We start from the raw sequence: 227,106 nt of genomic DNA, 5'->3' as shown, positions 1-227,106 counted from the left end.
CGGGAGGATCGGGTGAAACGCTATCGGCCGCATATTCTCGTCGCGATCGCGCTTGCGATCGTGCTGTCCACGGGATGGCATGGCGCGCTTCGCAACGCGCTCACCGATCTGCGGTTCGGCTGGCAGTCGCGTGACGCCAGCGGCAATGTCGTCGTGGTGGCCATCGACGCAACCTCGATCGAACAAATCGGGGTGTGGCCCTGGCCACGTCGGCTCCACGCGGAGCTGCTGAGCAGGCTCGCGGTGGCGGGAGCCGGGGACATCGCCTTCGACGTCGATTTCAGCACGCCCTCGGATCCGGCGTCCGACGAAGCCTTCCTCCAGGCCCTTCGCGATGTCGGCGGCTCGACGATCCTGCCGTCCTTCAAGCAGCCGGCGCCGAATGGTGGCGCTGCGCACATCAATCGCCCCATGAAGGGTTTCAGCAACCAGTCGTGGCCGGCCGTCGTCAACGTCGCAATCGAACCCGACGGGCTCGTTCGGCGCTATCCGTTCGGCGAGAATCTCGGCGATGCCTTGATACCGTCGATGGCCGTCGTGCTGGCCGGGAAGGATGCCAACCGGCGGCCGCCTTTCCTGATCGATTTCAGCATTCGTGCGTCCTCCATTCCTGTTGTCTCCTATGTCGACGTGCTGCGCGGCGATACTGCTGCTCTCGACAAGCTGAAGGACAAGAAGGTCATCGTCGGCGCCACCGCGCTCGAGCTCGGCGACCGCTTCAGCGTTCCCAACGGCAAGATCGTCTCTGGGCCGGTCCTCCAGGCGCTGGCCGCGGAATCGATCCTTCAAGGCCGGATGCTGCGCTGGACGTCCGATATCGGCATGATCCTGGGCCTGGGTGTGATCTGCCTGCTGATGCTGTATTCGTGGCGCCGCCTCGCGCCGGGAATTCGCGTCGCAGCCCTGGTCGCCGCCGGGGCGGCTATCGAGATCGTCGCAATCCTCGTGCAGGCGAGATGGTCCCTCGTCATCGACACGTCGCTGTTCCACATCGCGATCGTCGCTTATCTGACCGCGATTGCGCTGGATGAAATCGATTTCCGCGGCCTGCTGGGACGCATCGCCGAGAGCCGCTTTCACCGCATTGCGATGTCGCTTGGCGACGGTCTCGTCTGCACCGACGAGGATCACCGGATCACGGTCTGGAATCCCGGCGCGAGCGCGATCTTCGGCTACGGCCCGGCAGAGATGATCGGCCGTCCGTTCGAAACGCTGTGCGCCGCGCCGGCGGACGGCAGTGCAAGGCCGTCCATGCACGACGCCGCGCGTCAGGCGCTCCTTGTTCCGGGCGGCGCAGTCGTCGTCGAGTTCGAGGGCCGGCGCAAGAACGGTGAAACCTTCTCCGTCGAGGCGAGCTTCTCGGGCTGGCAGGGCACGGAAGGTTTTCAGTACGGCGCGATCCTGCGCGACATCTCGGTCCGCAAGCGCGAAGCCGAACGCGTCAAATATCTTGCCGAACATGACGCGCTGACCGACCTTGCCAATCGCAACACGCTGCATGCCGGCCTGGTCCGCATGATAGCGAATGCGGCGCGAAAGCCTCGCGAGGTCGCGTTGCTCGTCATCGGACTCGACGGCTTCCAGAGCATCAACGACATGCTGGGGCATTCGGCGGGAGACCTGGTGCTGCAGGCGGTTGCCGTTCGCCTGGAGGGGCAGGCGGGAGATGGGGCGATCGTCGCACGGCTCAGCGGAGATGAATTCGCCATCGCGCGCGAAGCCGTGGATGGCAGTGAGCCGATCGCGAAATTCGCCGAGCGGATCGCGCGTGCATTCGAAACGCCCCTCGCCACGGGAACGCGCCAGCATCGCGTCAGGATCAGCATCGGCGTCGCGGTCTATGGCGAAGGCGGACAGGGCGCCGACGAACTTCTCAGCAATGCTCATCTGGCACTGAGCAAGGCAAAGATGACGCGGCGCGGCAGCCATGTGATCTTCGAGGCTGCGATCAGGCAGGAGCTGGAGAGCCGGCTGACGCTGGAGAGCGAGCTGGCGCTCGCCGCGGATCGCGGCGAGTTCGAGCTGTTCTACCAGCCGCAGGTTCGTCTGATCGACGGCAGCCTGGTTGGCGCCGAAGCGCTGATCCGTTGGCGGCACCCCGTGCGCGGCTACGTCTCGCCCGGAGAGTTCATGCCGGTGGTCAACACCTCGGCACTGTCAGAGCGGATCGCGAATTGGGTGATGGAAACCGCCTGCCGTCAGGCGCGCGGCTGGGAGCTTTCAGGAAGCGGCGTGCGGGTCGCGATCAACCTGTCGCCGTCGCAGCTCCACTCCGGCGATCTCGCGCACTCGGTTGCGACATTGCTGAAATCGACGGGGCTTACACCGTCGCTGCTCGAAATCGAGGTGACCGAAGACATCCTGCTCAATGACGAAGGCCGCGTGCTCGACATGTTCAAGCGCATTCAGCAACTCGGCGTTCGCATCCTGTTCGACGATTTCGGCACTGGTTACGCGAGCCTGAGCTATCTGAAGAAGTTTCCACTCGACGGGCTCAAGATCGACCGGTCGTTCGTGTCCGGTCTGCTGTCGAATTCCGACGACGCGGCGATCGTCGGTTCGACCATCGGCCTCAGCAAGCAGCTCGGTCTCACCGTGGTGGCGGAAGGCATCGAGGATCGTGCAACCGCCGACTTGCTGGTCAGCATGGGATGCGAAGAAGGTCAGGGCTATTTCTTCGGCCGTCCGATACCTGCGCAGGCATTTGAAAAGCAGTTCCTTGCGGCCGAGCTTGAGGCCGTCAGCGCGGCGTGAGCGTGTTGCTTTCGCCTGGGTGTTGCCACCAGCACTCCGAATACAGGGTTCTTGTCTTGGCGAGCGACATCCCGATGCCCAATCAACAATGGTATTCGGCGCCCTGTGATGGTGCTGACATCGCTCCCTGTTTCCTGCGCGGTCGCCGCGCAAATTGATCGCGGAGATGCGACACGGCGGATGGCCCGTATGTCGCCGCAGCGGTTGGCAGGTGAGAGGAGTTATGGATGGCCAAGAATTCGCTGAAGCCATCAAGCGCTATGTGATGGATGCCACAATCGACGATACAATAGCCAATCTGAAGAACCCGCCGGGTAGGAACGTGCCACTCCCGGAGCGCTCGCGTTCGGACTGGTACAATGGCTTGCAGGCGTAGGACGCCCATAACGTCAATCGCGTGATTACGACGGCAGTTGTAGCTTCCGCTTCTGGCCCAAAGGCGGGCTCGGCTGAGGTCCGCTGCAATGTCGGCTATTGACGGCAGACGGGCCGCGGGCCGCGCCCCACCCCGGTCGCTGCTTGTGACCCTTAGCGGACCGTGCGACGCCCTTCAACGGCAAAGGCAACGAGGCTTGCGGCCCAAGTGAGCGCGAGGGGCAGTAGCACCCATTTGAAGTCCGAGTTGATCATAAAATTGACGGCAACCATCCAACCTATCGAGACCAGGCCGGCTACGATGATGCCAGCGAGCACCGACAAGCTTCGTTGGCGAAATGCCGTCGCGGCCAAAGTTAGGGCGAGCACGCCGGTTGCGGTCACGTAGCCGCCCATGACATCGAATACGTGAGCGAGCCACCGTGCCAACCTTGGACCAATCAATTCAAGCTCGGCAGGTGTAAGGCTCATGTAACGGATGTCCTCCGGTAGCAGCGCAGGCCGGAGGAAAAGAAAATAGCAGCCGACTCCGACTAGCATGATCCCTGAGAGCGCCAGAAGAATTGAAGAAACTGGCCAGCCGACGTCCGAGCTGCGCATAAGGGCTCTCCAAGTCAGCCGTGCTGATGGCCGCCTCCTCGGCGCCTGCCGTGCATGAAGAAATGCATGAGCGGACAAGCGAGGAGGGGCAGCCAAAGCAGAACCCCGAGTACGTGAGCCTGATGCTGGGTGAACAGCAGCGCCCCGGCGATCGCCGCGATCACGGCGAGCAAGAGAGCGATGAGGAAGTTGCGCGAGAAGGTCATTGAAGCAAACCTAATAGGCGGGCCGTTGCCGCACCTGATAGAGGCAAGTTCCGCGATCACTTCTCGACAAGTTTCCCAAGAATATCTGCAACCAGAGTTGATGTGGGTCAAAACTGCGTCTGCAGCCCGTGATTTGATGTGCTGGTATTGACTAATCTCGTTGCCGGAGAACGCTCATGATCACCAAGAATATCCTCGCTGCGCTTGCTGTCGCTTCTCTAATAGCTGGCCCCGCGATGGCTCAGACCACAACGAAGGACACTGAACAAAACGGCCACCACTACTCCGGTGGACCGAAGACCGAAGTGCCCCACCACATGGGAAAGAAAGAAGCGACCGGTAAGAAGACCTCCACCACGGGTCAGTCGGGTGGCCACCACTACAACGGCGGCCCCCTGTCATCGACGCCCCATCACATGGGCGACAAACAGTAGACGGCCCAAAGCATGAAGGCGCGCCTCGTGAGTCGGCGCGTCTGTCTGACATGATCCTTGCTGGAGTGACTGGCATGACCAAGCTCCAATAGTTGCGAACCATGTTCGCAACTTGCATGCCGTTTCAGGTGACGTACGTGCTGTGCCTCTGGGTGACCTTCCCCGACGTGAAAGGCCATGAAATCCTGCCGACTGTCTTTCCCGGCTTCAAAATGGTTACCGTCGGCAATTTCATCTATGGGTTTTTCGCGAGCATGGTCTACGAGTGGGCCGTTGTGATCGTCTTCGTCTTCTTCAATCTTTGGCCGCAACTCGTGGCAGCCCTTTTCGGACCGCGAGCGGTGCGACACACCTAAGCCGTTTATGAATGTATCCGCTTTGGCCCTTGGCCGAATCAAGGCCGCGGCATTTTAATGTCCGCTATCGGTGGTAGACCGGACGCGGCCGTGCTCACCGGTTGTTACAAATGGCAGACGTTAGTTGTTCGCGTAGCAAGCTGCCGGGGTGGCGTGCCGCGCTGATGGACGACGGTCTCGCCGCGAGGGCGGGCGCCGAAAAGCTAACGCCGCCGGGCAACCGCAATCCCGAAGAGGAACGCCACAAAGAGGCTGGCAAGCGGGGCTTCGCGCGTAATCGCCGAAACGGTCGCGAGAGCCCCGCCAGGTTTGCGCGAGTCCTCGACGGCAGAGGTCAGGCGGTTGACTGCCGAATGCAGGCCTCCGGCCACTTCGCCAATGGTGCGGGAGACGTCCGCCGCTGTATCGATGGCGCGCTCGGCCATGCCGGGTTGGTGATCTGACTGCGGTATCTCGGTGCTCAAGCGCGATCTCCAAACGTGAGAATGGTGGCCGACACCTTTGGCTATCCGCGCGAGCGCTCGTTTTGAACAGCGGGTCTGACGACCTTTGGCTATCCGCGAGAGGCGCCGTAGTTCACGGCGGGTGCCGGCCATGGATAAGCAATTCAGCGCGCGGGATTTGGTTCCTGCCAGGGCAAGGCGCACCCGTGAAACGACGGGCGCGAATCTCTGTTAGGCTGGCTCGACCTTAGTTGACGTCAGGAGACAGCCGTGACCGATCAGCCCATGACGGATCGAGCCCGGCGCATCGCCTTGCTCGGAGCTCCCATCGACATGGGAGCTTCGCAGCGCGGCACCTTGATGGGACCGGCGGCACTGCGTACCGCGGGCCTTGCGACCCTGCTCGAAAGCCTGGATTTCGAGGTCGTCGACTATGGCGATCTCTCGGTGGCTGAGGTCCGGGACCTCAGCGACAGGCCGCCGGAAAGGGCCAATCACTACCGCGAGATCCAGCGCTGGACGCGCGTGTTGAGCCAACGCGGCCATGAGATCGCGAAAACCGGCGCGCTGCCGATCTTCCTCGGCGGCGATCACACGCTGTCGATGGGGTCGGTCAATGCCATGGCGCGTCATTGGCAGGAGCGCGGCCGCGAGCTGTTCGTGCTCTGGCTCGATGCCCATGCCGATTACAATACGCCGGAGACGACGATCACCGCGAACATGCACGGCATGTCGGCCGCGTTCCTGTGCGGCGAGCCTGGCCTCGACGGCCTGCTTGGCGACGATCCGCGCGCTTCGATCACGCCTGACAGGTTCGATTTGTTCGGCGCGCGTTCGATCGACAGGCTCGAAAAGGAATTGATGCGCGCGCGCCGGATCCGGGTCGTCGACATGCGCCAGATCGACGAGTTCGGCGTCGCCGTGTTGATCCGGCGGGTGATCGAGCGGGTCAAGGCGCGCAACGGCGTGCTGCATGTCAGTTTCGACGTCGATTTCCTCGACCCGTGCGTGGCGCCGGGAGTCGGTACCACGGTGCCGGGTGGCGCGACCTATCGCGAGGCGCATCTGATCATGGAGCTGTTGCACGATTCCGGCGTGGTCGGATCGGTCGACATCGTCGAGCTCAATCCCTTCCTGGACGAACGTGGCCGGACGGCGCGCACCGCCGTCGAGCTGATCGGCAGCTTGTTCGGCCAGCAGATCACCGACCGGCCGACACCGAGCAACGCGATCGCTCCGGGTGAGTAATCGGCGAGCCGAAGGGCCACCCGAGGCGCGGTCGTGATAATCGGGAAAAAGTGGAAACTTTCCGACGTGGGTTGAGTTGGCTGCGACTGGTTCTGATGTCCGGAGACCTAGCGCCGTGGATGATGCCATCTTGAGAAGTGCCACTCAGACCGCCTGGGCGGTATACCGAGCGCGGCACCCTGAGGTTGACGCGTTCGACAGTCGGCGCTGCTTGCTTGAACGCCATCTGCAGAGGAGATGGGAAGCGCGCGAAAGTGATGCCGAAGAGCTCGCCAGCTTGGGGGTCGCTTATCTGCACCGCCTCCCCAGCGACGAATGTTGACGAGCATGAAAATGCTCGTCGCGCGCGTGGTTCGCGAAAGCACACGGCCGAATTGGACGCTGCTGGCGATTTCGTTTCTCGTGTCGGGGGTGATCGTGATCGCCTTGCGGATCACGTTCGGAGGCTAGTGCCGCCCCCCGGACCCAGGCTGACGATGGCCTCGTGCGGGGTTGCAGGACGAGACTGCAGCGCGGGCCTAGTGCAGGGGACTACAGTCCAGCACCTTGATCCTCCCGGCGGTGTCAAACGCCAAAATCGCGCTCATGATGCCTGCGCTGGTGACGTAGGAGATCACGGTTCTATCTTCCGAAGGATTGAGATCGTCCAACGTGACTGCAGGACATTTTCGGAGGCGATCGACCCAATAGGCACGAAGCGCCGTGCGGCCGGTGATGGTTTGGGTGCCGCCGCAACCGCAGTGCACCACGGCATCGTCGGCATGAAGTTCCATGATCGCGTCGATATCGCCGGCGCGGTAGGCATCAAGCCAGTCTACCGCCACGGCCATGGGGTCAAAAGAGATTTTTGTCACGTCTTACCGTCCAAACTGATTTCCGGATCGGGAACCAAATCCGCCATTTCTATTTTAATTACCCACCCGGCGACGGCCATATGCCGAAGGATATAGAGGACCGGGCCGAGGAAACTCCATGTTAGACGCGACCGCCAGGCCGGGGATTCTCAAACCCATCCGGCTTGTGATCGTCGATCGGCAACCGATCGTCCTGCAGGGACTGAAGTCGATATTGGGGACACAGCAGGACTTCGACGTGGTCGCCTCGACCAGCGATCGAACAAGCTGCCTCGAAGCCATCAGGAACCTGGCGCCCGACGTCGCGCTCATTGCCGATAGCCTGCCGGACCTGACGGTCTCCGATGTCCTCGCGATCGCGAAAGCCGAGAAGCTGTCCACCCGCCTGGTGTTCTTCACCGAAGCCGACGGCAAGCACGATCTGACTGCGGCGATTGCTGCCGGCGCCTGCAGCGCGATCTCCAAATATGCCGCGCCCGGCACCATGCTGCAGTCGCTGCGGCTGATGGCCAAAAGCGGTGTGTCGCTTGAGCCCTCCGATCTCTCGCCAGCCGGCAAGGAGGCGGATGGCGAAGGCAAGATCGAAAAGATGCTGGAGCTATTGACGCCCCGGGAACGTCAGATCGTCCGGCTGGTCTCGGAAGGAATGTCGAACAAGGAGATCGCGCGCCGGCTCGATGTGTCGCACGGGACGATCAAAGTCCACTTGCACAATATCTTTCAGAAGCTCGAGATCACCAACAGGACCGTGCTTGCGACCATCTCATGGTTGCAACGCACCTCCGGCTTCAGCGCGCTCGTTCTCGCCTTTCTGGCGTTCGCAATTGCCGACGAACTCAAGGCGTCGGAAGCCAACGACAATTTTGCCCATGACGATGGCCCCGGCCAGGCCGACGAACACGCCGGCTATGAGGTCTTGAAGAAAGCCATTCTTCAGCATCTCATCGTCTCGAAATCCGGCGGGACGCCTGCTCTCACAGAGAGAGACTTGCTCACCAAAGCAAGCCAGGCTGAGAATCCGGCCGCGGCAATGGTGGCGTTGCGCGCGGCGGAGCAATTCCTGGGCTCGAAGTCCTGGAAAGAAGGCGGTTCGGGCGCAGGCAATCTTCCTGCGCAGCTACTGCCCGCAATCAGTGAAATGGGAATTGGAAGTGGCGCAGCCCCGGCGCACCAAATCCCGCTGCCTGCCTTCACGACCACGTCCGTTCCCTCTGGATACGGCACCTTCGCCGCTCTCGCAGGTGCTTTGATCTATGCACTGAGCGACCCGCATGTCGCCGCGCACGCGAGCGAGGTGAGCGAAGCATCGATCGAGAGCTTCCTGGCGGGCACCAAGGAGAGTGCGACCACTGCATTGGCGGCGATCACGCACGGTGGCGCCAATCACGCGGACAGCGCAGTCCCGGATGTCACGGCGCGCGATTTGAATCCGCATTCTGCCTCGGTGACCACCGCAGATAACGTCGCGCAAGAAGGCACTCGGGGCGAGGCGGGCCCGGTCGCCGCCGGTCACAACCTCCAAACACCGATCGTGCTATTGGACGCCGGTCACGCGCCCGCTTCAGGCGGAGATAGCCCCGATCAGATGAAGGAGAGCCCCGTTGGAGACGCGGCTCATCATGCTCCGAGCGGTGCCAAGTCCGTCTCGTCCGACTCCGTTGCGGATCTTGCATCCGGGCCCGGCAGGCTCAATCTCGCAGCATTCGGAGCGCTGGCGTGGTTGCATCTGACGGCGCCGCCCAAATCCATTCCGCCTCACACCCTTGCCTGGGTCTACGATCCCGCAAGCAATCAAACCATCGTCTTCGTGAATTCGACCGATCGTGTGCTCGATGTCGGGGATCGCGGCCTTGTGGAAGTCCATCTGCAGGGGATCGTGTCCGTGGCAGAGACGGACTCCGTTCAGCCGGCAGAGGGCGCCGTTCACGCCGCCACCTTGGAGCAACTCGAACAAGCGCTGATGCCGGCGGCCACAACCGATGAGACCGCTCCCAATACGAACGGCAGCCACGCGCATGAGGATTCGTTTGGGACGGCCGGCGTTTGGAGCGCTTCGGCCGATGACGGATTGAGCTTCAAATTCGCAGCCGCTCGAGCCATCCCCGGCAATTCCGCAAAGTCCAGCGTCAGCACGAGCGACGAGGCGGATACAACGGAGGAGATTTCAGGTTCGTCCGGTGTGCCGGCTTACGGGTCATCGATCGGGCCTGGTCAGAGCGCGACGACCCCGGCCGCGGACAATCACGCCTCCAAGGGTGAGCCGGGTAACCCGAACGCCGCCGCGCCGTCGACGAACCAAAACGCGATGGTCCCGCCAGGCTTCGCCATCGCCGACGGCAGCGGCCGCGGCAACTCCGAGCACAATCAGGAGCCAGGGTCGGCCAAGGCAGAGACGGCGCAGGCGGATTCCGAACCCGGCAACAGCGCCGGTCATGGCAATAAGCATGATTCCCAAACCGCAGATGGTCCGCCACAGGCAGCGAAGACGACGGGACCTGACGTCGAGCACGGCCATTCGGGCCACTCGGCTTCCGACGACGTAGCGGAAGCCGGCAAGAGCGGGAAAGGTGCCGTTGACACGGAGCACGGCCACTCGCAGCACGAAGCGCCAGGGTTTGCAAAGGCGGCGGCGACGGAGATGGCCGAAGCCAAGTCCAAGCCCGGTAACGATGTCGGGAACGACCATGAGCACCATTCCCAGGCTCCGGATAGTCCGCCGAAGCCTGCGAAGACGGCGGAGCCCGGCGGGGCCGAGCACGGCCATTCGGGCCACTCGGTTTCTGACGAAGGAGCGGAAGCAGGCAAGAGCGGGAAAGCTGCCGTTGAGACGGAGCACGGCCACTCACAGGACGAAGCGCCGGGGCCTGCAAAGGCGGGGGCGACGGAGACGGCCGAAGCCAAGTCCAAACCCGGCAACGGTGTCGGCAATGACCACGAGCATCATTCCCCGGCTTCGGACAGTCCGGCGAAGACTGCGGAGACCGGCGGAGCCGAGCACGGCCATTCGGGCCACACGGCTTCTGCCAAAGCAGCAGAAGCAGGCGAGAGCGGTTCAGGTCCCGGTGACACCGAGCACGGCCACTCACCGCATGGTGCGGCGCCGGAGCCTGCAAAAGCGGCGATGACGGAGATGGCCGAAGCCAAGCCCAAAGCCGGCAACGGCATCGGGAATGACAACGGGCATCATTCCCAGGCTTCGGACGATTTGCCGGCAGCAGCGAAGACAGAAGAGCCTGGCGGCGAGCACGGCAATTCGGCCCATTCAGCTTCGGCGACGGCAGCGGATGCAAGCGAGAGCGTCGCAACTGACACCGCGGATCATGGCAACCCGCAGCGGACTGCGCATGCCGGTTCAAATGCATCGGAGGACGCGCTTCCAGCGAAAGCCGCGTTCGAGCTCGGCCGTGAGGACCACGTGTTCCGCTTCGATGGCGAGGCAGCTCCGTCCACGCCCATCACGGTTGTCGAGCCCAAGGAGTTTGCGAAGCCGCTCGCTGCGCTCAGTCAGGAAGATGGCCTCCAGACGGTGGTCGACATTGTTTCGCATGCGCCGGACGATCACACGGTGCAGCACGGCAATCATGGTCCGCATCCCGGCAGTCTTCCCGGGCAACATGATCTGCTGATCTAAGGCGTCATGTGCTCAACGCCTCAAGACAGGCGGCATTGCGCTCGCGCGGCCATGGGCCTGGTCATCGGAACCAGGTGGAGTGAGCCGGGAACCGGGAGGGGCAGCTTTGAATTAACCTGGCGACAGCAAAAATAGCGGGTCCCGTGATGACAAGTGTTCGCTTTGCCAATTCGATGTCTGCCGCTCTTCGCCATCCCGGTGTGATCGCGCTGATCATAGCCGGCGTGACGATCGCAGCAATGCTCATCGTCGATCACGGACCCTGGAGCCGCGCCAAGACCCAGCCGGCTCATGTTGCGATGTATGCGACCACCGGAGAAGCGGCACGGGCCGCTGGCGCCGCGGTCCTCCCGACCAATCCGAAATCGCCGATCGAGCCGGCGCGACCGGGACCAAAGACCTCGCCGACCATCAATCCGGTGACGCCGTAGCTGCGCGCTCCTGCGACCGTCGTCACGGAGCCCGTGGAAACCCGGTGGGGACCGCCATGATCTTTCCGGGGATCGTCCCGGAATCGCACCAGGTTTTGACGGGTTTTGCCACAATCGGAAGCGACGTTCCGGCCATGAAATTTCTGGCAATGATTTCGATTCTGGCGCTGCTCACGATCAGTGGAGCCGCCATTTCCGATCGGGTTCTGACAGCGGAGCAGCACGTCGGGCAAGGGGCGGAGTAGCGCGACGGTCGAGGGCGCTTCTTGTCTTTGGGAGACAGATGCTTTCGATGGATCAATTCCTGCGGTTCATCAGCGTGCCGGCGGTGTTCGCGGCCTTCATCATCGCTTCGCAGATCTCGGCGGCGCTGTCACCGGTCTAGTTTTACGCGATCACCGACGAGCCGAGCAGAGCGAGCACGGCCAGCGCCATCAGCGCGGTGCCGAGCCAGCCCAGCCAGATCAGCCACGACCGGGCCCTGAAGCGGCCCATGATCGCGCCGCTCGAGACGATCAGCATCATCATCGCCATGATGGGCACGGCGACGATGCCGTTGAGCACCGCGCTCCACACCAGCATGTGGATGGAGTCGATTCCGGTGAAGCCGAGGCCGAAGCCGATGATGGTTGCCGCGGCGATGATGGTGTAGAAGCCGACCGCCTCGTGTGGCTCTGCCTCCAGCGTCGCGTGCCAGCCGAACACCTCCGCGACACCATAGGCGGCCGAGCCCGCCAGCACCGGTATCGCGAGCAGGCCCGTGCCGATGATGCCGAGCGCGAACAGCGCGAAGGTGAAATTGCCAGCGAGCGGCCGCAGCGCTTCGGCCGCCTCCGTCGCCGAATTGATCTTGGTGATGCCATGCGCATGCAGCACGGACGCCGTGGTCAGGATGATGAAGAAGGCGATGCCGTTGGAGAGCAGCATGCCGGCGAGGGTGTCGGTCTTGATGCGGTCGAGCTCGTGCATGCCGCCGCGCTTGAGGTCGCGTAACGGCTTGTCGCGCCGACCCTGGTTCATCTCTTCCACCTCCTGCGATGCCTGCCAGAAGAAGAGATAAGGGCTGATGGTGGTGCCAAGCACCGCCACGACCATCATCAGGTAGTCAGCATTGACCTCGGCCTTCGGCCACACCGCGGCGAGCAGCGCCGTGCTCCACGGGATCTTGACGGTGAAGGCGGTTGCGACATAGGCGAACAGTGCCAAGGTGAGGAATTTCAGCACCGGCGAATAGCGGCGATAGGGCAGGAAGACCTGCAGCAGGGTGGAGCCCGCCGCGAAGATCAGCGCGTGCTCGTGGTTGAGGCCGCCGATCACGAGCGAGAGCGCCTCGGCCATCGCGGCGATGTCGGCGGCGATGTTGAAGGTGTTGGCCGCAACGAGCATGGCGACGAGGCCCAGCACCGCCCAGCGCGGCGCGAGCTGCATGATGTTGGCGGCGAGCCCCTTGCCGGTGACGCGGCCGATCTGCGCGCTGACGAGCTGGATGGCGATCATGAACGGTGTGGTGAGAAACACCGTCCACAGCAGCCCGTAGCCGAATTGCGCGCCGGCCTGCGAATAGGTGGCGATGCCGGACGGATCGTCGTCGGCAGCTCCCGTGATCAGTCCCGGCCCCAGCCTTTGCAACAGCGTCGGCGCGGATTTCGTCGGCGTGAGAGCGCTGTCGCTCATGAACGGACCTCGTCGGGGCGCGGCTACTTTCATAGCAAATGCTGATCAGGGAACGAAAGTTCCCCGTCGCGACGCAATCCGAAATTTCGGCTAAACCTAATTCAGCAGGTGTAGATTGTGATCATCGCAGGATCTCGCCAGCTCACGGGCGGGTCCGTGAGGCTTGGCCCCCGCCCACGGGGGTGTCGAGGGCCAGGGATCGAGAACCTGCGCCGCCGCGCTACCTGATGCTGACGAACATGCCCCAGGCTGCGGCCAGCGCCGCGCCGGAAAAAACGATCAGCGGGTTATCACAGAACGCGCCGCCATAGCTGCACATGGTGACGCCGAACGAGCCGATCTCGTGATGGCTCGCGGAGTAGAACAGTCCCGACAGCACCAGCAATGCAGCGGCGACGTAGTACATGGGCAACCTCTCCGACGCTTTCCCGATTGCATTCGCGCAAGCATATGTCCCAGCATGGCGCGAAGAGATTGCATTTCGCCAAATCCGCTCTGCTGCATTTGAGATAAAGTTTTGATCCGCCGGGCAAGGCATCGGACGGATGAGAGCACCGGGACAATTTGGCAGTCTGCTCACGGCGTTCGGCATAAAGGAAGGGCCCCGCACCGCGGGGCCCTGGTCGTGCTATCCGAGAACGCTTAGCGACGCGTGCTCGTGCCGTAGAGCTGACGCTCGCGGCCGATATCTTCCGGCGAAAGCGGCGGGCTCGCGGCATCGAAGTCGTTCCAGCCGGACTTCTGCCAGGCCGCGCTGCGCTCCTGCAGGTTCACGGCGCGCTCGTGCAACAAAGCATCGAGACGGGAGCGATCCTGGTCGGGCACCCGTGCGGTCACCAGCGTACCGCCGCGGCGAACGCCCTCGGCGTAGCGCGAAGCATCCTCCTTGGAGACGCCGGCTTCCGTCAGGGCGCCGACAATGCCGCCCGTGGCTGCACCGGCAGCCGCGCCGACCGCAGTCGCGGCGAGCCAACCCGCTGCGACGACCGGTCCGAGACCGGGGATCGCCAGCAAGCCGAGGCCCGCGAGCAGGCCGGCCGCGCCGCCGAGGCCCGCACCGATACCGGCTCCGGTCCCGGCGCCTTCGGCGCGATCATCGACGCCGTCGCGATCGCGGTCGACCTTGCCGGAGCTCGAGCCATACCAATTGTCGGAGTTGTTGGCGACGATGCTGATGTCGGAATGCGGCACGCCGGCGGATTCGAGCCGGGTCACGGCACTCTCAGCGTCGGCGTAAGTGTCGTAGAGGCGAGAGATGGTGGTGGTCATTTGTCAGGTCTCCTGATTGCTTTGCGCGATATCTGGCGCGTTACTTGGCGGGATTGACGTTGCCCTGGAAGTCCAGGCTGACATCGGTCTTGGTGCCGGCCTTGTCGGCCTTGCCGCGCCAGACGCCCTGGTCGTCCTTCTGCAGGCCGGAGACATTGGAATATCCCGCCTCTTCGATCTTCGATTTCGCCTGTCCCTCGGTGAAGCTGTTGCGGCCAGCAACAGGCTTGTTCGAGTTGTTCTGGTCCGCGCTGTTGACGGCGTTGTTGCCCGGCCCGCTCTGGGCAGGCTGAGACTGTGCGCTTGCGGGCACCGCTGCGAGCAGCAACATGGTCGTGGCAAGTAGAGTAAGACGTCGCATTTTTTTGTCCTCCGGCAGTGAATGTGCCGGCGACAACAAGTGAGATTCGAATTGGTTGCTTGAGTTCGTAGCTTCCGGGTGCCGCAGCGCTTGTTTCGCGAATGCCGCGTACATCGGCCTAGATTTAGGAACGTTTGCCGGCTTGTCCCGTTTAGCGGCGCTCTGCGGTTGATACCGTTCGGGATCGCCGCATCTAGCTTGCCGCGCGGGACGGATACGCATCCTTGAAGCTCTCGACGCGCGCCGAACGGAGTGGGCCCGTCGGGTGCGGTTCAGCTGGCTTGCCGACTTTGGAACTTCAACTGAGCCGGTCCATTGTCGCTGGAATAGTTGAGCAGGCGAGACGACTCTCCATCATGCAATCCCGCTACCCGCTGTTGAAGAAATGGACGGCGCAAGACCACGAGCGATTGAAGGCATTGGCCGAGGCAGGCCGGCGGCCGGAGGAGATCGCACACGAACTCAATCGAAGCGAAGCGGCGGTGAGGGTGCGTGCCTGGCAGCACGGCATCGCCTTGCGGCTCGTCACCCAGAAGCGCAAGGCGTGAAGATGGCTAGTTCGAAGGCCCGCATGTGAGCGCGGCGATCTTCCCGGATGTGTCGAAGGTCAGGATCGCACTCACGACGCGGCCCTGCGCAACATAGGAGATGACCGTGCCGTCCGCCGATGGCTGGAGGTTGTCGAGGCTGGAGGCCGGGTAGTTTCTGAGACGGTCAACCCAATAGGCGCGCAGGCCTTGCTTGCCCGCGACCGTCTTCATGCCGCCGCAGCCGCAACGGACCACCGCATGGTCGGCGTACATCTCCAAAATCGTCTCGATATCGCCGGCGCGGTAGGCATCAAGCCAGTCGACCGCGGCGGCCATCGGGTCAAAGGACATCGTCCTGCCTGCCTGCCGTTTCATCGGCCGGAGGTTTAGGGACAGGGGTGTGAATGCAGGGTGAAAGTGGTCAGTGAAAGTATGCGTTCCGCGCCGGGGAACCGTGTTGTCGTGCACGGCTCGCGGGATCGCTGGAGCGCGGCCGGGTCACTTCGAGGATCGTGCGTCCGCTTGCGTGGTAGCGGGCTCCCAGGGTGCGGGAAGGATGACGCGGATCGGTCGCGCTTCGGCGGTGCCTTGAGCAGCAGGCCGGGCTTGATCCTTGACGGGATCGGCCAGAGCCACGGACAGCAGTGCAATCAGCATCGCCAGCGAAGTCGTCGCAAGTCTCAAATCCAGCATCGAAGCCTCCGGTTTCCACACCCAACGCAGGCTGCGGGAATTGGTTCACGCTCGACCGGGAACAAGTGGCAATTTTTGATGTTTGAAAAAGACAGATCCGGATGACCGGGCTGCTGGAGGAGGACACCATGAACATCAAGACCATCGTTGCTGCTGCCGTTCTGACGTCGGTCGCGGCTCCCGCATTCGCGCAGTCGTTCTACGTGGTGCAGGACATCAAGACCAAGAAGTGCACCATCACGGAGGCAAAGCCGACGACCACGGAAACGACCGTCGTCAGCGGTGACACCGTCTACAAGACCAGGACCGAGGCCGAGGCGGGCATGAAGACCGTCAAGGTCTGCACGACGAACTGAGGAGAATGACGATGCCCGTCATTCTGCTTTGGGCCGTCCCGGCCGTGATCGTTCTCGGTGGCGGCGTTTATCTGATCGGCCACATGCACTGAGGCGAGGCCCGGCGTCGTGGACCCACGGCGCCGGGTTTTCGTGGAAACAACAAGAAAAAGCCCGCGTGGAGCAATCCGCGCGGGCTTTCGTCTATGAAGCGCGATCGAGCAGAACCTGGCTCACCCGGCGAGGGACACGTCCGTTTGTCCAAACCCCCGCACCGCCGGCAGCGACATGAAGCCGGGCTTGGCGAAATGATAACCCTGAAACAGCGCGATCCCCGCGGCCCTGAGAACCGTGAGTTCGGCCTCGTTCTCGACGCCCTCGGCGAGAACGGTGATGTCGAGCTCGCGCGCCATTGCCGCAAGGCCCGATACGATGACCTGCTTGGGGTGGCTGAGATGGATGTCGCGCAGCAGCTCCATGTCGATCTTGATCAGGTTCGGCTGTAGCCGGGCGAGCAGGCCGAGGCCGGCATAGCCGGCGCCGAAATCGTCCAGCGCGGTCCAGAAGCCGAGGGCCTTGTAGGCGCGCACGATGTTCTCGACATGCGCGGGATCGCTCATCCGCTCGTTCTCGGTGAACTCGAACATCAGATTGGACGGGGGAAAATTCGCGCGACGCGCAGCCTCGAGCGATTTCTGGATGCAGGCGCGCGGCTCGTACACCGCATTCGGCATGAAATTGATCGAGAGGCGGGCGCGAGGATCGGTGAACAGCTTGCCCGCGGTCTCGATCGCCATGACGCGGGCGGCCTGGTCGAAGCGGTAGAGCTGATCGTCGGTGAGCTGGCTGAGGACGCTGTGGGCGCTCTCGCCGTTCGGGCCGCGCACCAGCGCTTCATAGCCCCAGATCCTGTTCCCGGTGACGTCGACGATCGGCTGGAACGCCATCTTGAATGCGAACGGCAACTCCGTCCCGTCGGCACATCCCGCGCACTTCACGGCCATCTCATCAAACTCCCGCAGCCCTTTCAATCCCCCGGACATTAAGGCGCTGCGGTTAAAGAACAGCGAAGCGGGAGGGGCCGCCGCGGCCGGGCCCGCCAAGTTCACTTGTGTACACAACAGGTTGCCACCAGCGTTTCGGTGCGACGAAACAGGACTGAAACAGAGCTGAAACCCGATTGTCCTGAACTCGCTGCCGCCCGGTTCCGACCAACGGAGCGAAGAGGAGAGACACTCATGATCCAGATCGGTTCGAAGGAAGAAGTCGCGTTCCTGCTGGCGCTGTTCGGCACCCACACCCAGCCGGTGAAGCGGCCGAAGCCGAAATCGCAGCAAAGCTAAAGGGGCTGAACCCATGCCAGGTTTGGCCGAATGCCAGAGCCTGCTCAGGCTCCTGATCGCCAGGGGCGATCCCAAGGCCATCCCGCTCGCCAAAGGGGCCATCGATCAATATCTGAACACGGCGCCGCTCAGCGCCCGGGGGCGCGGCCTGCGCGTGCTCCAGCGCGACGCACTGGACCAGCACGATGTGGCGGTCGGCGTGCAACGCTCGTTTGCCGAGACGGTGGATGCCTATATCGAGCACAAGCTCGCGGAGGAATAGGGCGCGGTGCAGTTCCCGTCCTGCCGGATCAATCCCTTCGCTGCGTTCCCGGAACTCATTGGACTCCAACAGAATTTCTCGGCCCGTGGGAAACCTTTGCTCGTCCCGCGCCTAATTATGGCGGAGGATACGAACATGCCCCGATATTACTTCGACCTTCGCGACGACAAGGGAATTGCGCTGGACGAGGAGGGGCTGGAATTGTCGAGCCCGCGCGCGGCCCGGGCCGAAGCCGCCAAATCGGTTGCCGACATGGCGCGCGATGCCGTGTTTTCCGCGGCGCCCAATGGCGGCAGGCAACAGATGGTGATCGACGTTCGCGACACCAGCGGGCCCGTCTTGCAGGTGAAGTTCTGCGTCGAGATCGACAGCCTCGCGCCGCAATCGCACTCACGCGATCATTGACGGGTCAGTATCGGTCCGGATCGCGCGGACGGCGGTGGTGGTGGAGACTGTTCGGAATCGAGCACGGCGATCTTGCGGCCGAGCTGCCACACCTCCACCTTGCCGTGCCTCGCGAACTGCCGCGCGAAGCTGAGGGCGGACTCGTCGGACGGGGCCTCGAACGCCTCGGCGGAGCGGAAGACGCCGTTCTCGCCGATGAGATAAGCGCGATATTGCTGGCTCATGTCGGCGCCCTCAGGCCGGGCGAGCGCAGCCAGGCTTCGATCTGCACGGCCGTTTCGTCCTGCCGCGCCCGGCGCAGCAGCATCTCGCGGCGGCGCCCCGGCGAGAGCGCGCGCGCTTCCTCGCGACAGCGCTCGGCTTCCACCGAGAGTCTTTCGTTGAGTGTCGTGCTCTGTTTGAAACGACGCCGCTTCATCATGGCGTGCTCCCTTCGCTGCAGAAAGGCGCGAGCGCAATTGGCGTTCTCATCACCGACCGATGCCACGCGCCTTGCGGTGATGGACCGACACTACGCCACCTGCGGCGCAGAGTCCCTATCATTTGGTATGACCGCGGATTAAAGTTTCGGATGCGAGTTCAGTCGTTTGAGCCACTTACTCAATTTGAGTGCGGCGCGAATCCGAGTTCACTTCTGAACCAAAGCGCGTGGCGTCCGCGCGCCCGCTCAGGCGCGAAGCGCCAGATGCAGGAATTGGTTGAAGGCGCTCGCCTGGTAATCGGCGAACGCATCGCCGTTGACGAAGCCGCGCTTGCGGTACAGCGCCACCGCCGGCTCGAACGCCGGGCCGCTTCCGGTCTCCAGGCTCAGCCGGGTCAACCCGCGTGCCCTGGCCTCGCGCACGATGTGGTCCAGCAGCAGCGCCGCGACGCCGCGGCGCAGATGGTCGGGGTGGGTGCGCATCGACTTCACCTCGGCGCCGCCGTCGCCGAGCTCCTTCAGCGCGCCGATGCCGACGACGTCGTCACCTTCGCGCACCGACCACACGGTGACATCGGGCGTCTGCAGCCCCGACAGGTCGAGCGCGAAGACATGGCCCGGCGGCGAGTTCGCATGCATGCCGGCGAGATGCAGCGCGAGCAGGCGGCGGGTCGGTTCGGAGCTGAGATCGTCGGGGTGGATTGAGAACATGGGGTGGACGTGCTTAGTATTGACCATTGAGAAACGCTAGTCGTGATCCGCTATGTACTCCGAAAAGCTCACCGCTTTGATGCCGTCGATCTTTGAGTATTTTTTCTTTCCTCTCTCATCTGTGACAACTACCAGCCCCTCACAGCTCGCCACCCCAGCAATCTGCCACTCAACCGCCTTGTCGTAAGTTCCTTTCCAACCAAAGGTCGCGTTGGCCGCGTCTGCTATCGCAACCACAGATTCTCGATGTTCCTCTGACAAGGGCTCTCGCTTGAAATCTAGCTCCTGAAACGCTTTAGCTTCGTCCTCGTAGGCGGAATGCATCTCATTCCAGGCACAGCTGAAGATTCGCACCTGACCGCTTTCGATATCTGCTGCCGGAATGGCAAACTCGTTGGCAGAAGCGTGACTCCAAGCGAGGAGGCCGCGCACGTCGAAAGTGTAACCCGCGCTCTTCTTAGGCATCGGCGCCATCTTCGGCGTCGTTGAGGGACGCCAGAGGCGCGCGTTTCAAGTAGTCCGCTTGGTATTTCGGTTTGATTCCTGAGATTCGATAGAATTCATAGTCATCGATCTTATCTTGTTCAAACGCGGCGGAGTACGCCTCGGCGAAGCGCGTACCGTACTTTGCAAGCTTGTACTTCCACTCTTCTACCCGGCGTCCACCTTGTTTCTGCGTAAAGTCCGGGTTCGCGTTCGCCTTTAGATATGACATCCACTGTGCAACAGCGGTCTTTTTATAGTGGCCCGTTTCAACGAGCCGATACAGACTTGCGGTGAGAGACAGCTTGATCAATGAAGAAAAGTTGCGGAGCTCTTCAATATCCAAGCTGTCGCTGCGTATCGTCTTAGCGGCGACTTTCTTGACTAGTGATTCCGGAGCCAGGAATTCAGCTGCAAACTGATTGCACTAACACATCTTCGATCCAAGCGAAGTTGGACCAACTTCAGAAGGCGATCAGAAATTCCTAGAACATAGCGTGATGCGGTGTCCTTTAGCGCTCGCCCGGCCACCAGATGGTGGGTGGGTTACCGACTGAAATCTTTGTTGTCCTCAACGCTACAAGCTTGCTGCGCTTGTACGGATAGCCCCGCACTTGCGAGCAGTCCTTACAGCGCATGTAGCGTTCGAGTTCGTGCACTGGCGTTGTCTTGGAGCGACGAATGATATCGAGCGCAACGGATTGATTGGTGTCGCAACCGAGACAGCGGACCTCCAGGTAGAGGTATCCTCCGTTGATTGCATCTCCGATCGTTGGTGACGGCTGTGCCGGACCCTTATAGCCAAGCATGCGATAGTTCCACGCCTCGCAGGCCAGTTTGTCGGCTTGCTTGCGAGCCTCCTTGGCGCGCTCAGCGGACATCTTGATCTGGGTGCCGAAGAGATATTCGCGCGACTTCGTGGACATTGGATCATCAAAGGCATGTGCCAATTATGTTGGCAAATTATCGATTCCTAGTAGGGCGCCGAAGCTGCAAGCCACTGCCCGTCGTGGCTGTGGACAACCAAGAGCGTCAGATACTCACCAACTTCCGGCCAGTCCCCTTGCAATCAATGCAAGCGCAATCTGGCCCGACAATCTCTGGTGCGAACTTGCCCCAATTGCCGTCGCCACCGCATTCGAGGCACCAGATTTGTCCTGCGCCGCAGCCGAGATACACAATCTCAATGTCGACCTCTGTATTGCAATTCCAGGCGCAGTAAACGACCGCGCTGCTGTCCGTCATAAATCCTCCCTCAATCCCTTGAAGAATGGATGCCGCACCTTTCCCTCCGCCGACTTGGCCCGGTACTCGATCTCTGCAAGCAGCTTTGGTTCGACCCAGATACCCCTATGCGCGATGCGCTTGGCGTAAGGTTGGGTCTTGCGCCGCAGCGGCTCCAGGCGCTGGCGCAGTTCGGCGGCTGATGTCTTGTCAAACCCGTGGTCGACCTTGCCGGCGTAGACCAGATCATCTCCCTTGCGGCGTCCGAGATAAACGCCGTCCCACTTGCCTTCATCGAGCGCGAAGCCAGCGATGGTCAGGGTCTCCCGCTGCCGGCAGGTCGTCTTGACCCAGCTGTTGCCCCGTCCACTATTGTAGACGCTGTCCCGAACCTTCGAGACGACGCCCTCAAGTCCGACCTTGCAGGCATGGGCGAACATTTCGCGGCCTTCGAGTTCGAAGCTCTCGCTGAATTGCACGTCGGAACCGGCAACGATCTTCTTCAGTTCGGCCTTGCGCTGAACCAGCGGCAGGCCGCGAATGTCGCGGCCGTTGAGATAGAGCAGGTCGAAGGCCACCAGCACGAGCTTGGTGGACGTGCCTTTCAACTCGTTCTGGAGCACCGAGAAGTCGGTCGTGCCGTCAGCAGCGGGGACGACGACCTCGCCGTCGATGATGGCCGAACCTGCCTTGATGTGCCACGCGACATCGGCGATCTTCTTGAAGCGTCGCGTCCAGTCGAAGCCGCGGCGGGTGTAGATGGTCACGGCCTCATTGGCCATGTGTACCTGAACGCGATAACCGTCGAATTTGATCTCGTGAATCCAGCGTTCCCCGGAGGGGACCCTCTCGACGGAGGACGCCAAGGCCGGTTCGATAAACTTCGGGAAGGGCGCCTTCACGCCGATCGACGGTGCCTTTGGCTGACGCCACGCCACTGAACAACTCCACGCAACATACTCAATTGACTCGAATCTTTCTGCGCCGATTCGTTCCGGGCCGGTCGACCGCATCTGGAGGTTTGGGAACCAACTGAATCCTCTGGCGTTTTCGCAGCGCATGGAGGTGCAATATGGCTAAGGCGAAAAAACAGACCGCTCGCGGTCGCAAGCAGGACCGCGCGCGCGTGGCGGGCGGGCAGAAATACGAAGTCAGCTACGAAGCAAAGAAGACCGGGCGCTCCGCCTCGGCCGTCAAGAAAGCGGTCAAGAAGGTCGGCAGCAGCCGGAAGAAGGTGGAGCGGAAGCTCGGCCGTTGATGCAGAGGGAGCGCTGGGTGTTCCTCTAGCGGACACCGCAGTTTCCCGGACTCCCCATCCTGCCTAATCTAGGTAGAAATACGCAGGCCGGGGCTGGCATTTGATCCCGAACAACAATTTCAACCGGCGAGGGGCTATCGCAAGATAGCCCCTTCTTAATGCTTGCGCGTTTCTGCCCTGGCAAGAATCTCCTCAACCCAGGAACTGCTTCTGTCGCGACGAAGTTGGTTTGGTGCCGGCTCGCCGCCGAGCTGGCGGAGCGGCCCCGGCCATACCCCAAGCCCCCCTGCAAGCCGGGGCCGTCTCTCCGCAGTGACCAGTTTCGGAGTAAGCGTATGCGTTCATCGCCCTCGATTGTCCCGACCGATCGCCTCGACCGGGATATTTATCTGGTGCTTGAAGATTTTGGCCCGCGTGCCGGCTGCTCCTGGCGCGAGACTGACGAGCAGGACACCGACCGCGACACCATAATTCGCGACCTGCTCTCCGGCCAGTACGCTTATCCCGTGCGGATCGTGGTCTTCAATGCGATCGAGGGCCATGCTCGCGATGCGACCAGCGAGATCGCCGATGAGCTGGCAGACGCTGCTGCCGACAGCACCGAGATCACTCCGGCCTTGCAGGCGTTCGTCGAAGCCAACGCCACGCGGCCCTTTGCGCTTCAGCTGGCACTCCCCCTAAAAGGGGCTGCCTAGCCCTTCACAATAGCGTTTGTCGTTTGACACGTCGGGCAAAACACCGGCAGAATAGCATCATCGAGACGAGTTTGTTTTGCGCCCGCGCCGGATTTAATCCGCCGCGGGTTTTTTGCGTCCCGATGCAAGTGACGAATTGGATTGTTTGCAAAAGGGGATTTCCAAATGACTGAACCCGTCAAGAACAACTTACTTTCCCAGAACGCTCTCGCGAGGGCAGCTGCTCGCCGAGCCCTGAAGCAGCGGACGTTGACCGAAATCAAATCCCTGGCGCGGACGCATACCGCGCTCGGCATGAAGACGCTCGTGCAGATCATGCGCGACCAGAAAGCTCCCGCCCATGCACGTGTCGCGGCAGTCGCCGTCATGTTCGATCGGGGGTGGGGCAAGCCGCTGCAGCCGGTTGCAAGCGAAGACGGCAAGCCGCTGGAATTCGTTCACCGCATCGAGCGGGTCATTGTGCATCCCGGCGACAACGTGAAGATGGAAGCGCATATCGAGGAGAGCGTGCAACGAATGCCGGTCAGCGTTCTCGGAAGCCTGGGAGCGGTACGCGGTGACGATGCCTCTTACGAAGAACTTTGGTTGCAGTCGCAGGAGCAGTCATGAGCGACATACTTCAAAGGTTGCTTCAAGTGCGTGCCGAGCCGGGTCCCGAAGCGAAATGGCCCCAGTGGATTGCGGACGCGCTCGCGTACAAGCCCGAGACCTCCGTTCCTGAAGTGCCATCCCTGATTAAGGTGGCCCCAAGCGAGGACCGGCGCAACATTCGGGTCTTGAGCCGAATGCCCCAACGGGTGATACCGAAATAAGCCCACGGGATCCGGCGGGCTTATTTTTTGCGTGGGGCTCTGGAAGGCAGGTGACGTGATGATCTCACGATCAAAGGGCACGGCAGGCCTTCCGGAAGCCGTTCGAACTTGTCGCGGATCGCGCTGGTGCTAGGCTGCCGCCATGAACCGGCACTGGGACCCGATCGCCACCAGCTGTTGATTTGGGCGGTCGTCGTTGCGGCCGCGCTCCTCAATGTGTCGTTGGGAGGTGTTAATCGCTTCACAAAAGGTCCACAGGGAGTGGAGTAAGATAAGAGGGAGTTCCAACTCCGAAACAACACATACTTTAACGAAATTGCGACTGCTGACTCTACTCTCAAGTCTTTAAAAGGTGGCTTTGGTGCTGGGAGGCGATAATGCAGGAATTTCATGCGATCCTTATTGTCCGACGTTTCAACGAACTCTCTTCGCGCCTTGCAGAACTGAAAACTCTCAGGCTTCAAGTTGAAGAAGCGGAGCGACGAACCGGCGCTGTTCCTTCTTTTCAATCGTCCGTTCCTTCCGGCCCTCCATCGCCTCTCACCGAAACTTTCTAGGCTATCCTGAGAGGCCTGACGGCAGTCCCTGAGGAACAACTGTTAGACCTGCCTCCTTTATATGCAGGCCGCCTCAACTGTCGCAGCGACGATGTCGGTCGCGCCATGCTAACGTTGGGTATCACCGCACGGTTTGTGGCCTCGATCGGTGACTGAGAGCCGAAATGCTCCCGCCTTCTTTAGAACGGGAAGCGGCGATGGAAAACGAGGCCGGACCATTCTCAGAGACCGAGCTGACGATTGTGGAGCGCTATAAGCGCGCCGCGCGTGAGGACATGGACGGTCCCAAACTCCTCAAGTTGCTCGAAGAGCTTGAGGACGAGATAAGAAAACGGGTCCGCTGTGGCCGTTGAAGAGATCCTGCAATCCTGATGAAGGAAGCGCGCGACAGCGACGGGCGCCCCTGAGGAGCTTGACCGAAGAGGCTGCCGCACTCCTTCATTTGGGTCGAATGCCCTCTGCTCCCAAAGTGAGGCCCGTAGATGGGAAGACCGAAGGTAACCGGAGGCCGTTGAACCAAAGGGGCAGCTCCGTACCAATACGTAGCCCGGTTCTTTTCTGATGCAACCGTCACAAGGGGTGATTAGCGTGGTTTCATCATCGGCTCATCAATTTGTCCGATGACTGTGAGCGGAAGACTCGCGCCCTCGGTCAGCGTGAGCCCCCATGCCCAAAAACTCCCCTCGTCCGATCTGCCCGAAATGCGGCAAGCCGATGCACTTCGTGATCGTTAAGACAGGCGGTCGCAAGTTTCGCTGTATCAAGTGTGACGACATCGATCCATTGCAGGTCCCAGACTTTCAAGCATGGACGGATAGCGAAGAATTGCGTCACCCGACGTGACATTGGCCTAGGCCGGATCGGCGGTCTGGCTGCCTTCATTGTCCTCGAAGCTTGCTTCCCTCGCGGTCGATTGGCTGGTCCCCAGCATGCAGCGGGCGTCGTTCGCTGACCTGGACGGCGAGCGAACGTCTGCTAGTGGCCCATTAGCGACTTTCAATGATGTCCGCTTTTGCGCCGCTGTTGGGGGACAAGCGGACATCTGAATATGTGCGCGCCTTACGGCTCGTCCGGCCCGAACCACCGCGTCAACGCCTCCTCAAGCCCGTGCCAGCCGTCGTCTCCCACCCACGCCACGTGCCCATCAGGCCGCACCAACACTGCGACCGGCGCGGTAACCTGTCCGATCACCGGAAGCTCCCAGGGGCCGTCGGTGCCGGCATTGACGACATCGATGCGATCTTTCCAGGGCGCCATGTCGGTTCCGCCTCGCTCGCCAAACTCGAGCAGCACGCCGCGCGCGCTGTGCAGCAGCGTGAACAGCTTTCGCGTTTGTCCGTCGACCGTCAGATCGAGATCTGGCATGCGCCGGCCGAGCAGCGCGTGGCCTTCGCCGAGATCGTAGGCGATGTCGAGCCCGCTCATCATCGCACCGACGCGCCGGCGTACCTCGTCGATGGCGAGCAGGTCGGCGATCACATCGCGCGCGGCCTTGCGGCCGTCGTCGCCGCGGCGGAGCAGGGCGATCTGCGCCATGGTGTTCTTCAGCACGCGCGCGGCCACCGGATGGCGCTCGGCGTGGTAGCTGTCGAGCAGGCTGTCGGGCGAGAAGCCCTTGACCACCTGCGCCAGCTTCCAGCCGAGGTTCACGGCGTCCTGCACACCGAGGTTGAGGCCTTGCCCGCCGACGGAGTGATGGATATGCGCGGCATCGCCGGCGAGCAGCACGCGGCCCTTGCGATAGGACACCGCCTGCCGCGCCGCATCGGTGAAGCGGGAGATCCAGGCGGGATTGTTCACGCCGAAGTCGGTGCCGTAGACCGCGACGAGGGCCTCGCCGAGATCGCGCAAGGAGGGCTCGCCGGTGCGTGCGAGCGTTGCTTCCGTCAGCACGACCAGCACGCGGCCGCTTTCCGTCATGCTGAGGCCGTGAAAGCCGAGCGCATCGTGACGCAGGCCGAGCTGCGGCGGCTCGCTCATCTCGACCTCGGCCATGAGGTTGCTGAGCGTCGGCGAACTGCCGGGGAAATCGATGCCGGCCGCCTTGCGCACCAGGCTGCGGCCGCCGTCGCAGCCGACCAGATAGCTTGCGCGCAAGGTCTCGCCGCTGGAGAGCGTCACGTCGATGCCGGTCTCGTCCTCGGCAAAGCCCGTCACCTCGCGCGCGCGATAGAAGGGGACTGCGAGCCCGGCGACCCAGTCGGCCAGGATGGCTTCGAACCGGTTCTGCCGCAGCGCGAGTCCGTAAGGGTGCCGCGTGGGGAGGTCGCTGATGTCGAGCCTGGTCCAGGCAAAGCCGGCGAGCTGGACGATGTGGCCTTCGGAGAGGAACCGGTCCGCGACGCCGCGCTGATCGAGGACCTCGATGGTGCGCGCGTGCAGGCCGCCGGCGCGCGTCTCGACCAGCGAGTGGTCGGCACGCCGCTCGACCACGGCGACGTCGACCTTTGCGAGCGCGAGCTCGGCAGCCAGCATCAATCCGGTCGGGCCGCCGCCGGCGATGACGATGTCATGGTGGGGCCGGTTCGGCGCATCGGCCGCTCGCGCGCGGCGTGAACGGGACGTCGGAAGCAGGACAGGCATGTTGACCCCTCGGCTTGGTGTTGGGCCGGGGGTTCTACGGCAGAGGCGGGGACTTGAAGCAAGCCCGTTGCGCACCACATATCGAGTTGGGAGGAGGGATTGCTTTTCCCGCGTTCGCCACGTTGACGCGTCGGGCAAAACACCGGCATAGTGGCATCATCAGAACAGTTCGATTTCACCCGCGCGGGAGCTTCCCGCTGCGGGTTTTGTTTTGCGGCGCGCGGTCAGCAGATGCCGGTGGTTCGCTGCAGGGCGGCTGCGAGTTCCTCGAACGAGAACGGCTTGCGGATCATCGGCAGGCCGTCGCGCCGGGGTTCGCGCCCCGATACCTGCAACATCTTCAGCTCCGGGCGGGCGCGCCGCGCCAGCTCGGCCAGCTCATGGCCATCCATGCCCGGCATGTTGATGTCGGTGATGAGGATGGAGATGTTCCGGTTCTGCGCGAGCCGTTCGAGTGCATCCGGGCCGCTTCGGGCTTTCACCACGTTGCAGCCGAGGTCCTCCAGCATGTCCACCATCACGTCGAGCACGCCGGGGTCGTCGTCGACAACCAAGACTGTGTGAGTCATCGCAGCAGACTTCCTATCAGCGACGACTCAACGCGGCCCTCGACGGGTAAGTTCCTGATAGCCTAGTCGTCCTTCGACAAATCGCCGGGCCTGGTGGGCAGCTCGATGGTGCCGCCCTCGCCGTGCACGAGGTCGCGGCCGCTGTCCCCGGTTTCGGCGGCGTCTTCGATGATCGCCTCCTGCACGTCACGCTTCTTGTCACTTCGCGACTTGTCATCGCCGTGCGATGTCTCTCGATGTGTCGGGGTCATCATGGCGGTCCTCCAGATCGACCAACGCCGGCCGGGCGCGTTCGTTCGTTTGACTCGTCGGGCAAAACACTGGCAGAATGACATCATCGAAAGAAGTTTGGTTCAGCCCGCGCGGACGATATCCGCGGCGGGCTGTTTCATTTCAACGGGGCTTTGACACGTCGGGCAAAATACCGGCATAGTGACATTATCGAGACGAGTTTGGTTCACCCGCGCGGAGCACATCCGCCGCGGGTTTTTCGTCTCGGTTTCAGAATCGGACGGCGGCGGCGCATTGCGGCCACGCACTCGTCAAACCTGGAGCGCCGATCGGCGCGCCGCCGTCCGAACCATTGCTGGCCGTGCACGCGCGAACGTGCCGGCCCGCGGCGCAGGGCTCATCGCCCGCGCCGCTGCGGTCTCCGGAAGACACGGAGATAGGGTTCGCGCCCGAAACGATCGCGCCTCGCCTGGCGCGATCTGCCGCGCATTTTCTTCGCATGGAGGATGATGACCGCCTATCTGATATCGCTGGCGCTCGCGGGCCTGGTCGCAATCGTGCTGTGGGAGACGCTGTCGTGAACGAGTACGTCGAAGGCGGGCTCGCAAGCGAGCCGTCCCCCAAGCCCGCGGTCCGGAAGACGTCGCGGGCACGAACCCTGACCGAGATCCGCTCGCTGGCGCGCAGCCATACTAGGACGGCTCTCAGGGTTCTCGTCGGCATCATGCGCAGCGACGAAGCCACGCCGGCGGTGCGCCTCTCGGCGGCCAACGCCATCCTCGATCGTGGATGGGGCAAGGCCGCGCAGCCGATCGAGAGCGGCGAAGACGGCGCGACGGAATTGGTCCACCGGGTCGAGCGCGTCATCGTGCGTCCGGACGACGCCGTCGAGGGCGATGCCGGCCCGAAGGCCTGAGGTGCCGGATATCTCGATTTCGATCTCGATTGGTGTCGGTGTGAAGAATGCGGGCGATGCGGCGAGCGAGAGAACCGGTCCGCGATGTGGCGCGGGCACACCGGCCTGCCCTGAGGCGAGCGAGCGCATCCAGTGTCCATCCTGAAAATTCCGACGGCGAAGATCTTCGAGCCGCTGCTGAAGCCCGCGCGCTACAAGGGCGTTTACGGCGGGCGCGGCTCGGGCAAATCGCATTTCTTCGGCGAGCTCCTGGTCGAGACCTGCCAGGCCGACCGCGGCACGCTGGCGGTCTGCATTCGCGAGGCGCAGCGGACGCTGGCGCAATCCTCCAAGCGTCTGATCGAAGGCAAGATCGCGAGCCTTCGGCTCGGCCACGGCTTCAGGCTGTTCAGCGACAAGATTGCGACCGGTCTGATGGGGGCGGTCTGGCTCGGCGTCAAGGTCGTGCTGGGCAAGTGAGCCTCGACCACTACGGCATCGCAGGCCACTCACTCCCGATGACGCCCGCCAATAGGTATCCCATGTACAGAATTCGTATCGCCGATGCGGACGATGATGAGACTGCCGATGTTCTCGGCGATTTGCACCGGCTGACATTCTTCGGTGGGGCGGCCCTCCCGCAGTTCGAATCGGGTACGTGGTGGCTCGCCTACCACGATGATGATGCGGTGGCCTTCGCCGGTGTCGTGCCGTCGACGCATGCGCGAAACAGCGGATATTTTTGCCGGGTCGGGGTCTTGCAGCGGCATTGGGGGCGGGGACTTCAGCGCAGGCTGATGCGAGCGATCGAGGCGCGTGGGCGGCGTCTCGGATGGGACAGCATCGTGTCGGATACGACGGACAATCCGGTATCCGCCAACAATTTCATCCATACGGGTTATCGGCTGTACGAGCCCGAAGCGCCCTGGGCCTGGTCGCATACGCTTTATTGGCGAAAGTGGCTGCGTTGAGCAATATGCGTGGTTTCCCGTCACGCGGAACGTGACCTTCTCAGGCTAACGTGATCTTCTCTAGCTAGAGTGGCTGCGCAAGATGCGCGCAGCCTCCATACGCTCAAATATCAACGGCCCGGCAGCTCAACAGCTGCCGGGCCGTTTTTGCGTTTCAGACGGCGCGAGCGAGACCCTTGCGAAGTTGGCGGCGCCGGGCTTTAAGTTTGCTCTTGCAGGAAATTCGGCGGCCATAAGCCGATGTAAAGGGAGCGCCAGAGATGCCGACCAAGCCTCAATTGCCGGAACGTTCGTCGCGAGCGACGGAAGGACCGAGTGCGCTCGACGGTCTGCTGGTCATCGATTTCACGCGTGTCGTCGCCGGCCCCGCCTGCACGCAGACGCTTGCGGATTTTGGCGCGCACGTCATCAAGATCGAAAATCCCGATGGCGGCGACGACACCCGCGCCTACGAGCACGCAGAAATTGGCGGCGAAAGCGCCGCCTATCTCAGCCTGAACCGCAACAAGCGCGGTATTGCGCTCGATCTTGCCGTACCGGAGGCCCGCGAGATCGCGCTGGATCTGATCCGCAAGGCGGATGTGGTCGTGGAGAATTTCTCGAGCGGCGTCATGAAGAAGTTCGGGCTCGACTATGAGGCGGTCGCCCCGCTCAATCCCCGTCTGGTCTATTGTTCGATCTCCGCCTACGGGCGCTCCGGGCCCTTCGCCTCGCGCCCCGGCTTCGATCCCATCACGCAGGCGGAGAGCGGCTTCATGTCGCTCAATGGATTTGCCGACGGCCCGGCAGTTCGTACCGGCCCGCCCATCGTGGACATGGCGACGGGGATGTCAGCCTGTAACGCCATCCTGCTGGCGCTGTTGGCGCGGGACCGGCTCGGCCGCGGGCAGCGTGTCGAAGTCGCGTTGTTCGACGTTGCGATGGGGATGACTGGCTTCTACGGCATGGCGTATCTCATCAATGGCGAAAATCCCGGCCGGTTCGGCAACTCACCGAGCGGGTCTCCCACCGTCGGCGTCTATGAAGCATCGGACGGGCCGCTTTACATGGCCTGCGCCAACGATCGGCTCTATCGCCGGCTCGTGGTTGAAGTGTTCAACCGCCCGGATCTCATCAACGATCCGGAGTTTGCCACGCGCAAGGCGCGCTCCGAGAACAAGGAGCTTTTGCGGGCAGCCATTGCGGAGGTCTTTGCCGGCGATACGCTCGAGAACTGGATGGCGAAGATGAAGCAGGCCAATATTCCGGTCGGCTATCTCCGGACGGTCGAGGAGGGGTTCAATGCGCCAGAGGCTCGCGAGCGACATCGCTTGAGCCGAATTCCGCACCCTACAGCGGAATGGGTGCCGAACATCGAGCCGCCGATTACCATGAGCCTGACCGGCGCGATCGATGCCGTCGCGGCCCCTCTGCTAGGTGAGCATACAGTCGACGTCTTGCGCAGCATGCTCGGTTATGACGAGCGTCGGATCACGGAGTTCACCCGGAAGGGCGTCTTTGGCTCGGGTAAGCCCTCGACGCCGGTCTAGGCCGGCGCGGTCGGCCCCCAGGCAACAGGCATCGCGCGGCATGAATCGATGCTTGTGATGCGGGCCGCCTTGGCTTGATTTGGTGAAGGGCCGGCCGCATAAATACGCGAAAGTGAGGGACACGAATGGCGCCAGGTCGAAAGCCGAGCATGGGTCAGCCCACCGGACCGGAAGCCGGCGAAGGCGCCTATGCGGCAATGATCGCAAAAGCCCGGGCCCTCCTGCCGCGACTACGCGAGCGGGCGGTGCGAACGGAGGAGTTGCGGCATCTTCCGTCGGAAACCGAGAGGGATCTCCACGAGGCCGGCCTGTTCCGGATGCTCCAACCGGCACGGATTGGCGGCGCCGAGCTTGACTATGTCGCTCTTGTCGACTGCGCTGAGCTGCTCGGACAGGCGGATGCGTCTGTCGCCTGGAATCTCGCCAATCTGGCAAGCCATCACTGGATGCTCGGCATGTTCGAGCCGAGGGCGCAGGATCTGGTCTGGGGTCGTGATCCGGACGCGCTGATCGCATCCTCGTTCATTTTTCCCGCCGGACGCGCCACGCGAGTCGCGGGCGGATATCAATTGCACGGCAGCTGGCCGTTCTCTTCCGGCGTGGCCTCCTGCGAGTGGAACATGCTTGCAAGCGTGGTCTACTCCGACGACGAGGCGGACGGTATCGAGTATCGGATTTTTCTGCTGCCAAAGGCCGATTACAAGGTGCTGGACACCTGGAATGTCGCGGGACTGCGCGGGACGGGGTCTTGCGACGTGGAGGTCAGGGATGCCTTTGTGGCTGACCACATGACGGTCGCCGTCGGTGATCTCTCAGGCGGCCCGACGCCGGGAAGCACGGTCAATCCAAATCCGCTATACGCGCTGCCCGTGTTCTCGCTGTTCCCATACGTCCTCTCCGGCGTCGCGCTGGGGAATGCGCAGGCGTGCCTCGACGATTACATAGAGGTCGCACGTCACCGTATTTCGACCTACAATCGCGCCAAACTCAGCGACTTCCAGAGCACCCAGATCAAAATCGCGGAGGCCTCGGCGAAGATTGACGCCGCGCGCCTGATCATGCGGTCGGCCTGCCTCGACGCCATGGAGGAAGTGCGGCGCGGTCACATCCCTGACATGGCGACCAAGACCCGTTATCGGCGCGACGGATCTTTCTCGGTGAATTTGTGCACGGACGCGGTCTCGATGCTGTTTGCCGCGAGCGGCGCGCGGGGCCTGTTCACGAGCGGCGTGTTGCAGCGGCAATTCCGCGATGCGCACGCGATCAACTCGCATCTCGCATTCAACTTCGATGCGGCCGGCACGAACTATGGACGGGTGGCGCTGGGCCTGCCGTCCGAAAATCTCACGCTGTGAGGCCGGCCGATGAATGATCTGCCGCAGCAGCCCAGCGCTCCCGATCCCGCCAACGAGTTCGCGAGCGACAGTTCGTCGATCGATCCTCGCGACTTTCGCAACGCACTCGGAACCTATGCAACGGGCGTGACGATCATCACGGCCGCAGCGCCCGACGGCAAGCCCTACGGACTGACCTGCAATTCGTTCGCCTCGGTCTCGCTGAATCCTCCGCTGGTCCTGTGGAGTCTGGTCGTCTATTCCTCGAGTCTGACCATCTTCCAGAATGCCAGCCATTTCACTGTCAACGTGCTTGGAGCCTCGCAACAGGCGCTTGCGACAAAATTCGCCAAGTCGTCCGACGACAAGTTCACGGGTGTGGACTGGACGCCGGGCCTCGGCGGAGCGCCAGTGCTTGCGGAGAGCGTCGCCAATTTTCAATGCCGCTCCGTGAATCGCTACTATGGCGGCGACCATGTGATCTTCCTCGGCGCGGTCGAGGCCTACACCTACGGTGCGAAGGAGCCGCTGCTCTTCGCGCGAGGGACATTCGGCCGCTTCCTCGCAGATGACGAGCGCAAGCCGTCCCCTTGACGCGCCCAGATCGCGGTCGACAGCTTAGCGCTCCGCCGCTGAAAGCTTGTAAATCTCCAGCGCGTCCGCTTCCGCGCCGCGTGCGACCTTGGCCAGCCTGAAAAGCTGCCCCGCTAGCGAGGCCATCGGCACCGGCGTCGAAGTCGCCTGAGCGACGTCGGCGACCGTATCGAGATCCTTGAGCATCGTGGCAACGTGACCGAGCGGGGGCGAGTGAATGCCTTGCACCATTCTCGGTACGAAAAGCTGAAGCGGGATTGAGTCCGCGAAACCGCCGGCGAGCGCTTCGGGCAGGCGATTGGCGTCGATACCGGCGTTGACGGCCAGACGCGTGGCTTCTGCCAGCACGGCCATCGCGCATCCCACGATCACCTGATTGCAGAGTTTCGTGGTCTGGCCGGCGCCGGTCGGGCCCATGTGGGTGAACCTGCGCGCCATGGCCAGCACGTAGGGGCGTACCCTCTCGATCTCGTCTGCTTCTCCGCCGGCCATGATCGCAAGGGTGCCTTCCTCGGCGCCCTTCGTTCCGCCGGAAACCGGTGCATCGATCCAGCCGGCGCCATTGGCGGCTTTCAGCCGCTTTGCCAGATCGCGCGCGGCGTCGGGATGTATCGAGGAGAAGTCGACGACAAGCTTGCCTGCGCCGGGCGCCGCTGCCAGCCCCTCAGGCCCGAAGATCACCTCCTCGACGGCCGCGGCATCCGTCACGCACATGAAGGCGATATCGACGTTCGTCAGGAGATCACGAGGAGTGATTGCGGGCCTGGCTCCGGCCTCGGCGAGCGGAGCCACCTTGCTCTCCGAACGGTTCCAGACAGTGACCTGATGGCCGGCCTTGAGCAGGCGTCGGGTCATCGGCGTTCCCATCAGGCCAAGGCCGAGATAACCGAGTCTCTCGACGTCTTGCGGGTTTGTCTTGCTCGCATCAGCCATAGGTTGCCTCCGTCTGTCGCAGTGCGACGCCGCTTTACCATACATTGCGCATCGGACGGCAAAACCGCCGAACTCGCATGGCTTGCCTGATTGTTTGAACCATGAAAGATTTGAGCCCGGTCGGGGTTGGGTGGCGCCTGTCGGCGCCGGAGCAGCGGAGTGGGCACGATGCGAACCGTTTCGAGATGGATCCTGGCTTTGGGGGCGGTGGCGGCGGTCAGCGCCGGGGCAAGCCCGTCACGGGCGCAGCAGACGATCCGCGTCGGCTGGACGATCCCGGCCGAGGAATCCAAATACTGGATGATGCGCAGGCCGACCGAATTCCCCAATATCGGCAAGGCCTACAATATCGAATGGACCCAATTCCAGGGTACTGCGCCGATGACGCAAGCCTTGGCAGCCGGCGCGCTGGACTGCGCGACGCAGGCGCCGCTGTCGCTCGCCAATGGTGTGGTCGGCGGCAATCTCAAGGCCTACATCGTGGCCCAGCACGTGTTCGAGAAGCCTGGCGGCTTCTCGGTCTACTGGGCCGTCATGGATGACTCGCCCATCAAGACGATCGCTGATCTCAAGGGCAAGACGGTCGGCATCTCCGTGATCGGCGGCGGTACGCAAGGCCCGTTCAACCTGCTTCTGAAGCAGAATGGCGTCGATCCAGCCAAGGATATCAAGTTGGTCGAGGTCGGCTTCGCCGTATCAGAGGATGCGCTGCGCCAGGGCCGCGTCGATGCGGTCAATATGAACCAGCCGTTCGCCGCGCGGGCGGAGGCAAAGGGCGGCACAAGGAAGCTCTTCTCGCTGTCCCAGGCCATGCCGAACATCGTGCACATACTGGAAGCCTGCCGCGCCGATTTCGTCGACAAGAACCCGGAATTGGTCAAGGCCTATGTCCGCGATATTACCTCGGGCATGAAGAAGGCGCTGGCGAACCGTGAGGAGACTCTCAAGGTCGTCAACGAAGTGCTGAAGGCGCCCATCCCGGTGCTCGAGACCTACCTGCTCAAGGACAACGATTTCGGCCGTGATCCAGGCGCGGCGCCGAACTTCCCGGCGATCCAGAAGATGCTGGACATCTACGCCGAGACCGGAATGCTTCCGAAACTGGATGTCGCGCAGTTCAAGCATCCGACGATCGTCGCGCCGCTTCAATAGGCGGCCAGGCGGATGATCCGAACCCGTGCGCGCGGCGTCCCGGGTCATCCGGGACGGGGCACGAAGAAGATGCACGTATGAAGAAGTTGCGATCACGAGTCACGACAGACGGCCTCGACCGGGCCCCGCACCGCGCGTTCATGCGCGCGATGGGGCTCGACGACGCTGCGATCGCCAGGCCGATGGTGGGCGTCGTTAGCATGAAGGGCGAGCAGACGCCCTGCAACATGACCCACGACTTCCAGGTGGCCGCGGCCAAGACCGGCATCGAGGAAGCCGGCGGCACGCCGCGTGAATTCTCGACCATTTCGGTGTCCGACGGCATCAGCATGAACCACGAGGGCATGAAGTTCTCGCTGTTTTCGCGCGAGCTGATCGCCGACTCGATCGAGGCCGTCGTTCATGGTCTGGCCTACGACGCGCTGATCGGATACGGCGGATGCGACAAGACGCTTCCCGGCGTGATGATGGGCATGGTTCGATGCAATGTGCCGTCCATTTTCATCTATGGCGGCAGCTCGCTGCCGGGCCGCGTAGACGGGCGTACGCTGACGGTACTCGATTCCTATGAGGCTGTCGGCAGCTTCATGACTGGTGAGATCGACGGCGCCACGCTCGAGCGGATCGAGCGTGCCTGCCTGCCGACGATCGGCGCGTGCGCCGGCCAGTTCACCGCGAACACCATGGGGATGGTCTCGGAAGCGATGGGACTGACCATTCCCAACGTCTCGATGGTGCCCGGTGTCTATGCAGAGCGTGCGCAAATCTCGCGACGGGCCGGACGGCTGATCATGGAGATGCTGGAGCGCGGCGGGCCGCTGCCGCGCGACATCGTGACACGGAAGTCCATCGAGAACGGCGCGGCGATCGTCGCGGCGACGGGAGGCTCGACCAATGCCGCGCTACATCTGCCCGCCATCGCGAACGAGGCCGGCATCGCGTTCACGATCGATGATGTGGGCGAGGTCTTTGCTAGGACGCCGCTGATCGGGAATCTGCGCCCCGGGGGCAAGTACACCGCAAAGGATGTCTACGACATCGGCGGCGCGGCGGTGGTGATCCGTGAACTGATCGAGAGCGGTCACATCGATGGCAGCTGCATCACCATCACCGGCCGCACGCTTGCTGAGGAATATGGCGCAGCCAACGCTCCCGATGGCGAGGTGGTTTACGCGTCTCGCGCACCGATCATGCCTGATGGCGGTGTGGCGGTTCTGAAGGGAAATCTCTGTCCCGACGGGGCGGTGATCAAGGTTGCGGGTTTGAAGAGCCAGTTCTTCGAAGGCGTGGCGCGCGTGTTCGAGGATGAGGAGGCTTGCGTCAAAGCGGTTCGTGATCGGAGCTACAAGGCGGGCGAGGTTCTCGTGATCCGCAATGAAGGCCCGGTCGGTGGCCCCGGCATGCGTGAGATGCTCGGCGTGACCGCGCTGATCTACGGGCAGGGCATGGGCGAAAAGGTGGCGCTGATCACGGACGGCCGGTTCTCCGGCGCGACCCGTGGCATGTGCATCGGCTACGTGGCCCCCGAGGCATTTGTCGGCGGTCCACTGGCGCTCGTTCGCGACGGTGACAAGATCCGGATCGATGCCGCGAACCGACGGATGGATGTCCTGCTCAACGAGCAGGAACTCGCCGCGCGTCGACGAGATTGGAAGCAACGCCCGCCGCGCCACCGGGCAGGCGCGCTTGCCAAATATGCGCGATTGGTCGGGCAGGCGCCGGGCGGCGCAGTAACACATGAAGGTCCGGCGGAATGGCCGTGGTTCGAATGACGCATTGTACCGGTGCGAGAACTATCGCCTGTCTGGCAGGCTTCTTGCTAAGCTCGTGTCTCACGGTAAGGCGAGCGACGGAATGACGGTAGTGCCTGCGAGATCGAGCAAATGGGTGAGACCGGTGACATCACAAGAGCCGGCTTCTGCGATCATCGAGATCGATCGCGTCTCGCAGGTCTTTCAGACTTCGGCGCGCAAGGATCATGTGGCGCTTTCGGACATCTCGCTGACGATCGAGGAGGGCGCCTTCGTTTCCATCCTTGGGCCGTCCGGCTGTGGCAAGTCGACACTGCTTTATATCGTCGGCGGTTTCGTCAGTCCGACCAGCGGCTCGGCGAAGATCAAGGGACATGCGATCACCGGGCCGGGTCCGGATCGTGGCCCGGTGTTCCAGGAGTTTGCGCTGTTCCCCTGGAAGACCGTGCTGGGCAACGTGATTTACGGCCCGCGTCAGCAGGGCGTGCGCGCCGCCGAGGCGGAAGCGCAGAGCCGGGCCCTGATTAAGATGGTTGGCCTAAAGGGCTACGAGAACTTCTACCCCAAGGAATTGTCGGGCGGTATGAAGCAACGCGTGGCGCTGGCGCGGACGCTTGCCTACCATCCCGAAGTGCTATTGATGGATGAGCCGTTCGGTGCGCTCGACGCGCACACAAGAACGCGCCTGCAGAACGACCTTCTCAACATCTGGGAGCGCGACCGCAAGACGGTGCTGTTCGTCACCCACTCGGTGGACGAAGCCGTCTTTCTCTCGGATAAAGTCGTGATGATGTCGAAATCGCCCGGCCGCATCCGAGAGGTTATCGACATTGATCTGCCGAGACCGCGTCGCCGCAGCGAGCTGCTGCTCGACCCGCGCTATCAGAAATACGTCGTCGATATCGAGCGCATGTTCGATGAAAGCGACGAAGCCGGGCCCGCCTCGTGATGTCGCCGGCCGCCTTGCTCAGACGGGTCGCCCCGGTACTGGCCTGCATCGGATTGCTGGCAGTGTGGCAGGTTGCATCCCTCGCGCTCAAGAACGACAGCTTCCCGACGGCAACTGAGGCGATCCGGGCAATTCCGGATATTCTCGGCGACAAGGAATCCCTGATCAACATCCTGGCGTCGCTTCGCCGGATGGCGCTCGGGTTCGGTGTGGCGGTGCTCATCTCGATTCCGCTGGGCCTGTTGATGGGACGCAGCCGGGGCGTCGCGGCGTTTTTCAATCCGCTTCTGATGGTGATCTATCCGGTGCCGAAGGCCGCCTTGATGCCGATCATCATGCTCTGGCTGGGCGTCGGCGACGTTACCAAGACATTGGTGATCTTCCTGGGCGTCAGCCTCCCCGTGATCTATCACAGCTTCGAGGGCGCCAAGGCTGTTGAAGAGAAGATGCTGTGGTCGGGTGCTGCCATGGGGCTTTCGCCCGCACAACGCCTGGTACGGATCGTGTTGCCCGCAGCGTTGCCGGAGATCCTGACCGGCTGCCGCACGGGGCTGGTGCTGGCGCTGATCACGATGATAACCAGTGAGATGATCGCCCGCCAGTCCGGCGCCGGCAACATTCTGTTCAATGCGCTGGACATGGGCCAGTACGACACCGTCTTTGCGATGATCATCATCGTGGGGGCGATGGGAATCTCCCTCGACGCGATCTTTGAAAGGGTTCGTGCCAGACTCGTGCGTTGGTCCGAACCTCAGTTTGACATGCCGCTGAGCTTCTCGTGATGTCGCGCCTTCTCTCCGCGAACGTCCTTCTTGGGATTGCCCCGATCGCGCTGGTCATCGCCTTGTGGCAAGGCCTGGTGTCATTCGGATTCGCGCCCGCGGTCTTGCTGCCGCCGCCGGGCTTTGTCTTCAGCCGGCTGCTCCAGCAGCTCGTGACGTGGACGTTTCAGCAGGAGATCGCGGCAACCCTGATCCGGCTGTTTGCAGGGTTTGCGATTGCTGTCGTGCTGGGTGTCAGCATCGGCATTGCCGCCGCCGCAAATCCGGCGATCAATGCCGTGGTCCGGCCGATCGTCCGCGTATTGGCCCCGCTGCCCAAGGTTGCTCTCTATCCGGCGCTCCTGCTTTTGCTCGGCTTCGGCCACGGGTCGAAAATCACATTGGTGGCCGCGGATGCACTCTTTCCCATTCTGCTCTCGACGTATTATGGTGCCTCGACCGTCGAACAAAAGCTGATCTGGTCGGCGATGGCAGCGGGAACGCGACGCTACGAAATCGTCCTCAAGGTGGTGTTGCCGGCGGCGATGCCATCGATCCTGACTGGATGCCGGATCGGGCTTGTCATTTCCTGCATCGTGGTGTTTCTGGCCGAGATGATCACGTCAACGGATGGATTGGGGCACGCGCTCGTGACTGCGGCGCGAACATTTCAGGCCGTCGACATGTTCGTGCCTCTGATCACGATCTCGCTCTTGGGCCTGATCCTGAATGGCTTGCTCGGGGCGCTGCGTTCATACTTGCTGCGGGGCTTTCCCGAGGCTTGAACTGACCAAGAAGAAACCGGAAGACCGGGAGTGAACCATGCTGGCTGATCGCATCGAGGCAAAATGGATCGACGCATTTTGCGAGATCTTTGAACGCTGTGCCGTCAAGGCCGGCGATACCGCGGCGATCCTCTCCGAAACCCAGTCGCGTGCGTTGAACGTGCATCTGGCGGAGCTCGCGCTGCTGCGCTTGGGCGCGCGGCCGTTTCACGTGGTGATGCCGACGCCGCGCAACCGGAATATCGTTCCGGTTCGCTCGACGGGGGCGAGCGAGGCGATCCAGAAGCTTGGTCCGGTCATCAGTGCGCTTCAGCAGGCCGGTTTCGTGGTGGATTGCACCATCGAGGGCTTGATGCACGCGGTGGAGACGCCGGAGATCCTCAAGGCCGGCGCGCGAATCCTGGTGATTTCCAACGAGCATCCCGAGGCGCTGGAGCGGATGGTGCCGGATCCCGCGCTCGAGAAGCGCGTCCGGACGGCGGCGAAGATGCTGCGCGGGACCAAGCGAATGCGGGTGACGTCGAAGGCCGGCACCGCGCTCGACGTCGATATGGTCGGCGCGTCCACGGTCGGTGTGTGGGGCTGGACCGACAAGCCCGGCACGCTGGCGCACTGGCCCGGTGGCATCGTCGTCAGCTTCCCCAAGAGCGGGACGATCAACGGCACGCTGGTGATGGCGCCCGGCGACGTTAATCTCACCTTCAAGCGCTATCTGACGTCGCCAGTGACGATGACCTTGAAAGACGACTATGTCGTCGAACTCCAAGGCGAGGGCACGGATGCCGCGATGATGCGCGCCTATCTCGCGGCGTGGGGCGATCGCGAGGCCTATGCGGTGTCGCATGTCGGTTTCGGCATGAACCCCGCAGCGCGTTATGAAGCGCTGTCGATGTACGACCAGCGGGACACCAACGGCACCGAGATTCGGGCCGTCTCCGGCAATTTCCTGTTCTCGACCGGCGCCAACGAATTCGCGGGCCGCTATACGGCGGGACACTTCGACCTGCCGATGATGGGAACGACCATCGAGCTCGACGGCGTCGCGGTCGTTCGCGAAGGCGTGTTGCAGGACGTCTTCGGTTAATTGCGGTCGAGCACGGGTGGGCGTGCCAGGTCGAAGTGCCGTAGCAGGTCCACCATGGCCTGAAGCCGCTTTACACGATAGGCATCGACGTCCATGCCCGAATAGTCGAGAAAGCCGGCGCCCGTGCGCAAGCCGATCCGGCCTTCATGCATGTTGCGTGAGATGACGTCCGGCGCCCGATAGCGGTCGCTGCCGAGCGCGCCTTCGAGATAGCGGCTGGCATAGTACAAGATGTCGCCACCACCCCAATCGATGAACTCGAGCAGTCCGAGCACGGCATAGCGGAAGCCGAAGCCATAGCGGATCGCCTTGTCGATCTCCTCGGCACTGGCGACGCCTTCCTCGACCATGCGCGCGGCCTCGTTCATCGCCAACGCCTGGATGCGCGGAACGATGAAGCCGGGCGTCGCCGCACAGACGACCGGCACCTTGCCGATGCCTTCGAGCAAGGCCTTGACCTCGACGATGATGGCGGGGTCGGTGGCCTTGCCGGGCGAAACCTCGACCAGCGGGATCAGATAGGCTGGGTTGAGCCAGTGCACGTTGAGAAAGCGGCGGGGGTTCACGATCGCACCGGATAGATCGTCGACGAGGATGGTCGATGTCGTCGATGCGATGATCGTGTCAGGACCGATTTGCCTTGAAGCTGCCCCCAGCACCTCGCGCTTGAGCTCGACGACCTCAGGAACACCCTCAAAGACCATTCCGGCTTCGGCCAACGCCGCGCCGCTCTGGCTCGCCGGCACCACCGAGACCCTCGCGATCAGAGGATCAACATCCGCTTCGGTCAGCAGTCCCAGCTTCGACAGGCTGGCAAAGGTCTTCCCGATCTCGCCCAGCGCGTCCGCCTTCAGCTTGGCGAACTCCTCCGCGGAGCGCGCCTTGATGTCGATCATCCTGACCTTGTGCCCAGCGTAGGCGAACGCGACGGCGATGCCGCGCCCCATGCGGCCAGCCCCCAGACAGACGATGTTAGCGCGATTGGTCATCGATCAGAATCCATTGCGGAGTACCGTCTGCAATTCGGTCTTGCAGAGGTTGTCGAGCCTCAGCGTCCCGAGCGTTCTGCCACCTCGCGCAAAATCATCGCCGCAAATCGCGCCGCCGATCGACAGGAACGCTTTGGCCAGCGGCGTGGCCACGCCAGCCAGTCCGGCGACCGACACCAGCAGCGACAGCCCGAGCCGCAGATCCTCGCGCATGTAGCGGTGCTCCGTCAGCACGATCCGCTCGCGCCAGTCGCCGGAGTCCGTCAGCCGGTCATGCGAGCCGCGGCCATACATCCAGATCTCGCCTTCCTTCGCATAGTGATGAGCGAGCGGAAAATGCGGCGCGCCGTAGCCGAGCGCTTCGCGCACGGCGATGCGCTCGGCGTCAAGTGCGTCGGTCACCCGGCGGATCGCGGCCTGGGTGCCTTCCTTGTGAATGTCCCAGCGCTCGAAATGCTCGATTGGACCTGCATTCATCACGATCAGCGGCGGATGGATGATCGGGCCGGCATTCATCAACGCCCCTGACAGCGCGTCTCCGCACGGCTCGATCGCGTCGGGGAAAGCGCGTCCGATCACGTCAAGCGCGTGCGGTGCGTGGTCGAGCGGGAACACCCCGACCGGAAGCCGTTTGGCGCGGATGGTGATCGCGACCTCGAAAGGTCCGTGCTTGCGGGTCAGCCACGGCAGCGTGCCGGTTTCGGCAAAGCTTGCCTTGGCGTGGTTGCCGGCGTCCCGCGCCGCCTGGGCGAAGATGATCGAGCCGAACGTTGCCGGCGGCAAAAACACGACCTGGCCGTCTCGCAGATGCGGGGCGAGCAGGCGAGCGATATCTGCTTGTGCAAAGGCAGGAGTGGGGCACAGGATCAGCTCCGTTCCATCGACGGCCGCCGCCATGTCGGTCGTGACCAGCGCGAGCTTCACGTCGTGGCGGCCGTTGTGATCCTTCACCAAAATGCGCGAGCCGGCAGCGCGATGCGCCGTGACCTGACCGGCATCGCGGCGCCAGAGCCGCACCTCATGCCCCGATAGCGCAAAATCGCCCGCGGCCGCGAAAGAGCCGTTTCCCCCACCCAGAACTGCGATCTTCAAGAGTCTTCTCCTTGCGCGCGGGACTGCGCATCGAGCTGCTTCAGCAGGAAATGCTGGACCTTGCCTAGCGCCGTTCGCGGCAGGTCGGCGACGAAGACGATGTCGCGCGGCACCTTGTAGCGGGCGAGTTGTGCCTGGAGATGGCCTCGCAACTCGTCCGTATCGAGCCGGCAGCCGGATCGGGGGATGACATAGGCGATCGGCACCTCGTCCCAGCGCGGGTCAGGCCGGCCGATCACGGCGCATTCGCTGACATCGGGGTGTTCGAGCAGAACGCGCTCGACCTCGGCCGGATAGACGTTTTCCCCACCTGAAATGATCATGTTCTTCTTGCGGTCGCGCACCCAGAAATAGCCGTCGGCGTCGCACAGGCCGATATCGCCGGTGCGATACCAGCCGTCGTGCAACGCATCGCGTGTTGCGGCCTCGTTGCCCCAATATTCGAAGAACACATTGGGGCCGCGCACCGCGATTTCGCCCGGCGTGCCAGCTGGCGCCTCATTGCCGGAATGATCGACCACCTTCGCTTCGCAGCACAGGCCGGCAAGCCCGGTCGATCCCGCCCGCGAAAGGTCGCCGCCGAGCCGCGTGTAGACGGCGATCGGGCAGGTTTCCGTCGAGCCGTAAACCTGAAGCACCGGGACATTACGCGCGACGAAACGCTCGATCAGATGCGGCGGTACGATGGTCGAGCCTGTCGCGACGGCCTTGAGTGACGAGAGATCGGCCGCCGCCCAGGCAGGATGCTCGCTCACGGCCTGGATGATCGCAGGCACCATGACCGTGAGGGTCGGCCGCTCGTGCTCAATGGCCGCGAGCGCGGTGTCCGGCGCGAAGCGGGCGTGGATGGTGACAGTCGCGCCCAACTGAAGCGCCGGCGTTGTCTGGATGTTGAGGCCGCCGACGTGGAAAAATGGCAGCACGGTCAGCACGTGGTCGTCGGACGTCATGTTATGCATGTGCTGGCTCATGACGCCATTCCAGAACAGCGCCTCCTGGCGCAGCACCGCGCCTTTCGGGCGCCCTGTTGTTCCCGATGTGTAGACGATCAGAAGCGGGCACGATAGATCGGTGTGTGGATTCCGGCTGCTGCCGTCGCTGCGCGCCAGCAGGCCTTCGAATGTCGTGCCACGATGCGGCGTGAAGTCGAGGCCGACAACGGATGTCCCCAGCGCAAGCTCGGGGAGAACGCCCTCGAATGCTTGCTCGAGCACCAGCACCTTGGCGCCGGCATCGGTGAGGATGAAGAGTTGCTCGGCGACCGCGAGCCGCCAGTTGAGCGGCACGAGCATCGCACCCAGCCGTGCGCACGCGTAGAGCAGGACCAGATAGTCCGGCCGGTTCAGGCTGAGGATGGCAACACGGTCGCCGCGGCCGACGCCGAGCTCCTGCTTCAATGCCGTCGCGGTGCGTCCGATGCGTGCGGCGAACGCGGCATAGCTGAGCCGCTCGTCCTCGAAGGCAATGGCCGTCCTGTCTGGCGAAAACGCCGCGTTGCGATCGATCAGACTGCAGAGGTCCACCGTCAGTCGTCCGTCTCGCCGGTCTCGTACAGCGCGTCGCGCCCGATCCGGTCGAGGCACAATTCGGCGGTCCACGGCAGCATCAGCGAGCCGCAGCGGCTGTCGCGGTAGATCCGCTCCAGCGGCAGCGAGCGAAGCATGGCCTGGCCGCCGCAGGTGCGGATCGCGAGCGTGGCGAGCTCGTTGGCGCCCTCCATCACCGAATATTGCGCAGCATAGGCGCGCAGCACCTGCTCCTTGCTCGGATTGGCACAGGCTTCGGTGACCGCCTGGAACCAGATCGCCTTGATCTGCTCGAGCTTGATCTGCATCTGCGCGACCGCGATCTGCTTGGTCGGATACATCCGCCGCTTAACGGGCGGCATTCCCGGCACTTCGCCGCGCAAATAGCGCACGGTGAAATCATAAGCGGCTTGCGCCAGGCCCATGTAGGTCGGCGACAACGTCAGGAACATGTGCGGCCAGCGCATCGCCGCCTGGAAGTAGACGCCGCGCGGCATCAGAGCAGAATCTTGCGGCACGAACACATCCTTGAACAGCAGCGTGCGTGAGACCGTGCCGCGCATGCCGAGCGGGTCCCAGTCGCCGACGACCGAGACGCCTTCCGATTTGGCCGAGATGGCGAGATACAGCGTGTTGCGGCGGGACGCCTTTTCGCCTTCCTCGATCTCGGTGCAGAGCACGCCGTAATAGTCGGCATGACCGGAGAGCGATGCAAAGATCTTCTTGCCGTTGACGATCCAGCCGCCCTGCACGGGTTTTGCTTCCGTGCCGAACGCGACGCCGCCGGCGGCGGCCGCACCGCCCTCCGAGAAGGGCTGCGAATAGATCGCGCCGTCATCGACGATCCGCTTGTAATGGACCGCGCGCCGCCGTTCGTGCTCGGCGCGGGTCTCGGCGTCCATGTCGAGATCGTCGGCGAGCGGGCCCGACCATAGGGTCGAGCAGACATGCATGTTCCAGGTCAGCGCAGTCGCACCGCAATAGCGGCCGATCTCGGCCGCCGCCAGCGCATAGGTCTGGTAGTTCGCGCCGAGCCCGCCGTGTTTCTTGGGAACGGCGATGCCGAGCAAGCCGACGCGATGCAGATCGCGATAATTCTCGGTCGGGAAGATCGCCTCGCGATCGTAGGTGGCAGCGCGACCGGCGAACACGCTTTGGCCGATCTCTCTTGCCCGCGTAATGATGCCGGCCTGCTCGTCGCTCAGGCGGAAGGCGACGGGATCGAAGATCGGAGCATCCAACGTGACCTTGCCGGTCGCGCCAATGGTCTTGCTGACTTGCATGGTCATTGCGCAGTCACCTTACGCTTTGGTCGTAACGGAATTCAGGAAGCGGCCGAGCGCCTCGTCGAAGGTATCAGGACGTTCCAGGTTGGCGAGATGGCCGACGCCGGCGAGCTCGACATAGTCAGCCCCGGGAATGTAGGTCGCCGTCTTCGCCATCATGGGCGCGGGCGCATTGTTGTCCTTGGATCCCGACAGTAGCAATGTAGGGACGGAAATATCCCCGAGCGTGCCGCGCTGATCGAAGCCGATGAGAGCCAGCATCATGGCGCGATAGCTTGCCTCCGGCACGCTTCGCATGCATTCGCGTGCAAGTTCCATCCCGTTCGGATCGGGATCGTCGCCGACCAGTTCCTTCACCAGCGAAGGCGCCAGCGATTTCATCGTCTCGCCGCGATCGAGCGGCCCGAGCCGCGCCGCGATGAACGCTTTTTGCCAGTCGCCGTCGGCCTTGCCGAAGGCCGGACTGGTTTGCGCCAGCACCACGGCGCGGGCCAGTTTCGGATACTGCGCCAGACATTTCTGGACAATCATGCCGCCAATGGAATGGCCGACCAGAATGGGGCTTGTTGCGCCAAGCTGTTCGATGAATTGCTGGAGCGCATCAGCCAGGGCAGCGATGCTGACGCTGGCGAGGGGGGCCGAGCCGCCATAGCCCGGCATGTCCCACGCAATCGCGCGGAAGCGATTGCCGAACGTTGCAAGCTGCTGTCGCCAGCTCCGAGCCGCGCCGCCGATGCCATGCAGGAAGATCAGTGGGATCGCGCCCGGGTCGCCGGCGGCTTCATAGGCGAAGCGTCCGTCCTTTGTTATCATGGGCACAGGCTGCGACACGCGACATCCTTCTGCTTTGTCTGTGGATGCTAACAGGCCTTGCGGCCATGGGAAGCGATAATTTTATACTTAAAGCAATTTTCGGGCCGCGTTTCGTGGCGCGGCATTCGGAGCGAGCAGCGGCTTCATTGCAAAAGTTTGAAGGTTAAAATATATCGTAAGGCACGAGCCGCAGATCTGAGGGAGCCAGCGCATGTCCGGATTGCCGCACTCGCCGCACTCGCCGCACGCGCTGGTCACCGGGGGCGGCCGCGGCATCGGCCGCGCGATCGCTGAGACTCTCGCCAGTGCCGGCGCCACTGTGACGATCATCGGCCGAAACGCTACGGCCCTTGAAGAGGCCGTCAACGCAGGCGCCGCGCATTTTGCGGCCGTCGCCGACGTCGCGAACGAGATCGCTTTAAGGGCTGCCATCGCCGAGGCCCATGCGCGCAAGCCGATCGATATCCTGATCGCGAATGCAGGCAGCGCCGAATCCGCGCCATTCGCGAAGTCGGACAGTGCCCTGTTTGCGCGCATGATGAACATCAATTTCATGGGCGTGGTCCATGCCATCCACGGCGTGCTGCCGGGTATTAAGGATCGTCCTTACGGTCGTATCGTGGTGATTGCGTCGACGGCGGGCCTCAAGGGCTATGCCTATGTCAGTGCATACGCCGCGGCCAAGCACGCGGCGATCGGGCTCGTTCGTTCGCTGGCCCTGGAGTTGGCCGGTAGCAACACGACCGTGAACGCGGTTTGTCCTGGGTTCACCGATACCGACCTCGTCGCCGGCAGTATCGACAACATCATGAAGAAGACGGGGCGCAGCCGCGAGCAGGCGGTCGGCGAACTTGCCAAGCACAATCCGCAGGGGCGGCTGATCGCGCCTCAAGAGGTGGCCGACGCCGTCCTTTGGCTGTGCGGGCAGGGCGCCAGTGCGATCACCGGACAGGCAATCGCGGTTGCTGGCGGCGAAATCTAGCGGCGCGCAATAAACAGACCAAGGAGATCGTATGAGCAGACCAGTCAATCCCGTCACCGTGCCGCTCGCGGATTATTCGCCGCAGCATTTCCTGCTGGCCGTGGTCGAGGGTGTCGCGACGGTCACGCTCAACCGGCCGGAAAGAAAGAATCCGCTGACGTTCGAAAGCTATCGGGAGTTGACCGATCTCTTTCGCGCCTGCGCGTTCGACGATGAGGTCAAATCCATCGTCGTGACCGGCGCCGGCGGCAATTTCTCGTCCGGCGGCGACGTGTTCGAGATCATCGGCCCGCTGGTGAAGATGGACACCAAGGGACTTACGGCCTTCACCCGGATGACGGGCGACCTCGTCAAGGCGATGCGGGCCTGCCCGCAGCCGATCGTTGCCGCTGTCGAGGGTATTTGTGCCGGGGCCGGCGCGATCATTGCCATGGCCTCAGACATGCGCCTTGCGGCGAGCGGGACCAAGGTTGCCTTCCTGTTCAACAAGGTGGGTCTGGCTGGCTGCGATATGGGCGCCTGCGCGATCCTGCCGCGGATCATCGGGCAGTCCCGTGCCTCCGAGCTGCTCTACACCGGCCGGTTCATGACGGCAGAGGAGGGCGAGCGCTGGGGCTTCTTCAGCCGCATCGTCACGCCGGAGCAGGTGCTACCCCAGGCGCAACTGCTGGCAAAGCAGATCGCGGAAGGGCCGACCTTCGCCAACACCATGACCAAACGGATGCTGGCCATGGAATGGGCCATGTCGGTGGAGGAGGCGATCGAGGCGGAAGCCGTTGCACAGGCCCTGTGCATGACCACGGCCGACTTCGAGCGCGCCTTCGAGGCCTTCGCCAACAAGGTGAAGCCGGTATTCAGGGGCGGCTAGACGGCCTCTTTGTCCGAGCCAGCCAGCAACGGGGACTTGCGCGAAATTATTTTAGGCTTAAAATAGTTTCATGGCCGGGTGAATTGGCGAGGCTCCCATGAAAGTCGCGATCATCGGTGGCGGACCTGCGGGTCTCTACGCTGCGATCCTGCTCAAGAAGCAGCGCCCGGGCGCCGACATCACGGTGTACGAGCGCAATCGGGCCGACGACACCTTCGGCTTCGGCGTGGTGTTCTCGGATGCTACGCTGGACAATTTTGAAAAGCACGATCTGCCGAGCTATCGCCGCATCACCCAGGAGTTCGCCTACTGGGACGACATCGCCGTGCACTTTCGCGGCACCGTCCACCGGGTCGGCGGTAACGGCTTTTGCGGATGCTCCCGAAGCAAGTTGCTCCTGATCCTCCAGGAGCGGGCCCGCGAGCTTGGCGTCGTCCTGCACTTCGAGGTGGACATCGACGACGAATCCCGGTTCGTCGATGCCGATCTCGTCCTGATCGCCGACGGTATCAACAGCCGATTCCGCGAGAAATACGTCGATCACTTCCAGCCCGAGGTCGACCTCCGCTCCAACAAGTTCGCCTGGATGGGCTCGACAAAGCCGCTCGATGCCTTCACCTTCATCTTTCAGGAGACCGAGTGGGGGCCGTTCATCGCCCACGCCTATCAATATGAGGCCGGGCACTCGACCTGGATCTTCGAGACCGATCCGGAGACGTTCGAGCGGGCCGGCCTGACGGGGCTGGACGAGACGCAATCCGCCGCGCGAATGGCCCAGATTTTCGGCTGGTTCCTCGATGGACACAAGCTGCTCGTCAACCGTTCGATGTGGCGCAATTTCCCGATGATCCGCAGCAAGCGTTGGGTCAAGGACAACATGGTGCTGCTCGGCGATGCCAAGGCGAGCGCGCATTTTTCGATCGGATCCGGCACCAAGCTCGCAATGGAAGACGCGGTTGCGCTGGCCGAAGCGATGGAGAAATCTCCCAGCATCAAGGCCGCGCTCGACGTTTACGAGCACGGCCGACGTGAGGAAGTCGAGAAGACGCAGCACGCTGCCGACGTCTCGCTGGTCTGGTTCGAGCATGTCGACCGCTTCTGGGACTTCGATCCCGTGCAGTTTGCCTTCGGCGTGATGACGCGCTCCAAGGCGATCACCTATGACAATCTGAAGCTCCGCGCGCCGGATTTCGTGGCGGAGGTCGAGAAGTCGTTTGCCAAGCAGGTTCGCGACAGCGGCTTTGACGTCGATACCTCAAAGCCGGTGGTGCCGCTGTTCCAGCCGTTCCGGCTGCGGGAGATGGCGGTCGCCAATCGCGCGGTGATGTCGCCGATGTGCATGTATTCGGCGAAGGAGGGCGTGCCGACCGATTTCCATCTGGTGCATTACGGATCGCGTGCGATCGGCGGTGCCGGCCTGATCTTCACGGAGATGACCTGCGTCAGCCGCGATGCCCGCATCACGCCCGGCTGCGCCGGCCTGTGGAACGACGAGCAGGAAGCATCGTGGCGACGCATCGTGGATTTCGTCCACGGCAATTCGGCGGCAAAGATCTGCCTCCAGCTGGGCCACGCCGGCCGCAAGGGCGCGACCAAGCTGATGTGGGACGGCATCGACCGTCCCCTGGACGAAGGCGGCTGGGACGTGGTCTCGGCGTCACCGCTGCCCTATTTTCCCGACAGCCAGGTGCCGCGCGAGCTCGATCGCGCCGGCATGAATGCGGTGCGGGATGCCTTCGTCGCTGCGGCCGAGCGCGGCGAGCGCTGCGGTTTTGACATGCTGGAGCTGCACTGCGCCCACGGCTATCTGCTCGCGAGCTTTATTTCGCCGCTGACCAATACCCGCACGGACGCGTATGGCGGCTCGCTGGAAAATCGTCTGCGTTTCCCGCTCGAGATCTTCGAGGCGCTGCGCGCGGTCTGGCCGTCGCACAAGCCGATGTCGGTACGCATTTCCGCGACCGACTGGGCCGACGGCGGTATCACCGGCGACGATGCGGTGGCGATTGCGGGCGCTTTCGCCGAGGCCGGTGTCGATCTCGTCGATGTCTCGACGGGGCAGACCGTCCGCGATGCGCAGCCGATCTACGGGCGCATGTTTCAGACGCCGTTTTCGGATCAAGTCCGCAACGAGGCTCGCGTGGCCACGATGTGCGTCGGCAACATTACGACGGCCGACCAGGCCAACACCATCCTGGCTGCCGGCCGGGCAGACCTCGTCGCCCTCGGCCGGCCCCACCTGGTCGATCCCTTTTTCACCATGAAGGCGGCCGCCTGGTACGGGGCAAAGGACGCGTTCTGCCCGCCGCAATATCTGCCCGGAATGGATCAGATTTTCCGCAACAGCGTCCGCGACCGTCAGGATCTCGAGGAGCTGCGCATTAAGGCTAAGCCCAAGACCCGGGCGGAGCTCAAGGCCGAGGCGACAAAGCCGCTTGCGGCAGAGTAACCGCCCGTGCGACGTTAACCTCATTGCCTCAGATGTTTCGAGTGGAGTAAGGGCGATGAAGGCGATTATCGTCGGTGGCGGTATCGGTGGTCTCACTACGGCGCTGATGCTGCGTTCGCGTGGCATCGGATGCGAGATCTTCGAGCAGGCCGACACCATTCGCGAACTGGGCGTCGGCATCAACACGCTGCCGCATGCCATGCGCGAGCTCGCCGGACTCGGCCTGCTCCAGAAGCTTGACGATGTCGCTGTTCGTACCGACCAGCTCTATTACCTCAACCGCCACGGCCAGGAGGTCTGGCGCGAAGCCCGCGGCGTCGACGCCGGTCACGACGTGCCGCAATTCTCGATTCATCGCGGCCGGCTTCAGGGCGTCATCCATCGCGCGGTCGAGGAGCGGCTCGGGCATGAGGCGATCCACACCGGCTGCCGTCTCGGCGCCTTCACGCAGGACGAGGGCGGCGTTACAGCCTATTTCTTCGACCGCGCCGGCGCGCATATTCACACCGCGCGCGGCGACATACTGATCGGCGCCGATGGCATCCATTCCCGCGTTCGCGACACGCTGTTCCCGGACGAGGGCCCACCCTGCTGGAACGGCTTGATGCTGTGGCGCGGTGCGCGCGACTGGCCGCTGTTCCTTACCGGTAAATCCATGATCGTGGCCGGCGGCCTCAATGCGAAGGTTGTGATCTATCCAATCGCGGAGGGATCGAGCCCGGCAAGCCGCCTGACCAATTGGGCCGTGCTGGTGAAGGTGGGCGAGGGCAATGCGCCACCGCCGCGCAAGGAAGACTGGTCGCGACCGGGCCGCCGCGAGGAGCTGATGCCGCACGTCGCCCGCTTCTCGGTGCCCTATCTCGACGTGAAGAGCCTGATCTCGGCGACGCCCGAATTCTACGAATATCCGACCTGCGACCGCGATCCCTTGCCGTATTGGTCGTCCGGACGCGTGACGCTGCTCGGCGATGCCGCGCATCCCATGTATCCCGTCGGCTCCAATGGCGCGTCACAGGCGATCCTCGATGCGCGCTGCCTTGCTGATGCGATGGTGCGCGCGGAGCATCCGCGCCAGGCGCTGCTCGAATACGAGAAGAAGCGCCTGCCGATGACGGCCGATATCGTCCGCTCCAACAGGCGCGGTGGGCCCGAGGGCGTCATCGACGCAGTCGAGCAGCTGGCACCCGATGGATTCGACAATGTCGACAACGTGCTGAGCTATTCCCAGCGCGAGGCCATCGTGCGCGGCTATGCCACCAAAGCCGGGTTTGCCGCGGTGCCGGGCCTTGCAGCGGTGCGCGCCTAGCGCGCGGTTAGCCGCCGGGAGGCGGCGGCAGGAAGTGGATGTTGAACTCGGCCGCCATCGCCACCACGTCATCGGGCTTCTGTTCCTTCATGTTGTGAAGGCCCCAGAACAGGTCGAACAGCTTCTTGGTCGGCGAGACCCAGAATAGCACTTTTGCGGTCTGCTCCGACTTGTTGAAGATGCCGTGCGGCACGCCCATGCCGAGGCGGATCAGGTCGCCGGCGCTTGCCTGCGACTCCGAATTGCCGAGCATGAAGTCGAGCTTGCCCTCGAGCATATAGAGATATTCGTCCTGGTCGGGATGAATGTGCGGCGGCACGAACGTGCCCGGGGGCAGCGTCGCGTGCCAGGAGAAACTGTGCTCGGTCTTGCTCTTCGGCACATAGGTCTGGCCCAGGATGTTCCAGGAAATGCCCTGGATGCCCTCATTGGCCCGTGTGATGCCGGTGATTTCGCTGCTCATTGAAGAGTCCTCCCGTAACCCGTCGCGGCTTAGTTCGCCGCCTTGCAGTCCTTGGCGTAGCGATCGCCGTAATTCTCGAAGACCTTCTGGACGATCTCGGTCTGGAACTTGCCGTCCGGACGCTTGGCGACCTTGGTCAGGTAAAAGTCCTGGATCGGATAGCCGTTGGTGTTGAACTTGAAGGCGCCGCGCAGCGAGGTGAAGTCGGCCTTCTTCAGCGCAGACCCAACCGCGTCCTTGTTCGACAGGTCGCCCTTCACGGCCTTGATCGCACTGTCGATCAGCATCGCGGCGTCGTAGGCCTGGAAGGCGTAGGTGCCGGGCACGACGTTATAGGCGGCCTCGTAGGACGCGACGAACTTCTTGTTCTGGGGATTGTCGAGATTGGGCGCCCAGTTGGCGCCGCCAAACATGCCGACGGCCGCGTCCTGCTGCGCCGGCAAGGTCGATTCATCCACCGTGAATGCCGAGAGCACCGGGATGCTGTCGGCAAGGCCCGCCTGCCGGTACTGCTTGACGAGATTGACGCCGAGGCCGCCCGGCATGAACGTGAAGAGCGCATCGGGTTTCTGCGAGGAGATCTTGGAAAGTTCCGGCTGGAAGTCCAGCGTGTTCAGCGGCATGTAGGATTCCTCGACGATCTCGCCCTTGTAGTCGAGCTTGAAGCCCGCCACCGAATCCTTGCCGGCCTGATAGTTCGGCACCATCAGGTACATGCGCTTGTAGCCGCGATCCTGCGCGACCTTGCCAAGGATCTCGTGCACCTGATCGTTCTGATACGAGGTCACATAGAAGAACGGGTTGCAGTCCTTGCCGGCAAAGGTCGAGGGGCCCGCGTTGGGGCTGATCAGGAAGGTCTTCGATTCCGTCACGGGCCGGTGGATCGCCTGGAGGATGTTGGAGAAGATCGGGCCGATCACAAAGTCGACCTTGTCGCGCTCGAGCAGTCCCTTGACCTTGGTCACCGCTGCGTCCGGCTTCAGTTCGTCGTCGACCACGACGACCTCGACGTCACGGCCGCCCATCTTGCTGCCGAGGTCCTTGACCGCGAGCGCAAAGCCGTCGCGAACCTGCTGACCAAGCGCGGCGGCCGGTCCCGACAGGGTCACGATCACGCCGAGCTTGATCTTCTCCTGGGCCAGAGCAGGGGTCATTGCGGTGCCGAGCAGCAAGGCTGCGGCCAAGGTCGATTGCATTCTCATGATCTGTCCCCCGTGACATCCGGGCTTGCGCTACAAGCCTTCGTACTCTGATCCAAGCTTATGCCGATGATGGCGGCCGCGGCAAGCAGGGCGCAATGTGTCGCCATCCCGTGCGAAGCGGCGCATGCAAGCAGCGCGCCAATTATTTGAAGCCTAAAGAAATTGGCGTGCGCTTGATTGTTGCAGCTTTGGACTTGCGGCCGGCTTCAATTTATTTGAAGCTCAAAACGTTGGGGAATCCGTGCCGGCGCCAATGCCGCCGAGAGTGACTGCACCCGAGATGCTCGATTCCGAGACCAAGGCCGTCGAAACTCCGGAGGACCACGCCGACGAGCTTCGGCTATGGTTGCGCCTCCTCACCTGCACGACGCTCATCGAAGGCGAGGTCCGCGGCCGGCTGCGGCAACGGTTCGACGTCACGCTGCCCCGTTTCGATCTGATGGCGCAGCTCGACAAGGCGCCCGACGGCATGACGCTGTCCGATGTCTCCAAGCGGATGATGGTGTCGAACGGCAACGTCACCGGTCTCGTCGAGCGCCTCGTGGAGTCCGGCCATCTCGACCGTCGAACCTCGGAGACGGATCGCCGGGTCCAGGTGATCCGCCTCACGAAACTCGGTCGCGCCGAGTTCCGCAAGATGGCCGCGGAGCACGAGACCTGGATCGCCGATCTGTTCGTCGACCTCTCGCCGAAGGACGTCCGCGAATTGATGCGGCTGCTCGCCAAGACCAAGGCCTCCGCGCAGAAATCGGCCGCGCGTCGCCGGACGTAGGAACGGCGTCCCGATCCCTTTGCCGCCGGAAAAAGCACGGGATGCCCAAAATCCGCTATTGCGCCGAATTGTTTTAAGCCTAAAATGTTTTCAGATCGTGCTGCCGGGTGCAATCCATGCTGAAAGGAGCGTGCGATGGCCAACGCCGCCAAGGTTCAAGTGACGGGCTCGCATGGCGGTAACGCCGCCACGGCTCATGTCGATACGTTCGCGCAGCAGCATCTGCCGCCGCGCGAGCTGTGGCCCGAATTCATCTTCACGCGGCCGGAGCTGAACTATCCGCCGCGATTGAATTGCGTCAGTTATTTCCTCGATCGCTGGGTCGAGCAGGGACATGGCGAGGCACTCTGCGTCATCAGCCCCGCCGTCAGCTACACCTATCGCGAGCTGCAAGCGCTGGTGAATCGCATTGCCAACGTGCTGGTTGGCAAGCTCGGGCTTGTTCCCGGCGGTCGCGTGCTGCTGCGCTCAGCGAACAATCCAATGATGGTTGCGACCTATCTCGCAGTGATCAAGGCCGGCGGCATCGTGGTGGCGACGATGCCGCTGCTCCGCGCCAAGGAGTTGTCCTATCCGATCCAGAAGGCGGAGATCACGCTGGCGCTGTGCGACGGCAAGCTCGCCGAGGAAATGGAGAAGGCGAGAGCCGCGGCTCCCGGTCTCAAGCACGTGGTCTATTGGGGCAATGGCTCCGCCGACGCACTCGAGTCGCTGATCGCCGATGCGAGCGCGGAGTTCAGGGCCGTCGATACGGCCGCCGACGACATCTGCCTGATCGCCTTCACGTCGGGCACGACAGGCGATCCCAAGGGCACCATGCATTTCCACCGCGACATGCTCGCTGTGTGTGACGGTTATGCGCGCAACATCCTGCGGGCCGAGCAGAACGACCGCTTCGTCGGCTCGGCACCGCTCGCCTTCACCTTTGGCTTCGGTGGCGTGCTGTTTCCCATGCATATCGGTGCCTCCTTTGTCGTGCTGGAGAAGACGACGCCGGACGATATTCTGACCGCGATCGAGCAATACAAGACCACGGTCTGTTTCACGGCGCCGACGGCATACCGCGCCATGATCGGCAAGCTCCCGGGGCGCGACATCTCCTCGCTTCGAAAGTGCGTCTCCGCCGGCGAGACCCTGCCCAAGCCGACCTTCGATGCCTGGCTCAAGGCCACCGGCATCAAGCTGATGGACGGCATAGGCTCGACCGAGCTGCTGCACATCTTCATCAGTGCGACCGAGCACGAGATTCGTCCCGGCGCGACGGGCAAGCCCGTGCCGGGCTATGAGGCCAAGATCGTCGACGATGACGGCCATGATTTGCCGCCGGGAACGATGGGCAAGCTTGCGGTGCGCGGGCCGACCGGGTGCCGCTATCTCGCCGACGAGCGACAGCGCAAATACGTCCAGAACGGTTGGAACATCACCGGCGACACCTATCTGATGGATAGCGATGGCTACTTCTGGTACCAGTCCCGCTCCGACGACATGATCGTATCGGCCGGCTACAATATCGCGGGCACCGACGTCGAGGCGGCGCTGCTCACGCATCCGGCGGTCGCCGAGTGCGGCGTGGTCGGCGCACCTGACGAAGCCCGCGGCATGATCGTAAAGGCCTATGTCATTGCGGCGCCCGGCGTGACGGCGGACGCGCAACTGGTGGCCGAGCTGCAGGAGCATGTCAAACGCGAGATCGCGCCCTACAAATATCCGCGGGCGATCGAGTTCGTGACGCAATTGCCGAAGACCGAGACCGGAAAACTGAAGCGCTTTGCCCTGCGGCAACTGGCGCAGGCCGCGGCGACATCCTCAGGCGTCGCGGCGGAATGAAAGAAGGATGAACAATTGTCCGTGACGACGCCGAAAGGCCCGCAGCTCGCAGTGTTGCCGACAGCAGCCGAGGATGACACCCGTTCGCGGGTGCAGGTGCTCCAGCCGTCGGGGTGGCCGATGCCGAAGGGCTATGCCAATGGCATGGCCGCCGAGGGGCTCATCGTCGTCACCGGCGGGGTGATCGGCTGGGACGCCGAGGAGCGTCTTGCCGACGGCTTTGTCGCGCAGGTGCGTCAGACCCTGAGCAACATCGCCGCGATCCTGACTGAGGCCGGCGCGCGGCCCGAGCATCTCGTGCGGCTGACCTGGTACGTCGTCGACATGGACGAGTACTTGTCTAACCTGAAGGAACTCGGCAAGATCTACCGTACCATCTTCGGCGCGCACTATCCGGCGATGGCACTGGTGCAGGTGGTGCGCCTGGTCGAGAAGGCGGCGCGCGTCGAGATCGAGGCCACCGCCGTCATTCCACGCTGAGTCGCACTGGCTCCAGCTGGCGTTGTCAGCTCGCTTTGGCGAGATCGTCGTCCTCTGGCGAGTTCAGATAGATGCCCGACATGGTGTCGACCCAGCACAGATGGTCGTGCACCTTCTTCACACCCTCGACGTTCTCCGCGGCGACCATGGCGGCCTGCCGCGTGCGCTCTTCGGTGATGACGCCGCTGAGGTGAACGATGCCGTCGCGGACGATGACGTTCAGTCCGAACGGGCACCAGTCGTTCTTCTCCATGGTATCGATGATGCGGCTGCGAATGTGATCGTCGTCCGCCGTCGGATCCGGCACCTCGCGGGCGAGCCCCGCCACCGCCTGCAGCAGATTGGCGCGGGATACGATCCCGACGACCTTGTCGCCGCGCACCACCGGCAGCCGCTTCACGTTGTTCCGCTCCATGAGATCGACGATCTCCGCAAGCGCGGTGTCCTCTGTGATGGTCACGACCGTGGCGGTCATCACCTCGGCGACCTTGCGGCCGTGCTCATGGACGAAATCGCTGGCCGACTTGCCTGGACCGAGAATGAACCGCAGCCAGCGTCCGCGCTTGCGCCCGGTGCCGATTTCGCTGCGGCGGATGAAATCCCCTTCCGACACGACGCCGACCAGCTCGCCGGTATCGTCGACCACCGTGAGGCCGCTGACATGCCGCTTCAGCATGATATTCGCCGCCTCGACGATGCTGGTGTCGGGGGTAACCGAGATGACCGACCGGGTCATGATCTGATGGGCGCGCATGGATAGCTCCGCTGACTTGTTGAATATCGATGCGCGAAACTAGCTCAGGTATCGAGGTGCAGTTTGACTCAGGTCAATCGGACGAAGTCGGCCCATTCCGATTAAGCAAACGTGATCTGCGGCCGGATTTGATGCAGCTCAACCCCGGTGCGAAGCTTGGCCATATCCTGTCGAATTAGAACACAGCCGACAGGAAGATTGAGCCATGAGTGTCGTCCAGATAATTCCCCGGACTGAAGAGCCCGCGGTGCAGGCTCTCCCCGTCAATCCTGTCGCGGGTCGCGTGGTCTCGACCGTGAGCTCCAAAGGGCCCGCTGAGATGCCGGTTGCCGCCGATCCTCTGCCAAAGTCCGATCCATATCCTTTCGACCGCGCGTTTCACGCGATGTTGGCGCGCTTTACGGGCGGAATTTCGCCGCTGGCCTTGTCGCTGGCCTGGCTCGATTGGGGTTCGCATCTCGCTGCGGCGCCGCAGCGCCAGATGGAGATTTGCCGCAATATGCTGCAGGACACCGGCCGATTGGTGGATGCTGCCGCGCACGCGACGTCACCGGGACAGAAGCCGTGGTCCGTGATCCAGCCGCAGGGGCGGGATCGCCGTTTCAGCGGACCACAATGGGAGACCGCGCCGTTCAATCTGCTGGCCCAGGCATTTCTGCTCACAGAGAGCTGGTGGCGCGATGCCGCGACGGGCGTGCGCGGGGTCTCGCACGCAAACGAAGCCATCGTTGAGTTCTCGATGCGCCAGACGCTCGACATGCTGGCGCCTTCGAATTTCGCTGCGACCAATCCGAAGGTGCTGGAGAAGGCGTTCCAGAGTGGCGGAGAAAACTTCGTTTTCGGCTGGCAGAACTGGTGCAGCGACCTGATGCGCCTGCTCTCCGCCTCGAAGCTGGCGGACGACGGGCGGTTCGTGGTCGGCAAGACGGTGGCGGCATCGCCCGGCAAGGTCGTCTACCGCAACGAGCTGATCGAGTTGATACAGTACCATCCGACCACGGCGCAGGTGCGACCCGAGCCGATCCTGATCGTGCCGGCCTGGATCATGAAATATTACATTCTCGATCTCTCGCCACAGAACTCGCTGGTCAAATATCTGACCGGTCAAGGCTTCACCGTGTTCGCGATCTCCTGGCGCAACCCCGATGAGAGGGATCGCGATCTCGCCTTCGACGACTATCGCAGGCTGGGAGTCATGGCGGCGCTGGACATGGTCGGCCGGATCGTGCCGGGTCGGAAGACTCATGCGCTCGGCTATTGTCTCGGAGGCACATTGCTGTCGATCGCTGCCGCTGCGATGGAGCGCGACGGTGATAACCGCTTTGGCACCGTTACTCTCCTTGCCGCCCAGACTGACTTCACCGAGGCAGGAGAGTTGACGCTCTTCATCAACGAGAGCCAGGTCGCCTTTCTCGAAGACATGATGTGGCAGCGTGGCTACCTCGACACGACGCAGATGGCCGGCGCCTTCCAGCTGTTGCGCTCCAACGAACTGATCTGGTCGCGTCTGTCACATGACTATCTGATGGGCGACGGCGCGCCACTGAACGATCTGATGGCCTGGAATGCGGACGCAACGCGGCTGCCTTATCGCATGCATTCGGAATACCTGCGAAAGCTGTTCCTCGACAACGATCTGGCCGGGGGGCGATATCAGGTCGGCGGCCGGAGCGTTTCGCTATCCGATATTCATGCCCCGATGTTCGTGGTCGGCACGCTGGCCGATCACGTCGCGCCGTGGCGGTCCGTCTACAAGATCCACTATCAGGTCGATGCCGACGTGACGTTCCTGTTGACCAGCGGCGGTCACAATGCCGGCGTCGTCGCGCCTCCAGACGAGCCCGGCCATAGCTATCAGGTGCTGAGCAAGGCCGAGGACGCACCCTATGTCGGCGCGGATGAATGGCTGAAGCTGGCTCCGCGCGTCGAAGGGTCGTGGTGGCCGGAATGGACCAAATGGCTGGCGGTGCGCTCCGGCGCGCCCTGCGATCCGCCGTCGATCGGACTTGGAGACGCTGCCGACCTGCCTGATGCGCCGGGAGACTACGTCCACACCTAGGGCGCGATCCGGAAAGTATGGAGGCTTCAGGTCTGCGGCTCCGAACTCGGAGCGAGATCCGAGGAGCGGAACGGCTTGGCTTTGTCCAGTTTGCGGTAGGCCGTTGACGCTTTTCGCAACAGCTTCTTTTCCCGCTTGCTGTTGCGGAAGCGATGGCCGGCATCGAGGCCGGCACCGTTCAACGACGCTGCCAATGCTCGTCCCCGTGCATCGTCGTTCAATTGTCCGAGCGACCGTTGCGCCTTGCGCAATTTCTTGAGGATGGATTTCTGTTTCGTCAGCGAGTCCTCGATGAACAGATCCTGGAGCGATTCGATAGAATAGGTCAGCCGCTTGTTGAGAATCCGCAGCTTGTGCCGTTTCTCGACGTCGAGTTTGTAGAGTTTTCGCGCCCTCTTGAGCAGCGTCGTCTCCCACTCGGTCAGCCGTGCCGTCGCGTGGTCGGCGAGCGTGCAGCGGCGCAATCGAATGGCTTCCTTGCTGCGCCGGGTCGACCAGGGGCCGCTCTCGATCCAGATCGAGGTCTGCTCGACGAGGCGGCGATACCGCGAGGATTGCAGCGCACGAGCCAGCAGGCGGTGGCTCTCGGCGCGCTTGTCGTCCCAATGCTGAAGCTCGGCGACCACCGCGAGCTCGTCGCCACTCTCCGCGACGATCCGCTCGATCGCCACGTCGAGATCCCTGACCATGCCGAGCTGGCCGTTCAGCCATTTCAGTTCGGCCCAGACCCTCGGACGCTGGACGTCGTCAACCATCGGCGAGAAGAAGCGGATGGTGGTTCGCAGATGCGTCAACGCGATTCGGATGTGGTGCAGCGCGTCGGGATCGCCGCCGCATGTGCCGTCATGCTGGGCCAGCATGGCATCGAGGTGGCGGCGCGCGATGATGCGGAACGCGGTATCGCAGGCCATTCCGGGGCTGAGGCGGCCGGGCAGGGCATTGCGCCGCGCCGCCGGTGTTGCGCGAGCAGCCGTCGGGGTCGTGGTGGGTCGCGCCATCTTTGCTCGCGCCAATCCGGTTGCCTTATTTGCCTTCAGCGATTGCGTCCCGGCAGTTCTCGAACGTCTGCTCTTGAGTCCCGGATGCATCAATGGTCGCCCAGCTGACGCGGCCGATATTATAGTCCTCCTGCTGCGCAGCAACCTCCTGCGTGGCGTCGGATGCGTCTCCCCGGCGGCCTCCGATCCGCATCTGCCGGGTCGCGAGGTCCGCAACCAGAAACAGGCCGTTCAGCGGCACATTGCGCTCGTGTGCCAATGCGGCGATCGCGTCCCGTTCGTCCTCGCGGGCGAATACGCCGTCGATGATCGCCGAATGGCCCTGCGCCAGCACCCGCCGGGCGTGCCGAGCCAGCGTATCGTAGACGCGCGCCGCGTGCTCCGGCGTGTAGGCGTACGGCGGCAGGCGGTGCGTGTCCTCGACCCCGAACATCTGCTTGCGAACGAGGTCGCTGCGGAGCACGACGGCCCCCGGGGGCGGTGCGACGACGGGTGCGAGCGCTTGCGCCAGAACCGTCTTGCCGGTGCCCGACAGGCCGCCGACCGCAATCAGGCGCGGTGCGGCAGGATGGATCAGCGTCCTCGCGAGGTCGAAATAACGTCTTGCCTTGCCAAGGATGAAGGGGTCATCGGGACACGCCGGATTCAGTCGCGCCAGGGCCACCTGGGCGCGGATCGCTGCTCGGATGGACATGAAGAGCGGCAGGGCCGAGAGCGCATCGAGATTGTCGGCCGGCGTCGCGGCGAGATAGCGGTTCAGGACGATGTTGGCCGCACCTGGCTGATCGTGGTGCAACAGGTCCATCAGCGTGAATGCGAGATCGTAGAGCACGTCGACGGTCGCCATCTGCGCATCGAACTCGATGGCGTCGAACAGCACGGGACGGTCGTCGATCAGGACGATGTTTGCGAGATGCAGGTCGCCATGGCAGCGGCGCACGAAGCCCTGACGGCCGCGCTCGGCGAGCAGGGGACGGAGGCGCAAGAATGCCTCGTGGGAGGCTTTGCCCAGCTTTTCGATGTCTTCCGCATTGAAATGGCCGCCGGCCCGCAGACCGTTACTGTTGCCGTCGATCAGGGCGGGGATGGAGCCGACCCACGCTTCGCCATCCGCGGGTGTCGCCGCGCCGTGGGACGCCACGATCGCGTCGGCGGCTGCCGACGCGAGCTTCGTATCAAGCGGGCCCGCTTTTGCCAGGTGATCCAGCGTCATGTTTTCGTCGAAGCGTGACATGTCCACCGCATACTCGATCGGCCGGCCGGGACCGTCGACCTGCACCGAGCCATCCGGCTCTTCCGTGATCGCCGCGACGCGATGATAGATCTGCGGGGCCAGCGGCCGGTTGATCCTGATCTCCTCCTCGCACGCCGTTTTGCGCTTCTCGAGCGTCGAATAATCGAGGAAGGGAAACCGGACGGCGCGCTTGATCTTCAACGCGCGTTTGCCGTCGAGGAAGACCGCGGCCCCATGCGTGTCGATCCGCGTCACGTCGGGCTGGCGGGCCAGCGTCCGGAAGATCCGCTCCTGGGACGCCATTTCATCTTTCATGGAAGCGGACATTCGAAGGCACCATCAGGGCGTCAGCACGGCCGCGCCGAGAATCTGGCCGGCTCGCAGCATGTTCAGGACCTCGTTGGCCTGATGAAGCGGAAATGCCGTCGTTTCAGTGCGCACGCCGGCTTGCGGAGCGATCTCGAGAAAATCGAGGCCATCCTGCCGGGTCAGGTTGGCGACCGACAGCAGTTGCCGTTCCTGCCAAAGCAGATCGTATGGAAAGCTTGGAATGTCGGTCATGTGGATGCCGGCGCATACGACGCGGCCGCCTTTGCGGACGGCGCGTAGCGCGGCCGGGACAAGCTCGCCTGACGGTGCGTAGATGATGGCCGCGTCGAGCGGTTCGTCGGGCACCTCGTCCGATGCTCCCGCCCAGACGGCGCCGAGACCACGGGCAAGGTCTTGGGCAGCCGCGTCGCCGCGTCGCGTGAATGCGTAAACAGACCGCCCCTGCCAAACCGCGACTTGCGCAATGATGTGGCCAGCTGCGCCGAAACCATAGAGGCCGAGCCGTTCGACAGGGCCGGCCAGCACCAGCGAGCGCCAGCCGATCAACCCTGCACATAGTAGAGGAGCAATCTCCACGTCGTCGCCCTCCTCACCGAGGGGAAAGGCGTAGCGTGCGTCGGCAATGGTGTGGGTCGCGTAGCCGCCGTCGCGCGTGTAGCCGGTGAACAGCGGTGCGTCACAGAGGTTTTCCATGCCTTCCCGGCAGAAGCGACAATGTCCGCAGGTGAAGCCGAGCCAGGGGATGCCGACGCGATCACCGGGCGCATGCGTGGTGACATTCGGGCCCACGAGATCGACCCGACCGACGATCTCGTGGCCGGGCACGATCGGATAGCGAATATCGGGTAGCTCGGCATCGACGAGATGAAGATCGGTCCGGCATACGCCGCAGGCGCTGACCTTCACCCGGAGCTGACCCTCGCCGGGTATCGGGTCAGGCCGCTCCTCCATCTGGAGCCGCGTTCGCGGGGCCGGCAACACCATCGCGCGCATCAGTTTCTCCGGGGCGAACGCTCCGACTGAATTACTCATAGAATAGCTGGACGGCCAGTCCTTGACGTCGGTCAACGCCCGTTTCATCCCGATCGGACCGAGTTCCTTGGCTTGACGAGGATCAAGGGGCTCGACGAAAGCCGGCTTATTGTGGCGACCGAGGAGAATCCCGATGCCCATCAAGGATGTCTTTCTGCCGCTCGTCGGCCAGCCGCGCGGACCAGCCTTGGTTGCGATCGAGAAATGTGTGGCCGTCGCCGCCGACCTCGGCGCCAGGATCACGGCGCTCGCGCTCGAGCAAGACGTTTTCGAGCGCCCGAAGGTGATGGTGCCCCATGACCGCGATTCCGCGGAGGCCGGCAGTTCGAGTGAAGTGAACGACACCCAGCAGCTCCTCAATGCCTTCACCAATGCGGCTTCCCGCGCCAACATCCGCGCCCAGAGCCGAATGGGCAAGGTGCCGGCGGACCAGATCGCGGCGATCCTGGCCGAGCATGCCCGCTTCAGCGATCTCACGCTGTTTCCCGTGCAGCCGCATGACAGCCGAACGGAGCACATCATCGAAACCTGCCTGTTCGAATCCGGGCGGCCGTTGCTGCTCTGCCCGGAGCAGCATGCGGAGCAGTTGCGGCCGGAATTCGAGAACGTCATGATCGCCTGGGATCACTCTGCCCGTGCTGCGCGTGCGGTCGGCGACGCAATGCCGATTCTTCAGGCCGCCACCTCGGTCCGCGTGGTGACGGTGGCAGAGGACAAGGCTGACGCGGTCGTTCAATCGGGCGCGGCTCTCGTCGACCATCTGAGAGAACACGGGATCTATGCCTCGTTCGAGACGGTGACCGGCAACGGCAGCTCGATCGGCAAGGTACTGGGAAGTTGGGCGAAATCCCATGGCATGGATGCGATCGTGATGGGCGCCTACCATCATTCACGCCTGAACGAAATCGTGTGGGGCGGTGTGACAAAGACCGTCATTGGCCAGCCACCGTGCTGGGTTATGATCTCGCACTAGGCTCGTCATTTTCCCGGCCTGATCGCCAACCATCGGAGCCGCCGCTGACCCGGCGCATTTGCCTTCATGTCTACATATCGTCTCAACCATCTGCTGGCGCCGCGTTCAGTTGCGCTCGTCGGTGCGAGCGCTCGTCCGGTCTCCGTTGGACGCGCGGTCCTAGAGAATATTCACAAGTCCGGGTTCAAGGGGCAGTTCGGCCTCGTCAATCCACGCCATGCCGAAATCGGCGGCGTCGCCGCGGTGAAAAGCCTGGACGGCCTGGACTTCGTGCCCGAACTCGTGGTCATCACGGCACCGGCGCGCGAGATTCCTGATATCATCGACCAGGCCGGGCGTCGTGGATCGGCGGGCGCGCTGATCGTCTCGGCCGGGCTCGGCCAAGGACCGGGATCTCTCTACGAGGCTGCAATCGCAGCCGCCCGCAAATACGGCATGCGGCTGATCGGGCCGAACTGCCTCGGCATCATGATGCCCGGGGTCAACCTGAATGCCAGCTTTGCCGCGCACATGCCGGAGGCGGGCAGCCTCGCGCTGATCTCGCAATCGGGCGCGATCGCTGCCGGCATGGTCGACTGGGCGGCGCAGCGCGGCGTCGGCTTTTCCGGGATCGTCTCCATCGGCGATCAGATCGATGTCGATATCGCCGATCTGCTCGACTATTTCGCGATGGATCACAAGACCCGTGCGATCCTGCTCTACATTGAATCCATCAAGGACGCGCGCAAGTTCATGTCGGCGGCGCGTGCCGCCGCGCGCGTGAAGCCTGTCGTCGTGGTGAAATCCGGCCGCATGGCGCAGGGCGCGAAAGCCGCCGCCACGCATACTGGCGCGCTCGCCGGCGCCGACGCGGTCTATGACGCGGCGTTCCGCCGCGCGGGTGTGTTGCGGGTCTCCGACCTGCGTGAGCTGTTCGATTGTGCCGAGACGCTCGGCCGCGTCGAATCGCCGACGGGAAAGCGTCTGGCCATCCTTACAAACGGTGGCGGCATCGGCGTGCTCGCCGTCGATCGATTGGTCGAACTCGGCGGAATTCCGGCGACCATCTCTGCGGAGGTGCGCAAGGCGCTCGATGCGGTTCTGCCGCCGACCTGGTCCGGTGCAAATCCCGTCGACATCGTGGGAGATGCCGACGCCTCGCGTTACGCGGCGGCGCTGGAGGTGCTGCTGGCCGATCGCGACAATGACGCGGTCCTGGTCCTCAACGTGCAAACGGCGATCGCCTCGGCGGCGGAGATCGCCACGACCGTGACGGAGCTCGTCGGCAAATATCGAAAGGAGCACCGTAGCTGGGCAAAGCCGGTATTGGCAGCCTGGGTCGGAGCCGATCAGCACATCATTCAGGCACTCTCCAGCGCCGGTGTGCCGAACTACCCGACCGAGGACGATGCCGTCCGCGGCTTCATGTATCTGGTCCGGCACCGCGAAGTGGTGGAGGAGTTGAGCCAGGTTCCCCCCGCGATGCCCGACACGTTCGTTCCGGATGCCCGGGGGGCGAAACAGATCGTCACCGCAGCGATCGCGGACGGTCGTGAGTGGCTCGAGCCCGTCGAGATCAAAAACCTGCTCGAAGCCTACGACATCGCGATGGTGCCGACCTATGCGGCGGCCGATGTCGAGCAGGCGGTGGCCTGTGCGAAGGAAATCTTCGCACAGGGCGGCACCGTCGTGCTGAAGATCATGTCGCGGGACATCACCCACAAATCCGATGTCGGCGGCGTCGTTCTCAACCTGACCACGCCTGAAGCCGTACGAGGGGCTGCCGCGAACATTCTCGCGCGGGCGAAGAAGCTGCGTCCCGAGGCGCGTATCGGCGGTGTCATCGTCCAGGCGATGGTCGTCAAGGCAAAAGCGCGCGAGCTGATCCTGGGCCTCGCTGACGATCCGACTTTCGGCACGGTCGTCGTGTTCGGTCGCGGCGGCACGGCGGTGGAGATCATCAACGACAAGGCGCTGGCGCTGCCGCCGCTGGATTTGCAGCTCGCTCGCGACCTGATCGACCGCACGCGCGTGTCCCGGCTGCTGAAGGCCTATCGTGACGTGCCGGCGGTCAAGCAAGACGCCGTCGCCATGGTGCTGGTCAAGCTGGCGCAGATGTCGGCCGACATTCCCGAGATCCGCGAATTCGACATCAATCCGCTGCTGGCGGACGAAACCGGCGTGACCGCGGTCGATGCCCGCGTCGCGGTCGGGCCGCCGCAACGGAAGTTCGTCGGTTCGGGCCCCGCCAATTTCGCCGTTCGCGCCTATCCGTCACAATGGGAGCGCCGCCTCAAGCTCAAGGACGACTGGCGCATCTTCGTTCGTCCTATGCGCCCCGAGGACGAGCCGACCATCCACGAATTCCTGCGTCACGTCACCCCGCACGACCTTCGCCTGCGCTTCTTCGCGCCGATGAAGGAGTTTACCCACGAGTTCATCGCGCGCCTGACCCAGCTCGACTATGCGCGGGCAATGGCCTTCATCGCCTTCGATGAGGCCACCGGCGAAATGGTCGGTGTGGTCCGGCTCCACTCGGATTCGATCTACGAGAGCGGCGAATACGCGATCCTGCTGCGGTCCGATCTCAAGGGCAGGGGGCTCGGCTGGGCGCTCATGCAGCTCATCATCAACTACGCCAAGTCGGAAGGGCTGAAAGTCATCTCGGGCGACGTTCTCAAGGAGAACACCGTGATGCTGGAGATGTGCCGGCACCTCGGCTTCGAAGTGAAGCCGGATCCGACCGAACCCGACATCTGCGACGTCAAGCTGAAGCTCTGAGTGACCCGCGCCTCAGGATTCGGCTTCAGTCGGCGTTGCGGCGGATTTGCCCGCCGACGTCCGCAGATTTCTGATGATGATCGCGATCAACGGTACCAGCACCGGCACGATCGTGCTGAGCGGATGATGCACCGCGCCTGACACTTGGGCCTGGAACGCGCGCGCCTCGAGCTGAAGAGCTTCGATCGAGGAGTCGTGAATTTCGTTGGCAAGCTCGATGTCGCGGCCTGACGGAGCGCGGCCGGCGATCGCGAAGAGAGCGGCTGCGATGGCGAAATTGACGGCGCCGAGGATGGCGGCCGCGGCAATCGCACTCCAGATCTGCACCAGCGCGAAATAGGCAGACAGCTCCAGCATCAAGAGCCCGAACGCCGCGATCAGCGCCGCAAAGGCACGCAAGCCGAGGCCGACAAGCAGATGACGCAGCCTGATGTCCGCGATGATCCTGTCGGTGCGCCACAACGCGCGCAGATGTTTGACCACATTCTCGGTATTCACCTAGTGTCTCCTCAGCATGAAGCCGACAACGACGCCGAGCGCGAAGGCGGAGGCGAGCGATGTGATCGGACGGTCCGCAATGATGCCCTGAAGCTGTGCCTGCTCCTCGTCCACGGTCTCGCCGAGTTCGGTCAGCGCGGCCCTGATCTGATCGGCGAGCGCCTCGGCGCGGTCCTTCGAGCTCTCGAACATCTCCTCACCCGCGGTGCTCAGCAAGCGTGTGACATCGACCTTCAGCTCCCGCAATTCTTCGCTCATCCTGTCACTGTCGAACATGGACTTGATATCCCCGTTGAATGGAAGCAAGCCTAGAGCCCGGCCGTGCAATCGTGCTTGATTTGCCTCAAGCTGCGGTCGCGATCGGGGTCTTGAGACAGGTCAAGCCGGCCGCCATATGCTGGCCTAGAAGTGCCGTCTGAATGGGGACCGATTGTCCCGACGAGGTGGAAGCGTGAACCACGAACCGCTGTTGCTCGCGACGCCGTCCGGCGACGCGCTGAACTTGCGTCCCGAAGGGCCCTGGACCGCCGCGAATGTGGTCACGCTCGAGACATTGTCCCGGTCGGTCGGTGCAGACGTCGATCGCTCGCGCGTCGTCACCCTGGACATGTCGGGCGTCAGCGCGCTCGACACGCTCGGTGCCTGGGTCCTGGAAAAACTGTCGCGCAGGGCCGCAACATCGGGCAGGTCGGCCGAATTCGTCGGCGTCGCCGATCATTTCAGCGGGCTGCTCGACGAGGTGCGCCAGGTCAATCGCCACACACCCGTCCCGGTCGCTGCGCCCAATCCGGTGCTGGCGAGGCTGGGCGACCTCGGCAAGGCAACGGCCGGTGCGCGGGAAGACATCACGGCCTTCCTGCAGATGCTCGGCGCATTGTTCATGTCCGTGATCGGCGTGCTGCGCCGGCCGCGTTCGCTGCGGCTGACATCGCTGATCTATCAGCTCTATCGCATCGGCTGGCAGGCGATCCCCATCGTCGCGCTGATCACTTTCCTGATCGGCGCCATCATCGCGCAGCAGGGCTTCTTCCATTTCCGCAGGTTCGGCGCGGAGTCCTACACCGTCGACATGGTCGGCATCCTGGTGCTACGCGAGCTCGGCGTGCTGATCGTCGCCATCATGGTCGCGGGCCGGTCGGGAAGCGCCTACACCGCCGAACTCGGCTCGATGAAGATGCGCGAGGAAATCGACGCGCTGTCCACCATGGGGCTCGATCCCGTCGACGTGCTGATCCTGCCGCGTGTTGCGGCGCTAGTCATTGCGCTGCCGATCCTTACCTTCATCGGATCGATTGCCGCGCTCTATGGCGGCGGTCTCGTCGCGCAGTTCTACGGCGACATGGGCCCGGCGATCTACATCGCGCGTCTGCACGAGGCCATCTCCGTCACCCATTTCGAGGTGGGCATCCTGAAGGCGCCGTTCATGGCGCTTGTGATCGGGATCGTGGCCTGTAGCGAGGGACTGCGCGTCAAGGGCAGCGCGGAATCGCTCGGCCGGCAGACCACGACGTCGGTGGTGAAGTCGATCTTCCTGGTGATCGTGCTCGACGGCCTGTTTGCGATCTTCTTCGCCTCGATCGGAATGTGACGATGGACGTATCGCAGGACCAGTTCGCGATCCGCGTCCGTGACCTCGTGGTCGGCTTCGGCCGCCAGACTGTGCTCGACCATCTGTCGCTCGACGTCCGCCGCGGCGAGATCCTCGGGCTGGTGGGCGCGTCCGGCGGCGGCAAGTCGGTGCTGATGCGCACCATCATCGGCCTCATCCCGCGCCAAGGCGGGACCATCGAAGTCATGGGGCAGCCCACCGGCGGCCACGGCCGCGGCGCTGCCACGACATGGGGTATTTTATTCCAGCAGGGCGCGCTGTTCTCCTCGCTGACGGTCCGCCAGAACGTCCAGTTTCCCCTGCGCGAAAATCTCGTTCTGTCGCAGGAGCTGATGGACGAGATCGCGATCGCCAAGCTGGAGATGGTCGGTCTGCGCGCCCAGGACGCCGACAAATACCCGGCGGAGCTGTCGGGCGGCATGACCAAGCGCGTGGCGCTGGCGCGCGCGCTCGCGCTCGATCCGCCGATCCTGTTCCTGGACGAGCCGACCTCGGGCCTCGATCCGATCGCCGCCGGCGATTTCGACGTGCTGATCAAGACGCTGCAAAAGACGCTGGGTCTGACCGTGTTCATGGTGACCCACGACCTTGCGAGCCTGACCACGGTCTGCGACCGCGTCGCCGCGCTCGCCGACGGCAAGATCGTGGCGATCGGCCCGATGCGCGAATTGCTGCAATCCGAGCATCCCTGGGTGCGCGCTTATTTCCACGGCAAGCGCTCGCAGATGCTGCAACACGAGATGAGATGAGACATGGAAACCCGCGCTCCCTACGTGCTGATCGGCAGTTTCGTGCTGGCCGCGATCCTCGCGGTGTTCGGCTTCGTCTATTGGTTGAACAACACCGGCGGCATCGGGCCCCGCACGAATTATCATGTGCAATTCCAGGGTTCGGTCCCAGGCCTGCTGGTCGGCGCCGGCGTCCTGTTCAACGGCATCCGTGTCGGCGAGGTGACCCAGCTGGGGCTCGCACCCGATAACCCGCGTTTCGTCAATGCGACGATTTCGGTTGCGACCGCCACACCGGTGCGTTCCGACACCAAGGTCGGTCTCGAATTCCAGGGCCTGACCGGTGTGCCGGTGGTGACGTTGGAGGGCGGCGTGATCGTCGCCAAGACCGGCGAGCCCTTGACCTTGATCGCGGAGGCCGGCGCCGGCCAGAGCATGACGCAGGCGGCGCGCGATGCGCTGCGGCGGGTCGACACGGTGCTCCAGGACAATTCCGGCCCGCTGAAGGACACCATCGCGAATTTCAAGACGTTCTCCGACGGTCTCGCGCGCAACACGGGCAAGCTCGACGGCATTCTGGCGGGCCTGGAGAAGATGACCGGCGGCGGCGCTCCCGCGCAGAAGATCACCTACGACCTGCACACGCCGCAGAGCCTCGGGCCGGCCGGCAAGACGCTTTCCGCGTCACTGGCCATTCCCGAGCCGAGCGGGGTCGCGATGCTGCAGACCCAGCGCATGCTGTTCGCGCCCGTCGGGGACCGGCCGGGCTTTGCCGACTTCCTCTGGGCCGACAGCATTCCGAAATTGGTGCAGGCGCGCCTGATCGACAGCTTCGAGAACTACGATATCACGCACGCTCCGCTGCGCATGAGCGATCTCGGTCAGACGGATTACCAACTCCTGATCGATATCCGCAGTTTCCGGATCGCCACGGAGGGCGAGACACGGGTCGAGATCGGACTGTCGGCGCGGATCGTCGACAAGAACGGCAAGGTGGTGGCATCGCGACTGGTCGAGAGCAGCGAAAAGCTCGACCAGGTCGAGCCGGCCGCCGCGGTTGCCGCCTTCGATGCGGCCTTCGCCCGCATCGCCAGGGAGCTGATCGGGTGGACCGTGCAGGCGGTGTGACGCCGTCTATTCCAGCGTCTTCAGGTAGGACAGAAGATCGTGGATCTGGTCCGGACTGAGCTCGAAGGCCGGCATGTCGGCGTGGCCGGTATAGATTCCTTCAGCCAGGGCCTCACCAAGGGTTTCGATCGGATAACGCCGGTGCAGATTGCGCAGCGGCGGCGCGCCCTCGCGCGGGCTACGCGAGACGCGGTCGATCGCGTGACAATTTGCGCAATTGGCTCGCGCAAAGGCCTTGCCACGCTGCTCGGCAGTCGGAGCCGCCAGCGCAGGTGTGGTCAGCAGCAGCCCAATCAGGCCGTGACGTAAGGCGCTTTGCAGCATTGAAAGGGAATCCCCTCGAACTATGGAAGCAGAATATGACGGGGATGCCACTCAAATTTGATCTCTGTCAATTGGCTTTGGCGCAGTGCAGTAAAATGCACCCGCGAGGTGGACTCGGCCGGGGGCAGAGCTGACCGACGCTGGGAGCGGTGGATGAAGCCTTCCGTGGTCACGATTGAGCCGAACGGGCATTTTTGCAGCGATTGTGCCGTACGCGGAGCGGCGGTTTGTTCGTCGCTGAATACGGCTGAACTCAGGGAATTCGAGCATCTCGGACGCCGGGTTCATTTCGACTCCGGCGATACCGTGTTCTCCGAGGAGGACATCACCACCTCGTTCTACAACGTCCTCGAAGGCGTCATGCGGCTGTACAAGCTGCTGCCCGACGGCCGGAGGCAGATCGTCGGTTTTGCCTTGCCCGGCGATTTCCTGGGGATGAACATCTCCGGCCGGCACAATTTTTCGGCCGATGCGATCGGCGTCGTCACCGTGTGTCAGTTCGCCAAAGCGGCCTTCGGCCGTTTCATCGAAGACCGGCCGCACCTGCTCAAGCGGATCAACGAGCTGGCCATCCGTGAATTGAGCCAGGCCCGCGACCACATGGTCCTGCTCGGTCGCCGCTCGGCTGATGAGAAGGTCGCGACCTTTCTGCTCGGCTGGCGCGATCGGCTGGTCACGCCCAAGGGGCCGCCCGACACGGTCCCGCTTCCGATGAGCCGTCAGGACATCGCCGACTATCTCGGCCTGACCATCGAAACCGTCAGCCGCACGTTCACCAAGCTGGAGCGTCAGGGCGTGATCGAGATCATTCACGGCGGCATCAGCCTGCTGGATCCTGCCCGTGCCGAGGCGATGGCCGCAGCCTGATATTTCGTTCGGCCCCCCTGACGTTTTTGATCCCGATCAATGACGCCGGCCAGCCGCGGCAAATAATGCCCAAAACTTCCGGGAGGGGATGATGCCTGCTGACGCGCTGCTGGTGACTGTTATCGTCGTCGCGATCTTCGTCGTATTTGCCGCGACCTTGGCTTGGGCCGACCGGCAAACCAGTTCACGCCGGCTCGATCCTGATTCCAAGCGCTGAAGTTTCCGCGCCCTGGTCAGTTTGGACAGGTCGATGCCTGGTCCGGCCGGATTCGTTGTTGGACAGCGTCTCAACGCAATTGCGGCTTGCACTGACTGCAACTCTGCATCGATCTAGCACATCGACGCATCCTTCAGATGCATAGTTTCGGCGTGACCGCGGCGTTTTCGCGGCATTTGCCACAAATCGCGCGCGTGCTTTCCGGTTGAAAAGCCTGATAACGTTGACTACGCAGGAACCCCAGTGCCTCGTAGTCTTAGGAGCCCCGCGGCGTGCCTCAGGACAAGACCGGCGATCCCCGACAGTCGGCGGGCAACAAACTATCGGTCCTGCGCAAGCACCCGATCTTCGCGGATCTGGCGCCGGAAGCGCTCGATCAGCTCTGCCGTTACGCCAAGCACACTACCGTGAAGCGCGGCGCGACGATCGCTGCCAAGGGCGATCCCGGCAACAACCTGTTCGCGGTGATCACGGGGACCGTGAAGATTTCCTCCTCGTCGCCCGATGGGCGGAACGCGATTCTCAACCTGATCGGTCCCGGCGAAATCTTCGGCGAGATCGCGGTGCTCGACGGCGCTCCCCGGTCGGCGGATGCGACCGCCAACACCAATTGCGAGCTCTACATCATCGATCGCCGGGACTTCCTGCCGTTCGTGAAAAGCCAGCCGGCGCTGGCGATGAAATTCATCGAGCTGCTCTGCGCGCGTCTGCGCTGGACCAGCCAGCAGGTCGAGCAGGTCATCCTCCAGAATCTGCCGGGCCGGCTGGCGAGCGCGCTGCTCGGTCTCACCGAGGAGCGCAAGTTCGACTCCGGCAGCGGCACGCTGGCCATCACGCAGCAGGAGATCAGCGAGATGGTGGGGATGACGCGCGAGAGCATCAACAAGCAGTTGCGCGCCTGGGCCGGCCGCAACTGGGTTCGCCTCGAGCACGGCGCCATCGTGGTGCTCGACACGGACGCGCTGCGCGAACTCGCCGAGAGCGGCCTCGACGGCGAGTGACGGTGTCTGCCTAACTGTCGATGATGGCGACCGCGCGGGTCCAGCCCGCCGAGGCGCGTTCGATCTTCACCGGAAAGCACGAGACGGTGAAACCCGTCGAGGGTAGCTGGTCGAGATTGTGCAGCTTCTCCAGATGGCAATAACCGATGTGCCGTCCCGCCTTGTGTCCCTCCCAGATCAGGCCGGCATCTTTTGTTTCGGCATATTTCTTCGCGGTGTAGACGAAAGGCGCGTCCCAGCTCCAGCCGTCGGTGCCGGTCAGCCGCACGCCGCGTTCGAGCAGATACATGGTGGCCTCATAGCCCATGCCGCAGCCGGAATTGACGTAGTCGGCCTGACCGAACTTGGCGCCTGCACTGGTGTTGACGACCACGATCTCCAGCGGCGACAGCGTGTGCCCGATGCGCTTCAGCTCCTGCTCGACATCGTCGGCACCAGCCACGTAGCCGTCGGGCAGATGCCGGAAGTCGAGCTTCACGCCGGGCTGAAAGCACCATTCCAGCGGCACCTCGTCGATCGTCCATGACCGCTCGCCGCGGTTCATGGTCGGATGGAAGTGCCAGGGCGCATCGAGATGCGTGCCGTTATGGGTCGACAGCGAAACCTGCTCGACCGCCCAGCCCTGTCCGTCAGGCAAATCCTCCGCCTTGAGGCCGTCGAAAAATTGCAGCATACGCGGCAGGCCCTGCTGGTGATCGATGTACTGGATGGTCGGGTGATTGCCGGGCGGATCAGCCGTCACGTCGTTTCTGAGCGGCACGGAGATATCGATCAGCTTCCGCGGCATGGGCATTCCTTCGAGATCGTCCGCTGTTTCGGACATCTTGAGGGGCCTCTCTTGGTCGCGTCAAGTCACGTACAGGCGACGCAAGCCGTGCCGCCGGCTTCCGCAACGACGCGAATTGCGCCAGATTGATCGATGCAACTGCGGCATCGATCAATGCCGGATTTGGCTTGGACATGGAATGCCGCGCGCCCTACGGACGACATTGGCGCTTGACTTCACACCTGAAGGGGAGCGACCCAAGGCGGCCCGCAGCCTGCCGACAACGACAAAATCAACCAGGAGGAAGCCCAGATGAAGACACTCACCGGTATCGTCGCAGCCGTTGCATTGGTGCTCTCAGCGCCGCTGGCGACCGCACGCGACTTCCGCTCCGCCGACATCCACCCCGCAGATTATCCGACCGTCGAGGCCGTCAAGTTCATGGGCAAGCAGCTCGCGACGGCGAGCGGCGGCAAGCTCGGCGTGAAGGTGTTTCCGAACGGAGCCCTGGGCTCCGAAAAGGACACCATCGAGCAACTCAAGATCGGCGCGCTCGACATGATGCGGATCAACGCGTCGCCGCTCAACAATTTCGTGCCTGAAACCATCGCATTGTGCCTGCCCTTCGTATTCCGGGACACACAGCACATGCGCACCGTCCTCGACGGGCCGATCGGCGATGAGATCCTGGCTGCGATGGAGCTGGCCGGACTGGTCGGGCTTGCCTATTACGATAGCGGCGCCCGGTCCATTTACACCGTCAAGGCGCCGGTGAAGTCGCTTGCGGACCTGAAGGGCCTCAAGATTCGCGTCCAGCAGTCCGATCTGTGGGTCGGCATGATCCAGAGCTTAGGGGCCAACCCGACGCCGATGCCCTATGGCGAGGTCTACACCGCGCTCAAGACCGGCCTGGTGGACGCCGCCGAAAACAACTGGCCTTCCTATGAATCGTCGCGCCATTTCGAGGCCGCCAAGTTCTACAACATCACCGAGCACTCCCTGGCGCCCGAAGTTCTGGTGATGTCCAAGAAGGTCTGGGACACGCTGAGCAAGGAGGACCAGGCCATGATCCGCAAGGCGGCCAAGGAATCGGTGCCGGTCATGCGCAAGCTCTGGGACGAGCGCGAGCAGGCGTCCCGCAAGACGGTCGAGGCCGCCGGCGTTCAGGTCGTCACGATCGCCAACAAGCAGGAGTTCGTCGATGCGATGAAGCCTGTGTACCAGAAGTTCGCGGGTGACGAGAAGCTGCAGGGCCTCGTCAAGCGTATCCAGGACACGAAGTAAGACCACGGCGTTGGCTCCGGCGTCGCAACGGAGGCGGCACCGGGCCTTCGCAAGGAGACGCGGCAATGACAGATCCACACGTCGCAGACCACGAGCAGGGGGTGGCCGCCGCACGCCCGGCGACCGGCTTGCTGTCACGCGTCAATGCCATCGTCGCGCGTGCGGGCATGTATTTGTCCGTGAGCGGACTGCTCCTCATCGTCACCGTCGTGTTCTACCAGGTGTTCGGCCGGTACGTGCTCAATTCGAGCCCGACCTGGACGGAGAACCTTGCACTGGTTCTCATCCTGTATGTCACGCTGATCGGCGCCGCCGTCGGCGTGCGCGATGCCGGACACATCGGCATGGACAGCCTGCTGGTGATGCTGCCCGACCACGCACGAGAGAAAATCGAGCTCATCATCCACGTCCTCGTGGCCGCGTTTGGCGTCGCGATGGCCTATAACGGCTGGATTCTCGGCGCATCCGTCGGGACCGTGAAGATCCCCAATCTCGGCCTCCCCGAGGTCGTCCGCTACGTCCCGTTGATCGCCTCCGGCGTCCTGATCGTCTCCTTTTCAATCGAGCACATCATTGCGCTGCTGCGCGGCGAAGAGGTCGTCCCCTCATGGAACTAATCATTCTCGGGGCTTCCTTCTTCGGCTTTCTGATCCTCGGCGTCCCGGTCGCCTTTGCGATCGGCCTCTCTGCGATCTGCACCATCCTCTACGAGGGGCTGCCGGTCGCCGTCATCTTCCAGCAGATGATGTCGGGGATGAACATCTTCTCGTTCCTTGCCATCCCGTTCTTCGTCTTCAGCGGTGAGCTGATGCTGCATGGCGGGGTCGCCGACAAGATCGTGCAACTCGCCAAGAATCTCGTCGGTCACATCCGCGGCGGGCTCGGCATGTCGAACGTGGTCGCCTGCACGCTGTTCGGCGGCGTCTCCGGCTCGCCCGTGGCCGACGTGTCGGCGATGGGCGCGGTGATGATCCCGATGATGAAAAAGGAGGGGTTCGACACCGACTACGCCGTCAACGTCACCACCCATGCCTCGCTGGTAGGCGCCTTGATGCCGACCAGCCACAACATGATCATTTACGCACTGGCCGCCGGCGGCAAGGTGTCGATCGGCGCGCTGATCGCCGCCGGCCTTTTGCCGGCGATCGTGCTGATGGCGTGCATGCTGGTCGCCGCTTACGGAGTCGCGGTGAAGCGAGGCTATCCGGCCGGCAAGTTTCCGGGCTGGGCCGAAGTTTTCCGTTCGCTCGCGGCGGCGCTGCCCGGCCTTCTGATCGTCGGCATCATCCTGACGGGCATCCTGTCCGGCGTCTTCACGGCAACTGAATCCGCAGCCGTCGCGGTCACCTACACGATGCTGCTGACGTTCTTCATCTACCGCACCATGACCTGGAGCAACTTCCTGCGTGCCGCCGCCAAGGCAGTGAAGACGACGGGCGTGGTGCTGCTGCTGATCGGCGTCTCCACCATGTTCCAGTATCTGATGGGGCTCTACGAGGTGGCTGATCTCGCCGGCAATTTGATGGGCAAGGTCTCGACCCAGCCCTGGGTCATCTTCCTGCTCATCAACGTCATCCTGTTCGTGCTCGGGACCTTCATGGACATGGCGGCGACGATCCTGATCTGCACCCCGATTTTCCTGCCGATCGCGATGAAGGCGGGCATGGATCCGGTCCAATTCGGCATGTTGATGCTGATCAACTGCGCACTCGGGCTCAACACCCCGCCGGTCGGAACCACCCAGTTCGTAGGCTGCGCCATCGGCGGCATCTCGGTGGGCGCGGTGATGCGCACCATCCTGCCATTCTACGCCGCGCTGATCGCAGCCCTGATGTTCGTGACTTACGTCCCCGCATTCTCGCTGTGGCTGCCCCGCCTGCTGATGGGTTACAAGGGCTAGCAGCTACAGGAGAGGCCATCAGTGACTGACTATCGCAAGCTCTTTGATCTCACCGGTAAGACGGCCGTAGTGCTCGGCGCCGCATCGGGCATCGGCAAATCGTCGGCCGAGGCGCTGGCTGGGCTCGGGGCCCGAATCGTTTGCGCCGATCGCGCGCTTGACGCCGCGGAGGCGACTGCCGCCGGCATTCGCGACAAGGGCGGCTGGGCGGAGGCAGCCGGCTGTGACGCCGCGAGCGCTGCGGACGTCAATGCGCTGGCCAAAACGGTCATGCAGAAATTTTCCCGGCTCGACATCGCCGTGACGACGCCCGGGCTCAACATGCGCAAAACCATCCTCGACTACACCGAGGAGGATCTCGACCGCGTCCTCAACCTCAACGTCAAGGGCACGGTGTGGTTCTTCCAGGCCTTCGGCCGCATCATGGTCGCGCAAAAGGGCGGCAGCATCATCGCCTGCTCGTCGGTGCGCGCGGTGACCATCGAGCCGGGCCTCGGCGTCTACGGCTCGACCAAGGCCGCGATCGGCCTGCTGGTGAAGGGCTTTGCCTCCGAGGTCGGCCATGCCGGCGTTCGCGTCAACGCGATCGCGCCGAGCATCGCGGAGACCGCGCTGACCGGCCCGTTCAAGCAGCGCCCCGACATCTACAATCTCTACGCCGGCCACACCGTGTTCAACCGCTGGAGCAGCGCCGACGAGGTCGCGACCGCTGTGGCCTATCTCGCCTCGGACGCTGCGAGCTATGTCAGCGGCAGCACGCTGTTCGTCGACGGCGGCTGGACCGCCGTCGACGGCCCGCCGACCGGTCTCACCCAGCTGCACAAATAGGGCCCATCGGCGTCTAGCCGGTAAAGCCAGCGCGCTGGCGCAGATCCTCATGATCTGCGTCGGTCAGCAACGCGATCAGCGCGGCCGCCTCCTTCGGATGCGCTGCGCTCGCAGTCACGCCGGCCGTGTACATCGTCACGAGTTCGCAGCCGGGCGGCAGCGCCCCTGACAATGCAATGCCGTCTGTCGCGATGATCTCGGTCGCCTGCGTGCATCCGATCGGCCTTGCCGCCGTCGATGCCGCGAGTTCCCGCATCGCCGTTGCACCGTTCGGAAATATCTTGAGGCGCGATGCAACTTCATAGGCGATGCCGAGCTGGTCCAGCACTTTTGCGAAATGCTGGCCGGCGGTCGAGGCCTTGGTGTCGGGGACGTAGATGGCATCGGCGCTGCGCAGCACATCGCGCAGATCGGCCTCGATCTTGACTGTTACCCTGGGATCGCGGCTGCGGACCGCCAGCGCGGTCACGACCCGGCCGACATCCGTGATCGAGGAGGGAACGACGAGTTTTTCCTCGGCAAGCTTCGCAAGCAGCGCCTGCGTCAGGATCACCAGATCGGCCGGTGCCCTGGCGCGCAGCTTGTCTGCCATGATGCCGACTGCGCCGAATTCGCCATCGATGCCGAGGCCGGTCTGCGCCTTGAAGGCGTCGCTGAGGCCGCGCACCAGGCCTTGCGCCGCGCCGCCGCTCAAAATGGTCACAGTCGTCAAGGCGCACGCTCCATCGCTGCAATGATCCTGTCTCGCGTGATCGGCAGGTCGCGCACGCGAACGCCGAGGCAATCGTAGACCGCATTCGCGATCGCCGCCGTCACCGGGCCGTGTGCGGCCTCACCCGCGCCGACCGGCTCGATCTCCGGCCGCTGGATGATCTCGACATCCACGGCCGGCACCTCGCTGAAGGTCAGGATCGGATAGTCGGTCCATGAGGTGGATGCAATGCGCCTCCGGTCGAAGCGGACGCGTTCCTTCAGCACCCAGCTGGTCGCCTGGATTGCGCCGCCCTCGATCTGGTTGATGACACCGTCCGGGTTGATGGCCTCGCCGACATCGACGGCCAGCGTCAGCCGCCTCACGCGGATGTCATCGGTGCCCTCGATCTCGGCAATCGCGGCGCAATAGGCCCCCGTGTTCTTGTAGCGGGCAAAGCCGAAGCCGTGGCCGATGCCGGGCTGCTTCTGCGGCTTCCATCCGGCACGTCGCGCCGCAGCGCGAATGACATCGCGCGCGCGTTCGTCGCGCAGATGCCGCAAGCGGAATGCGATCGGGTCTTCGCCGCGTAGCGCCGCGATCTCGTCGAGCAGGGATTCGATGGCAAACACATTGCCTTGTCCGCCCAGCGTCCGCAGTGCCGAGGTCCGCACCGGCATGGTCAGCAGCCGATGGCTCGTGATGGTCCATGCCGGGAAGTCATAGAGCGGGACGGAGTTGCGATCGCCGCCACCGCCATTCGCAGCCGGCGGGTTGGTCGAGATCATGCGGGGATAGGGATTTGCGATCTCGGTCGCTGCCAGCAGCGCGGGCTGCGCTGCGCGTCCGGGCCGTGCCACATGGCCGTTGCTCCAGATCGCGTGGCGCCAGCCGACGATCTCGTGGTCCGCGTCGAGATCGGCCTCGACCTCGACGGCCATTGCCGCGCCGAACGGCGCGTGAGACATCTCGTCGTGGCGCGACCACTGCACGCGGACCGGACGTCCGCGGGCCGCTTTCGCCAGCAACACGGCATCGAGCGCGACGTCGTCGGCCGCATTGTGTCCGTAGCAGCCGGCGCCCTCGATGTGCTCGACGACGATGTGGTCTTCCGGCAGCGTCAGCACAATCGCGAGATCGGCGCGCAGCAGGTAGACCCCCTGGCTGTGAGTCCAGACGTGGACACGATCGCTTTCCCATTGCGCCACGGCGCAGGACGGCGCGATCGAGGCATGCGCAATGTAGGGGCGGGTGTATTGCCCGCGGAGCGTTTGGGTGGGATTGCGGGCCGGCTCCGCCATCCTGGTATCGATGATGGTGGTCTCGACCGGTTGGCTCTTCAAAAAGCCCGCAAGATCGTCTTCGTCCGGCAGCGGCTCGCCGGCCGACCATGTCGCACCCTTGCGCAGCGCTTTGAATCCGGCTTCCGCCGCCGCCTCGTTATCGGCAATCACGCCGGCGAAGCCACCGTCGCGGACGACCGCAACGAGGCCGGGGACCGCGCGCGCAGCCGCCTCATTCAGTGCGATCAATCTGGCGCCCGAGAGATCCGGGCGCAGCACGCGTCCGTGCACCAGTCCCGGCAGGGCGAGGTCGTGGATGAAACGCGGCCGCGCAAACACCTTGTCGGGAATGTCGACACGCTGGACCGAATGTCCGGCGACGGTGCGCCTTGCGGCACTCTTTGCTGTCGGGCCTGCGGTGGCGTCGTGGCCGAGCGAGACCTCGTCCATCAGCTCCCAATAACTTGTCCTGACATTGCCGGGACCCGAGATGGTGCCGTCATCGATATCAAGCTGGGAGGCATCGACTCCGAGGCGTTCCGAGGCCACGGCGAGGAAGCGCTGGCGCACCTCGGCACAGATTTGCCGCAGCGCGCGGCCGGACTGCTGGATCGAGAGGCTGCCTGAGGTAACGCCTTCGTTCGGGCTAGTCGCCGTCGAGGCCCGGATCATCTCGATCCTGCCGATTTCGACATCGAGCTCGTCCGCCGCGATCTGCGCCAGCGCCGTGACGATGCCCTGGCCGATCTCGACCTTGCCGGGCGAGATCGCCACGCGGCCATCACCGGTGAATCCCACCCATGACGACAGCTTGGGATTGGCCGCGAGGCTGACCGGCAGCTTCGGGGCAGGGGACGACGTGCTCATGATGCCGCCATCTCTGCGGCCGCACGCAGGACGGCGCGGACCATGCGGTTGTGCGCCCCGCAGCGGCACAGATTGCGATCCAGTGCCGCCCTGACCTCGGCCTCCGTCGGGGACGGATTGCGCTTCAGCAGCGCCGCCGCGCTGATCAGGATTCCGGATACGCAATAGCCGCATTGCATCGCCTGTTCGGCGATGAAGGCGCGTTGCAACGGATGCGGTGCGCCCACCGTGCCGAGGCCTTCCACAGTGACGACGTCCTTGTCCGCGACCGACCACATCGGCATGTCGCAGGAAGCCATGGCGCGATCGTCGACCATGACGTAACAGGCGCCGCACTCGCCGGCGCCGCAGCCGAAATGCGCGCCGGTGACACCGAGCCGGCCGCGCAGCACGTCCAGCAGCATCTGATCGGGATCGGCATCCACGGCCGTGGCTGCGCCGTTGAGCTGAAATTGAATGGTCGGCATGATCGCTCTGCGGCCTCAGGACTTGTCGAACTTCTTGACGATTTCGGCCCATTTCTCGATGTCGCCGCGGAGGAATTTTTCGAATTCCTCCGGCGTCATCGACATCGGCACGGCGCCCTGTTCTGTCCAGAGCTTGACGATGTCGGGCCGCTTCACCATTGCGTTGACGGCTGCATTGAGCTTGTCGATGACCGGCTTTGGTGTGCCGGCCGGCGCCATCAGGCCGAGCCATATCGTCGCCTCATAGGCGGGAACGCCCGCTTCGATCGCGGTCGGCACGTTCGGCAGAACGGTCGATCGCTGCTTGCCGGTAGTCGCGAGCGCGCGTACCTGGTTCTCGGCGATGTTCGGCGCCATCGCCGGCACCGCGTCGATCATCATCTGCACCTGTCCGCCGATCACGCCGCTGCGCGCCTCGCCGCTGTTGCGATAGGGAACGTGGACGACGTCGATGCCGGCCATGGCTTTGAACAGCTCGCCGGCCATGTGATACGGCGTGCCCTGACCGGAGGAAGCGTAGTTCAGCTTGCCGGGCTGCGCCTTGGCGAGTGCGACGAACTCGGCCAGCGTCTTCACTGGGACTTGCGGGTTGACCACGATGACGAGATCGGAATAATTCACCGGCGCGATCGGCGCGAGGTCGCGCATCAGCTCGTATTTGCGCTTGTCCGCCGTCAGCAGCGATTCATTCGCGGTCTGGGTGTTGGACATCATCAGCAGCGTGTAGCCGTCGGCCGGGGACTTCGCCGCCTCGATCGTGCCGATGACCCCACCGGCCCCGGTGCGGTTCTCGACCACGAAGGGCTGACCAAGACTCTCCTGCAGCACATTGCCGATCAGCCGGGCCGCGACGTCGGCCGGTCCGCCGGCCCCAAAGGGGACGACAATCCGGACCGCGTGGCTGGGATAATCCTGTGCTGCGGAGACTGCGGAAAGCAGGCCGGCCGCAAAAGCCAGCACGGATCTTCGGGCGATCATGCCCACCTCCCTGATATCGTTTTTGTTGGCCGGCACTGTAGCGGCAGGGAACGCGGACTGTCGACGCCTCACAAGGGGGATTGGGCAGGGAATACCCGGGTGGCCTTCGGTGTGGCTGGTCCCTATTTCGCGCTTGCAGCAGGAACCGACGGCGCGTGCGGTTTGAGCAAATCGCATGGGCCGTGCCGGATAAATGCGCTCGGCTGGCCGGTATTTTGGTGTTACGAACTGGGACATGAACCAGCACGCCAAAATCGAAAGCAAGATCGAAATCCGCCATTCGACCTGCCCGCATGATTGCCCATCGGCCTGTGCCCTCGATGTCGAGGTGGTCGAAGGCCGCAGCATCGGTCGTGTCCGAGGTTCGAAAAAGCAGACCTATACGGCCGGCGTGGTCTGCGCCAAGGTCGCCCGCTACGCCGAGCGCATCCATCATCCCGAGCGGCTGATGTATCCGCTGCGCCGGACGGGCGCAAAGGGCTCGGGGAAATTCGCGCGCATCTCCTGGGACGAGGCGCTGGACGAGATCGGGCATCGCTTCAACCAGGCCGAGCGCGAATTCGGCGCGGAATCGATCTGGCCCTATTACTACGCCGGTACGATGGGCCTTGTGATGCGCGACGGCCTCAACCGCCTCACGCACGTGAAAAAATACTCGCGCTTCTATCAGACCATCTGCGCCAATGTCGCGCGTATCGGGTTTGCGATCGGAACCGGCAAGATCGCCGGCGTCGATCCGCGCGAGATGGCGCTGTCCGACCTCGTCGTGATCTGGGGCACCAACCCCGTCAACACCCAGGTCAACGTGATGACGCACGCCTCCCGCGCCCGCAAGGAGCGCGGCGCGAAGATCGCGGCGATCGATATCTACGACAACGACACCATGAAGCAGGCCGACATCAAGATCATCCTGCGGCCCGGCACCGACGGCGCCTTCGCTTGCGGCGTCATGCACGTCCTGTTCCGTGACGGCTACGCCGACCGCGCCTACATGGACAAATACACCGACTGCCCCGCCGAGCTCGAAGCGCATCTGAAGATGCGCACGCCGGAATGGGCGTCCGCGATATGCGGCGTACCAGTTCCCGATATCGAGGCCTTTGCCAGGGCGGTCGGCGAGACCAAGCGCACCTTCTTCCGCTTCGGCTACGGCTTCACGCGGAGCCGCAACGGCGCCACGCAGATGCACGCGGCCAATTGCATTCCCGCGGTGACCGGCGCCTGGCAGTATGAAGGCGGCGGCGCCTTCTTCAACAACTACGCACTCTGGCATTTCAACGAATCCGTCATCGAGGGCCACGACGCCATCGACCCGAGCATCCGTGCGCTCGACCAATCCCAGATCGGCCGCATCCTCACCGGCGATGCCGAAGCCCTGCATGGCAAAGGCCCGGTCAAGGCGATGCTGATCCAGAACACCAATCCGATGACGGTGGCGCCGGAGCAGGCGCTGGTTCGTCAGGGGTTTGCGCGCGAGGATCTGTTCGTCGCGGTGCACGAGCAGTTCATGACCGAGACGGCGCAAATGGCCGACATCGTGTTGCCCGCGACAATGTTCATGGAGCACGACGATCTCTATTACGGCGGCGGCCATCAACACATCTCGGTCGGGCCGAAGCTGATCGACCCGCCCGGCGAATGCCGCTCAAACCATCAGGTGCTGCAGGCGCTGGCGCCGCGACTTGGCGCGAGGCATCCAGGTTTCGAGATGACGCCGCGCGAATTGATCGACGCGACGCTGAAGCTCAGCAATCACGGCGACATCGCCGGCCTCGAAGCCGACATCTGGCGCGACCTGCAACCGGATTTTCGCACCTCGCATTATCTCGACGGCTTTGCCCATGCCGACGGCAAGTTTCATTTCAAGGCCGACTGGGCGCATCCGCCGTTCGGCGTGACGATGGGCGATGTCGCCAACATGCCTTCGCTGCCGGACCATTGGGCTGTGATCGAGCAGGCCGATCCGGCGCATCCGTTCCGGCTTGCGACCAGCCCGTCGCGCAGCTTCCTCAACACCACCTTCAACGAGACGCCGTCCTCGCAGGCGCGCGAAGGCAAGGCGAGCGTGATGATTCATCCCATGGATGCGGCCGCGCTCGACATCGCCGACGGCGATGCGGTGACGCTCGGCAATACCCGGGGCGAGACCACGCTGATGGCGACCTTGTTCGACGGCGTGCGGCGCGGCGTGCTGATCGCGGAGTCCGTTCATCCCAACAAGAATCACATCGGCGGTCGCGGCATCAACATGCTGACCGCCGCCGAAACCGTGGCGCCGATCGGCGGCGCCGCGTTCCACGACAACAAGGTCTGGATCAAAAAGGCGCTCGGCGTTTAAGGCACGCACTCCGAGACACCGTAGCCTGCGAACTCCTTCGCGATATCAGGGTTCATCGACTTCGCCGACGCAATGTCGGTGGCGCCGTCGCCGCCGCTCTTGCGGGTGGCGATGCCGCGGCCGAACAGTGACGACGAGGAGCGCGGATTGCGCTGGATCGCGTCAGTGTAGTCTTTGATCGCTTCCGCATTGCGCCCGAGCTTGAGGTTGACGAGACCGCGGCTGTCGAGCGCATCGCTCAAGCCGGGATCGATCTGCAGTGCCAGATTGCAGTCGGTCAGCGCCCACTGCAGGTCGCCGGTCGCGGCGCGCGTCCAGCAGCGGTTGTTCAGCGCTTGCGCATCCCTGGGATTCTTGCGGATCACCACGTCGAAATCCTGCATGGCGAGCCCGTGCGCGCGCTTGATCGCATAGACCTGGCCGCGCTTGTAGCGCGAGACGATGTCATTGGCGTTCGCCGCGATCTTGCGGCTGAGATCGGCGATGACGGGATCCCTGGCGAGATCGTCGGCGCTCGGAGGCGGCTCTGCCTGCGGCGCGTCGCAAGCCGGTTTTTGCGGCTCGGGTTTCGCCGGGGTCGCGTCGCCCTTGTTGTCTGGCGGCTGTGCCAGCGGGCCTGCGAACGAGAATTCCGTGGTCAGCGAGGACGACAGCCACGGCACCTGCTCGCGCTTGGTCGCGGCGACGACGCCGTTCTTGGTGTTGGTCAGGGCCTGCTCGGCGCTGATGTTCGGCGCGCGCATCTCGCGCAGCAACTCGGCGACGAACAGGCCGTGCTCGGTCTTGCCACTTGCGGCGACCGCGCCGAGCGCGGCGGAGTAGAGCACCAGCGAATTGCTCGGCGCGATCGCCGGCGCAAGGCCTGCCGAATAGCGGCGGAAGCGCCGCTCGAACGGGTTGCGGCGCGAGGCGTCGATCAGCGCGATCTTGATCGCGGCGCCGCGCGTGTTCATCTCGGCGAGGATGGTGTCGAGGCTGAAGCCGTCGCGCGCCACGTCCGGCTCGGTCCAGATCTGCGCGTCGACGGGAAGCAGATAGGTGTGCAGGTTGGACTGGATGGCAAAACCGTCGAAGAAGATCAGCGCCACCGCGCCGCGCTCGATGCGGGCGTAGAAGCGATCCAGCGCCTGCCGCATGGCGTCGGCGGTGAGATTGTTCTGACGGTCGACGACGAAGCCGTCGCGCTTCAATTCTTCGGTGACGTCCTGGGTGTCGTTGGCGACGTCGTTCAGCACGAATTCGTTGTCGGGATATCTGGCGTTGCCGATCACCAGCGCCAGTTTCGCAGCATCGGCCGCGCGGCTTGCGCCCAGCACGAGCAGGCCTGTCAGCAACAACATCATCGCGGCGCGCATGAAATGGCTCATCGGTGATCAAAATCTCCAGTCAGGATAGCGGCCGTCACCCGTAATTCAATCGCCAAGCGAATTTGCGCCCACACGCTATGGTGACACGGCGTTGCAGATTGGCCTTGCACGCTCCGCCCGTCCTGCCGCAAATGGCTGCAAAACGGATGGCAAGGAAGCGAGCGTAACATGACCGACACCACAGCAGTCGTCACCGAGAAGCGCGGGCAGGCGTTCTGGATCACCATCAACCGGCCGGAGAAACGCAACGCACTGAACGGCGAGGTCATCGCCGGCATCACCAGAGGCTATCGCGACGCGCACGACGACAGGGACGTCCGCGTCATCGTGCTGACGGGCGCGGGCGACAAGGCGTTCTGCGCGGGCGCCGATCTGCAGAATTCCGGCGCGGCTTTCGCGATGGATCATTCCAAACCAAATGTCGACTATGCCGATCTGTTACGTTTGTCACAGAACGCCACCAAACCGGCGATTGCGCGGGTCGGTGGCGTCTGCATGGCCGGCGGCATGGGCCTGCTCTGCATGACCGACATGGCAGTTGCGGCCGATCACGTCGTATTCGGCCTTCCGGAGGTGAAGGTCGGCGTGTTTCCGATGCAGGTGCTGAGCCTGCTGCAGTCGATCGCGCCGCCGCGCCTCGTCAACGAATGGGCGCTCACCGGCGAGCCGTTCGATGCCAAGGCGGCGCAGGGCGCCGGCCTGCTCAACTACGTCGTGCCCACGGCCGAGCTCGATGCCAAGGTCGACTGGCTGATCGGCCGCATCGTCGACAAATCCCCGACCGCGATCCGCCGCGGCAAATACGCCATGCGCGCCATTGCCTCGATGTCGTTCGACGAGAGCATCGCCTACACCGAAAGCCAGATCGCGCTGCTCGCGATGACCGAAGATGCGAAGGAAGGGCTGAAGGCCTTCAGCGAGAAGCGAAAGCCGGTTTGGACGGGACGGTAGGCGCGCTGCTCTCGTGTCCCGGACGCGCCGCAGCGCGTTAGCGCTGCGGCGCAGAGCCGGGACCCAGGGGGGCGGCAGGAGAAAGCGACGCGGAGAAATGGATTCCGGGCTCCCGCCAAGTGGAACGTCCCGGAATGACGATCTAGCCCGCGTTGGCCTTCAGCCCGGCCGCCTGGATACCCGCCACCGCGCAGGCCTCGTCATTGTCGGAGGTGTCGCCTGAGACGCCGACGGCGCCGAGCAGGCTCGCGCCGTCCATGATCAGCACGCCGCCGGGCACCGGCACCAGCGCGCCCTTGGCGATGGTGTTCACGGCGTCGATGAAATAGGCCTGCTCCTGGGCGCGCTGGAACAGCGCGCGCGAGCCCATGCCCATGGCGAGCGCGCCATAAGCCTTGCCGTGCGCGATCTCGCCGCGCATCAGGCTGGTGCCGTCCTGGGCAGCTGCGAGCTTGAGCACGCCGCGCGCGTCGAGGATGGTGACGACCAGCGGCTTGAGCTTGAGTTCGCCGGCCTTCGCGAAGGCGGCGTCGAGGATCTTGCGGGCGGTGTCGAGGGTGAGGTCAGCCATGGCTGGTTTCCTTTGCAGCAGTTGAGGTGGAAGTGGTCTTAGCGCGATCGAGGCTCATCGCCAGCACGCGCGCGACGTGAAGAGCCTCGCGCTTCGTGCCGTCCTGGATCTGGTGGCGGCAGGAGGTGCCGTCGGCAACGACCAACGTCGTCTGGTCCGCGCGCCGCACGGCGGGCAGCAGCGACAGCTCGGCCATCTCGATCGAGGCATCATAGGTATCCGCGCCATAGCCGAAGGCGCCCGCCATGCCGCAGCAACTCGACTCGATGGTCTCGACTGCAAGTCCCGGAACCAGCCGCAGCACCTGCTCGACCGGTTTGAAGGCGCCGAAGGATTTTTGGTGGCAATGGCCGTGGACGACGGCCTTGTCGGCGATGGTGCTGAGCGGTAGTTGCAGCCTTCCGGCCTCGGCCTCGCGCACCAGGAATTCCTCGAAGGTCAGCGCGTGCGCGCCGACCGCCTTGGCGTCGGCGTCCTTGCGCAGTGAAGAAAGCTCGTCGCGCAGCGTCAGCAGGCAGCTCGGCTCGAGGCCCACGATCGGCACGCCGCGCGCGGCAAAGGGCGCGAAAGCGGCCACTAGACGATCGAGCTCGACCCTGGCTTCATCGACGAGTCCGGCGGATAGGAAGGTGCGGCCGCAGCACAGCGGGCGGCTGCCGCTCGTCGGCTTCGGCAGATGCACGCGGTAACCGCCGGCCGCGAGCACGCGCAGCGCGGAGTCGAGGTTCTCGCGCTCGTAGATGCGATTGAAGGTGTCGGCGAACAGCACGACCTCGCGGCCATCAACAGGCCCAACCACATCGGCCGCCGGCGCAAACACGTCGCTGCGGAAGGCGGGCAGGGCGCGGCGTGCGCTGATGCCGGCAAAGCGTTCGAGCAGCTTTCGCAACAGCGGGCTGCGGTTGCGCAGATTGGCGAGCGGCGCGAGCCGCGATGCGAGGCCGGCGTAGCGCGGCAGGTAACCCACCAAGCGGTCGCGCAGTGTCAGGCCATGCGAAGCTGCGCGCGCGGCCAGCACCTCGATCTTCATCTTGGCCATGTCGACGCCGGTTGGGCACTCATGCCGGCAGGCCTTGCAGGAGACACAGAGCTTGAGCGTCTCCATCATCTCGTCGGACGACAGCGCGCCGGGGCCGAGCTGGCCGGAGATCGCGAGCCGCAAGCTGTTCGCACGTCCGCGCGTGACGTCCTTCTCGTTGCGCGTGGCGCGATAGGACGGGCACATCACGCCGCCCTCGAGCTTGCGACAGGCGCCGTTGTTGTTGCACATCTCGACCGCGCCCTGGAAGCCGCCGCCGGCGCCGGGCCAGGCCGACCAGTCGAGCTTCGTCTCGATCTCGCCGACGCGATAGTCGGGCTTGAAGCGAAATAGCGAGCGGTCGTCCATCCTGGGCGCATCGACGATCTTGCCGGGATTGAGCGTGCCATCGGGATCGAAGCGTTGCTTCACCTCGCGGAAGTCTGCGACGAGACGTTCGCCGAACATGGTCTGGTGGAACTCGGAGCGCACAAGGCCGTCGCCATGCTCGCCGGAATGCGAGCCCTTGTATTCGCGCACCAGCGCGAAGGCCTCTTCGGCGATTGCGCGCATCGCCTTGACGTCCTTGTCCAGCTTCAAATTCAGCACCGGGCGCACATGCAGGCAGCCTTCGGAGGCGTGTGCGTACATCGTGCCGCTGGTGCCGTGCTTGGCAAACACCTCGTTCAGCCGCGCCGTGTAGTTGGCGAGGTGCGGCAGCGGCACGGCGCAGTCCTCGACAAAGGAGACCGGCTTGCCCTCCTGCTTCATCGACATCATGACGTTGAGGCCGGCGGCTCGGAAATCGGCGATCCCGCTCTGCAATGCAGGCTCGGTGATCTCGACCACGCCGCCCCATTTGCGCTTGTCATTGTTCCAGCCGAAGCCAAGATCGCCCATCAGCTCGGAGAGCTGCTTCAGGCGTGCGAGATTATCAGCCTGGTCTTCCTCGGCGAATTCGACCACCAGCACGGCGTCCGGATCGCCCTTGATGGCAGCATTGATGATCGGCTTGAACATCGCGATGTCGCGCCCGAGCGCGAGCATGGTGCGGTCGACCAGCTCGACGGCGATCGGCTTGAGCTTGACGAGGTGCTGGGCCGCGTCCATGGCTTCGTAGAAGCTGCCGAAATGGCAGACGCCCAACGCCTTATTGCGGATCACAGGCCACAGCTTCAGCTCGACCTTGGTGGTGAAGGCCAGCGTGCCTTCCGAGCCGACGAGAAGATGCGCCATGTTGTTGCGCGCATTGCGCGGCACCAGCGCATCGAGATTGTAGCCGCCGACGCGGCGCTGCACTTTGGGAAATCGCGCGGCGATCTCATCGGCTTCGCGAGCACCGAGATCGAGCATGTCGCGGAACAGGGCGCGTGCGCTGTCGTTCGCGTCGAGATCGGTGAGATCGCGCGAGACCTCGCCGTAACGGCTCAGCGTCCCGTCGGCCAGCGCCGCCTCCATCGACAGCGTGTTGTCGCGCATCGTGCCGTAGCGCAAGGAGCGCCCGCCGCAGGAATTGTTGCCGGCCATGCCGCCGATGGTGGCGCGCGAGGCCGTCGAAACGTCCACCGGGAACCACAGGCCGTGCTTCTTGAGCTGGCGGTTGAGGTCGTCGAGCACGATGCCGGGCTCGACCATGCAGGTGCGGCCCTCGACGTCGAGCGACAGGATGCGGTTCAAATGTTTGGACAGATCGACCACGATCCCGTCATTGACGGTCTGGCCGCATTGCGAGGTGCCGCCGCCGCGCGGGGTGACCTTGCGGCCTGCGTCGCGGGCAATCGCCAGCGCCCGCAGGGCCTCGTCCATGGTCTTAGGGACCACCACACCTGCCGGCACGATCTGGTAGAACGAGGCGTCGGTGGCGTAGCGGCCGCGGCTGAAGCTGTCGAACAGGACGTCGCCGGTGATTTCCCGGGCCAGACGTGCCGCCAGGCCGTCCTTTTGGGCCGATTCCGGTGATTTTCCAGCCACTTCCGCCGCCATGATCCGCTTTCGCTTGTTCGCATGCACCGTCTTGCCTCCCGTCACGGCCCTTGGCAAGCGAGCCCTGCTTCCTGTGCATTGACGGACCTCGCCGGGCGAGGGACAAGCCCGGCGAATAGTGATATGCGAGCGGCTCGCGGGAGCCCCGAATCCGGGCCTCCCGACGCTCACGTCGATACAAGCCTCAAAGACCGGGAAGGACGCCGATGACCGTGCACAGTGGAAGGCATTTCCTACAGATTCCAGGACCGACCAACGTGCCCGACCGGGTGCTGCGGGCGATGGACATGCCGACGCTGGACCATCGCGGTCCGGAATTCGCCGAGCTCGGTTTTGCGGTTCTCGCCGCCATGCAGCGGGTGTTCCGCACCAAGCAGCCCGTGATCATCTTCCCCTCGTCCGGCACCGGCGCTTGGGAAGCCGCGATGGTCAATGTGTTCGCGCCGGGCGACAAGGTGCTGATGTGCGAGACCGGCCAGTTCGCCGTGCTGTGGCGCGGTATCGCCGAAAAGTTCAAGATCGACGTCGACTTCATCCCGAGCGACTGGCGCCATGGCGCCGACCTCGCCGAGATCGAGAAGCGCCTTAGCGCCGACAAGCAGCACGCGATCAAGGCGGTCTGCGTCGTGCACAACGAGACCTCGACCGGCTGCGTGACGCCGCCGCTGGAGGTGCGCAAGCTGCTCGACCGCGTCAAGCATCCGGCGCTGCTGATGGTTGACACCATCTCCGGCCTCGGCTCGATGGAATACGAGCATGATGCCTGGGGCGTCGACGTTTCGGTCGCCGGCTCGCAGAAGGGCTTGATGCTGCCACCCGGTCTCAGCTTCAACGCCGTCTCGGAGAAGGCGCTCGCGGTGGCGAAGGCCAACCCCGGCATGCGCTCCTATTGGGACTGGCAGGAAGTCATCAACTTCAACAAGCTCGGCACCTTCCCCTATACGCCCGCCACCAATCTGCTCTACGGCCTGCGCGAAGCGGTCAAGATGCTGGAAGAGGAGGGGCTGGAGAACGTCTGGACCCGCCACAAGCGCCACAGCGCGGCAACGCGCGCGGCAGCCAAGGTCTGGGGCCTGGAGACGCAGTGCATCGATCCTGCCGCCCACTCACCGGCGCTGACCGGCGTGCGCGTGCCTGATGGCCACGATGCCGACGCCTTCCGCAAGGTCGTGCTGGAAAACTTCGACATGTCGCTCGGCACCGGGCTGAACAAGGTCAAGGGCAAGGTGTTCCGCATCGGCCATATCGGCCACTTCAACGATCTGATGCTGATGGGCACGCTCGCCGGCGTCGAGATGGGCCTAGATCTGGCAAAGATCCCGCACCGGAGCGGCGGAGTCCTGGCAGCCATGGATGTCCTGAAGGGACGCGACGTGGTGCCGATGACCAAAGCCCAGGTGGCTTGAAGGCTCAGGCCGCCTGAAAACGTCCAGTGAAGTGAGAAACGCGATGAACGCACCGACGACGACCAATGAAGACCTGCTCTACTCCGTCACGGACGGCATCGCGCGGATCACCTTCAACCGCCCGCAGGCGCGCAACGCCATGACATTCGCCATGTATGACCGCATGGCGGAGATCTGCACCGAGATCAACGCAGACCGCTCGATCAAGGCCCTGATCCTGACCGGCGCCGGCGACAAGGCCTTTGCCTCCGGCACCGACATCTCGCAATTCCGCGCTTTCAAGACTGCGCAGGACGCGCTCGACTACGAGGCGCGGATCGACCGCGTGCTCGGCACGCTCGAGCAGTGCCGCGTGCCCGTGATCGCCGCCATCGCCGGCGCCTGCACCGGCGGCGGTGCCGGCATCGCGGCCTGCTGCGATCTGCGCATCGGCACCGAGACGACGAGGATGGGTTTTCCGATCGCGCGCACGCTCGGCAATTGCCTGTCGATGTCCAACATCAGCCGTGTTGTCGCGCTGGTCGGACCGGCCCGCACCAAGGACATGATCTTCAAGGCGCGCCTCGTCGAGGCGCAGGAAGCGCTGGCGCTCGGCCTGCTCACCGAAATCGTGCCCGACGTCGAGACGCTGCAGCGCCGCGCGGACGAAACAGCAAAGCTCGTCGCGAGCCACGCGCCACTCACGCTGGAAGCGACCAAGGAAGCGGTACGCCGCATCCGCCGCACGCTGTCGCGTGAAGAGGGCGAGGATCTGATCCTGAAGGCCTATATGAGCGAAGATTTCCGCGAGGGCATGGACGCCTTCCTCAACAAGCGGACGCCGGTCTGGAAGGGCAAGTGAAGCGCATGCGCTATCGACGTCGTCCGTCGAAAGTCATATGCGCCCAATTGCCCGGCCGCTTGCACTCGTCAGCTTTAGTCCGCACAATGCAGGGATAGAATTCTTCCGCACTACAACTCAAAAAAACATCAGGGGGCGAAACTCGTGCGAATTCCAGTGAAAGCCGTCGCCGCTGCGACGGCGCTGTTGTTGAGCACGCCGGCATTTGCCGGCTGGGAGCCGGCAAAGCCTGTCGAGATCGTGGTGGCCGCTGGTGCGGGCGGCGCCTCCGACCAGATGGCGCGGATGATGCAGGCCGCGATCCAGAAGAACAATCTGATGAAGCAGCCGATCGTCGTCTCGCTCAAGGGCGGCGCCTCGGGCGCGGAAGCGCTGATGTACATGAAGTCCAGCGAGGGCGATCCAAACAAGGTGCTGATCGCCTATTCCTTGATCTACATGCTGCCGCTGTCGGCGAAGATTCCGTTCAACTGGCGTGAGCTGACCCCGGTTTCGGTGGTCGCGCTCGACCAGTTCGTGCTCTGGGACAACAGCGCCGGCGCGAAGACGGTGAAGGAGTTCGTCGCGGCCGCGAAGGTCGCGAGCGCGCCGTTCAAGATGGGCGGCACCGGCTCCAAGCGCGAGGATCACGTGCTGACCGTCTTCCTCGAGCAGAAGACCGGTGCGAAGTTCTCCTATCTGCCCTACAAGTCCGGCGGCGAGGCCGCGACCCAGCTGGTCGGCAACCACACCGAGGCCAACGTCAACAATCCATCCGAAAATCTGGAAGTCTGGCGCGCCGGCCAGGTGCGTCCGCTCTGCGTGTTCGACAAGGAGCGCATCTCCTACACCACCAAGGTGACGGACACCCAGTCCTGGGCCGACATCCCCACCTGCAAGGAGGAGGGCGTCGACGTGCAATATCTGATGCTGCGCGCGATGTTCCTGCCCGGGAAGGTTACGCCGGAGCAGCAGGCGTTCTATGTCGATCTCTTCCACAAGGTGACGCAGACCGCGGAGTACAAGGAGTACATGGAAAAGCAGGCGCTGAAGCCGATCTTCCTCACCGGCAAGGACATGGTGAAGTTCCTCGAGGAGGATGATGCGCTGAACAAGTCGCTGATGACGGAAGCCGGTTTCGTCGCGAAGTAAGCATATCCTCCGCGTCATGCCCCGCGAAGGCAGAGCATCCAGTATTGCACAGAACTCGAATGCGGCTTCTGCAGGGCGTACTGGATCATCCGCTTCCGCGGATGATGACGGCGCAACTTGATTTGGCAGAGCATGTCCCAAACCGATCTGGAAATCGTCGTCGACGATCCGACCGCGCCTGAAGACGACTCGCCCTCGGTCGTCTCCTCCGGCACGGTCGAGATCGTCGTCTGTCTGCTGTTGATCGCGCTGGCCGCCACGCTCGGCTACGACAATTGGCGCACCGGCGCGTCCTGGGATTCGACCGGGCCCGAACCCGGCTATTTCCCGTTCTATCTCTCGGTCATCCTCGGCGGCGGCAGCCTCTATGGCCTGATCGTGGCCCTGCTGGCGCGTCGCACCGTGTCCGAAACCTTCGTCACGCGCGCGCAGGCCCGCCGCGTGCTGGCGGTGTTCGTGCCGACGCTGCTGTTCTGCCTGGTGATGCAGTTCCTCGGCCTCTATGTCGCGAGCTTCCTGCTGATCTCGGGCTTCATGCGCTTCGTCGGCAAGATCGCGCTGTGGAAGTCGCTGCTGACCGCCTTCCTCTTCACTGCGATCATGTTCGTCACCTTCGATGTCGCCTTCGACGTCATCATGCCGAAAGGGCCGCTCGAAGCGGCCTTCGGCCGCTAGGCGGTTTCGCGATGGAAGCTTTCGGTCTCCTGCTCCACGGCTTTGCCGTCCTGCTGACGTGGAAGACGCTCGTGCTGATGATGGTCGGGCTGGTGCTCGGTATCTTCGTCGGCGTGCTGCCCGGCCTCGGCGGTCCCAACGGCGTCGCGATCCTGCTGCCGCTCACCTTCACGATGGACCCGACCTCGGCGATCGTGATGCTGTCTTGCATCTACTGGGGTGCGCTGTTCGGCGGTGCGATCACCTCGATCCTGTTCAACATTCCCGGCGAAGCCTGGTCGGTGGCGACCACTTTCGACGGCTATCCGATGGCGCAGCAGGGCAGGGCGGCGGAGGCGCTGACCGCGGCGTTCACCTCCTCCTTCATCGGCTCGCTGGTCGCGGTGCTCTTGATCACCTTCCTCGCGCCGATGATCTCGTCCTTTGCGCTGAAGTTCGGTCCGCCCGAGTTCTTCGCGGTGTATCTGCTCACCTTCTGCTCGTTCGTCGGCCTCGGCCGCGAGGCCAAGCACAAGACCGTCATCTCGATGTCGCTGGGGCTGCTGCTCGCCGGCATCGGCATGGACACGGTGTCGGGCAATCTGCGCATGACCTTCGGCTCGGCCGAACTGCTCCGCGGCATCAATTTCCTGGTCGCGGTCATCGGCCTGTTCGGCATCAGCGAGATCCTGCTGACCATGGAGGAGCGGCTGGCGCTGCGCGGACACGCCGCAAGCATTTCGCTCCGCGTCGTGCTTGGCGTCTGGAAGGACCTGCCGAAATACTGGGCGACGCTGCTGCGCTCCTCCTTCATCGGCTGCTGGCTCGGCATTACCCCGGGCGGGGCGATCGCGGCGTCCTTCATGGGCTACAACCTCGCCAAGCGCTTTTCGAAGGATCCCGAGAGCTTCGGCAAGGGCCGCATCGAGGGCGTGTTCGCGCCCGAGACCGCGGCGCATGCCTCCGGCACCGCGGCGCTGCTGCCGATGCTGGCACTCGGCATTCCAGGCTCGGGCACCGCAGCGATCCTGCTCGGCGGCCTGATGGTGTGGGGTCTCAATCCCGGTCCGCTGCTGTTCGTCGAGCACAAGGACTTCGTCTGGGGCCTGATCGCCTCGATGTATCTCGGCAATGTCGTCGGCCTCGTGCTGGTGCTGACGACGGTGCCGATTTTCGCCTCGATCCTGCGCGTGCCGTTCGCTGCGGTGGCGCCGATGATCGTGGTGTCCTGCGCGATCGGTGCCTATGCGATCCAGAACGCGATGTTCGACATCTGGCTGATGCTCGGCTTCGGCATCGTCGGCTACGTCTTCAAGAAGATCGGCATTCCGCTGGCGCCGTTCACCCTCGCGCTCGTGCTCGGCAATCGCGCCGAAGATGCCTTCCGCCTGTCGATGATCGGCTCCGGTGGTGACCTCAAGGTGTTCTGGTCAAACGGCCTGGTTGGCTCGATCTCGACGCTGGCGATCGTGTTGCTGTTCTGGCCGGTGATCGACGGCGTGCTGTCCCGCGTCGGATGGACGCAACGGACGAGGGCGACGTCGCCCTAAGCATAAGTCTTTTGATTTCAATGGCATGCGAGGGCGATGTCGTTGTAGTCCGGGCTACCACACGCCGCGATTGTTTCCGGATGTTGCTACCGCGGCACAGCCATGGGGCCGAAGCTGGCGTAAGTTTCCGATCACAAAATCGTGCGGAGAGGTTACCCATGAAGCGGATCGTGATTGGAATGGCGGCGGCGATGTCGCTGTTCGCGACAGGAGCACTGGCTGCCGATCTCGCGGCGCGTCCCTACGTCAAGGCGCCGATCGTTGATCCGGTCTGGAGCTGGACCGGCTGGTACGTCGGCGCCAATGCCGGTTACAGCTGGGGCCGCTCGCGCTCCAACGCCTCCTTCTTCGACTCCGGAACCGGCGCGCCGATCGCGCCGCCCGCCGGCTCCATCACCAGTGCTTCTTTCGACATGAACGGCGCCATTGCCGGTGGCCAGGCCGGGTACAACTGGCAGAGCGCCAACTGGGTTTATGGCATCGAGGGCGACCTGCAATGGTCGGACGAAAAGGGCCGCGCCGGCTTCTCCTGCGTCGGCACAGCCGGGCCGCCTGTCGCCGGGCCCTGTCTTCCCACCTTCACGTTCCTTCCGCCCGGCGGCCTCGCCGGCACCACCCTGGCGATCGATCAGAAGCTCCAGTGGTTCGGCACGGTTCGCGGCCGTGTCGGTATCCTCGCGACCCCCAAGGTGCTGTTCTACGGCACCGGCGGTGTCGCCTTCGGTGAGATCAAGACCACCGGCACGCTGTCGAGCTTCACCACGGTCGCGCCGTTCGGTCCGATCGCCTCGGTCGGCTCGAGCTCGACCACGCGCGTCGGCTGGACCGTCGGCGCGGGCGTCGAAGGCAAGATCACCCGGAACTGGAGCGCCAAGCTCGAATATCTCTACATGGATCTCGGCCGCTTCTCGACCGGCAATTTTACCCTGGCGCCGACGCTTCCGATCAGCGCCAGTGTCTCGTCCCACTTCACCGATCACATTCTGCGCGCCGGCATCAACTACCAGTTCGACAGCCCGGTGGTCGCGAGATACTGAAATCGACATAGGCGTCAAACAACAAACAAAGCCCGGCCTCGTGCCGGGCTTTTCGATTCTGCCTGGCCTCCATCGGTCCGGCACCGCGAGCAGTCCGCTGCGATCGCGAGCTCTGATCCTCCGAACGACCGACATTCGATCGCAGGACGCGAGCCGATCGGTTCTTCCCTAGGGTCGCCGCACTGAATCGCCCGTGCATCTTGCGCGCCGGCGATCAGGCAGTGCCTTTTTCCGAGGGAAGATTGATGACACGAACTCTGCTGGTTGCGTCCGCGATCGCCATGCTGCTCGCGCCGGGCGCCTTTGCCGCTGATCTCGCGGTGCCGCACATCACCGCCAAGGCGCCGCCGGTGGCCGCGGATCCCGGCCACAATTGGAGCGGCTTCTACGCCGGCATCAATATAGGCTACGGCTGGGGCCGCTCGGCCACGGCCGTGGACTTCATCAACGCCGGGGGTAACGCGCCGCTCAGTTCGAGCGCCGGCACGTTCAATCTCGACGGCGTCACCGGCGGCGGACAGCTCGGCTACAATTGGCAGCGCGACGTGTTCGTGCTCAGTCTCGAAGCTGATTTCCAGGGCAGCGGCCGCAAGGGCAGCCTCGGCGCGCTGTGCGCCGGCGCGCCGGACGGTCTGCAGGACGGCGTCTGCACGCCGGGCCATCGCGGCGACAACACGTTCGATCCCGCGCTGCCGGTGACGTTCGATCTCACCCAGAAGCTCGATTGGTTCGGCACCGTCCGCGGCCGGCTCGGTGTTGTCGTGACGCCGCGCGTGCTGGTCTACGGCACCGGCGGTCTCGCCTATGGCCGGGTCTCCACCTCGGGCAGTGTGAGCGCGATCAATGTCGGCGGCACTCCCGGCGCCGACGGCGGAACGTTCACGCCGGTTGCGGCGAGCTTCAGCAGCAGCACGACCAAATTCGGCTGGAGTGCGGGCGCCGGCGTCGAAGGCGCTTTCGCCGACAATTGGAGCGCCAGGTTCGAATATCTCCATGTCGATCTCGGAACGGTGTCGGGTTCGCTGGCAACGCCCGTGATCGCGCTCAGCGGCGCGCCGCTCGTCGTCGGCTATCGCTCGCACATCACCGACAACATCCTGCGCGTCGGCGTGAACTACCGCTTCAGCGGGACTTGAGCGGCGGCGCGGCCATCCGAGGCCAAAAGGCCCGGCGCGCGCCGGGCTTTTTTCGTCAGGCGAGCGTTCACACCACCTTGGCATCCCGCAGTTTTGCGATCTCGTCCGCGCTGAGACCGAACTCCTTCAGGACCTCTTCGGTCTGCTCGCCGAAATCCGGCGGCCGCGCCACCATTTTGCTCGGCGTGCGCGACAGCGTTACGGGCTGGCCGACCAGGCGGATGTGGCGGTCCTCGTGGTTCGGCACATCCTGGGCGATGCCGAGATGTTTGACCTGCGCGTCCTCGAACATCTGGTCGATGGCATAGATCGGCCCACAGGGTACGCCGGCCTCGTTGAGTTCGCGGACCCAGCTGTCGGTCGACTTCGTCAAGGTGCGCTTCTCGATCTCCGCGTTGAGCGCGTCGCGGTTCTTGGAGCGGGCCGGTGCCGTCGCATAGTCCGGATGGCTATAGAGCTCCGGCGCGCCGATCGCCTGGGCGCAGCGCTCCCAGATCCGTCCGCCCGTGGTGGCGATGTTGATATAGCCGTCCGACGTCCTGAACACGCCGGTCGGAATGCTGGTCGGGTGGTTGTTGCCGGCCTGCTTGGCGACCTCCTTCTCCATCAGCCAGCGCGCGGCCTGGAAGTCGAGCATGAAGATCTGGGCCTGGAGCAGCGAGGTCTGCACCCACTGTCCCTTGCCCGAAACCTCGCGCTCCAGCAGCGCGGTGAGGATGCCCATGGCGCAGAACAGGCCCGCCGTGAGGTCCGCGACGGGAATGCCGACCCGCATCGGGCCTTCGCCCGGCGCCCCGGTGATCGACATCAGCCCGCCCATACCTTGTGCGATCTGATCGAAGCCGGGCCGCTTGTGATAGGGGCCGTCCTGGCCGAAGCCGGAGATGCTGCCATAGACGATGCGCGGGTTGATCGCGGCAAGGCTGTCATAGTCGATGCCGAGCTTCTTCTTCACGTCGGGCCGGAAATTCTCGACCACGACGTCGGCCTTGGCGGCGAGGCGCTTGAACAAGGCGAGCCCGCGCTCGTCCTTCAGGTTCAGCGTCATGGCCCGCTTGTTGCGGTGCAAATTCTGGAAGTCGGAACCCCGGCGAGGTCCGCCCGGCTGCTCGCCGCCGGCATCCTCGGTCAGCGCGTCGATCTTGACGACATTCGCCCCCCAGTCCGCCAGCTGCCGCACGCAGGTGGGCCCGGAGCGGACGCGGGTCAGATCGAGCACGGTGAAGCGCGACAGGGCTTCCGAGGCATGCGGAAAAGGCATTTTGAGAGGCTCCGGGGACAGATTGCGGGCCTACCATAGTGCCGAAAGATCACCCGACAAGCCGGCCCGGCGCCGATGCCGCCTGCCGAAATGCCATGCCTGATGTGGTGTCCGAGCGATCACCGCGACAAGCGCTTCAACTCCGCGCGCGCCTGCTCGGCCAGGGGGGCGTCGCCGTGGCGCGCAATGAAGAGCTCGAGGGCCTCACGCGTTCCCTTGCGGCGCGCGGCCTCGTATTCCTCTGCCACCGCAACGGCGGGATCGCGGGCCATCGGCATGGAGGGCGCACGCGCCGCCTTGCCGTTGTCGTCCGCTTTGGCCTTTTCAACCATGACAGGCAGTCCTCCGAAGGCTTGATGGTCCAGGCCGGCGAGCGCGATCAGGGCGCCGAACAAGCCGGCCGGAAGTGAGCGTCGTGGCATGAAAAGCCCTGCAAACTACGGGTGCCGCGGGACCAGGGGCCGCTGCCGGGCTCCCGTATGACTACGGGATCTGATGGCTAACGAAGCCTTATAGAAGAACGCGGGCGCAGCTGCCCAATTTAAACCAAACGTTCAACTCTCAAGCTAGAATTATTGCCGTCGCGGCGAATCACGCGCGATGCGTTGCTCTGGAGAGTCCATTGGCTACCGCTGTTAACGTCAGTGCCACCAACAACGCCGAGATCGACGGCCTGCTGTCGGGGGCCAAATGGTCTGGCACGATCACTTACAGTTTTCCCGATGCAACGAGCGACTACGCCAATCCTTATAGCGGCGGCAACGGCGAGCCGACGACGTCCGGCTTCTCCGCGGTGCCTACGCAGATTCAGGCGGCGATCAATTACGCGATCGGGCTGATCCTCAGCTACACCAACGCCGACATCCAGTACGCGGGCACGAACGGCGCCGACATCATGGTCGCGCAGTCGCCGGCGGCCAGTCCGACCGCCTACGCCTACTACCCCGGCAATTATGCCCCTGGCGGCGACATCTGGTTCGGCACCCAGTACAATTTTTCGCTGGCCAAGCTCGGCAATTACTACTTCACCACCGCGCTTCACGAGCTCGGCCACGCCCTCGGCCTGAAGCATAGCCAGGAGGCCGGCGGCCCAGCCAACGTCGCGGTGCCGAGCGCGCATGACGACAGCGAATACACCGTCATGAGCTATCGCAGCTATGTCGGCGGTTCGACCACGTCCGGCTACACCAACGAAGCCTACGGATATTCGCAGACCTATATGGCCAACGATATCCTCGCGCTGCAGACCATGTACGGCGCGGACTACGCGACCCAGAGCGGCAACACCGTCTACACCTGGAATTCGACCACGGGCCAGGAGTTCATCAACGGTGTCGGGCAACTCGCGCCGGGCGGCGGCGTCGGCGGCTCGGCTAACCGCATCTACGAGACGGTATGGGACGGCGGCGGCGTCGATACCTACGACCTCTCGAACTACACGACGAATTTGAGCATCAACCTCAATCCCGGTGCCTCGTCGGTGTTCTCCTCCGTGCAACTGGCGTATCTCGGCGATGGCCATTACGCGTCGGGCAACGTCTACAATTCCTATCTCTATAACGGCGACGCACGTTCCTACATCGACAACGCCATCGGCGGATCCGGCAACGACACCATCGTCGGCAACGCCATCGCCAACACGCTGAACGGCGGCGGCGGCAACGACACGATCACGGGCGGGGCGGGCAACGACACCATCATCGGCGGCTCGGGCACCGACACCGCGGTGTATTCGGGTAGCCGGGCCAACTACACGATTTCGTACAACGCTACGACGCAGACCTTCACCTTGGTCGACCTGCGTAGCGGTTCGCCCGACGGCACCGATACCGTCACCGGCGTCGAGTATTTCCAGTTCGGGGGCGCCACGGTGGCCGCCTCCAGCCTCGTGCCAAGCGCGATCGAGACGTTCGGATCGACCAGCGTAGCTCTGACGAATGGCAACTATTACCTGAACAATATCTCGACCGGCAGCGGACCCACCCTGAAATACGGCGGGTCTGTCGTGAATGCGGCCAACTACAGCACGTGGTCGGTGATCGGCGCCGAGCAGGTGTCGGGCGGCGGTTACGACGTGGTCTGGAAGAACTCGGCAAATGCCCATTATTCGGTCTGGAGCACGGACAGCACCGGCAACTTCATTACGACTCTCGGTTCGGGTCCGGAGATGCTGGGGACAGACTCGGCCTTGAAAGGGCTGGAGCCGACACTGCAACAGGATCTCAATGGCGACGGCACGATCGGCTCGGCCGCCGTCACCATCGCCGGCGTCACGATCGAGGCGTTCGGATCGACCGCGGCGGCTTTGTTTAGCGGCTATTATTACCTGGACGACATCTCGACTGGCAGTGGACCGACGCTGAAATATGCGGGCGCGGCTGTGATCGCGGCCAATTACGGTACCTGGTCGGTCATTGCCGCCGAGCAGGTGTCGGGCGGCGGCTACGATGTGGTCTGGAAGAATTCGGCGAACGCCCATTATTCGGTCTGGAGCACGGACGCCAATGGCAACTTCCTGACCACGCTCGCCTCGGCGCCCGAGGTGTTGGGCACCGATGCGTCGCTACAGGCGCTGGAGCCGACGCTCCACCAGGACATCAACGGCGACGGCACCACCGGAGTCCCCGTTGCTCCGCCTGTCAGCAGCGGTGCGATCGAAGCGTTCGGATCGACTGCGACCGTTCTGTCCGGTGGCAACTATTACCTGAACAACATCTCGACCGGCAGCGGACCCACCCTGAAATACGCTGGCTCCGTCGTGAATGCGGCCAATTACAGCACGTGGTCGGTGATCGGCGCCGAGCAAGTGACGGGCGGTGGATACGATGTCGTCTGGAAGAACTCGGCAAATGCCCATTATTCGGTCTGGAGCACGGACAACACCGGCAACTTCATCACGACTCTGGGCTCGGCTTCCGAGATGCTGGGGACGGACGCGTCTCTGAAAGGGCTGGAGCCGACGCTCCATCAGGATCTCAACGGCGACGGCACGATCGGCCTCCCCGTCGTCCCCGTCAATGGCGTCACGATCGAGGCGTTCGGGGCGACCCGTGCGGTCTTGTACAGCGGCAACTACTATCTGTACGACACGGCCGGTGCCGGTCCCACCCTGAAATATGCTGGCGCAGCGGTGATCGCGGCCAACTACAGCACGTGGTCAGTGATCGGCGCCGAGAAGGTCTCGGGCGGCGGCTACGACGTGGTCTGGAAGAACTCGGCAAACGCTCACTATTCCGTCTGGAGCACCGACAGTAACGGCAATTTCCTGACCACGCTCGCCGCGGCCCCCGAGGTGCTGGGAACTGACCCCTCTCTGAAGGCGTTGGAGCCCACCCTTTACCAGGATCTCAATGGCGACGGCACCATCGGCGCAGCGCCGCCCGCCACTGCGGGGCTCGGGAGCTCCGGTGACGGCTTTGCGTTCAATTTCACCCAGAGCGGAAACTCATCGGCCGTCCCGATCGAGCTACCGGACGCCATGCCCGCGCCTGCCGATACGCAGACTGGGTCAGGGCAGTCGACGCAACCGGCAGGAAGCCACGAGGCGGCTGTGACGGACATCCTGACCGACTTTCTGCACAACCCGCACGAACATGGCTTCCTGCTGAGCTGACGGCGCGGGTCGCGTCGATCGACGTGGTATGAGTGATAGTGTTAGCCCCCTGCAGGACAACAGGGCGGTCTGTGGCCGGATCAGTCGGTTTTGCGAGGGCAGCGCACCACGCGTCCCCGAGAGCTTAGACAGCCGTGTGTCGAAGCGCGCTCTGGCAACGAAATAGTCTGGCTGCACAAGTAGGGCCGCCGTGGAGGCCGCCGGCTCGTGGTGGTGGGAAAGGGGCGACGCGGACCATCACCGTAACGAAGACGCCATGCCGGTGTTTTGCCCGACGTGTCAAATCGCTTGGTCAAAACTGTCATGAGTGCACCCGCTAAGCCATTGATAATGCAGTCGCCGTCTACTGTGCATGGGGTTGTTTTCGCATTTTTGATGTGACGGGCCGACGATAACGATGATCCCACCGATCGCTTTGAGCCGGGCTCACGCCATCTTCCCGTCCTCCCTGTTCCACGCAGCATTTTCTGCCATCCTGGCCATCCGACAACATTTTCATGCATTCCAACAGGTGCTGGAAAGAATGGCCTTCTCGCCGGGTTGGGCAGGATGGGTTGATGATGCCGCGGATCGGAACTAGTTTGGCGCCGATGCCTCGCCGTCGCGTGGCACGGCCGGTGGTCGCAGGGGAATGTCGATGTCCGGGTGGCTGAGGCCGACAGGGTTGGCCGCGCTTTGCATGTTTCTGGGCAAAGCCGGGACCATGGCGGCCACCTCATCGCGCGTGGACGTACTGTCAGATGACGCGGCGGACAATCCTGCTGACAGTGTCGATGTCGGAACCATGAAGCCGATCGCGCGGCCCGCTCCGCAGGCGCCGGGCAAACCCGTCCCCCGCGGCAATCCGCTGTGGTCGGTGCCGCTCACGGCGTTGACCGCGACCCAGGAGCGCCCGATCTTCTCGGCCATGCGCCGGCCGCCGCCGCGCGCGGTCGCTGCATCACCGGTCGAGGAAAGTCCCGCGCCGCCGCCCAGGCTGGTCGAGGCACCGCCGCCATTGTCGCTGGTCGGGGCCGTGGTGGGCGAGGGCGATGCGATTGCAATTCTCGTCAACCGCCTTGATCAGAAGGTCGTGCGTCTGCGGCAGGGCGAATCGCTCGCGGGCTGGTCGCTCATTTCGGTGTTGCCGCGCGAGGTGACGTTCAAGCAGGACGAGCGCAGCGAGGTGCTGGTGCTCCAGCGGCCGGAGCCCGCCGCTGCCGCGAGCCCACCCGCAGATGCCGGTGACAGGCTGACGATGCCGGGCCCGGCTGATCCGTCGTTCTCCCCCTTCGTGCCGCGCTCGACGCCGAAGAACGGCGAGTCGGATGGGCTCTGAGCGCTGGCAGGCGCGGGGCCGATTGCTCGACGGGAAGGACGCGGCTTGACCGACAAGCAAATTGACGCGCCCGGCACGGCCGACGGTTCGAGCAGGCCTGGCGGCATCGGTCGCGCCCGCCGCCTCATGAAGGGCTGGTCCGCCAACCTGGTCCAGATGGCGCTGGGGCTGTCTCAGCAGCTCCTGCTCATTCCGGCCTTCCTGCATGTGTGGACCGGCGAGATGCTCGCGGCCTGGCTCGCGATCTATGCGGCGGGAAGCCTCGTCGTCGTGGCGGATGCCGGACTGCAGCTTCGCGCGATCAACCGCTTCCTCGCGTTCAAGGCCTGCGTCGATTGCGACGGGCGCACGGCCCAGGTTTACGCGGCGCTGATGCGGATCTATTTCGCCATCGTGGTGGTGCTGGGTGTCCTGCTGTGCGCAGCGGTGGTCCTCGCGCCGCCATCGGCCGTGCTCGGCTTTCAGGCCACGCCGACATTCGACGCTGCGATGCTGGTGATGATTCTGGGCATGCTTCTGACCGTGCCCGCCAACCTCGTCTCCGGTCTCTACCGGGTTCGCGGCCATTATGGCCGGACGGTCTGGCTGCAAAACGCCGCGCTGCTGCTCGGACAGATTGCCCAACTCGCGGCGCTCGCATGGTTCGGCAGCCTGCTTGCGGTCGCGGTCGCCTTCGTGTCGATGCAGCTACTGTTCGCGATCCTGATCGCTGCGTTCGACGCGCCGCGACTGTTTCCGTTCCTGCGCCGCGCCGGCAAGCCGCCGTTGGTGTCGCCATCGCTGCGCTGGAGCGTCGGGCAGTTCGGCCGCGCGGTGCCCTTCGCGGTCGCCAACATCACAGAGCTTGCGCTGGTCAATGTCCCGGTGCTGCTGGTCTCCGCGCTGGTCACGAACCGCGTCGCAGTGGCGCAATGGGGTCTGACGCGCGTGATCGCAAGCCTGGTGCGCGGCCTCTGCCTGCAGGTGACGCTGCCGCTCGCCGCCGAGCTCGGCCACGATCATGCGGTCGGCGACAAGGATCGGCTGCGCCGGCTCTACGCCCACGGCTCGGTGTTCGTGACCGGCCTCGCCTGCCTGATCGTCGCGGGCCTGCTGCCGTTCTGGCCGGATTTCTTCGCGTTGTGGACCCATGGCAGCATCCCCTATGACGCGCCGCTCACGGTGACGCTGCTGCTCGGGTCGGCGGCCGTCGCGCCATCGCTGCTGGCTCTGGTCTTTGCCAATCACAGCAATCGCGGCGATCTCCTGATCCGGACCAAGGGCCTCCAGTTCGTGGTCTTCCTGGCGCTGTCCTTCGTCCTGATCCCACAGCTCGGACCGCTGGGCGCAGCACTCGCCGTGGTCGCGAGCGACATCCTCCTCCAGTTCGGATTGCTGGCGCTGATCGTCATGCGGCAGACTCTGCACCATCCGTTCAGGCACATTGCCTTCCTGTTGCTCATGGCCGTCATTGTCGTGGGCGCAGGCTGGCTGATCGGGCAGGCGATCATCGTGCTGGTACCGGGAAGTGGGCTCGTGCACTTCGTCGTGGAATGCGCGATCTGGCTGGCCGCGGTCGGCACGCTCGCAAGCCCACTGTTGAGCGGGGCGATGCGCGAACGCCTGAGGGCGCGCATTCCGGCATAGGACGATTCAGCGCGCGGTCAATGCCAGCCGGTGCTTCAGCCGTTCCAAATGACGCGCGAATTGCGCGTGGCCTGCCCTGGTCTCCTCGGCAAACTGCGCGAGGCGGAGTTGACCGGCCGCGCGCAGCCGCTCGCGCGTGCCGTCGGCGCGCAGGCTGACGATCGCATCCGCGAGCGAACGCGGATCGTCATAGTCGAACAGGATCGCGGCGTCGCCGGCCTGGGCCTTGAAGGCCTCGGGATAGATCACCGGCGTGCCGACCGCCCAGGCTTCCAGTGGGGGAAGATTGGTCGGGCCGAAATAGCTCGGCATCACCAGCGCCGCGGCGCCGCGATACAGTGCGCCGAGCTCGGCGGACTCGACGAAGCCGATGATGGATATCTGGTCCGACAGGCCGTAGGCGCGGATCGCCGCATCGATCTTGTCGCGGCCGCCGCGATCCGATCCGCACAGCACCAGCCGTTCGGTGACGCCCCGCTCGCGTAGGCTCGCGAGCGCCGCGAGCAGCGTCATGTGGTTTTTGTGCGGCCAGAACTGCGCCGGATAGAACAGATAGCCGGGTTTGAGCCGGTATCGTGACAGCACCGCCTCGTCGGCGGCGGCGTCGGAGGACTGGCTGACATAGGTCGAGGGCGAGAACGGGATGCAGACCGCGCGCTCCTGTTCCATCGCATAACGGCGGCTGAGATCGTCGATCAGCTCCGGTGCGTTTACGATCACGACCGCCGCCTTGGTGCTGGCGAGGCCGAACAGGATCTCGCGGCGCTCGAATTCGCCGAACGTCCTCACTTCCGGAAACTCCGGCGCGTCGCGGTGGCAGCCGTCGAAGATCGTGATGATGAACGGCAGCTCGTAGAGCAGCAGGTGCCGCTTCGAGGTCGAGGTGAAGTGCACGACATCGATGCCGTCGCGGATCAGCGCACGCTCGAACGGCGATTTCAGCTTCAGCGCGATCTGGACGAGATCGAAGGGCCCGCAATATTTCAGGAACAGGAAGACATGGTCGAGCGGGCCGAACTTGAGCAGGCGCGCCGCGACTCCGAACTCCTTCAGGATGTCGAGGGTCTTCGGATAGGGCGAGTACACCACGATCTCGTTGCCCGACTTGGCCGCCCAGTCGCGCAGCCAGAGCAGGTCGTTGAGCGGCTGCTGAAAGCCGCCGCCGACCTCGAGCGCCTGTTCCAGCATCACGGCGAGCCGCAGCGGTCTCACGGCGCAACACTCGTTCTGGCGATCGCATAGGCCGCCCAGCTCTTCGAGTTCGGCGCGTCCTGCGTCAGCCATGCGGCGTGAGCGGCGGGCTCAAAGCCGCTCGCCGCGAGTGCCGCGTCGATCTCGAACGGAAACCAGTAGCGCATGTGGTGTGCTTCATCGACACGCCGGATCGTGGCGCGATCCATGTCCTCGCAGAACAGGGTGTAATTCACGGTGACGATCGCGGCCTGTTCGTCATGATCGGATTGCGCAATGCGGGTGAGGCGCAGCGGCTTCTGCTCGATCACCTTGACGCGCGTCTCGACGCCCTGCGCCAGCACCGCGCCGCCGTACCAATAGTCGAAGAAGAAGACGCCGCCCGGCTTCAGCGCCGCATGGGCCGTGCGGAACATGGCCGTCAGCGCATCGCGGCTGGTCTGATAGCTTGCGACGTGGAACAGCGACACCACGGCATCGAAATCGCGTTCGGGACCCGTCTCGCAGGCATTACCCTGTCGGAACGGAATCGACAGCCCGGCTTGCCCGACGCGCGTCTTGGCGCGCGCGATCATCTCGTCGCTGAGATCGATGCCGGCAACATTCCATCCCTGGCGCGCGAAGGCGACCGCATGCAGGCCGGTGCCGCAACCGAGATCGAGCAGCTTGCCCGAGGAAACGCCGTGGTCGCGCAGGCGTGCTTCGACGAATGCCGTCTCTGCCGCATAATCCTTGTCCTGATAGAGAAGATCATACCAGGGCGCGTAGTCGGCGAACACCGTCACGCCAGGATCTCCTTCAGCGCCGTGGCCGATCGGGCGATCTCGTCGTCGGTCAGGGCAAGCCCGCTCGGCAAATAAAAACCGCGCCGGGCAATGGTTTCCGCGTTCGGATGGCTTTCGTCGCGCATCAGGCCCATCCGGCGCAACACCGGCTGCTCATGCATGCACCAGAAGAACGGCCGCGTCCCGATGCCCTTTTCGCCGAGGCGCCGCATCACCTCCTTGGCGTCGAACGGCACGTCGTCGCTCAGCACGACGCCGTAGACCCAATAAATGTTGTCGGCGTAGCCAGTGCGGGCGACGGGGCGGCGGATGCTGTTGAGGCCCGCGAGGTGTTCGTCGTAGAGCCGGCCGATCCGGCGCTTGATCTCGACCGTGCGTGGCAGGCGCTCGACCTGGGCGACGCCAAGCGCGGCCTGGAGGTTGGTCATGCGCGCGTTCCAGCCGAGCTCCTCGTGGACGAAGCGTTGCTGCGGCTGGAAGCAGAGATTGCGGTAGCCTTGCAGCCGATCGGCGAGGGCGTCGTCGTCGGTGAGGATCATGCCGCCTTCACCGGTGGTGACGTGCTTGTTCGGATAGAAGCTGAAGGTCGAGACGTCGCCGAAGCTGCCGCAGGGGGCACCGCGATAGGTCTGGCCGTGCATCTCGGCGGCGTCCTCGATCACCTTCAGATCGTGCTTGCGGGCCAGCGCCAGGATCGGATCGAGATCGACCGGCAGACCGTAGATGTGGACCAGCATGATCGCGCGCGTGCGCGGCGTGATCGCGGCTTCCACGCCCTCGGCCGTCATGTTCCAGGTCGCGGCATCGCAGTCGACTCCGACCGGGACGAGGCCGGCACGCACCAGGGCAGCGGCGCAGCTGATGATCGTGAAGGTCGGGATGATGACTTCCGACCCCTCATCGAGTCCGAGAGCATGGACGGCGATGTCGAGCGCGACCGAGCCGTTGGTGACGGCGATGCCGTGTCGTCGCCCCGCGGCCGCGGCCATCGCCTGCTCGAAGCGCTTGATGAACGGTCCCTCCGAGGAGATCCATCCGGTCCGGATGCATTCGGCGAGATAGTCGGCTTCGTTACCGTCGAGCAGCGGCGTGTTGACGGGAATGAACGGTGAGGTCACAGGTTTGGGCCTTTGATCCGGATCTCGGACGGGGAGGCTTCAGCAAACCGGGTCTTGTCGTTTTCGCCGGAATAGGGACCTTGCTTGATCTCGAACATCTCGAGCGGCTCGAGCACGTGGAAGCCGTGAGCGCCGCTGCAGAGCAGGATGATGTCGCCGGCACCGAGCACGCGGCTTTCGAGATATGTTTCCTCGACGGTGTAGAAGTCGACCTGGAGTTTGCCCTTCTGGATCAGCAGGACCTCCTGGGTGTAGTGCACCTCACGCGTCACCTTGTTGTGGCGGTGAGGCTCGATGGTCTTGCCTTGCGGGTGGCTCATGAAGGCGAGTTGCTGCGACAGCTCCGGCGTCGAAAAGAAGTGGATGCCCGGCTCGCGGAACGAGGCCCGCACGATGATCGCGTAAAGCTGGTCGCCGAATCGAACCTGTTCGACGTGTTCCATCGTGAGCCTCGAAAAATCGCTGTGATTAGAGTGAGATAGCTGTCTCGCCGTGCACTTTGGCCATTTTGGCCGGGACCGTCAAGGGCGGACGGATCATGACGATTGCTATGCCTGCCGGTGCGCAATTCAGCCGACGTATCCAAGGATCTGTTCGACGCGCCGGCGGAAAGTGTGGGTGGCAAACGTCCTGGCCTGTCCCGCCCTGGCGATGGACTGGCGCGCCGTATCGTCGGCGAGATACCGATCGATCAACGCGAGACAGTCCTGGACGCTGCGCCAAGCGATGACCTCGCGCTCGGGAGCAAACAACGTGTGCAGATTGTCCTTGAAGTCGGTCAGCAGAAAGGCGCCGACGCCGGTCGCCTCGAACAGGCGGGCATTGCCGGCCTCGCGACCGGCCATGTCGATGTGCGAATTGAGGGTGACACGGGAGGCGCGCAGTGCCTGGTACATTTCAGCGCCCCAAACCTCGCCCTGGTAGCAGCGGTGCAGCGGCGAGGAGGCGGGAAGGGAGTGCAGGCCGCTGCCGAACAGTTTGAGATCGTAGCGTCGCGCCACCGCTTCGAGCTGCGCGACGCGAAGCTGGTGATCGGCTGATACCGCACCGACGAAGGTGACGTCGAACTCCTGCGAGGGTGGCGGCGGCAGGACGTCGAGGATACCGGGCTCGAAGGCGAGATGGACCACTTCCGCGCGCGCTCCATGGGCACGAAAGAAGTCCACCACCGCGGCCATCTGCGAGATCATGAGATCATAGACCGACCAGTCCTCGCCGCGTGAGGGCGAGATGCCGATCTGGCCGATCAGGATCGGGCGGCCGATCCCCTTGATCCGGCGCGCCAGGCGCGTGTCGACGTGAAATAGATCCTGGTTGAGGACGAGATCTGGCTTGAAGTCCTCGATCTGGGCCAGCAGGATCTTTTCCGCTTCGGCATCCAGGCGCGGGCTGAGGCCGACCTTGCGCGCGAGGGGCCGCAGCACCGGCTTAAAGGGGGCGACCGCGCGTTGCAGCCAGCCGGGAACGGCATCGCGCGCGGCCGGCGTGCCTGATGGCGGCGGCTCGGTGACGGCAACGCCGTGCTCGCGCGCCCAGGCCGCCCGCATCCATGGATTGTTGACATGGATGTCGGCGGCGGCGTGCCCGAGGCCGGCGAAATTGCGCGAATAGAAATCGGCGACGCCGAACAGGCTGGCGTTCCGCGCCGCCATCTGCGCCGCGTAAGGCTCGTTCTCGAGGCCGGGCGTGCGCCGGTAGAGCCAGGCGAGGAAGCGCGGATAGTCGGCATTGAGGATCAGGATGCGCACGGCGTTACGGCTTTTCTTCGAACAGGGTACGGGGCATCACATACCAGAGCAGGAACAGGATCGCGGTGCCGTGGGTGAGCATGGCGACGGAGAGCGGCACGTTGAGCAGGACGTGCGGCAGCACGCCTGATGACATCAGGACGAAGCGAGGCGGAAGCCCTGCGGAGGTGCGGTTGCCGAGCGCCAGCACGAGGCCTGCTGCGAGCGCGGTCAGCGGTGCTAGCCAGGGACCGACCGACGCAATGCCTTCGGTCGCAAACAGCGACGCATTCACATTGCCGAAGTCGTAGGTGTTCTGCATGACCACAGCGAGCGGCTCATCGTAAGGACAATGCATCAGCGGCTTGAGAACGGAAATCTGGCAGAACCAGGTCAGCGGGTGGTTGGCGAAGAAATCGTTGTAGAGCTCGAGCGCGCCCGATGCAGTCGCCATCATCCGGATGTTGACGATATCGAAATACCTGCCGGGAATGCTCCGCAGGCTTGCCTCGGTCAGCCAGATCACGAGTAGCCCGATCAGTATCGGAACGAAAATCGACGCGACGACCGATGCTCTCGCCTCCAGGAGCCGCGACAGCACGACCAGCGCGATCAACCAGGCCGGCGTGAAGAACGCGAACTTCGTCAGGGTGATGGGATAGAACAGCAGGAGCAGGACCAGGACCAGGACGGCGCGGATGCGGTGGCCGAGCAGCCAATAGCAGGCGAAGACGAACGGCAGCAGCGTGCTGGAAACCCAGCCGATGAGATATCGCAGCGCTCCCGGAAATTCGAGGGTGTCGCGATAGTCGTAAATGCGCGCGATCGAGACCAGCCGAAAATTATAGGTCGCAGCCACCGCGATCGTGGCCACGGAGATCGCCAGAATGAGCGCGAGCAACTGCTCGAAGCGGTCGTTGGAGAGGATCACGAACTGCCGCAGCGGTGCCCGGATGAACAGCATGGGCATCAGGCATAGCAGCAGCGCCAGTGCCGCCGAAACTCCGGCAAGCAATCGCGGGTAATTGTAGTCGGAGAAGACGTCGATCCAGAGGAAGCCCAGGATCATCGTGTAGAAATAGAATCCGACGAAATAGCCGAAGCAGAAGCGGACGGAGGCGAACAGCAGCGAGACCACGGAAAAGCCGGCTGCCACGAGAACCGCGATCCAGAGGCGCCTCGGGTTGAAGTCGATGGAGAGCTGGAAGGTCGCGACCTCGATCAGCGACAGGCAGGTGACGGCGCTGTGCAGCAGCACCAGTTTCGTCAGCGCGGCTTTCGTGTCCAGGCGGGCGCGCAGATCGCTGATGATGCCGGACGGTGCGCTCATTGTGGAAGCTCGCTGCGGACGATGGACGTGGCGAGCAGGTCAGGCGATGTCGAGCGAGTGCTTGAAGTAGGCGATCGTTTCCTTCAGCCCGTCCTCGAGTGCGACCTTCGGCTCCCAGTTCAGCACCGCCTTCGCCTTGGCGAGGTCGGGTTGACGCTGGCGCGGGTCGTCCTGAGGCAGCGGCTTGAATACCAGCTTGGAACGCGAGCCCGTGAGCTCGATGACCTTTTCGGCGAGTTCACGGATCGTGAACTCGGAATTGTTGCCGAGGTTGATCGGGCCGGTGATGTCTTCCGCCGTCACCATCAACCGCATGATGGCTTCGACGAGGTCGTCCACGTAGCAGAACGAGCGGGTCTGCCCGCCGTCGCCGAACACGGTGATCGGCTCGCCCTGCAGCGCCTGGACGATGAAGGACGACACAACGCGACCGTCATTTGGCTGCATGCGCGGACCGTAGGTATTGAAGATGCGCGCGACCTTGATCGGCAGGCCGTGCTGACGCCAATAGTCGAAGAACAGTGTCTCGGCGCAGCGCTTGCCCTCGTCGTAGCAGGAGCGGACGCCGATCGGGTTGACGTTGCCCCAATAATCTTCGGTCTGCGGATGGATCAGCGGATCGCCATAGACCTCGCTGGTCGAGGCCTGAAAGATGCGCGCCTTGAGCCGCTTGGCGAGCCCCAGCATGTTGATGGCGCCGTGCACCGAGGTCTTGGTGGTCTGCACGGGATCGCGCTGGTAGTGGATCGGCGAGGCCGGGCAGGCCAGGTTGAAGATCGCGTCGACCTCGATGTAGAGCGGAAAGGTGACGTCGTGCCTGATAGCCTCGAACAGCGGATTTGCGATCAGATGGGCGATGTTGCGCCGGCTGCCGGTGAAATAATTGTCCGCGGATACCACTTCGGCCCCGGCATCGAGCAGTCGCTCGCACAGATGCGACCCGATGAACCCGGCACCCCCGGTGATGAGGATGCGGCTGTTCCTGTAGTTTTCAAACGGCATGATCGGGTTCCAGCTGGATCTCGGGATGGTCTCCCGGTGCGGCCGGCAGAGTGGTATCGGCTACGGGCGAAAACGCCAAGAGCTTTAAAGGTAATAAAATACCACTTGATATCGGAAGTGGCTTGAGACCGATGGATTTTCCAGGTCCCGCCACTTCGTATAGAAGCCGTCTGGAGTACGCGGGGGAGCGTGCCTCCGTTCGGAGCAGGTGAATGAAAGTCGTAATTCTTGCGGGAGGCCTGGGCACGCGAATCGCGGAGGAGACCACCACGCGACCGAAGCCGATGGTGGAGATCGGGGGGCGGCCGATCCTGTGGCACATCATGAAGATCTACAGCCATTACGGCTTCCATGATTTCGTGATCTGCCTTGGCTACAAGGGCTTCATGATCAAGGAGTACTTTGCGAACTACTTCCTGCACATGTCCGACGTGACCTTTCACATCGCCGAGAACCGGATGGAAGTGCATCGCGAGACGGCCGAGCCGTGGCGGGTCACCCTCGTCGACACCGGCGAGGACACCCAGACCGGCGGCCGGCTGAAGCGGGTGTTGCCTTATGTCGCGGACGAGCCGTTCTTCGCATTGACCTATGGCGACGGTGTCGCCGACATCGACCTGGCCGCCGAGATCGCGTTCCACAAGGCACATGGGCGGCGCGCTACCGTTTCGGTGGTGCGGCCGGCCAAGCGTTTCGGCGCGATCGCGATCGAGGGCGACCGGGTCGTCAATTTCGAGGAAAAGCCCAATGACGACGGCGGCTGGATCAATGGCGGTTTCTTTCTGTTATCGCCGTCGGTCGGCGAGTTGATCGCGGGCGACAACACGATTTGGGAGCGCGAGCCGATGGAGCAGCTCGTGCGTGGCGACGATCTGCGCGCCTACGTGCATCCCGGCTTCTGGCACCCGATGGACTCGCTGCGCGATCGTAACTTCCTCGAGGGTGAGTGGGCCGGCAACCGTGCCAAATGGAGGGTCTGGTGACGGATCCGGCATTCTGGCGCGGCAAGAAGGTCTTCCTCACCGGCCACACCGGCTTCAAGGGTGCGTGGGCGTCGCTGCTGCTGCGCCGCCTCGGAGCTGACGTTTACGGCTATGCGTTGCCGCCGACTCACCAATCCGCGCTGTTCGTCACGGCGCGCATTGCCGACGACATCAAGCACCGCATCGCCGATATCCGCGATCTCGCCACCTTGCGCGCCTCAATGGCGGAAGCCGAGCCCGAAATCGTCATCCACATGGCGGCGCAAGCGCTGGTGCGTCCGTCCTACGAGGAGCCGGTCGAGACCTTTGCAACCAACGTGATGGGCACGGTGCATGTGCTGGAGGCGGCGCGGCCTCTGCGCTCGGTGCAGGTGATCCTGAACGTCACCAGCGACAAATGCTACGAGAACAACGGCAAGGGCGCCGCCTTCGCCGAGGGCGACCGGCTCGGCGGTGACGATCCCTACAGCAACAGCAAGGCCTGCGCCGAGCTCGTGACGCATTCCTACCGCCACAGCTTCTTCAACACGAGCGGCGCAGCGCGGGTCGCGACCGCGCGGGCCGGGAACGTGTTCGGCGGCGGCGACTGGGCGCGCGATCGTCTGGTGCCCGATGCGATGCAGGCGTTCCTGGCCGGCGAGGCGCTCCGCATCCGCAATCCCAATTCGGTGCGGCCCTGGCAGCACGCGCTCGACCCCGTGCTCGGCTATCTCTCGCTGGTCGAGCGATTGGCGGGCGATGAGCGTTTCGTCGGGGGGTGGAATTTCGGACCGGATACCGCAAGCGAGGTGCCGGTCGGGACCGTGGTCGATCGTCTGATCGCGCTGTGGGGCGACGGCGCGCGGTGGACGGCCGATTCCGGCCCGCATCCGCATGAAGCTGCCTATCTCAGGCTCGACTGCGCGAAGGCGCGGAGCGAACTCGGCTGGAGGCCCCGGCTCGATCTGGCGCAGGGCCTTCGCTTGACTGTCGATTGGTACAAGGCGCTGCGCGAAGGCCGGGACCTGCGCAGCTTCTCGCTCGATCAGCTCGACCAGATCGCTTGCGCCGCGCAGGCCTGATCAGGCCGGCAGATTCAGGATCTCGGCAATGCGGTCCTCTGCCGACACCGCGTGCTTCAGGTGCTCGCCCGACAAGACCGCCAGATAGGATTTGAGCAGGACGACGAGCACGAGGATGGCGCGCTCGACGTCGGGCGAAAGACCGGTTCGGCCGAAGGCGGCCTCTTGCAGGAACGGCCGGTTCTCCATGAAGGTCAGCCAGTAGAGGTAATCGTAGCCGGCGATGCCGCGGAATGCATCTTCCCAGTCGATGACGCGCCGCACGCTGCCCTGGAGCATGATGTTCTTCGGTCCGAAATCGCCGTGACAGAGCGCCTCGGGCAAATCCGCCAGACCATCCCCGAGCAGCGCAATCAGCCTGCGCACCTCGGTCGCGGCTGCCCGGTCCAGCAGGCCGCGGCTCGAAAGCGTCTTCAGTGCCTCTGGAGCGGATGCCAGATAGTGATCGAATGAGACAAGCCCATCCGGCTGCCAGTCCTTGAGCCGCTCACTGCACGCGGATGCCATTGCGGCGGCATCAGCGGCGGGCGTCGGGGCGGCCTGCGGCACCAGCGCGGGCATCATGAGGCAGAGCCGCGCCGCTCCATCCGCGAGCGGGATCTCGAAACGGTCGAGCACGATCGAGTTGCCATAGAGTTGCTCGAGGATGACGGCTTCCTTGGCGAGGTTGGCGCGCGCACGCGCCCCCGGCAGATGGGTCTTCAGAAACCGCTTCTCGCCGGAGATATCGGCATCGTAGCAGGCACCGAGCGTACCGCCGGGCGCCGGCGCGACGGTGACGTCGCGGCCCAGGGATTCCAGATGCCGTCGCAGCGCGGGCAGGAGGCGCGCGCGATCGGCGGCGATGTCGGGGCGGTCGTCGTTTTCGAAGAACGCGATCTTACTCAGCACGATAGAGCGGGCTCAGATAGTCGATCCGGTCGTAACCGAAATGACGGGCGAGTGCCGCGGTGCCCTGTGCAATCTGCTTGCGCTCCTGGTCCGAGAGCTCCTGGATCACGGCCTGGTTGTAGTCCTTGGTGCTCTTGAGCACGGTTCCCCAAGGTGCGATGGAGTCCTTGATCTCGACGCCGTTCCAGCTCGGATAAAGCATGGAGTCGGCGAAGGGCACGCCGATGAACCCGGCCGCCTCGGTCATGAACTTGCGCTTGTCGTCGACGAGGTCTTCGTACCGGAAGATCCGTACGTTCTCGGGATACATTTTCGCAAACATCTCGACCGTCGAGTGATAGATGTTCCAGGTGATCAAGTATTTGGTCAGCGGCTGCGGGAACGGGCGGCGCTTGGTGTCGCGGTAGGCCGAGAACGGATTGCGCACGATGTGCAGGATGCGGACGTTGGGAAAGTCGCGCACCATGCGATCGGCATCGATCCCGATGGCGGGGGAGTAGCCGACATGGACCATGCCCGGCCGCGGCTTGACGTAATAGTTCTCCCAGGCCGCGAAGGTCGCGCGGAAGAAGGCCTCGATTACCTGGCGGCGGAAGATCGGCGGCTCGCCGACGATGCGGGCAAACTCGGCGACCCGCTTCTTCTCGTCCATCACGCAGTCCGCATCGCGGAACTTGGAGCCGTTGCGCTTGCGCAGGAAGGTCTTCAGCTCCTCGTCGATCATCTGCTCATAAAGCTCGGTCGCCGTCAGCCCCTCCGGGAATTCGGGATAGCGGTACTGGACGCGCTCGACCGAGGCGAGGAAGTCGTTGAAGTTGCGATTGCCGAGCTGAGATTCGAAGGGATAGACGAGCAGGTCGGGATGACCGTCGAAGTGACGATGGGTGACGTTTCCGCCGTGCTCGAAGCCTGCGGAAACCATGGCCAGCCGGAAGTCATTCATGCGTCTACCCCTAACGTCCTCGGACCTCGATCTGGCCCTCCGTTTAGCCGCATGGGCCGGATAATCAAGTTCGGATCGCCCCTTCCGCCGTGCCGGGAACGGGGCATGGGCAGGGGGCCTTGCCGAAGCGGGACATTGACGGCGCCGGGGTAGCTGATCTACCCGGGGCTTATGCGTGTTTTTGCCACCGGTGCGAGCGGTTTTCTGGGCTCCTATCTCGTTGCGGACCTCGTGGCGCGGGGGCACGAGGTGGCCGTCCTGCTGCGGCCGGCAAGTTCCTATTGGCGCCTCGCGCAGCTCCATGACCGGTTGCACGTGATCCCGGGCAGTCTCGAGCATCCGGATGGGCTCCGCGGAGCGCTGGGGGCGTTCGCGCCGGAGGCGGTCGTGCACATGGCCTGGCGCGGTGTCGCAGGCAGCGATCGCAACAGCCCGGTCCAGGCCGTCAACGTGGCCGACACGGTGGGCCTCGCCGAACTCGCGGCCGAAGCCGGCGCCAGAATCTTCGTCGGAGCCGGATCGCAGGCGGAGTACGGCCGCTATGATCGCGCGATCCGGGAGGACGACGTGCCACGGCCGACGACGTTGTACGGCATGGCCAAGCTCGCAGCGGGATCAATGGCGATGCGCCTGTGCGAGGAGCGCGGTCTGCGTGCCGCCTGGCTGAGGATTTTCTCGACCTACGGCCCGAAGGATGCCGATCACTGGCTTATTCCGAGCACGATCCGGAACTTGCGCTCCGGACACCACATGGCGCTGACGGCCTGCGAGCAGCGCTGGGGATTTCTGCACGCGCGCGATGCCGCAAGTGCTTTCCGGCTGGCGATCACGCATGAAGCGGCGAGCGGCATCTTCAATGTCGGCAGCGCCGACGCCCCGCCGTTGCGCGAGACGGTGACGCGGCTGCGCGATCTCGTCGACCCCGGCGCCGCTCTCGGCTTCGGCGAGTTGGCGTATCGGCCCGATCAGGTTATGGTCCTGGCTGCGGACGTTTCGCGCATGCTTGCCTTGGGCTGGAAGCCCGAAGTGCCATTGGACGAGGGACTACGCGAGACGGTAGAGTGGCATGACGCGACCAAATCTTCCTGAGCCGAAAGAATTCGCGCGACGGATTCGTGCGCACGCGCTGCGCATGGTGCATGCCGCGAAGGCCTCCCATATCGGCGGCTGCCTCTCGATGGCGGACATCCTGGCGGTGCTCTACACGCGGATCCTGCGCGTCGATCCCGCAGAGCCGCAAAGCCCGAGCCGCGATCGCTTCGTGCTCAGCAAGGGCCACGCCACGGCGATCATGTACGCAACGCTTGCCGAATGCGGTTTCTTTTCCCTCACCGAGCTCGACACCTACTGCCGCGACGGCTCGATCTTCACCGGGCATGTCAGCCACGCCGTGCCCGGCGTCGAGGTTTCGACCGGCTCGCTCGGCCATGGCCTGCCGATTGCGATCGGCATGGCGCTGGCCGCATGCCATGCAGGCGCGGGCAGCCGCGTGTTCTGCCTGCTCAGCGACGGTGAATGCGACGAGGGCTCGAACTGGGAGGGCATCCTGTTCGCGCCGCATCACAAGCTCGACAATCTCTGCGTCGTCGTCGACTTCAACAAGATCCAGAGTTTCGGCTCGGTCGCAGAGGTGTTGAACCTGGATCCGTTTGCCGAGAAATGGAAAGCGTTCGGCTGGCAGGTCGAGGAGATTGACGGCCACGACCTCACTGCGCTCGAGCGTGTGCTGAGCGGCGTGCCTGCCGCATCGGGCCGGCCGACCGTCGTGATCGCCCACACCGTGAAGGGCAAAGGCGTGAGCTTCATGGAGAACAAGCTCGAATGGCACTACCGCTCGCCTTCAGATGAGCTGCTCGCGCAGGCGCTGGCCGAGGTCTGCGCATGAGGACGACGTTCATCGAGAGCCTGTCGCAGGCCGCAAGCGAAAACCCCGATATCTGGCTGCTCTGCGGCGATCTCGGCTACTCCGTGCTGGAGCCGTTCGCGGCGAAGTTTCCCGATCGCTATCTCAATGTCGGTGTGGCCGAGCAGAACATGGCGGGGATCGCCGCGGGCATTGCGCTGTCCGGGAAGACAGTCTTCATCTACTCGATCGGCAATTTTCCGACGTTGCGCTGCCTCGAGCAACTCCGCAACGACGTCTGCTACCACGGTGCCGACGTCAAGGTCGTGGCGGTGGGCGCCGGCTATGCCTATGGCAGCCAGGGCTACACCCACCACGCGCTGGAGGATGCGGGGATCATGTCGATGCTGCCGGGCATCGAGGTGTTCGTGCCCTGCGATCCCATGGAGGTACGGGCTGCGACGGGTCTGATCGCAACGAGCGGCAAGCCGTCTTACTTGCGGCTCAGCCGTCAGGGGGAGCCAAATCTCGGCGCCGCCGTGACCAATCTGCGCAAGCCCAGGATTTTGCGTGACGGACGGGATGTCGTCATCCTCGCGTCGGGGCCGATTGCCTCCCGTGCGCTGGAGGCCGCCGGCGAACTCGCCGGGCGGGGCCGCGACGTCGGCGTCGTCAGCGTCTCCTGTCTGAAGCCGCTCGACGAGGCTGCTATCCGCGACGCCGTGCGCGACGCCTCGCTCGTCGTGACGCTCGAAGAGCACATCTTGCGCGGCGGCCTGTTTAGCCTGGTAGCTGGCCTATTCGCCGGCGATGCGCGGCGACCGCCGGTCACAGGCCTCGGCATTCCGGAGCAGGGTGGCAAGACCTCGAGCGCGGGGTCGCGCGAGGCGCTGCTCGATGCCGCCGGCCTCTCGGCTCAGGCGATCGTCGCGCGAATCGAGCAATCGCTGACGAAGCGCTGACGCCGCCGGCGCGTCACGCGCCGGGCGGCGGCGAGGGGTCGAAATTGACGCGCTCGCGCTCGAACACCACGGGCTTCTCGCGCACCTGTCCGTAGATCGCGAGAACGTACTCGCCGATCATGCCCATGAAGAACAGCTGTACGCCACCGAAGAAGAACATGGCGACGATCAGCGTGAGGATGCCGGGTTCGGCGAGCTTCTGATAAAGCACCAGGCCGATGATGAAGTTGACGATCGCGTATGCGATGCTCACGGCTGAGATCAGAAAGCCCGCGAGCAGGCCGAATCGGACTGGCGCGGTGGTGAAAGACACCAGCCCGTTGAGGCCCTGATCGATCAGCGCGCTGGCGCGGTTCTTGGAAAACCCCTTCTTGCGCTCGCGCCAGGTGTAGGGCACGCCGACCATGCGACCGCCGCATTCGAACGTCATCATTCGCATGAATGGATAGGCGTCACGGACGTGACGCATGGCCTCGACGACGCGCCTGTCGACAAGTTGGAAGTCACCGACTCCCGGAGGCACCTTGAGCTCGGAGAACCGGGTCAGCACGCGGTAGTAGGCGTTGCGGAGCCCGCGCATCAGACGGCTTTCCTCGCGCGCCGCGCGGATGCCATAGACGATCTCGTAGCCGGCCTCCCACAGCTTGACGAATTCGGGAAGCAATTCGGGGGGATCCTGTAGGTCCGCCGGCATGAACAGCAGGACGGCGTCGCCGCGCGAGGCCATCACGCCGTTGTAGGTGTTGCGGAGCGGTCCGAAGTTGCGTGCGTTGACGATGATCTTTACCGCCGGGTCCCGTGCTGCGATCTCGCGCAGGATCTCCATGGTGCGATCGTCGGAGGCGTTGTCGCAGAAGATGTGCTCGCGCTGATAGCCCTGGAGCTCGCCGTCGAAGATCTTCCGGATTGCCTCGTAGCAATCCCTGACGTTGAGCTCTTCGTTGTAACAGGGCGTGATGACGCTGATTGTTTTCACGTTCGCATCTCTGAAGCAGGGCAAATGGTCATCGCGGCGTGTCGGCGCCGTAGACGGCGGATTTGTGGTAGTATCTGGCGATGCAGTCGTTCGGTAATCTGTCGGCGTTGGCCGTCACATCGGCGGTCATCAGCAGAGACGGCGTCCATTTGTGCCGGGGAACCACGACAACCGGTTCGGGGCTCGTCGTCAGGAGGGCGTGCCGATCGGCGCTCTCCCGCCAGTAGGGATACAGGCCCGGCCATTGCGCGCGCAGCTGAAACGCCGTTGAGCTCAGGCTGAGCGAGACGATCGTGAGCGACGCCAGGCAAACAGGCATCCCGACCGGACGGAGCAGGCTACGAAACGCACCTGCTCCAAGCCGTTCGCGCAATTGCCGGCTGTATGCACCGACGACCAGCCTGACGCCTAGAGTCGATCCGAACAGCAGCAGGATGAGCGCCTGGTTCTGCGCCCGCTCGATGAGCCGCATCCCCGTCGCATATCGATGAGCGAAATACTCGAAGTAACAGCACGCCAGGCAGATCGCGATCGTGCCGAAAGCCAGCATCTTGCCTCTTTGCGGCGCCGGTTGCGTCGCTCGAGGTTCGGTCAAAGCGATCAGGCCGACAGCGGCGAGCCAGGCGACGACGGCAGGCTCTCGAAGGAAGCGGCCGAGACCGGCGAGCGAATCGATCAGCGCTTGGACAACGGACCATGTCACATGCCCGCCGTTCGGGAGTTGCTCCATGCGCGTGCTGTTGCCGCCGGCCGAGACAACAATGATCCATCCGATCGCAATGACTGCCACGATCAGAAGGTGCTGCGCGATCTGGCGCTGCTGGCCGAGGAGATGGCGCGCACCCAGCGAGGCCGAGACGATCAGGAGCAGCCATGCCCCGGTAAATTCGTTGCACAGCGCAGCGACGAAGCCGCCCAGGGCCATCGCGAGGCTGAGCGGCCACGAGAAGCCGGATTCCCCGTCAAGCGCCCGAACGCACTCCCCGAGGATCAGGATGGTGATCAATGCGGGCGGGACGTAACAGGTCACGGCCGAGAGCCAATACAGCAGATCACGCACGCTCGGCGCGGCGCTGACCACGGCACTCGCGAATGCGAGCGTGAGGAAGACCGACTGGAGGGCGGCGGTGCGGGGCCAGGCCCGGACCATGGCGAGGGCCGTGGCGGCCAGGAACAACGCCGCGTTCGCAGCCATCGTCAGTGAATAGGCAGACAGCAAGCTGACACCCGTCGCGGCCGATATCGCCGGAGGAAGCTGGGTCAGCCACAGTGCCAGGATCCGACCCGACTGCGTATGATAGAAGATCGACACGGTGTGGACGAAGCCGTGACGCACATACAGTTCCGCGAAGCAGAAGTCGTCATGTTCGGGCGCGCTAAGCGAAGTGAGTGCAAACAGACACAACAGAAAAATTGCAGGAAACAGGCTGCACAGCGTCCAGCCAATCCAGGACCGGCGATCGGCGTGCGGACGCGCTGCCAGTTGAATAACACCTTGATTGTACACGCTAAGCCCCCTCCGATCCGGGGCAGATTAAAGACAACCCGTCAGGGTCGCAATGTTCAATTCCAGCTGTTGCAAGTGGCGCATGCCGCGCCGTCGGCGTCGCTGGAGCATGATCCGGAAAAGTGTGCAGCGGTTCTCCGAAAAGATAATGCTCAAACAACAACCAAAAGCGCGATGACGATTCACCCTGATATCATCGCGCTTTAGAACTCCCGCCGTTTCAACCAGGCCCGGGTAGCCCAATGGGCAAAACACCAGGCCGATCTGATCAGGGAGAGGTGCTCGACATCGCGGTAGATCTGCCAGACCCATTTGGCCGAGCGTGCCGGCCGGCTGGAGACCGAGGAGCCCCTGACGCGATAGCGCGCGAGATCCTCGTTGAGGCCGTAAGCGGTGTGGCCGCGCTTGAGGATCGAGAGCCACAGACAGAAATCATCGTAGCCCTCGTTCTTCATCGCGATGGGGCCTGAGATATCGCGGTCGACCATCGCGGTCAGCGTCGCGATCGCGGTGTTCTCCAGGAGTTGGCCATAGGTGAGCGAGGCCGGCACCTCGATCAGCCGTCCGGTGACGATGTTGGTTTCGTTGATGCGGCGGAAGGCGGTGTAGCTGAGGGCGGCCTGCCTTGCCTTCGCGAAGGCAAGCTGCCGCTCCAGCTTCTCTGGCCGCCACAGATCGTCGCTGTCGAGGAAGGCGAGATAGCGGCCCTGTGCGGCGTCGATCGACGCCTGGCGCGCCAGCGCCGGTCCGCCGTTCTTCGGCATCCGGATCAGCTTGACGCGCGGGTCGCGCGCGGCGATCTCGGCGATGATCTCCGGCGTCCTGTCGGTCGAGCAGTCGTCCGCGATCAGGAGCTCCCAATCGGCGAAGGTTTGGTTCTGTACCGAGCGGATCGTCTCCTCGATCAGGCCTTCGACATTCCAGGACGGGGTGATGATCGAGACGAGCGGCATGATGGGTCCGTTCAGTTCACGCCGGTCGGCTCGGTGATGGCCGCGCGCAGGGAGGCCGCAAAGATGTCGAGCAGCTTGGGATCGCTGATATAGAGCTCGCCAGGATAAGACCGGCGCCAGGCAGACTCGAAATACGGCGCGCCTTTGGCCGGATTGAACGGCCCGGCGGAGAGTGCCTCGCGCAGGCGTGCGGGCACATCGGCCAGACGATCGACCGCATACACCAGCGGGCAGGAGCGATAAAACGCATCGCCCATCACCACGACCGGCTTGCCGAGCAGCAGCGCCTCGGCACCCGATTTGCTGTTGACGGAGATGACCGCATCGGCGCGATTGAGCACGGCGTAATTGTTGGTCTGCGGCGGCAGTAGCACGAAATTGTCGAACCGGCGCGCGAGCTCGAACAACCGGGAGGCCGCGATCGCGCCGATCTGGGCGGGATGCTCTTTCACCACGAGCACATGCGAATCCGGGATCGTGCGCAGCAGGAAGTCGACGGTCGCGACCTGGTCGAGATAGTCCGGCGAGCGCAGCGTCAGCGCCATGTCGGCCGGAACGTGGAACGGATAATAGACGAAGGGCGCCTCGGGAATCGGCTTGTAGAGCGTGCGCAGCCGCGTCGCGTTGAGCACCATCGCGGCATGGACCCGGGCGTGGCGCAGATTGTGCCCGAATTCCTGGTGCTTGCCGAGCGCGAACTGGTCCCACAGCTTTTCGGTGAGGCGGCGCGCGTTGCGCAAATTGACGACCTTCTTGAACGCCGCGGAATAATGGTGCTGATCCTTCTTGGGAATGACGATCGCGCGCTGCGTCAGCGTGTCGTCGAGATAGGCGCGCACTTCCGACGAGACAGCGTCCGCCGGCGTCGGCATCACGTCGGGCGCGGCAAGGCTGTCAGGCGTGAAGTACATGCGGCCGCGAAAGAACGATGGCTCGATGAACCAGTTGCGAATGTCGCGGCGCCTGGCGGCGTAAAAGCTCGCGAGTACCGAGAGGAATCCGCCGAGCTCCTGTACCAGCTCGGCGCGCTTGCCTTGCCGCTCCAGCCGGTCGAGGACTGTCTCCATCGCATTGGCATAGATCATGAAGCGCCGGCGTAGTGCCGCGGTGTCGCGGATGCCGAAAGTAAAGCGCTCATGACTGAACAGGAAATTGGTTCCGTCGAGCCCGTAGGCCGCAACCCGCGCGTCGAAAGCCGTGCGGTCGTCGGGCGAGGGGCCGGCCTTGAGGCCCTCGCGATACATGTTCGTGACCGGAACGCCTTCGGCCGTCGACATCTCCGCGCTGCGATCGTCGAAGGCGAGCAACTCGACATCATGGCCTGCCGCGCGCAACCGTTGCGCGACCGGAATCCAGAACCGGGTCTGGTATTCGGCGAGCGTGGTGATGAGAATGGTCTTTGTGGGTGTGGCCATGGCTCTATCGGGCGGGTTCGATCGCAATACTTGCGAGCGGCAAGCCCGTCGTCGCGCAATGCGCGCGTCTTGCCGTAAACTGCGACGGGCTCGCCTGATCGTGAGCGGCGATGCGCTGAATCAGGGTCTGGACGGAGGGCGGTGCGATTCGCTTGTCGCGCCGGGCGGGATTGAACTGGCTGCGCAGCCGCTCCGTGACGGCGGAGCCGAGCGCAGCGCTCGCGGCCCCTTTGACGATCTGGCCAAGGCTCGGCTTGGCACGCGTTCCCTTCACGGTCGCGAGCAGTGAGACGTAAGGTGGGCGCGAGCTCGCTATGCTGGTCAGCACATCGGCAACACGTTCGGCGGCTTTTCCATCGTTGAGATGGAAGAATGCTTCGATGTCGGCGGCGTGAACGCGGGCGAAATCGAAGGTCTCGGTCTCCTGCTCGATATGATCGATCGCGTCGAGTAGTTCGTCAAAGGAGGCGACGCGCCGGCTCACGCGCGGTGGCAGCACGGCATGGCTTGCAGTGGTCGGTGTGTTCAAATAGTCGAGTTGAAGCGGCAGCTTTCCGAGCAAGACCGAATCGACGGCCGTCCCGCAATTGAGATGAATGACGGCGGCTGCATTGCGGATGCGGTCGAGCACGCTGCCGGTGCCGTCGACCAGAATGTTGGCGTGGTGCGAGAAGGCGTTGCGATAGACGTCCTCGCTCTCGAAGGGGTGAGGCCGCACGAGAATGTTGCGCTTGGGCCGCGCGGAAGCGAGTCGGCCGATTTCGACGAGATAGTCGGCGAAGACCTGCTTCAGGTCCGTCATGAAGCGATCGACATAGGCGCCGTCCCAACCGGCTCGCACCATCGCTTCGCGCTCGCCGCCCGGCTTGCCGGTGAACCGCGAATTGACCAGCGGAAAGTTGGCGTTGACGAGCAGATAGCCGCGCGGCTCGCCGTCGAGCACGGCACGCCAGGGCGGGGCCGCGAAATCGAAGCGCGGACATCCGGTGAGGTGAAGCTGTTCCGGCCTCAGGGTTCCGGCCGTGAGAAAGGCCTCGTATAGCCGGCTGCCCCAGAAGAAATAGCCTGCCAGCATGTCGGCATAGCCGCTGTCCTTGACGTAGGCCGCCATTGAGGTCGGCGAGTTGCCGCCCTTCTCCGCGAGCACGCCGCCTTCGGTATCAAGCACGTACAGGGCGAGGCCCGCTTTGGCGAAGCTGCGCATCAGGTCGAGATTGACGGGACGCGCGTAGTTGACGACCAACGCGTCCAGCCCAAGTCGCGGGACATCGACGGCCTGCTCATACATCGGCACCAGCGCGACGGAGACGCCGCGCCGCGCCAGTTGATAACCGAGCATGACTGCCCCCGGCAGGTCACGCTTGGGGTGATCGACCACCAGGCCTATACGCAAGATGTGAGCTCCCGGCAGGTCCGTGTCAGAGCCGCATCACGGTGCGCTCGAGGTCTGTCAGCGCACCGACCGCGCGGAAGCGCGCCGGCGGTTCGGGAAAGATGCGCGGCTGCTGGATGTAGGTTGCCGTGTACAACAGGCGGCTACGATCCGACTGGATCCTGCTTCCCATGTGCAGGCAGCGCGCCGTGTTGACGATGAAGGACGACAGGCGGGGCGCGATCATCTCTTTTACGGCGTCGGGACCGGTCTTGGCAAAAACCTTCGCATCGCTCATGTGGCTCTTGAGCGAGTTGCGGAACGCCTTTGACGGCCCGGCCGGGATGAAGGTGAACGGGCCATCGGCTGTGTCTTGCACGTCGGTCAGATAGATGAAGAGCTTGCAGACGCGCTTGTCGTCGTGATCGAGATGCCACAATTGAGAGAAGCTCAACGCCTGGTTCGGCGTGGGTTGCGACAATGTCAGCACCACGTCCGACAATTGCGGCAGGTCGTGCATGAAGTCGCCGATGATGCGCAATGCAGCCGGCTGCAAGGCGTAGCGGACGAACGGATGATCGGTGGCAAACGCGCCGTTGACGAGGTCCTCATCCAGCAGGCTGACCCAGAACGATTTGTGCCCTTCCTTCTGCCGGCCGACCAGCTCCTGGAGGCGGTTCACCTTGCCGTCCGCGAACGACGCGACGGCTTCCGCGAGTCCGCGGTCCACGATCGAGGAGACGTCGACGTAGCCGTCTGTCTCCAGCTTGCGGCTGGCCTCGGCCCATTCGGGTTTGGTCGGAAGCTGCTTGAGCAACGCGATCCGTTTGGCACGAGCCGGCAGTTGCAGGCTGGTCAGAGCAGCCTTCAGCACCCATCCGAGATCGGTGCGGTTGACGTGCCACAGCAGGCGGCGGAATTGGCTGATCTTCGCCTTCTTCGGGGCAGGCCGATCAGCCGTCGTATCGACGGTTGTCATGTGGGTTCCCAGCAATACAAAAAACCATCATTGTGGATCGTCGGCGCGAAGGGCATGCGTTCGCGCGCCAAGATGCGGACGCGGCCCTGTCGCTCGTAATCGTCGAGCGTCGAGAACAGCTGCGTCTGGTAGTCCACCGACCGGATGTAGAGGAAGCTGACCATGTCTCGCGGATTTGCGAGATTCAGAAGCTCCGTCGTCGGCTCGATGTTGATGACGCGCTTCGGCTTCGCCGCAATGATGTTGTCCACCACCTTGTGCACGTCGTAGGGAATTTGCTCGATGCAGAAGTAGGTAAAAACGACCTGGTCCTTGATCGCGGCGTAGCTCGGGTCGCTGCCGTCGGTCAGGTCGATCCTGTCGAGCGATATCCGGTCCGACAGGCCATAATGCGCTGCGATCTCGCGGCCGGCAGCGATGCCGTTCGGCGCGATGTCGAACCCTCGCAGCCGCCAATCGGGATGGTTGAGGTGAAGCGACAGAAGGTTGATGCCACAGCCGGCGCCAAGCTCGACGATCTCGGTGGCGCCGCCGGTGTGCCGCGCCAGCAATTCGCCGAGCGCCCTGGCGCGATAGCGATAATAGTCGTCGGCCGCGACCCTGCAGATCTGATTGTCGACCTTGCGAAGACCCAGCGCGGGGTTCTTCGGGATCAGGAAGTCATCGATGCTTGCGGCCTTCGTCCAGTTCTTTTCCGACAGCGTCCGCTGCCAATGCAACAGATTGTATTCGGAATCGACGATGTCGGCCGTGCGTTTCACGCGGCGCATCGCAAGACGGCCGATACTCCTGACCGCGTCCAGCGCATAGGTCGTCGCCCTGTCCGACAACGATGCCGGAGCAAAACCCGTGATGACGGCCTTCGTGTCTGTCGCGTGGATGTTCATTCAGCTGCTTCTGGATGTCAGTCCCATCAATTGTCCGACGGCTGGAAATACAGTCCGGTGCCGCTTTTCGAGCACGAGGAAGTATTGGAGCGTCCAGGTGATCAGACAGAAAGCCATGGAACCAAGGGCGAGCTTTAGCACGCTGTCGAACCGAATGTAACCTGCAATTGCTGCTAGAAAAATGCTTGCCAGGACAAGGATTGCGAACTGGGTTCCGATGACCTTCGCGAAGCGATTGCGGTCTAGCTCGAGTGCGCCGCGCAACGCTTCCAGCTGCATGGGCAGGATGAGCATACTACCGATCACCTGGCCGAGGATCAGGGCGCGTTCCGCGAACAGGTGCAATGTCGCAACCGAAACGACCGCCCAGATCAGAAGCTGAACGGCGATCAGCCGGTTGAGCCTGGCCTGTACCTCCGGCCGCGTCATGAAGATCAGGCTGCCGATCGCTACGTATTGGGCGCAGATCGGGACCAGGAAGCTCAGGCCCATCCAGAAAGCGTAGGGCGCGAGAAGGGGGCCGATCCAGATGTTCATGATCTCCGGCGAAAGGATCGCGGTCGCAGCCAGCGGCGGCACCACGAACATCGGCATCATGACGAGGCCGAGGTCGCCGAGGCGCTGGAACGAGGTCGCGCTGCCGCGCTCGTCGAGGCGGCTTGCGACGGGAAGCAGGGCGGATGTCAGCAGGCTGACGACGACTTTGGAAACCCGCGACAAGCGCACCAGCGCGTCGTAGGTGCCGACCGCCTTGGGCCCGAAAAGCAATCCGATCAGGAACGGCTGAAGCGGTCCGGAAATGCCGCCCATCAGTTTGCCCTGCAGGAGCAGCAGGCAGCGGTGCAGAATATCCTGCCGGATGTCTGGGGTCCACGGCAGCAATCGCACGTGCTTGTGCCGCAGGGCCACGAACGCGGCAATTCCAATGACGACGGCGCGGGCCACCAGCGTGGCGAGATAGATATAGGCGACCACTTCAAAGCCAGCCGCCGCCCACGAGGCTGCGAATGTCAGGCCGACATAGGCCGCCGTTGACGTGACCTCTGCAACGCGGAGCAGGTTGTAACGCTCGAAGCCCTTGACGGTGCCTTCCCACACCAGTGCCGGAACGAAGATCAGATTCGCGAGGGCCGTGTAGTGCATGATCCGCGTGAACGTCTCCACATGTGCGGCGTCGACCTTCATTACGAAGACGAACAGTGGCGTCGCGAACCATATGACGGCGCTCAGGATCAAGGTGAGAGCGAAGGAGACCGCCCCCAGGAAAGCGATTTGGCGACTGGCCTGCGTCCAATTGCGGTGCTCGCGCGCGCGGGCGACGACCTGGGTGGCGACCTCGGACAGACCGAGGTCGAGCACCGCCATCATGCCGCTGGGAAGCAACAGCCGCGAGATCACGATGAGGCCGAACTCGGTCACCCCCCAGGTCCCGATGATCAGGGGAATGACCGCAAGGCCAAGCAGGGCGGCCACGCCGAAGGCCAGCGCCGAAATCACCGTGTTCTGGATCAGGCGCTTGATCATTGATGTCTTGCTACCAGGCGCTCAGGCCGCCGTCGACGGCGACGTTCTGCCCAGTCACGTAGGACGCGGCATCCGACACCAGGAACAGCATCGTCCCCACCATCTCGTCCGCGCGAGCCATGCGGCCGAGCGGGATACGGGCACCATAGCGCGCCTTGAAGGTCTCGTTCTGTCCGCTCTCGACCCCGCCGGGGGTGAGGGTATTGACGCGAACGCCCTTCGCCGCCCAGTAGGTCGCCAGGTGCTTGGTCAGGCCGATGACGCCGGCTTTGGACGCGGTGTAGACCGCGGGAGTGTTGATGGCGCGGCCGAGATATTCGGAGCCTTCGTAGATGCGCTGGTCGGGCGCCATCAGGCCGTAGATCGAGGCGGTCTGCACGATAGCGCCGTAGCCACGCTCGGCCATTCGGCCGCCGAATAGCTGCGCAACGTTGAACATGCCGTCGAGATTGACCGCCATGATCTCCCGCCAGGTGTCCAGCGAGAATTTCTCGACGGGTGCAAAGAAGGCGTCGACATCGCGGGTCTTGCTCGCGGCGTTGTTGAGAAGGATCGAGACCGGTCCGAGGTCCGCTTCGATCGCATCGGCCGTGTCGCGGACGGAGCTTGGCTCGGTGATGTCGCAGCCATAGCCTTTGGCGCGCGCGGCATGGCGTGAGGCGACGTCGGCTGCCGCAGCATCCGTCGCGGCCTGATCGAGATCGACGATCGCGACGTTGGCGCCAAACTCGGCCAGGCCTTCGGCGAAGCGGCGTCCGAGGATGCCGCATCCCCCGGTGACGACGGCGGTTCGGCCGGTCAGATCGAACAGGGCCTTGAAGCTCGTGGTCATCGCTTGGGCCTCCTCAGGCCGGCAGTCGTTGGCGCAGCAACAGTTCGACCAACGCAAAATCGAGATCGGAATCGATGTCGATCGAGCGTTCTTCCGGCATTTCGAACAGCCGCGTGTCCGGATAGAACACCGCAGGTTGCTCCAGGAACGGCGCGACGCGCCAGACATAGATCGACGCGTTCATGTCGAAGCAGCGCGGCGCATCCTGACGGCGGGTGATCGGGGGATCGGCAGCTTTGGAGAGGCCGACGCTGCCATCGGTGCGCTGCTCGACCAGATTGAAATAGGGCGAGCGTCGCGCCGGTGCCCCCGTAATGACATTGCGTGTGCCGCTCTCGCGCAGCAGCGCGACCGCACCGGTGATGTCGGACGCCAGCCTGAGCGGCGAGGTGACGTCGAGATCGACGAAGATCTCCGGCGTGCGGCCCGTTTGCGCGATGGCCCGCTCGAGACAGTGGCGGATTGCCGGAAGCTTCGGTGCTGTGTCGGTCGCCATCTCGTCGGGACGCTTGACCGCGATGTCGGCACCGGCCTTGAGGGCCGCATCGAGCAGCGCGTCCGAATCGCTGCTGAACGCGATTGCGTCGAACAGGCCGGTCTCGCGCGCCTGCGCGATGCTCCAGGCCAGTACGGGCTTGCCCAGCAGATCGCGCGCATTCTTGCCGACGACCCCTTTCGAGCCACCCCGCGCGCAGATGGTGCAGAGGAGACTCATGGCGATATCCAGGTCTTGGTGCGCAGAGCACGCTCGCTGGCATCGATCAGATGCACGACGCCGAGCGCCTCGGGCAGCGAGCAGGCTGGGCTCGCGCCACGCATCGCCGCGACATGCATGTCGCGATAGCTCTGGTCGCGGTCGCTGGGGATCTCCGTTGCCTTGCCGTTGATCGCAAGACGGCTGCTGACGAGATCGGCCTCGATGGTGTCGTCGTCGACATTGACGCGAATGCGGCGGATGCCCTGCCGGTCTAGATAGTCCATGTGGACGTGGACCGATGGCGCCCGCTGCATATCGAGCAGCAGATCGAGATGATCGTCGACGTCGATGTCGCGCGCGCCAGACGCACCGCCGAGCGCCGCGACGCGATGCCACGGACCGAACAGCCACAGCAAATAGTCCAGTTCGTGGCTGAGATCCCGCAGCACACCACCTCCGGCATCGACTGTGGCGGATGCGGTCGCGCGATGATCGCGGCCGGGCCGCCAGTCCCTGATGTCCTGGCCGACATAGGCGGCGACCGTGATCACATCGCGCCCGCGCAGCTTCTCGGCGAGCGCCGTCATCACGGGGTGGAAGCGCAGATTGTATCCGACGCTGACATGGGCAAACGGATATTTCGGCGGAGGCGTCGGTGTCGCGAACAGCGGCTTTTCGACAAGGACTTTGCCATCGAAGCCGGCCTGCGCGAGCTCATTCAGATCGTCTGCATGGCGCGCAGTCTCGGTGGCGATCACCACGTAGTCCGGATGCGCCGTCGCGACGGCCTGCGTGATCGATCCGTAGTCGCCGCCTTCGCGGCGGCTGACGGTCGCGACCTCGAGACCAAGCTCGCGCAGGACGCGCGCATGCCTCGTGCCGATTGAGCCGAGACCAACCACGACGGCTTTTGTCGAGGTCACGGGAAGACCTCGTGAAACTCCGCATGCGCCTGCTCGAAATCCTCCAGGCGGCCGATATCGAGCCAGTATTCGCGAATGGGATAGACCGCAACCCGCCCCTTGCCGGCGATGACGCGCTCCAGCACGGTCGGCATGTCGATGCTGACGCCCGGCGTGACATGGTTGAAGACGGACTGGCCGATCACGTAGATGCCGGCACTGACGAACCAGCTCTCGGTCGGCTTCTCGCGGATGGCATCGAGAAAACCGTCCGACGTGGAAACCACGCCATAGGGCACGTGGACCTTGTGCTCGCGCACGGCCATGGTCGCTTCCGCCGGAGTTGCGTTATGGAAGTCGAGGAGCGCGCCGTAGTTGATTGTGGTGAGGATGTCGCCGTTGGTGACGATCATGGGCAGGGCCGGCGGCGTCCGGAAGAGCCCGAGCGCGCCTGCAGTCCCCAGTCGTTCCGTTTCGTGGACGTACTGGATATTGGCGCCAAAGGCAGCGCCATCGCCAAAGTAGTCCTTGATCGTCTGGGCCTTGTAGTTGACCGAGATGAAGATGTTGCCAAAACCCTGCTGCACGACGTTGCGGACGATGGTCTCGAGCAGCGGCCGGCCGCCGACATTGAGCATCGGCTTGGGCAGGTCGCGTGTCAGCGCGCCCAGGCGCTCACCGAGGCCGCCCGCCATGATCAGGACAGGGTTCGGATAGTGTGCCGGTTCGAGCAGCTCGTCGAGCGTCTCGACCACGATCAGATGGCCGCTCGCGTCGACAAGCGGAAGCTGCTTGATCGACTTCTGCCGCATCAGCTGCAGGCGATCCTCGCGCGGTAGCGTCGCTGGAGCCGACACCGCCGCACGATTCATGATGTCGGTCGCAAGTCCGGTGAGAGGGATGCCGCGCAGCAGGCCGCGCCTCACATCACCGTCGGTGACCACGCCGAGCAGGCGGTTCTGGTCGTCGAGTACGAGCGCAATCTGAATGCTTCCGCTCTCGATGGCGGCAATGGCCTCGCCTACAGTCGCCTGCGTTCCAACGACGGCCTTACGCCAGGATTTCATGGCAATCTGCCTCGTATACGCCAGATATTGGGGGGCGGCCCACGGCTGAGCCTGCTATATCGCGGCTGCGAGAGGCGGCGTCAACCCCAACGGCATCCCCCTGAACAGCCCCGTTAACCCAGGCATTTCGCGGTCCGAATCAAGAGTTTGGAGACCCGCGATCCCCCCGCTAAGATTGCCCCGCGAAGGGGAGCAGCGATGGACGATCTCATCATAATAGGCGGCGGCGAGCATGCCTTCATGGTCTGCGAGGCGGCGCTGTTGTCCGGTCAGTTCAAGGTCGTCGGCTTCCTCGATCGCCAGCCCGGAACACTCGGCGACATCAGCTATCTCGGAACCGACGATGCCGCGTCAGAGTATCCGAATGCCGCCTTCGTGATGGGTATCGGTTCGATGCAGGCGGGGCCCGCACGCCGGCAGATGATCGGCCGCATGCAGGTCAAGCGCTGGGCGTCCGTGGTTCATCCGCGTGCGATCGTCTCGCCGTCGGCCACGATCGGCGCTGGCACCGTCATCATGCCCGGCGCGATCGTCAACGCGCGAAGCCGGGTCGGCGATCACTGCATCGTCAATTCCGCTGTCGTCGTCGAGCATGACGTGCGGATCGGCGATTGCACGCATCTGTCGCCGGGAACCGTGATCGGCGGCGGCGCGAAGATCGGCGAGAACTGCTTCGTCGGTCTCGGCAGCCGGGTCAGGGACCACATCGCGATCGGCAACGACACGCTGGTCGCAATGGGATCGGTGGTCACGGCTCCATGCCCGGCAGGGGCTATCCTTCGCGGCGTCCCGGCCAAGCCGCAAGGCTAAAGCGGATCGTCAGGCTCGAGCGCGCGGGGCGCGGCCGTTCCGACCAGTGACCAGTAGTCGATCGGCGACCGGCCGGTGCCCGGTCGCTTGGCGGTGATGTCGGCGGGGCCGATGGTCTCGCCGGCCTCGAGCGCGCGCGCCGCAACGATGCTCTTGCGCGCCACAGGGACGTTTCTGATCTCGGAATCCTTTGGCGCCTTCACCCCGTCGCCAAGCGCGCGTTCGACGTTGCGAATGGCGACGACCATGCGCTTGAAATCGTCAGGCTCCAGCGAGGCCGCGTGGTCGGGGCCTTGCGCCTTGCGATCGAGCGTCAGGTGCTTCTCGATGATCGTCGCGCCGAGCGCGACGGCGGCCAACGAAACCTCGACACCGTCGGTGTGATCGGAATAGCCGACCGGAAGCTGGAACGCGGATCGCATAGTCGCCATTGCAGCGAGGTTCACGTCGCCGACGGGGCAGGGATATTCGGTCGTGCAATGGAGCAGGCTCACGTGCTGTGCGAGCGCCGTGCGCGCTGCCGGATTGCGCCAGGCCGCGCGGAAGGCGTCGATACCGGGTGGCGCGCCGGATGAGCCGTAGCCATGGGCGAGCACGCCCAGCGCCTCCTCGATCTCGCCGAGCGTTGCCATGCCGGTCGACAGGATCAGCGTCACGCCGGCCCGCGCCCCCGCATGAAGCAGCGGCGCGTTGGTGAGGTCGCCCGATCCGATCTTGATGCGCGGCAGCTTCAGTGACAGCAGGAAGGCGAGCGAAGCGTCGTCAAACGGCGTCGAGAGGAATTCGATGCCGCGTTCTGCGGCGCGTTCGATCAACGTGTGATGCGCAGCCTGCGGCAACTCGAGCCGTTCCAGCATGGCAAGCTGACTTTCATCAGCGGCCGTCGCGCGCTGCTGATAGTCCGCTTTCTTCGCAGCGTTGCCGGCCAATGCCTTCGCGTTGAAGGTCTGGAATTTGACGATGTCGGCGCCTGCATCGGCGGCCGCATCGACGAGGGCCAGTGCCTTGTCCAGGCTTCCGTCGTGATTGACGCCGGCTTCCGCGATGATCCGCGTGTGCGTGGTCATACCTGCGCCCCACCTGGAGGAAGCTCGTAAAAGCCCTTGACCAGAAGCGGCCTGAAATCCCGGATGCCGGCGATGATTTCGGCAAATCGCCGGCTGGATTCGCCGTCGCCGTAAGGGTTGACGGCGGCTTGACGGCCGCGCGCGAGCCCCGCCGCGATGGCGGCGGCAATGGCCCCGCGCTCGGGCGCTGCGTGAAACACCGAGGCCGCGCGCTCGCGTCCCTTCTGACGGTCGCCGATATCGACCGTGGGAACGCCGAAGGAGGGCGCTTCGAGCACGCCGCTCGAGGAGTTCCCGATCACCAAATCCACCTGGCTCATCAAGCTGAGATAGCGAAGCTGCCCGAGCGAAGCGACCGCGATCGTGTTCGGCCGGCTGGCCGCGAAAGCCTCGATCCCTGCGTTCAAGGCGCGACCCTCAGCGTCGGCGTTGGCGAGCGTGAACACGAAACGAAAGGCGGGATCGAGCGTCGACAGGGCCGCGAACAATTCCTCCAATTCGGCCACCGAGCGCCCGGCTTCGACCGTGGCGGGGTGGAACGTGATGAGCGCATTGCGTTCGCCGAGCGGCATCCCGATCGCGCGGCCGATGCCGTCGCGGTCCATCAGATCGAGATGCTTGATGGCGTCGATGCCGACTGAGCCAATGGTATGGATCCGGGATGGGTGCTCACCAAGCTGCACCAACCGTCGCGTCGAGTCTCGATTGCTGGTGAAATGCAGGTGCGACATCTTGCTGATGGCGTGGCGCGTCGATTCGTCGACCGCGCCCTCGGTGACGTCACCGCCGAACAGATGCGCCATTGGCAGCCGCATGAACATGGCGGCCTGTGCAGCTGCAAACATCTCGAAACGGTCGCCGAGCACCACGACGAGATCCGGCTGCAGGCGTGTGAAGGTATCGGCAAAGCCGATGACACCGAGGCCGACGGATTTCGCGACGCCGGCGCCGGTGTCGCTGCTCAGCAGCGTCTCGACGCGCGCGTCGACCTCGAATCCCTCGTCGCGGATCGCGTTGAAGGTGTAGCCGAACTCCGGCGCAAAATGCATGCCGGTGGCGACGAGTTGAAGTGTCAGGCCGGGCGTTGCCCGGATCGCGCGCATCGGCCAGACCAGCAGTCCGAAATCGGCGCGGCTGCCGGTGACGAAGCAGATCTTTCGTACGCCACTATTCATCCCGGGACCTGATGCTGGCGCTGCTGGGCAGGTTGATCAGCCTGCGTTCGATGGCTTCGGCGGTGGAAAGATCGCCGCGAGGGCTTTGCGCGAACATCGGCAGCTTGTGCATCAAGGTCCAGGCCGGACGCGCGCCGAAGCCGGCGTCGTTGAGCGCGGCGAGGACATCGTCGCGGCGGCCGGCATTTTCCTCGTCGAGCAGGATCGCATTGAGCCAGTAATTGCTCGTGGTGTCCTTCGGCTCCTGCGAAAAATGGACGCCGGGTACGCCCGCCAAGGCGCGCTGATAGGCCGCGGCCAATTTGCGCTTGCTCGCCAGGAAGCCGTCGAGCTGCTCGAGCTGGGCGCAACCGAGTGCCGCGTTCAAGTTCGGCAGGCGGTAGTTGAAGCCGATCTCGTCGTGGACGAAGGCCCATTTATGCGGCAGCTTTGCCGTCGTCGTCAGGTGCTTGGCGCGGCGGCCAAGCTCCTCGTCATTGGTCAGGATGGCGCCGCCGCCGCCGGTGGTGACGATCTTGTTGCCGTTGAAGCTGAGTGCTGCAAGGCGCGCCTGCGACCCGACCGCGTGGCCCTTGTAAGTTGATCCCAGCGATTCCGCGGCGTCTTCGACCAGCGCGACGTTCCAATCCTTCGCCAGTGCTGCGATCTCGTCGAGCTCGACGGGATGCCCGAACGTGTGCATCGGGGCGATCGCTGCGATGCGGCGGCCGGTCTCGCGGTTGATGGTGCCGGTCGCGGTCTTCTGTGCGATCGCATCGAGGCGCGTCGCGAGCGCGCGCGCGTCCATGCCGAGTGTTTCGAGTGAGCTGTCGACGAAATGAGGGGTCGCGCCGCAATAGGCGATTGCGTTCGTCGTCGCGATGAAGGTCAGTGCCGGCGAGATGACCTCGTCGCCGGGCTCGACGCCGGCGAGGATGAAGCAGGCATGCAGCGCGGCCGTTCCATTGACGACGGCAACCGCGCGCTTGGCGCCGGTGACCTCCTCGAGCATGCGCTCGAACCGATCGACGAAGGGGCCGACCGAGGAGACGAATGTGCTTTTGATGCACTCTTCGAGATAGGCGATCTCGTTGCCGGCGAACACCGGCTCGTGCAGACCGAGGATGCCATTCGGCGTTCCCACCGCGCGCCGCACGGCATCGACGATCGTCTTGTGGTCGAAGCCTGACCTCGTCACGTGACTGTCCACCATCGCCTCAGACATTGTACACGTCCGCCTTGTAGCGGCGGAGGTTTGCAGGATTGGTGAACCAGTTCACCGTCTCGACCATGCCGCGGCGCATACCCTCGATGCCGCCGAATTCCGGGCTCCAGCCGAGCTGCTGGCGTGCCTTGGAATTGTCGGCCCAGAGCCGCTCGACCTCGCTATTGGCGGGGCGCAGCCGCGCCTCGTCGGTCTCGATTTCGATCGTCGTCCCCATGACGTCCGCGATCATCTGCGCGGTCGCGCCGACCGAAATCTCGAACCCGCTGCCGAGATTGATGGTCTGGCCGACGACTTGCTCCGCAGGTGCGGTGAGGCCCGCGATCAGGCCGCGTGCGGTGTCGGTGACGAACGAAAAATCGCGCGTCGGGCTGACGGCGCCGAGGCGGATCTTGCGCTTGCCGGTCGCGATCTGGCTGATGATCGTCGGGATCACCGCCCGCGCCGATTGCCGCGGGCCGAAGGTGTTGAAGGGGCGGATCACCACGACGGGCATGTCGAACGAAGCCTGGAACGACAACGCCATCTGGTCGGAGGCAATTTTCGAGGCCGAGTAGGGGGACTGCCCGACCAGCGGATGGCTCTCCTTGATCGGTACCGTCTGCGCCGTGCCGTAGACCTCGCTGGTCGAGGTCTGAACGAAGCGCCGCACCCCGGCCATGCGCGCGGCCTGGAGCACGTTCACGGTGCCGCGCACGTTGGTCTCGACATAGGAATCGGGCGCGGCATAGGAGAAGGGGATGGCGATCAGCGCCGCAAGATGCAGCACGTCGGTGCAGCCGCTCGCGGCCGCGATCATGAAATGGGGGTCGCGGATGTCGCCAGCCACCACCTCCACCGAGGCCATGACGTCCGCCGGTATCGTGTCGAGCCAGCCCCACGAGTTGAAGGAGTTGTAATAGACGACCGCCTTGACGCGGGCGCCGGCCTTGACCAGCTCCTCGACGACATGCGAGCCGATGAAGCCGTCGCTGCCGGTGACGAGGACGCGGGCATCCTTCAGATCTTCCATGTCGGACCCCAACGCGATTAGCTCAGTCATCGCAATAGGATGGCGCTATAGCACACTGGCGGTTGCGTGCAACAGAGCACCGCTCGGCTTTGGCCAAATGCCCGGGTATGCAGCACTTTTGGGCGCGGCTCTAGCCATCTGCGGCGGGGATCAGGCGTTGCTTTACGAACGCCTCCAGATTTCCGCCCTTGAACAAATGGCCAGCAAGGCCGGCGGCCTCCGCCGCTTCCATGTCGCTTTCCTTGTCCCCGATCACCATGCTGCGTGTCATGTCGACGGGGAAGCGCCTGACGAGATCGGTGATCATGCCGGGCGCCGGCTTGCGGCGGTCGCTGACGCGGCAATAGCGCGCGACGGTTCCGTCGGGGTGGTCAGGGCAATATTCGAATGCATCGATATGCGCGCCGATCAGCGCCATCTGATCCGCCATCCAGCGGTGCAGCGTGACCACGTGTTGCTCCTCGTAATAGCCGCGTGCAACGCCGGATTGATTGGTGATGACGAAGGCAAAATAGCCGGCATCGTTGACGGCCTTCACGGCCTCGCGTGCCCCCTCGATCCATTCGAGCTTGTGCGTCTCGAACGTGTATCCGGAATCGTGGTTGAGCACGCCGTCGCGATCGAAGAACACGGCCGGCCGCCGCAGTTGCTGGCGCAATTCGCGATCGGCGCGCGCGAAGTCATCGGGAATGCCGATGTCGATGAAGTAACCGCGATAGGCCGTGCCACGCAGCGCGCCGGACCTGGCAAGGCCGGGGAATATCTCCTGCTCGAGCGAAGCGGGAAGCGTCGTGATGTGGTCGAGAACGGACTTGTCGACGACGTAGATGCCGGCGTTGACCGGGCCCGTAGCGCGCGCACCCGGGGCGATGAAATCGCGCACCATGTCACCATCGAGCACGACGCGCCCGTAGCGATCCCCAACGACGCCGTCACGCAGCGCCATGTGCACGCGCCCGTCATGCGCGCGGGCGATCAGGTCGAGCAGGTTGAAGTCGAACAGGGAATCTCCATTGAGCAGCAGAAAGCGATCGTGCAGCAGGTCGCGCGCATGCACGAGCGCGCCGGCGGTGCCGAGCGGCTCGGTCTCGCGCGACACGACTATTCGCGTCCGCCCCCGGACGGCCGCGGCGTAGTGTGTCTCGACGATCTCCGCCTTGTGGCCCGCGAGAAGGAGAATTTCATCGAACACGCCATAGCGCACCAGCTCGTCGATCAGCGTGTCGAGAAACGGCCGTCCGCCGACGTCGAGCATCGGCTTTGGAATCAGCTTCGTGCGCTCACCCAACCGGGTACCCAGCCCACCGACGAGGATCGCGGCCTGTCTCAGCATGAGGTGCCCTTTTCACAGCATGGTTGGCGGGCCCTTGCGCCAATCTGCGAGAATGCGAGGATCAATGTCCGGTCCACTTCATATCAGCGCGAGCAGGGAATGCGAACGACGGCAGCCTGCCTGTTGGAAAACAGAACTGGAAACGGGCCGGTGCGCAACGCATCGATGATCGCAGGCTCGAGCGGCTCGGTGGGAGGAAAATAGCTGAGGCGCTGGTCGGCTGCGAGATGTGTCCAGGCGATCGTGCGGGGCGTGATGATCGCGACCAGGTTCCAGGCGTTATCACCCGCTTGCAGGATATTCTGGATCGTGGACTTGGCTTCCTCACCCGTGAGTTCCGGGCTGGAAGACGGTTGCCCGATTTCCGGAAACGGTGCCGTTACGGTGCGGACGGATCGCATCATTCCGCCCAAAGCATCGGCCCTTCCCATCTGAAAGAAGGTCTCCGAATTGATCGCTCCCACCAGGGGCGCGATCAGGCTGCAAGTATCTTCAAGCCGCTGACGTTCTTCGGTCGGCTGCAGCATCGTGCGCACCATCGATTTTGTCCGCTTCGCGACCGCTTCGTTCACAGTGTCCAGATTGGAGAACAGATAGGCGGCCGGCGCGCCCGTGATCGCCTGGACGATGCCCATCGTATACGGGTCCGAAAGAATGATTCCCTTTCGCAGATTGTCGCGGAGCCAGCGAGCGACTTCGAGATCCTCGGCGTTGTAATGTGAAACGACTGCGGTGCGGTCGGGAAGCGCGCCGTAACTGTAGCTCCTGACAATGCCGGACAGGCCAATCTTGTCGACCGCCACGCCCAATCCCACGACCCCCACCAGACCATAAAGGTAGACCCGCCTCGACCCGGCCAGGGTCGATAGCGCGAGTATCGCGAGCAGCACGATGCCTGCGATTTCCGTCGGTCGCAGGAACGCCTGGTAGCGGGCAAAAGGCAGGTCGGTCCGCCAGGCAAACGCGTAGACCAGTACCACGAGGACGGTTGCAAGTAGTGTAACGGCTGCGGCAACCAGGGCCCGTCGATATCGGGAAGGGTTGAAATCGATCAGCAACTGGCAAAAAGTCTCAGCGGCCGTGATCGTGAACAGCGCCATTATGATCGTGCTGATACGATACAGGAAAGGGAAGCCAGAGAGTACGGCGAGCATCATGCCGCAGCCGGCGATCCAGGACCACACGAGTGTCACGAAGCCTTTGCTTTCAGGTCCGATCGGCCCCGAGGGACCACGGAAGACAGGCCGGGTAATCGACCGCCACGCAACGCCCAGTGTGATGCAGATGGTGAAAAGCGGGCCCATCGCCCGGCCAACCTCGATCGTGGCGACCTGTGGTCCGGAGCCCAGGAACAGCTCTTCGCCGCCCTCGATCCGTCTGCCCAGGATCAGGCCTGTAATCGAGGAGAACGTGTCGTTGCCGCTCATCGGCGGAATATAGCCGAAGCGCATTCCCGCAACGCAGATGACAATTCCGGCAATGATCAGGGGGAGTGCGAAGGACAAAAATCGCAGGGCCGCGATGCTGACGGACGGCCAGGCGGAGATCATCCGCACGATGGCAAGATACAGAAGCCAACTTGCCAGGACGGTTGGAACGAACAGGAAGGAACCGCGATGTGCAAGCAGCAGCGTTGCCGGCCAGACGCAACCAAGAAAGAGAAGCCCCGCATATTTTCCGGTGTTGCTCAGGATCCTGACCGCGAGTAGCCCGGCCATGAGCAACGCAAGCACGAGCGTGTTGTTGTTGGATGCGAACGCGAGCAGAAGCGTCGCGCCGGCGAAAATCGCCAGCAGCAAGACGAATCGCGACGACAGATCGTTTCCGCTCCGCTTCGAATTGCTCATCAGTACGCCGAGAAAAACGACACTGCTTACGACTGCCAGGCTGCCGTTTGTCATCAAGACGACAGCGTTGCCGGTCGCGGCGAAGAAGAAGGCGATCCACTTTCGCGGAGAGGTGGAATAGATGCCCTGCACGAAGGCATAGGATGCCAACATGAAGAACAGAATCGAGAAGAAGCGATAGGTCCAGCTGAATCTTAGAAGATCCAGGCCGAGCGTTCCAGCGAGGGAGCCCGCGAGTGCCGACCGAAGATCGACGTAGGATTGGGCCGCGTAGGGGTTGATGACGCCGCTGTCGGCGTACTCTTGCGCGGTCTTCATCCAGTGAACATCGGCGCCGATGTCCCCGTAAGGAAAGCTGGAAAATGCGCCGAAGGACCACCACCATGTCAGGAGCGCAATCGGCAGCGCCAGGAGGCACCAAGCGGTCGCGGCGCGTGTCTCGTCGGCGCTCGGGCGCCAGTTCGGCCATGACCAGGCAAGGCCGAAGCCGGAGAAGGCAAGCATCGCGGCGAACTGAAGCCACATGTCGTTTACGAAAAGCGAGAGTAGTCCGAGCAGGATGCCGGTTGTCGAAGCGCCAACCGTGAATCCGAGAACGACGAACTGAGCCTTCGTGAGCCGGCACACCTCGATGAATTTCGCCGACGCAATGGTCAGAATCGAGAATCCGGTGCCGAGCTGCATCAGGAAGAACATGAGCGTCAGGACAAATGTGGTCGTCCACATCGGGAGATCTCTACAATGGGCTTCGGCCGAGCAACCGGGAGATGGCGATGTTCAGTGTCCTATCGATAGGTTGGCCGGACGGCCGACGATTAGCGAGCCGAGTGTAAACAGATCCTCTTCGGAGAAGTCTCTGAAGCATGGCGCCAGTCGGTCGAGGATGTGCTGCTCCGGCGGCCGGCGGTCGGGCTGGTCGCTGAGCAATTGAAACCCTGCCTCCCTGAACAGCTGCAGATATTCGCTGTGGCGCAGACGATTGACGTATTGGAAACGCGACTGGAAAGGCGCCCAATCCTCCTCGGAATATGTCAGGAAGTTGAATGAACTGATGGACGGATCGAAGCCTTTGAAATGGTCGCCATAGTCGATTTGCATGAGGACCAGTCCGTCGGGACGCATGATGCGTCGCAGCTCCTTCAAGATTGCCGCGATGTCGCGCTTGGGAATGTGCTCGAGCGTTTCGACGGAGACGGCGCAGTCGATCGAGGCGGCGGGCAGGCCGGTCATCCGGGCATCGGACGGTGCGCGATAGTCGATCCTCCACGAAGGTTCGAGGTCCTCCAGGGAATTCATCTCGGGGTGGTCGGTGCCGCTCAGTCGAGACACGATGGCGGCGTTGGAACGGATCAGCTCCAGCTTGGCCAGGCGCTCGATGTCGACGGTGACGAAGCGTCGGGCCCCGTGTGCACTGAAAGCGAGCGGAACGATCAGATCGCGTCCGGCGCCGAACTCGAAGCAAGTCGAATCCCGCAGCGGCCGCAAGCTGTACTTCTCGTGAACGGCCAGCAGCCGCTGCGCGAGGGTGTAGATGGATCTGACCTGCTTTTCGGGGCGCGGCAGCCGGCGTGTGACGTAGCGCTGCAGCGCGTAGTGCAGGTCTTCGCCCCAGGGGATATTCGACAGCACCGAGAACGCCCGCGCCTTTGTTTGCCAGCGCACGTCAGCGTTTCCCCGGCGGAATGAGCGCCGTGATCGGAGTGATGCTGAGGAGCAGTCGCTGAAGCACGGTGTGGGTCCAGGAAAGGCCGATGTTCCGGCCTGTTTTCAGGCGGGTACCAGGTCACGTAGCCGGATTCGGTCATACGGGAGCCGCAGCGGCAATGCAAGGATTCCACGGCTGGCAGGATCGCGGGTCCCCGTACCGAAGCGGTACGTCATCTTGTCTGGTTTGCCACGCATTGTCCGGCCGCCACGCGGCCGCAGAGGCTGGTGCTATCGAGCCTGACGGCGATGCTCTTGCCGTCTCTTTGGGCCGCTCGACGCGACCCCGTTCCCGGTTGATTCTGCTGTCGGCTCAGCGTAAACAGGCCCTGAAATCGCGTCGACGTTTTAGCAAGCGGGCAAGAACATCGCGTCTGATTTGTCCAAAGCCGCCGGCCGGTTCGGCTGTGCCAATCCATCGCTCTCCCGCCGAGTCTTGTCGAATGCCCGGTGAATTGCTGATTGGCGAGGCGGTCGCAAGGGGCTATCCGCCCGCCGTGCTCTACCTGCGCAACGACGAGACCGTCACGACGGAAGTCTGCGCGTTCAACTACTTCTCGGTTTTCATGAAGGATCATCCAGAGGTGGATGCTCATGTCTGGCTCTTCGATGGAGCGGGCAAGCCGGCTGGATATTTCCACAGGGAACTCGGCGTCAACGGACAATTGCAATTGCAGACGTCGGGGCTGTGTCCGCGCGTTTCGGGAACGGTCGCGATGGCGATGGTCCCGAAGCACGAGACCAAGCTTCGTCCCGGACGGAAGGTGACGACCGGCTATTACGCACAATATTTCTCGCAGCACGGTGCGATAACGTTGTCGCACGAGCGTGAACCGGTCGCGGCAGCGCCGTTCCCGACCTCCGCCTGGATGCAATCCTATCTCACGCGATTCCTGAAGGAGTCCGGCGTCGTGCTGGTGAACTCCTGCATGGCGCCCGAAGGCGTCTCGGTCGGGACGGCGCGGCTCATGGCCCTCGACGGCACGGCATTAGGCCAGCGTGAGATACCGGAGATCGCGCCGATGGGCGCCATCCGCATCAGCACGCTGGACCTTTTCCCCGAGGCTGAACGGCTGGTCGGCGCGGCCGAAGGTTTCGCCCTGGAATTCAAGGGCACCAACATCGCCAGTCCGTTCAGTTATTACGAATTTGCCAACGGCAAGTTCAGCTTGCATCACTTTTAGAGGCCGTCCGTGACACGTTTCTCGTCCAGCCCCTGGAAGCCTCACGAGCCCAGATTCATGTTCCCGACATTCGCGGGCGTAGAGTCGCGCATGGGCTTTTCGATTCCTGCCTGGTATCGTCCGGTCGACGTCAGGTATCTCCGCAGCCTTGTCGCAGGCAGCCTGCGCAAGAATTTTCGCGAAACGGTCAAGGATCTCGTTCCCGAACTCGCCAGCCTGGTCGCCTCGGGCTTCAGCAAGAAGCTCAGGTTCAAACTGCACATCCTGTCGCGCGACGGCGAGTACCGGGCGACCTACGAGTTTCCGGAAGACTACGCGCCGGGCGCCTCCGTCGAGATCGAGCTGTCGCGCCTTTTCGCTTCACTCAAGCTGCCACGGCACGATTACTTGGTCATCGCCGTAATGTCGCGCGGACGCATGGACGGCTTCCGTTCCTCGCCTGCCAGCTATTCGATGACCTATGTCGATCAGGATAACGTCGCGATCTACCGCACCGGCGCGTTTGCCCGGCCCTTGAACGAGGGCAGGCTCAAGGCGCATGTCGGATTCACTGGGATCAATCCGAAGATCATTGCGACCAGCGACATCGTCAGCAGCGTGATGCTGATCAATCACTCCTCCGATCCCGAATATGCTCATGCGGCGCGGCCTACGTCGAAGCTGATCCGCGAGGACGGCGAGCAGATCGAGGGCGATTTCGGCGAGATTCCGCCGCTCGGTGCGCGAGAGGTATCGGTCGTCGACATGTTCGGCAGTCGCGTGTTCGACTTTCTCAAACCGTTTGGCGGTCGCGGGACCACGGTTACCACTTGCACCGGAATGACGCTCGCGAGCCTGCACTTGCAGCGCACGAACGACAATCGGCGGACGTTGCTGGGTATCGAGCACTCGCGGCCTGCGCACATGAACCTCGCCGGCATTTTGCAGCATTGATCAAGGAAATAGATTGTCGGAGCACGGGGCAATGCTGTCATGGTCCGGCCGGCTTGCCCGCCTGCTGAAGTTTGACGATCGCATGAAGACGCCATCCCTGGGCCTGGTGCTGGGTTTCTGGGTCATCTCGAACATTCTGGTTATCACCTGGTGGTGGGTGAATATATCCGACAGGTTTCTCCCGGGCCTGCTGCGGTATGTCGGAATAGCCTTCCTCGTGACCGTCGCGCTCGTTCCGCTGCGGCTCCTGTTCAAGGTAAGAAGCAGCTTCTTCAATCCGGTCATGCTGGGATTGCTCGTGAGTTGCTGCCTCGCGCTGTCCATCACTGCGCATGAAGCCAATCTGCTTCGTGACCAACTGCAATTGAGCCTCGATCACGAGCGCGCATTTGCTCATATGGACGCTGTCGAAGGCGTGATGCGGCCGTTGCTGGCCAAGATTACCGAGGTCTACGTCCAGATACTCGGTGACGATCGTACCCACGGGGGCTCGACCTTCTACACCCATATCGTTGCCAACTATTTGTTCGATTCCTTGTCGTTTCTCGCAGTATTTGCGCTGGCGACGCTGCTTCTTTCGCCGACTGCGACGTGGCTCTGCCTGCTGTGCTTTGCATTCTATACGCAGATCGCGATCTATCCGGGACGCATGGGGCCCGTCTTCATCGCGGGCGGGTTGTTCTGGCAGCTTTTTCTGCTGACGTCGCAGCGATACCCCGCCGCGATCATTTCTGGACTGATCATCAGCTTCGGGCGGACCGACGTCGTATTCGCTTCGGCGTTTTCGCTTCTGGGACTTGCTGCTTTTGAGCGGCGATGGCCGACCCTGAAGGAATGGGTCGTGTTCGGGCTGCTGATCGGCATCTCGTTGGCCGTGCCGAAGACGCTGATCTGGATGCATCCTGGAACGGACTACAGGTCATTCCTGGTCACCAATGGCGACTTCAGCAAGCTGGTCGGCAATCTTCTAGCCATGAAGCTCGTGGTGGCGATCGCCAGTCCTGTGCTCGTGATCGCGATCGTGAGGACGTTTGTCTTGACCCGGACGATTGCCGTCGTCGGTTCGGCTTGCTTGGTCCATGTGGGGCTCGTCTTTTTCATAGCGGATTTCACCGAGACGCGGCTCATCATACCCGGGCTGGCGGGGCTTGCCTTCGTGGCCAGCGAAGGACTTGGAAAATTGCTAGAAGGCAAGAGCGAGGCGCAACCCGGCAGCGGCTGAGGCGGTGATGCTTTGGGACTGCGGCTGAAGGGGCGCGAGCGCGGTCTTGCCGTCCTCGTGCCGGTTCTGCGTGCGCTACCAGACGCTCCGCCCGCCATCCATGACGAGATTCTGCCCGGTCATGTAGCTCGATGCGTCCGAGCAGAGGAACTGCACTGCCGCGCGGTATTCGTCGACATCGGCCATGCGGCCCATGGGTATGAGGCGCGTCAGTCGTTCAACGAAGGCGGGGTCCTGGTTGTTGAAGACTCCCCCCGGCGAGATCGCGTTGACGCGCACGCCGTGATCGGCCCAGTAGGTCGCCAGATATTTCGTCAGCCCGATCAAGCCATGCTTGATCACCGAATAGGTCACGGGCTTCACCGGCTGTTCTTCTTCGCGCGTCACCTGCGGCTGGCGGTAGAGCCGCTGGTCCGGCGCGATCACGCCGAGATCCGAGGCGATGTTGAGGATCACGCCGCGACCGCGTTTCGCCATCTCGCCTCCGAACACCTGCGCACACAACATCGCGCCGGTCAGGCCAACGGCGATCTCGGTCTGCCATTGCGGCACCGGAAACGCTTCGAAGCGCGAGGAGTGCATCAGGCCGGGCGCGGACGTCACCTTCGGATCGATCGCGGCGTTGTTGACGAGGATGTCGACGATGATGTTGCGATCTGCAAGCTGTTCATTGGCGGCCCGCACCGAGTCGAGCGAGGTGACGTTGATCTCAAGCGCGATCAGATCGGCTAAAGGCGATGCCTGTTTCAACGCAGCGACGGCGGCCTCTGCCTGGGCCAGGCCGAGATCGGTGACGACCACGCGCGCGCCGGATTCAGTGAGTGCTGCGACGTGCTGCTTGCCCAGCAGGCCGCCGGCGCCGGTCACGAGCGCGGTCCGGCCGGTCAGGTCGTAGCGGGAGGAGGGGGGTCCCATCGAAAGCTCCTGTTCAGCTTCTGAGCTGGCCGCCGTCCGCGACCATCACGCTGCCGGTGACGAATGATGCGCGGGGTGAAACGAGAAAGGCGACGAGGTCGGCGATCTCTTCCGGCTTGCCCAGGCGGCGCAGCGCAACGTCGCGTACGAGCATTTCTTCGACCGCGGCACTGTTTTCCGCAAGCTTGCGCGCCCAGGTGCCGTCCGCCGACAGGATGTTGCCCGGCGCAACGGCATTGACGCGAATGCCTTCGAGCGCCAGGGGCCGCGCCAGGCCGCGCACGGTCGCATTCAGCGCGGCCTTCGCCGCATGGTAAGTGACGGGCGCGCCAAGCGCCGCCATGCCTGCGATCGAGGAGATGCAGACGATGGCCCGGTCGCCGCTGCCGCGCGCCATCAGCGGCCGGGCAGCCTCGATCATGTTGGTCGCAGCGAACAGATTGAGGTCCATCACCCGCGACCACTCGGCCGCGGTTTCCTTGCCCGGCGGCACGGAGGCGCCGCTGCCGACATTGCAGACGAGGATGTCGAGCCGGCCCCATTGCTTCTCGACGCCCCCGACCAATGCCTTCGCAGCGGCGGGGTCAGTGACGTCGGCGACGTGGACGGACGAGATGCCCCCGACGATCGTGCGCGCCGCGTCGAGTGCCTCGGCACCACGCGCCGCGAGCGCGACCCTGGCGCCTTCTGCGGCGAGCGTCGTCGCGATCGCGAGCCCGATCCCGCGGCTGGCGCCGGTGACGAGAGCGATACGATCGTTCAGCTCGAGCTTCATCGCGCGGCGTCCTCGATCCAGCGAACCGTCATGTCGCGATATTTCGCCAGCGCGCCGGCATGGTCGCCGTCGGCCGCGCGTGCGGTTTGCAGGATGTATTGGCCCTTGTAGCCGGCGCGCTCGATCAGCCGGATCGTCTTGGCGAGGTCCGCGTTGCCGGTACCGAGCGGCACGGTGGTGCCGCCGCGAATACGGTCCTTCACGTGCACGTTGAGAATGCGCGGCGCGTAGGCGGCAATCTCCTCGTCGCCATCATAGCCGAGCGAGGCGCTGTTGCCGCTGTCGTAGTTGACGCCGAAAATTTCGGCCGGAAACGCCTCCATGAACCGGGCGAGATCGCGCGGCGGCAGATCGGATTCGAACACGATCTTGACGTTTCTTCTTGTCAGCTGCCCGGAGCGTGCGAGCAGCACGCGCTTCAACGTATCGCTCTCGCTCTCGCGCTCGATCTTGCCGTTGTCGACAAGCGGGATCACGACGAACTCGATGCCGACGCGGCTGCAGGCGGCGATCAGGAGATCTAGGTCGGAGACAAGGGCGTCGCGCACGACGGCGTCGACCTTCCAGAACGGCGCCTGCATGAAGCAGTCGCCGGTCAGGCTCGGAATGCGCACGCCGTTCTCTTGCGACAGCGCCAGAATCTCCTGCTGCCCCGGCTCGGTCGTCAGCGGGTTCTCGCGCAGCCGTTCCTGGTCGATGGTCCATTCCATCCGCGTCAGGCCGAGCTCTTTCGCGCGTGGAAATTCGTGCCGCCACTCGTCCCAGGGGAAGGCCTGGATCTTGCCGTCAACCGGCGCCGACAGCCGTCCCTGCATAAAGCCGATGCGTTCGAGCGTTGTGGTCACGATTTGCTATCCGAACTGATGGCGAGGCCCTTGGCGATCCAGCCGCCGTCGACGAAGAGCTCCTGACCGGTCACATAGGCAGAGGCTTCCGACGCCAGAAAAACGGCGGCTCCCACCATGTCGGCGGGCTGTCCCCAGCGGCCGAGCATGGTGTGTCGGCGTCTCTCTTCGTGCATGACCGGATCGGCAAAACTCTTTGCGGTCATCTCGGTCGCCACATAACCCGGTGCAAGCGCGTTGACGCGGATGCCGTCGGCCGCGTAGTCGGCGGCGAGCGCGCGCGTCAGCCCGGCAAGACCCGCCTTCGCCGCCACGTAGCCCGGATTGCCGGGAAAGCCGCGGATCGAATTGATGCTGGTGACGTTGACGACCGCAGCCGAGCCCGCCTTCTTCAAGAGCGGATAGGCGGCGACGATGGTGGCGTAGACGCCGGTGAGGTCGGTCGCGAGCGTGGCGCGGAAGCGCGCGAGCTCGCTCTCGGTGCTCTGTGGGGGAATGCTGATGCCGGCGGCGTTGACCAGCGCGTCGATACGGCCGCCATGCGCCGCGATCATGCGGAACGCGTTTTCAATCGCCTTGTCGTCGGAGAGGTCGCAGGGAATCGCAGTCACGCCCTGCGGCGCGGTCCCGGAACGGCTGAGGCCGAACACCGTAGCTCCCGCATCCTGGAGGCCGGTCGCGATGGCCGCGCCAATGCCGCGCGAAGCGCCGGTCACCAGCGCGATCTTGTCCTGGAGCGAGAAGGCGCTGAGATCAGGCATAGCCATAACTGCGCATGATGGCGGCACAAAGCTTGACGTCCTCGGGGCGGTCGATCTGGAACATCTTGTGACGTTCCATCACGTGGAAGCCGATCTTGCCGCCGAGACGATTGCTCTGCTCGCGCAGGAGGGACGGGATCAGGACGTAGAACGAGCCATTCTCCAGATAGCGCTTCTCGATCTGCTGCCGCATGCGGCGGTTGCGATAGTCGTAGTTGATCGGCTCTGGTCCGTTCGCGCCGATCCGCCAGTTGAAGTAATCCTCGACCTCGCAGACCGAGAGCAGGCTGTCGAGATGGTCGCGATCGAAGGTCGCAAGCGCGTTCTCGATGTCGCCGGGTTCGCGGATCGGCGACGTCGCCTGGAGCGCGACGATCCGCTCGAACCGCCCCATCCGCGCGTCGATCGCATCGAGGGCGTTCAGCCAGGCGGATTCGGAGGAGGCGAGGTCGCCGGAAATGTCGTCGGGGCGCCGCACCCCGACCGCGCCGGCCGCTTCAGCCGCGGCGAGGATCTGGTCGCTGTCGGAAGATACGGCGACCACGTCGACGCCCCGTGCCGCGCGTGCCTGCTCGACCGTCCAGGCGATCAGCGGCTTGCCGCAGAGATCGAGAAGGTTCTTGTGCGGGATGCCCTTCGAGCCGCCGCGTGCAGCGATCACCGCCAGCGTCTTGCGCGCCATCAGATGTGTCCCTCGAGACGCTCGAGCGCGGTCCAGAAGCCTTCGCCCATGTTCTTGTGGCCCTGCCAGATCTCGGGAATGAACGAGGCCGTCGGCGCGTGCTTGCGCAGAACCTTTCCGATCTCGTCGAAGTCGATCTCGCCTTCGCCGATCTGAAGACCCTCGCCGTCGAGCCCCTTGGCGTCGCCAAAATGCAGATGCGCGGTGTGCGGACCGAGCTGGGCGAGGCCTTGCGCGAAGTTGAAGCCGAAATGATTGGCGGCGAGTTTCGTGTGCGAGATGTCGACGCACATGCGCAGATCATGCTTGGCGCAGAACGCGGCGGACTCGTCCGGGAAGATGAAGATGTTCTGGTGGCGCTGGCCGCCGAAATGCCAGGGGAACGGTGCCATGGTCTGCGGCGTCAGCTCGACGCCGTCCATGTCGAGCTCGGTCAGGCTCTGTGCGAAGATGCGATAGCGCTCGGCCTTCGCCTCCGGCGGCAGCGGCTCGTCCATGGTGAAGCCGCCGATGTTGGCGACGATGGGCGGCCGCTTGGTCTTGGGGAAGTACTTTTTTAGGCCGCGGGTGATGTCGATCACCGCCTGGGTCTGCTCCAGCGAATAGCGCCGCAGCGCCTCGTCGGGCGTTGCCAGGTCCATCAGCTTGGAGCCGGCAAACAGCTCCGGCGCATGCACGACGAAGCCGAGATCGTAGCTGCCGGACAGATACGCCGCGGGATCGCGCTCCATGTCGCTGTAGCTGAGATGGAATTCGATGATGTCGGGCTGGCAGATCTCCAGAAAGCGCTCGGCGTCGTGATAGCGCACCGGCACGCCCCATGGGCGGTCGAAGCGGTAGCGCCGTGCTTTTGCTGCGCCTTCATCGAGGTCGCTCTGGAAGAAATAGTCGTCGGCTGCCATCGTCCGTGTCAGCTTGCGGCCGAGCAGCGCCGGCATCTTCAGCGGCGACAGGCCCTGTCCCGGGCTCTTCACCGCGATGTCGGCTTCGGAGATCACCGTGCCGGACGAAAGGTCGCGCGCTGCCACCAGGCTCTTGGCGAGGTTTTCTCGGTTGATCAGCTCGCCCTGGCTCAGCGCGCGCTCGGCCAGCTTCTCGCCGCGCGCCACTTCCACCTCGCGGATGCCCGAGACGAGAGCCTTGAATTCCTCCGGCTCCAGGCTTGCAGCATGGTCCGGACCTTCCATCTCGCGGTCGAGGGTGATGTGGCGTTCGATCACGACGGCGCCGAGCGCCACCGCGGCGGTCGAGACGGCAATGCCGCGCTCGTGGCCCGAATAGCCGACGACCGGATGGATCTCGCGCAACGTTTCCATGAAACGCAGATGGATGTTGTGGAGTGCGGCTGGATAGGTGCTCTGGCAATGCAGCAGCACGTAGCTCGCGTCGCGCTCGTCGAGGAATTTCGCCGCGGCCTTGATCTCGTCCGTCGTGCTCATGCCGGTCGAGACGATCAGCGTCTTGCCGGTGGCGGCGAGGCGTGCGAGCAGCGGCAGGTTGGTGAGGTCGGCCGAGGCAACCTTGTAGGCCTGTACGCCGAAACCTTCGAGCACGGCGACGCTGGTGGCGTCCCAGGGCGTGCAGAGATACTGGATGCCCTTGGCTGCACAGTACTCGACGATCTTCTTCTGCTGCGCCGTCGGAAGCTCGAAGCGGCGCAACAGATCGAGCGTGTATTCCACCGCGAGGTCGTCGTCCTTCCCGGACAGGCTCGAGGCGCGATAGACCTCGTCGAGCTTGCGCATCTGGAATTTGGCGCAGTCGGCCCCAGCGGCAACCGCGGCATCGACCAGCGCAATGGCGCGATCGAAGTCGCCATTGTGGTTGTTGCCGATCTCGGCAATGACGTAGCAGGGCTCGCCGTCACCGAGGGGGCGGTTGCCGATGCGGACTGAAGCGGTCTGTTTTGGCGATGTCATCAACATTCTCGTCTCACTGCGTCAGGCAAATCGCGCGGGAAAACGCGACTTCCACGTTCGCAGCCCGTTCTCTTCGAACATGATGCGCGAACAGCTGTGTCCCTGCTGTTCCAGCGCAGCGATGAGCTGGTAGCGCTCGAACGGACGTACGAAGAACAGGAAGTAGCCGCCGCCACCTGCGCCCAGCAGCTTGCCGCCGACCGCGCCGTGCTGTTTGGCGAAATCGTAGATCGCATCGATCGCGTCCGACGAGATCTTCGAGCTCAGCTTCCGCTTGGCGTGCCAGGCCTCGTCGATCAGCCGGCCGCATTCCAGGAGCTGTCCGCGCAGGAGATGCCGCCTTATGTCGCGCGTCACTTCCTTCTGCTTGGCGGCTGCGGCGACGGCATCGCTGGTCTCGTGCTGTGCTTTCTGGTCGCGGTGGATGGCGCCGGAATCGCGGCCCGAGCCCGTGTAGCAGAGCACCAGGCTCTCCTCGAGCTCGGCGATGATGTTGGGGTCGAGGCGAAGCGGCACGATGGTGTTCTGGTCGGAGAAGAACTCCATGTGATTGAAGCCGCCGAACACGGTGGCGTACTGGTCCTGCCAGCCGCCTGGGATGTTGAGCATCAGCCGCTCGGCCTGGAACGCCATCTCCGCGATCTCGTGGCGGTCCCACTGGTCGCCGCGGAATTCGTTGAAGCAGCCGATGATGGCGGATGTGACCACCGCCGATCCGCCGAGGCCCGAGCCGACCGGGAAGTCGGCGGAGACCTCGAGCTCGAACCCGAAAGTCGGCTTGATCAGGCGCACGACGGACTTGATCAGCGCAAGATCTCCGTCCGTTCCGAGCGCCGCGAGATTGTCGGCCTCGATCGTGCTGCGGAAATCGTGCGAATAGATCCGGATGCTGGAATCGCTCCGGCGCCGCAACGTCGCGTGAGCGTACATCTTGATCGTGGCGTTGATTACCGCGCCGCCGTCATTCTCGACGAAATAGTGCGTCAGGTCGGTGCCGCCGCCGGAGAAGCTGATCCGAACCGGCGAGCGGGCGCGCGCGAACACTTCGCTCTCTTCGGACAGGTTGAACAGCTCGCGGCTGAACACTTCGACGAGCCGTCCTTCGCCATCGAGGATCGGCACCACGTGCACGCGCTGATCGAGCAATTTGAGGACCTGCTCGCGCGGGCCGCCGGCCCTGGCCGAGACGAAGTTGCGATTGATGCAGGTCGCGACCCGGTCCTGGATCGTGGTCCCGGCGAGCATGCGCCTGCGGATGTCTCCGTCAGTCACGGCGCCAACGATCCGTCCGCTCGCGTCCTGTGCGAACAGGATGCCGAGCATGTTCGCATTCAGGCGCCGGAAGGCTTCCTCAATGGTCTCGGTCTCGGCGATGGTGACGAGGGTTCGTTCAAGCACGTTTTGGGGTCCAGGAAGGGCCAATTCCAGGCCATATCGCAGCAAGGTTGGTAATACGGGAGCGGCAGGGGCGATGCAAGGTTCCTGCGCCCGGCGGCATCGGGCCAAAATGGCCGGCGTCAAGCGCTCCAGTCCGCCCGAGCCGATTTACATTGGCCGCGGTTTCTGTAGAAGGCTCCCGAGGGGTCTACGCGACATGTATGTGATCGGAATCAGCTCGGGGATCAAGCACGGGCATCACGACGGTGCGGCGGTTTTACTGCGCGACGGAGAGCTGATCGCTGCTGCCGAAGAAGAGCGTTTCACGCTGGCGAAACATGCGCGCGGCGAGCTGCCGCGCGGGGCGATCGGCTTCTGCCTGAAGCAGGCAGGCATCACCATGCGCGACGTCGACTGGATCTGCTCGCCGTTGAAGACCTACACCAACTACACACAGCGTCTCACCGAATATTTCAGGTATCAGTTCGGCCACAGCCCGAAGATCGAGCTCTACGACCATCACCTCTGTCATGCCGCGAGCTCGTTCTATGGCTCCGGTTTTCCGGAGGCGACCGTGGCCTGTTTCGACTTCTCGGGCGATTCCAGCTCCGGCCTCGTCGCGCATGCGCGCGGCAACGACTTCCGCGTGCTGACGCGGTTCGCGCGCAACAACAGTCTCGGGCTCTATTACGGGATGCTTACGCAGTATCTCGGCTATCAGATGACCAATGACGAGTACAAGGTCATGGGCCTGTCGTCGTATGGGAGCCCGGACTATCTCGACAAGTTCGCCCAGCTGCTGCGTCCGAACGGCATCGATTACGAGCTCGATCCCGAGCTCGACAAGCGCAGGCGCGACGCCGAGATCTTCACCAGTGATTTCTCGACACGGCAGGAGCGCATCTTCACCGAGAAAATGGAGGAGATTTTGGGGCCGCGGCGGCTGCGTGGCGCGCCGCTCGACCAGCGTCTGACCAACATTGCCGCAAGCGGCCAGAAGCAGCTCGAGATCGTCGCCACCGAAGTGATCCGTTCCGCGATCGCCGAGACCGGCTGCGGTGATGTCTGTATCGCCGGCGGCGTCGGGCTGAACTGCAAGATGAACATGGAGATTGCGGCCGAGCCGTCCGTGAAGCGTCTCTACGTCCCACCGGTGCCGCATGATGCCGGCGTGGCGCTCGGCGCCGCAATGATGAAATGCGCCGAGGCGGGCCACGCCATCGCACCGCTGACCCATGCTTACTGGGGACCGGACTATTCCAACGACACGATAAGGGAGACGCTCGACAAGATCGGGGCGCGGTTCGAACTGCTCGACGATCCCGTGTCGCGCTGCGTCACCGATTTGACCGAACAGAAGACGGTGGGCTGGTTCCAGGGGCGGATGGAGTACGGTCCGCGCGCGCTCGGCAACCGCTCGATCCTGGCCGATCCCAGGCATGCGGGCATGAAGGACCGTATCAACCTCACCATCAAGTATCGCGAGGAATTCCGACCGTTCTGTCCGTCGGTGCTGTACGAACGCCAGGCCGAGTATTTCGAGGACACGTTCGACGCGCCCTTCATGGTGGTGACGTTCCCGGTCAATCAGAAGGTCGCCGAGACCATGCCTGCGGTGGTCCATGTCGACAACACCGCGCGCATCCAGAGCGTCCACGCGGACAGCAACCCGCTCTACAGCCGCCTGATCGGCGAGTTCGCGAAAGCGACCTCGTTGCCGGTTCTGATCAACACCAGCCTCAACATCAACGAGCAGCCGACGGTGAACGCGCCGCTGGAGGCGTTGCACACTTATTTCTGCTCGGGGCTGGACGTGCTCTATCTCGGCAATTACCGGCTGTCGAAATCGAGCTGAGCCTACCGCTCATCGGCGATCACCTTGCCGTCGTTCGGCAGCAAGCCGACACCGACCAGATCGACGCTTCCGCCAAGTTTCGTCACGGCGCGCAAGCTTGCCGCAACCTCTTCGCGCAGGGCGTCATTCACAGTCGCCGTTTCCGCTTTCAGCGTCATCGCGTCGGTCTCGTCCTGACGTGTGACGACGAGGCGGAGTCGTCCCAGCGCGGAATGACGCTTGCCGATCTCGGCGATCTGTTCGGGGCGGATGAACATGCCCTTGACCTTGGTGGTCTGGTCGGCGCGGCCCATCCAGCCCTTGATGCGCATGTTGGTGCGGCCGCATTTGCTCGGCCCCGGCAGCGCTGCGGTGAGGTCGCCGAGGGCGAGCCGGATCCACGGATGGTGGGAATCGAGCGACGTCACCACGATCTCGCCAACGTCGCCCGACGCGACGGGGTCGCCAGTGCCGGGCTTGACGATCTCCAGGATCAGGTCTTCGTTCACGACCATGCCCTCGCGTGCCTCGGTTTCGAACGCAATGAGGCCGAGATCGGCGGTGCCGAAGGCCTGGTAGGCGTCGATGCCACGCGCCTTGATCTCAGCCTGGAGCGAGGGCGGGAATGCCGCGCCGGAAACCAGTGCGCGCTTGATGGAGGAGACGTCGCGGCCTGAACTGGCCGCGGCATCGAGCAATATCTTCAGGAAGTCCGGCGTGCCGCTGTAGCCAGCCGGGCGGTAGGCTTCGATCAACTCGAATTGCTGTTCGGTATTGCCGGGCCCCGCCGGGATCACCGCACAGCCGAGCGCGCGGGCGGAGGCGTCGAAGATGAAGCCGCCCGGGGTGAGATGGTAGCTGAAGGTGTTGAGGACGATGTCATCGGGCCGGAACCCGGCCGCGAACAACGCCCTCGCGCCCCGCCAGGGATCGGCCTGCCGCCCCTCCGGCTCGAAGATCGGGCCGGGGGAGGTGAAAAGCCGGGCGAATGAGCCGGCGGGCGCTGCCACGAAGCCTCCAAAAGGCGCGGTGGCCTTGTGCAGGGCAGGCAGTTCCGACTTGCGCAAGACCGGCAGACCCGCCAGTGCGGCCCTGGAGGTCACTGCGGCGGGATCGATACCTCTCAGCCGCTCGGCATAGGCCGGGGCGGCCACCGCGGCGCGCAACACCTCCGGCAGGCGGGAGAACAGATCGGCCTCGCGCGCTGCTGGCTCGCGCGTCTCGCGGGCGTCGTAATGGGCGGTCATGGCTGGTCTTTCCGTGTTGGCATCCGTTGCGCGCCGCCGCTGGCGTGGGTAACAGACGGACATTGGCGAGGCCCGGAGAGGACGCGATGGCGGACGAAGGAATCATGGCGGCGCAGGAGGCGGCGAACGTCGTCGCGCGCCTGAAGCGCCGCATGATCGAGGAGGCGCTGCCGCTGTGGTCGACCGTCGGCTGGGATCCTGCCGCAGGCGGTTTCATCGACCGGCTGCACCGCGACGGCGCTGCGGATGCGGCTGCGCCGCGGCGCGTGTTCGTGCAGGCCCGCCAGATCTATTGCTACGCCAAGGCCGCACAAATGGGCTGGTACCCTGAGGGCCGCGCCATCGCGCTGAAGGGGCTGGAGCATCTGCTCAGCAAAGCCAAAGCGCCCGACGGCCGGCCGGGCTACGTGCACCGGCTGACGCCGGAGGGGACGGTGCTGGACGGCCGGCGCGATGCCTACGACCACGCTTTCATCCTGTTCGCGCTCGCGACCGTCTACGCGCTCGACCAGGACGCCCAAATTCGTGCCGAGATCGACGCGCTGCTGGCCTTCCTCGACGGTCATCTGCGCTCGCCGCATGGCGGCGTGCACGAAGGCCTTCCGGTTTCGCTGCCGCGCCGGCAGAACCCGCACATGCATCTGTTCGAGGCGATGATCGCGTGTTTCGACGCGACCCACGATCTGTCGTTCCAGAACCGTGCCGGCGAGTTTTTCGCGCTGTTCCTCGCCAATCTCTACGATAAGCAGAAGCGCATCCTTACGGAGTATTTCGAGGAGGACTGGTCGAAGATCGAGCCTGTCAGCGTCGAGCCGGGCCATCAGGCGGAATGGGTCTGGCTGCTGAAAGGTTTCGAACGCATCACGGGATGCCCGACCGGTCAGCGGCGCGCCGAGTTGCTTGCGACCGCGCTGCGTTATCGCGACGAGGCCACGGGCTGCCTGATCGACGAGGGGGACGGCATCGGCAACATTAGCCGAGGCACGCGCCGACTTTGGCCGCAAACCGAGATCGCGAAGGCGTGGATCGCGCAGGCCGAGTCCGGTGAGTCGGGCGCAGCGGACGAGGCGCGTGCGGCGCTGGTGCGGCTCGAACGGCATTATCTCAGCCATCCCGTGAGGGGCGGCTGGTACGACCAGTTCGATCCCGACGGCAAGTCGCTGATCGACACCATTCCCGCGTCGTCGTTCTATCATGTTCTCTGCGCAGTCACGGAAGCGGAGCAGGTGCTGGGTTAGAGCCACCGTTTGCGCCGCTTGAAGCTCTTGAGGTTCTTGAAGCTCTTGCGCTGGTCGCCGGCGCCGCCGAGGTAGAATTCCTTGACGTCCTCGTTGTCGCGTAGCTCGTCAGCGGTGCCGTCGAGCACGACCTTGCCTTGCTCCATGATGTAACCGTGGCTTGCTACCGACAGCGCGGCGCGTGCGTTCTGCTCGACCAGGAGGATGGTGACGCCGAGGTCGCGGTTGATCTTCTGGATGATCGCAAACACCTCTTTCACCAGCAGCGGCGAAAGGCCCATCGACGGCTCGTCCATCAAGATCATCTTCGGCCGCGCCATCAGCGCGCGGCCGATCGCGAGCATCTGCTGCTCGCCGCCGGAGAGATAGCCGGCCAAACCCGTGCGCTCCTTCAGGCGCGGGAAATAGGTGAAGATCATGTCGAGATCGGCATCGACCTCGCGGTCCCGGCGCGTGAACGCGCCGAGCTTGAGGTTCTCCAGCGACGTCATGTCGGAGACGATGCGCCGGCCCTCCATCACCTGGAAGATGCCGCGGCGGACGATCTTGTCGGGATCGATGCCATTGATCCGCTCGCCCTCGAACAGGATCTCCCCGCGCGTGACCTCGCCGTCTTCGGTCTTGAGCAGCCCCGAGATCGCCTTCAGCGTCGTCGACTTGCCGGCGCCGTTGGCACCCAGCAGCGCCACGATCGCCCCCTTGGGGACGTCGAGGCTGAGGCCACGCAGCACCAGGATGACGTCGTCATAGACGACCTCGATGTTGCGCACGGCGAGGAGGGGTGCCGCTGGGACGGCGGTGGGGGACCGTGTCGCTTCGATGGTTTCGGTCATGCTTCATTACTCCGCTGTCGTCGCCCGGCTTGACCGGGCGACCCAGTATTCCAGAGACGCCGGAGGTTCACGGAGAAGCCGCGGCGTACTGGATCCCCCGCCTTCGCGGGGGATGACAGTGTGGGTGTGGTGAGAACCGGGCTCACCAGCCCAGCAGTTCGGGCTTGCGCGGCAGCTCGACGGTCTTAACCTTCTCAAGCTTGATCGCGCCCTTGGCCATGAGGTCGTTGAGGTCGCCGTCGGTCGCACCGGTGATCTTTGTGCGATAGAGGTCGACCTTCAGCGTGCCGCGATGGTCCTTGTCGGTCCAGGTCGAGGGATTGCAGACGCCTTCCATTCCGGCCGGGACCCAATCCTTCTTCTGATAGAATCCCTTGCGGACGTTCTCGCCGGTGGCACCGCCGTTCTTGGCGGCCCAGTCGAGCGCTTCCTTCATGTAGAGCGCCGAACAGACGGCCGCGATGTAGTGCACCGGGCGATAGACCTTTCCGGTGGGGTCGGACATCTTGGAGATTTCCATCACCGTCTTCATGCCGGGCGCATCGCCACCCCAGCTTACCGCAGTGCGCAGCGGGAAGATCACGCCGTTGGCGGCGTCTCCGGCCGTCTTGGCGGCGTTCTCATCCATGCCCCAGACATTGCCCATGAACTGGATCTCAACGCCTGCGGTCTTGCAAGCTTTCATCACCGAGATGTTGGAGGCCGCGGTGTTGCCGAGATAGGCGTAGTTGGCGCCCGAGGATTTCAGGCTCAGGCACTGGGCGCTGTAGTCGCCAGGCGCGAGCGCAAACACGAGCGGCGGCAGCACTTCGAAGCCGAGCTCCTGCGCTATGGCTTCGCCCGCGGCCTTCGGCGCGTTCGGGTAAGGATGGTTAGCGCCCATATGCACGAATTTCGGCTTGCCGGACTTGCCCTTGGCCTTCCAGTCCTCGGCTGCCCAGATCAGCATCGCACGCAGCGAGTCCGAATAGCTCGGGCCGTAGAAGAAATTATACGGCGCGGGCTTGGCCTTGCCGCTGACGCCCTCGGGATCGGTGAGGGCCGCGGCATAGGAGCCGGACATATCGGGGATCTTGTCCTGGGCGAGGAAGCCGGTCAGCGCCTCGGTGTCGGCGGTGCCCCAACCCATGATCGCGGCGACCTTGCTGTCAGGCGCCGACCACTTCTTGTAGAGCGCGATCGCGCGCGGCACCTGGTAGCCATAGTCGTTCGTGTCGACGTTGAGCTGCTTGCCGCCGACGCCGCCGTTCTTGTTGACCCAGGCGAATGTGTCGGCGACAGCCTGGCCATAGGGGGTGCCGACGTCGGATGTGCCGCCTGAGCGATCCTCGAGGTGGCCAACCGCGATCTGCGCCTGTGCCCCCGCGGAAAAAGCTGCGATGACGAGCGCGAGCGACGCGGTGCTCAAAAGGGACTTGGTCTTCATGGGTCGGTTCCTCCTTTTATCGTTTTTAAGTGAAGTTGCCGTTCTCAATGCGAGAACGGATAGAGCTTCCAGTATGCCTTGATCTGTCGCCAGCGATGCGCAAGCCCGTCGGGCTCGAACATCAGGAATGCGATGATGATCACCCCGATGGCGATCTCGCGCAGGAAGGTGAGATTGTTGTTGAGCGATAGAGCCTTGTCGATCGCGCCGCCCTTCAGATGGCTGCTCAGGAATTCCATGGACTCCGGCAGCAGCACGACGAATGCGGTGCCCATCAGCGTGCCCATGATCGAGCCGGTGCCGCCGATGATGATCATCGCGAGGAACAGGATCGAGCGCTCGATGCCGAAACCTTCCTGCGATACCACGAGCTGGTAATGCGCATACAGCGCGCCGGCGATGCCGGCGAAGAAGGCGGCCAACCCAAACGACAGCGTGCGGTATTTGGTGAGGTTGATGCCCATGATCTCCGCGGAGAGATAATGGTCGCGGATCGCCACCAGCGCCCGGCCGTCGCGCGTGCGCATCAGATTGGTGACCAGAATGTAGCAGAGCAGCACATACGCCAGCACGACGTAGAAATACTGCTTGTCGCCGCGAAGCGTGTAGCCGAAGATCGAGAACGGATTGGCGCTCGCCGGTACCGAGCCGCCGGTGAACCACTCGGCGCGGGAGAAAAAGTCGAGCAGGATATATTGCGCGGCCAGCGTCGCGATGACGAGATAGAGTCCCTTCAGCCGTGCCGCCGGGATGCCGAAGATCAGTCCGACCAGCGCGGTGATGACGCCAGCGAGCGGGATTGCAAAGAACACCGGGATCGGCGCGTTGTTGGAGATGTAGGCCGATGTGAAGGCGCCGAGCAGGAAGAAGGCGGCATGCCCGATCGAGATCTGTCCGGTGAAGCCGACCAGGATGTTGAGGCCAAGCGCCGCGATCGAAAAGATGCCGATCTGGATCAGGACGCTGAGCCAGTAGCCGCTGAAGAACTGCGGCGCCAGGCATAGCAACAGCACGCCCGCAATCGCGAAGTTGCGGCTCGTTGTGGTCGGAAAGATCGTGGTGTCGGCCGCGTAGGAGGTGCGGAAATCACCAGCAGGAATGAGGGCAGGGCCGGCCATGGGTCAGATCCGCTCGATGTCGTGGGTGCCGAACAGGCCGTAGGGCTTGATCATCAGCACGATGATGAGGACGTAGAACGGCGCGACCTCGTAGAGATTGCCCCAGTGCAGATACTCGCTGTCGACATATTGCGCGATGTTTTCCAGGAGCCCGATGATGATGCCGCCGAGCACGGCGCCGCCGACGGAGTCGAGCCCGCCCAGGATCGCTGCCGGAAACACCTTGATGCCATAGGCCGCTAGGCCCGACGACACGCCGTTCACCACGGCAACCACGACGCCTGCAACAGCCGAGACCGTCGCCGAGATCGCCCAAGCCAGTGCAAACACGCTCTTCACGGAAATGCCGAGCGATTGCGCCACCTGCTGGTTGAACGCGGTGGCGCGCATCGCAAGGCCGTATTTGGAGGCTCGGAAGAACCAGGCCATGCCGATCATCATGGCGACCGACACCACGAGGCTCATGACATAGACGGTCTGGATCTGGAGTCCGAGCAGGCTGACCGACTGGCTCTCGAACACCCGCGGGAACGGCTGCGGGTTGACGCCGAACATCCATTTCAGCGTCGCCTGCAGCACGGTGGAGAGGCCGATCGTCACCATGATCACCGAGATGATGGGTTCGCCGATCATCGGCCGCAGGATCAGGACCTGGATCGCGATGCCGAACACGAACATGAACACCAGCGTCATCGGCATGCCGATCCAGAACGGCACCTGGTATTTGGCGAGCAGCGCCCAGCACACCCAGGCGCCGACCAGCAGCAATTCGCCTTGTGCGAAGTTGACGACCTGCGTCGCCTTGTAGATCAGCACGAACGACATCGCGACCACGCCATAGAGCGTGCCGACCACAAGGCCGTTGACCAGGAGCTGGATGAGAAAGGCGGTGTTCATATTATATGCTGTCCTTCGCCTTCCCCGCTTCCGGCAGGGCTGTCGCATAGGGTGTGCACGATGCGGCGGCATTGGAAGTCGGCTCCCTCTCCCGCAAGCGGGAGAGGCGTAGGGCGGCGTGCTGAGTGACAGACTGCTTCACTCCGCCGCCTCCGCCATGTGCCCCTGCCCATCCATATCCACCACGCGCAACGTCGTCCGCACCCGCTGCGTGCTGCCGTCCTGGAAGCGGATCACGGTGTCGACGGGGATGTCGGCGTCGCCGCGGTAGATCGCGTCGATGATGCCTTCATATTTCTCATTGATGACGCTGCGCCGAACCTTTCGCGTGCGGGTGAGTTCGCCGTCGTCTGCGTCCAGTTCCTTGTAGAGCAGCAAAAAGCGCGAGATGCGCTGCGCTGGCGGCAGCGTGGCGTTGACCGTCTCGACCTCTTTCTTGAGCAGCGCGTAGACTTCGGGCCGCGAGGCGAGGTCGCTGTAGGTGGTGAAGGAAAGGCGGTTCTTCTCCGCCCATTTCGAGATGATGGAGTAGCGGATACAGATCATGGCGGCGAGCGCATCGCGACCGGCGCCAAGCACAACGGCTTCGGCGATATAGGGCGAGAACTTCAGCTTGTTCTCGATGAACTGCGGCGAGAACCGTTCGCCGCGCGAAGTCTCGGCGAGATCCTTGATGCGGTCGATGACGACGAGCTGCTGGTTGGCATTGAAATATCCGGCGTCACCCGACAGCATCCAGCCGTCCTTGATGTCGGCGACGCTGGCCTCGGGGTTCTTGTAATAGCCGAGAAACATGTTCGGATGGCGCACCACGATCTCGCCCACGCCGTGGACGTCGGGATTGTCGATGCGGATCTCGACTTGGTCGGACATCGGCACGCCGGTGGTATCGGGATCGACCTTGCCCTCGGGATGCAGCGTGTAGGCCCCCAGCAGCTCGGTCTGGCCGTAGAGCGTGCGCAGCGGCACGCCCATGGCCTGGAAGAATTTGAACGTCTCAGGCCCGAGCGCCGCGCCGCCGGTCGCGGCCGAGCGCAGCCTGGTGAAGCCGAGGCGGTCGCGCAGCGCGCGGAACAGGACGGCGTCGGCAAGGCCCGAGCGCTTGCCTTGCTCGAGCGCGGCAAGGCCTGACTTCATTCCGAGATCGAACAGGCCCTGCTTGAGAGGCGTCGCGTCCATCACCTTGGCGCGGACGTCCGCGGCGATCGATTCCCAGACGCGGGGCGCGAACAGGACGAACGTCGGCGCGATCTCGCGCAGGTCGTTCATCATCGTCTCGGGCTCTTCGACGAAGTTGATCTTCATTCGGCAGAGTATGCCTTTGCCGAGCACATAAACCTGTTCCATGATCCAGGGCAGTGGCAGCACCGAAACGTATTCGTCGTCCGGTCCCTTCGGATCGAAAGTGAGATAGGTCGCACAGTGGCCGAGCACGCGGCCGGCGGCGAGCATCGCAAGTTTCGGATGCGATGTGGTGCCCGACGTCGTGCAGAGGATCGCGACGTCTTCGCCCTTGGTGGCATCGACCAGTCTGTCGTACAGTTCGGGCTCGCGTACGGCGCGAGCGCGGCCCAGCTCTGCGAACTTCTCTGCCGACATCAGCCTGGGATCGTCGTATTTCCGCATCCCGCGCGGGTCGGAATAGATGATATGCTTCAGCCGCGGCGCCCGTTCGGCGAGCGTGAGCAGCTTGTCGACCTGCTCCTCGTCCTCGGCGAAGACGAGCTGGGCCTCGCCATAGTTGAGGAGATAGGAGGCCTCTTCATCCAGCACGTCACGATAAAGCCCGAGGCTGAGGCCGCCGATGGCGTGCGTCGCCACTTCCGCCGCGACCCAGTCCGGCCGGTTGTCGCCGATGATGCCGATGACGTCACCGCGGCCAAGGCCCATTTCGAGAAGACCGAGCGCGAATTCGCGCACCCGCGTCTGGTAGTCGTTCCAGGTGAACACGCGCCAGAGCCCGAGATCCTTCTCGCGCAGGGCAATCTCGTTGCCGTGCTCCCTGGCGTTGAGCCGGAGCATCTTCGGATAGGTGTCGGCCTGGGCGACGCGGCCTGCGTAATCCATCATGCCGCGCTCTCCTGCGCGGGGGCAGCGTCATCGGGATCGACCAGCACCTCGTCTTCTTCGCCCAGATAGGCGCGCCTGACGTGAGGATCGGCGAGCACCGTCGCCGGATCGCCTTCGGCGATCTTCTTGCCGAAATCCAGCACCATGACGCGGTGGGAGATGTCCATCACCACGCCCATGTCGTGCTCGATCATCACCACCGTCATCCCGAACTCCTCGTTGAGGTCGACGATGTAGCGGGCCATGTCCTCCTTCTCCTCGAAGTTCATGCCGGCCATCGGCTCGTCGAGGAGAATGAGGCGCGGCTCCAGCGCCATGGCGCGCGCGAGCTCCACGCGCTTGCGCAGGCCGTAGGAGAGGGTGCCAGCGGGAGCTTTACGCACCGACTGAAGATCGAGGAAGTCGATGATCTCCTCGACCTTGCGGCGATGTTCGAGCTCCTCCTTGCGCGCGCCGGTCAGCCAGTACAGCGAGCCCGTGAGGAAATTGTTCTTCAGCAGGTGATGGCGGCCGACCATGACATTGTCGAGCACGCTCATGTGGTGGAACAGCGCCAGGTTCTGGAAGGTGCGGCCGATCCCGAGCGAGGCCCGCGCATTCGGCGTCAGGCCGGTGATGTCACGACCCCCATAGAACAGCTGGCCTTCGGTCGGCTTGTAGCGACCGGAAATACAGTTCACGATCGAAGTCTTGCCGGCCCCGTTGGGGCCGATGATCGAGAACAGCTCGCCCTCCTTGATGGCGAAGCCGACATCGGTCAGCGCCCGGACTCCGCCGAATCGCAAGGACACGCTGCGCACTTCAAGACTGGTAGCCACCAAACAAATCCCTCCCCGTGATGGCGCGTTCAGCGGCGCTCTTCGTCGGTTCCTGCCGGGCGATCCTAGTACGGCCGTGCCGGTGAGGCCATGCAGCAGATGGTCTCCACGGTAGGCCGCGCCGCTGTCAGTCCCGCTTGGGATCAAAAGCCGCATCGCCCGAGGTGGCTCTCAATAGGGGAAAGCGCTATTTTGAAATGTCTCTTGGCTGACAATTCTGCGACAAAGTTTGTCGGGGCCGCAGCTTTCGTCTTTCGTCGAATGGCCTGTCGAGACGATCTTATTGCGGTGCAGCAGAAGGCTTGGGTGACGAAACGGTGCGTCTGGCTTCGGGATCATGATTTCAGAGGATCAACTGAAGCGCGTCGCCGCCTGGTCGCGTGAGCTCACGCAGGCTGAGATCGAGGTCGCGCGTGCAGGCATCACCGAGCGGTCCTATGGCACCGGAGAGACCGTGTTCATGCGCGGCGACACCTTCGACTATTGGGCCGGCATGGTCTCCGGCCTCGCCCGGATGGGCGGTGTTTCGCGCGATGGCAAGGAAACGAGCCTTGCCGGTCTCACGGCAGGGGCCTGGTTCGGCGAGGGCAGCGTGCTCAAGAACGAGCCGCGCCGCTACGACGTGGTCGCGCTGCGCAACAGCCGCGTCGCGCTGATGGAACGCAGCGCCTTCATGTGGCTGTTCGAGAACAGCGTCGGCTTCAACCGCTTCCTGGTGCGCCAGCTCAACGAGCGGCTCGGTCAGTTCATCGGCATGCTCGAGGTCAACCGCACGCTGGATGCCACCGCGCGCCTCGCCCGCGGCATCGCCTCGCTGTTCAACCCGATCCTCTACCCGGAATCGACCGCGCATCTGGAGATCACCCAGGAAGAGATCGGCGCGCTCTCCGGCATGTCCCGCCAGAATGCCAACCGCGCGCTGAACCGGCTCGAGAAGGAAGGCCTGCTGAGGCTCGAATATGGCGGCGTCACCATCCTCGATGTCGAGAAGCTGCGCGGGTACGGGGATTAGGGCGCGTACGCCCTTGAAGAAGTGGACGGCTCCAGAGCCCTGACAACGGTATCAGCTCACGTGGAACGAACAGGCACAGCAAGCGTTGTGAGCCTGGGTTATTCAGGTAGATTGGCGTGGCAGGCTCTCGAAGCCAAGGCATGACCCAACTTCCGGTGAAATGACCATCCAGAACAGGCGGCATCATGCCTAGCGAACCGAAGCCGGTCCTTCAGACCGTCTCGGATGCTCCTGTCAATCCTCAGGATGAACTTCCGTATCGTCGTCGCCAACAGGCTCTGCTGCGAGAGTTTGGCACCGCTGCGCTACAGACCCGAGATTTCCGCCAAATTCTCCAGAATGCCGCAGAACTTAGCGCGCGAGGTCTGGGGTGTTCATACGCCAAAGTCCTCGAATATCTCCCCGACGATCGTCGCCTGATCGTGCGTGCGGGCATCGGCTGGCCCGCGGGTACTGTGGATCGCGTGTCCCTCGGTGCGGATATCGAGTCTCCCGCCGGCTTTGCCTTTCAGACCGGGCAATCGGTCGTCTCCAATCACTTGCAAGGTGAGACGCGCTTCAGGACGCCCAAACTCCTTGCTGATCATGGCATCAAACGTGCGATCAACGTTCTCATCAGACGCGGGGGCGAGGGCAACACGCCTTTTGGCGTCCTCGAAGCCGACAGTCCGGACCCCGGCCAGTTCGACGACGCCGATGCGGACTTCCTTGCAGGTTTCGCCGGCTTGCTGGGTATTGCAATCGAGCGCCAGCATGCGGATGCCAAGCTCGAAGAGGCCCGCGATCACGAGGCTCTGCTGACACGGGAAATGAGTCATCGTGTCAAGAACAGCCTGACCTCGGTCGTTGGATTGCTGCGTGTTCAGGCGCGCGCTTCAGAGTCCTTGGACGTCAAGAACGCTTTGGAAAATGCAGCCATGCGCGTTTCGTCGATAGCCGAGGTGCATGATCATTTATGGCGCGGCAGCAAGGTCGGATTTGTCGATCTCTCGGATTTTGTCGTTCATCTCTGCGAAAATCTGCAGCGATCCGCGCCCGAGCACAAGCTTCAATATCATTCCGACCCGGTCATCATTTCCGCCGACAAAGCCATTCCGTTGGGGTTGCTGGTCAATGAGCTGGTCACCAACGCCGTCAAGTATGCCTATGTCGACGGGCCTGGTGTCATCCGGGTGGATGCCCGGGAAATCGATGGACATCTGATCGTCGAGATTTCCGACGAAGGTATGGGATTGCCCGAAGGGTTCGACATCAATCAACCGCGAAACAGCCTTGGCTTCAGGGTCATCAACGGTCTGATCCGGCAGTTGATGGGCGAGTTGAAAATTTCAACGAACACCCCAAGAGGGGCGCTCTTCACAATCAAGTTTTCTCTCGATCCGCCCTGAGCAGCATCGGGCGCCGAAGCCAACGTTTAGGGCCAAGTCGAGAACGCCAAGCAACGGCGCCGAGTTTTGTGAGCGTTCTGCCTGATGCAATCAATCATGAAAGCTGTCCGGATTCTTGTCGTCGAGGATGAGACGTTCGTTCGCATGGATGCGGTCGAAATGCTTCGCGACGCTGGATTCGACATCCTGGAGGCCGTCAACGCAGACGAGGCCATGCGGCTGCTGGCACTGCATTCCGATATCCGGCTGATATTTACCGACATTGATATGGCGGGTTCTATCAACGGTTTGCAGTTGGCGACAATTGTTTGAAAACGTTGGCCGCCTGTCAGGATCGTTGTGACGTCTGGATATTACAAAGTGCAAGCCAGTGATCTTCCCGAAGGCACCCGGTTTTTTCCCAAACCTTACCAGCCGGACCAAATTATCGATGCTGTCCGCGAGTTGATCAACGCGACTTGGGAGGACGAATAGCGGCATCCCAAATTCATGAGTGCGCGCCCTTAGCGCGCATTGGCGGGAGCGTTGACCGGCCAGAGATCGGCACGCCAACGGATCGCGATCGCCAGCATCGCGATGAAGCCGGCGGCGGCATAGAGCGAACCGGTCGCGGAATAGCCGATGACGTCGATCAGGCTGCCGGCCGCGAGCAACCCGATCGGCAGGCCGTAGATCACCATCATGCGCACGCCCATCACGCGGCCGCGCAGATGCGCGCTGGCCGTTCGCATCAGGATCACGGCAGCCGAGATCATTGACATGCTCTGGGCGATGCCGGCAAGCACGAGGCAGGCCATCGCCACCGGCATGGTCCTGATTTCGACGAACACCAGCAGCATGGCGTACCAGGCCAGCGTTGCGCCGATCAGGAGCCGGGCAATGCGCAATCCGCTGACGAGGCTCAGCGTGATGGAGCCGATCAGCGAGCCGACGGCGAAGCTCGCGGAGAGGTAACCGAGGCCGGTCTGGTCGGTCTGAAAGATTTCCCGGGCAATGTAGGGCAGCAATCCGCCGGTGAAGGGAAAGGCGGTGAGATTGGCCAGGAAGGCGACGCACAGCGCCGCACGCATTCCCGGGCCGCTCCAGGCGTAGACGATCCCTTCCTTGAGGTCTCCCAGCAGTCGCGACACCGCATGGCTGTTGGCCGGAAGATCGCTCGTGATGACGGTTCTCTTGGGCCGGGTCAGGCACAGCATGAGAAGCGCGGCGACGAAGTAGAGACAAGCGATCGCCACGTAGACGAGGCCGATGCCGAGGACGGCGAACAGGCCGGCGCCCGTCAACGCTCCGGCGATGCGCGCGCTGTCCTGGGTCGTGCGCGCGACGCTGATGGCGCCCACCAGTTGCTTGGCCGGCATGATCTCGGCGAGCAGCGCGCCGCGGACGCCGAGATCCGAGGGGCGGATCAGGCCCATGACCGCGACGATGATCATGACGCTCAGCGGCGACAGATGACCGCTCAGCGCCAGAACCATGATGGTCGACGACAGCACCGTATAGGCAAGTCGCATCATGACCAGCAGGTCGCGATGGCCCATGCGGTCGCCGATCATGCCGAAGACCGGCGCGACCAATGTTCCGACGAACTGGAGCGAAGCGAGCACGGTGAGCAGCAGCACCGATCCGGTCTCGACCAGAATGTACCAGCCGAGCACGAGCGTCTCCACCTCGAACGCCCAGGAGGTGAGCAGGTCGGATGGCCATTGGAAGCGATAATTGCGGATGCGGAACGGCGCGAGCGCAGACGGTCGTGCGGCTGTGCTCAAGGCGCGATGGCTCGTGTCACGACGATTCCCTGCCCGTGTGGTTTCTTTTCATTTCCGGCACCGTAGGGCTGAGGGCGCACGTGTCAATCAGAGCCGCCGCATGCCGCTCCCGCGCTCAGCTCTTATCTGGTCGTCGCCGGCTTCCGCTCTGCCAGAGCCGTGGCCATCGCCGAGATCAGCGGCCGCATGAAATAGGCGTCATCGGCCGGGGAGACGTCGGTGCGCAAGCCGTGCGCGGCAAGCTCGCCCGAGACCGCCGGGCCCACCGACGCGATCAACGTCCGTTCGAAGCCTGCGCGCAGCTTGGCTTCGCTGCCATGCGCCTTCGCTGCCTCGATCAGGCGGCGGACCTGGCCGAGATTGGTCAGCGCGATGGAATCGATCCGCCCCTCGGCCATCTCGTCTATGGCGGTGACAATGTTGGCATCCGCTGCGCTGGCATCGTAGGTATAAGGCAGCACCGCATCGACTTCGGCGCCTTGCGCGGCCAGCGCGCCGGTCAGTGTGCTATGGTCCTTGTCCGGATAGAGCTGGAGGCCGATACGGTGCCCCCTCAAGTCGAGCTTGCCCAGCATCTCGATCACGCCCTCGGTGGTCGGTTTCTCGGTGGTCTGATGCGGTTCGAGGCCGACCTCGCGCAGCGCCTTGCCTGGTTTCGGGCCGCGGATGAACTTTCGCGATCCGGCAAGGGCCGCGACGAGGGCCGCGTCGAGCCCGCGTGCGCGCGCGAGCTTCATGATCCGCCGCAGGCCTTCGCCGGTCATCAGCACGAGATCGTCGAACGGCCTGTCGATGGCGCGGCGGATCCAGGCCTCGACCGGGGCCGGATCCGGCGCATCGTGGATGGTGAACATCGGGCACTGCACGACCTCTGCGCCTTGTTCGGCCAGCAGCCTGGAAAACTGCGCCTCCTCGCGCGTTTCCAGGATCAGGATGCGGGTGCCGTTCAAACGGTCGACCATGGGAATGCTCCGGGATAAATCGCAATCGTGCGTTCATCCTGACTCCATGCTTTAAGCCGAAGCAAGCCCCGGGATTGGCGCAAGGGGCGCGTCGGTGCTAGAGCAGGGCGCAAATCGCGGCGCGTCCTGTAGCTGCTGCATAAACCTTCATCAGAGCCAAGCCCGTTCATCAACATGCCCGATCATCAATATGTTCTGACCCTGTCCTGTCCGGATCGCCCCGGCATCGTCTCGGCGGTGTCGACTTTCCTGGCCCATAATGGACAGAACATTCTCGATGCCCAGCAGTTCGACGACATCGAGACCAAGAAGTTCTTCATGCGCGTGGTGTTCACCGCAGCCGATCTCGCCGTGGAACTGTCCGCCCTGCAGACCGGCTTTGCCGCGATCGCCGAGCGTTTCGGCATGGACTGGCAGATGCGCGATCGGGCCTCGCACCGCAAGGTGATGCTGCTGGTGTCGAAGTCGGACCACTGCCTGGTCGACATCCTCTATCGCTGGCGCACCGGCGAATTGCCGATGACGCTTGCTGCGATCGTCTCCAACCATCCGCGCGAGGTCTATGGCGGGCTCGATTTCGGGGACATCCCGTTCCACCATCTGCCCGTGACCAAGGAGACCAAGCGCGAGCAGGAGGGCCAGATCATGCACCTCGTGGATAACACGAAGACCGATCTCGTCGTGCTCGCCCGCTACATGCAGATCCTGTCGGACGACCTGTCGGCGAAGCTTTCGGGTCGCTGCATCAACATCCATCACTCGTTCCTGCCGGGCTTCAAGGGCGCAAAGCCCTATCACCAGGCTCACGAGCGCGGCGTCAAGCTGATCGGCGCCACCGCGCACTATGTCACGCGCGACCTCGACGAGGGCCCGATCATCGACCAGGACGTCGAGCGCATCAGCCATCGCGACACACCGGAGGATCTCGTCCGCAAGGGCCGTGACATCGAACGGCGCGTGCTCGCCCGGGCGATCCGCTACCATCTCGACGACCGCGTCATCCTCAACGGCCGCAAGACCGTGGTGTTCGTGGATTGAGAGGGCGCCCCTAACGCACCGCGCTGCCCGACGTCGTCCCCGTCGTGCCCTTCTGCAACTGCTCTTCCTTCTCGCGATCCGCCGCCGGCATCAGCCGCTTGCGTTCGCGCTCCTTCATGTAGGCGTCATATTGGGGCGTGCCTGCCCGCGGCGGGGCATCGGCCGGCAGCCCGCCCGCCCATTGCGGGACGTAGTCGCCCATGCCGGCGGAGAGTCTTTCGTTGACGGTGCCGCAGCCCGCAAGGCTGGAAGCCAGCAAGGCAACGACGGCAGCGGTCGAAGGCAAACGGATACGCATGAGCATTTTCTGGCTCGAACTGGACCGGGCGCGGATGGCGGGACGCCCGATGGACGCCAGCGGCGCACTCTAGTCCTCAACAAGTAAAATTGGCCTATTCGGCGGCGAATTTGTTTGTATACAAAAAGGTAAAATAATATGTTGTACTTTGATGTTGATCGGCGTTTTCGAGCTGATACGGTATACAATCCGTATTCACGATCGGGGTGAGGAATTCAAGCTCGTCGTGCCCGGCGAATGTTCGAATTCTGCAAAACAGAGGCGGATTGATCCAACCACGGCGCCGCCGGGCGCTCATTGAATGGGGCATGACGCGGAGGGTCTGGTTCGGGCATCGAAAAGCCCTTTTTTGTTGACAGGGCCATTTTATTTGTACATTCGTACAAATGTCTCCCTTGCCGTCAATCCGATCGCGCGGCTTGCGCCGAATGGTCGCCCAACGTCCGATTGACAACGGGGTTGCGGAGGACGCCATGTGGCCGCGCGGCATGGCTTGTCCGTGGGTTAAAGCGCGGCAAGGGCCGGGTACTCGGTCTGGCGCACAGCAGGTCAGGAATGAAGGGGAGGGACATCTGATGTTTGAACGCAGAATTTTTTCACGCACCGTTGCAGCAGCCGCCATCGCTGGCGTTGCAGGCCTTGCGCCCGCCAAGGCGGAGGACACCGTCAAGGTCGGCCTGATTCTGCCGATGACCGGCGGCCAGGCCTCGACCGGCAAGCAGATCGAAAACGCGATCAAGCTTTACATGCAACAGAAGGGCGACACCGTCGCCGGCAAGAAGATCGAGATCATCCTCAAGGACGACGCCGCGATCCCGGACAAGACCAAGACCGCCGCGCAGGAGCTGATCGTCAACGACAAGGTCAACTTCATCGCAGGCTTCGGCGTGACGCCGGCGGCGCTGGCGGCGGCGCCGCTGGCGACGCAGGCCAAGATTCCGGAAGTCGTGATGGCGGCCGGTACCTCCATCATCACCGAGCGCTCGCCCTATATCGTACGCACCAGCTTCACACTGGCGCAGTCCTCGACCATCATCGGCGACTGGGCGGTGAAGAACGGCATCAAGAAGGTGGCGACGCTGACCTCCGACTACGCGCCGGGCAATGACGCGCTGAACTTCTTCAAGCAGAACTTCACCGCGGGCGGCGGCGAGGTGGTTGAAGAAGTCAAGACGCCGCTCGCCAATCCCGACTTCGCGCCGTTCCTGCAGCGCATGAAGGACGCCAAGCCCGACGCCATCTTCGTATTCGTGCCGGCCGGCCAGGGCGGCAACTTTATGAAGCAGTATGCCGAGCGGGGCCTCGACAAGGCCGGCATCAAGGTGATCGGACCGGGCGACGTCACCGACGACGACCTGCTCAACAACATGGGCGACGCCGTGCTCGGCACGGTCACCGCGCATCTCTACTCCGCGGCGCACCCCTCGCAGATGAACAAGGATTTCGTCGCAGCCTACAAGAAGGCGTTCGGCAATCGTCCGGGCTTCATGGCGGTGAGCGGATATGACGGCATCCACCTGATTTACGAGGCGCTCAAGAAGACGAACGGCGACACCGACGGCACCAAGCTGGTCGAGGCCATGAAGGGGCAGAAGTGGGAGAGCCCGCGCGGCCCGATCTCGATCGACCCCGAGACCCGCGACATCGTGCAGAACATCTACATCCGCAAGGTTGAGAAGGTCGATGGCGAACTCTACAACGTCGAGTTCCAGACTTTCGAGGCCGTCAAGGATCTCGGCAAGACCAAGAAGTGACCCGCTTGCTCCACCTCTCCCGCCTGCGGGAGAGGTCGAGGCGAGGCGTCGGGTGAGGGCTCTTTCCACAAAGGGAAAGTCCCTTTGCGGAGACACCCTCTCCCCAGCCCTCGCCCGCAAGCGGGAGAGGGAGCGCAGCACGGCCCATTGCTACACCTGAGATAATCCAAGACGCCTGATGACCTCGATCCTCACCAACCTGTTCGATGGCGTCGCTTACGGCATGTTGCTGTTCGTGCTCGCTTGCGGGCTCGCGGTCACGCTCGGATTGATGAACTTCGTCAATCTCGCTCATGGCGCCTTCGCCATGGCCGGCGGCTATGTCTGCATGGTGCTGGTCAACCGGATGGGCTGGCCGTTCTTCGCCGCGCTGCCGCTCGCTTTCGTCTCGTCAGCCGCGATCGGCATCGTGCTCGAGCGCACGCTCTACCGCCACCTCTATGCGCGCAGTCATCTCGATCAGGTGTTGTTCACCATCGGCCTGACCTTCATGTCGGTCGCCGCCGTCGACTATATCCAGGGCTCGTCACGGGTCTTCATCAACCTGCCGGCCGCGCTCCAGGGCCAGTTCGATCTGTTCGGAGTCGGTATCGGCCGCTACCGGCTGATGATCATCGTGATCTGCGGCCTGCTCACCATCGCGCTCCAGATGGTGCTGGCCAAGACCCGCTTCGGCAGCCGCCTGCGCGCCGCCGTCGACGACCCGCGCGCCGCCAGCGGCCTCGGCATCAACGTGCCGCAAGTGTTCGCCTTCACCTTTGCCTTCGGATGCGGACTCGCCGGCCTCGGCGGCGCGCTGAGCGCCGAGATCCTCGGCCTCGATCCGTATTTCCCGCTCAAGTTCATGATCTACTTCCTGATCGTGGTCACCGTCGGCGGCTCGTCCTCGATCACGGGCCCGTTCCTGGCCTCACTTCTGCTCGGCATCGGCGACGTCGCCGGCAAATATTACGTGCCGAAGATGGGCCCGTTCGTGATCTACACCATGATGATCGTGATCCTGATCTGGCGCCCGAACGGCCTGTTCGGCCGCACGGCCGCGCGTTGAGTTCGCAGATGAGCGCTTCCTCAGACGTCGGTCATCACGCCCAGCGCCAGGCGCGCTGGCACTACGGCGAAGTCGCCTTCTGGCTGATCGTGCTGGCCTGCGGCTTTGCATTTCCCACGCGCTATCTGATCATGACCGACATCCTGCGGCTGGCGCTGTTTGCGATGTCGCTGGATCTGATCCTCGGCTATGCCGGCATCGTCTCGCTGGGCCATGCCGCCTTCTTCGGCGTCGGCGCCTATGCGGCGGGCCTGCTCGCGCTTCATGGTATCGTCAACGAGCCCGTGCTGGCGCTGATCGTCGCCGGTCTTGCCGCGATGGTGCTCGGCTTTGCCACCAGCTTCCTGGTGATCCGCGGCGTCGACCTGACGCGGCTGATGGTGACGCTCGGCATTGCGCTGCTGCTGGAAGCGCTCGCCGAACGCTTCTCCAACATCACCGGCGGCACCGACGGCCTGCAGGGCATCGAGATGCAGCCGATTCTCGGTGCGATCCCGTTCGACATGTTCGGCAAGGCCGGCTTCTTCTATTCGCTCTCCGTCCTGTTCCTGCTGTTCCTGTTCGCCCGTCGCGTCGTGCATTCGCCGTTTGGCCTGTCGCTGCGCGCGATCAAGAACAATCCGCTGCGGGCGGCAGCGATCGGCATCCCCGTCAACCGCCGCCTGATCGCGATCTACACGCTCGCGGCATTCTATGCCGGAGTCGCGGGCGCGCTGTTTACCCAAACAACCGCGATAGCCTCGCTCGACGTCTTCGCCTTCGAGCGCTCCGCCGATCTGATGCTGGTGCTCGTCATCGGCGGCACCGGTTATCTCTATGGCGGGCTGATCGGTGCGGTAATCTTCCGCATGCTCCAGGAAGTGTTCTCCACGATCACCCCGCAATATTGGCAGTTCTGGATCGGCCTGGTGCTGGTCGTGATCGTGCTGGTCGGGCGCCAGCGCCTGCATCGCTGGGTGCTGTACGTGCCGAACCTGGTCATCAAGCAGATTGCCGGTCGCAAGGCGGTCGTCGCCGTGCCGGAGAGCGAGACATGACCATCGCGCTCGAAACTCAGAACCTCGAAAAGCAGTTCGGCGGCCTGCGCGTCACCCGCGATCTCTCCTTGAAGATCGAGCAGGGCGCCCGCCACGCGCTGATCGGCCCGAACGGCGCCGGCAAGACCACGGTGATCAACCAACTCACCGGCGTGCTCAAGCCGAACTCCGGCCGCATCCTGCTCGAAGGCCAGGACATCACCGATCTTCCCGTGCACAAGCGCGTGCTGCGTGGCCTGTCGCGCACCTTCCAGATCAACCAGCTCTATCCTGACCTGACGCCGCTCGAGACCATCGGCCTCGCCGTTTCCGAGCGCCTTGGCCATGGCGGCGACTGGTGGCGCCGGATGGGCACGCGCAGCGACGTCAACGGTGAGATCGCCGACCTGTTGGCGCGCTTCCACCTGCTCGACGCCATGAACGAACAGACCGTGACGCTGCCCTACGGCAAGCAGCGCCTGCTCGAGATCGCGGTCGCGATCGCCGCCAAGCCGCGCGTGCTGCTGCTCGACGAGCCCGCCGCCGGCGTGCCCGAGAGCGAGCGCCACGACATCCTCTCGGTCGTCGGCAGCCTGCCACGCGACGTCACCGTGCTCTTGATCGAGCACGACATGGACCTCGTGTTCTCCTTCGCCGACCGCATCTCCGTGCTGGTTTCGGGCGGGCTGCTCACCGAGGGTCCGCCCGAGCAGGTCGCGCGCGATCCGCAGGTGAAGGCCGTCTATCTCGGCGAAGAGGCGGTCAATGTCTGACCTGCTCGCGATCGATGCCCTTCGCGCCGGCTATGGCGAGGCGGTCGTGCTGCCGAACATGTCCTTGCGCCTCGCCGAGGGGCAGGTGCTGGCGCTGCTGGGTCGCAACGGCACCGGCAAGACCACGCTGATCAATTCGATCGTCGGCGTGACTCGCCGCTTCTCCGGCAGCGTGGTGCTCGCCGGCGCCGATGTCACTTCGCTCCGGCCCGACCAGCGGGCACGCGCCGGCATCGGCTGGGTGCCGCAGGAGCGCAACATCTTCCGCTCGCTGACGGTCGAGGAGAACATGACCGCAGTCGCGCAGCCCGGTCCATGGACGGTCGAGAAGGTCTACGAGATGTTCCCGCGGCTGAAGGAGCGGCGGAGCAATTTCGGTAACCAGCTTTCCGGTGGCGAGCAGCAGATGCTGGCGATCGGCCGCGCGCTCACCCTGAATCCGAAAGTGCTGCTGCTGGACGAGCCGACCGAGGGCCTTGCGCCCATCATCGTCGAGGAGCTCTTGAAGGCGATCGGCAGCATCACGCGGGCAGGCGGCATCTGCTCGATCATCGTCGAACAGAATGCCCAAAAGATTCTGCGGCTGGCCGACCGCGTTGTGATATTGGAGCGCGGAACGATCGTCCACGACGCTCCGAGCGCCGCGCTGAAAGCCGACCCCTCGGTCCTGGAGCGCCATCTCGGCGTCGCCGGGGCCGCAGCTCACTAAACTAAAATGTCCAGGGAGTAAGACATGCAGCGAACCAAAGCCCCCTTCCGCGCCGACGAAGTCGGCAGCCTCTTGCGTCCGGCCAAGATCAAGGAAGCCCGTAGCCGGCTCGAGAAGGGCGAGATCTCGGCCGACGATCTGCGCAAGATCGAGGACATGGAGATCGAGAAGGTCGTGCACAAGCAGGCCTCGCTCGGCCTGAAGCTCGCGACCGACGGCGAATTCCGCCGCTCCTGGTGGCATTTCGACTTCCTGGCCAAGCTCACCGGCTGCGAGCTGTTTCATCCCGACGCCGGCATCCAGTTCGCAGGCGTAGAGACCCGGCACGACGCTGTGCGGGTGATCGACAAGCTCGACTTCCCCGCCGATCACCCGATGCTGGACCACTTCCGCTTCCTGAAGAAGGTCGCCGACCAGGCCCACGTCACCGCCAAGATGACGATCCCGTCGCCCGCCGTGCTGCACTTCCGCGGCGGCCGCAAGGCGATCTCCAAGGAGGTCTATCCCGATCTCGAGGCCTTCTACGAAGACCTCGGCAAGACCTATCGGAAAGCGGTCAAGGCCTTCTACGACGCCGGCTGCCGCTATCTCCAGTTCGACGACACCGTGTGGGCCTACCTCTGCTCGCAGGACGAGTTGCAGAAGGCGCGCGAGCGCGGCGACAATCCGGACGGTCTCCAGCAGATCTATGCCCGCATCATCAACTACGCGCTGGCCGAGAAGCCCGCCGACATGGTGGTGACGACGCATGTCTGCCGCGGCAATTTCCGCTCGACCTGGATTTCCTCGGGTGGCTACGAGCCGGTCGCCGAGACCATGCTCGCCGGCACCAATTACGACGGCTATTTCCTCGAATACGACAGCGACCGTGCCGGCGGCTTCGAGCCGCTGCGCTTCCTGCCCAAGGGCAACAAGGTCGTCGTGGTCGGCGTCATCACCTCGAAGTTCGGCGAGCTCGAAAAGAAGGACGACATCAAGCGCCGTCTGGAAGAAGCCGCCAAGTTCGCCCCGCTGGAGCAGCTTGCGCTCTCGCCGCAATGCGGCTTTGCTTCGACCGAAGAGGGCAACGTCCTTTCCGAGGAAGAGCAGTGGGCGAAGCTGAGCCTTGCGGTCGAGATCGCAAAGGAAGTGTGGGGTAACTGAGGCGCTGCTAGCTGCGCTCGTGTCCCGGACGCGCTGCAACGCTCTTGCGTTGCTGCGCAGAGCCGGGACCCATGCTGCTAGACTTGCTCTTCAGAGCCCCGGCTCTGCATCGCACCGCTGAACTGGACGATGCTGCGCATCGCCAGGAAAGCGCTGCGCTGCGTCCGGGGCACGAGCCCACCCTCACTTCTCGGCTAGATAAACCTCGCCCAGCAGCGACGAGTTCGACCACGGCACCTGCTTGTTCTTCGTGGACGAGACCACCTCGGCCCGTACCCGCGTGAGCATCTGCTGCACTTCGAGCCCCGGCGTGCCGAGGTGGCGTGACAGCGCGGCGGAGAACGGCGAGTTGGCGCCTTCACCGTCGAGCGCGACCTGGCCCGGCGCGGTGGCGAAGGCGATCAATGTGCCGGCGCCCAATGTCGCGCCCGTGCCGAGGCTCGTTGGCGCCGCGAGGCCCGAGGCGCTCTCGATGCCGCGATTGGCGCCGGCGGATGCGACCTTCGGCGCCATCGGATTGTTGCGGCAGGCGTCGAATATCAGAATGTTGGTGCGAACCTGGTCGTCGAGGCCGGCCATGATCGTGTCCATGTCGATCATCGCCTCGGTCATGCCAGTGCCCGGCTTGAGCTCGACGTCGATGGGAATGAGATAGTTGCGGCCGTCGACCTGGACGCCGTGACCGGCATAATAGACCACCGCGACCTGCGCCCGCGCGGCCTCGCGCAGGAAGTCGCGTGTCATCTTCTGCATCGCGGCGCGGTCGATATCGATGCCTTCCGACACGGTGAAGCCGATATCGCGCAGGCTCTTTGCGACGGCGCGCGCGTCGTTGGCCGGATTGGCCAGCGCCTTGACGTGGGCATAGGCGCCGTTACCGATGATCAGCGCCATGCGTGCGCCGCGAGTGGCTGGCGCAGGTAAGGGAGGCTGCGCTGCGCCCGTCTCCTGCTGCGGGGCGGGGGCCGCAGTCGGCTGCGTCGCCGGCGAGGGCGCATCGCGCGGGATCGGCGCGCTCGTCTCGGTCACCAGCGACAGCCGCACCTTGGCGGTGGCCTGGTTGGCCTTGCTGCCGGCATCGGATGCTGTGATCGCCAGCGTCGCCTTGTAGTCTTCACGCGCGTTTGCGTAGTCGCCCTTCGCTTCATAGGCCAGCGCGCGATGGGTGTAGCCGGAGATCAGCACGCTGTTCGGCGGCGTCATGATATTGGCCGGCGGCTTCTCCCTGGCGAGCCGGATCGCCTCGCTGCCGTCGGCGATGGCGCGGTCGAGATCGCCCTTGGCGCGCCAGATCGCGGTGCGGTTGATTAGCGGCTGCGGCAGCGAGGGATCGAGCCGGATCGCCTGGTTGATATCGGAAAGCGCGCCGTCGAGATCGCCGAGGGCCTGTTTCGAGATGCCCCGGTCTTGGAACGAAAACGCCGCTTTCGGATCGGCCTTGATCGCCATGTCGTAGTCGGCAATGGCCTTCGCATAGTCGTGCTTGCCGCGCCAGGCGTTGCCCCGATTGTGGAAGATGGTGCCGCTGGGCGGCCCGAGCTTCAGCGCGTCGTCGAAGTCCGCGATCGCGATGTCGTAGTCACCCTTGTCGTAATAGGCCGATCCCCTCAGGTTGTAGGCCGCCTGGCTCGGCTGGAGCCGGATCGCTTCGGTGGCGTCGGTGATGACTTTGGCGTAGTCGCCCGTCTTGTTCCAGCCGACGGCGCGCCAGAAATGGATCGTCGCAAGCTGCTCGCCCCGAAACACCTTCAACGCGATGATCTTGGTGCAGGCATCGATCATCTTGTCGGCCGGCGTCGTGTCGGTGGTGCAGAGCGGCCCGAGTTGATTGCGCACCTGTGCGGCCGCGGGCGCCGGCGATAGGGTTGCGGCGAGCAGACTGAGCGCGACGAGCAGGCGGCGCATGGCGGAGGTCCCCATCAAGGAAGGCGGCTATTTGTTGCTTGGCTTGCCGTGGGGGTTCACGGGCCGCGCCGCATAAGCAGACGAGGAAAAGGCAGGTAGCTGCTATTCCCTCAGTGGGCAGAATTTGCTAGGAGGCGGAGCCCAACTTTTCTGCCCACCGCGTCCCACTCATGAAAAATGACGAAATCCTCAGCCAGATCACGGAGTTCTGCCGTAAGGCGGACATGGCGGAATCGACGTTCGGCCGGCGGGCGGTGAACGATGGGAAGCTGGTCCATCGCCTGCGCGAGGGCAAGCGCATCACCATCGACACGCTGGACCGGATCCAGGCCTATATGGCGGCATCGATGGCCGGGGGTGTGCCGCCACCGCGGGGGCTTCAGGTGCCGCCCGAAAAGCGCGACCCGCGCGGCAATTTCCGTTTCTTCGAGAACCGCCAGAAATACCTGCTTTTCGTCCACACCTGCAGCGAAAAGCGGGTGGTCGCCGACAGGGTCGCGCTGGAGCTCGCCTCCATCCATCCGCGCCCACCGGCCCTGCGCCTGTTCGACGCCGGCGTCGGCGACGGCACGGTGCTGGCACGGGTGCTGCGCGCGACGCACCAGCGCTATCCCCACATGCCGTTCTACGTTGCCGGCAAGGAGCTCAGCCTGGAGGATCTGCGCCTGACGCTGGAGAAGGTGCCGGACCGCATTTTCGAGCATCCGGCGTCGGTGTTCGTCTTCACCAATATGTTCTACTCGGAGGCGCCCTGGCTGACGCCGGCATCGCCTGCGGCGGCGGCGGCGACCGTCTGGCACGAGGTGCCGCTGCGGGGCGCCTCGTCAGGCGAGTTCGAGCAGCAGATCGCCGAGCTCCGGCCCTTCCTGGAGCAGAACTGGCGTGCCGCGATCAGCCCGCGCACCGCGATGCCGCTGTACGAACGGCCCGTGGTCCTCGTGCTCTACCGCGAGGACCACCGATTCCTGCTGGATTCGACCATTCCGCGGCCGGGCCAGACCGAAGCCAATTTCGACCTCGTCATCGCGTCCCAGCCCTACCGGGCCCTGTCCTCGGTCAATTTCCGGGCCAAGCGGATCATCGCACCTCTGGCGCGGGCGCTTCGGCCGGGAGGGCGACTGATCGGAATCCACTCCCATGGCCAGGATCCGGGCATGGAAATGATCCAGGCGATCTGGCCCGGAGAAAATCCTTTCGCCGTGAGCCGTCATGAGCTATTGCGCGCCGTTAAGTATGAACTTGGTTCGTTGGGCCGCGACTTAAATTTTAATGCATATGCGGATAACCGCTCGATCTTCAGGTATGATATGGAAGCGCTGCCCAACGAGGTAACCGGCACCATCGGAACCTCGACGGCCTTTGCAGCGTGGAATGCGGCGGTGTATGTCGCTCAGATTGAGGACGACCGGTTGACAGAAATGACTCAAAACGGCCGCACTCTGGATGCCGCCAGGGACGTGCTGAGAAAGTACAACGGGCTCTGGTTTCTCGATGAATCCTACGTCATCTCGCGCCGGCGTGATTGACTTCATTCACAGGTAAATATCGCAAACGCCCGCCGGCTTAGTGGCGGAACAAGGGGTTACTGATGCGCGCGTCCTATCTCTTCACCAGCGAGTCCGTGTCCGAGGGTCATCCGGACAAGGTGTGCGACCGGATTTCCGACGAGATCGTCGATCTGTTCTACCGCGAAGGGCCGAAGGCCGGCATCGACCCCTGGCAGATCCGCGCCGCCTGCGAGACGCTCGCGACCACAAACAAGGTGGTGATCGCCGGTGAGACCCGCGGTCCGAAGTCGGTGACCAATGAGCAGATCGAGGGCGTCGTCCGCGGCGCGATCAAGGACATCGGCTACGAGCAGGAAGGCTTCCACTGGAAGACCTGCGACATCGAGATCCTCCTGCATCCGCAGTCGGCCGACATCGCCCAGGGCGTCGATGCGCTGCAGCCGGGCGAGGTCAAGGAAGAGGGCGCAGGCGACCAGGGCATCATGTTCGGTTACGCCACCAACGAGACGCCCGATCTGATGCCGGCGCCGATCTTCTACGCCCACAAGATCCTGCGCCTGATCTCCGAAGCCCGTCACTCCGGCAAGGAGAAGGTGCTCGGTCCGGACTCCAAGAGCCAGGTCACCGTGCAGTACGAGAACGGCAAGCCGGTCGGCGTGCGCGAGATCGTGGTCTCGCACCAGCATCTGATCGAGGACATCTCCTCCAAGCAGATCCGCGACATCGTCGAGCCCTATGTGCGCGAGGCGCTGCCGAAGGACTGGATCACGTCGAAGACCATCTGGCACATCAACCCGACCGGCAAGTTCTTCATCGGCGGTCCCGACGGCGACTCCGGCCTGACCGGCCGCAAGATCATCGTCGACACCTACGGTGGCGCGGCTCCCCATGGCGGCGGCGCGTTCTCAGGCAAGGATCCGACCAAGGTCGACCGCTCGGCGGCTTATGCCGCGCGCTACGTCGCCAAGAACATCGTTGCCGCCGGTCTTGCCGACCGCTGCACGCTGCAGCTCGCCTACGCCATCGGCGTGGCGCGTCCGCTGTCGATCTACATCGACACCCACGGCACCGGTAAGGTGCCGGAGGAGCAGCTCGAGAAGGCGGCGGCGCAGGCGATGGATCTGACGCCCCGTGGCATCCGCAGCCATCTCGACCTCAACCGCCCGATCTACGCGCGCACCTCGGCCTACGGCCATTTCGGCCGCACGCCCGACAACGAGGGCGGCTTCTCCTGGGAGAAGACCGACCTCGTCGAGCAGCTCAAGCGCGCGCTCTAAGTCATCTGCGTCGTTCCGGGGCGCCGCAACAGCGGCGATCCCGGAATCTCGAACTGCTGAATTCCGGGCTCGCTCGTTTCTCGAGCGTCCCGGAATGACGAGCCAAACAAACAGGAACCCACCATGAACGCGAAGCCCGGCTTCAACGATTACATCGTCAAGGACATTTCGCTCGCCGATTTCGGCCGCAAGGAGCTCTCGCTGGCAGAGACCGAGATGCCCGGCTTGATGGCCACCCGCGAGGAGTACGGCCCGAAGCAGCCGCTGAAGGGCGCGCGCATCGCCGGCTCGTTGCACATGACGATCCAGACCGGCGTGCTGATCGAGACGCTGGCAGCCCTCGGCGCCGACATTCGCTGGGTCTCCTGCAACATCTATTCGACGCAGGACCACGCGGCGGCGGCGATCGCGGCCGCCGGCATTCCGGTGTTTGCCGTCAAGGGCGAGACGCTGGCCGAGTACTGGGACTACACCGCAAAGCTGTTCGACTGGCACGGCGGCGGTCACCCGAACATGATTCTCGACGACGGCGGTGACGCCACCATGTACGTCCATCTCGGCCTGCGCGCCGAGAAGGGCGATACCGCCTTCCTCGACAAGCCCGGTTCGGAGGAAGAGGAAGTCTTCTTCGCGCTGCTGAAGAAGCAGCTCAAGGAGAAGCCGAAGGGCTACTTCGCCGCGATTGCCGGGAGCATCAAGGGCGTTTCCGAAGAGACCACCACGGGCGTGCATCGTCTCTATGACATGCAGAAGGCCGGTACGCTGCTGTGGCCCGCCATCAACGTCAACGACAGCGTCACCAAGTCGAAGTTCGACAACCTCTATGGCTGCCGTGAATCGCTGGTCGACGGCATCCGCCGCGGCACCGACGTGATGATGTCGGGCAAGGTCGCGATGGTCGCCGGCTTCGGTGACGTCGGCAAGGGTTCGGCCGCCTCGTTGCGCCAGGCCGGCTGCCGCGTGATGGTGTCGGAAGTCGATCCGATCTGCGCGCTGCAGGCTGCGATGGAAGGCTACGAAGTCGTGACCATGGAAGACGCGGCTCCCCGTGCCGACATCTTCGTCACCGCCACCGGCAACAAGGACATCATCACCATCGAGCACATGCGCGCGATGAAGGATCGCGCCATCGTCTGCAACATCGGTCACTTCGACAACGAGATCCAGATCGCGGGTCTGCGTAACCTGAAGTGGACCAACATCAAGCCGCAGGTCGACGAGATCGAATTCCCCGACAAGCACCGCATCATCATGCTGTCGGAGGGCCGCCTCGTGAACCTCGGCAACGCGATGGGCCATCCGTCCTTCGTGATGTCGGCGTCCTTCACCAACCAGACGCTGGCGCAGATCGAGCTTTACGCCAACAACAAGGATGGCAAGTACAAGAAGGAAGTCTACGTGCTGCCGAAGTCACTCGACGAGAAGGTCGCGCGCCTGCATCTCGCCAAGATCGGCGTCAAGCTCACCGAGCTCCGCAAGGACCAGGCCGACTACATCGGCGTGAAGCAGGAAGGTCCGTACAAGTCGGACCACTACCGGTACTGATCTGCTGGTCCGATCGGACATCGACGCGAAGCCCCGGGAGCAATCCGGGGCTTCATCGTTTCGGCGCATGGAATTCAACTCGCTTTGCAGTTGCTGCACGCTGATTGCCAATTGACGGCCAGCAGCGACGGGCGGACAATCCGCACCGGCGGAGGAAACCATGCAACAAGAACATTTCGACGTCCTCATCGTCGGTGCCGGGCTGTCCGGCATCGGTGCGGGCTATCATCTTCAGAGCAAGTGCCCCACCAAGAGCTACGTGATCCTCGAGGGGCGCGACTGCATCGGCGGCACCTGGGACCTGTTTCGCTATCCCGGCATCCGCTCGGACAGCGACATGTTCACGCTCGGCTATTCCTTCAAGCCGTGGACCGATCCGAAGGCCATCGCCGACGGTTCGCAGATCCTGAACTATGTGCGCGAGACCGCGGCCGAGAACGACATCGAGAAGCACATCCGCTTCCGTCATCGCGTCAAGGGCGCTTCGTGGTCGACGCCGGACGCACGCTGGACCATCGAGGCCGAGCGCATCACGGGGGAGGGCGCGACCGAGCCGGTGCGCTTCACCTGCAATTTCCTGTTCATGTGCTCGGGCTATTACAGATACGAGGCGGGCTACACGCCGGAGTTCAAGGGCTCCGCCGATTTCGCCGGCCGCGTCGTCCATCCGCAGAAATGGACTGAGGATATCGACTACGCGGGCAAGCGCGTCGTGGTGATCGGCTCGGGCGCGACCGCGGTGACGCTGGTGCCGGAGCTCGCCAAGAAGGCAGCGCAGGTCACCATGCTGCAGCGCTCACCGACCTATGTGGTGTCGCGCCCGGCGCAGGATCCCGTCGCCAACAAGATCCGCCGTAATCTGCCGACGCGGCTTGCTTATCATGTCATCCGCTGGCGCAACGTGATGTGGGGAATGTTCTTCTTCCAGCTCAGCCGGCGCCGTCCTGCGAAGGTCAAGGAGCTGGTCCTCAAGGGCGTACAGATGGCGCTCGGCCCGGATTACGACGTCGCCACCCATTTCACGCCGCGCTACAATCCCTGGGATCAGCGGCTGTGCCTGGTGCCTGACGGCGATCTGTTCAAGGCGATCCGCGAGCAGCGCGCCTCCGTCGTGACCAATGAGATCGACACATTTACCCGCGATGGTATCCGTCTCAAGGATGGCTGCGAACTTCCCGCCGACATCATCGTCACCGCGACGGGCCTGGTGCTCCAGGTCGTCGGCGGTCTCGACGTCAGTGTCGACGGCCGTGCCGTCGATTTCGCCAATACGCTGACCTACAAGGGCATGATGTACGCCGACGTGCCCAACATGGCCTCGGCGTTCGGCTACACCAATGCGTCCTGGACGCTGAAATGTGACCTCACCTGCGAATATGTCTGCCGGCTCATCAACTACATGGACCGGCACAATTTCCGCCAGTGCATGCCGCATAATGGCGACCCGGAGATCACGGCACAGCCGTCGCTGGATTTCACCTCTGGCTATGTGCAGCGCTCGGTCGCCAAGATGCCGAAGCAGGGCTCGAAGCAGCCGTGGCGGCTGTACCAGAACTACGCGCTCGACACCGTCTCCTTGCGGTTCGGCCGGATCGACGACGGCGTGATGCGATATTCCTGATCACGCCGCGGGCTGCATCTATGCCTTGCGCGTAGTGAGCGCGAGGCCAAGGTCGATCGCGAGTGCCAGCACCACCGCCGCGCCGCCGAGTCCGAACAGGACCAGATAGTCGGCACCGGTCTGCGCATAGATCCAGGAGAACCCGTAGGCCGCTGCCGCCTGGAACAGCGCAAAGCTCGTCGTGGCGTGGCTCCAGCTCGCGCGCTGTTGTTCGGCCGAATGCGGCACGAGTTCGTGGATGCGCCCGAGCACCAGGGGCACGATGCCCGGCGTGAAGCCGCCGACCACAACACTCGACACAATCAGCGAAACCGGCGCGGCGCTGACGGTCGGCAGCAGCACAGCGGCCGCCTCGATCAGGAAGGCCGCGCGCAACGCCGGTCCAAACCCGGACCGGTCACCGAGATGGCCGGTGACGAGCGGACCGATGATCGCGCCAAGGCCGTAAAGCACCCAGTAGTGCGATCCCGCGGCAATTCCCTGACCAAGGCCGCGCGCCACGAAGTCGACGATGAAAACCATGTGCGGCACCAGCGCCACCGCGTTGAGACCGTACTGGACCAGCAGCGCACGGGCGGCGGGCGAGGCTCGATGGGGCTTTGCCTGATGCGAAGGAGCCGTATTGCCCTTGGCGTCAGCAGGCCAGTTCCACCAGCTCGCGAGCGTGAGGACGGCCGAGAGCGCGCCGAGGCCATACCAGCTCTGCTGCAGGCCCTGTTGCAGCAAGAGCGGCACCAGCGTGCCCGATGCTGCGACGCCGAGGCCGACGCCGGCAAAGATCACGCCGCCGACGATGCCCCGCCGTGCGGGTGAGGTGTGCGGCAGAATGACGGAAGCCGCCAGCACCATGATGATGCCGCCGGTGAGACCTGACAGAAAGCGCCAGGCGAAGAACCAGGTGAACGACACCGGCGATGAGCTGGCGAAGAAAGAGAGGGTCGCCAGCAGCATCATCGCTCGCAGCGCAGGGACCGCGCCGATGCGCGAAGCGACAGCCCGCGCGGCGAGCGCGCCGGCGAGATAGCCGGCAAGGTTCGCCGCACCGAGATAGACGACATCTGATGCGCTGAACCATTTTGCCGCGATCAGGGCCGGGATCAGGGGTGTATAGGAAAAGCGGGCGAGGCCAAGGCCGACCAGTGATGCGGACAATCCTGCGACGGCATATCGCCAGGTCCTTTGGGACGTTGACCCTGAGTCTGATCCCGGCTGCGGGTGCAGCCGGGTCTCGACCTGTTGCTTCATATCTGCGTTGGTCATTTCATCCTCCTGCGCTCAATGGCGCGCGCATCATCCGGTCTGGGCGCGGCGACGCCGGAATTCCGGCACGGGCAGGCCGCCCCAGCCCCAATTGTCCAGGTCGACTTCCTCGATCACGACGAAGGTGGAATCGAGCGGCTTGCCGAGCACGTCGAGCAGCAGCTGGCTGGATCCCTTGATCAGGGCGGCCTTTTCCTCCGCGGTGATCGACGCCGCTCCCGGCGTCGTTCCCTCGCGGGTCACTTGAATGGTGACGATGGGCATCGTGTTTATCCTCGGCTCAGTGGCCGGCGCTCTGGCCGCCGTCGACATGCAGGATCTCGCCGGTGACGAAAGAAGCACCCTCGAGATAGAGCACGGCATCGACGATGTCAGACATCTCGCCCATATGGCCGACCGGGTGCAGTGCGCTGAGCTGGGCATGCGTTTCGAGCGGATGCATCGGCGACTTGATGATGCCGGGAGACACCGCGTTGACGCGGATGCCGCGCTTGGCATATTCGATCGCGAGCGACTTGGTCGCGGCGCTCAGTCCGCCCTTGCTCAGCGAGGCCAGCACCGAGGGCACGTTCGAGTTCGCCTGATCGACCAGCGTGGTGGTGATCTGGACGACGTGGCCAGAACCCTGCTTCTCCATCTCGGCGATGGCGAGCTGCGTGACGTTGAAGAAACCTGCGACATTGGTCCCCATCACCGCCGCATAGTCTTCGGCCGTGTACTGCGTGAACGGCTTTGCGACGAAGATGCCGGCATTGTTCACCAGCGTGTCGACCCGGCCGAAGCGGGCGACGGCTTGCGAGACCACGCGTTCAGCGGTGGCTCTATCCGAGATGTCGCCGGGAACGGCGAGAACATCGTCGTCGTCCGACGGCCTGATCGAGCGGGCCGTTGCCACGACGCGGTAGTTGCGATCGCGAAAGCCCTTCACCAGGGCGGCGCCGATGCCCTGCGATGCTCCGGTGATGATGGCGACCTTCTGTTCGATACCCATGACGGGCTCCTGTTGTTGGCTTAAAAACCTGAGCCAGCACCGGCTGGCCTTGTGTGTGAGGTACGCTCCAGTGGCCCGGCTGCGAATACACGTTGTCCGGCAGACACTGTTACGTGGCGCGAACGAATGCCGGATCTGGCCTGGCGGCGGTTGTCGCGGCGGAGACGAACGCCTAGCTTGTCACCGGAATTGATGGGGCGAGGGGAAGGCATGGATCGTCTGGATGCGATGAATGTGTTCGTCCTCGCGGTGGACGAGGGAAGCCTCGCGGCCGCAGGGCGCAAGCTCGGCCGCTCGCCGGCAGCGGTCAGCCGCGCCATCGCCTTCCTGGAAGAGCGGGTCGGCGCCGAGCTGCTTCACCGGACGACGCGATCGATCAAGCTGAGCGAGGAGGGCGAGCGCTATCTCGCGATCTGCCGCCGCGTACTCGCGGAACTGGAGGAGGCCGACGACATTGCCGCCGGACCGCGCACAGCGCCGCGCGGCCTGCTGACGATCACCGCCCCCGTTGTGTCGGGCGAAATGGTTCTGCGACCGATCCTCGATGCGTTTCTCGATGCCTATCCGACCGTGTCGGCAAAGCTCCTGCTGTTCGACCGTGCGGTCAACCTGATCGAGGAAGGCGTCGATGTTGCGCTCCGCATCGGGCCGCTCGCGGATTCAGCGATGGTGGCGATGCGGGTCGGCGAGATCAGCCGCGTCGTCGTGGCGGCGCCGCGCTATCTCAAGCAGCACCCGCGCATCACCGAGCCCGGCGATCTTGCCAAGCATCAGATCGTGGCGATGGCGCATCTTCCGAACTCCTGGACCTTTGTGCCGCAGGCCGGCTCGTCGGCGGCCCGGACGGTGCAGTTTACTCCGCGTCTTGTCGTCAACAGCACCTATGCGGCGGTGGCCTCCGCCGTCGCCGGGCGCGGGGTGGCGCGGATGTATTCCTACCAGGTGGCGGAGCAGGTCGCGCGCGGCGAGCTCGAGATCGTGCTGGCCGGCGATGAGGATCCGGAGATGCCCGCGCATTTGATCTGCCCGCAGGGCAGGCTCTCGGTGCCCAAGGTGCGTGCCTTCGCCGACTTCGCGGCGCCGCGGCTGAAGAAGCAATTTGCCCAGCTCAAGAAGAGCATGGCTGCGCGATGAGCCGCTGCACTCTCGGCAATGCGTTGTTTTGCGTATACAGGCACCGGTCTGAATCAGCCATGCTGCCCGAACGGTTAACGCCGGATTAACCGGTGAGTCCTAGCCTGTCTTGGCCGGGTTACTCGCAAGGCCGAGGTGAGCCCAATGGAAGCCCAGAAGATCGCGGTCGACGCCGTCGTCGCGTTGACCGATTGCGACCGCGACGCCGTCATCGCCTTCATCCGCCGGCTCTATCTCGCCGGCGTCACGGATCCCAAGCGCCTGACCTTCAAGGGTCTCCAGGCGTTGTCCCGGGCGTGATTGAGCTCGTTTCGGCCGGTTTCAACCCGGATTCCGTACTGCCGCTCTCCTCAGCGTGATTGCAACCCAGCGGTGAATATATTGCCGCTTGGTCCCGGTCGAGGTAGATCACGTTCCCGGCTGGGTCAGTCGGGAACTGGGGAAATGTTGAAACAGCTTTTTGCGCCGCAACTCGTCATCCTTTACGTGCTGGCGGCCTCGACGATTTACGTTCACTTCCGCGGCAGGCAGCGGCTGCGCTTTGCGCGCCAGCTCGGCGATCACTCGACCTATCTCGCGCCCTACAATGTCCTGATGTATGCGGGCTCGGCGGTGCCGAACAAGCCGGTGATCCCGGTCGAGCAGTTTCCCGAGCTGAAACCCCTCAGCGAGAATTGGGAGACGATCCGCGACGAGGCCGTGCGTCTGTTCGACGAGGGCTTCATCCGCGCGGCTGCGAAGAACAACGACTGGGGCTTCTACTCGTTCTTCAAGAGCGGCTGGAAGCGGTTTTACCTGAAATGGTACGACGACTTCCTGCCGTCGGCGAACACGCTGTGTCCGAAGACGGTGGAGCTACTCAAGTCGATCCCGAGCGTGCATGGCGCGATGTTCGCGATGCTGCCGCCGGGCGGCAAGCTCGGCGCGCACCGCGATCCCTTTGCCGGCTCGCTGCGCTATCACCTCGGCCTCGTCACGCCGAACTCGAACAAGTGCCGCATCCTGGTCGACGGCGTCGAATGCGTCTGGCGCGACGGCGAGGCCTTCATGTTCGACGAGACCTTCATCCACAGCGCCGAGAACGCCACCGACGTCAACCGCATCATCCTGTTCTGCGACGTCGAGCGCCCGATGAAGTACGGCTTCATGACCGCGATCAACCGCTGGGTCAGCCATCACATCGTCAAGGCGTCGGCGACCCAGAACGTCGAGGGCGAGAATGTCGGCGTGCTCAACAAGGTGTTCGGCAAGCTCTACGAGATCCACCTCGCCAGCCGCAAGGTCAAGGCATGGAACCGCATCGTCTACTACACGCTGAAATATTCGCTGACGGCGCTGATCCTCGGCCTCATCGTGTGGTCGGCGTTAAGTTGAATCTGAACGCGCCGGGCGGCCAGCGAAGCATTGTCCGCCCTTGCGTCATTTCGTGAGGGGATTGCGGCTCTGCCGTGATCGTCCGATCCTGGCGACGCCGGACCAGACGGCGGGCCCGCCTAGTGATGGTGCTTGTGACCTGCGGGGGTGTCGGGGCCCGGGTTCTGATAGCCGCGCAGTTCCGCGTATCGCTGCATCTGGCCGGGTGCCAGCAATGCCGCTGTCGCCAGATGGTACTTGAGGTGGCTCTCACGGAGCTTCCCCTGCGTTGCAGCGATGGCCGCGATGCTCGTCTTGAGCGATTCCGACGTGACCGCTCGGGAAGAGAACAGGTCTTCAAGCGCTCTCTCTTGATCGACAAGCTTGCTGCCCAGCGGCACGGTTTCCTGCTTCATGGCATCGAACAGCCGCCGGACCTCGACGCGTTGATCGGCGGTCAAGTCGAGACGATCACCGAGCTCGAGCACGTGGCTGGGACCGGGATATCCATTGAGCTCGGCGGCGAGAGCCAGACCCATCCCGCGTCCGGCGCGGAGGTCGTCGACCTGCTGCTGCGACAGCGTCTTGATCGACCGTCCTTCGAGCCCAGCATAGGGTTGACTGGACTGTGCGCTGGCTGCGTTGCTGGTGAGGAGGAGAAAGGTCGGTAGCAAAAGCAGACATTTCATGAATCTTGGCTCCATCGGACCCGGTGCTGATCTTACCTTATCGCGATCAGCAATCTCGAACGCCAATCTTGCTGGACAGCCCGGCTCGTGGCAACAAAGATTGCCGTGATGGAGTTGCAGGATCTGGAGCAAGTGATGTCCTTGCCGACCGCGAAGAGCGAGATCATGGATTTTTTCCGCCGATGGCTGGAGACCTTCGCGGGCTATGTCCGCGAGGTCGATTACGCCTCGGCACGGCCGCTCTTCCATCCGGACGTGCTCGCCTTCGGCACCCACAACGACGTCATCCCTGGTCTCGACCGATGGGTCTCGACGCAGTGGGATAACGTCTGGCCGAAGACCACCGACTTCCGTTTCGTGCTCGATCAGACTTCCGTTCTGGCATCCCCCGACGGCACGATGGCAACCGTGATCGCGCCGTGGACCAGCACGGGCTATCACCCCGATGGCAGCGCCTTTGCGCGCCCCGGCCGGGCCACGATGGTGTTTTCAAGAGAGGGTGACAGATGGCTCTGCGTGCACTCGCACATGTCGCTCAATCGCGGTGTGCCGCAGGCGAGCCATGCGAATCGGCCGGTGAAGGCCTGGTAGATGCGATCGGAACTAAAAGGCCCCGGACATGTCCGGGGCCTTTTGCTTTGAAATGTCGCTCAGCCTATTCCGGCTGGCCGATGCTGACCTTCAGCGTGCCGACACCGTCGACGCCGCATTCGAGCTTGTCGCCGGGCTGGAGCTGGGAGACGCCGGCGGGCGTGCCCGTCATGATGATGTCGCCGGCGGCGAGCTTCACCTGCTGCGAGAGCTGCCAGATGATCTCCGGCACGTTCCAGATCAACTCGGTCAGGTCGCCCTTCTGAGCCTCCTTGCCGTTGACCGTGAGCCAGATCTTGCCCTTGGCGGGATGGCCGATCTTGGAGGCCGGCTGAATCGCGGAGCACGGAGCGGAGCCGTCGAACGACTTGCCGATCTCCCAGGGGCGCTCCTTCTTGCGCGAGGCGATCTGGAGGTCGCGGCGGGTGAGGTCGATGCCGACGGCATAGCCGTAGACGTGATCCAGCGCCTTGTCGGCGGGGATGTTGAGCCCGCCGCTCTTCATCGCGACGATCAGCTCGACCTCGTGATGCAAATCCTTGGTCAGTGGCGGATAGGGAATGATGGCGCCATCGGGCACCAGCATATCAGCGTGCTTGGCGAAGAAGAACGGCGGGGCACGCTCGTCATTGCCCATCTCGCGGATGTGCTCGAGATAGTTGCGGCCGACGCACCAGATGCGACGCACCGGATAGCGCCCGTTTTCGCCGACGACGGGAAGCGAAGCCTGGGGTGGAAGCGGGATGACGTAGGAGGCGGCGTTCATGCGGGTCTCGCGGCTCTTGAGGTTGACAGGGAACTCTATGCGGTTGCGCTGATCGGCGCCAGAGCGCCGGCATCGTGATGTTGCAGGCGGAAGAACGAGGCATAGCGCCCGCCGCGACGGAGCAGCTCGTCATGCCGGCCCTGCTCGACGATTTCGCCACCTTCGATCACAAGGATGGCGTCGGCATGCATGATGGTGTGCAGGCGATGCGCGATCACGATGGTGGTGCGGTTCTGGCAGAGATGCTCGATCGCCTCCTGCACCTGCCGTTCGGATTCGGAATCGAGCGCGGCGGTGGCCTCGTCAAGCAGGATGATCGGCGCGTTCTTGAGCAGCGCGCGCGCCACGGCGATGCGCTGACGCTGTCCGCCTGACAGCTGCGTGCCGTGCTCGCCGACCGGCGTGTCGTAGCCGAGCGGGAAGCTCGTGATGAAATCATGCGCGCAGGCTGCCCTGGCGGCGTCGACGATTTCGTTCTCGGTCGCGCCCGGCTTGCCGAACGCGATGTTGTTCCGGATGGTGTCGCGGAACAGATAGACGTCCTGTCCGACATAGGCGGTCTGCGCCCGCAGCGATTTGCGAGAGATCGCACCGATCGACTGGCCGTCGATCACGATGTCGCCCTGCGTCACCTCGTAGAAGCGCAGCAGGAGCGCCAGCACCGTCGACTTGCCGCCGCCGGAAGGGCCGACCAGCGCGGTGACCTTGCCGGGCTCGGCCACGAAGCTCATGCGGTTGAGCACGGTCTCGTTGGCGCGATAGGAGAAGCTGACATCGCGCAGCTCGATCCGGGCCTCGGAGAGCTTCAGCGCCGGCTTGTCGTCGTCGGAGTGCTCGCTCGCCGGGCTGTCGACGACTTCGAGCAGCATGCGGGCGCCGACGAGCTGGCTGTTGAGGTCTATGTTCAGCCGCGCCAGCCGCTTGGCCGGCTCGGTTGCCATCAGGAAGGCGGTCATGAAGGAGAAGAACGCACCTGGCGTGGCGTTGAGCGCGACCACGCTGTAGCCGCCGTAGAGCAGGCAGCCGGCGACCGCGAAGCCGCCGAGCATCTCCATCAGCGGGTTGGAACGGTTGGCGACGCGCGCCATCTTGTTGGCGTTGCGCTCGACGATCGCGATGTTCTCGTCGATGCGCTTCTGCATGGTGTCTTCGAGCGTGAACGCCTTGACGGTGCGGATGCCCTGCAGCGATTCCTGCATCGTCTCCATGATGTCGGCGGTGCCAGTGAACTGGTTGAAAGCGAGACCCTTGATGCGTTTGACCAGCTTGCGCAGCACCAGCATCGCCGGCGGCACCACGACGAGGCCGATGAACGACATCACCGGGTCCTGCCACACCATCACGCCGATCATGGCGAGCAGCATCATGAGGTCGCGGCCGACCGCGTTGACCAACATGTTGAGGACGTCGGTGATCGATTTTGCTCCGGCCGTCAGCCGCGCCAGAAATTCGGACGAATGCCGTTCGGAGAAGAAGCCGACGCTCTCGCGCATCAACTTGGCGAACAGTTGCCGCTGGTTGGTGGCGAGTATGGCGTTACTGATCTTGGTCAGGATCACCATGTGGCCGTAGGTCGCCACGCCCTTGATGAAGAGCAGGATCACCGTGATGCCCGAGAACATTGCGATGCCCGGGATGTTCTTGTCGACATAAGCCTGGTTGATGACCTGGCCGAGCACGTAGGTCGCGCCCGCGGTCGATCCGGCGGCAAGCGCCATCAACGCGAAGGCGACGAGGTAGCGCCGCCAATAGACGACCCCCTGTTCCGTGACCAGGCGGCGAACCAGGACCATTGCCGCATAGGGATCGTCGGTGATTTTCTTTGGAAACTGGGCCATCCGGTGTCCATTGACGGCGCAGGACAAAGCCTGCCCGCGCGTCAGGGATCGAACGGCCTCTGTGCCCGCTCAAGCGGGGTTTTTCAAGCCCAATTAAGGGCTTGCGCTGGGGATGATTCTAGGCCGATGCGGCGTGGCGGAGCTCGCCATGGCGCTCGTGGAACAACTTGTCTTCCCACGCCAAGGCGTGCGCGGCGATGGTCTCGAGGTCGTCGTATTGCGGCTTCCAGTCGAGCAGGCCGCGGATGCGGCTGGTGTCGGCGACCATGGTCATGATGTCGCCGGGCCGGCGCGGGGCGTATTGCACGGCGAAGCTGCGGCCTGACACCCGCCGCACGGCGTCGATGGTCTCCAGCACCGAATAGCCGCGACCGTAGCCGCAATTGAGCGTCGTCGAGGCGCCCCCGTTGCGCAGGTACGCTAGCGCCGAACGATGCGCCTGTGAGAGGTCCGTGACGTGGATGAAGTCGCGGATGCAGCTGCCGTCGGGGGTCGGATAGTCGGTGCCGAACACGTCGATCTTGGCGCGCTGGCCGGTCGCAGCTTCCACCGCGATCTTGAGCAGATGTGTGGCGCCGGCGGTGGCAAGGCCGATGCGGGCCTGCGGATCGGCGCCGGCGACGTTGAAATAGCGCAGGGTGACGTACTGCATGCCGTAGGCGGCGGCGACGTCGTGCAGCATGATCTCGGTCATCAGCTTCGACGAGCCATAGGGCGACAGCGGCCGCGTCGGCGCGTGTTCGGGGACCGGCACCTGGTCCGGATTGCCGTAGACGGCGGCGGTCGAGGAGAAGATGAAGCGGTTGATGCCGCGTTTGACCGCGACGTTGAGCAGATTGCGCGCGGTCGTGAAATTGTTGCGGTAGTAGCCGAGCGGATCGCGCATCGAATCCGGCACGACGACGGAGCCGGCGAAATGGATGATGCTCTCGATGTTGTGCTGCGCGATCACGCCTTCGAGCAGGTTCTCGTCGCCGGCGTCCCCAATGAACAACGGCACGCCTTCGGGCAGATAAGCGGAGAAGCCGGTGGAGAGATCGTCGATCACGACGACGTCCTCGCCGGCTTCCGCCAGCGCGAGGACCGTATGACTTCCGATATAGCCGGCGCCGCCGGTGACTAGCACAGTCATGATCTCACCCGTCTTCGATCAACGCGCCAAGTTAACGTTTGCGCGGTGAAGAGGGGGTTTCGGCGTGGCTGAACTGGTCACTATGCTTAATGTTGCGTATAGGGGGCTTCCGAAACGGAGCGTGACGTGGCCAATCCCCCCGGCGATCTCGATGTGATCGTGCCAAATCTGCACAGGCGCTATTCCGGGGTCACCGCGACCAACCGGATGGTGGCGCCGCGGCTGGCGAAACTGTACCACGCCGCATGGTTCGGCTCGCACGCGCCGGCCGGGATCGCGCGCCTGAGCGTTGCCGATTTTCTGAAGCTGTGGCGCCGCAAGGCGCCGTTGATCTGGCATGCGCGGCGCAACAACGAGATGATCGCGGGCGTTGTGCTGCGTGCGATCGGCTGGCCGTTGAAGCTCGTGTTCACCTCGGCGGCGCAGCGGCACCATAGCTGGATCACGCGCTGGCTGATCCGGCGCATGGACGCGATCATCGCGACGTCAGATCTTTCGGCCTCGTTCCTGAAAGTGCAGGCGACGGTGATCCCGCATGGCGTCGACACCGACGTCTATGTGCCGCCGATCGATCGCGCGGCAGCGTTTAATGAGGCCGCGCTGCCGGGCCGTTACGCCATCGGCTGCTTCGGCCGCGTGCGCGCGCAGAAGGGCACCGATGTGTTCGTCGACGCGATGTGCCAACTGCTGCCGCGCTATCCCGATTTCACGGCCGTGATCGTTGGTCAGGTCACGGCCGAGCAGACATCCTTTGCCAATGACCTGAAAAAGCGCATCGAAGCAGCCGGCCTGCAATCGCGCATCGTCATCACCGGCGAGCTGCCGATCGAAGCGGTGCAGCGCTGGTATCAGCGGCTGACGATCTACGCCTTCACCTCACGCAACGAAGGTTTTGGCCTGACGCTAATCGAGGCAATGGCGGCGGGCAGCGCGCTCGTCGCCGCACGCGCCGGCGCGGCCGAGCTCGTGGTCGAGGATGGCGTGAGCGGCGTGCTGATCCCGACGGGGGATGCTGATGCGCTCGCTGCTGCGGTCGAGCCACTGATGCGGGACGTGGCCGCGGCGACGGCGATGGGCGAACGGGGACGGGCGCGGGTGCTCGCGAAGTTCAGCCTCGATGCCGAAGCGGCGCGGATCGGCGAGGTCTATCGGCCGCTGCTCTGAGCAGCGCTTTCAGGCGCCGATAACTAAAAACTGCGAAAACAACCCCATGCACAGTAGCCGGCCATAGCGGAATCAATGACTTGCGGGTCGGTGACGATGTTCTTCTGAGCAAGATGTTCTTCCGAGTATGCGAGAGCTGATTGACCTGTCGGGCAAAACAGCTCTCAGCTTTCATCATCGCAACATCATCAGCTCCGGCGAAACGAGGTATTTCACGGGCCGAACTCCGCCAAGATGAGGGCGGCGACGACGACCATCGTCAGCGGCTGGCGAAGCCTGCGATACCACGGCGGGACCAAACCCTCACGCGTCGACCGAATATCCAGCAGCAGATTTGCAGCGAAGGCGGCTGCCAACAGTGCGAGACCATATCGGGTATCGACCAGCAGCGACGCCCAGCCGACGAGCGAGGGAACGACACTGATGCCGAGCCGACCGGCATCTATGCCGTGATCCGTCCGCGAGATCGACCGGGTCATCGCGGCGCCCCAATGGATGCCGCCGAGGAAAGACAGGATCACGGCGCCGTAGGCCAGCAGTCCGTGCAGCGCGGCCGTCTTCAAGTCACCCTCGATTGCCTGGGAGGCGATCGAGAGCCCGACGAACGGCACCAGGCCCAATCCGCCGAGCCATGCTGCAGCGGTTGGAACCGGTGCGCGCCGCGGCCCGCCATCATGACCGTCAGTGAGAGATGTCGACATGCTGCCTCGCGCCGGGGATCCCAGTTGTCACGATCTCACGCCTCTCGCGCCGCCAGCACCGTCGAGCAGAGCAGGCCGATCAGCGCGATCAGGGCTGCCACGCTCATGCCGTTCAAGGCGACCAGCCTCGGATAGTCCGACGTCATCATCAGGGGGTGGCCGAGATGGGCATCGACGAAGAGATAGACGATGAATGGAAGCGTGGCGACGATTGCTGTTTTCAGGCGCTCGTCCGGCCGAAACAAAATCGTGCCCAGCAGCACACAGGGAAGCAGGAACAGCTCGACGCCCGACGATGCGCCGAACAGCTTGACGCATAAGACGGTGTTGCCGACGCCGGCCAGTGGAAGCAGCGCGCGGCCCGCAAGCGAATTCCTTTTCGCCAGGGCCGGGACGGCGAGGAAGAAAGGCGTCGAGAGCAGGCTGAGCCAGGCCGGCCATGCGGCCGTCCCCACGATCCAATGCAGATAGAGGGGATAGAAAGGCTGGTTGGATGCCACCACGAGCGCGATCTTGCCGGCGAGCGCCGACCGAGGGTCCGGATGATCCGCATAGCTGCCGATCCAAGCTGCAATGGTCTTGATCATCTGCCTTGGATCATCTCCTTGGGCGCGCCGGCTGATCTGATCTCCCCGCACGATTGCGTCCCCGTGGGCGAGGAAACGATCGCAAGCCGGATTCGGATCACAAGCGGCGCGGCGAAGGGCTGGGCGTCCTGATCCAAAAGCCGTGCAGAGTCGTTCAGGGAGAGAAAGTCTCGATCCGTGCGGGCACCCACGCTGGCTGCGAGCGCCAGCTGCGCAAACTGGTCTTTTCTCTCTGGGCAAGTCCTCCATGCCGAAGATGCGACGCAAATCGGACCTTCCGACCAAAATATGCGCCGTTTGCAAGCGATCGTTCGCTTGGCGGCGAAAATGGGCGCGGGACTGGCCAAGCGTGAAATTCTGTTCCGAACGGTGCCGCGGTAACGGGCGACGTGCTGCGCGCCAGGAAGGCTGACCATGCTGCGCAAGGACATGAAGACCGGCCTCGCGCCGAGCGTGGATCCTGACGAGATCGCGCGGTTCGAGGCCCTCGCCGAGGATTGGTGGAATCCCGACGGCCGCATGAAGCTGGTTCACAGCTTCAATGCGGCGCGCGTCGCGCACCTCAGCAACCGGCTTCCCGCGTTGATGGTGCGTGACCCCAGGCGAGAGCGGCCCCTCGACGGCTTGACCCTGCTCGACGTCGGTTGCGGCGCGGGTCTGGTGACGGAGCCGATGGCCCGTCTCGGCGCGCTTGCGCTCGGCATCGACGCCGCCGAGCGCAACGTCCGCGTGGCGACGATCCATGCGGACCAAGCCAGGTTGCCTATCGGCTACCGGCAGGCCGTTCCCGAGGAGCTGGTCGCCGAACGGCGGCAGTTCGACATCGTGCTGTCGCTCGAGGTCGTCGAGCACGTCGCCGACACTGACCGCTTCCTCGCCGCGACCGGCAGCCTGGTTGCGCCTGGCGGGCTGCTGGTGATCGGCACGTTGAACCGGACGCTGGTATCGTTCGTGAAGGCGATCATCGGCGCGGAATATGTTCTGGGCTGGCTGCCCCGTGGCACCCACGACTGGCGGCGCTTCATGCGGCCGGATGAGATCGCAGGCACGCTGGCTCCGCTCGGGTTCTCCGTCGTCGAGACCTGCGGTCTGGAGCTCGCTCCGATCCCCATGCGCTGGCATACGACCCGCTCGTGCAGCACCAACTATCTCCAGATCTATCGGCGGCGCGGTAAGCCGACAGCGGCATGATATGCCGTGCCACGCGCATCCTGCTGAGAATCGCTCCGGCCGCACCACCTCCACGTCGCTGACCGAGACCAGTCCTGCCTGCTTGGAGACGATGGCGAAGACGGCCTGCAGCAGGCCACCAAGGCGATCGATCGCGCCAAGCGGTTCTGGCGCGTCGCCTATGCGACGCGCATGTCATCCAGCTGGACATCGAGGCGTCAAACGGCGTGATCCGGTCATCGACACCGTGCTTCTGCCTCCGGCGCGCGGCAAGACTCAGCGCTGACGATCGACCGGAGACCACCCGCGCTGACGCAGGGTGGTCTCCGCGAGCTTTCGGTTAGGACTGTCCGCGCTTGGTGTCTCGGCTCGTCACGCGTGACCTGCTTCCGCCAGCACCCTCTGCGCAATCCCCACCACCTCGCTCGCTGCGATGTTCCGCATGCAGCGGTGGTCGTTCATCTTGCAGATCGTGCTCTGGCAGGGCTGGCAGGACAGCTTTTCCTTGTCCTGGACCACGGTTGCGGCAAGTCCGTTAAGGGGCGCCCAGAGATAGGGGCTGGTCGGGCCGAAGATGCCCATGGTGGGCGTGCCCAGCGCGGCGGCGATGTGCATGAGGCCGGAATCGTTGGAGATGGCGACGCCGGCGGCGGCCATGGCCAGCACGCCGTTGCGCAAGTCGTTGCCGGTGAGGTCGCGGACCCCCGGGCCGCCAGCGATCCCGGAGCCGCCGGCCGCGACGATCTCCTGGGCGAGGCCCTTCTCCCCGGGGCCACCGACTACCCAAGCCTCCAGCCCGCGCTCGACCAGGAGCCGGGCGGCCTCCGGATAGTAGGTCCAGCGCTTCGAGACGCCGACCGAGCCGGGCGCCAGCGCCACCGCGGCGCCGGCGCTGAGGCCGTTAGCCTGCCGCCACCGGACGATGTCCTCGACCGGGACCCGCAATTGCGGCATCGGCCATTCCGGAGGCAGGGGCGCGCCATCGGGCTGGGCGAGGGCGGCATTCTTGTCGATGAAGCGGGGCAGCTTCTTCTCGCCCCAGCGCCAGCGGTTGAGCAGGCCGAACCTGAACTCGCCGACGAAGCCGACCCGTTCAGGGATACCGGCCAGCGCCGGCGCGATGGCCGCCTTCCACGTCCGGGGCAGCACCAGGGCGGTGCCATAGTTTCGCTTGCGCAGGAGCTTTGCCAAGGCCAGTTGGCGTCCCAGGGCAAGCCGGCCGCGCGGCAGGTCCCAGACGATCCCCTCGCGCACGCCGGGCATATAATCGACCAGCGGGGCGCAAAGGGATGTGGTGAGGAGATCGACTGGCCGGTTCGGCCAGCGCTGCTTCAGGACGCGGACCACGGTGTGATTCCGCACGAAATCACCGATCCACATGTAGGGAATGATCAGGATCGGGCGTGTGTCGTCCCGATCGGCATCTCCACTAAATTGCGAATCTTTATTCATTTATTGATAGGGGCCGAGGCGAAACCGGTTATGGCCGTTCGGTAGCCGCTCCGGGCCGGCAGGTAAAGCCGGCAGGCCGTTCAATCCAAAACCGCTTACACTTTGGCGGCTCATGCGCTACGGCAGGACCGGGCGCAAAGATCGGGCAGGGATTTCTGAATGTTGCTGGTGACCGGCGGGGCCGGTTTTATCGGGTCGAATGTCGTGGCCGCGCTCAATGACGCCGGCCGCGGTGATGTCGTGATCTGCGATTTCCTGGGCAACGAGGGCAAGTGGCGGAACCTCGCCAAGCGCCAGCTTGTGGATATCGTCCCGCCGGCCGAGCTGATGGACTGGCTGAAGGGCCGCCCCCTGGACGCCGTGATCCATCTCGGGGCGATTTCCGCGACCACCGCGACCGACGGCGATCTCGTGTTCGAGACCAACTTTCGCCTGTCGATGCGCCTTCTCGATTGGTGCACGACAGCCGCCGTGCCCTTCATCTACGCCTCCTCGGCGGCGACCTATGGTGACGGCGAGGAGGGTTTCGACGACGACGGCTCGCTGCCGGCGTTGAAGAAACTGCGGCCGATGAATCTCTACGGCTGGAGCAAGCACATGTTCGATCTCGCGGTCGCCGAACGTGCCGCGCGCGGCGAAAAGCTCCCGCCGCAATGGGTTGGCCTGAAATTCTTCAACGTGTTCGGCCCCAACGAATATCACAAGGGCTCGATGATGAGCGTGCTGGCGCGGCGCTTCGACGACGTCAAGGCAGGCCGCGTCGTGCAATTGTTCAAGTCGCACCGTGAGGGCATCGCCGACGGCGATCAGCGCCGCGATTTCATCTATGTCGACGACGTCGTGCGCGTCGTGATGTGGCTGCTCGCGACACCATCGGTGTCCGGACTCTTCAACGTCGGGACCGGCAACGCGCGCAGCTTCAGGGATCTGATGTTGGCGGCCTATGCCGCGCTCGGTACCAGGCCCAACATCGAGTATATCGACATGCCCGAGCAGATCCGCGGGGCCTACCAGTACTTCACCCAGAGCGAGGTCGATCGCCTCCACCGTGCCGGCTATAACGGCGGCTTCACGACGCTCGAGGATGCGGTGAAGGCCTATGTCGGGGATTACCTCGACCGGCCCGACCGCTTCCGCTGAGGCCATTTGACCATGCCGACGCCCATTCTTGATTTCGACGCCCTCGCGAAGGCCATCTCAGGCCGCACGGTGCTGTGCATCGGCGACATCATGCTGGACGAATTCGTCTATGGCGAGGTGTCGCGGATCTCGCCGGAAGCGCCGACGCCCGTCATCACAGCCCAGCGCAGCGAGATCCATATCGGCGGCGCCGGCAATGTCGCGCGCAACGTCGCCTCGCTGGGCGCACGCTGTATCTTCGTCGGCCTCGTCGGCGAGGACGATGCCGGTGCACGGCTCAAGGCGGCCCTGGATGAGCTTGATGCGATCGAAAACATGCTGGTGCGCGACCCCGCGCGGCCGACCACGCGAAAAGTCCGCTTCGTCTCCGAACATTTTTCCACGCATATGCTGCGCGCGGATTGGGAGCAGGCGGCGCCTGCCTCCGATGACATCGAGACGAAGCTGATCGAGGCGATCCTCCCGCAGATCGCGCGCGCCGACATCTTGCTGCTCTCGGACTACGCCAAGGGCGTGCTGACGGCGCGCGTCATCCGCCACACCATCGACGCCGCACGAAAGCTCGGCAAGCCCGTGATCGTGGATCCCAAGAGCTTGAACTGGGCGATCTATCGCGGCGCCACGCTGCTCACGCCCAACCGCAAGGAATTTTCGGAAGCAACGCGCAGCCGCGCCGACACGCCACAGAGCATCGTCGATGCCAGCGAGGATGTGATGCGGCTCGCCGATTGCGAGGCGATCCTGGTCACGCAAGGCGAGCAGGGCATGACGCTGGTGCCGCGCAATGGTGCAGCGGTCCACGTTCCGGCTTTCCCGGTCAAAGTGCGTGACGTCTCCGGCGCCGGTGACACCGTGGCCGCCGCGCTCGCGGTCGCGCTTGCGACGGGCGCGGATTGGGACACGGCGTTGCGCATGGCCAGTGCCGCTGCCGCCGTCGCCGTCGGCAAGCAGGGCACCGCAAGCGTGAGCGCGGCCGAGTTGCGCCGAAAGATCCTGCCGCATGCCACGCTGGCGGCCGAGGAGAAGATCGTGCTCGATCCTGATACCCTCGATGCGCAACTTGCCGAGTGGCGGAGGCAGGGCCAGCGCGTCGGCTTCACCAATGGCTGCTTCGACATCCTGCATCCCGGCCACGTCAAGGTGCTGACTGCAGCGCGCGCCGCTTGCGACCGCCTGATCGTCGGGCTCAACAGCGACGCCTCGGTGCGGCGGCTCAAGGGCGCCGAGCGGCCGGTCCAGGACGAGCGCGCGCGTGCCGAGGTGCTCGCCGCGCTCGAAGCCGTCGATCTCGTCGTCATCTTCGACGAGGACACGCCAATCGATCTGATCACGCGGATCAGGCCCGGCGTGCTGGTGAAGGGCGGCGATTACACCCGCGAGCAGGTGGTCGGCCACGAGGTCGTCGAGCAAGCGGGTGGAACGGTCGTGCTCGTCGACATCCTCCAGGGCTTCAGCACGACGGCGCTGGTGCATCGCGCCCGGGGAGGCGGCAAGTGACGGCGCTTGCTCGCGAAACGACGGGACAGATGTTGCTTCGCCGTCTGCGCAGCCCGGCTGCCTGGAGCGAAACCGTCGATGTCTTCGCGGTCCTGACCGCGGCCTCGCTGCCCTGGTCGACCTCGCTTGCGGGGATCTTCAACGCGCTGATGCTGCTCTGCATGCTGCCGTTTCTCGACGTCCGTGCCTTCCTGCAATTCCTGAAGCGTCCGATCTGTCTGGCTCCGATTGCACTGGTGCTGCTCGCGCTGGTGGGAACGCTCTGGTCCGACGCGCCCTGGAGCGCGCGCTTCCACGCAATCAATCCGACCATCAAGCTGCTCGTGCTGCCGGTCCTGCTCTATCATTTCGAGCGTTCGCCGCGCGGCCGCTGGATCTTCGTCGCCTTCCTGGTGTCCTGCGCCCTGTTGTCGGTGATGTCCTGGCTGGTCGCCTTCTATCCGAACCTCGCGCTCAAGACCGATCCGCCCGAGCGCGGCATCTTCGTCAAGAACTACATCGATCAGAGCCAGGAATTTGCGCTGTGCGCGGTCGCGCTCGCCTATCCGATCGTGATGCTGCTGCGTGAGAAGCGATACTGGTTCGCCGGGTTACTGACGGCGCTGGCGCTGAGCTTCTTCGTCAACATGACATTCGTGGTGGTGTCCCGCACGGCTCTCGTCACCGTTCCGATCATGTTCGGCGTGTTCGCGCTGCTTCATCTCAAAGGGCGCAGCATCGCACTCATCTCCGCCGGCTTGCTCGCCGTTGCGGTCCTCGCCTGGCAGTCCTCGCCGTATTTGCGCCATACGGCCGAGAGATTTTCCGACGACTACACGCGCTATGTCGAAAAGGGCGAGCCGACCTCGCTCGGCCTGCGGCTCGAATTCTGGCGGAAGTCGCTCGGCTTCTTCGCGCAGGCGCCGATCATAGGGCACGGCACCGGTTCGACGCGCGGATTGTTCGAACGGGTCGCGACGCCCAGCGGTCTGTACCAGGCCTCAGCCGAGGTGATCGGCAACCCGCATAACCAGACGCTCAACGTCGCCGTGCAATGGGGCGCGGTCGGTATCGTCGTTCTCTACGCGATCTGGATCCTGCATCTTCTGCTGTTTCGCGGCGAGGGGCTCGACAACTGGATCGGACTCCTGGTGGTTGTGCAGAACATCTTCACCTCGCTGTTCAACTCCCATCTGTTCGACTTCCACGAGGGCTGGATGTACGTCATCGGGGTCGGCGTTGCCGGCGGCATGGTGCTCCGGGCACAACAGCCCGAGGCGAAGATGGGGGAAGCCGGTTCCTGAGCGGCCGCGCGGCTGGCAAGTCCTGTCCAGATGGGCTATCAGCGCGGTCAGGTTGCATCTAACTGGGTTTTCATCGGTCGGCGGATGACGCGTCTTTCGCATCTCACCTTGCGCAATTTCCTGATCGCGCTCCACGACCTGCTGGCGACCGCGGCGGCGCTTTTTGCCGCCTTCTATCTGCGATTCGAGGGTGGCGACGGCTTCTTCGACCGCCTGCCGCTGCTGTTCCAGATCCTGCCCTACTTCCTCGCCTTCAGCGTGGTCGTGTTCTTCATCTTCAACCTGACCACGACGAAATGGCGCTTCATCTCGCTGCCTGACGCGCTGAACATCATCCGCGTCGCGACCGTGCTGACGGTCGCCTTGCTCGTGCTCGACTACATCTTCGTCGCCCCCAACGTCCGCGGCGCATTCTTCCTCGGCAAGGTGACGATCGTCCTCTATTGGTTCCTCGAGATCTCCTTCCTCAGCGCGCTGCGCATGGCCTACCGCTACTTCCGCTATACGCGGGTGCGGCGTCACGCCAGGGGCGAGGAGGCCGCGCCGACGCTGCTGATCGGCCGCGCCGCGGATGCGGAGGTTCTCCTGCGCGGCATCGAGAGCGGCGCGATCAAGCACATCTGGCCGGTCGGCGTGCTCTCGCCGTCGAATTCGGATCTGGGCCAGTTCATCCGCAACGTGCCGGTGCTGGGCGGCATCGACGACGTCGAGGACGTCGTCGCCGACTTCGCCAAGCGCAACAAGCCGATCGCGCGCCTCGTCATGACGCCGTCGGCATTCGAGCCGGAAGCGCGTCCGGAATCGATCCTGATGCGGGCGCGCAAGCTGGGTGTGATCGTCAACCGGATGCCCTCGCTCGAGAGCGGCGATGCGCCGCGGCTCACGGCCGTCGCGGTCGAGGACCTCCTGCTGCGGCCGAGCGAGACGATCGACTATGCGCGCCTGGAAGCGCTGATCAACGGCAAGGCGGTGATCGTCACCGGCGGCGGCGGCTCCATCGGGTCGGAGATCTGCGAACGCGTCGTCGCCTTCGGTGCCGCGCGGCTCCTGATCGTGGAAAACTCCGAGCCTGCGCTCTACGCCATCACGGAGGCGCTCGCCGCGCGAGGGGCGGCCGCCGAGGTCGAAGGACGGATTGCCGACATTCGCGACCGCGAGCGCATCATGCGCCTGATGGCCGGGTTCAAGCCGGACATCGTGTTCCACGCCGCTGCGCTCAAGCACGTGCCGATCCTCGAGCGCGACTGGAGCGAGGGCGTCAAGACCAACATCTTCGGCTCGATCAACGTCGCGGATGCCGCCGTTGCCGCCGGCGCCGAAGCCATGGTGATGATCTCGACCGACAAGGCGATCGAGCCGGTGTCGATGCTCGGCCTGACCAAGCGCTTCGCGGAGATGTACTGCCAGGCGCTGGATCACGACCTTGCGGCAGGTAGCGGCGGCGCCAGGCCGCCGATGCGGCTGATCTCGGTCCGGTTCGGCAATGTGCTGGCCTCCAACGGCTCAGTGGTTCCGAAATTCAAGGCCCAGATCGAGGCCGGCGGCCCGGTGACGGTGACGCATCCCGACATGGTCCGCTACTTCATGACCATCCGCGAGGCCTGCGATCTTGTCATCACCGCGGCCACGCATGCGCTCGGAACTCACCGTCCCGACGTCTCTGTCTACGTGCTCAACATGGGCCAGCCGGTGAAGATCGTCGATCTCGCCGAGCGCATGATCCGCCTTTCCGGACTGCAGCCCGGCTACGACATCGAGATCGTGTTCACCGGCATGCGGCCGGGCGAGCGCTTGCATGAGATCCTGTTCGCCACCGAGGAGCCGACCCGCGAGATCGGCGTTGCCGGCATCATGGCCGCGCAGCCGAACGAGCCGCCGATGCAGACGCTGCGCAAATGGATCTTGGCGCTGGAGCAGGCGATCGCGCGCGACGATCGCGCCACCATCAGGACCATCCTGAAGGATGCGGTGCCCGAATTCGGGTCGACCGCGGCCTGACCATGCAGCCTCGAGGCAAGATCGTCGTCGCGAGCCAGCATTATCCGCCGGATACGAGCACGACGGCGGCGATCATGGCCGAGATCACCTGCCGTCTCGCCGTCGAGCACGAGGTCGTCGTGCTCTCGGGCTGGCCGGGCGCATTGCCGGCCTCAGAGGCCGGCCCGGGCAAGCCGCGCGTGGTCGCAATCAAGAACCGCATGGCGGGCAAGGCGGCGCTGGTGCGGCGCGGGCTGTCGGAACTGCTGTTCGCGGCGCGCACGTTCGTCGCGTTGATGCGGGAGCTCAAGGCAGGAGACGTCGTGCTCACGGTCACCGCCCCGTTCATGCTGCCTTACGCGGTGGCGGCGGCAGCCAGATTCAAGGGCGCACGCTCGGCGCTGATCATGCACGATCTCTTTCCCGACGTGCTGGTGATGGCGGGCCTGCTGAAGCCGGGCTCGCTCGTGACGCGGACGATGCGCGCCGCCAACGGCCTGATGTTCCGCGTGCTCAATGCCGTCATCACCATCGGCCGCGATGCGGAGCGGCCGCTGCTGAGCTATGCCGGAATGACGCGGAACAAGATCCGCTTCATCCCGAACTGGGCGACGCTCGTGCCCGCGCCGCGGCCGGTCAATTCGGACAACCCGTTCCGCAAGGCGCTTTCCGCGCGCTTCATCGTCGGCCTGTCGGGCAATCTCGGTTTCACCCACGATCCGGAGATCGTGTTCGAGGCGGCGCGGCTTCTGAAGGACGAGGCCGACATTCACTTCCTGCTGTCCGGCTGGGGCATCGGCTTCGAGCGGCTGAAGCAGTTGCAGGCCGAAGCAAACCTCTCCAATGTCTCCTTTGTGGCGCGCGTCGCGGATACCGAGCTCGAGGCGTTCCTGTCGGCGGCCAATCTCTGGATCATTCCGTATCGGAAGGACGTAGCGGGGGTGTCGGTGCCGAGTCGGTTCTACAATCTTCTGGCGGTCGGCCGGCCCGTGCTTCTGGTCTCCGAGCCGGAGGCCGAGGCGGCCCTGACGGTGGTGGAGAACGGGCTTGGCTGGGTCGTGACGCCCGGCCGCCCGGACCAGCTCGCCGCGGCGATCCGCACCGCGTCCGGTTCCGACGACGATGCGATTGCGGCGCGTGCGGTGAAGACGGCGGCGCGCTTCGATCGGGCGACGGCGATGAACGCCTATGCCGGCGTGATCCACGAACTGCTGCGCACCCCGCACCTTCCGGAGCAACGATGAGCGAGAACAAGCCGGTCGTGCTGGTGACGGGGGCAAGCGGTTTCGTCGGCCGTCACGTCGCCCCTGCGCTGGCGGGAGCGGGATGGTTGGTCCGCCGCGCGGTCCGCAGCCCGCAAGGTGTCGACGACGAGGTCGTGATCGAGTCGATCGGTCCCGAGACCGATTGGCAGGCCGCGCTGGAAGGCGTCGACGCCGTCGTCCATCTCGCCGCGCGCGTGCATCACAAGCACGAGGAGCACGCGGTCCAGCTCTACCGCAACGTCAATATCGCTGGCACGCTGCATCTGGCGCGTTGCGCGGCGACGGCCGGCGTGCGCCAGTTCATCTTCGTCAGCACCGTTCTCGTGCACGGCCGCAGCAATGAGGGCCGCGCGCCGTTCGGCGAGGACGACATCCTAACGCCGCGCGGCCTCTACGGCATGTCCAAGGCTGCCGCCGAGGCGGGTTTGAGGACGCTGGCGCGCGACAACGACATGAATATCTCGGTGATCCGGCCGCCGCTGGTCTATGGCGCGGGCGCCAAGGGCAATTTCGCGCTGCTGACGCGCGCGGTCCATCTCGGGCTGCCGCTGCCCTTTGCCGCGATCCGCAACCAGCGCGCCTTCCTTGCGGTGCAGAACCTGTCGTCGTTCATTCTGCACCGGCTCGGCCATCCCGATCCCGCCAGCAATTTCGAGATCTTCCTCGTCGCCGACAGGGAGCAGGTCTCGACGCCCGAATTCATCACGCGGCTGGCCGAAGCGTCCGGCAAGGGGCTGCGGCTGTTCGGCGTGCCGTCGGGCGTGCTCAGCACGCTGCTCAGCGTGATGGGCCGGCAGGATACGCATGACAGCCTGATCGGCTCGCTCGAGCTCAACATCTCGAAAGCGCTCGCAACCGGTTGGCAGCCGGAGGTCTCCCTCGACGAGGGACTGCGGCTGGCGCTGGCGGCTCAGAACGCCTGAGGTCGCGAGAACCGGAGCAGCACGAAGGCGACTGCGACCGCGCCTGCGAACAGGGAAACGATCGTGACCGGCATCGAGCCGGCGCGAACGCTGACGACGGCAAGCAAGGCCAGTACGAGATTGAGCGCGAACACCTCGGCGATCACCTGCTTGACCGTGAAGCCGTTGTCGGTGGCGCGCTGATAGAAGTGCGTGCGGTGCGCCGACCAGAATGGTTCGCGCCGCGCGATGCGCCGAAACAGCGTGATGGTGGAATCCGCAAGATAATAAGACGGCAGCAGCAGCGCCGCGGCGGGCTGTCCGAGCCAGGCGAGCTCCAGCAGGCACCAGCCGAGCAAAAGGCCGATCGGCAGGCTGCCGACATCGCCCAGGAACACTCTTGCGACCGGCTTGTTGAACGGCACAAAGCCGAGCATGGCCCCGCACAGGGCCATTGCGATCAACGCCGCCGGCCGCGACAATTCGCCGAAGAGCCCGAGTAGCAACAGCGCGGCTGTGACCGGCACCACTTCCGCCACCGTCATCAGGTCGAGCCCGTCCATGAAATTGACGAGGTTCACGAACCAGACACCGGCGAGCACGATGAGGCCGCGCTCCAGTGCCAGCGGCACCGCCGGCACGATGCGCGCATCGTCAGGCGCGGTGAGGACGACAGCGCTGACGCAGGCGGCCTGCAGCACTAGCCGCACCAGCACCGGCAGCGAGACGATGTCGTCGGCGAACCCGACCAGCGCAATGACGATGGTGGCAATGACCAGCGCCGGCGGAATGGCGACGTTAATCCAGGCCGCCAACGCCAAGGCAACGACGAGCGTCGCCGAGATCACCGCGATGCCCGCGCCTTGCGGGGTGGGGATACGATGCGAGGAACGCGCATTCGGGCGTGCCAGTGCGTAGCGCTGCAGCAGGGGACGGCTGATCCAGGTGATGAGCGCCGAGATCAGTGCGGCGATCGTAACGGCTAGCAGCGAGGCCACGATCGTCGGCACGGTCACTCCGGCACTCCGATCGGCGCCGACCCCTGCGCGGCTTTCTCCGCGCTGAGGATCCAGACCAGGCCGCCGAATGCGCCGACGATGAAGGACACGGCGCCGAACAGCAGCGAGACGTTGACGCCTTCGTTGGCGGCAAGTCCGGCGAAGCCGAACGCCAGGCCCATCGTGGCTTCACGCACGCCCCAGCCGGCGATCGAGATCGGCATCATCGTGATCAGCATCACGGGCGGCACCAGCAGGAAGACGTCGCTGAAGCGAACCGGGGCCGCGATCGACTGCACGACGCACCAGGCGATGACGACGGCGAGCACGTGAACGAGCACCGACAGGATCGCGATGATCGGTCCCCGGCTGCGGCTGAAGATCACGCGGTTCGCGATCACGGCACAGGCGTGAATGTGATGGGTGGCCCACCACGTCTTCAGCCAGCGCCATTTCAAAGCGCCGAAAACCAGGAAGCCAAGGCCGCCGGCGAGCGCCAGGAGATCGATGAGCAGCAGTGCCGAGCGACCGTGCGGATCGGTGATGAGAGTGTAGCTCCAGGGCAGGCTCGCGACGATGACAATCGCGAGCGCGATCAAGCCGATCGCGCGGTCGACGAAGATCGAGTAGGTCGCCGCTCGCCAGCCGGCGCCGGCGCGCGCGACCAGCCACAGCCGGACCGCGTCGCCGCCGATCGCCGACGGCAGGGTCTGGTTGAAGAAAGAGCCGATCACGTTGTAGCGCATGGCGCGGCCGAGTTCGAGCGGCGCGCCGCAGACGGCGCTGATCTCGCGCCAGCGTAGTACGCCGACGAATATCTGCAGGAAAGTGATCGCGATCGCGGCACCGATCCAGAACAGGCTGGTCACGGTGAAGCGCGAAAACAATTCGGACAGATCGACCTTGCGCAGCGCCAGATAGAGCAGCGCCACGGAAATCAGGATTTTGGCCGTCGACAGCAGGATTCGGCGCATCTCGCCCGCATGAACTGGGTTTGCGAAGATTTGAGGCAACCCGACGCGAGCGCCGAATTCGGCCGCTTTGGTATGGTTTTGGCGCCGATCTTGCAATAGCCGTCGTGAGAGGCGCTCGTGAGCCCTCGCGGAGGGACGTTATGGGGCGCTTGAGCCATGGCGACCTATTGTGCCCCCCTCGAACGGACGGCTAAACAGGATCGGGCGAGGGATCTCCAGGGAACAGGATGACGGATCAGGCAATTTTGGTAACCGGGGCCGCCGGCTTCATCGGCTTCCACGTCGCCCGGCAGCTCCTGGGCGAGGGCCGGTCCGTCGTCGGGCTCGACAATCTCAACGCCTATTACGATCCGGCACTGAAGCGGGCGCGTCTGGCGCTGCTGCAGGGCTCGCCCCGTTTCTCCTTCGTCGAGGCCGATCTTGCCGACCGCGAGACGATGGCGGCGCTGTTTGCGCGGCATCGTTTTACGGAGGTCGTGCATCTGGCGGCACAGGCCGGCGTGCGCTACTCGATCGAGCAGCCGCACGCCTATGTCGATTCCAATCTGGTGGGCTTTCTCAACGTGCTCGAGGGCTGCCGCAACAACGGCTGTCGTCATCTCGTCTACGCCTCGTCATCCTCCGTTTACGGCGCCAACACAAAAATGCCATTTGCGGTTGCGGACCGCACCGATCATCCCGTGAGCTTCTACGCCGCGACCAAGAAGGCGAACGAGGTGATGGCGCAGTCCTACAGTCATCTCTATCGCCTGCCGGTCACGGGCCTGCGCTTCTTTACCATCTACGGGCCATGGGGACGGCCCGACATGGCCATGTTTCTGTTCGTAAACGCCATCATGGCGGGCAAGTCGATCCGGCTGTTTAACCATGGCCGAATGCGTCGCGACTTCACCTATGTCGATGATGTCAAGCGTGTAGTATCCAAGCTGATCAATCTTGTGCCTGCGGACGATCCGGCTGCCGCAAATGCGCCGTTTAAGCTCTACAATGTCGGCAATCACCGTCCAGAGGAACTGATGCACGTCGTCGGTCTTCTGGAGCGGGAGCTGGGCCGGACGGCGATCAAAGAATTGCTGCCGATGCAGCCGGGAGATGTGCTGGAAACGTTCGCGGATGTCGAGGACCTGATGCGCGACACCGGCTTTGCACCGTCAACGCCGATCGAGCATGGGGTCCACAATTTTGTCACCTGGTATCGGGACTACTTCAAGGTTTGAGATGACGATGGACAAACGCATTATCCCCCTGATCATGTGCGGCGGCGCCGGCACGCGGCTGTGGCCGGCTTCGCGCGAGGTGCGGCCAAAACAGTTCCTGCCGCTGTTCGGCACGCGCTCGACCTTCCAGGACACGCTGCTACGCGTCTCCGATCCCTCCCTGTTCGACCGGCCCATCGTCATCACCAACGCGTCCTATCGCTTCATGGTGCTGGAGCAACTCGCGGAGATCGGCATCGAGGCCGACGTGATCCTCGAGCCGATGCGGCGCGATTCCGGACCGGCCATCGCGGCCGGCGCGGTGTTCGCGCAGAACCGCGCCAGTGACGCCATCGTGCTCGCGCTCGCCGCCGATCACGTCGTGCAGGACAATCCCGCGTTCGTCGCCGCCTGCCGCCAGGGCCTCAATGCCGCGAGCACCGGGCGCATCGTCACCTTCGGCGTCAAGCCCGAGCGGCCGGCGACCGAATACGGCTACATCAACCCGGGCGAGGTGATCTCCGGCGAGGTGCATGCGGTCGCGCGCTTCGTCGAGAAGCCGGACGCGGTGAAGGCCTCCGATTACGTCAATTCGGGCTATCTCTGGAACAGCGGCAATTTCATGTTCCCGGCGAGCGTGCTGCTCGACGAATATCGCAAGGTCGATGCCGCGAGCGTCGAGGCTGTCACCAGCGCGGTCAACAATGCCGGCCGCGATCTCGGCTTCGTCACGCTGGAGCCGGAGGCATTCGGCGCGGCCAAGGCGATCTCGATCGATTATGCGGTGATGGAGAAGACCTCGCGCGCAGCGGTCGTGCCGGTGTCGTGCGGCTGGTCCGATGTCGGCTCCTGGCACGCGGTGTGGGAGCTCTCCGACAAGGACGCGCAAGGCAACGCGTCGCACGGCAGCGCGGTGTTCGAGGATTCCCGCAATTGCAACGTCACCACCGATTCCGCGCTGGTCGCGCTCGAAGGCGTCGACGATCTCATCGTGGTTGCAACCGCGGACGCGGTGCTGGTCTCGCGCCAGAAGGATGCCAACGGCCTGAAGCGTCTGGTCACCAAGCTGAAGACGGTCGCGCCGAAGGTCACCGAGGAACATCTGAAGGTGCACCGCCCCTGGGGCAGCTACCAGTCGGTCGACAATGGCGAGCGTCATCAGGTCAAGCGCATCGTGGTGAAGCCGGGCGGGCGGCTGTCGCTGCAGAAGCACCATCATCGCGCCGAGCACTGGATCGTTGTCCGCGGCACGGCGCAGGTTACGGTCGATGAGACCGTGAAAATGGTGCACGAGAACGAGTCGATCTACATCCCGATGGGCGCCGTCCATCGTATGGAGAACCCCGGTAAAATCATGCTGGAACTGATCGAGGTCCAGACTGGAAGCTATCTCGGGGAAGACGACATCATCCGGATTGAAGACGACTACCAAAGGTCGTAACCAGCAAACTCCGAATCACGCGACCCGGGCCAAACAGGCGATATTTTCGGCTTAAGGCCCGGGGAACGTGTAACTTTTTGAATCAAATCGTGTCCGGGCCGCCAAGGCGGCATTCGCCACAAATGTGGCGCCCGTGCTAGAAGCGCGCCGGGGATTTGCGGTTGAATCGGGGTTTGCTCAGATGAGTTCCAACGGATCTGCACCGGCAAAGGTCGGCTTGCGCGTCGGCGTCATTGGCGCTGGCGTGATGGGGAGCAACCACGCGCGCGTGCTTGCGGGTCTTCCCGGCGTCAGCCTCGTCGGCGTCGTCGATCCGTCGTCGGCGCATCGCACACGCGCGACGGAACTGGCCAATTGCGCAAGCTTCGAGACCCTCGACCAGCTGCTCGCCGAAGGCGTCGACGCCGTCACCATCGCGGCTCCCACCCATCTGCATCACGAAGTCGCGCTCGCCTGCATCGCCAAGAACATCCATGTTCTCGTCGAGAAGCCGATCGCATCTACCGTGGAGGAGGGCCGCGAGATCGTCGCTGCCGCGCACAAGGCCGGCGTCACGCTGATGGTCGGCCATGTCGAGCGCTTCAATCCGGCGGTCGTCGCCGTCAAGCAGGCGATCGCGGGCGAGGACATCCTCTCTATCGCGATCACGCGTGTCGGCCCGTTTCCGCCGCGCATGTCCAATGTCGGCGTCGTGATCGACCTCGCCGTGCACGACATCGATCTGATCCGCTGGTTCACCGAATCCGACATCGTCGAGGTGCAGCCGCAATTGTCGAGCGCGGTCGCAGAGCGCGAAGACATCGCGCTGTTGCAGTTCCGCACCGCCAACGGCGTGCTCGCGCACATCAACACCAACTGGCTGACCCCGTTCAAGGCGCGCAGCGTCACGGTCGCGACCCGCGGCAAATACGTGATGGGCGATCTGCTCACGCGCCAGGTCACCGAATGCTTCGGCTTCAAGCCTGACGGCAGCTATTCGATGCGGCATTTGCCGGTCGGCCATGACGAGCCGCTGCGTGCCGAACTGATCGCGTTCCTCAAGGCGGTGCGCAACGGCGAGACGCCGGCAGTCACGGGCGACGAAGGCGTTGCCAGCCTCGAGATCGCGACGCAGTGCCTGGAGACGCCGTCACGGCCTGCGGCCAAATCGCCCGCCCTCAAGGGGCCGCGCCGCGTCGCCGGCTGATCCCTTTCCATGTCGACCGTTCAAAACCAGCAAGGCGCCAAGAACCAGACGATGAACCAGCATCTGCGTTCCGAACCCATTCCCTTCATCGACGTCGCCTCGCAGCGCCGCCGGCTCGGCGCCTCGCTGGATGCCGCGGTCAAGCGCGTGATGGACCATTGCCAGTTCGTCAATGGTCCTGAAGTCGCCGAGCTCGAGAAGCAGCTCGCGGCCTATAGCGGTGCCAAGCACGTGATCGGCTGCGCCAGCGGCACCGATGCGATCCTGATGGTGATGATGGCGAAGAACGTTGGGCCCGGCGATGCCGTGTTCTGTCCGTCCTTCACCTTCATCGCGACGGCCTCGCCGGTGGCGCGGACCGGCGCGACGCCTGTCTACGTCGACGTCGACGAGACCACCTTCAACATGAGCCCGGAGTCGCTCAAGCGCGGCATCGCAACTGCGCGCGAGGCCGGCCTCAAGCCGGTCGCGGTCATTCCGGTCGATCTGTTCGGCCAGCCCGCCGATCACGATGCGATCGCGGAGATCGCCAAGGCCGAGGGCCTGTTTGTGCTCGACGACGCCGCGCAAGGCTTTGGCGCGAGCTACAAGGGCCGCAAGCTCGGCACCTTCGGGCTCGCCACCGCAACCAGCTTCTTCCCGGCCAAGCCGCTGGGCTGCTTCGGCGACGGCGGCGCGATCTTCACCGATGACGACGAACTCGCGGCGACGCTGCGCAGCATCCGCGTGCACGGGCAGGGCGTCGACAAATACGACAACGTCCGCCTCGGCCTCACCGGCCGGCTCGACACCATGCAGGCCGCGATCCTGATCGAGAAGCTTAAGATCTTCGACGACGAGATCGCCGCCCGCAACAAGGTTGCGGAACGCTATGCCCGGGGCCTGTCCAATGTCGTGACCGTGCCGCGCCTCAGCCCTGGCAATACCTCGGTCTGGGCGCAGTACACGATCCGTCTTCCCAAAGCTACCGACCGCGACGGCTTCGCTACCGCCCTGAAAGCCCAGGGCGTGCCGACCGCGATCTATTACGGCAAGTCGATGCATCAGCAGACCGCCTACAAGCAATATCCGGTCGCCGAGGGCGGCCTGCCGGGTTGCGAGAGCCTGTCGCAGGACGTCATCAGCCTGCCGATGCACGCCTATTTGACCGAAGCCGATCAGGAGCGAATCATCGCCGCCGTCCAAGGTGCGCTGGCGGGCTGAGCTTGCTTAACCTCTCCCGCTTGCGGGAGAGGTCGCGCCGAAGGCGCGGGTGATGGCTCTCTCCTTTTGGGGATTGTCCTGTTGCGGAGACACCCTCTCCCCAACTCTCCCCCACGAGCGGGGGAGGGAGCAGACCACCGTCGCGGTTTGCACCTAGACCTGATCCTGCGATGCTCTAAAACATCCGCATGCTCGGACGCATCTTCACGGTTGGCGGCTACACGCTGCTCTCGCGGCTGACGGGGTTTGCCCGCGACATCATGCTCGCGGCGATCCTCGGCGCCGGCCCCGTGGCCGACGCCTTTTTCGTGGCGCTGCGGCTGCCCAATCATTTCCGCGCGATCTTCGCCGAGGGCGCCTTCAACGCCGCCTGGGTGCCGGCCTATGCGCATGTCCATGGCGAGAAGGGGGAGGCGGCGGCACATCTGTTTGCCGACCGCATCTTCACGCTGCTGCTGGCTTCGCAAGTGGTGCTGCTGGTGGTCGCCTGGCTCTTCATGCCGCAGGCCATGAGCATCCTCGCGCCGGGCTTTTCCGACGATGCCGAGCAGCGCAAGCTCGCGATCGAGCTGACCCGGATCACCTTTCCCTATCTGCTGCTGATCACGCTGGTGACGCTCTATGGCGGCATGCTCAACGTGATGCAGCGCTTTGCCAGCGCCGCGGCAGCCTCGATCTTCCTCAACGTTGCCATGATGATGACGCTGGCGGTGGCGGTCTGGTTTCCGACCGCGGGCCATGCCGCGGCATGGGGCGTCCTCATTTCAGGTTTCCTGCAATATTTCCTGCTCGCCGGCGATCTGGCCCGACATGGTGGCCTGCCGCGCTTTGCGCCGCTCAAGCTCGACGAGGACGTCCGCGGCTTCTTCAAAGCGCTGGGCCCGGCGACGCTTGGCTCGATGGGCACGCAGGTCGCGCTGTTCGCCGACACCATCATCGCGACCTTCCTGCCCGCAGGCGCGCTGTCGGCGCTGTATTACGCCGACCGCCTCAACCAGCTGCCGATCGGCGTGATCGGCATCGCCATCGGCACGGTGCTGCTGCCGGAGATGTCGCGTCGGATCACGGCGAACGACCTTGACGGCGCGATGAAGGCGCAGCGCCGCGCCTTCGATTTCACGCTGCTGTTCTCGATCCCGTTCGTCGCGGCCTTCCTGACCGTGCCCGACGAGATCATGCGCGCTTTGTTCGCCCGCGGCGCCTTCTCGAAGGCCGATGCGGCCGCCGCCGGCGCCACTCTCGCGGCCTACGCGATCGGCCTGATCCCCTTCGTATTAATCCGCAGCGCAGTCGCGACCTTCTACGCGCGCAAGGATACGGCGACGCCGGTGCGGGCGTCGCTGACCGGCATCGCCGTCAACGTCGCGCTGAAGGTCGCCTTGATGGGATCGCTGGCCCAGATCGGCCTCGCGCTCGCAACCGCCGTCGGCGTCTGGACCAACCTCTTGCTGGTGCTGTTCTTCGCGGTGCGCCGCGGCTTTCTCGTGCTGGACCGCGCCTGGCTGATGTCGCTCGCCAAATTCCTGCTGACCGGGATCATTCTGGCGGTGGCGTTCTGGCTGATCGCGCGCTTCAGCGGCTCTTGGCTGGGTGCGATGCACTTCCGGGACGAAGTGATGCTGGGGCTGCTCGCCGTCGGCGGCACGATCGTCTACGTGCTCGCGATCCTCATCCTGTTCGGTCGCCGCTGGCTGGTCTCGCTGGTGCGCGGCTAGGAGAGCGCGCGCAGAGCTCTACTCAAAAGTACGGGGCATGTCCGCCGAGCCTCGGAAAGCGCCTGCGCACGAGAGGTTCGCCCGCAGGGTGCATCCGACATTCGCACATCTATTGATTTCGCGCGATCGCCGTGCTACGGAGGCGGCATGATTAAATGCTCGCGCAAACTCAACCGCAACCACATGACCCGCTTCGGCTGGGCCCTGGGAGGAGTCGTGCGCTAGCAATTCGACGACGACATCTTTTCCACCAGGCCCCGCCGGCATCGGACGGGGCCTTTTGTTTGGCCACGCTCCCTGCCGGCTCAACAGCAGGAGCGTCCGATGCCACCCCAACAGACCGACATCACAGCCGCGACGGAGCGCGATGCCGCGAGGCTTCGCGTCGACCTCTCCGTCGTCCTGAGCCTGCTCAGGCGATACTGGCACGCGTTTCAAGAGCGGCGCCCGCGCTCGCGGGTCGCCTTGCAGGATCTCAGCGACAGGGAGCTGATGGATATCGGCTTGACCCGCGGCGAGATCGACTGCATCGCGCCTGAACGCGCCATCGATAGGATGCGAGATCGCACGCGCTATCTTTTGAACCGTGGCGGTATGTAGATGATCAACCACGCGCGAAGGACGTGCGCCTTGAGGCAGGCGGCGTCGGCGCGGCCGCTTGTCTTTGGCCCAGCCTGCTACTCGAGAAACGTCTCGGACTTCTCGTCGGGATTGTTCGTGGCGCCGTCCTTCAATTCGCGTTCGGCTTCGTGCCAGAATTCGTCCTCGCGGCCCGCGGGGTGTCCGGCGGCCTCCCACAATTCATGTGCGCGAATACTGATCTGCTCTTGGGTCGGGCTCGGCATGGGTCCACTCGTTGGTTGAGAGCGTAACGCGGCCGCACGGGAATTAGGCCGTATGGCCGCGCTGGTGACTGTCCCGCTCCGGATTCCGTCTCCGCAACACAAAGCCTGCGCTGGAGGATTTGTTCCTACGCGGCGGTCTCGGGACAAGGAGCCGCGCCCCAAGGGGCATGTCCGGCACCGACAAACCCGTTTGCCTTGCCAGTTTTTCCACGGCAATATGCCGGCAAAACAACCATAGGACGGGACAATACAATGGCGGCTCCCATCAAGTTCGGCGTTGGCCAAAGCGTGCTGCGCAAGGAGGATGACGCGCTCATCCGCGGCAAGGGCCGCTATACCGACGACTATGCGCCGCAGGCCGCGCTCCGCTGCCTGATGCTGCGCTCGCCGCACGCGCATGCCAAGTTCACCATCGATGCCAGCCGCGCCCGCACGCTGCCCGGCGTTGCGCTGATCCTGACCGCCGATGACGTCAAGGATCTCGGCGATCTGCCCTGCCTGTTCAATCTCGAGACCGACCCGTTCAAAGGCCCGCCATACCCGATCCTCGCCAAGGGCGAGGTTCGCCATGTCGGCGATTCCATCGCCTTTGTCGTCGCGGAGACCATCGACCAGGCCCGCGACGCGATCGAGGCGATCGAGGTCAAATGGAGCCCGCTGCCGGCCGTGACCGGCGTCGTCAACGCCGTCAAGAAGGGGGCGCCGCAGGTCTGGCCCGACAAACCAGGCAATGTGTTGTTCGACGTCTCGATCGGCGACAAGGCCGCGACCGAAGCCGCCTTCGCCAAGGCGCATGCGGTGGCCGAAATCGCCATCGTCAACCCGCGCGTGGTCGCAAGCTTCATGGAGACCCGCGCCGCGGTCTGCGAATACGATTCCAAGAATGATCACCTGACGCTGACGATCGGCAGCCAGGGCAGCCATCGGCTGCGCGACATCCTGTGCCAGAACGTGCTCAAGATCCCGACCGAGAAGATGCGGGTGATCTGCCCCGATGTCGGCGGCGGGTTCGGCACGAAGCTGTTTCCCTATCGGGAATACGCCTTGGTGGCGGTCGCCGCGAAGCAACTGAAGAAAACGGTGAAATGGGCGGCCGACCGCACCGAGCATTTCATGGGCGACGCGCAGGGCCGCGACAACGTCACCACCGCGAAGATGGCGCTGGCCGAGGACGGCAAATTCCTCGCGATGGATTGCGACCTGATGGGCGACATGGGCGCCTATCTCTCGACCTTCGGGCCCTACATTCCCCATGGCGGCGCCGGCATGCTGCCGGGCCTTTACGACATCCAGGCGTTCCATTGCCGCGTCCGCACGATCTTCACCAACAGCGTGCCGGTTGACGCCTATCGCGGTGCGGGCCGGCCGGAAGCCGCCTACGTCATCGAGCGCCTCGTCGACGCCTGCGCGCGAAAACTCGACATGATGCCGGACGCGGTCCGTCGCAAGAACTTCATCCCGCCGAAGGCGCTTCCCTACAAGACCGCGACCGGCAAGGTCTACGATTCCGGCGATTTCGCCGCGCATCTGAAGCGCGCGATGGAGATCGCGGAGTGGAAGGAGTTTCCCAAGCGGGCCAAGGCGGCCAAGAAGGGCGGCCTGATCCGCGGCATTGGGCTCGCGAGCTATGTCGAGGTTTGCGGCACCATGGGCGAGGAGACCGCCAATGTGCGGATGGACCCCAATGGTGACATCACCGTCCTGATCGGCACGCAGTCGAGCGGGCAGGGCCACCAGACCGCTTACGCGCAGATCGTGGCCGAACAGTTCGGCGTGGCGCCCGAGCGCGTGCACGTCCACCAGGGCGATACCGACATGATCGCCACGGGCCTCGGCACCGGCGGCTCGGCCTCGATTCCCTCTGGCGGCGTCAGCGTCGAGCGCGCCACGCGCGAGCTCGGGCAGAAGCTCAAGGAGATCGCGGCGCAGGCACTGGAGGCGGGTGCCGGCGACCTCGAGATCGCGGAAGGCGTGGTGCGGATCGCCGGCACCGACCGTTCGATCTCGTTCGCCGATCTCGCCAAGCGGCCGGGCGCCGATCCGTCGAAGCTCAATGCCAGCGCGACCTTCGCCAGCGCCGACGGCACCTATCCCAACGGCACGCATGTTGCGGAGGTCGAGATCGATCCGGCCACGGGCATCATCAAGATCGTCAACTACGTGATCGTCGATGATTTCGGCAAGACGCTCAATCCGCTGCTGCTCGCGGGCCAGGTGCATGGCGGTGCCATGCAGGGCATCGGCCAGGCCCTGATGGAGCAGGTGGTCTACGGGCCCAATGACGGCCAGCTGATCACCGCGACCTTCATGGACTACGCGCTGCCGCGGGCGGCGGACGGGCCGGCCTTCGTATTCGAAACCGCCAACGTCCCCTGCAAGACCAATCCGATGGGCGTGAAGGGGGCCGGCGAGGCCGGCGCGATCGGTTCCTGTCCGGCCATCGTCAACGCCATCGTCGATGCGCTCTGGCGCGAATACAAGATCGACCACATCGACATGCCGGCAACGCCTGAGCGGGTGTGGATCGCCATCAACGAGCACCATCGCCGCCACAGCCTGTAATATCAAGCCGACCTGGAATGGGAGGCAAACGCCGGACACGTTTGCCCAACCATTATCCAGAGTGCGACGATTTATCGTCGCGCTCGGGATGGAATGAAATCTGCCAAACGGTGTTGGCCCATAAGGGTCGGCACGATCCTGACATCAAGGAAAGGGATTTTGCGAATGAAGCGAGTGTTGGTTGTTGGGGGCGCGCTGCTGCTCGGGATGGGCGCCGTTTGGGCACAACAGGACTCCGTCAAGGAGGTTCAGACCCTCATGAAGGGCAACGGCAAGAACGCCGGCGCGGTGTCGGCGATGGTCAAGGGTGAGAAGCCCTACGACCAGGCCACGGTGGACAGCGCGTTGGCGCAGTTCGAGGATACTGCCAAGAAGCTGCCGAACCTGTTTCCGGCCAGCGCCAAGGGCATGAAGGCCGAGGGCGATTACAGCACCTCGCCGAAGGTCTGGGAAGACAAGGCCGGCTTCGACGCCAAGATCGCGAGCTTCGCCAAGGTCGTCGGCGAGGCCAAGGGCAAGATCAAGGATCTGGACTCGCTCAAGGCGAATTTCCCCGCGGTCGGCAAGGAGTGCGGCGGCTGCCACGAGACCTATCGCGTCAAGAACGGCTGAGGGGGGGCCTTTGTAGCCGGGGGAGGGCAAGCTCCATCCAGGCTACTGGCATAAAATGGGGCGGTTGCGAAAGCAGCCGCCCTTTTTCGATTGGCAAGGTCTGACGGATCGCCCTCCGAGCGGTTATCTTCGCACCGACGGCCGCGGCGTTGATGCGACAAGGCGTATCTCGTTCCTACTGTCTTACGACATCAGGAGTTCCAGCGCGCGGCGAGGATCCCAATCAACAGCGAGACAGGCCATGGTCAAACCGTTTCCGTCGAAGACGCATATCGGCAATCACATGCTGCACCCTGAAACGCTGATGCTGACCTATGGCTATGATCCGCAGCTGTCGGAAGGCGCCATCAAGCCGCCGGTGTTCCTGACGTCCACCTTCGTGTTCAAGACCGCCGATGACGGCCAGGACTTCTTCGATTTCGTCGCCGGCCGGCGCGAGCCGCCGGAAGGCATGGGCGCCGGCCTGGTCTATTCGCGCTTCAATCATCCCAACAGCGAGATCGTCGAGGACAGGCTCGCGATCTACGAACGCACCGAGCGCTGCGCGCTGTTCTCATCCGGCATGGCGGCGATCGCAACCACGATCCTGGCTTTTGTCCGCCCGGGCGACGTCATCCTGCACTCCCAGCCGCTCTATGGCGGGACGGAGACGCTGCTGACAAACACGCTTTCGCGTCTGTCGATCGGCGCTGTCGGCTTCGCCGACGGGATCGACGAGGCGGCCGTCAAGCAGGCAGCGGACGAGGCCATGGCCAAGGGCCGTGTTTCGATGATCCTGATCGAAACCCCGGCCAACCCGACCAACGGCCTGGTCGATGTCGCCATGATCCGCCGCATCGCCGACTCCATCGGAAAGGCACAAGGCGACACGCCGATCATCGCCTGCGACAATACGCTGCTCGGGCCGGTGTTTCAGCGGCCGATCGAGCACGGTGCGGACATTTCCCTATACTCGCTGACGAAATATGTGGGCGGTCATTCCGACCTGATCGCAGGCGCTGCGCTCGGCTCGAAGGCGATCATGAAGGGCATCAAGGCGCTGCGCGGCGCCATCGGCACCCAGCTCGATCCGCATTCCTGCTGGATGATCAATCGCTCGCTGGAGACACTGAGCCTGCGCATGGAAAAGGCCAACAGCAATGCGCGCCTCGTTGCGGACTTTCTGCGCGATCATCCGAAGGTGGCCAAGGTTCACTACCTCGGTCATCACGAGGAGGCCTCGCCCGCCGGCCGTGTGTTCGCGCGGCAATGCCTGGGGGCGGGATCGACCTTCGCGTTCGACATCGTCGGCGGCAAGGACGCTGCGGTCAAATTCCTCAATGCGCTGCAGATCATCAAGCTGGCGGTAAGTCTCGGTGGCACCGAGTCGCTCGCCAGCCTGCCCGCGACCATGACCCATTCCGGCGTTCCCGCCGACATCCGCCGGAAAATCGGCGTGCTCGATTCCACGATCCGGCTGTCGATCGGCATCGAGAACCCCTCCGATCTGATCGCCGACCTCGCGCAGGCGCTGAACGCGGCTTAGGCGCGATCGAATCGAAAAGGCCGGGCGCCCCCTCCTGCGCCCGGCCTTACACGCAACGAAGCAGCGTCGCGGCTTACTTCGTCACCTGGCCGCGGATCTCGCCGCCCGGATTGGCCGCGGTGTGGATGTTGATGTAGTACTTGCCGCCGAGCAGATCGGCAGCCTGCGCATCCGTGAGCGTTGCCTCCCCCTTGACCGGGCTTGCGGCCGCATTCGGGATCGCGACGGCCACGCCGGCGTTCTTGCCAACCTCGGCAGGCCCGTGGAAATGCGCGGCGGTGGCGGGTCCGGAAAGCCCGGAATAAGTGACGGTCCACGACAGCTTCTTGCTGGCGGCATCATAGTTCAGATCGGCGGTTCCGGTGCCGCTGCTGGTCGTCGCCGGCACCTCGGACTTGCCGTCGAGGGTTGCCTTCAGCTTTTCGGCACTGGCGGGGCTCGCGAAAGCAACGGCACCGAGCACTATGGCGGCAATGACGGTCTTGTTCATGACATTCTCCCTGCTGAACCCGTTCGGGTTGCCAAACTTCCAACAGCCGGCATTTCAGTTTATTCCCGTTTCAGGCCAGGGCGGGCTAAATTCTTCGTGGCTGGAGCCGCGACGACATCGGTCTTAGGTTCGCCGCGACGAGTGAATGGATCGGCATGTTGCAACGAACAATTCTCGCAGGGCTGCTCGCCGCGGTCATTGCTGCCGGCGTCTATTGGTGGCTCAGCGCGGCGGTGGTGGCCGCCGCTGGCAATGCGCCGGGCCATGTGGCCAACCTTGCAAACGGCGAGGTGATGTTCAACGCCGGGGGCTGCGCGTCCTGCCATGCCACGCCGAACCAGCCCGATCGTGTCAGGCTCGGCGGCGGCGTCGCGATCAAGTCGCCGTTCGGAACGTTCTACGCGCCGAACATCTCGCCCGATCCGAACGACGGTATCGGCAAATGGACCGACGCCGACTTCGTCAACGCGGTGATGCACGGGGTTTCGCCGGGCGGGCAGCATTATTTTCCCGCTTTCCCCTATACGTCGTACCAGCATGCCAGGCGCGAGGACGTACTCGATCTCTTCGCTTATCTGAAGACGCTGCCGCCGGTGACCGGCAAGGTGCGTGACCACGACGTCGGCTTTCCCTTCAACATCCGGCGTAACATCGGCATCTGGAAATTCCTGTTTCTGGACGACAAGCCTTTTGTCGCCGACGGCAGCAAGTCGCCGCAATTCAATCGCGGCGCATACCTCGTCAACAGTTTCGGCCATTGCGCCGAATGCCACAGTCCACGCAACGCGCTCGGCGGCATCATCTCGAGCCAGCGCTTTGCCGGCGGGCCGAATCCGGAAGGCGAGGGCTGGGTGCCCAACATCACGCAGAAGCGCCTCGGCGAGTGGAGCGCGAAGGATATCGCCTATTTCCTCAAGACCGGCGAATTGCCCGACGGCGACAGCGTTGGCGGCGCGATGACGCGTGTGATCAAGAACACCTCGCAATTGTCCGACGCGGATCTTGCGGCGATGGCGGACTACCTCAAATCGCTGCCGCCGGTGGACGGCCCGCCGCGGCCCAAGCGCAAGGACGCGAGCTAGCTGCGGGCTAGCTGGCGCCAAACGCCTTGAAGGTGATGATGGTGAGGGTGTCCTGGATGCCCGGCAGCACCTGCACCTTCTCGTTGACGAAATGGCCGATGTCGGTGTCGTTGTCGACGTAGAACTTCACGAGAAGGTCGTATTGGCCGGCCGTGGAGTAGATTTCGGACGCGATCTCGGCTTCGGCAAGCGCGTTGGCGACCGTATAGGACTGACCTAGCTTGCATTTGATCTGGACGAAAAAAGGAACCATCGCGGGCACTCCGAAAGCGTATTCTTCCGGCTAATAGGCCAAAACCGGCCGGAATTAGCAAGCGAACTTGCTTGTTACCCGGCGCGCGCGGTAGGACGGACCATGGCCCCGAAAACGCGGAAAATCCGCCCATGACGACCCCGGTCGCACTCACCATTGCCGGCTCCGATTCGAGCGGCGGCGCCGGCATTCAGGCCGACCTGAAGACCTTTGCCGCGCTCGGGGTCTATGGAGCCTCCGCCATCACGGCGCTGACGGCGCAGAACACGCGCGGCGTCACCGGCATTCAGGCGGTGCCGGCCGAATTCGTCACCGCGCAGATCGATGCGGTGTTCTCCGATCTCGACGTCGGCGCGGTGAAAATCGGCATGGTCGCCCAGGTCGCCAGCATCGACGCGATCGCGGCCGCGCTGTCGCGCTGGAAGCCGAAGCATGTCGTGCTCGATCCCGTCATGGTGGCGACCTCAGGCGACCGCTTGCTCGCATCCGAGGCCGTCGATGCTCTGCGCACAAAGCTGATACCGATGGCCTCAGTGATCACGCCCAACCTGCCGGAAGCCGCGGCTTTGCTCGACGAGGAGATCGCAGTGAGCGAGGCCGGGATCGAAAGCCAGGGGCGGCGCCTGCTGGCGCTCGGCTGCCGCGCGGTCCTGATCAAGGGCGGGCACGGCGAGGGCGCCGAGAGCACCGACTATCTCGTCACGGCCGAAGGCGGAATCGCGCTCGCGGCGCCGCGTGTTGCCACGCGCAACACCCACGGCACCGGTTGCTCGCTGTCCTCGGCGGTCGCGGCGGGGCTGGCCAAGGGCGAGGGTCTGGAGCCTGCCGTGCGCAACGCAAAGGCCTGGATCAGCGCGGCCATCGCAGCCGCCGACCGCTTCAGCGTCGGCCACGGCCACGGCCCGATCCATCATTTCCACAAGTTTTACTGACGCGCTGCTCGTTCATCCTCCCTCCCGCGAGCCCCCTGCGGCGCCATGTCGCCTGATTGTCGCATGCGACTGATATTCGCGGTGAGGGCGAGGCAAGGCGTGATTCGTATCTGAAGGTGCCTCAAGGGTTCAATTGGTCATCCCCCTGTCACGGGACATTGTTACAGGCTGGCGCATGGGAAGTTACGATGTGAGTGACGAGAGCCCGGAGCGGCGCTTTCGCACGTTGTTCATCTCCGACGTTCATCTCGGAGCCCGCGGTTCTCAAGCCGATCTTCTACTCGATTTCCTGCGCCACCATGATGCCGACACGATCTATCTGGTCGGCGACATCGTCGATGGCTGGGCGCTGAAATCGAGCTGGAACTGGCCGCAATCCCACAACGACCTGGTGCAGAAGTTGCTGCGCAAGGCGCGCAAGGGCGCCAAGATCGTTTACATCCCCGGCAATCACGACGAGTTCCTGCGCAACTATTACGGCACGCATTTCGGTGGCATCGACGTGGTCGAGAACACCGTCCACACCGGCGTGGACGGCAAGCGCTATCTCGTCATCCACGGCGACATCTTCGATCTCGTGGTGCAGAACGCGCGCTGGCTCGCCCATCTCGGCGACAAGGCCTACGACTTCGCGATCCAGATGAATCGCTTCGTCAACTTCTTCCGGCGCCTGTTCAAGGTGCCCTATTGGTCGCTGTCGCAATGGGCCAAGCAGAAGGTCAAGAACGCCGTCAATTACATCGGCGCGTTCGAGCAGGCGCTCGCCGCCGAGGCGCGACGCCACGACGCCGACGGCGTGATCTGCGGTCACATCCATTACGCCGTGATCCGCGACGAGGGCGGCATCCGCTACATGAATTGCGGCGACTGGGTCGAGAGCTGCACGGCATTGGTCGAGCACGACGACGGTCATTTCGAGATCATCACCTGGGCGGATCATTTGCAGAAGCCGGCAGCCGTCCCGCAGGTCGCAGCGAGAGCTGCATGACGGAGACCGCCTGATGCGCATCCTGGTCGCGACCGACGCCTGGCACCCGCAAGTGAACGGTGTGGTTCGGACGCTGACCAAGCTTGCCGACGCCGGAAAGAGCCTCGGCGTCGAATTCGAATTCCTGACGCCGCAATCGTTCCGAACCTTTGCGATGCCGAGCTATCGCGACGTGCGCCTGGCGATGCCCCGCCCGGCGCGAATTGCGAAGCTGATCGCGGAGGCGCAACCGGACAGCATCCACATCGCGACCGAAGGGCCGATCGGACTGATGGTCCGCCGCTATTGCCACCAGCGCAAGCTGCCGTTCACGACCAGCTTCCACACCCGCTTTCCCG

Annotated in this window: 217 protein-coding genes (1 of these 217 cut by a window edge); 110 read left to right on the top strand and 107 right to left on the bottom strand. The window is 64.0% G+C overall.

What is annotated here, in order from left to right; translation table 11 throughout:
* The first annotated feature begins 12 nt into the window (after positions 1–12).
* Positions 13–2,754, top strand: coding sequence for an EAL domain-containing protein (locus C7G42_RS25595; protein WP_199581134.1), 2,742 nt, complete (start codon positions 13–15; stop codon positions 2,752–2,754).
* A 528-nt stretch (positions 2,755–3,282) separates the two neighbouring features.
* On the opposite strand, the gene C7G42_RS25590 is transcribed toward C7G42_RS25595, so the two are convergent.
* Together C7G42_RS25590 and C7G42_RS25585 are read right to left on the bottom strand one after the other, a co-directional pair.
* The gene (locus C7G42_RS25590) at positions 3,283–3,729 is read right to left on the bottom strand and encodes a hypothetical protein (protein ID WP_106951698.1); all 447 of its coding nucleotides are present in this window, start codon (positions 3,727–3,729) and stop codon (positions 3,283–3,285) included.
* A gap of 14 nt (positions 3,730–3,743) precedes the next feature.
* Positions 3,744–3,935, bottom strand: coding sequence for a DUF2933 domain-containing protein (locus C7G42_RS25585; RefSeq protein WP_106951697.1), 192 nt, complete (start codon positions 3,933–3,935; stop codon positions 3,744–3,746).
* A gap of 176 nt (positions 3,936–4,111) precedes the next feature.
* Here C7G42_RS25585 and C7G42_RS25580 point away from each other — a divergent pair, with 176 nt between their 5' ends.
* On the top strand, positions 4,112–4,369 hold the full coding sequence (locus C7G42_RS25580) for a hypothetical protein (RefSeq protein ID WP_106951696.1): 258 nt from the start codon (positions 4,112–4,114) through the stop codon (positions 4,367–4,369).
* Between the two features lie 116 nt (positions 4,370–4,485).
* On the top strand, positions 4,486–4,725 hold the full coding sequence (locus C7G42_RS25575; RefSeq protein WP_106951695.1) for a hypothetical protein: 240 nt from the start codon (positions 4,486–4,488) through the stop codon (positions 4,723–4,725).
* Positions 4,726–4,928: 203 nt separating this feature from the next.
* On the opposite strand, the gene C7G42_RS25570 is transcribed toward C7G42_RS25575, so the two are convergent.
* Positions 4,929–5,189, bottom strand: a complete 261-nt coding sequence (locus C7G42_RS25570; RefSeq protein WP_106951694.1) for a hypothetical protein — start codon at positions 5,187–5,189, stop codon at positions 4,929–4,931.
* 249 nt (positions 5,190–5,438) lie between these two features.
* Between C7G42_RS25570 and rocF the strand changes: the two genes are divergently transcribed.
* Positions 5,439–6,416, top strand: coding sequence for an arginase (gene rocF, locus C7G42_RS25565; protein ID WP_106951693.1), 978 nt, complete (start codon positions 5,439–5,441; stop codon positions 6,414–6,416).
* A 518-nt stretch (positions 6,417–6,934) separates the two neighbouring features.
* Here the strand turns inward: rocF and C7G42_RS25555 are convergent.
* On the bottom strand, positions 6,935–7,270 hold the full coding sequence (locus C7G42_RS25555) for a nuclear transport factor 2 family protein (RefSeq protein ID WP_245427951.1): 336 nt from the start codon (positions 7,268–7,270) through the stop codon (positions 6,935–6,937).
* Positions 7,271–7,388: 118 nt separating this feature from the next.
* Here C7G42_RS25555 and C7G42_RS25550 point away from each other — a divergent pair, with 118 nt between their 5' ends.
* The 3 genes from C7G42_RS25550 (at position 7,389) to C7G42_RS25540 (ending at position 11,577) form a co-directional block, all read left to right on the top strand.
* On the top strand, positions 7,389–10,901 hold the full coding sequence (locus tag C7G42_RS25550) for a LuxR C-terminal-related transcriptional regulator (RefSeq protein ID WP_106951691.1): 3,513 nt from the start codon (positions 7,389–7,391) through the stop codon (positions 10,899–10,901).
* A gap of 146 nt (positions 10,902–11,047) precedes the next feature.
* Positions 11,048–11,332, top strand: a complete 285-nt coding sequence (locus tag C7G42_RS25545) for a hypothetical protein (RefSeq protein ID WP_106951690.1) — start codon at positions 11,048–11,050, stop codon at positions 11,330–11,332.
* Positions 11,333–11,388: 56 nt separating this feature from the next.
* Positions 11,389–11,577, top strand: a complete 189-nt coding sequence (locus C7G42_RS25540) for a hypothetical protein (protein ID WP_106951689.1) — start codon at positions 11,389–11,391, stop codon at positions 11,575–11,577.
* A gap of 142 nt (positions 11,578–11,719) precedes the next feature.
* Here C7G42_RS25540 and C7G42_RS25535 read toward each other — a convergent pair whose 3' ends face one another.
* The 4 genes from C7G42_RS25535 to C7G42_RS25520 form a co-directional block, all read right to left on the bottom strand.
* Complete coding sequence (locus C7G42_RS25535) at positions 11,720–13,006, bottom strand: NRAMP family divalent metal transporter (protein ID WP_106951688.1); 1,287 nt, start codon at positions 13,004–13,006, stop codon at positions 11,720–11,722.
* A 220-nt stretch (positions 13,007–13,226) separates the two neighbouring features.
* Entirely contained in the window at positions 13,227–13,412 is a 186-nt protein-coding gene (locus C7G42_RS25530) for a hypothetical protein (RefSeq protein WP_106951687.1), read from the bottom strand.
* Between the two features lie 236 nt (positions 13,413–13,648).
* Complete coding sequence (locus tag C7G42_RS25525) at positions 13,649–14,275, bottom strand: general stress protein (protein ID WP_106951686.1); 627 nt, start codon at positions 14,273–14,275, stop codon at positions 13,649–13,651.
* A gap of 40 nt (positions 14,276–14,315) precedes the next feature.
* Positions 14,316–14,636 carry a hypothetical protein gene (locus tag C7G42_RS25520; protein ID WP_106951685.1) on the bottom strand — a complete coding sequence of 107 codons (321 nt, stop codon included), beginning with the start codon at positions 14,634–14,636 and terminating at the stop codon, positions 14,316–14,318.
* Between the two features lie 356 nt (positions 14,637–14,992).
* On the opposite strand from C7G42_RS25520, the gene C7G42_RS25515 reads away from it, so the two are divergent.
* Positions 14,993–15,184 (top strand): Myb-like DNA-binding domain-containing protein, encoded by a 192-nt coding sequence (locus C7G42_RS25515; protein WP_106951684.1) that lies wholly within the window; start codon positions 14,993–14,995, stop codon positions 15,182–15,184.
* 6 nt (positions 15,185–15,190) lie between these two features.
* On the opposite strand, the gene C7G42_RS25510 is transcribed toward C7G42_RS25515, so the two are convergent.
* Together C7G42_RS25510 and C7G42_RS25505 are read right to left on the bottom strand one after the other, a co-directional pair.
* A complete protein-coding gene (locus tag C7G42_RS25510; RefSeq protein WP_106951754.1) occupies positions 15,191–15,517 on the bottom strand; it encodes a nuclear transport factor 2 family protein in 327 nt (108 codons plus the stop codon).
* 147 nt (positions 15,518–15,664) lie between these two features.
* Complete coding sequence (locus C7G42_RS25505) at positions 15,665–15,859, bottom strand: hypothetical protein (protein ID WP_147250285.1); 195 nt, start codon at positions 15,857–15,859, stop codon at positions 15,665–15,667.
* Positions 15,860–15,987: 128 nt separating this feature from the next.
* Here C7G42_RS25505 and C7G42_RS25500 point away from each other — a divergent pair, with 128 nt between their 5' ends.
* Positions 15,988–16,215 (top strand): hypothetical protein, encoded by a 228-nt coding sequence (locus tag C7G42_RS25500; RefSeq protein ID WP_106951753.1) that lies wholly within the window; start codon positions 15,988–15,990, stop codon positions 16,213–16,215.
* Positions 16,216–16,427: 212 nt separating this feature from the next.
* Here C7G42_RS25500 and C7G42_RS25495 read toward each other — a convergent pair whose 3' ends face one another.
* Entirely contained in the window at positions 16,428–17,198 is a 771-nt protein-coding gene (locus C7G42_RS25495; RefSeq protein WP_106951682.1) for an EAL domain-containing protein, read from the bottom strand.
* A gap of 352 nt (positions 17,199–17,550) precedes the next feature.
* Between C7G42_RS25495 and C7G42_RS25490 the strand changes: the two genes are divergently transcribed.
* Both C7G42_RS25490 and C7G42_RS25485 read left to right on the top strand, forming a co-directional pair.
* Positions 17,551–17,799, top strand: a complete 249-nt coding sequence (locus tag C7G42_RS25490; RefSeq protein ID WP_018319193.1) for a hypothetical protein — start codon at positions 17,551–17,553, stop codon at positions 17,797–17,799.
* 135 nt (positions 17,800–17,934) lie between these two features.
* Positions 17,935–18,204, top strand: coding sequence for a DUF6894 family protein (locus C7G42_RS25485; RefSeq protein ID WP_106951752.1), 270 nt, complete (start codon positions 17,935–17,937; stop codon positions 18,202–18,204).
* On the opposite strand, the gene C7G42_RS25480 is transcribed toward C7G42_RS25485, so the two are convergent.
* The 7 genes from C7G42_RS25480 to ligD form a co-directional block, all read right to left on the bottom strand.
* The gene (locus tag C7G42_RS25480; protein ID WP_106951681.1) at positions 18,198–18,428 is read right to left on the bottom strand and encodes a hypothetical protein; all 231 of its coding nucleotides are present in this window, start codon (positions 18,426–18,428) and stop codon (positions 18,198–18,200) included. The two genes, C7G42_RS25485 and C7G42_RS25480, sit on opposite strands and share 7 nt — an antisense overlap.
* Positions 18,425–18,625: a hypothetical protein gene (locus C7G42_RS25475; RefSeq protein WP_106951680.1), complete on the bottom strand. Its 201-nt coding sequence runs from the start codon at positions 18,623–18,625 to the stop codon at positions 18,425–18,427. The genes C7G42_RS25480 and C7G42_RS25475 overlap by 4 nt, the downstream gene beginning before the upstream one ends.
* Positions 18,626–18,871: 246 nt before the next feature.
* Positions 18,872–19,336 carry a GNAT family N-acetyltransferase gene (locus tag C7G42_RS25470; protein WP_106951679.1) on the bottom strand — a complete coding sequence of 155 codons (465 nt, stop codon included), beginning with the start codon at positions 19,334–19,336 and terminating at the stop codon, positions 18,872–18,874.
* 36 nt (positions 19,337–19,372) lie between these two features.
* Positions 19,373–19,801 carry a hypothetical protein gene (locus tag C7G42_RS25465; protein WP_147250284.1) on the bottom strand — a complete coding sequence of 143 codons (429 nt, stop codon included), beginning with the start codon at positions 19,799–19,801 and terminating at the stop codon, positions 19,373–19,375.
* Positions 19,794–20,165 carry a hypothetical protein gene (locus C7G42_RS25460; protein ID WP_147250283.1) on the bottom strand — a complete coding sequence of 124 codons (372 nt, stop codon included), beginning with the start codon at positions 20,163–20,165 and terminating at the stop codon, positions 19,794–19,796. Before C7G42_RS25460 ends, C7G42_RS25465 begins: the two co-directional genes overlap by 8 nt.
* Positions 20,166–20,331: 166 nt before the next feature.
* Positions 20,332–20,745 (bottom strand): hypothetical protein, encoded by a 414-nt coding sequence (locus C7G42_RS25455; RefSeq protein ID WP_106951676.1) that lies wholly within the window; start codon positions 20,743–20,745, stop codon positions 20,332–20,334.
* A gap of 315 nt (positions 20,746–21,060) precedes the next feature.
* Positions 21,061–22,056 carry a non-homologous end-joining DNA ligase gene (gene ligD / locus C7G42_RS25445; RefSeq protein ID WP_502694236.1) on the bottom strand — a complete coding sequence of 332 codons (996 nt, stop codon included), beginning with the start codon at positions 22,054–22,056 and terminating at the stop codon, positions 21,061–21,063.
* A gap of 59 nt (positions 22,057–22,115) precedes the next feature.
* Here ligD and C7G42_RS25440 point away from each other — a divergent pair, with 59 nt between their 5' ends.
* From C7G42_RS25440 to C7G42_RS35085, 4 genes are all read left to right on the top strand, one after another.
* Entirely contained in the window at positions 22,116–22,301 is a 186-nt protein-coding gene (locus tag C7G42_RS25440; protein WP_106951673.1) for a DUF3606 domain-containing protein, read from the top strand.
* Between the two features lie 335 nt (positions 22,302–22,636).
* Complete coding sequence (locus tag C7G42_RS25435) at positions 22,637–22,996, top strand: hypothetical protein (RefSeq protein WP_106951672.1); 360 nt, start codon at positions 22,637–22,639, stop codon at positions 22,994–22,996.
* 165 nt (positions 22,997–23,161) lie between these two features.
* Positions 23,162–23,605 carry a hypothetical protein gene (locus tag C7G42_RS35455; protein ID WP_199581133.1) on the top strand — a complete coding sequence of 148 codons (444 nt, stop codon included), beginning with the start codon at positions 23,162–23,164 and terminating at the stop codon, positions 23,603–23,605.
* 957 nt (positions 23,606–24,562) lie between these two features.
* Complete coding sequence (locus tag C7G42_RS35085; protein WP_158537636.1) at positions 24,563–24,718, top strand: hypothetical protein; 156 nt, start codon at positions 24,563–24,565, stop codon at positions 24,716–24,718.
* Between the two features lie 706 nt (positions 24,719–25,424).
* Here the strand turns inward: C7G42_RS35085 and C7G42_RS25420 are convergent.
* The 3 genes from C7G42_RS25420 to C7G42_RS25410 all read right to left on the bottom strand — a co-directional run bounded on the left by C7G42_RS25420 (position 25,425) and on the right by C7G42_RS25410 (position 27,771).
* Entirely contained in the window at positions 25,425–26,948 is a 1,524-nt protein-coding gene (locus C7G42_RS25420; protein ID WP_106951670.1) for an FAD-dependent monooxygenase, read from the bottom strand.
* Between the two features lie 224 nt (positions 26,949–27,172).
* Positions 27,173–27,502, bottom strand: a complete 330-nt coding sequence (locus C7G42_RS25415; protein ID WP_245427949.1) for a response regulator — start codon at positions 27,500–27,502, stop codon at positions 27,173–27,175.
* A 77-nt stretch (positions 27,503–27,579) separates the two neighbouring features.
* Positions 27,580–27,771, bottom strand: coding sequence for a hypothetical protein (locus C7G42_RS25410; protein ID WP_106951668.1), 192 nt, complete (start codon positions 27,769–27,771; stop codon positions 27,580–27,582).
* Positions 27,772–28,325: 554 nt separating this feature from the next.
* Here C7G42_RS25410 and C7G42_RS25405 point away from each other — a divergent pair.
* From C7G42_RS25405 to C7G42_RS25380, 6 genes are all read left to right on the top strand, one after another.
* Positions 28,326–28,664 carry a hypothetical protein gene (locus C7G42_RS25405; protein WP_106951667.1) on the top strand — a complete coding sequence of 113 codons (339 nt, stop codon included), beginning with the start codon at positions 28,326–28,328 and terminating at the stop codon, positions 28,662–28,664.
* Positions 28,665–28,796: 132 nt separating this feature from the next.
* Positions 28,797–29,123, top strand: coding sequence for a phage terminase large subunit (locus tag C7G42_RS25400; protein WP_245427947.1), 327 nt, complete (start codon positions 28,797–28,799; stop codon positions 29,121–29,123).
* Positions 29,124–29,185: 62 nt separating this feature from the next.
* On the top strand, positions 29,186–29,614 hold the full coding sequence (locus C7G42_RS25395) for a GNAT family N-acetyltransferase (protein WP_106951666.1): 429 nt from the start codon (positions 29,186–29,188) through the stop codon (positions 29,612–29,614).
* 260 nt (positions 29,615–29,874) lie between these two features.
* Positions 29,875–31,143: a CaiB/BaiF CoA transferase family protein gene (locus C7G42_RS25390; RefSeq protein ID WP_106951665.1), complete on the top strand. Its 1,269-nt coding sequence runs from the start codon at positions 29,875–29,877 to the stop codon at positions 31,141–31,143.
* A gap of 125 nt (positions 31,144–31,268) precedes the next feature.
* Entirely contained in the window at positions 31,269–32,498 is a 1,230-nt protein-coding gene (locus tag C7G42_RS25385; protein ID WP_106951664.1) for an acyl-CoA dehydrogenase family protein, read from the top strand.
* Between the two features lie 9 nt (positions 32,499–32,507).
* Positions 32,508–33,071 carry a flavin reductase family protein gene (locus C7G42_RS25380; protein WP_106951663.1) on the top strand — a complete coding sequence of 188 codons (564 nt, stop codon included), beginning with the start codon at positions 32,508–32,510 and terminating at the stop codon, positions 33,069–33,071.
* A 24-nt stretch (positions 33,072–33,095) separates the two neighbouring features.
* Here C7G42_RS25380 and C7G42_RS25375 read toward each other — a convergent pair whose 3' ends face one another.
* Positions 33,096–34,004: an NAD(P)-dependent oxidoreductase gene (locus C7G42_RS25375; RefSeq protein ID WP_199581132.1), complete on the bottom strand. Its 909-nt coding sequence runs from the start codon at positions 34,002–34,004 to the stop codon at positions 33,096–33,098.
* 168 nt (positions 34,005–34,172) lie between these two features.
* On the opposite strand from C7G42_RS25375, the gene C7G42_RS25370 reads away from it, so the two are divergent.
* From C7G42_RS25370 to C7G42_RS25345, 6 genes are all read left to right on the top strand, one after another.
* Positions 34,173–35,156, top strand: a complete 984-nt coding sequence (locus C7G42_RS25370) for an ABC transporter substrate-binding protein (RefSeq protein WP_106951751.1) — start codon at positions 34,173–34,175, stop codon at positions 35,154–35,156.
* Between the two features lie 77 nt (positions 35,157–35,233).
* Positions 35,234–36,928: a dihydroxy-acid dehydratase gene (gene ilvD, locus C7G42_RS25365; protein WP_106951661.1), complete on the top strand. Its 1,695-nt coding sequence runs from the start codon at positions 35,234–35,236 to the stop codon at positions 36,926–36,928.
* Between the two features lie 82 nt (positions 36,929–37,010).
* A complete protein-coding gene (locus C7G42_RS25360; protein WP_106951660.1) occupies positions 37,011–37,856 on the top strand; it encodes an ABC transporter ATP-binding protein in 846 nt (281 codons plus the stop codon).
* Entirely contained in the window at positions 37,853–38,638 is a 786-nt protein-coding gene (locus tag C7G42_RS25355) for an ABC transporter permease (RefSeq protein WP_199581131.1), read from the top strand. The genes C7G42_RS25360 and C7G42_RS25355 overlap by 4 nt, the downstream gene beginning before the upstream one ends.
* Complete coding sequence (locus tag C7G42_RS25350) at positions 38,638–39,402, top strand: ABC transporter permease (protein WP_199581130.1); 765 nt, start codon at positions 38,638–38,640, stop codon at positions 39,400–39,402. Before C7G42_RS25355 ends, C7G42_RS25350 begins: the two co-directional genes overlap by 1 nt.
* Before the next feature lie 37 nt (positions 39,403–39,439).
* Positions 39,440–40,486, top strand: coding sequence for a 2,5-dihydroxypyridine 5,6-dioxygenase NicX family protein (locus C7G42_RS25345; RefSeq protein WP_106951657.1), 1,047 nt, complete (start codon positions 39,440–39,442; stop codon positions 40,484–40,486).
* Here C7G42_RS25345 and C7G42_RS25340 read toward each other — a convergent pair.
* From C7G42_RS25340 to C7G42_RS25320, 5 genes are read right to left on the bottom strand one after another with little or no spacing between them, the layout of a single operon-like run.
* A complete protein-coding gene (locus C7G42_RS25340) occupies positions 40,483–41,475 on the bottom strand; it encodes a 3-hydroxybutyryl-CoA dehydrogenase (protein ID WP_106951656.1) in 993 nt (330 codons plus the stop codon). The genes C7G42_RS25345 and C7G42_RS25340 overlap by 4 nt on opposite strands.
* Before the next feature lie 3 nt (positions 41,476–41,478).
* Positions 41,479–42,567, bottom strand: coding sequence for an NAD/NADP-dependent octopine/nopaline dehydrogenase family protein (locus C7G42_RS25335; protein ID WP_106951655.1), 1,089 nt, complete (start codon positions 42,565–42,567; stop codon positions 41,479–41,481).
* Positions 42,564–44,090, bottom strand: coding sequence for a class I adenylate-forming enzyme family protein (locus tag C7G42_RS25330; RefSeq protein WP_106951654.1), 1,527 nt, complete (start codon positions 44,088–44,090; stop codon positions 42,564–42,566). The genes C7G42_RS25335 and C7G42_RS25330 overlap by 4 nt, the downstream gene beginning before the upstream one ends.
* A 2-nt stretch (positions 44,091–44,092) precedes the next feature.
* Positions 44,093–45,382: an acyl-CoA dehydrogenase family protein gene (locus C7G42_RS25325; protein ID WP_106951653.1), complete on the bottom strand. Its 1,290-nt coding sequence runs from the start codon at positions 45,380–45,382 to the stop codon at positions 44,093–44,095.
* Positions 45,383–45,394: 12 nt separating this feature from the next.
* On the bottom strand, positions 45,395–46,192 hold the full coding sequence (locus tag C7G42_RS25320) for an alpha/beta fold hydrolase (protein ID WP_245427944.1): 798 nt from the start codon (positions 46,190–46,192) through the stop codon (positions 45,395–45,397).
* Between the two features lie 211 nt (positions 46,193–46,403).
* On the opposite strand from C7G42_RS25320, the gene C7G42_RS25315 reads away from it, so the two are divergent.
* From C7G42_RS25315 to C7G42_RS25300, 4 genes are all read left to right on the top strand, one after another.
* Positions 46,404–47,174, top strand: a complete 771-nt coding sequence (locus C7G42_RS25315) for an SDR family NAD(P)-dependent oxidoreductase (RefSeq protein WP_106951651.1) — start codon at positions 46,404–46,406, stop codon at positions 47,172–47,174.
* Positions 47,175–47,205: 31 nt separating this feature from the next.
* Positions 47,206–48,042 carry an enoyl-CoA hydratase family protein gene (locus C7G42_RS25310; protein WP_106951650.1) on the top strand — a complete coding sequence of 279 codons (837 nt, stop codon included), beginning with the start codon at positions 47,206–47,208 and terminating at the stop codon, positions 48,040–48,042.
* A 97-nt stretch (positions 48,043–48,139) separates the two neighbouring features.
* Positions 48,140–50,491, top strand: a complete 2,352-nt coding sequence (locus C7G42_RS25305; RefSeq protein ID WP_106951649.1) for a bifunctional salicylyl-CoA 5-hydroxylase/oxidoreductase — start codon at positions 48,140–48,142, stop codon at positions 50,489–50,491.
* Between the two features lie 55 nt (positions 50,492–50,546).
* Entirely contained in the window at positions 50,547–51,797 is a 1,251-nt protein-coding gene (locus tag C7G42_RS25300) for a flavin-dependent oxidoreductase (RefSeq protein ID WP_106951648.1), read from the top strand.
* Between the two features lie 7 nt (positions 51,798–51,804).
* Here the strand turns inward: C7G42_RS25300 and C7G42_RS25295 are convergent, their stop codons facing one another.
* Both C7G42_RS25295 and C7G42_RS25290 read right to left on the bottom strand, forming a co-directional pair.
* The gene (locus tag C7G42_RS25295; RefSeq protein WP_106951647.1) at positions 51,805–52,260 is read right to left on the bottom strand and encodes a cupin domain-containing protein; all 456 of its coding nucleotides are present in this window, start codon (positions 52,258–52,260) and stop codon (positions 51,805–51,807) included.
* Between the two features lie 29 nt (positions 52,261–52,289).
* Positions 52,290–53,462, bottom strand: coding sequence for an ABC transporter substrate-binding protein (locus tag C7G42_RS25290; protein ID WP_106951646.1), 1,173 nt, complete (start codon positions 53,460–53,462; stop codon positions 52,290–52,292).
* A 280-nt stretch (positions 53,463–53,742) separates the two neighbouring features.
* On the opposite strand from C7G42_RS25290, the gene C7G42_RS25285 reads away from it, so the two are divergent.
* The 3 genes from C7G42_RS25285 to C7G42_RS25275 all read left to right on the top strand — a co-directional run bounded on the left by C7G42_RS25285 (position 53,743) and on the right by C7G42_RS25275 (position 56,541).
* The gene (locus C7G42_RS25285) at positions 53,743–54,234 is read left to right on the top strand and encodes a MarR family winged helix-turn-helix transcriptional regulator (protein ID WP_094972675.1); all 492 of its coding nucleotides are present in this window, start codon (positions 53,743–53,745) and stop codon (positions 54,232–54,234) included.
* Positions 54,235–54,369: 135 nt separating this feature from the next.
* A complete protein-coding gene (locus C7G42_RS25280) occupies positions 54,370–56,061 on the top strand; it encodes a benzoate-CoA ligase family protein (protein WP_106951645.1) in 1,692 nt (563 codons plus the stop codon).
* Positions 56,062–56,082: 21 nt separating this feature from the next.
* Positions 56,083–56,541: a RidA family protein gene (locus C7G42_RS25275; RefSeq protein ID WP_106951750.1), complete on the top strand. Its 459-nt coding sequence runs from the start codon at positions 56,083–56,085 to the stop codon at positions 56,539–56,541.
* A gap of 25 nt (positions 56,542–56,566) precedes the next feature.
* On the opposite strand, the gene C7G42_RS25270 is transcribed toward C7G42_RS25275, so the two are convergent.
* Positions 56,567–57,295 (bottom strand): CBS domain-containing protein, encoded by a 729-nt coding sequence (locus tag C7G42_RS25270; protein WP_106951644.1) that lies wholly within the window; start codon positions 57,293–57,295, stop codon positions 56,567–56,569.
* A gap of 205 nt (positions 57,296–57,500) precedes the next feature.
* Between C7G42_RS25270 and C7G42_RS25265 the strand changes: the two genes are divergently transcribed.
* Entirely contained in the window at positions 57,501–59,354 is a 1,854-nt protein-coding gene (locus C7G42_RS25265; RefSeq protein ID WP_106951643.1) for a PHA/PHB synthase family protein, read from the top strand.
* Between the two features lie 26 nt (positions 59,355–59,380).
* Here C7G42_RS25265 and C7G42_RS25260 read toward each other — a convergent pair whose 3' ends face one another.
* From C7G42_RS25260 to C7G42_RS25250, 3 genes are read right to left on the bottom strand one after another with little or no spacing between them, the layout of a single operon-like run.
* Positions 59,381–60,352: a CHAD domain-containing protein gene (locus C7G42_RS25260; RefSeq protein WP_106951642.1), complete on the bottom strand. Its 972-nt coding sequence runs from the start codon at positions 60,350–60,352 to the stop codon at positions 59,381–59,383.
* A 25-nt stretch (positions 60,353–60,377) separates the two neighbouring features.
* A complete protein-coding gene (locus C7G42_RS25255) occupies positions 60,378–61,901 on the bottom strand; it encodes a bifunctional aminoglycoside phosphotransferase/ATP-binding protein (protein ID WP_106951641.1) in 1,524 nt (507 codons plus the stop codon).
* A 24-nt stretch (positions 61,902–61,925) separates the two neighbouring features.
* The gene (locus C7G42_RS25250; RefSeq protein WP_106951640.1) at positions 61,926–62,909 is read right to left on the bottom strand and encodes a zinc-dependent alcohol dehydrogenase family protein; all 984 of its coding nucleotides are present in this window, start codon (positions 62,907–62,909) and stop codon (positions 61,926–61,928) included.
* 172 nt (positions 62,910–63,081) lie between these two features.
* On the opposite strand from C7G42_RS25250, the gene C7G42_RS25245 reads away from it, so the two are divergent.
* The gene (locus tag C7G42_RS25245) at positions 63,082–63,921 is read left to right on the top strand and encodes a universal stress protein (protein WP_106951639.1); all 840 of its coding nucleotides are present in this window, start codon (positions 63,082–63,084) and stop codon (positions 63,919–63,921) included.
* A 66-nt stretch (positions 63,922–63,987) separates the two neighbouring features.
* A complete protein-coding gene (locus tag C7G42_RS25240) occupies positions 63,988–66,681 on the top strand; it encodes a bifunctional acetate--CoA ligase family protein/GNAT family N-acetyltransferase (RefSeq protein ID WP_106951638.1) in 2,694 nt (897 codons plus the stop codon).
* A gap of 12 nt (positions 66,682–66,693) precedes the next feature.
* Here C7G42_RS25240 and C7G42_RS25235 read toward each other — a convergent pair whose 3' ends face one another.
* Positions 66,694–67,179, bottom strand: a complete 486-nt coding sequence (locus C7G42_RS25235) for a hypothetical protein (protein WP_094972586.1) — start codon at positions 67,177–67,179, stop codon at positions 66,694–66,696.
* Complete coding sequence (locus C7G42_RS25230; protein ID WP_106951749.1) at positions 67,180–67,455, bottom strand: hypothetical protein; 276 nt, start codon at positions 67,453–67,455, stop codon at positions 67,180–67,182.
* A gap of 175 nt (positions 67,456–67,630) precedes the next feature.
* Here C7G42_RS25230 and C7G42_RS25225 point away from each other — a divergent pair, with 175 nt between their 5' ends.
* From C7G42_RS25225 to C7G42_RS25215, 3 genes are read left to right on the top strand one after another with little or no spacing between them, the layout of a single operon-like run.
* A complete protein-coding gene (locus C7G42_RS25225) occupies positions 67,631–68,767 on the top strand; it encodes an ABC transporter permease (protein ID WP_106951637.1) in 1,137 nt (378 codons plus the stop codon).
* A 2-nt stretch (positions 68,768–68,769) separates the two neighbouring features.
* Complete coding sequence (locus tag C7G42_RS25220) at positions 68,770–69,537, top strand: ABC transporter ATP-binding protein (RefSeq protein ID WP_199581128.1); 768 nt, start codon at positions 68,770–68,772, stop codon at positions 69,535–69,537.
* 3 nt (positions 69,538–69,540) lie between these two features.
* Positions 69,541–70,644, top strand: coding sequence for an ABC-type transport auxiliary lipoprotein family protein (locus tag C7G42_RS25215; protein WP_106951635.1), 1,104 nt, complete (start codon positions 69,541–69,543; stop codon positions 70,642–70,644).
* A gap of 6 nt (positions 70,645–70,650) precedes the next feature.
* Here the strand turns inward: C7G42_RS25215 and C7G42_RS25210 are convergent, their stop codons facing one another.
* Positions 70,651–70,968, bottom strand: coding sequence for a c-type cytochrome (locus tag C7G42_RS25210; protein WP_106951634.1), 318 nt, complete (start codon positions 70,966–70,968; stop codon positions 70,651–70,653).
* Positions 70,969–71,121: 153 nt separating this feature from the next.
* Here C7G42_RS25210 and C7G42_RS25205 point away from each other — a divergent pair, with 153 nt between their 5' ends.
* From C7G42_RS25205 to C7G42_RS25200, 3 genes are all read left to right on the top strand, one after another.
* Complete coding sequence (locus C7G42_RS25205) at positions 71,122–71,835, top strand: helix-turn-helix domain-containing protein (RefSeq protein ID WP_106951633.1); 714 nt, start codon at positions 71,122–71,124, stop codon at positions 71,833–71,835.
* Between the two features lie 91 nt (positions 71,836–71,926).
* Positions 71,927–72,052, top strand: a complete 126-nt coding sequence (locus C7G42_RS36165) for a hypothetical protein (protein WP_283809861.1) — start codon at positions 71,927–71,929, stop codon at positions 72,050–72,052.
* 272 nt (positions 72,053–72,324) lie between these two features.
* Positions 72,325–73,053: a Crp/Fnr family transcriptional regulator gene (locus C7G42_RS25200; protein ID WP_106951632.1), complete on the top strand. Its 729-nt coding sequence runs from the start codon at positions 72,325–72,327 to the stop codon at positions 73,051–73,053.
* 10 nt (positions 73,054–73,063) lie between these two features.
* Here C7G42_RS25200 and C7G42_RS25195 read toward each other — a convergent pair whose 3' ends face one another.
* Positions 73,064–73,840: a cyclase family protein gene (locus C7G42_RS25195; RefSeq protein WP_106951748.1), complete on the bottom strand. Its 777-nt coding sequence runs from the start codon at positions 73,838–73,840 to the stop codon at positions 73,064–73,066.
* A gap of 291 nt (positions 73,841–74,131) precedes the next feature.
* Between C7G42_RS25195 and C7G42_RS25190 the strand changes: the two genes are divergently transcribed.
* From C7G42_RS25190 to C7G42_RS25175, 4 genes are all read left to right on the top strand, one after another.
* Complete coding sequence (locus C7G42_RS25190; RefSeq protein ID WP_106951631.1) at positions 74,132–75,103, top strand: TRAP transporter substrate-binding protein; 972 nt, start codon at positions 74,132–74,134, stop codon at positions 75,101–75,103.
* Between the two features lie 65 nt (positions 75,104–75,168).
* Positions 75,169–75,720 (top strand): TRAP transporter small permease, encoded by a 552-nt coding sequence (locus C7G42_RS25185; protein ID WP_106951630.1) that lies wholly within the window; start codon positions 75,169–75,171, stop codon positions 75,718–75,720.
* Positions 75,711–77,003 (top strand): TRAP transporter large permease, encoded by a 1,293-nt coding sequence (locus tag C7G42_RS25180; protein WP_106951629.1) that lies wholly within the window; start codon positions 75,711–75,713, stop codon positions 77,001–77,003. Before C7G42_RS25185 ends, C7G42_RS25180 begins: the two co-directional genes overlap by 10 nt.
* A gap of 21 nt (positions 77,004–77,024) precedes the next feature.
* Positions 77,025–77,831, top strand: coding sequence for an SDR family NAD(P)-dependent oxidoreductase (locus C7G42_RS25175; protein ID WP_106951628.1), 807 nt, complete (start codon positions 77,025–77,027; stop codon positions 77,829–77,831).
* A 13-nt stretch (positions 77,832–77,844) separates the two neighbouring features.
* Here C7G42_RS25175 and C7G42_RS25170 read toward each other — a convergent pair whose 3' ends face one another.
* Genes C7G42_RS25170 through C7G42_RS25155 form a run of 4 tightly spaced genes read right to left on the bottom strand, consistent with a single transcriptional unit; the run spans position 77,845 to position 82,117 of the window.
* A complete protein-coding gene (locus C7G42_RS25170; protein WP_106951627.1) occupies positions 77,845–78,543 on the bottom strand; it encodes a molybdate ABC transporter substrate-binding protein in 699 nt (232 codons plus the stop codon).
* Positions 78,540–80,672 carry a xanthine dehydrogenase family protein molybdopterin-binding subunit gene (locus tag C7G42_RS25165; protein WP_106951626.1) on the bottom strand — a complete coding sequence of 711 codons (2,133 nt, stop codon included), beginning with the start codon at positions 80,670–80,672 and terminating at the stop codon, positions 78,540–78,542. The genes C7G42_RS25170 and C7G42_RS25165 overlap by 4 nt, the downstream gene beginning before the upstream one ends.
* Complete coding sequence (locus tag C7G42_RS25160) at positions 80,669–81,139, bottom strand: (2Fe-2S)-binding protein (RefSeq protein WP_106951625.1); 471 nt, start codon at positions 81,137–81,139, stop codon at positions 80,669–80,671. Before C7G42_RS25160 ends, C7G42_RS25165 begins: the two co-directional genes overlap by 4 nt.
* Positions 81,140–81,154: 15 nt before the next feature.
* Positions 81,155–82,117 carry a Bug family tripartite tricarboxylate transporter substrate binding protein gene (locus C7G42_RS25155; protein ID WP_199581127.1) on the bottom strand — a complete coding sequence of 321 codons (963 nt, stop codon included), beginning with the start codon at positions 82,115–82,117 and terminating at the stop codon, positions 81,155–81,157.
* Positions 82,118–82,352: 235 nt separating this feature from the next.
* Between C7G42_RS25155 and C7G42_RS25150 the strand changes: the two genes are divergently transcribed.
* Positions 82,353–84,455: a molybdopterin-dependent oxidoreductase gene (locus C7G42_RS25150; protein WP_106951624.1), complete on the top strand. Its 2,103-nt coding sequence runs from the start codon at positions 82,353–82,355 to the stop codon at positions 84,453–84,455.
* Here the strand turns inward: C7G42_RS25150 and C7G42_RS25145 are convergent.
* Complete coding sequence (locus tag C7G42_RS25145; protein WP_199581126.1) at positions 84,452–85,822, bottom strand: caspase family protein; 1,371 nt, start codon at positions 85,820–85,822, stop codon at positions 84,452–84,454. The two genes, C7G42_RS25150 and C7G42_RS25145, sit on opposite strands and share 4 nt — an antisense overlap.
* Before the next feature lie 168 nt (positions 85,823–85,990).
* Between C7G42_RS25145 and C7G42_RS25140 the strand changes: the two genes are divergently transcribed.
* Positions 85,991–86,773 (top strand): enoyl-CoA hydratase/isomerase family protein, encoded by a 783-nt coding sequence (locus tag C7G42_RS25140; RefSeq protein ID WP_106951623.1) that lies wholly within the window; start codon positions 85,991–85,993, stop codon positions 86,771–86,773.
* 142 nt (positions 86,774–86,915) lie between these two features.
* On the opposite strand, the gene C7G42_RS25135 is transcribed toward C7G42_RS25140, so the two are convergent.
* A complete protein-coding gene (locus tag C7G42_RS25135; RefSeq protein ID WP_106951622.1) occupies positions 86,916–87,344 on the bottom strand; it encodes a GlcG/HbpS family heme-binding protein in 429 nt (142 codons plus the stop codon).
* Complete coding sequence (locus tag C7G42_RS25130; protein ID WP_199581125.1) at positions 87,337–90,345, bottom strand: FAD-binding and (Fe-S)-binding domain-containing protein; 3,009 nt, start codon at positions 90,343–90,345, stop codon at positions 87,337–87,339. The genes C7G42_RS25135 and C7G42_RS25130 overlap by 8 nt, the downstream gene beginning before the upstream one ends.
* Positions 90,346–90,551: 206 nt before the next feature.
* Here C7G42_RS25130 and C7G42_RS25125 point away from each other — a divergent pair, with 206 nt between their 5' ends.
* The 7 genes from C7G42_RS25125 (at position 90,552) to C7G42_RS25095 (ending at position 98,100) form a co-directional block, all read left to right on the top strand.
* Positions 90,552–91,751 carry a pyridoxal-phosphate-dependent aminotransferase family protein gene (locus C7G42_RS25125; protein WP_106951621.1) on the top strand — a complete coding sequence of 400 codons (1,200 nt, stop codon included), beginning with the start codon at positions 90,552–90,554 and terminating at the stop codon, positions 91,749–91,751.
* A gap of 43 nt (positions 91,752–91,794) precedes the next feature.
* The gene (locus tag C7G42_RS25120) at positions 91,795–92,592 is read left to right on the top strand and encodes an enoyl-CoA hydratase/isomerase family protein (protein WP_063203002.1); all 798 of its coding nucleotides are present in this window, start codon (positions 91,795–91,797) and stop codon (positions 92,590–92,592) included.
* 156 nt (positions 92,593–92,748) lie between these two features.
* Positions 92,749–93,723 carry a Bug family tripartite tricarboxylate transporter substrate binding protein gene (locus tag C7G42_RS25115; protein ID WP_245427942.1) on the top strand — a complete coding sequence of 325 codons (975 nt, stop codon included), beginning with the start codon at positions 92,749–92,751 and terminating at the stop codon, positions 93,721–93,723.
* A 132-nt stretch (positions 93,724–93,855) separates the two neighbouring features.
* A complete protein-coding gene (locus C7G42_RS25110) occupies positions 93,856–94,398 on the top strand; it encodes a tripartite tricarboxylate transporter TctB family protein (RefSeq protein ID WP_106951619.1) in 543 nt (180 codons plus the stop codon).
* Between the two features lie 11 nt (positions 94,399–94,409).
* Complete coding sequence (locus tag C7G42_RS25105) at positions 94,410–95,927, top strand: tripartite tricarboxylate transporter permease (protein WP_106951618.1); 1,518 nt, start codon at positions 94,410–94,412, stop codon at positions 95,925–95,927.
* Between the two features lie 158 nt (positions 95,928–96,085).
* Positions 96,086–96,964 carry an outer membrane protein gene (locus C7G42_RS25100; protein WP_106951617.1) on the top strand — a complete coding sequence of 293 codons (879 nt, stop codon included), beginning with the start codon at positions 96,086–96,088 and terminating at the stop codon, positions 96,962–96,964.
* A 245-nt stretch (positions 96,965–97,209) separates the two neighbouring features.
* Positions 97,210–98,100 (top strand): outer membrane protein, encoded by an 891-nt coding sequence (locus C7G42_RS25095; RefSeq protein WP_106951616.1) that lies wholly within the window; start codon positions 97,210–97,212, stop codon positions 98,098–98,100.
* 67 nt (positions 98,101–98,167) lie between these two features.
* Here C7G42_RS25095 and C7G42_RS25090 read toward each other — a convergent pair whose 3' ends face one another.
* Both C7G42_RS25090 and C7G42_RS25085 read right to left on the bottom strand, forming a co-directional pair.
* Positions 98,168–99,361 carry a CaiB/BaiF CoA transferase family protein gene (locus C7G42_RS25090; RefSeq protein WP_106951615.1) on the bottom strand — a complete coding sequence of 398 codons (1,194 nt, stop codon included), beginning with the start codon at positions 99,359–99,361 and terminating at the stop codon, positions 98,168–98,170.
* Between the two features lie 119 nt (positions 99,362–99,480).
* Positions 99,481–99,693, bottom strand: coding sequence for a hypothetical protein (locus tag C7G42_RS25085; protein ID WP_502694235.1), 213 nt, complete (start codon positions 99,691–99,693; stop codon positions 99,481–99,483).
* 290 nt (positions 99,694–99,983) lie between these two features.
* Here C7G42_RS25085 and C7G42_RS25080 point away from each other — a divergent pair, with 290 nt between their 5' ends.
* The 3 genes from C7G42_RS25080 (at position 99,984) to C7G42_RS25070 (ending at position 105,918) form a co-directional block, all read left to right on the top strand.
* A complete protein-coding gene (locus tag C7G42_RS25080; protein WP_106951613.1) occupies positions 99,984–102,974 on the top strand; it encodes a M10 family metallopeptidase C-terminal domain-containing protein in 2,991 nt (996 codons plus the stop codon).
* 703 nt (positions 102,975–103,677) lie between these two features.
* The gene (locus tag C7G42_RS25075; protein ID WP_245427940.1) at positions 103,678–104,292 is read left to right on the top strand and encodes a hypothetical protein; all 615 of its coding nucleotides are present in this window, start codon (positions 103,678–103,680) and stop codon (positions 104,290–104,292) included.
* Positions 104,293–104,337: 45 nt separating this feature from the next.
* Positions 104,338–105,918, top strand: coding sequence for a lipopolysaccharide biosynthesis protein (locus C7G42_RS25070; protein WP_106951611.1), 1,581 nt, complete (start codon positions 104,338–104,340; stop codon positions 105,916–105,918).
* 6 nt (positions 105,919–105,924) lie between these two features.
* Here the strand turns inward: C7G42_RS25070 and C7G42_RS25065 are convergent, their stop codons facing one another.
* From C7G42_RS25065 to C7G42_RS25035, 7 genes are all read right to left on the bottom strand, one after another.
* Complete coding sequence (locus C7G42_RS25065; RefSeq protein WP_106951610.1) at positions 105,925–107,130, bottom strand: glycosyltransferase family 4 protein; 1,206 nt, start codon at positions 107,128–107,130, stop codon at positions 105,925–105,927.
* Entirely contained in the window at positions 107,127–107,894 is a 768-nt protein-coding gene (locus C7G42_RS25060) for a class I SAM-dependent DNA methyltransferase (protein WP_106951609.1), read from the bottom strand. Before C7G42_RS25060 ends, C7G42_RS25065 begins: the two co-directional genes overlap by 4 nt.
* Complete coding sequence (locus tag C7G42_RS25055) at positions 107,891–109,012, bottom strand: DegT/DnrJ/EryC1/StrS family aminotransferase (RefSeq protein WP_106951608.1); 1,122 nt, start codon at positions 109,010–109,012, stop codon at positions 107,891–107,893. The genes C7G42_RS25060 and C7G42_RS25055 overlap by 4 nt, the downstream gene beginning before the upstream one ends.
* Positions 109,009–109,455: a cupin domain-containing protein gene (locus tag C7G42_RS25050; RefSeq protein WP_094972556.1), complete on the bottom strand. Its 447-nt coding sequence runs from the start codon at positions 109,453–109,455 to the stop codon at positions 109,009–109,011. The genes C7G42_RS25055 and C7G42_RS25050 overlap by 4 nt, the downstream gene beginning before the upstream one ends.
* Before the next feature lie 126 nt (positions 109,456–109,581).
* The gene (locus C7G42_RS25045) at positions 109,582–110,760 is read right to left on the bottom strand and encodes a CgeB family protein (RefSeq protein WP_106951607.1); all 1,179 of its coding nucleotides are present in this window, start codon (positions 110,758–110,760) and stop codon (positions 109,582–109,584) included.
* A gap of 4 nt (positions 110,761–110,764) precedes the next feature.
* Positions 110,765–112,069, bottom strand: a complete 1,305-nt coding sequence (locus C7G42_RS25040; protein ID WP_106951606.1) for a hypothetical protein — start codon at positions 112,067–112,069, stop codon at positions 110,765–110,767.
* Positions 112,070–112,108: 39 nt separating this feature from the next.
* The gene (locus C7G42_RS25035; RefSeq protein ID WP_106951605.1) at positions 112,109–113,071 is read right to left on the bottom strand and encodes a UDP-glucuronic acid decarboxylase family protein; all 963 of its coding nucleotides are present in this window, start codon (positions 113,069–113,071) and stop codon (positions 112,109–112,111) included.
* Between the two features lie 212 nt (positions 113,072–113,283).
* Between C7G42_RS25035 and rfbF the strand changes: the two genes are divergently transcribed.
* Together rfbF and rfbG are read left to right on the top strand one after the other, a co-directional pair.
* Complete coding sequence (gene rfbF / locus C7G42_RS25030; protein ID WP_094891455.1) at positions 113,284–114,054, top strand: glucose-1-phosphate cytidylyltransferase; 771 nt, start codon at positions 113,284–113,286, stop codon at positions 114,052–114,054.
* On the top strand, positions 114,051–115,115 hold the full coding sequence (rfbG, locus tag C7G42_RS25025; protein WP_106951744.1) for a CDP-glucose 4,6-dehydratase: 1,065 nt from the start codon (positions 114,051–114,053) through the stop codon (positions 115,113–115,115). Before rfbF ends, rfbG begins: the two co-directional genes overlap by 4 nt.
* Here the strand turns inward: rfbG and C7G42_RS25020 are convergent, their stop codons facing one another.
* Positions 115,116–116,006 carry a phosphotransferase gene (locus C7G42_RS25020; RefSeq protein WP_106951743.1) on the bottom strand — a complete coding sequence of 297 codons (891 nt, stop codon included), beginning with the start codon at positions 116,004–116,006 and terminating at the stop codon, positions 115,116–115,118. It abuts the gene before it with no gap.
* The gene (locus C7G42_RS25015; protein WP_094972551.1) at positions 115,996–116,949 is read right to left on the bottom strand and encodes a sulfotransferase family protein; all 954 of its coding nucleotides are present in this window, start codon (positions 116,947–116,949) and stop codon (positions 115,996–115,998) included. Before C7G42_RS25015 ends, C7G42_RS25020 begins: the two co-directional genes overlap by 11 nt.
* A gap of 171 nt (positions 116,950–117,120) precedes the next feature.
* On the opposite strand from C7G42_RS25015, the gene C7G42_RS25010 reads away from it, so the two are divergent.
* Genes C7G42_RS25010 through C7G42_RS25000 form a run of 3 tightly spaced genes read left to right on the top strand, consistent with a single transcriptional unit; the run spans position 117,121 to position 119,754 of the window.
* Positions 117,121–118,038 (top strand): NAD-dependent epimerase/dehydratase family protein, encoded by a 918-nt coding sequence (locus C7G42_RS25010; RefSeq protein ID WP_106951604.1) that lies wholly within the window; start codon positions 117,121–117,123, stop codon positions 118,036–118,038.
* Positions 118,016–118,834 carry a transketolase gene (locus C7G42_RS25005; RefSeq protein WP_106951603.1) on the top strand — a complete coding sequence of 273 codons (819 nt, stop codon included), beginning with the start codon at positions 118,016–118,018 and terminating at the stop codon, positions 118,832–118,834. The genes C7G42_RS25010 and C7G42_RS25005 overlap by 23 nt, the downstream gene beginning before the upstream one ends.
* A complete protein-coding gene (locus tag C7G42_RS25000) occupies positions 118,831–119,754 on the top strand; it encodes a transketolase family protein (RefSeq protein WP_106951602.1) in 924 nt (307 codons plus the stop codon). Before C7G42_RS25005 ends, C7G42_RS25000 begins: the two co-directional genes overlap by 4 nt.
* A 13-nt stretch (positions 119,755–119,767) precedes the next feature.
* Here C7G42_RS25000 and C7G42_RS24995 read toward each other — a convergent pair whose 3' ends face one another.
* The 12 genes from C7G42_RS24995 to C7G42_RS24940 all read right to left on the bottom strand — a co-directional run bounded on the left by C7G42_RS24995 (position 119,768) and on the right by C7G42_RS24940 (position 132,865).
* A complete protein-coding gene (locus C7G42_RS24995; RefSeq protein WP_106951601.1) occupies positions 119,768–120,730 on the bottom strand; it encodes a glycosyltransferase family 2 protein in 963 nt (320 codons plus the stop codon).
* 28 nt (positions 120,731–120,758) lie between these two features.
* Positions 120,759–122,237 carry a DUF6056 family protein gene (locus C7G42_RS24990; protein ID WP_106951600.1) on the bottom strand — a complete coding sequence of 493 codons (1,479 nt, stop codon included), beginning with the start codon at positions 122,235–122,237 and terminating at the stop codon, positions 120,759–120,761.
* A 203-nt stretch (positions 122,238–122,440) separates the two neighbouring features.
* Complete coding sequence (locus tag C7G42_RS24985) at positions 122,441–123,190, bottom strand: glycosyltransferase family 2 protein (protein ID WP_106951599.1); 750 nt, start codon at positions 123,188–123,190, stop codon at positions 122,441–122,443.
* Positions 123,191–123,201: 11 nt separating this feature from the next.
* Positions 123,202–124,605 carry a capsular polysaccharide export protein, LipB/KpsS family gene (locus C7G42_RS24980; RefSeq protein ID WP_106951598.1) on the bottom strand — a complete coding sequence of 468 codons (1,404 nt, stop codon included), beginning with the start codon at positions 124,603–124,605 and terminating at the stop codon, positions 123,202–123,204.
* Positions 124,606–124,609: 4 nt separating this feature from the next.
* On the bottom strand, positions 124,610–125,998 hold the full coding sequence (locus C7G42_RS24975) for a surface carbohydrate biosynthesis protein (RefSeq protein ID WP_245427938.1): 1,389 nt from the start codon (positions 125,996–125,998) through the stop codon (positions 124,610–124,612).
* Between the two features lie 25 nt (positions 125,999–126,023).
* The gene (locus C7G42_RS24970) at positions 126,024–126,956 is read right to left on the bottom strand and encodes a phytanoyl-CoA dioxygenase family protein (protein ID WP_106951596.1); all 933 of its coding nucleotides are present in this window, start codon (positions 126,954–126,956) and stop codon (positions 126,024–126,026) included.
* Complete coding sequence (locus C7G42_RS24965; RefSeq protein WP_106951595.1) at positions 126,953–127,843, bottom strand: class I SAM-dependent methyltransferase; 891 nt, start codon at positions 127,841–127,843, stop codon at positions 126,953–126,955. The genes C7G42_RS24970 and C7G42_RS24965 overlap by 4 nt, the downstream gene beginning before the upstream one ends.
* A complete protein-coding gene (locus C7G42_RS24960) occupies positions 127,844–129,367 on the bottom strand; it encodes an MATE family efflux transporter (RefSeq protein WP_106951594.1) in 1,524 nt (507 codons plus the stop codon).
* A 10-nt stretch (positions 129,368–129,377) separates the two neighbouring features.
* The gene (locus C7G42_RS24955) at positions 129,378–130,199 is read right to left on the bottom strand and encodes an SDR family oxidoreductase (RefSeq protein ID WP_106951593.1); all 822 of its coding nucleotides are present in this window, start codon (positions 130,197–130,199) and stop codon (positions 129,378–129,380) included.
* Positions 130,200–130,212: 13 nt separating this feature from the next.
* Positions 130,213–130,914, bottom strand: coding sequence for an acylneuraminate cytidylyltransferase family protein (locus C7G42_RS24950; protein WP_106951592.1), 702 nt, complete (start codon positions 130,912–130,914; stop codon positions 130,213–130,215).
* Positions 130,911–131,819: a Gfo/Idh/MocA family protein gene (locus C7G42_RS24945; RefSeq protein ID WP_106951591.1), complete on the bottom strand. Its 909-nt coding sequence runs from the start codon at positions 131,817–131,819 to the stop codon at positions 130,911–130,913. The genes C7G42_RS24950 and C7G42_RS24945 overlap by 4 nt, the downstream gene beginning before the upstream one ends.
* Positions 131,816–132,865, bottom strand: a complete 1,050-nt coding sequence (locus tag C7G42_RS24940; protein ID WP_106951590.1) for a nucleotidyltransferase family protein — start codon at positions 132,863–132,865, stop codon at positions 131,816–131,818. Before C7G42_RS24940 ends, C7G42_RS24945 begins: the two co-directional genes overlap by 4 nt.
* Before the next feature lie 198 nt (positions 132,866–133,063).
* Between C7G42_RS24940 and C7G42_RS24935 the strand changes: the two genes are divergently transcribed.
* On the top strand, positions 133,064–133,675 hold the full coding sequence (locus C7G42_RS24935; protein WP_106951589.1) for an acetyltransferase: 612 nt from the start codon (positions 133,064–133,066) through the stop codon (positions 133,673–133,675).
* On the opposite strand, the gene neuB is transcribed toward C7G42_RS24935, so the two are convergent.
* From neuB to C7G42_RS24900, 7 genes are all read right to left on the bottom strand, one after another.
* On the bottom strand, positions 133,672–134,742 hold the full coding sequence (neuB, locus tag C7G42_RS24930; protein WP_106951588.1) for an N-acetylneuraminate synthase: 1,071 nt from the start codon (positions 134,740–134,742) through the stop codon (positions 133,672–133,674). The genes C7G42_RS24935 and neuB overlap by 4 nt on opposite strands.
* Positions 134,739–135,917: a UDP-N-acetylglucosamine 2-epimerase gene (gene neuC, locus C7G42_RS24925; RefSeq protein ID WP_106951587.1), complete on the bottom strand. Its 1,179-nt coding sequence runs from the start codon at positions 135,915–135,917 to the stop codon at positions 134,739–134,741. Before neuC ends, neuB begins: the two co-directional genes overlap by 4 nt.
* Positions 135,910–137,121 (bottom strand): LegC family aminotransferase, encoded by a 1,212-nt coding sequence (locus C7G42_RS24920; protein ID WP_106951586.1) that lies wholly within the window; start codon positions 137,119–137,121, stop codon positions 135,910–135,912. The genes neuC and C7G42_RS24920 overlap by 8 nt, the downstream gene beginning before the upstream one ends.
* Positions 137,114–138,133 (bottom strand): NAD-dependent 4,6-dehydratase LegB, encoded by a 1,020-nt coding sequence (locus tag C7G42_RS24915; protein WP_106951585.1) that lies wholly within the window; start codon positions 138,131–138,133, stop codon positions 137,114–137,116. The genes C7G42_RS24920 and C7G42_RS24915 overlap by 8 nt, the downstream gene beginning before the upstream one ends.
* Before the next feature lie 130 nt (positions 138,134–138,263).
* Positions 138,264–139,466, bottom strand: a complete 1,203-nt coding sequence (locus tag C7G42_RS24910; protein ID WP_106951584.1) for an HAD-IIIA family hydrolase — start codon at positions 139,464–139,466, stop codon at positions 138,264–138,266.
* An 83-nt stretch (positions 139,467–139,549) separates the two neighbouring features.
* Positions 139,550–142,039, bottom strand: coding sequence for a hypothetical protein (locus C7G42_RS24905; RefSeq protein ID WP_106951583.1), 2,490 nt, complete (start codon positions 142,037–142,039; stop codon positions 139,550–139,552).
* Positions 142,040–142,090: 51 nt separating this feature from the next.
* The gene (locus C7G42_RS24900; RefSeq protein ID WP_199581124.1) at positions 142,091–142,975 is read right to left on the bottom strand and encodes a class I SAM-dependent methyltransferase; all 885 of its coding nucleotides are present in this window, start codon (positions 142,973–142,975) and stop codon (positions 142,091–142,093) included.
* Between the two features lie 485 nt (positions 142,976–143,460).
* On the opposite strand from C7G42_RS24900, the gene C7G42_RS24895 reads away from it, so the two are divergent.
* From C7G42_RS24895 to C7G42_RS24885, 3 genes are all read left to right on the top strand, one after another.
* Entirely contained in the window at positions 143,461–144,201 is a 741-nt protein-coding gene (locus tag C7G42_RS24895; protein WP_199581123.1) for a hypothetical protein, read from the top strand.
* Positions 144,202–144,291: 90 nt separating this feature from the next.
* On the top strand, positions 144,292–145,134 hold the full coding sequence (locus C7G42_RS24890) for a hypothetical protein (protein ID WP_245427936.1): 843 nt from the start codon (positions 144,292–144,294) through the stop codon (positions 145,132–145,134).
* Positions 145,135–145,165: 31 nt separating this feature from the next.
* Positions 145,166–146,356 (top strand): hypothetical protein, encoded by a 1,191-nt coding sequence (locus C7G42_RS24885; RefSeq protein WP_106951580.1) that lies wholly within the window; start codon positions 145,166–145,168, stop codon positions 146,354–146,356.
* 75 nt (positions 146,357–146,431) lie between these two features.
* Here C7G42_RS24885 and C7G42_RS24880 read toward each other — a convergent pair whose 3' ends face one another.
* Genes C7G42_RS24880 through C7G42_RS24850 form a run of 7 tightly spaced genes read right to left on the bottom strand, consistent with a single transcriptional unit; the run spans position 146,432 to position 153,651 of the window.
* Entirely contained in the window at positions 146,432–147,271 is an 840-nt protein-coding gene (locus C7G42_RS24880; RefSeq protein WP_106951579.1) for an SDR family oxidoreductase, read from the bottom strand.
* A 13-nt stretch (positions 147,272–147,284) separates the two neighbouring features.
* Positions 147,285–148,046, bottom strand: coding sequence for an SDR family NAD(P)-dependent oxidoreductase (locus tag C7G42_RS24875; protein ID WP_106951578.1), 762 nt, complete (start codon positions 148,044–148,046; stop codon positions 147,285–147,287).
* On the bottom strand, positions 148,043–148,891 hold the full coding sequence (locus tag C7G42_RS24870) for a sugar phosphate isomerase/epimerase family protein (protein WP_106951577.1): 849 nt from the start codon (positions 148,889–148,891) through the stop codon (positions 148,043–148,045). The genes C7G42_RS24875 and C7G42_RS24870 overlap by 4 nt, the downstream gene beginning before the upstream one ends.
* On the bottom strand, positions 148,888–149,652 hold the full coding sequence (locus C7G42_RS24865; protein WP_199581121.1) for an SDR family oxidoreductase: 765 nt from the start codon (positions 149,650–149,652) through the stop codon (positions 148,888–148,890). Before C7G42_RS24865 ends, C7G42_RS24870 begins: the two co-directional genes overlap by 4 nt.
* On the bottom strand, positions 149,645–150,334 hold the full coding sequence (locus C7G42_RS24860) for an acylneuraminate cytidylyltransferase family protein (protein WP_106951575.1): 690 nt from the start codon (positions 150,332–150,334) through the stop codon (positions 149,645–149,647). Before C7G42_RS24860 ends, C7G42_RS24865 begins: the two co-directional genes overlap by 8 nt.
* Positions 150,334–152,253 (bottom strand): N-acetylneuraminate synthase family protein, encoded by a 1,920-nt coding sequence (locus tag C7G42_RS24855; protein WP_245427934.1) that lies wholly within the window; start codon positions 152,251–152,253, stop codon positions 150,334–150,336. The genes C7G42_RS24860 and C7G42_RS24855 overlap by 1 nt, the downstream gene beginning before the upstream one ends.
* Positions 152,254–152,274: 21 nt before the next feature.
* Positions 152,275–153,651 carry a GHMP family kinase ATP-binding protein gene (locus C7G42_RS24850; protein ID WP_106951573.1) on the bottom strand — a complete coding sequence of 459 codons (1,377 nt, stop codon included), beginning with the start codon at positions 153,649–153,651 and terminating at the stop codon, positions 152,275–152,277.
* A gap of 196 nt (positions 153,652–153,847) precedes the next feature.
* Between C7G42_RS24850 and C7G42_RS24845 the strand changes: the two genes are divergently transcribed.
* Positions 153,848–155,485: a carbamoyltransferase family protein gene (locus C7G42_RS24845; RefSeq protein ID WP_106951572.1), complete on the top strand. Its 1,638-nt coding sequence runs from the start codon at positions 153,848–153,850 to the stop codon at positions 155,483–155,485.
* A 2-nt stretch (positions 155,486–155,487) separates the two neighbouring features.
* On the opposite strand, the gene C7G42_RS24840 is transcribed toward C7G42_RS24845, so the two are convergent.
* Complete coding sequence (locus tag C7G42_RS24840; protein WP_106951571.1) at positions 155,488–156,711, bottom strand: phenylacetate--CoA ligase family protein; 1,224 nt, start codon at positions 156,709–156,711, stop codon at positions 155,488–155,490.
* A gap of 86 nt (positions 156,712–156,797) precedes the next feature.
* Between C7G42_RS24840 and C7G42_RS24835 the strand changes: the two genes are divergently transcribed.
* Positions 156,798–157,949: an AGE family epimerase/isomerase gene (locus tag C7G42_RS24835; protein ID WP_199581120.1), complete on the top strand. Its 1,152-nt coding sequence runs from the start codon at positions 156,798–156,800 to the stop codon at positions 157,947–157,949.
* Here the strand turns inward: C7G42_RS24835 and C7G42_RS24830 are convergent.
* The 6 genes from C7G42_RS24830 to C7G42_RS24805 all read right to left on the bottom strand — a co-directional run bounded on the left by C7G42_RS24830 (position 157,946) and on the right by C7G42_RS24805 (position 165,111).
* Complete coding sequence (locus C7G42_RS24830) at positions 157,946–158,782, bottom strand: ABC transporter ATP-binding protein (protein WP_106951570.1); 837 nt, start codon at positions 158,780–158,782, stop codon at positions 157,946–157,948. The genes C7G42_RS24835 and C7G42_RS24830 overlap by 4 nt on opposite strands.
* Positions 158,783–158,924: 142 nt before the next feature.
* Positions 158,925–160,208, bottom strand: a complete 1,284-nt coding sequence (locus tag C7G42_RS24825) for an ABC transporter substrate-binding protein (protein ID WP_106951569.1) — start codon at positions 160,206–160,208, stop codon at positions 158,925–158,927.
* A 44-nt stretch (positions 160,209–160,252) separates the two neighbouring features.
* Complete coding sequence (locus C7G42_RS24820; protein WP_094972444.1) at positions 160,253–161,326, bottom strand: branched-chain amino acid ABC transporter permease; 1,074 nt, start codon at positions 161,324–161,326, stop codon at positions 160,253–160,255.
* Positions 161,327–161,329: 3 nt separating this feature from the next.
* Positions 161,330–162,223, bottom strand: coding sequence for a branched-chain amino acid ABC transporter permease (locus C7G42_RS24815; RefSeq protein ID WP_106951568.1), 894 nt, complete (start codon positions 162,221–162,223; stop codon positions 161,330–161,332).
* A gap of 138 nt (positions 162,224–162,361) precedes the next feature.
* Positions 162,362–164,293 carry a long-chain fatty acid--CoA ligase gene (locus C7G42_RS24810; RefSeq protein WP_106951567.1) on the bottom strand — a complete coding sequence of 644 codons (1,932 nt, stop codon included), beginning with the start codon at positions 164,291–164,293 and terminating at the stop codon, positions 162,362–162,364.
* Positions 164,290–165,111, bottom strand: coding sequence for an ABC transporter ATP-binding protein (locus C7G42_RS24805; RefSeq protein ID WP_106951740.1), 822 nt, complete (start codon positions 165,109–165,111; stop codon positions 164,290–164,292). The genes C7G42_RS24810 and C7G42_RS24805 overlap by 4 nt, the downstream gene beginning before the upstream one ends.
* Positions 165,112–165,448: 337 nt before the next feature.
* Here C7G42_RS24805 and C7G42_RS24800 point away from each other — a divergent pair, with 337 nt between their 5' ends.
* The 3 genes from C7G42_RS24800 to C7G42_RS36260 all read left to right on the top strand — a co-directional run bounded on the left by C7G42_RS24800 (position 165,449) and on the right by C7G42_RS36260 (position 167,823).
* Entirely contained in the window at positions 165,449–166,123 is a 675-nt protein-coding gene (locus C7G42_RS24800) for a Crp/Fnr family transcriptional regulator (RefSeq protein WP_106951566.1), read from the top strand.
* Positions 166,124–166,308: 185 nt separating this feature from the next.
* Positions 166,309–167,511 carry a sensor histidine kinase gene (locus C7G42_RS24795; protein ID WP_106951565.1) on the top strand — a complete coding sequence of 401 codons (1,203 nt, stop codon included), beginning with the start codon at positions 166,309–166,311 and terminating at the stop codon, positions 167,509–167,511.
* A gap of 96 nt (positions 167,512–167,607) precedes the next feature.
* The gene (locus tag C7G42_RS36260) at positions 167,608–167,823 is read left to right on the top strand and encodes a response regulator (protein WP_349627535.1); all 216 of its coding nucleotides are present in this window, start codon (positions 167,608–167,610) and stop codon (positions 167,821–167,823) included.
* Between the two features lie 191 nt (positions 167,824–168,014).
* Here C7G42_RS36260 and C7G42_RS24785 read toward each other — a convergent pair whose 3' ends face one another.
* Together C7G42_RS24785 and C7G42_RS24780 are read right to left on the bottom strand one after the other, a co-directional pair.
* Positions 168,015–169,277 (bottom strand): MFS transporter, encoded by a 1,263-nt coding sequence (locus C7G42_RS24785; protein WP_106951564.1) that lies wholly within the window; start codon positions 169,275–169,277, stop codon positions 168,015–168,017.
* Between the two features lie 122 nt (positions 169,278–169,399).
* Positions 169,400–170,239 (bottom strand): uroporphyrinogen-III synthase, encoded by an 840-nt coding sequence (locus tag C7G42_RS24780; protein ID WP_106951563.1) that lies wholly within the window; start codon positions 170,237–170,239, stop codon positions 169,400–169,402.
* Positions 170,240–170,413: 174 nt separating this feature from the next.
* Here C7G42_RS24780 and purU point away from each other — a divergent pair, with 174 nt between their 5' ends.
* Positions 170,414–171,277 (top strand): formyltetrahydrofolate deformylase, encoded by an 864-nt coding sequence (gene purU / locus C7G42_RS24775; protein ID WP_106951562.1) that lies wholly within the window; start codon positions 170,414–170,416, stop codon positions 171,275–171,277.
* Positions 171,278–171,287: 10 nt separating this feature from the next.
* Here the strand turns inward: purU and C7G42_RS24770 are convergent, their stop codons facing one another.
* A complete protein-coding gene (locus tag C7G42_RS24770; protein ID WP_199581119.1) occupies positions 171,288–171,581 on the bottom strand; it encodes a hypothetical protein in 294 nt (97 codons plus the stop codon).
* Positions 171,582–172,150: 569 nt separating this feature from the next.
* On the opposite strand from C7G42_RS24770, the gene C7G42_RS24765 reads away from it, so the two are divergent.
* The 6 genes from C7G42_RS24765 (at position 172,151) to C7G42_RS24740 (ending at position 178,018) form a co-directional block, all read left to right on the top strand.
* The gene (locus tag C7G42_RS24765; protein WP_106951561.1) at positions 172,151–173,329 is read left to right on the top strand and encodes an ABC transporter substrate-binding protein; all 1,179 of its coding nucleotides are present in this window, start codon (positions 172,151–172,153) and stop codon (positions 173,327–173,329) included.
* A 178-nt stretch (positions 173,330–173,507) separates the two neighbouring features.
* Complete coding sequence (locus tag C7G42_RS24760; RefSeq protein ID WP_026233341.1) at positions 173,508–174,377, top strand: branched-chain amino acid ABC transporter permease; 870 nt, start codon at positions 173,508–173,510, stop codon at positions 174,375–174,377.
* 8 nt (positions 174,378–174,385) lie between these two features.
* Entirely contained in the window at positions 174,386–175,414 is a 1,029-nt protein-coding gene (locus C7G42_RS24755) for a branched-chain amino acid ABC transporter permease (protein ID WP_106951560.1), read from the top strand.
* Positions 175,411–176,166: an ABC transporter ATP-binding protein gene (locus C7G42_RS24750; RefSeq protein ID WP_106951559.1), complete on the top strand. Its 756-nt coding sequence runs from the start codon at positions 175,411–175,413 to the stop codon at positions 176,164–176,166. The genes C7G42_RS24755 and C7G42_RS24750 overlap by 4 nt, the downstream gene beginning before the upstream one ends.
* Positions 176,159–176,875 (top strand): ABC transporter ATP-binding protein, encoded by a 717-nt coding sequence (locus tag C7G42_RS24745; RefSeq protein WP_106951558.1) that lies wholly within the window; start codon positions 176,159–176,161, stop codon positions 176,873–176,875. The genes C7G42_RS24750 and C7G42_RS24745 overlap by 8 nt, the downstream gene beginning before the upstream one ends.
* Before the next feature lie 24 nt (positions 176,876–176,899).
* Positions 176,900–178,018, top strand: coding sequence for a cobalamin-independent methionine synthase II family protein (locus C7G42_RS24740; RefSeq protein WP_106951557.1), 1,119 nt, complete (start codon positions 176,900–176,902; stop codon positions 178,016–178,018).
* 183 nt (positions 178,019–178,201) lie between these two features.
* On the opposite strand, the gene C7G42_RS24735 is transcribed toward C7G42_RS24740, so the two are convergent.
* Positions 178,202–179,923: a caspase family protein gene (locus C7G42_RS24735; RefSeq protein WP_106951556.1), complete on the bottom strand. Its 1,722-nt coding sequence runs from the start codon at positions 179,921–179,923 to the stop codon at positions 178,202–178,204.
* Between the two features lie 170 nt (positions 179,924–180,093).
* On the opposite strand from C7G42_RS24735, the gene C7G42_RS24730 reads away from it, so the two are divergent.
* The 4 genes from C7G42_RS24730 (at position 180,094) to C7G42_RS24715 (ending at position 185,874) form a co-directional block, all read left to right on the top strand.
* Positions 180,094–181,449 (top strand): hypothetical protein, encoded by a 1,356-nt coding sequence (locus C7G42_RS24730; protein ID WP_106951555.1) that lies wholly within the window; start codon positions 180,094–180,096, stop codon positions 181,447–181,449.
* A 62-nt stretch (positions 181,450–181,511) separates the two neighbouring features.
* Positions 181,512–182,708 carry a methionine adenosyltransferase gene (gene metK, locus C7G42_RS24725; RefSeq protein WP_106951554.1) on the top strand — a complete coding sequence of 399 codons (1,197 nt, stop codon included), beginning with the start codon at positions 181,512–181,514 and terminating at the stop codon, positions 182,706–182,708.
* Between the two features lie 123 nt (positions 182,709–182,831).
* Positions 182,832–184,253 carry an adenosylhomocysteinase gene (gene ahcY, locus C7G42_RS24720; protein WP_106951553.1) on the top strand — a complete coding sequence of 474 codons (1,422 nt, stop codon included), beginning with the start codon at positions 182,832–182,834 and terminating at the stop codon, positions 184,251–184,253.
* A gap of 160 nt (positions 184,254–184,413) precedes the next feature.
* Positions 184,414–185,874 carry a flavin-containing monooxygenase gene (locus tag C7G42_RS24715; protein ID WP_106951552.1) on the top strand — a complete coding sequence of 487 codons (1,461 nt, stop codon included), beginning with the start codon at positions 184,414–184,416 and terminating at the stop codon, positions 185,872–185,874.
* Positions 185,875–185,892: 18 nt separating this feature from the next.
* On the opposite strand, the gene C7G42_RS24710 is transcribed toward C7G42_RS24715, so the two are convergent.
* Genes C7G42_RS24710 through C7G42_RS24700 form a run of 3 tightly spaced genes read right to left on the bottom strand, consistent with a single transcriptional unit; the run spans position 185,893 to position 188,125 of the window.
* A complete protein-coding gene (locus C7G42_RS24710; RefSeq protein WP_106951551.1) occupies positions 185,893–187,134 on the bottom strand; it encodes a YbfB/YjiJ family MFS transporter in 1,242 nt (413 codons plus the stop codon).
* A 30-nt stretch (positions 187,135–187,164) separates the two neighbouring features.
* Positions 187,165–187,398, bottom strand: coding sequence for a tautomerase family protein (locus tag C7G42_RS24705; RefSeq protein WP_162308646.1), 234 nt, complete (start codon positions 187,396–187,398; stop codon positions 187,165–187,167).
* Between the two features lie 16 nt (positions 187,399–187,414).
* Positions 187,415–188,125, bottom strand: a complete 711-nt coding sequence (locus C7G42_RS24700) for an SDR family NAD(P)-dependent oxidoreductase (RefSeq protein ID WP_106951550.1) — start codon at positions 188,123–188,125, stop codon at positions 187,415–187,417.
* A 210-nt stretch (positions 188,126–188,335) separates the two neighbouring features.
* Here C7G42_RS24700 and C7G42_RS24695 point away from each other — a divergent pair, with 210 nt between their 5' ends.
* From C7G42_RS24695 to C7G42_RS24690, 3 genes are all read left to right on the top strand, one after another.
* Complete coding sequence (locus C7G42_RS24695; protein WP_106951549.1) at positions 188,336–189,259, top strand: LysR family transcriptional regulator; 924 nt, start codon at positions 188,336–188,338, stop codon at positions 189,257–189,259.
* Positions 189,260–189,403: 144 nt separating this feature from the next.
* Positions 189,404–189,559 carry a hypothetical protein gene (locus C7G42_RS35450; RefSeq protein ID WP_014493894.1) on the top strand — a complete coding sequence of 52 codons (156 nt, stop codon included), beginning with the start codon at positions 189,404–189,406 and terminating at the stop codon, positions 189,557–189,559.
* 144 nt (positions 189,560–189,703) lie between these two features.
* On the top strand, positions 189,704–190,633 hold the full coding sequence (locus C7G42_RS24690; RefSeq protein ID WP_106951548.1) for an aspartyl/asparaginyl beta-hydroxylase domain-containing protein: 930 nt from the start codon (positions 189,704–189,706) through the stop codon (positions 190,631–190,633).
* Positions 190,634–190,752: 119 nt separating this feature from the next.
* Here C7G42_RS24690 and C7G42_RS24685 read toward each other — a convergent pair whose 3' ends face one another.
* Positions 190,753–191,301 carry a Spy/CpxP family protein refolding chaperone gene (locus C7G42_RS24685; protein WP_106951738.1) on the bottom strand — a complete coding sequence of 183 codons (549 nt, stop codon included), beginning with the start codon at positions 191,299–191,301 and terminating at the stop codon, positions 190,753–190,755.
* Positions 191,302–191,433: 132 nt separating this feature from the next.
* On the opposite strand from C7G42_RS24685, the gene C7G42_RS24680 reads away from it, so the two are divergent.
* Positions 191,434–191,892, top strand: coding sequence for a YybH family protein (locus C7G42_RS24680; RefSeq protein WP_199581142.1), 459 nt, complete (start codon positions 191,434–191,436; stop codon positions 191,890–191,892).
* Positions 191,893–191,956: 64 nt separating this feature from the next.
* Here the strand turns inward: C7G42_RS24680 and C7G42_RS24675 are convergent, their stop codons facing one another.
* The 3 genes from C7G42_RS24675 to galE form a co-directional block, all read right to left on the bottom strand.
* On the bottom strand, positions 191,957–192,658 hold the full coding sequence (locus tag C7G42_RS24675) for a fumarylacetoacetate hydrolase family protein (RefSeq protein WP_106951546.1): 702 nt from the start codon (positions 192,656–192,658) through the stop codon (positions 191,957–191,959).
* 35 nt (positions 192,659–192,693) lie between these two features.
* A complete protein-coding gene (locus C7G42_RS24670; RefSeq protein WP_106951545.1) occupies positions 192,694–194,496 on the bottom strand; it encodes an ABC transporter ATP-binding protein in 1,803 nt (600 codons plus the stop codon).
* 118 nt (positions 194,497–194,614) lie between these two features.
* Positions 194,615–195,628, bottom strand: a complete 1,014-nt coding sequence (galE, locus tag C7G42_RS24665; RefSeq protein ID WP_094891531.1) for a UDP-glucose 4-epimerase GalE — start codon at positions 195,626–195,628, stop codon at positions 194,615–194,617.
* A 126-nt stretch (positions 195,629–195,754) separates the two neighbouring features.
* Here galE and C7G42_RS24660 point away from each other — a divergent pair, with 126 nt between their 5' ends.
* On the top strand, positions 195,755–196,792 hold the full coding sequence (locus tag C7G42_RS24660; RefSeq protein WP_106951544.1) for a glycosyltransferase family 4 protein: 1,038 nt from the start codon (positions 195,755–195,757) through the stop codon (positions 196,790–196,792).
* Between the two features lie 212 nt (positions 196,793–197,004).
* Here the strand turns inward: C7G42_RS24660 and C7G42_RS24655 are convergent, their stop codons facing one another.
* On the bottom strand, positions 197,005–197,493 hold the full coding sequence (locus C7G42_RS24655; RefSeq protein ID WP_106951543.1) for a DUF3429 domain-containing protein: 489 nt from the start codon (positions 197,491–197,493) through the stop codon (positions 197,005–197,007).
* Positions 197,494–197,528: 35 nt separating this feature from the next.
* The gene (locus C7G42_RS24650) at positions 197,529–198,080 is read right to left on the bottom strand and encodes a hypothetical protein (RefSeq protein ID WP_106951737.1); all 552 of its coding nucleotides are present in this window, start codon (positions 198,078–198,080) and stop codon (positions 197,529–197,531) included.
* A 247-nt stretch (positions 198,081–198,327) separates the two neighbouring features.
* Between C7G42_RS24650 and C7G42_RS24645 the strand changes: the two genes are divergently transcribed.
* Together C7G42_RS24645 and ubiG are read left to right on the top strand one after the other, a co-directional pair.
* On the top strand, positions 198,328–198,492 hold the full coding sequence (locus tag C7G42_RS24645) for a DUF2256 domain-containing protein (RefSeq protein ID WP_106951542.1): 165 nt from the start codon (positions 198,328–198,330) through the stop codon (positions 198,490–198,492).
* A gap of 2 nt (positions 198,493–198,494) precedes the next feature.
* A complete protein-coding gene (gene ubiG, locus C7G42_RS24640; RefSeq protein WP_106951541.1) occupies positions 198,495–199,271 on the top strand; it encodes a bifunctional 2-polyprenyl-6-hydroxyphenol methylase/3-demethylubiquinol 3-O-methyltransferase UbiG in 777 nt (258 codons plus the stop codon).
* A 351-nt stretch (positions 199,272–199,622) separates the two neighbouring features.
* Here ubiG and waaF read toward each other — a convergent pair whose 3' ends face one another.
* Positions 199,623–200,702, bottom strand: coding sequence for a lipopolysaccharide heptosyltransferase II (gene waaF, locus C7G42_RS24630; RefSeq protein ID WP_106951540.1), 1,080 nt, complete (start codon positions 200,700–200,702; stop codon positions 199,623–199,625).
* 159 nt (positions 200,703–200,861) lie between these two features.
* On the opposite strand from waaF, the gene rfaD reads away from it, so the two are divergent.
* The 6 genes from rfaD to C7G42_RS24600 all read left to right on the top strand — a co-directional run bounded on the left by rfaD (position 200,862) and on the right by C7G42_RS24600 (position 208,787).
* On the top strand, positions 200,862–201,842 hold the full coding sequence (rfaD, locus tag C7G42_RS24625; RefSeq protein ID WP_106951539.1) for an ADP-glyceromanno-heptose 6-epimerase: 981 nt from the start codon (positions 200,862–200,864) through the stop codon (positions 201,840–201,842).
* Positions 201,843–201,866: 24 nt separating this feature from the next.
* Positions 201,867–203,339, top strand: a complete 1,473-nt coding sequence (gene rfaE1 / locus C7G42_RS24620) for a D-glycero-beta-D-manno-heptose-7-phosphate kinase (protein ID WP_199581141.1) — start codon at positions 201,867–201,869, stop codon at positions 203,337–203,339.
* Positions 203,336–204,622: an O-antigen ligase family protein gene (locus tag C7G42_RS24615; RefSeq protein WP_106951537.1), complete on the top strand. Its 1,287-nt coding sequence runs from the start codon at positions 203,336–203,338 to the stop codon at positions 204,620–204,622. The genes rfaE1 and C7G42_RS24615 overlap by 4 nt, the downstream gene beginning before the upstream one ends.
* Before the next feature lie 84 nt (positions 204,623–204,706).
* The gene (locus tag C7G42_RS24610; protein WP_199581118.1) at positions 204,707–206,620 is read left to right on the top strand and encodes an SDR family NAD(P)-dependent oxidoreductase; all 1,914 of its coding nucleotides are present in this window, start codon (positions 204,707–204,709) and stop codon (positions 206,618–206,620) included.
* 2 nt (positions 206,621–206,622) lie between these two features.
* Positions 206,623–207,843, top strand: coding sequence for a glycosyltransferase family 4 protein (locus tag C7G42_RS24605; RefSeq protein ID WP_199581117.1), 1,221 nt, complete (start codon positions 206,623–206,625; stop codon positions 207,841–207,843).
* Positions 207,840–208,787 (top strand): NAD-dependent epimerase/dehydratase family protein, encoded by a 948-nt coding sequence (locus tag C7G42_RS24600; protein ID WP_106951534.1) that lies wholly within the window; start codon positions 207,840–207,842, stop codon positions 208,785–208,787. Before C7G42_RS24605 ends, C7G42_RS24600 begins: the two co-directional genes overlap by 4 nt.
* On the opposite strand, the gene C7G42_RS24595 is transcribed toward C7G42_RS24600, so the two are convergent.
* Both C7G42_RS24595 and C7G42_RS24590 read right to left on the bottom strand, forming a co-directional pair.
* Positions 208,775–209,782 (bottom strand): MraY family glycosyltransferase, encoded by a 1,008-nt coding sequence (locus C7G42_RS24595; RefSeq protein WP_106951533.1) that lies wholly within the window; start codon positions 209,780–209,782, stop codon positions 208,775–208,777. The genes C7G42_RS24600 and C7G42_RS24595 overlap by 13 nt on opposite strands.
* Positions 209,779–210,738 (bottom strand): lysylphosphatidylglycerol synthase transmembrane domain-containing protein, encoded by a 960-nt coding sequence (locus tag C7G42_RS24590; protein WP_106951532.1) that lies wholly within the window; start codon positions 210,736–210,738, stop codon positions 209,779–209,781. Before C7G42_RS24590 ends, C7G42_RS24595 begins: the two co-directional genes overlap by 4 nt.
* A 227-nt stretch (positions 210,739–210,965) precedes the next feature.
* Between C7G42_RS24590 and C7G42_RS24585 the strand changes: the two genes are divergently transcribed.
* The 6 genes from C7G42_RS24585 to C7G42_RS24555 all read left to right on the top strand — a co-directional run bounded on the left by C7G42_RS24585 (position 210,966) and on the right by C7G42_RS24555 (position 218,079).
* On the top strand, positions 210,966–211,955 hold the full coding sequence (locus C7G42_RS24585; RefSeq protein ID WP_106951531.1) for an NAD-dependent epimerase: 990 nt from the start codon (positions 210,966–210,968) through the stop codon (positions 211,953–211,955).
* Positions 211,956–211,962: 7 nt separating this feature from the next.
* A complete protein-coding gene (locus tag C7G42_RS24580; RefSeq protein WP_199581116.1) occupies positions 211,963–213,375 on the top strand; it encodes a mannose-1-phosphate guanylyltransferase/mannose-6-phosphate isomerase in 1,413 nt (470 codons plus the stop codon).
* A 181-nt stretch (positions 213,376–213,556) separates the two neighbouring features.
* Entirely contained in the window at positions 213,557–214,561 is a 1,005-nt protein-coding gene (locus C7G42_RS24575) for a Gfo/Idh/MocA family protein (protein ID WP_106951529.1), read from the top strand.
* A 51-nt stretch (positions 214,562–214,612) separates the two neighbouring features.
* Complete coding sequence (locus C7G42_RS24570; RefSeq protein WP_199581139.1) at positions 214,613–215,764, top strand: DegT/DnrJ/EryC1/StrS family aminotransferase; 1,152 nt, start codon at positions 214,613–214,615, stop codon at positions 215,762–215,764.
* Positions 215,765–215,952: 188 nt separating this feature from the next.
* Positions 215,953–217,479, top strand: coding sequence for a murein biosynthesis integral membrane protein MurJ (gene murJ, locus C7G42_RS24560; protein WP_106951526.1), 1,527 nt, complete (start codon positions 215,953–215,955; stop codon positions 217,477–217,479).
* Between the two features lie 324 nt (positions 217,480–217,803).
* The gene (locus C7G42_RS24555) at positions 217,804–218,079 is read left to right on the top strand and encodes a DUF1127 domain-containing protein (RefSeq protein ID WP_106951525.1); all 276 of its coding nucleotides are present in this window, start codon (positions 217,804–217,806) and stop codon (positions 218,077–218,079) included.
* A 77-nt stretch (positions 218,080–218,156) separates the two neighbouring features.
* On the opposite strand, the gene C7G42_RS24550 is transcribed toward C7G42_RS24555, so the two are convergent.
* Positions 218,157–218,324 carry a DUF2934 domain-containing protein gene (locus tag C7G42_RS24550; RefSeq protein ID WP_106951524.1) on the bottom strand — a complete coding sequence of 56 codons (168 nt, stop codon included), beginning with the start codon at positions 218,322–218,324 and terminating at the stop codon, positions 218,157–218,159.
* A gap of 252 nt (positions 218,325–218,576) precedes the next feature.
* Between C7G42_RS24550 and C7G42_RS24545 the strand changes: the two genes are divergently transcribed.
* The 3 genes from C7G42_RS24545 (at position 218,577) to C7G42_RS24535 (ending at position 223,023) form a co-directional block, all read left to right on the top strand.
* On the top strand, positions 218,577–220,886 hold the full coding sequence (locus C7G42_RS24545) for a xanthine dehydrogenase family protein molybdopterin-binding subunit (RefSeq protein ID WP_106951523.1): 2,310 nt from the start codon (positions 218,577–218,579) through the stop codon (positions 220,884–220,886).
* A 165-nt stretch (positions 220,887–221,051) separates the two neighbouring features.
* Complete coding sequence (locus tag C7G42_RS24540; protein ID WP_106951522.1) at positions 221,052–221,498, top strand: c-type cytochrome; 447 nt, start codon at positions 221,052–221,054, stop codon at positions 221,496–221,498.
* A 241-nt stretch (positions 221,499–221,739) separates the two neighbouring features.
* Entirely contained in the window at positions 221,740–223,023 is a 1,284-nt protein-coding gene (locus C7G42_RS24535; protein ID WP_106951521.1) for a cystathionine gamma-synthase family protein, read from the top strand.
* Positions 223,024–223,096: 73 nt separating this feature from the next.
* On the opposite strand, the gene C7G42_RS24530 is transcribed toward C7G42_RS24535, so the two are convergent.
* The gene (locus C7G42_RS24530) at positions 223,097–223,513 is read right to left on the bottom strand and encodes a CHRD domain-containing protein (protein WP_106951520.1); all 417 of its coding nucleotides are present in this window, start codon (positions 223,511–223,513) and stop codon (positions 223,097–223,099) included.
* A 155-nt stretch (positions 223,514–223,668) separates the two neighbouring features.
* On the opposite strand from C7G42_RS24530, the gene C7G42_RS24525 reads away from it, so the two are divergent.
* Positions 223,669–224,595, top strand: a complete 927-nt coding sequence (locus C7G42_RS24525; protein ID WP_106951519.1) for a c-type cytochrome — start codon at positions 223,669–223,671, stop codon at positions 224,593–224,595.
* Positions 224,596–224,602: 7 nt separating this feature from the next.
* On the opposite strand, the gene C7G42_RS24520 is transcribed toward C7G42_RS24525, so the two are convergent.
* On the bottom strand, positions 224,603–224,848 hold the full coding sequence (locus C7G42_RS24520; protein WP_106951518.1) for an Lrp/AsnC ligand binding domain-containing protein: 246 nt from the start codon (positions 224,846–224,848) through the stop codon (positions 224,603–224,605).
* Between the two features lie 131 nt (positions 224,849–224,979).
* On the opposite strand from C7G42_RS24520, the gene thiD reads away from it, so the two are divergent.
* From thiD to C7G42_RS24505, 3 genes are all read left to right on the top strand, one after another.
* Positions 224,980–225,780: a bifunctional hydroxymethylpyrimidine kinase/phosphomethylpyrimidine kinase gene (thiD, locus tag C7G42_RS24515; RefSeq protein ID WP_106951517.1), complete on the top strand. Its 801-nt coding sequence runs from the start codon at positions 224,980–224,982 to the stop codon at positions 225,778–225,780.
* Positions 225,781–225,955: 175 nt separating this feature from the next.
* Positions 225,956–226,768, top strand: coding sequence for a UDP-2,3-diacylglucosamine diphosphatase (locus C7G42_RS24510; RefSeq protein ID WP_106951516.1), 813 nt, complete (start codon positions 225,956–225,958; stop codon positions 226,766–226,768).
* A gap of 13 nt (positions 226,769–226,781) precedes the next feature.
* Positions 226,782–227,106, top strand: the start of a protein-coding gene (locus tag C7G42_RS24505; protein WP_106951515.1) for a glycosyltransferase family 4 protein. It continues 719 nt past the right edge of the window; only the first 325 of its 1,044 coding nucleotides appear in the window; it begins with the start codon at positions 226,782–226,784; its stop codon lies off the right edge, out of view.

This window comes from Bradyrhizobium sp. MOS003 (assembly GCF_003020125.1).
Lineage (GTDB): Bacteria > Pseudomonadota > Alphaproteobacteria > Rhizobiales > Xanthobacteraceae > Bradyrhizobium.
The sequence above is the reverse complement of the archived record's forward strand: the minus strand, read 5'-3'. Positions and strand labels throughout refer to the sequence as shown.

Coding starts and splice junctions, on each gene's coding strand:
- C7G42_RS25590 (WP_106951698.1), bottom strand. CDS start 3,729: ATGCGCAGCTCGGACGTCGGCTGGCCAGTTTCTTCAATTCTTCTGGCG.
- C7G42_RS25585 (WP_106951697.1), bottom strand. CDS start 3,935: ATGACCTTCTCGCGCAACTTCCTCATCGCTCTCTTGCTCGCCGTGATC.
- C7G42_RS25580 (WP_106951696.1), top strand. CDS start 4,112: ATGATCACCAAGAATATCCTCGCTGCGCTTGCTGTCGCTTCTCTAATA.
- C7G42_RS25575 (WP_106951695.1), top strand. CDS start 4,486: ATGCCGTTTCAGGTGACGTACGTGCTGTGCCTCTGGGTGACCTTCCCC.
- C7G42_RS25550 (WP_106951691.1), top strand. CDS start 7,389: ATGTTAGACGCGACCGCCAGGCCGGGGATTCTCAAACCCATCCGGCTT.
- C7G42_RS25545 (WP_106951690.1), top strand. CDS start 11,048: ATGACAAGTGTTCGCTTTGCCAATTCGATGTCTGCCGCTCTTCGCCAT.
- C7G42_RS25540 (WP_106951689.1), top strand. CDS start 11,389: ATGATCTTTCCGGGGATCGTCCCGGAATCGCACCAGGTTTTGACGGGT.
- C7G42_RS25535 (WP_106951688.1), bottom strand. CDS start 13,006: ATGAGCGACAGCGCTCTCACGCCGACGAAATCCGCGCCGACGCTGTTG.
- C7G42_RS25530 (WP_106951687.1), bottom strand. CDS start 13,412: ATGTACTACGTCGCCGCTGCATTGCTGGTGCTGTCGGGACTGTTCTAC.
- C7G42_RS25525 (WP_106951686.1), bottom strand. CDS start 14,275: ATGACCACCACCATCTCTCGCCTCTACGACACTTACGCCGACGCTGAG.
- C7G42_RS25520 (WP_106951685.1), bottom strand. CDS start 14,636: ATGCGACGTCTTACTCTACTTGCCACGACCATGTTGCTGCTCGCAGCG.
- C7G42_RS25515 (WP_106951684.1), top strand. CDS start 14,993: ATGCAATCCCGCTACCCGCTGTTGAAGAAATGGACGGCGCAAGACCAC.
- C7G42_RS25510 (WP_106951754.1), bottom strand. CDS start 15,517: ATGTCCTTTGACCCGATGGCCGCCGCGGTCGACTGGCTTGATGCCTAC.
- C7G42_RS25505 (WP_147250285.1), bottom strand. CDS start 15,859: ATGCTGGATTTGAGACTTGCGACGACTTCGCTGGCGATGCTGATTGCA.
- C7G42_RS25500 (WP_106951753.1), top strand. CDS start 15,988: ATGAACATCAAGACCATCGTTGCTGCTGCCGTTCTGACGTCGGTCGCG.
- C7G42_RS25495 (WP_106951682.1), bottom strand. CDS start 17,198: ATGGCCGTGAAGTGCGCGGGATGTGCCGACGGGACGGAGTTGCCGTTC.
- C7G42_RS25490 (WP_018319193.1), top strand. CDS start 17,551: ATGCCAGGTTTGGCCGAATGCCAGAGCCTGCTCAGGCTCCTGATCGCC.
- C7G42_RS25485 (WP_106951752.1), top strand. CDS start 17,935: ATGCCCCGATATTACTTCGACCTTCGCGACGACAAGGGAATTGCGCTG.
- C7G42_RS25480 (WP_106951681.1), bottom strand. CDS start 18,428: ATGAGCCAGCAATATCGCGCTTATCTCATCGGCGAGAACGGCGTCTTC.
- C7G42_RS25475 (WP_106951680.1), bottom strand. CDS start 18,625: ATGATGAAGCGGCGTCGTTTCAAACAGAGCACGACACTCAACGAAAGA.
- C7G42_RS25470 (WP_106951679.1), bottom strand. CDS start 19,336: ATGTTCTCAATCCACCCCGACGATCTCAGCTCCGAACCGACCCGCCGC.
- C7G42_RS25465 (WP_147250284.1), bottom strand. CDS start 19,801: ATGCCTAAGAAGAGCGCGGGTTACACTTTCGACGTGCGCGGCCTCCTC.
- C7G42_RS25455 (WP_106951676.1), bottom strand. CDS start 20,745: ATGTCCACGAAGTCGCGCGAATATCTCTTCGGCACCCAGATCAAGATG.
- ligD (WP_502694236.1), bottom strand. CDS start 22,056: ATGCGGTCGACCGGCCCGGAACGAATCGGCGCAGAAAGATTCGAGTCA.
- C7G42_RS25440 (WP_106951673.1), top strand. CDS start 22,116: ATGGCTAAGGCGAAAAAACAGACCGCTCGCGGTCGCAAGCAGGACCGC.
- C7G42_RS25435 (WP_106951672.1), top strand. CDS start 22,637: ATGCGTTCATCGCCCTCGATTGTCCCGACCGATCGCCTCGACCGGGAT.
- C7G42_RS35455 (WP_199581133.1), top strand. CDS start 23,162: ATGACTGAACCCGTCAAGAACAACTTACTTTCCCAGAACGCTCTCGCG.
- C7G42_RS35085 (WP_158537636.1), top strand. CDS start 24,563: ATGGAAAACGAGGCCGGACCATTCTCAGAGACCGAGCTGACGATTGTG.
- C7G42_RS25420 (WP_106951670.1), bottom strand. CDS start 26,948: ATGCCTGTCCTGCTTCCGACGTCCCGTTCACGCCGCGCGCGAGCGGCC.
- C7G42_RS25410 (WP_106951668.1), bottom strand. CDS start 27,771: ATGATGACCCCGACACATCGAGAGACATCGCACGGCGATGACAAGTCG.
- C7G42_RS25395 (WP_106951666.1), top strand. CDS start 29,186: ATGTACAGAATTCGTATCGCCGATGCGGACGATGATGAGACTGCCGAT.
- C7G42_RS25390 (WP_106951665.1), top strand. CDS start 29,875: ATGCCGACCAAGCCTCAATTGCCGGAACGTTCGTCGCGAGCGACGGAA.
- C7G42_RS25385 (WP_106951664.1), top strand. CDS start 31,269: ATGGCGCCAGGTCGAAAGCCGAGCATGGGTCAGCCCACCGGACCGGAA.
- C7G42_RS25380 (WP_106951663.1), top strand. CDS start 32,508: ATGAATGATCTGCCGCAGCAGCCCAGCGCTCCCGATCCCGCCAACGAG.
- C7G42_RS25375 (WP_199581132.1), bottom strand. CDS start 34,004: ATGGCTGATGCGAGCAAGACAAACCCGCAAGACGTCGAGAGACTCGGT.
- C7G42_RS25370 (WP_106951751.1), top strand. CDS start 34,173: ATGCGAACCGTTTCGAGATGGATCCTGGCTTTGGGGGCGGTGGCGGCG.
- ilvD (WP_106951661.1), top strand. CDS start 35,234: ATGAAGAAGTTGCGATCACGAGTCACGACAGACGGCCTCGACCGGGCC.
- C7G42_RS25360 (WP_106951660.1), top strand. CDS start 37,011: ATGACGGTAGTGCCTGCGAGATCGAGCAAATGGGTGAGACCGGTGACA.
- C7G42_RS25350 (WP_199581130.1), top strand. CDS start 38,638: ATGTCGCGCCTTCTCTCCGCGAACGTCCTTCTTGGGATTGCCCCGATC.
- C7G42_RS25345 (WP_106951657.1), top strand. CDS start 39,440: ATGCTGGCTGATCGCATCGAGGCAAAATGGATCGACGCATTTTGCGAG.
- C7G42_RS25340 (WP_106951656.1), bottom strand. CDS start 41,475: ATGACCAATCGCGCTAACATCGTCTGTCTGGGGGCTGGCCGCATGGGG.
- C7G42_RS25325 (WP_106951653.1), bottom strand. CDS start 45,382: ATGACCATGCAAGTCAGCAAGACCATTGGCGCGACCGGCAAGGTCACG.
- C7G42_RS25320 (WP_245427944.1), bottom strand. CDS start 46,192: ATGATAACAAAGGACGGACGCTTCGCCTATGAAGCCGCCGGCGACCCG.
- C7G42_RS25315 (WP_106951651.1), top strand. CDS start 46,404: ATGTCCGGATTGCCGCACTCGCCGCACTCGCCGCACGCGCTGGTCACC.
- C7G42_RS25310 (WP_106951650.1), top strand. CDS start 47,206: ATGAGCAGACCAGTCAATCCCGTCACCGTGCCGCTCGCGGATTATTCG.
- C7G42_RS25305 (WP_106951649.1), top strand. CDS start 48,140: ATGAAAGTCGCGATCATCGGTGGCGGACCTGCGGGTCTCTACGCTGCG.
- C7G42_RS25300 (WP_106951648.1), top strand. CDS start 50,547: ATGAAGGCGATTATCGTCGGTGGCGGTATCGGTGGTCTCACTACGGCG.
- C7G42_RS25295 (WP_106951647.1), bottom strand. CDS start 52,260: ATGAGCAGCGAAATCACCGGCATCACACGGGCCAATGAGGGCATCCAG.
- C7G42_RS25290 (WP_106951646.1), bottom strand. CDS start 53,462: ATGAGAATGCAATCGACCTTGGCCGCAGCCTTGCTGCTCGGCACCGCA.
- C7G42_RS25285 (WP_094972675.1), top strand. CDS start 53,743: ATGCTCGATTCCGAGACCAAGGCCGTCGAAACTCCGGAGGACCACGCC.
- C7G42_RS25280 (WP_106951645.1), top strand. CDS start 54,370: ATGGCCAACGCCGCCAAGGTTCAAGTGACGGGCTCGCATGGCGGTAAC.
- C7G42_RS25270 (WP_106951644.1), bottom strand. CDS start 57,295: ATGCGCGCCCATCAGATCATGACCCGGTCGGTCATCTCGGTTACCCCC.
- C7G42_RS25265 (WP_106951643.1), top strand. CDS start 57,501: ATGAGTGTCGTCCAGATAATTCCCCGGACTGAAGAGCCCGCGGTGCAG.
- C7G42_RS25260 (WP_106951642.1), bottom strand. CDS start 60,352: ATGGCGCGACCCACCACGACCCCGACGGCTGCTCGCGCAACACCGGCG.
- C7G42_RS25255 (WP_106951641.1), bottom strand. CDS start 61,901: ATGAAAGATGAAATGGCGTCCCAGGAGCGGATCTTCCGGACGCTGGCC.
- C7G42_RS25250 (WP_106951640.1), bottom strand. CDS start 62,909: ATGCGCGCGATGGTGTTGCCGGCCCCGCGAACGCGGCTCCAGATGGAG.
- C7G42_RS25245 (WP_106951639.1), top strand. CDS start 63,082: ATGCCCATCAAGGATGTCTTTCTGCCGCTCGTCGGCCAGCCGCGCGGA.
- C7G42_RS25240 (WP_106951638.1), top strand. CDS start 63,988: ATGTCTACATATCGTCTCAACCATCTGCTGGCGCCGCGTTCAGTTGCG.
- C7G42_RS25230 (WP_106951749.1), bottom strand. CDS start 67,455: ATGTTCGACAGTGACAGGATGAGCGAAGAATTGCGGGAGCTGAAGGTC.
- C7G42_RS25220 (WP_199581128.1), top strand. CDS start 68,770: ATGGACGTATCGCAGGACCAGTTCGCGATCCGCGTCCGTGACCTCGTG.
- C7G42_RS25215 (WP_106951635.1), top strand. CDS start 69,541: ATGGAAACCCGCGCTCCCTACGTGCTGATCGGCAGTTTCGTGCTGGCC.
- C7G42_RS25210 (WP_106951634.1), bottom strand. CDS start 70,968: ATGCTGCAAAGCGCCTTACGTCACGGCCTGATTGGGCTGCTGCTGACC.
- C7G42_RS25205 (WP_106951633.1), top strand. CDS start 71,122: ATGAAGCCTTCCGTGGTCACGATTGAGCCGAACGGGCATTTTTGCAGC.
- C7G42_RS36165 (WP_283809861.1), top strand. CDS start 71,927: ATGCCTGCTGACGCGCTGCTGGTGACTGTTATCGTCGTCGCGATCTTC.
- C7G42_RS25195 (WP_106951748.1), bottom strand. CDS start 73,840: ATGCCGCGGAAGCTGATCGATATCTCCGTGCCGCTCAGAAACGACGTG.
- C7G42_RS25190 (WP_106951631.1), top strand. CDS start 74,132: ATGAAGACACTCACCGGTATCGTCGCAGCCGTTGCATTGGTGCTCTCA.
- C7G42_RS25185 (WP_106951630.1), top strand. CDS start 75,169: ATGACAGATCCACACGTCGCAGACCACGAGCAGGGGGTGGCCGCCGCA.
- C7G42_RS25180 (WP_106951629.1), top strand. CDS start 75,711: ATGGAACTAATCATTCTCGGGGCTTCCTTCTTCGGCTTTCTGATCCTC.
- C7G42_RS25165 (WP_106951626.1), bottom strand. CDS start 80,672: ATGAGCACGTCGTCCCCTGCCCCGAAGCTGCCGGTCAGCCTCGCGGCC.
- C7G42_RS25160 (WP_106951625.1), bottom strand. CDS start 81,139: ATGCCGACCATTCAATTTCAGCTCAACGGCGCAGCCACGGCCGTGGAT.
- C7G42_RS25155 (WP_199581127.1), bottom strand. CDS start 82,117: ATGATCGCCCGAAGATCCGTGCTGGCTTTTGCGGCCGGCCTGCTTTCC.
- C7G42_RS25150 (WP_106951624.1), top strand. CDS start 82,353: ATGAACCAGCACGCCAAAATCGAAAGCAAGATCGAAATCCGCCATTCG.
- C7G42_RS25145 (WP_199581126.1), bottom strand. CDS start 85,822: ATGAGCCATTTCATGCGCGCCGCGATGATGTTGTTGCTGACAGGCCTG.
- C7G42_RS25140 (WP_106951623.1), top strand. CDS start 85,991: ATGACCGACACCACAGCAGTCGTCACCGAGAAGCGCGGGCAGGCGTTC.
- C7G42_RS25135 (WP_106951622.1), bottom strand. CDS start 87,344: ATGGCTGACCTCACCCTCGACACCGCCCGCAAGATCCTCGACGCCGCC.
- C7G42_RS25130 (WP_199581125.1), bottom strand. CDS start 90,345: ATGGCGGCGGAAGTGGCTGGAAAATCACCGGAATCGGCCCAAAAGGAC.
- C7G42_RS25125 (WP_106951621.1), top strand. CDS start 90,552: ATGACCGTGCACAGTGGAAGGCATTTCCTACAGATTCCAGGACCGACC.
- C7G42_RS25120 (WP_063203002.1), top strand. CDS start 91,795: ATGAACGCACCGACGACGACCAATGAAGACCTGCTCTACTCCGTCACG.
- C7G42_RS25110 (WP_106951619.1), top strand. CDS start 93,856: ATGTCCCAAACCGATCTGGAAATCGTCGTCGACGATCCGACCGCGCCT.
- C7G42_RS25105 (WP_106951618.1), top strand. CDS start 94,410: ATGGAAGCTTTCGGTCTCCTGCTCCACGGCTTTGCCGTCCTGCTGACG.
- C7G42_RS25100 (WP_106951617.1), top strand. CDS start 96,086: ATGAAGCGGATCGTGATTGGAATGGCGGCGGCGATGTCGCTGTTCGCG.
- C7G42_RS25095 (WP_106951616.1), top strand. CDS start 97,210: ATGACACGAACTCTGCTGGTTGCGTCCGCGATCGCCATGCTGCTCGCG.
- C7G42_RS25090 (WP_106951615.1), bottom strand. CDS start 99,361: ATGCCTTTTCCGCATGCCTCGGAAGCCCTGTCGCGCTTCACCGTGCTC.
- C7G42_RS25085 (WP_502694235.1), bottom strand. CDS start 99,693: ATGGTTGAAAAGGCCAAAGCGGACGACAACGGCAAGGCGGCGCGTGCG.
- C7G42_RS25075 (WP_245427940.1), top strand. CDS start 103,678: ATGGCGGCCACCTCATCGCGCGTGGACGTACTGTCAGATGACGCGGCG.
- C7G42_RS25050 (WP_094972556.1), bottom strand. CDS start 109,455: ATGGAACACGTCGAACAGGTTCGATTCGGCGACCAGCTTTACGCGATC.
- C7G42_RS25040 (WP_106951606.1), bottom strand. CDS start 112,069: ATGAGCGCACCGTCCGGCATCATCAGCGATCTGCGCGCCCGCCTGGAC.
- C7G42_RS25035 (WP_106951605.1), bottom strand. CDS start 113,071: ATGCCGTTTGAAAACTACAGGAACAGCCGCATCCTCATCACCGGGGGT.
- rfbF (WP_094891455.1), top strand. CDS start 113,284: ATGAAAGTCGTAATTCTTGCGGGAGGCCTGGGCACGCGAATCGCGGAG.
- C7G42_RS25015 (WP_094972551.1), bottom strand. CDS start 116,949: ATGAATGACTTCCGGCTGGCCATGGTTTCCGCAGGCTTCGAGCACGGC.
- C7G42_RS25010 (WP_106951604.1), top strand. CDS start 117,121: ATGCGTGTTTTTGCCACCGGTGCGAGCGGTTTTCTGGGCTCCTATCTC.
- C7G42_RS25005 (WP_106951603.1), top strand. CDS start 118,016: ATGACGCGACCAAATCTTCCTGAGCCGAAAGAATTCGCGCGACGGATT.
- C7G42_RS25000 (WP_106951602.1), top strand. CDS start 118,831: ATGAGGACGACGTTCATCGAGAGCCTGTCGCAGGCCGCAAGCGAAAAC.
- C7G42_RS24985 (WP_106951599.1), bottom strand. CDS start 123,190: ATGCCGCTCGTCTCGATCATCACCCCGTCCTGGAATGTCGAAGGCCTG.
- C7G42_RS24980 (WP_106951598.1), bottom strand. CDS start 124,605: ATGGCCACACCCACAAAGACCATTCTCATCACCACGCTCGCCGAATAC.
- C7G42_RS24970 (WP_106951596.1), bottom strand. CDS start 126,956: ATGACAACCGTCGATACGACGGCTGATCGGCCTGCCCCGAAGAAGGCG.
- C7G42_RS24965 (WP_106951595.1), bottom strand. CDS start 127,843: ATGAACATCCACGCGACAGACACGAAGGCCGTCATCACGGGTTTTGCT.
- C7G42_RS24960 (WP_106951594.1), bottom strand. CDS start 129,367: ATGATCAAGCGCCTGATCCAGAACACGGTGATTTCGGCGCTGGCCTTC.
- C7G42_RS24955 (WP_106951593.1), bottom strand. CDS start 130,199: ATGACCACGAGCTTCAAGGCCCTGTTCGATCTGACCGGCCGAACCGCC.
- C7G42_RS24950 (WP_106951592.1), bottom strand. CDS start 130,914: ATGAGTCTCCTCTGCACCATCTGCGCGCGGGGTGGCTCGAAAGGGGTC.
- C7G42_RS24940 (WP_106951590.1), bottom strand. CDS start 132,865: ATGAAATCCTGGCGTAAGGCCGTCGTTGGAACGCAGGCGACTGTAGGC.
- C7G42_RS24935 (WP_106951589.1), top strand. CDS start 133,064: ATGGACGATCTCATCATAATAGGCGGCGGCGAGCATGCCTTCATGGTC.
- neuB (WP_106951588.1), bottom strand. CDS start 134,742: ATGACCACGCACACGCGGATCATCGCGGAAGCCGGCGTCAATCACGAC.
- neuC (WP_106951587.1), bottom strand. CDS start 135,917: ATGAATAGTGGCGTACGAAAGATCTGCTTCGTCACCGGCAGCCGCGCC.
- C7G42_RS24920 (WP_106951586.1), bottom strand. CDS start 137,121: ATGTCTGAGGCGATGGTGGACAGTCACGTGACGAGGTCAGGCTTCGAC.
- C7G42_RS24915 (WP_106951585.1), bottom strand. CDS start 138,133: ATGGAAGATCTGAAGGATGCCCGCGTCCTCGTCACCGGCAGCGACGGC.
- C7G42_RS24910 (WP_106951584.1), bottom strand. CDS start 139,466: ATGCTGAGACAGGCCGCGATCCTCGTCGGTGGGCTGGGTACCCGGTTG.
- C7G42_RS24905 (WP_106951583.1), bottom strand. CDS start 142,039: ATGTGGACGACCACATTTGTCCTGACGCTCATGTTCTTCCTGATGCAG.
- C7G42_RS24895 (WP_199581123.1), top strand. CDS start 143,461: ATGCCCGGTGAATTGCTGATTGGCGAGGCGGTCGCAAGGGGCTATCCG.
- C7G42_RS24890 (WP_245427936.1), top strand. CDS start 144,292: ATGGGCTTTTCGATTCCTGCCTGGTATCGTCCGGTCGACGTCAGGTAT.
- C7G42_RS24885 (WP_106951580.1), top strand. CDS start 145,166: ATGCTGTCATGGTCCGGCCGGCTTGCCCGCCTGCTGAAGTTTGACGAT.
- C7G42_RS24880 (WP_106951579.1), bottom strand. CDS start 147,271: ATGGGACCCCCCTCCTCCCGCTACGACCTGACCGGCCGGACCGCGCTC.
- C7G42_RS24875 (WP_106951578.1), bottom strand. CDS start 148,046: ATGAAGCTCGAGCTGAACGATCGTATCGCTCTCGTCACCGGCGCCAGC.
- C7G42_RS24865 (WP_199581121.1), bottom strand. CDS start 149,652: ATGCCTGATCTCAGCGCCTTCTCGCTCCAGGACAAGATCGCGCTGGTG.
- C7G42_RS24860 (WP_106951575.1), bottom strand. CDS start 150,334: ATGGCGCGCAAGACGCTGGCGGTGATCGCTGCACGCGGCGGCTCGAAG.
- C7G42_RS24855 (WP_245427934.1), bottom strand. CDS start 152,253: ATGACATCGCCAAAACAGACCGCTTCAGTCCGCATCGGCAACCGCCCC.
- C7G42_RS24845 (WP_106951572.1), top strand. CDS start 153,848: ATGTATGTGATCGGAATCAGCTCGGGGATCAAGCACGGGCATCACGAC.
- C7G42_RS24840 (WP_106951571.1), bottom strand. CDS start 156,711: ATGACCGCCCATTACGACGCCCGCGAGACGCGCGAGCCAGCAGCGCGC.
- C7G42_RS24835 (WP_199581120.1), top strand. CDS start 156,798: ATGGCGGACGAAGGAATCATGGCGGCGCAGGAGGCGGCGAACGTCGTC.
- C7G42_RS24830 (WP_106951570.1), bottom strand. CDS start 158,782: ATGACCGAAACCATCGAAGCGACACGGTCCCCCACCGCCGTCCCAGCG.
- C7G42_RS24825 (WP_106951569.1), bottom strand. CDS start 160,208: ATGAAGACCAAGTCCCTTTTGAGCACCGCGTCGCTCGCGCTCGTCATC.
- C7G42_RS24820 (WP_094972444.1), bottom strand. CDS start 161,326: ATGGCCGGCCCTGCCCTCATTCCTGCTGGTGATTTCCGCACCTCCTAC.
- C7G42_RS24815 (WP_106951568.1), bottom strand. CDS start 162,223: ATGAACACCGCCTTTCTCATCCAGCTCCTGGTCAACGGCCTTGTGGTC.
- C7G42_RS24810 (WP_106951567.1), bottom strand. CDS start 164,293: ATGATGGATTACGCAGGCCGCGTCGCCCAGGCCGACACCTATCCGAAG.
- C7G42_RS24800 (WP_106951566.1), top strand. CDS start 165,449: ATGATTTCAGAGGATCAACTGAAGCGCGTCGCCGCCTGGTCGCGTGAG.
- C7G42_RS24795 (WP_106951565.1), top strand. CDS start 166,309: ATGCCTAGCGAACCGAAGCCGGTCCTTCAGACCGTCTCGGATGCTCCT.
- C7G42_RS36260 (WP_349627535.1), top strand. CDS start 167,608: ATGAAAGCTGTCCGGATTCTTGTCGTCGAGGATGAGACGTTCGTTCGC.
- C7G42_RS24780 (WP_106951563.1), bottom strand. CDS start 170,239: ATGGTCGACCGTTTGAACGGCACCCGCATCCTGATCCTGGAAACGCGC.
- purU (WP_106951562.1), top strand. CDS start 170,414: ATGCCCGATCATCAATATGTTCTGACCCTGTCCTGTCCGGATCGCCCC.
- C7G42_RS24770 (WP_199581119.1), bottom strand. CDS start 171,581: ATGCTCATGCGTATCCGTTTGCCTTCGACCGCTGCCGTCGTTGCCTTG.
- C7G42_RS24765 (WP_106951561.1), top strand. CDS start 172,151: ATGTTTGAACGCAGAATTTTTTCACGCACCGTTGCAGCAGCCGCCATC.
- C7G42_RS24760 (WP_026233341.1), top strand. CDS start 173,508: ATGACCTCGATCCTCACCAACCTGTTCGATGGCGTCGCTTACGGCATG.
- C7G42_RS24755 (WP_106951560.1), top strand. CDS start 174,386: ATGAGCGCTTCCTCAGACGTCGGTCATCACGCCCAGCGCCAGGCGCGC.
- C7G42_RS24750 (WP_106951559.1), top strand. CDS start 175,411: ATGACCATCGCGCTCGAAACTCAGAACCTCGAAAAGCAGTTCGGCGGC.
- C7G42_RS24745 (WP_106951558.1), top strand. CDS start 176,159: ATGTCTGACCTGCTCGCGATCGATGCCCTTCGCGCCGGCTATGGCGAG.
- C7G42_RS24740 (WP_106951557.1), top strand. CDS start 176,900: ATGCAGCGAACCAAAGCCCCCTTCCGCGCCGACGAAGTCGGCAGCCTC.
- C7G42_RS24735 (WP_106951556.1), bottom strand. CDS start 179,923: ATGCGCCGCCTGCTCGTCGCGCTCAGTCTGCTCGCCGCAACCCTATCG.
- C7G42_RS24730 (WP_106951555.1), top strand. CDS start 180,094: ATGAAAAATGACGAAATCCTCAGCCAGATCACGGAGTTCTGCCGTAAG.
- metK (WP_106951554.1), top strand. CDS start 181,512: ATGCGCGCGTCCTATCTCTTCACCAGCGAGTCCGTGTCCGAGGGTCAT.
- ahcY (WP_106951553.1), top strand. CDS start 182,832: ATGAACGCGAAGCCCGGCTTCAACGATTACATCGTCAAGGACATTTCG.
- C7G42_RS24715 (WP_106951552.1), top strand. CDS start 184,414: ATGCAACAAGAACATTTCGACGTCCTCATCGTCGGTGCCGGGCTGTCC.
- C7G42_RS24710 (WP_106951551.1), bottom strand. CDS start 187,134: ATGACCAACGCAGATATGAAGCAACAGGTCGAGACCCGGCTGCACCCG.
- C7G42_RS24705 (WP_162308646.1), bottom strand. CDS start 187,398: ATGCCCATCGTCACCATTCAAGTGACCCGCGAGGGAACGACGCCGGGA.
- C7G42_RS24700 (WP_106951550.1), bottom strand. CDS start 188,125: ATGGGTATCGAACAGAAGGTCGCCATCATCACCGGAGCATCGCAGGGC.
- C7G42_RS24695 (WP_106951549.1), top strand. CDS start 188,336: ATGGATCGTCTGGATGCGATGAATGTGTTCGTCCTCGCGGTGGACGAG.
- C7G42_RS35450 (WP_014493894.1), top strand. CDS start 189,404: ATGGAAGCCCAGAAGATCGCGGTCGACGCCGTCGTCGCGTTGACCGAT.
- C7G42_RS24690 (WP_106951548.1), top strand. CDS start 189,704: ATGTTGAAACAGCTTTTTGCGCCGCAACTCGTCATCCTTTACGTGCTG.
- C7G42_RS24685 (WP_106951738.1), bottom strand. CDS start 191,301: ATGAAATGTCTGCTTTTGCTACCGACCTTTCTCCTCCTCACCAGCAAC.
- C7G42_RS24675 (WP_106951546.1), bottom strand. CDS start 192,658: ATGAACGCCGCCTCCTACGTCATCCCGCTTCCACCCCAGGCTTCGCTT.
- C7G42_RS24670 (WP_106951545.1), bottom strand. CDS start 194,496: ATGGCCCAGTTTCCAAAGAAAATCACCGACGATCCCTATGCGGCAATG.
- galE (WP_094891531.1), bottom strand. CDS start 195,628: ATGACTGTGCTAGTCACCGGCGGCGCCGGCTATATCGGAAGTCATACG.
- C7G42_RS24655 (WP_106951543.1), bottom strand. CDS start 197,493: ATGTCGACATCTCTCACTGACGGTCATGATGGCGGGCCGCGGCGCGCA.
- C7G42_RS24650 (WP_106951737.1), bottom strand. CDS start 198,080: ATGATCAAGACCATTGCAGCTTGGATCGGCAGCTATGCGGATCATCCG.
- C7G42_RS24645 (WP_106951542.1), top strand. CDS start 198,328: ATGCCGAAGATGCGACGCAAATCGGACCTTCCGACCAAAATATGCGCC.
- ubiG (WP_106951541.1), top strand. CDS start 198,495: ATGCTGCGCAAGGACATGAAGACCGGCCTCGCGCCGAGCGTGGATCCT.
- waaF (WP_106951540.1), bottom strand. CDS start 200,702: ATGAATAAAGATTCGCAATTTAGTGGAGATGCCGATCGGGACGACACA.
- rfaD (WP_106951539.1), top strand. CDS start 200,862: ATGTTGCTGGTGACCGGCGGGGCCGGTTTTATCGGGTCGAATGTCGTG.
- C7G42_RS24610 (WP_199581118.1), top strand. CDS start 204,707: ATGACGCGTCTTTCGCATCTCACCTTGCGCAATTTCCTGATCGCGCTC.
- C7G42_RS24605 (WP_199581117.1), top strand. CDS start 206,623: ATGCAGCCTCGAGGCAAGATCGTCGTCGCGAGCCAGCATTATCCGCCG.
- C7G42_RS24600 (WP_106951534.1), top strand. CDS start 207,840: ATGAGCGAGAACAAGCCGGTCGTGCTGGTGACGGGGGCAAGCGGTTTC.
- C7G42_RS24590 (WP_106951532.1), bottom strand. CDS start 210,738: ATGCGCCGAATCCTGCTGTCGACGGCCAAAATCCTGATTTCCGTGGCG.
- C7G42_RS24585 (WP_106951531.1), top strand. CDS start 210,966: ATGACGGATCAGGCAATTTTGGTAACCGGGGCCGCCGGCTTCATCGGC.
- C7G42_RS24580 (WP_199581116.1), top strand. CDS start 211,963: ATGGACAAACGCATTATCCCCCTGATCATGTGCGGCGGCGCCGGCACG.
- C7G42_RS24575 (WP_106951529.1), top strand. CDS start 213,557: ATGAGTTCCAACGGATCTGCACCGGCAAAGGTCGGCTTGCGCGTCGGC.
- C7G42_RS24570 (WP_199581139.1), top strand. CDS start 214,613: ATGAACCAGCATCTGCGTTCCGAACCCATTCCCTTCATCGACGTCGCC.
- murJ (WP_106951526.1), top strand. CDS start 215,953: ATGCTCGGACGCATCTTCACGGTTGGCGGCTACACGCTGCTCTCGCGG.
- C7G42_RS24555 (WP_106951525.1), top strand. CDS start 217,804: ATGCCACCCCAACAGACCGACATCACAGCCGCGACGGAGCGCGATGCC.
- C7G42_RS24550 (WP_106951524.1), bottom strand. CDS start 218,324: ATGCCGAGCCCGACCCAAGAGCAGATCAGTATTCGCGCACATGAATTG.
- C7G42_RS24545 (WP_106951523.1), top strand. CDS start 218,577: ATGGCGGCTCCCATCAAGTTCGGCGTTGGCCAAAGCGTGCTGCGCAAG.
- C7G42_RS24540 (WP_106951522.1), top strand. CDS start 221,052: ATGAAGCGAGTGTTGGTTGTTGGGGGCGCGCTGCTGCTCGGGATGGGC.
- C7G42_RS24535 (WP_106951521.1), top strand. CDS start 221,740: ATGGTCAAACCGTTTCCGTCGAAGACGCATATCGGCAATCACATGCTG.
- C7G42_RS24530 (WP_106951520.1), bottom strand. CDS start 223,513: ATGAACAAGACCGTCATTGCCGCCATAGTGCTCGGTGCCGTTGCTTTC.
- C7G42_RS24525 (WP_106951519.1), top strand. CDS start 223,669: ATGTTGCAACGAACAATTCTCGCAGGGCTGCTCGCCGCGGTCATTGCT.
- C7G42_RS24520 (WP_106951518.1), bottom strand. CDS start 224,848: ATGGTTCCTTTTTTCGTCCAGATCAAATGCAAGCTAGGTCAGTCCTAT.
- thiD (WP_106951517.1), top strand. CDS start 224,980: ATGACGACCCCGGTCGCACTCACCATTGCCGGCTCCGATTCGAGCGGC.
- C7G42_RS24510 (WP_106951516.1), top strand. CDS start 225,956: ATGGGAAGTTACGATGTGAGTGACGAGAGCCCGGAGCGGCGCTTTCGC.